Source organism: Streptomyces sp. NBC_00223, from assembly GCF_036199905.1.
GTDB lineage: Bacteria > Actinomycetota > Actinomycetes > Streptomycetales > Streptomycetaceae > Actinacidiphila.
In genome coordinates this window covers 3,352,742-3,583,427 of the sequence record NZ_CP108109.1, presented here as the reverse complement: position 1 = coordinate 3,583,427, position 230,686 = coordinate 3,352,742, and the positions used below count along the sequence as shown (strand labels likewise).

Genomic DNA, 230,686 nt, shown 5'->3' with positions numbered 1-230,686 from the left:
CGTACGCCATCACCGCGGCCTGGTCCTTCTCCCAGTGCGGCTCGCTGTAGGTGCGCTTGACCAGGTGCTGGGCCAGCGGCTCGATCCACTCGGGCTCGATCCGGGCGTTGACCCGCGCCCACAGCCGGGAGGTCTCCACCAGCTCGGCCGACATGATCCAGCGCGGCGGCTTCCGGAACAGCGCGGAGCCCGGGAAGACCGCGAACTTCGCGCTGCGGGCGCCCAGATACTCGTTCTTCGCCGCGTCCTTGCCGCCCTCGACCCCCGCGTTCTTGAGCCCGATGTGCGACAGCAGCCCGGCCAGCAGTGACACATGCACCAGCTGGGGATCGGCGGCGGCCTCCGACTCGGCCGTGTCGATGCCGAGTTGCCTGGCGACCGTACGCAACTGGCTGTAGATGTCCTGCCATTCGCGGATCCGCAGGAAGTTCAGATACTCGCTGCGGCACATACGGCGGAAGGCCGAGGAGGACAGTTCCTTCTGCCGGTCCCGCACATAGCTCCACAGAGTGAGGAAGGAGAGGAAGTCGCTGGTCACGCCCTCCTTGCCCGAGTTCGCCAGGAAGCGGGCGTGCTGCTGGTCGGCCTGCTGCTGCTTGTCCGCCGGGCGTTCGCGCGGGTCCTGGATGGACAGCGCGGCGGCGATCACCATGACCTCGTGCACACAGCCGTTGCGGTCGGCCTCCAGCACCATCCGGGCCAGCCGCGGGTCGACCGGGAGTTGGGCGAGCTTGCGGCCGGTCGCCGTGAGGCGCTTGCGCGGGTCCTTCTGCTGCGGGTCGAGCGCGCCCAGCTCCTCAAGGAGTTGGATGCCGTCCTTGATGTTGCGGCTGTCCGGCGGGTCGATGAAGGGGAACTTGGCGATGTCGCCGAGCCCGGCCGCCGTCATCTGGAGGATGACCGAGGCCAGACTCGTCCGCAGGATCTCCGCGTCGGTGAACTCCGGCCGCGACAGGAAGTCGTCCTCGTCGTAGAGCCGGATGCAGATGCCGTCCGAGGTACGCCCGCAGCGGCCCTTGCGCTGGTTGGCGCTGGCCTGGCTGACCGGCTCGATCGGCAGCCGCTGCACCTTCGTACGGTGGCTGTAGCGCGAGATACGGGCGGTGCCGGGGTCGATCACATAGCGGATGCCGGGGACGGTCAGCGAGGTCTCGGCGACATTCGTGGCCAGTACGATCCGGCGGCCGGAGTGCCGCTGGAAGACCCGGTGCTGCTCGGCGGAGGACAACCGGGCGTACAGCGGCAGGACTTCGGTCGAGCGCAGCTGTTTCTTGTTCAGCGCGTCGGCGGTGTCGCGGATCTCCCGCTCGCCGGAGAGGAAGACCAGGATGTCGCCCGGACCCTCGGCCTGGAGCTCGTCGACCGCGTCGCAGATCGCGGTGATCTGGTCCCGGTCGGCGTCGGCGACGTTCTCCTGCCCCTCCTGGACCTCTTCCAGCAGCGGCCGGTAGCGGACCTCCACCGGATACGTACGCCCGCTGACCTCCACGACCGGCGCGTCGCCGAAGTGGCGGGAGAAGCGCTGGGGGTCGATCGTCGCCGAGGTGATGATCACCTTGAGGTCGGGGCGGCGGGGGAGGAGCTGGGCGAGGTAGCCGAGGATGAAGTCGATGTTGAGACTGCGCTCGTGGGCCTCGTCGATGATGATCGTGTCATAGGCCAGCAGCTCGCGGTCGGTCTGGATCTCGGCGAGCATGATGCCGTCGGTCATCAGCTTGACCAGCGTGGAGTCGCCCACCTGGTCGGTGAAGCGGACCTTCCAGCCGACGGCCGAGCCCAGCGGGGTGTCCAGCTCCTCCGCGACGCGCTCGGCGACCGTACGGGCGGCGATCCGGCGCGGCTGGGTGTGGCCGATCAGGCCGCGAACGCCCCGGCCCAGCTCCAGACAGATCTTGGGGATCTGCGTGGTCTTGCCCGAGCCCGTCTCGCCCGCGACGATCACCACCTGGTGGTCGCGGACCGCGGCCAGGATCTTGTCCTTCTTCTGGCTGACCGGCAGCGCCTCGGGATAGGTGATGCGCGGCACGGCGGTCCTGCGGGCGGCGACCCGCTGCTCGGCGCGCTCGATGTCGGCGCCGATCTCGGCCAGGACGGCGGCGCGCGCCTCGGGTTTGCGGATCCGGCGGGCGCCGTCGAGCCGCCGGCCGAGGCGCTGCTCGTCGCGCAGGGTGAGCGCGGGCAGCCGTCCGGCCAGCTCGGCTGGGGAGGGGGGTTGGGTAGACATACGGGCCCCAGCATCGCACCTGGCGGTGAGCCGGGGCGAACCGATTTCCGAGGGGTGGCGGAGGTCTCAGGGCGTACGGGAGGGGTGCGGGCGGGCGCCGGCCCGCGGGTGGGGGTACGGCGTGGCGGGCGCGGCCGAGTGAGCGGCGGGCGCGGCGTGGCGGGGTCCGACCCGGTGGGGGCGTGTGGCGCGGGAACGACAGAGGGCCCGTCTCGTGGAGACGGGCCCTCTGTCGTGCGGTGGCTGGGGCCGGGGTCGAACCGGCGACCTACCGCTTTTCAGGCGGTCGCTCGTACCAACTGAGCTACCCAGCCGCAGCGGTCCTGACGGGATTTGAACCCGCGGCCTCCACCTTGACAGGGTGGCGAGCACTCCAAACTGCTCCACAGGACCTTGCTTTGCGCAGTGCGCGAGACAATTCTTGCACAGCCTCGCCCGTGCTCCGAACCGTTGACCGCTGCCGGTGAGTGACCGTGTGATCACGCTGAGGCAGCCGGACGTCGCTGAATCAGCGTATCAGACCTCGGAGATCCCCTCGCACAGGTGATCGTCGGGTGGTCGGGCGGGTCGTCGCCGGGGGGTGGCGGGTGATCGGCGGGGCCGGCGGGGGGTCGGCCGACGGCTTCGGTGTGGTCGCCGGGGCTTCGGAAGGTCCCGGGTGGCCGAAAACATGACCGCGGCTGCCGATGGCTGCCTGCTTTGACCCGATCTGAGTTCACATAATCATTACAATTTCATTGCGGCGCCATCCCAACGGACAAGCACGGCCATAGCGAACTTAATGTGTGTCCCGTCATGACTGCACCACCGGCGCCGCGCGGTTCTGACTCCTAGAAGTTCTTGCGGCGCCCCGCACCAGGAGCAGGAATGGGCAGGTCGGGTCGGGTCGGAGGCGGGCTCGGCGGCACATCTGCCGGTGACATAGCGTTGGTGTTCGGTACGCGTCCTGAGATCATCAAGCTGGCCGGCATCGCCCTCGAACTCGGCGGCCGGGCCCGGCTCGTCCACACCGGACAGCACTTCGACCAGGAGATGTCGGGGGCGTTTTTCGCCAACTTCGACCTCCCGCAGCCCGCCGTGCACTTCGCCGCCGCCACCGGGCCGTGGGGCCGGGGCCACCAGATCGGCAGCCTGATCTCCGCGCTCACCAGGGAGTTCACCGAGCGCCCGCCCGCCGCGGCGATCGTCCAGGGCGACACCAACAGCACCTCCGCGGGCGCCCAGGCCGCTCACTACTGCGGGGTGCCGGTCGTGCACGTCGAGGCCGGGCTGCGCTCCGGCGACCGGACCATGCCCGAGGAGATCAACCGGCAGGTCGTCGGCGCACTCGCGGACCTGCACTGCGCGCCGACGACGACCGCCGTCGCCAACCTCGTCGCCGCGGGCGTGGACCCCGGCCGGATCAGGCTCACCGGCAACACCGTCGTCGAGGCCACGCTGCGTTCGCTGCCCGACGAGGCGGGCGGGCGCGCGCTCGCCGCCCGCCACGGCCTGTCCGGCGACTACGTACTGGCCACCGTCCACCGCCCGGAGAACTCCGACGACCCGGTGCGGCTCGCCCGGCTGCTGGAGGCGCTGGGCGGGCTGGGCGTACCAGTGCTGTTCCCGGTGCATCCGCGCACCCGGCGCAGGATCGAGGAGTTCGGCCTCGGGCCGGCCGCCGAGGGTCTGCTGCTGACCGATCCGGTGGACCACCCGACGTTCCTCGGGCTCGCCGCCCGGGCCCGGCTGCTCGTGTCGGACTCCGGCGGCATTCAGGAGGAGGCCACCGTCATCAAGAAGCCGCTGCTGGTGGTGCGTACCAGCACCGAGCGGCCGGAGGCCGTCGAGGCGGGGTTCGCCCGGCTGGTGGAACCCGGGCCCGCGCTGCTGGCCGCCGGACGGCGGGTCCTCGCCGACCCGGGTATCGAGGCGGCGCTGCGCGAGGTGCCCTCACCGTACGGAGACGGCACCGCCTCCGCCCTGATCAGTCGGCTGACGACCGAGTTGGCCGATGGGCGCGGCCCCGGCCGCGCCGCCGCGTAGAGACACCACGAACCGTACGAGGGGAGGAAGAAGGATGTATGGGAACGCAGGCAAGGGGGCGGTGACCACGGGGACCGTGGTCGCCGGAGCCCAGCTCGCCCACACCGGATTCGGACTGCCGGGCATGGCGCTGACCGTGCTGGCGATCGGGCTCGTCCTGGGCGGTCTGCTCATGATGCGCTCGGCGCGTGTGGCACGGGCCAAGCGGTGACGCGCTGACGCGCGGTTCAGGGGGTTCGCCGGTGCCGTGCGCACCGGCGGGCCCGCGTCCCGCGAGGCGCGCCCCGCGCGGGGTGTCTCGGCCGCGAGCGGCGTACGGCGAGCGGCGCCGGTCCGCGGTCCGCGACGGACGGCGTCACGCCGGTCGTGCCACGGAATCGCGGTCCCGTCCCGGACCGCGGAACGCCGGTCGTGGCCGGGCGGTTGACGCCGTCGGCTCGGTCGCGGGTCGCCCGGGCGGCCGGTGCCGTTGCCGGCAGGCGGCCTCGGTGCCGTCGAGTCCGGTGGCTTCGGGCAGCGGTTCCGCGCCGGACCGGCGGTCCCGTCCCGGACCTCGGAACGCCGGTCGGGCCCGGTCGGCCGAAGCCGTGCGGCCTCGGTCCCGGGTCGCCCGTGCCGGCCGGAGCCGTCGTCGGCAGGCGGCCTCGGTGGCTTCGGGCAGCAGTCCCGCGCCGGAGTGCGGAACGCCGGTCGTGGGTGCCGTCGGGGACGCCGCATCCCGGGGCTGCCCGGAGTGCCCGTACCCGTCGCCGCCGACGTGCCCGGGCGGTGGCCGGCGCCGCGCGCCTCCGTAGCGGCGGCGCCGAAAAACGTGTCGTGATCGTCCGCTCAGCCCAGGAACCGTAACCGTGCCCGGAAAGGCCCCGTACCGCTCATGCTCCTCGCCTCGGCACCGGACGACTCCGGCATGCTGCACGTGCTCTCCCAGTTCTCCGTGGCGCTGAGCCTGATCTTCCCGGTCTATCTGCTGCTGCTGATCCTGCCGCTGCTGATGCGGCGCACCCGCAGGCCCGGCCACGCGGACGACTACACCTGGCATCTGTTCGTCCCCTGCCGGGACGAGGCGGCCGTCATCGGCGACACCCTGCGCTATCTGCGGGCCGCCTGCCCGACCGCGCACATCTGGGTGATCGACGACGACTCCGACGACGCCACCGGCGACATCGTCCGCGGCCGCGCGATCCACGACCAGGGCATCCACCTCGTCCAGCGCCGTCGCCCGAACGCCCGCCAGGGCAAGGGAGAGGCGCTCAACGCCGCGTACCGCGCCCTGTGCGCCTGGGTGCCCGAGGGCGTCGACCGGCGCCGGGTGATCGTCGGGGTGTTCGACGCGGACGGCCGCCCGGCCCCCGGCTGCCTGGACTTCGTCGCGGCCCGGCGGTACTTCGGCCGGGCCGACGTCGGCGCCGTCCAGATCGAGGTCCGGATGATGAACCGGACGCAGCACCGGCCCGACCCCGAGGCCGGCGCCGTACGCAACTTCGTCGCCCGGCTGCTGATCCGGATGCAGGACCTGGAGTTCCGCGCGCCGGTCGCCGCGCTCCAGCACGCCCGCAAGGCGTCCCGCTCGGTCTGCCTGGGCGGCAACGGCCAGTTCGCCCGGCTCGCGGCCCTCGACGACCTGGACGCCGAGTACGGCCGCCCCTGGACCGGCCGGCTCCTCGAAGACTTCGAACTGGGCATGCACCTGCTGATGGTCGGCTGGATCAACAGCTTCTGCGCCGAGACGTACGTCGAGCAGGAGGCGCTCTTCGACCGCAAGCGCTTCTTGACCCAGCGGACCCGCTGGGCGCAGGGCGTGATGCAGTGCTTCAAGTACATCTGGCTGGTCTGGAAGTCCGACCGCATTCCCAACGTGGGCTTCCTCGAACTGGCCTTCTTCCTCGCCCAGCCCTGGCTGCAACTGATGGCCGCCCTGCTCTACCCCGTCCCGATGGTCATACTCGGCGCCTCCTACCTACGGCACCCGCAGGCCGCCGTGGACTATCTGGCGGGCGGCGGGTGGGTCGGCATCGCGCTCTATCTGGTGATGGCGCTCGGCCAGTTCGTGCTGTGGGGCCCGGTCTACCGGCGCAAGTGCGAGCCCGACAGCGGGTTCTGGCAGTCGATCGGCTGGGGCCTGGCGTACCCCTTCTACCTGATGTTCCTCTACGTCGTCTCCTGGCGCGCGGTCGGCCGCATCATCACCCGCAGGAACGGCTGGGCCAAGACGCGGCGCAACGCGGACCGTACGGTGAACGGACCGGTGGCCAAGGAGGCGTGACGGCGGCGCCCGGTGCCTCGGTCGACGCCCCCGGCGCCTCGGTCGACGCCCCCGGTGCTACGCCGACGTCGCCGCCGCGCGGGCCAGATCCGTGGCCAGGGCGCTCAACTGCTGGGCGGAGCGCGAACCGTCGCCGACCACCACGTTCACCGTCTCGACCTCGGTGTAACCGTCCCGGACGGTGAAGGAACGGTGGACCACCTGCACCTTGGCGGTGTGCGGGCCCTCGTCGTCCGGCGGGGCGATCACCGCGCTGTGACCGGCCAACTCGACGGGCGTGCCGTCGGCCGCCGTCGGCGTCGGTCCCCGGTCGAAGAACAACCGCACCCACAGATCGCTGGTGGTGCTCCGCCACGAACAGTCCCAGCGCCCGAACCCGGCCTCCGGATCGCTCGCGTCGACCCCGGGGACGGCCTCAAGCGCTCGCGGGGTGAGCAGCGCGCAGGCGTCCCGGTTCGCCAGCGACTCCGCCGGAAGGGGCGGGGATCGCCGGGGCGTACGGCCCCCGGCGGGCACGTCGTTGAGCACCTTGGTCGCGCTTCCCACGGCGACGTCGGCGATCCGGCACAGCGCGGACACCCCCGCCCGCGTACCCTCGACCGGCTTCGCGGTGATCGTGACGTAGGCGTCGTCCCCGGCCGGCAGCAGCGTACGGTCGCACTCGCCGCCGTCCGGCGGGCCCTGCGCCACGCTGACCCGGCCGGTGGTGGTGACCGGGCCCGCGAGCTCCGGCCGACCCCCGTCGCCGAACTCGACCTCGACGTCCACCACCGCGTCCGGCGTCGTGTCGCGCAGGTCGCGCAGGATGACGTCGCACCGGTCGAAGTTGCCGTAGGCGGGTTCGAGCACGGGCCGGCCGAAGCGGCTGAGCGCGGCGGAGTCGGTCAGCGCGCAGGGGTCGGCCGTACGGTGGTCGCCGATGACGGAGGCCGAGGCGGCGACATCGCCCCCGCGTACGGTGCCCAGCGCCCACGCCCAGGCGCTGCCCCACGTACCGGCCCAGGCGCCCGCCCAGACGGCGAGGGCCAGCGCCGTGACGGCCACCGCGACGGCCGCGATCCGCTTCCGGCCGGACCGGTCGGGCGTCCCCGGCGCGTCGTCGGCCCTGGTGATCCGCGGGTCGCCCGGGAGCGGTGGGAGGTTTTCCGGCGGACCGGCCACCGTACGCAGCAGTTCACCGGCCTCGGCCGCGGTCGGCCGGTCCTCGGCGGCGGACCGCAGCATCGCCGTCAGCGCCTCGCGCAACGGCCCGACGCCGGGGTCGACCACGCACTCGGCGGCCTCCTCGCCCTGGTACACCTCGTACCGCGGCGGCCGGCCGGTGACCAGCGTGTGCACCATGGCCGCGAGCGAGAACACGTCCGAGGCCGGTTCGGGGCTGCGGTGGAGCCAGACCTCGGGGGCGGCGTAGCCGGGGGTGTAGGCGACGCGGCCGGCGCGCCGCCCGGCGGCCGGGGTCACGCCGCCGAACCGGTAGGCGGCGCCGAAGTCCGCGAGCTTGGCGGCGCCGTCGGCGGCGAGGACGACATTGCCCGGCTTGACGTCGCCGTGCACGACGTCCTTGGTGTGCAGTGTGGCCAGCGCGCCCGCGATCTGCGCGCCGATGCCCGCCGCGAGCGCCGGGGGCAGCGGCGGCCGTCCGTCCAGGCTGCCGCCGGGCGCGTACTCCATGACCAGCCAGGACGTGGCCCACCGGTAGTGCCCGACGCGCACGGCGTCGTACAGGGTCACCACGTGCGGATGGCTGACCCCACCCAGGGCGTGCGCCTCGGTCCGCAGCCGGTCGAATCCGGCGGCGCTGTCGTCGGCGCCGCGGACCCGCTTGAGCACGACATAGCGGCGCAACGCGTCGTCATGGGCGAGCCAGACCTGGCCGCTTCCTCCGCCGAGGTTCTTGGTGAGGCGATAGCGCCCACCGATCTTCGCTCCCAGGCGCACCGCCCCGCCCCCCTCACCCGTGCCCGGCCCCGCTCCGCGTCGGCCGTGACCCGGGCCGCGGGCAAGCCCACTCACCGGCTCAACGAGCACCCCCACCCCGGGGTACCGGGCCGCGCCCCAAGCGACCGCCGGTGATCAGGCGGTGCCCCGGCCCGCGGCGAGGGTGCGGAGGAGGTCGCGGCCGGCGAGGGTGAAGGGATGGCCGTGGCCCAGGCTCTGTTCGCGGTGGGCGACGACCTCGGTCATCAGAGCGATGCCGGCTTCCGTGTGCCCCAGCGCCGACTGGGTACGGGCGTGGAGCTGGCGGGCCGCGAGGGTGATGGGGTAGTCGGGACCGAAGCGTCGCAGATAGGACCCGGTGACCTCCTCGATCTCGGCGTCGGCTTCGGCGAAGCGGCCCAGCAGGAAGAGCGCCCAGGCACGGTTGTGACGAGCGCCCACGGTGACCGTGTGGTCGGCGCCCAGATGCTCGACGCACTCCTCCGGCAGGGAGAGCAGGGCACTGTCGTTCTCGCCCTCATCGCCTTCTTGGGCGCTGGTGCTGGTGGCGCCGCCGCCGAGTTCGGCCGAGGTCAGCACGGCCAGCAGGCTGGACCGGGAGCGCAGCGTCAGCGGGTGCCGGGCGCCCAGCGCCGCCCGACGTCCCGCCGCGGTCGAACGGTGGAACGCCAGCGCCTCCGCGCGCCGGCCGAGATTGCCGAGGACGAGAGCGAGCCCGTGGGTGCTGTCGAGCGTGTCGGGGTCGTCCGGCCCGAACAGCCGCGCCTGTGCGGCGTGCGTACGGCGGAGCAGCGCCTCGGCCTCGGCGTACCTGCCCAGCCGGAACAGCGCCCGGCCGGTCCTGGAGTGCGCGGCCAGGACGACACGGTGCTCGGCGCCGAGCGTCCGTTCCCCCAGCGCGGCGGCGGTCCTGACGGTCTCCCAGGCGGACAAGTAGTCGCCGGTGCGGTGCAGCGCGACGGCCAGCCGGGTGGCAACGGCCAGTACATCGGCGCTGCCCGGCGCCCCGGCGAACCGCCGCAGCAGGGCCAGGACATGCGGTGCGAGCAGCCGTAACCGCGGGTCGTACGGCCCGGCGTCCGGTACGGCGGGCACGGCGGCGTCGAGCAGCCGTACGGCCGTCGCGTCGACGGCGGCGGCCTCCTCGGGCGGTGTGGCCGCGGCGACGCTGTCGAGCAGCACACCGTGGCTGCGCGCGCAGCGCACGGCGCCGAGGTCGACCAGTTCGGTCAGCGAGTGGTCGAGCAGGGCGCGCAGCGCGGTCTCCGTACGCGGGCGGGGGAATCGCCCCCGCCACTGCGCCCGCAGCTCGTCCAGCGTCTCCTGGTCACCGGCAGTGCGCGCGGCCCGTACGTCCTCGTTCGAGGCGTCCAGTTCGGCGGCCACGTCCGCGGCCCGGGCCGGCTGGGCGCCGCGCCACAGCCGGGTGATGCGCTCCCGGGCGAGTTGCCAGGCATCGGTCGCCATCAATGTGACCAATGCGGTTCCGGCGCCCTGAGTGAGCGAGGTGATCTCTGAATCCGCGGCTCCCCCTGTGTCGGATGACCTGATCGCATCGGTTGCGAGGTGTGGGTGGATTCGATCAGTCTTCCGGTCGATTATTATCGCACCTTCGGCCTTGATTGGGGCAAGAGACAGCCGAGAGCGTACAGTTCATCGACAGAATATGCCAAATGGCTAATTTCTTTCGCATCGACGTGCGGAACATGGCTCATCCGACTGTTCAGTGATACGGTCGTTGCGTTTTTGATCGAGCCGGAGGGGATGGCTATGACAAGGCCATGGGAAGCGGACCCGGGGACGAAATTTCTCAGGCGGCTCGGCAGGTCGCCTCAGGAACTGGGCGTCACGACGGACAGTCCTGACTGTCCTGACCTGTGGGAGCTGGAGAACGGCGACATCGCCGTCATCGGCAGGGACCTCACGGGCTCGCTCGGCCGACAGTTGCCCACCGGCGTCTCGATCGGAGCCGACGAGCGACTCGTCGTCATTCCACGGAACATGTTGATCGCGGCGAAACCGGATATCCCCAGTGTTTGATTCCTTCTCCAGCGGTGTCCCCGAACGGCTCGATCGTCCGCGCTACCACGAGGATTTCTACCGCGTTTTCAAAAGTGGCATCCGCTACCAGAACAAACTGGAACGCGGCCAGCATTTCAAAGAACGTGGCTTCGCGAGCTGGGAATCCTTCGCCGCCGGCCGGTGGGACGAGGCGCTCTCCCTCATCGAGGAGAAGCGTGACGTCTACGCCCGGCAGTTCGAGGAGGCGGACGGCCTCGGCGTCGTGCAGCGCCGACTGCGAGTGGTCGAATTCCCGGTGACCCCGTATGTCCAGTGGGAGTTGCACGTACTGCGGCTTCGGGTGGAACTCGGCGACGGCATCAGGGTCATCGACGCCAGGACGATCGCGGACATCGAGCAGGACCGGCACGTCCCCGAAGTGGTGATCCTCGGGGACGTGGTGATGTACGAGGTGCAGTACGACGAGGACGGCAACGCCGCGGGTGCCAACCGCTTCACCGACCCGGCGCTGATCGCGGAGACCTCGGCCGGCTTCGACACGCTCTACGAGCGCGGCGAGGAATTCCTCGCCTTCTTCGACCGCGAGATCGCCCCCCTCGGCCCACCGTCGGTCGGCTGAGGCAGTCGGCGGGCTTCCGCATGCGGCTCGGCCGGGCATGCGGGCCGGTTGCCCGGCGCCGGGGCGGCCCCGGCCGCCCCGGAGGCGGGATGACGGGCGCTCAGTGGTTGACGGCCTGGTATTCCCGGACGTGGACATCCTGTTGTGTGTCGAAGTCGCCCTCGGCGAGGTCACCGCCGGTACCGCCGCTTCCCCTCCATGAGACCTTCCACGTGACGGTCGCGGTGAGCGCGTACGTACCCTGCCCCGAAGAGCGCAGATACGTCAGGCCGCACGGCGGAGTCCTGTTTCCGTCCCCGGTCACGTACTTCTCACCGACGGAACCGTCCTTGCCGATGGGGCAGTTGCCGGACGCCGGGTGGAGTTCGGCGTCCGGCGTGCCCGCGTCCAGGCGCAGACCGACCGGTGTCGCCGTCGTGGTGGCCCAGATGTTCAACGACCGCAGCCGGGCGGTGACCGAGACCGGCTGGATGTCGGCACTGTCGAGCCAGGCCCAGGTGGGGGCGTTCACGGTCTGCGGGATCGCCGCGTCGGGCGAGAGGGAGACGACCTTGTCCGGGATACGGATCCGGTCGTATGCGGACTGGGCGAGGATCTCGGGCGTCACGGCCGGCCCCGCGGGCGGTTCGTCACCATTGAGCACCCAGTCGTCCCGCTCCTTGAAGCAGCTCAACGAGGCCGGGTCCGCCAGGCGGTTGGGGTTGGGCCTGCCGTTCCACCACATGCCTTTGTCGGCGTTGGCGATCTCGAAGTCCTTGTGCGGATGGCCGTTCACGTAATAGTCCCGCTGCTCCGCGTCCCACACGTACCCGGTGGACTCGCTCGCCCACGTCGACTCCCGCTCGTCCTTCAGCTCGTCCGGCGTCGCGACGGGCGCCATCCAGCACGCGGGCGGCGTCCACCCGCCGACCGCGGTCAGCGGGTGCCCGGGTGGCACGTCCTTGGGGTCGTAACTGACCTCGTACACGCTCGCGCCCAGCGTGTGATCGTGGTGGGTGCCGTTGGTGACGGTAGTCGTGCTCCGGCCGGCCGACGCCGTACCGGCCGAGGTCACCACCAGGAGGACGGCCGCAGCCGATCCCCACGCCATCAACCGACCACTCAGCGCTTGCATTTCGGGGCTTCCAGGACCGTGATCTTCGACGCCTGCCACACGCCGTTCGACGCGTTCCTGAAGAGCAGCAGATTGTACTGGTAGTAGTCCTTGATGCTCGGCGTCGTCACAAGCACCTTCCCGGTCTTGACCTTCTTGCTGTAATTCTTGGTCTGGTCCTCGCAGAAGCTGAGCGTCGCGGACCCGCTCCTCACCACGGTGACTGTGGCCGCGTAGTAGCGGTCGAGACCAGTGGGGGCCAGGTCCTCGTCGATGTTCTCCGTGATCTGCCCTTGGGCGTATGTGAACGCGTCGTCGCGTGAATAGAACCGGTACGCGGGGTCCTTGCGGTCATGCGAGGCGGCGGCTCGGGTGTAGGCGCGTACGAACTGCTCGCCGTCGTTCAGCACCGCGTCCTTCGTCACGTCCCCCGTCTTCGGCCAGTCGAAGGTCATCGTCAGGTCCTTCGGCAACTCGGTCGACGGCCGCTTCACGGTGTCGGTCAGCGAGGGCGAGGCGGAGGGCGCGGAGGGCGAGGCCGTCACGGACGGCGTGCTCGTGGCCGAGGACTGGATCTTGTCGGAACTGTCCGAGCCGCCTCCGCCGCAGGCTGTGAGCAGCAGGGCCGCCAACGCAGCGAGGGCGGCAGCGATGGGCAAGGTGGAGCGGGTCACGATGGAGCCCCCGTAAGTGGTCCGGTTCCAGGCAGTTGCGCGCACAGGCCGACACTACCGGCGCGGCCCATGGGGCTACAGGGACGTGCCGGTACCGGGTCCCGAACTCCGCCGCCGGGGATCAGACGGTGCCCCGGCCCGCGGCGAGCGTGCGGAGGAGGTCGCGGCCCGCGAGCCGGGCCCGAACCGGCGGGAGACCCACGCGGCCTGGGTCTGGACCCGGCAGCGCAGGAGATCCGTCACGGCCAGGTGCGGTCGATTCCGTCCCGTCCTACGGCGTAGGCGGCGGGGCCACCCTTGTCGATTGCCTGATGGATCGCGTTGCGGCACAGGTGAAGGCGCTCGACCATGTCCAGAGTGGGGAGTTGCTGGTTGTTGAGGTAGAAGAGGACGGCTGACCGGTCGAAAACCGGCTGGATCTCCTGGTCACGGGTCTTGATCCGACCGTCCTTCGACAAGGGGACCCAGCCCCGGTCCAGGCCGTGGGCGATCCATTCCGGGTCGGGGATGTCCTGGGCGTCCGCAGGGAACACCTCGTTGATGCGGTGGACCACCCATCCCAGGACCCTCAGTTCCTCCGCCACCCGCCGTCCGAGGTTCCTGTCGAGGAAGAACTCATGCGGCAAGACGCACCACGGCCCGGCAAAGGGCATCCACCTGGTCGGGCTCCATGTCGTACTCGTAAGCAATGTCCTCGACCGACTCCCCAGCTTCCCAGAGGTCGGTGACCGCCTTCACCGGCACCCGGTTGGCTGCCACGACAGGCAGGCCGTGGCCGAACCGGGGATCGATGATCACGGGGACGGTCTCTCCGTACTGACGGAGCTGAAGGCTGGAGGGGAAATCGTCGCCTGCATCCCAGGCGAGGTAGCGAAGGTACTGGGCGACGACCTCGTGGATGGGGGCCTGTCCGTCACGGGCGCGGCGCAGGTCACCGAGCCCGTGTTCGACGAAGATGTCCACGCCGTCGGTGGCGATTCGCCGGGACACGAGACCGTAAGGGGTGTCGAAGGCGTCCCGGACTGCCTCGGCGGCCTCACGGATCTGGCTCATCCGCAGCCCCATTTCCCGCAGCGACCGCAGGACATAAGCCTCCGCCACGGCGACGAACGGTACTGAGGGCTGGCGGGACCGTACCGGCTCCACCTGATGGACGAGCGGAGCTCCGGCGGCCTTGCCGTTCAGCCAGTCGTGCAGTGTGGACTGGGGAATCTGCAGATAGGAGGATGTCTCCGACTGTGTCAGGAGTCCGTCCCTGAATCTGTCGATCACGGCTGTCTCCTCCCGTTTCGCTCGGACATGGAGATCCTTCCACAGCCAGGCTGACATGCAGGGAAGGGCGTCCGCTTGTCGTGCCGTGATCAGCCGCCGTGGAGGGGGACGCCGGCGACGACGGATTTGCCGCGGACCGGGCGGGGGACGACGGCCCATGCCGCCGCGACGGCGTTCACCAGAAGCAGACCGCGGCCACCCTCCGCGTCCGGGGCGGCCGGGGTACGGGCCGGGTTTCCGACGCCGGGGTCGGAGACCGCGAGCCAGTAGTGCCCGTCGGCGGCCCACAGAATCATCTCAATCACCTCGTCGTCCTCGGCGCGGGCGCCGTGGGTGACGGCATTGGTGACGAGTTCGCTGGTCAACAGCCGCAGGCCATCGGCCAGCTGTGACCGGCAGCCATACGGCAGCGCCTCGCTGACGGCCCGCCGCGCCCGCCGTACGGACGCCGGGTGGGCGGGGAACGTCCAGTGGGACGGTACGACGGGGATCGGCGGTACGGCGGCTGACGCGGCGTGGCGGCCGGAGTCGGTCGGCCGCGGTCCGGACGGAAATCCGGGCATGACGGAACTTCCTCTTGGCGTTGGAGACTTGGGGGGCACGTACGGGTATGGGTACGTGCGTAGGCGTCTGCGCCGGGGCCCGCGTCGGCCCCGGTGGCCTGCCGCCCTGGTCGCGGGCGCACCCGTCCCAGGGCGGACGGGCACGCTCGCGCGGTGCGCTTCCGGAACCGCACTGCGTAGCTGCGCAGTACTGACGGTAGCGCGTTGCGTGACAGTGCACCACGATTCTCGTGACAATTGCCACGATAGAGTTGGACCAAGGTGGCCCTGGCAAGCCAGACTGGACCCGATCAGTCAGAGAGGACCGCATGCCCACGCGAAGCACTCCTACGCAGCGACAGCGCCGGTTGGGCGCGGAACTGCGCAAACTCCGCGTTGCCGCAGGTGTGAGTACCGAATACGCGGCCGGGCTGCTCGGGCTGGACCGTACGAAGATCGCGAACATGGAGTCCGGTACGCGTATCACCAGCCCCGACCGGGTACGCACGCTGACCAGCAACTACGACTGCGCGGACGAGGCTTACGTCGAAGCGCTCGTGGCCATGGCCGGCGACCGCGAGCGCGGGTGGTGGGAGGAGTACCGAGGAGCCCTCCCGTCGGGCCTGCTCGACATCGCCGAACTGGAGTGGCACGCAGAGCGGGTGCTTACCTGCCAAACGGTGCACGTACCCGGTCTGCTGCACACCGACGAATACGCGCGGGCGATTTTCGGCGCGGTGCTGCCGCCGCTGTCCCGGCTGGAGATCGAAATTCGCGTGAAGCACCGTACGGAACGGCGGCGAGTTCTCGACGACGACATCGCACGGCCGTACGTCGGGTACGTCCATGAGGCGGCGCTGCGGATGCGGTTCGGCGGCCGCAAGGTCACCCGCGATCAACTGAAGTACCTCTGCGAGGCGTCGGAGCGCGAGCACATCACTCTGGGCGTCATCCCCGTCGATTGCGGCGCCTTCCCCGGCGCCGGGCACGCGCTTCTCTACGCCGAGGGGGCCGTACCGCAGCTCGACACCGTGCAGTTGGACTCCGCGCACGGGCCGGAGTTCACCCACGCCGACGCCCAACTCGCCAAGTACCGGGCCCACCTCGACTGGATGGCCGAGGCCGCGCTCGGCCCCGCGGAATCACGGGACTTCATCCACACCATCGCGCGCGAACTTTAAGGAGACTCGATGTCTGACATCACCTGGGAAGCTCCCTTCTGCGGTGAGGGCAACAACTGCTTTCGCCTCGGCACCGATGTCGACGGCAACGGCTACATCGCCGTGAACGGCCAGGAGGAGCGCCCCCTCGTTGACTCGCTGGACGCGCTGCGCACCCTGATCACGTCCATCAAGGCCGGCCAGGCCGACCACCTGCTGTAACCCGCCCGGGGCCGGGCCGCGCCGGTAGCAGTTTCGTGAGGACGACCGCGCGACTCAGCTGACCACGGGTGTTGGACGTGGGTCGTCAATCGGAATCACCAAACGATCACCGGTCATGGCTCACTCTAGGTCCGTGTCGAAGGAGCGCTCGTCGATCAGGCCGCCATTCTCCGACCAGCGCCTGATGGCGACGACGCCTCCGAGCCTCCCGCCGAATTCCTTCTCCTCCGCGAGCTGGCCGTTCTTGTGCCAGGAACGCCACAGGCCCGTGGGCAACCCGCGCTCCACGAACCCTTCGAACTCCAACTCCCCGTCCGGGTACCACCCCTTGGTGGGGCCGTCCTCCAAGCCGCCGCGGTAGGTGGTCAGAGCGACGACGACTCCGGTTCGAGGGTTTTCTTCGTACGTCTCACCGGTGAACAACCGCCCTTGATACGTGACCGATTGGTCAAGTTCGGCGTCCAGATCAGGATCGTCAACATTTACGCGGATCATGAAAAATCTCCAGGTATGAGCAGGTCGTCGCCCGGTGGCCACCCGGGAAATCGGCCGGCGGCGCTGGTGACGTCACCGAGTACCTCGTGGCAGTCGGCACAGAATGGCGGACCCTGGCGCTTCCGCGCTTCCGCAGCCCACGCCGGGCCGGGGCGCGCCTTGGCTTTCGGATGGCAATGTGACATGTTACTGAGGTGAAGCGTTCTGTCGACGTCGTGATCGTCGGCGCCGGTGCGGTCGGCGCCGCCTGCGCGTATTACGCCGCGCGCGCCGGGCTCCGGGTCGCCGTGGTGGACCGCGGCGCGCCCGCGGGCGGGACCACCGGGGCCGGCGAGGGCAATCTGCTGGTCTCCGACAAGGCCCCCGGGCCCGAACTCGAGCTGGCGCTGCTGTCCGCCCGCCTGTGGGGCGAGCTGGCCGCCGCGCTCGGCCCCGCCGCGCCGGAGTACGAGGCCAAGGGCGGCCTCGTCGTCGCCTCCGACGAGCCCGGCCTCGTCGCCCTCCGCGCCTTCGCCGCCGCGCAGGCCGCCGCGGGCGTACAGGCCGACGAGGTGTCCGCCGACCGTCTCACGCACATCGAGCCGCACCTCGCGCCCGGCCTCGCCGGGGCCTTCCGCTACCCGCAGGACGCCCAGGTCCAGCCCGCGCTCGCGGCCGCGCACCTGCTGCGCGCCGCGCGCGACGAGGGCGCCGTCGTCCACTTCGGCGAGACCGTGACCGCCGTGCCGACCGCCGCGGACGGCCGGGTGCTGGGCGTACGCACCTCCCGCCGCGAGCTGCCGGCCGCCGCGGTGGTCAACGCCGCCGGAGTCTGGGGCGGCGAGCTGGCGGAACTGGCCGGTGTACGGCTGCCCGTACTGCCCCGCCGCGGCTTCGTACTGGTCACCGAGCCGCTGCCGCGGGTGGTCCGGCACAAGGTGTACGCCGCGGACTACGTCGCCGACGTGGCCAGTGACTCGGCGGCCCTCCAGACCTCGCCGGTGGTGGAGGGTACGCCCGCGGGCCCGGTGCTCATCGGGGCCACCCGGGAGCGGGCCGGGTTTGACCGCACGCTCTCGACCGAGGCGGTACGGCGGCTCGCGGCGGGGGCGACCGCGCTGTTCCCCGTACTGGCCGGGGTGTCCGCGATCCGCGCGTACTGCGGTTTTCGGCCCTATCTGCCCGACCATCTGCCGGCGGTCGGGCCCGATCCGCGGGTGCCGGGGCTCTTCCACGCCTGTGGCCACGAAGGCGCGGGCATCGGGCTCGCCCCGGCGACCGGGCTGGTGATCGCCCAGGCGCTCACCGACGAGACGCCGGCGGTCGACCTGAGGCCCTTCCGCCCTGAACGGTTCGCCGCCGCCGCGGCCTCGGCCTGACCCCGGCCCACGACCGTACGGGAGCCCAACGCCCCCGCCCCCGACCCGAGTTCTGACGCAGCCATGAGTAAGGAGAGCACCTTGCCCCGTACCCCCGCCGAGCTGGTCGCGGCCGAGCCCGGCCTCGCCGTGTCGTTCGAGTTCGACGGCCGGCCGGTCACAGCCCTGCCCGGGCAGACGATCGCCGCGGCGCTGTGGGCCGCGGGCGTGCTGTCCTGGCGTACGACGCGCGTCAACGCCCGGCCGCGCGGGGTCTTCTGCGGCATCGGCACGTGCTTCGACTGCCTGGTCACCGTCAACGGCCGTCCCGGGCTGCGGGCTTGTCTCGTTCCGGTCCGGGCGGGGGACACGGTCACCGTTCAGGAAGGACACGGCCGTGCCGAACTCGCCGTCTGAGCCCGTCGAATCGGCCGAGCCGGCCGTGCCCGTGGAAGAAGCGTTCGCGCAGACGTCCGCGCAGCCCTCCGCCGAGCGCGAGCGGCCGTACGACCTCGCCGTCGTCGGCGCCGGACCCGCTGGGCTGGCCGCGGCCGTCAAGGCGGCGGACCTGGGGCTGAGCGTCGCGCTGGTGGACGCGGGCCTGCGGCCGGGTGGCCAGTTCTACCGCCACCCGGCGCCGGAGCTGGGGGCCGCCAAACCCGAGGCACTGCACCACCGTTGGGGTGCCTTCACCGCTCTGGCCGTACGGTTCGCCGCGCACCGCCGCGCCGGTGCGGTCCGGCACGTCGCGAACCACCACGTGTGGACGGTCGAACGCACCCCGGACGCCTGGACGTTGCACACGGTGGCCGTTCCCGGCACGGAGAGCCGTACGGACGAGGGGGATCGTACGGGCGTGGCAGCGGCCGCGTCCCCGGTCGCCCTGCCGGCCCGCTCCGTGCTGCTCGCGACGGGCGCGTACGAACGTCAACTGCCGTTCCCCGGTTGGACCTTGCCCGGGGTGGTCTCGGCGGGCGGGGCGCAGGCGATGCTCAAGTCCGGCCTGGTGCTGCCCGGGAGCCGGATCGTGGTCGCGGGCAGCGGACCGCTGCTGCTCGCGGTGGCCGCGTCGCTCGCCGCCGCCGGGGCCGAGGTGCCCGCGGTGATCGAGGCCGCGGGTTATCTCGGGTACGGGCGGCATCTGCGGGCGCTGGCCGGTGATCCGTCGAAGTTCGTCGAGGGCGGGGGGTACGCGGCCACGCTGGCGCGGCACCGTATCCGGGTACGGACCCGGGCCGCCGTGGTCGAGGCGCACGGGACGGACCGGGTGCGGGCCGTCACGGTGGCCGAACTCGGCCCCGACTGGCAGCCGTTGACCGGACGGCGGCGCCGGATCGAGTGCGACGCGGTGGCCGTCGGGCACGGGTTGCTGCCGCAGCTCGAACTCGCCACCGCGCTCGGCTGCGAGACCGGCGGGACGCCGGACGGGGCGGTCGCCGTGACCGTGGACCAGGGGCAGCGGACCAGCGTCGACGGCGTCTGGGCGGCGGGCGAGACGGTCGGGGTGGGCGGGGCCGAACTGGCCATGGCCGAGGGGGAGTTGGCCGCGTTGGACATCGCGGCGGTGCTGCGGCCCGGCGGGGGCGGGGCGGTGGTGGACGCGGTGCGGCTTCGCCGCAGGAGGGCGCGGCTGCGGGGGTTCGCGGACGTGATGGGCGCGGTGCACGCGCCGGGGGCGGGCTGGACGGGGTGGGTGTCGGACGAGACGGAGGTCTGCCGCTGCGAGGAGGTGTCGGCGGGGCGGGTCCGTGAGGCGGTCGACGAGCTGGGGGCGGGCGACGCGCGGACGGCGAAGCTGCTGACCAGGGCGGGGATGGGGTGGTGCCAGGGCCGGATGTGCGGGCCCGCGGTGGCGGCGCTGAGCGCGCCGGGCGCGGCGCCGGCGGCCGACCGCCGCCCGCTGTCGTGCCCGGTCCCGCTGGGCACGCTGGCGGCCCTGCCGCCACGGGACGCCGAACACCCGGCCCCATGAGTCCCGCCTCCCGCAGGGCCACCCACCACCTCGGGCCGCGCCCCTCCCCGCCGCCTCGGGCCTGCCGGGCGGTTGGGCCCCCGGCTCCTGTCGGTTGGGCGTCCGGGCCGCCCCGGCCCCCGCGCTTCGGGCCGCGCCCGGCACACGTGCCTCGGTCGCAACCGCCCCGGGCCGCCGGCCCGACCCCGCCCGGCCCGGCCCCGCGCGCGGCATCTGCGGGCCACCGGCCCGACCCCGGGCCTCCGCGCCGCGAGGGCGGGCCTTGCTGGTCAGGTGGGCCGGATGGCCGGTTGTAGTGGCCATACATACTCTGTACAATGTCACACCTCACTACAAGGAGGCTCCTCATGGCCACAGCCCAGCCCGGCCGCGCCCACCCCTGGCGCGGCGTCATGGTCGCCACCGCGCTGCCGCTGCGCGACGACCTCTCCGTCGATCACGACGAGTTCGGCCGGCATGTCCGCCGGCTCGTCGAGGCCGGGTGCGACGGCGTCGTGCCCAACGGCTCGCTGGGCGAGTACCAGACCCTCACCGACGACGAGCGCCGCCGCGTCGTCCGTACCGCAGTCGAGGCCGCGGGCGACGGCTCGCGGGTGATGGCCGGCGTCGCCGCGTACGGCAGCGCCGAGGCCCGCGGCTGGGCCGAGCACGCGGCCGAGGAGGGGGCCGGCTCCGTCCTGCTGCTGCCGCCCAACGCCTACCGCGCCGACGAGGCCTCGGTCCGCGCCCACTACCGCGAGGTGGCCGCCGTCGGTCTGCCGGTCGTGGCGTACAACAACCCCTACGACACCAAGGTCGACCTCACGCCGCGCCTGCTCGCCTCGCTCTACGAGGAGGGCAGCATCGTCGCGGTCAAGGAGTTCACCGGCGATGTCCGCCGGGCCTACGAGATCGCCGAACTCGCCCCCGGCCTCGACGTGTTGGTCGGCGCGGACGACGTACTGCTCGAACTCGTGCTGGCCGGCGCGGTCGGCTGGATCGCGGGCTACCCCAACGCGATGCCCGAGTCGTGCCTCGCGCTCTACCGGGCCGCCGTCGAGGGCGACATGGAGACCGCGCTGCCGCTCTACCGCGCGCTGCACCCGCTGCTGCGCTGGGACTCGCGCTCGGAGTTCGTCCAGGCGATCAAGCTGTCGATGGACGTCGTGGGCGTGTACGGCGGCCCGTGCCGCCCGCCGCGCACCCCGCTCCCCGAGCAGGACCGGGCCACCGTACGGGCCATCACCGAGAAGGTGCTGGCCGAGGGCCTGCGCTGAGCCGTAACCGGCAACCCGCACCAGGCAACCCGCACCAGGCAACCCGCGCCAGGGAACCCGCACCCGGCAAATCCGCCCCGCAGCAACACCGCAACACCGCAACACCGCCCCACCGCAGCACCCGACCACCGAGGAGATCCCCGCCGATGCGCAGCCGTCTGATCATCCACGCCGTGGACTCCCATACCGAGGGCATGCCCACCCGCGTCGTCACCGGCGGGGTGGGTGTGATCCCCGGTGCCACCATGGCCGAGCGCCGGGTGCACTTCATGCGGCACATGGACCATCTGCGCACCTTCCTGATGAACGAACCGCGCGGCCACTCCGCGATGAGCGGCGCCATCCTCCAGCCGCCCACCAGGGACGACGCCGACTGGGGAGTGGTGTTCATCGAGGTCTCGGGCTGTCTGCCGATGTGCGGGCACGGCACGATCGGGGTCGCCACCGTGCTGGTGGAGACCGGCATGGTCCCGGTGGTGGAGCCGGTCACCACCGTCCGGCTCGACACCCCCGCGGGCCTGGTCACCGCGGAGGTGCGGGTCGAGGACGGCGCCGCGCTGTCGGTGACCCTGCGCAACGTCCCCGCGTACAGCGTCGCCCTCGACCGTGAGGTGGACGTCCCCGGCCTCGGCCGGGTCCGCTACGACCTCGCGTACGGCGGCAACTTCTACGCGATCCTGCCGATCGAACGCGTCGGCCTGCCCTTCGACCGGGCCCGCAAGGACGACATCCTGCGGGCGGGGCTCGATCTGATGGCCGCGATCGACGCCACCGACCGGCCGGTGCACCCGGAGGACCCGGCGATCAGCGGCTGCCACCATGTGCAGTTCGTCGCGCCGGGCTCGGACGCCACCCGGTCGCGGCACGCGATGGCGATCCACCCCGGCTGGTTCGACCGTTCGCCCTGCGGCACCGGCACGTCGGCCCGGATGGCCCAGCTGCACGCCCGCGGTGAACTCCCGCTGCACCGAGACTTCGTCAACGAGTCCTTCCTCGGCACCTCCTTCACCGGCCGGCTGACCGGGGAGACCGAGGTCGCGGGCCTGCCCGCCGTACTGCCCAGCATCACCGGGCGGGCCTGGATCACCGGCACCGCGCAGTATCTGCTCGACCCCACCGACCCGTTCCCCGGAGGTTTCCAGCTGTGACCGTCGCCGCGCAGGACTCGCCCGAGGTCGTGATCTCCGCCAACCCCGCCGACCCCGGCGACCACCCCGCCGAGGTGCCCGCCGCCGGGCCCGAGGCCGTACGCCGGGCCGTGGCGTCGGCCAGGACCGCGCAGGCGGACTGGCTCACGGCGGGCGCCGCCGCCAGGGCCGCCGCCCTGGGCGCGGTCGCCGACGCGCTGGCCGCCGCCTCCGGCACCCTGGCGGCGCTGATCGTCCGGGAGGTCGGCAAGCCGGAGACCGAGGCCCGCGCCGAGGTCAGCCGTACGGTCGCCATCTGGCGCTACTACGCCCAGCTCGTCTACGACCCCTCCGGCGCCGTGCACGAACCCGCCGCCGGCGGTGGGCTGTTGCTCACCCGGCGCCGGCCGCACGGTGTGGCCGGGCTGATCACGCCGTGGAACTTCCCGCTGGCCATCCCGTCCTGGAAGGCGGCGCCCGCGCTCGCCGCCGGGAACGCGGTGCTGCTCAAGCCCGCGCCCGAGGCCACCGCCTGCGCGCTGCTGCTGGCGGAGTTGGTGGCCGACGCGCTGCCGGCCGGTGTGTTCACGGTGCTGCCCGGGGGCGCCCGGGAAGGGGCCGCGCTGGCGACCGAGGCCGACGTGGTGTCCTTCACCGGGTCGGACGCCGCCGGCCGGGCCGTGGTCAGGGCGGCGACCGCGTGGGGCATCCCCGTACAGGCCGAGATGGGCGGGCTGAACGCCGCCGTCGTGCTGCCGGACGCGGACATCGCCCGCGCGGCGGCCGACATCGCGGCGGCGACCGCCGGTTACGCCGGGCAGAAGTGCACCGCGACCAGCCGGGTGATCGCGGTCGGCGCGGCCCTCGACCCGCTGCGCGAGGCGCTCGCCGCCGCGCTCGCGGCGCTGCCCGCCGCCGATCCGGCCGACCCGGCGACCGTCTGCGGGCCGCTGATCTCCTCCTCCGCCCGCGCCCGGGTCACCGCGGTGCGCGACAGCGCGCTCGCCGCCGGGGCCCGCGCGCTGACCGGCGGCCGACGGGCGGCGGTGAGCCCCGGGCCCGGCTGGTATCTGGACCCGGTACTGCTCGAAGGGGTGCCGGCCGGCCATCCGCTGCTGGCCGAGGAGGTGTTCGGCCCGATAGCCGTGCTGCTGCCGGCCGCGGACCTGACGGAGGCGGTCACCGCGGCCTGCGGCGTACGGCAGGGCCTGGTCACGTCCGTGCACACCCGCGACCTGGACCACGCGCTGTACGCGGCCGAGCGGCTGGACACCGGCATGGTCCGGATCAACGCGCCCTCCACCGGGGTCGACTTCCATCTGCCGTTCGGCGGCGAGAAGTCGTCCAGCCACGGGCCGCGCGAGCAGGGCCGCCAGGCGATGGACTTCTACACCTCCACCCGGACCGTCTCACTGCTGCCCGCCGGTGCGCGGTGAGCCGCGTGACCGCGGCGGCGCGGTGAAGCGCGAAACCGGGCACGGCCCGGAGGGCTGGGGGAGCCGGGACGTCCCGGACAGCCGCGGGACCGCGGCGGCGCGGTGAGGTACGGGACCGGGCACGGCCCGGAGCGCTGGGGGAGCCGGGACGCCCCGGCCAACCGCCGGCCTGCGGCGGCGGTGAGGTACGGGCCTAGGCAACGCCCGGAAGGCTGGGGGAGCCGGGACGTCGCGGCCAGTTGCCGGCTCGCAATGCCGCGGTGAAGCGCGCGAACGGGTTCGGCCCGGAGGGCTGGGGAGCGGGGGTGTCCCGGACCGCCGTCGGACCTCGGCGGCGCGGTGAGGTACGGGTCCGGACACGGCCAGGAAGGCTGGGGGAGCCGGGACGTCGCGGCCAGTTGCCGGCTCGCAATGCCGCGGTGAAGCGCGCGACCGGGCACGGCCCGGAGCGCTGGGGGAGGGGGACGGGGTCCGTGGGAGCCGGCGAGGGGACGAGTCGCCGGACCTGGCCGGCCTGGGTGCGGCCCGGAGCGTCGGGCAACGGCGGCGGCTGGGAAAGCGCCGGGGAGGAGTGGGGTTCCGCAAGCCCCTCCCCGGAAGCCGGGCGGCCCGCTTCCGCGGGCACGCGCCGAATCGGGGGCAACGTGACATTGTATGCTGGGGAGTCCGAGTGTCTGAAGGAGTCCGCCATGGGGCATCTGTCGTCGCGCAGTGTCATTCCGGTTCAGGAGCACCTGCGTGACCAGGTGGCCAACGCGCTGCGGGCCGCACTGACGGCGGGCGAACTGCGGCCCGGTGTCGTCTACTCCGCCCCCACCCTGGCCGCCGAACTCGGCGTGTCGGCCACCCCGGTCCGCGAGGCCATGCTCGACCTCGCCAAGGAGGGCCTGGTCGAGGCGGTACGGAACAAGGGCTTCCGGATCACCGAGATCACCGACAAGGACCTGGACGAGTACACCGAGATCCGCGAGCTGATCGAGGCGCCGACGATAGCCCGGGCCACCGTCGTGGCCACCGCCGAGCAGCTGGAGGCGCTGCGGCCGCAGGCCCTGGAGATCGTCGAGGCCGCGCGCGGCCATGATCTGATCGGCTATCTGGAGGCCGACCGCCGCTTCCATCTGGGGCTGCTCGCGCTCGCCGGGAACAACCACCTGGTGGAGGTCGTGAGCGACCTCCGTAAACGCTCCCGGCTCTACGGTCTCAACCGTCTCGACTCCACCGGCCGACTGGTCGACTCCGCCGAGGAGCACATCGAACTGCTCGACCTCATGCTCGCCGGCGACGCCGCGGGTGCCGAGGCGTGCATGCGGCGCCACCTCGGCCACATCCGCTCGCTGTGGGCGGACGGCAAGGAGGCGCAGACCCCGCCCCCCGCCCTGCGCCTGGGCGCCGGATAGTCCGCACACGAGGGTACGGCCGGGAGCCGCGGGTGACACCCCCGGCTCCCGGCCGACCCCCGGCGCGCCCGTGCCCGACCCCTGTACGGTCCCGGACGCGCGGGGGAGCGCGGCGCCCAGGACCGTACCGCCGAAGGCACCGCGCCCGGCCTCAGCCGTCCAGGAGTGTGCCCATCCACTCCTCGACGGCGTCGGCCGTCCGAGGCAGCGCGTCCGACATCAGCCGGGCGCCGTCCGCCGTGATCACCAGGTCGTCCTCGATCCGGATGCCCATCCCGCGCAGCTCGGACGGCAGCGTCTCGTCGTCCGGCTGGAGGTACAGACCGGGCTCGACGGTCAGGACATGGCCTTCCTCCAGTACGCCGTCGAGGTAGGTCTCGGCCCGCGCCTGGGCGCAGTCGTGCACGTCCATGCCGAGCATGTGACCGCTGCTGCACAGCGTCCAGCGGCGGTGCAGTCCGCTGTCCGGGTCCATCGACTCGTCCGGGGAGATCCGCAACACCCCCCAGTCGTGCAGCCCTTCGGCGATGACCCGCATGGCGGCCTCGTGGAAGTCGCGGAAGCGGGCGCCGGGGCGCAGCGCGGCGATGCCGGCCTCCTGGGCGGCGAACACCAGGTCGTAGGCGGTGCGTTGGGCCGGGGAGAAGCGGCCGGACAGCGGCAGGGTGCGGGTGATGTCGGAGGTGTAGAGGGTGTCGGTCTCCACCCCGGCGTCCAGCAGGAGGAGTTGGGCCGGGTCGAGCGGGCCGTCGTTGCGTATCCAGTGCAGGACGCAGGCGTGCGCGCCGGAGGCGGCGATGGTGTCGTACCCGGTGCCGTTGCCCTCGGCGCGGGCGCGCAGGCCGAAGACGCCCTCGATCCAGCGTTCGCCGCGCGGGTGCCGCAGGGCCTGCGGCAGGGCGCGGACCACGTCCTCGAAACCGGCCGTCGTGTGGTCGACGGCGAGCTGCAACTGGGCCACTTCCCAAGGGTCCTTGAGCAGTCGCAGCTCGGAGAGCGCGCCCGCCAGCTCCGCGTCGCGGTCGGCGGCGTGGTTCCCGGGCCCGACGAGCGCGTCGACGGCCGGGTCGACCCCGGCCAGCACCCGGGTGGGCGGGGCCGATCCGGTCAGCGGCTTGGGCAGGTCGTCCAGGTGCGCGCAGCGCAGCCCGCTGAGCTCGGCGGCCTCGTCGAGGTCGGGGCGCCGGCCGACCCAGAACTCGCCGTAGCGGCGGTCGCGGTAGAACTCGTCGCCGGTGCGCGGTGAGCGCGGCCGTACGTACAGCACGGCCTGGTGGCCGCTGCCGGCCGGTTCGAGCAGCAGGACATGGCCGGGCTGGTCCTCGCCGGTGAAGCCGGTCAGCCAGGCGTAGGCGGTGTGCGGGCGGAAGCGGTGGTCGGTGTCGTTGGAGCGGACCCGGAGCCGGCCGGCCGGGATGATCAGCCGTTCACCGGGGAAGCGGGCGGACAGCCGGGCGCGGCGGGCCGCGGTGAACTCCTCGCCGGGCAGCCGGGTCCCCGGCGGGAGCGGGGTGGGCGCCCAGGAGGCGGCCATGAACTCCCGCAGTGCGGGGGAGACGGGCAGGTCATGGCTGCCGGTGTGCGGGGTGGAGACGGATCTGGTCATCGGGCGGTGGCTCTCCTTCGCTGACGTGGTGTCAGTTGTCTTCGTCCGCACGGGAGTTGGGCGGGCGCCGCAGGGAGGGGACACAGCTCGGTAACGGGGTGGCCCTCCCCTTGTTAATGCAATTTCACATTACTATGTTACGAGTCACATCCTACAGGGCGAGGTCCCGCAGAGCGCTTCGCGGGACCCGCCAGGGCCGCCGTCGGCAGGCCCCCCACAACGGAGTGGCACCCATGACCAAGCGCACCAGCGTCGCCCTCGCGGCCGGCATCGCCGTGTCCCTCGCCATGGCCACGGCGGCCTGCACGGACACCCATGACGGCTCGGATCGGAACCGGTCCGGCGAGCGGAAGCCACCGGGCGTCGCCACGGGGACCGTGATCGGCGGCACCCCGCAGCGCGGCGGCACCCTGACCGTGCTGTCCAACCAGGACTTCGCCCACCTGGACCCGACCCGCAACTGGACGATGCCGAACATGGACTTCGGCATCCGCCTGCTCTACCGGACGCTGACCACCTTCAAGGCCGCCCCGGGGGAGGAGGGCGGCAAGATCGTCCCCGACCTGGCCACCGACCTCGGCCGGTCCTCGGCGGGCGGGAAGGTGTGGACGTTCACCCTCAGACCCGGCCTGAAGTACGAGGACGGCACCCCGGTCAAGGCGCAGGACGTGAAGTACAACGTCGAGCGCTCCTTCTCCCCCGACCTGACCGGCGGCCCCGACTACGCCCACCAGTACCTCGCCGACACCGACGGCTACGACGGGCCGCTCACCGGCAAGCACCTGTCGTCCATCGTGACCCCGGACGACCGCACGATCGTCTTCCACCTCAAGCGGCCGGTCGCGGAGTTCTCGTACACCGTCACCCTGCCGACCTTCTCGCCGGTCCCGCAGTCCCGGGAGGCGGGGGTGCAGTACGACCTGCGGCCGTTCTCCTCCGGCCCGTACAAGATCGACAGCTATCAGCGCGGCAAGCAGATGACGCTGATCCGCAACCCGTACTGGGACCCGGCCACCGACCCGGTGCGCAAGGCGTACCCGGACCGGATCGTCGTCAAGATGGGGATGCAGGGCGGCCAGATCGACGACCGGCTGATCGCCGGTTCCGGCGCGGACGCCTCGGCCGTGCAGTGGTCCAACCTCAGCCCGGCCAGCGTCGCCAAGGTGCTGCCGAAGCCGGACGTACGGGCCCGGCTGTCCGCCGAACCCACCGGCTGCACCGACATGCTCTACCTCAACACCGCCCGCGGGCCGTTCACCGATGTGACGGTCCGCAAGGCGATGCAGTACGCCGTCGACAAGTCCGCCCAGGTCACGGCGGACGGCGGGCCCGCGCTCAACGACGTCGCCACGTCGTATCTGCCGCCGCTGCTGTCCGCCGGTGCCAGCACGGACTTCTACAAGGTGCCGTGGAGCGGAATGCCCGACACCGCCAAGAAGCTGCTCCAGCAGGCGGGAAAGCCCGAGTTCAGCGCCACCCTGACCGTCTCCACCGGTGACAAGACCCGGGCCGAGGCGCTTCAGGAGTCGCTGGCCAAGGTCGGCGTCACCGTCAAGATCACCACGGTCGACCCGTCCGTCTACTACGACACCATCGGCGACACCGCCCACGCGCCCGACATGACGCTCGGCGGCTGGTGCCCCGACTACCCCTCGGGCGCGACCTTCCTGCCCTTCGTCTTCGACGGGCGGACCATCAGGGCCAAGGGCAACCAGGGCAACTTCTCGCAGTTCCGGGACACCGCGGTGATGAAGCGGATGGACCGGATCGAGGCGATGTCCAACCCGGGCGAGGCGCAGTACGCCTGGGCCGACCTCGACACCCAGATCATGCGCGAGTCGCCGGCCGTCCCGCTGCTGTGGCAGCGCAAGCCGCTGCTGGTCGGGACCAATGTCGCGGGCGCGTTCGGCCACTCGGCGTGGACCGGGCAGTTCGACTTCGCGGTGATCGGCCTCAAGGACCCCGCCAAGAGCGCGGGTTGAGGGGCGCCGCGGACATGAGCACACCGCTGAAGACCGCCCGGCGACTGGCCGGGCGGTCCCGGCCCGCGCCGCCGGGCAGCCCACCGGCCGGCACCCGCTCCGCGGCCGGCACCCACTCCGGCCCCTGGCGCAAGGCGTGGCGGCAACTTCGCCGGGACCGCGCGGCCTGCTGCGCCCTGGCCGTCGTCGCCGCGCTGGTGCTGATGGCCCTCACCGCGCCGCTGCTGGCCCGGCTCGGCGGCTGGTCGCCCACCGAGTTCGACCAGAGCGCCATCGACCCCTACCTGGGCGGCATCCCGCGCGGAGCGCTCGGCGGCATCGGCGCCCGGCACTGGCTGGGCGTCGAACCGGCCACCGGACGCGACCTGTTCGCCCGAGTCGTCTACGGCTCCCAGGTCTCGCTGATGATCGCCTTCGCCGCCACCGCCATCGTGGTCGCCGCGGGAACGGCCGCGGGCATCACCGCCGGCTACTTCGGCGGCCGGGTGGACACGGCCCTGAGCCGGCTGATGGACCTCACCATGTCCTTCCCCTCGCTGATCTTCATGATCGCCATGATGTCGGTCGCCGAGAACGTCAACCGGGTGGTGCTGATGACCGGAGTCATCGGAGTCTTCGGCTGGCCCGGCATCGCCCGGATCGTCCGCGGCGAGACCCTGTCGCTCAAGCACCGCGAGTACGTGGACGCGGCCCGGGTCGGCGGCTCCGGCCCGCTGCGCATCCTGCTCCGGGAGATCCTGCCCAATGTCTCCGGGCCGGTCATCGCCTACACCACCCTGCTCGTCCCCGGCATGATCAGCACCGAGGCGGCCCTGAGCTTCCTCGGCGTCGGGGTCCGGCCGCCCACGTCGTCCTGGGGGCAGATGATCTCCCAGGGCGTCGTCTTCTACGACACCGACCCGATGTACTTCGTGATCCCCAGCGCGTTCCTCTTCCTCGCGGTGCTCGCCTTCACCGTGCTCGGCGACACCCTGCGCGACATCCTCGACCCCCGGGGAGCGCGGTCGTGACCTTCTATCTGATCCGCAGGCTGCTGGGCGTGGCCGGAGTGCTGCTCGCCGTCTGCGCCGTCACCTTCACCGTCTTCTACCTGCTGCCCGCCGACCCGGCCGCCGCCGCCTGCGGCAAGACGTGCAGCCCCGAACGGCTCACCCAGGTACGCCACTTGATGGGCCTGGACCAGCCGGTGTGGCGGCAGTTCACCGACTACCTCACCGGCATCTTCGCCGGCCGCGACCTGGGCAGCGGACCGCACGCCCTGCACTGCGGCTTCCCCTGCCTCGGCTACTCCTACGAGGACTCGATGCCGGTGTGGAGCCTGCTCACCGACCGGCTGCCGGTGTCCGTCTCGCTCGCCGCGGGCGCCGCCGTGCTGTGGCTGGTGCTCGGACTGGGCGCGGGCGTCACCGCCGCCCTGAAGAAGGGCACGCTCACCGACCGCGGACTGATGGTCGGCGCGGTCGCCACCGCCTCGCTGCCGGTGTACTTCACCGCGGTGATGCTGATCTACGGCGTCGTCCGCACCGCCGGGCTGCTGCCGTACCCCTCCTATGTGCCGATCAGCCACAACCCGGTGAGCTGGGCGTCCAATCTGCTGCTGCCGTGGATCGCACTGGCCCTGCTCTACGCGGCCATGTACGCCCGCCAGAGCCGCAGTTCGATGATCGAGGCGATGGCGCAGCCGTACATCAGGACTGCCCGGGCCAAGGGGATGCCCGAGCGCACGGTCGTGGTCAAGCACGGGCTGCGCTCGGCGATGACCCCCGTGCTCACCCTCTTCGGCATGGATCTGGGCGGGCTGCTCGCGGGCGCGGTCATCACCGAGAGCATCTTCGGCATCCCCGGCGTCGGCCAGCTCTTCTACGACGCGCTGCGCCGCTCCGACCAGCCGGTGATCCTCGGGGTGACCCTGCTCGCCGCGTTCTTCATCGTCGCCGCGAACCTCGTGGTGGACCTGCTCTACGCGTTCGTCGACCCACGGGTGAGGTACTGACATGACCGACGACACCCGCCCGCCACTGCTCGAAGTGGCCGACCTGGGCGTCACCTTCCGCACCCCGCGGGGCACGGTCCGGGCCGTGGACGGCATCGGCTTCACCGTCGAGCACGGGCGGACCCTCGGCCTGGTCGGCGAGTCGGGCTCCGGCAAGTCCGTGACCTCACTGGCCGTCATGGGCCTGCACGAGGACGCCGAGGTCAGCGGCTCCATCGCGCTCGGCGGCCGGGAGCTGACCGGTCTGAGCGGCACCGAGCTGAGCGCGCTGCGCGGCCGCCGGATGGCCATGATCTTCCAGGACCCGCTCTCCAGCCTGCACCCCTACTACACCGTCGGCGAGCAGATCGCCGAGGCGTACCGGCGGCACTTCGGCGCCCGCCGGGCCGTCGCCCGGCGCCGCGCGGTGGAGATGCTCGGCGAGGTCGGCATCCCCGAACCGGCCCGCCGGGCCGGGGAGTACCCCCATCAGTTCTCCGGCGGGATGCGGCAGCGGGTGGTGATCGCCATGGCGCTGGCCTGCGAACCCGACCTGCTCATCGCCGACGAGCCGACGACCGCGCTGGACGTCACCGTCCAGGCGCAGATCCTCGAACTCATCGCGCGCATCCAGCAGGACCGCGGCCTCGGCGTCGTGATGATCACCCACGACCTGGGCGTGGTCGCCCGGGTCGCCCACGAGGTGCTGGTGATGTACGGCGGGCGGGCCGCGGAACAGGCCCCCGTGGACGCGCTGTTCGCCCACCCGGCCCACCCCTACACCCGGGGGCTGCTCGACTCGCTGCCCCGGCTGGACGACGCGGAGGACGCTCCGCTGCGGACGATTCCTGGCAGTCCGCCGTCCCTGCTGCTTCCCGTGCCGGGGTGCGCCTTCGCTCCGCGCTGCCCGCGGGTGGCGGAGGCGGAGTCGGAGGCGCGGGCGGGGGAGGGAGTGCGGGCGCGCTGCGCGGGGGAGCGGCCGGAGTTCGTTCCGCTGGGCGCCGCGCCGGGTGTCCCTCCCGGGGGCGAGGGGACCGACTCCGGCGGGGCGGCGGCCCGTCTGGTCGCGTGCCATCTGCCGCTCGGCGCGGGCGGCGAGCCGGACGGGGCCGTGACGGGGGACAAGGGGGCGGACTCCGCCGCCGAACCGGCCTCGTCCGCACCGGAGTCCGCCGAGGCGCCGGCCGCCGGGCCGCCCGCGCGGGTGCCGCCCGCCGAGGCCGACCCGGCCGAGTCGCCCGCCGAGGCGCCCACCAAGTCGCCTGCCACCGGGGACGGTTCGGCCGCCGTTCCGCCCGCCGCCGATTCGGCCCTCACCCTCAAGGAGCCGCGATGACCCCGAGCCCCCGTACGTCCGCCGACCCGCCGTCCACGGCGGAGCCCGCGGCCGGACCCGATCCCGGGAAGGGCCCGGCGCAGCCGCTGCTGTCCGTGCGCGACCTCGTCAAGACCTTCCCGGGCCGCCGTACCCGCCTGGGCCGGCCCACCGCGCCGATCCGCGCGGTGGACGGCGTCACCTTCGACCTGGCCGCGGGCGAGACCCTGGGCCTGGTCGGCGAGTCGGGCTGCGGCAAGTCCACCACCGGCCGGATGGTCGTACGGCTGCTGGAGCCCACCGAGGGCTCCGTCACCTTCGACGGGCAGGACATCAGCCACCTCGGGCAGCGCCGGCTCAGACCCGTACGGCGCCATGTCCAGATGGTCTTCCAGGACCCGTACTCCTCGCTCAACCCCCGGCAGACCGTGGCCAGGATCATCGCCGACCCGCTGCTCGCCCAGGGCGCGGACGCGGGGCCGGCCCGGGCGCGGGCGGCCGAACTGCTGGAGCTGGTCGGGCTGATACCCGAGCATCTCGACCGCTACCCGCATGAGTTCTCCGGGGGTCAGGCGCAACGCATCGGCATCGCAAGGGCGTTGGCCACCCAGCCGCGGCTGATCGTCGCCGACGAGCCGGTCTCCGCGCTCGACGTGTCCGTGCAGGCCCAGATCATCAACCTGATGGAGCGGCTGCAAAGGGAGTTGGGGTTGACGTATGTCTTCGTCGCGCACGACCTCTCGGTCGTCAAACGGGTCTGCGACCGGGTGGCGGTGATGTACCTGGGCCGGATTGTCGAGATCGGCGACCGTACGCGGGTGTACACGCGGCCCGCGCACCCGTACACCGTGGCGCTGCTCTCGGCCGTGCCCGTGCCCGATCCGGCCGCCGAGCGCGCCCGGGAGCGGGTGGTGCTGCGCGGCGACCCGCCCAGCCCGGCCGCTCCGCCGCCCGGCTGCGCCTTCCATCCGCGCTGCCACAAGGCCCAGGACGTCTGCCGGCTGGTGCGGCCCGAACTGGTCGGTCCGGTCGGGCGCAAGGTCGCCTGCCACTTCCCCGAGGCCGACTGAGGGCGGAAAGGGGCCTCCGGGCCTGAGCGACGGTCACTCAGGGGTCCCCTCGGGGGCCCCTTTTCGCCGTTCCCGCCGTTCCCGCCGTTTCCCGCTTCCTCGGCTCCGCGGTTCTCCGTCGCCGGGCGAACCTCTGACGTCACACAACGCACATGGCGTCCCGTTGGCCCGAGGAATCTCTGCCCAACGCCTTCCCTAAGCAATGTGACGTGTGCCATTGTACAGGCGCATCACTCAGACCGTGCTCATGCCAAAAGCGTCAGCCCGGTCGGCAGGCCGTGCCGGGTCCGTCCCCCAACTCCCCACGTGTGTACGGGAGGACCCGGCCGGCCGACGCCAACGATCCCCCCTCGCCGCGCAACGGAGCGCGGCGTCACCCCGCTGGGAGGCGGCACGTGAATCCCCAACCGGTACGACGAAGTCTCACCGGATTCGTCATACTCGCCCTGGCCCTCTGTCTGGGCCTCGGTGTACTCGCGCAGTCCGGCTGGGCCTCGGCCCAGTCACCCGCCAAGGCCGACCCGGCCAAGTCCGCCGTCACGTCCGGCGCCAAAGCCGCGAACCGCCCGGCCGGACCGGCCGCGCAGCCCGCCACGGTCGCCGGGAACCGGCCCGAGCACGTCGGCACCACCCCCCTCAAGGCCGCCGACCGGGCGCCGCAGGCCGCGTCCAAGGACGCGCTCAAGCGGGACTACGACCAGCCGGACGCCCCCAAGGCGAGCCACCCGGCCCCCTCCATGAAGGCCGCGGCCCGCGCCAGGGCCAAGGCCAACGGCCTCACCACCGCGGCCGCCGCCACCTGCAACGTCTCGGACTTCACCAGCCGTACCGGCAGCGCCCTGGTCACCCAGGTCAAGTCGGCCACCACGGGCTGCGTCAACACGCTGTTCAACCTGACGGGCAACGACGCCTACCAGGCCTTCCGTGAGGCGCAGATGGCCACGGTCGCCAACGCCATGCGCGACGCCTCCGCCTCCTACCCCGGCGACAGCAGCACGGGAATGCCGCAGCTGGTGCTCTACCTGCGGGCCGGCTACTACGTCCAGTACTACAACGCCTCCACCGTCGGCAGCTACGGCACCACCCTGGTGACCGCCGTCCGCGGCGCGCTCGACGCCTTCTTCGCCAGCCCCCACTCCAGCGACGTCACCGACGCCAACGGCGAGGCGCTGGCCGAGGCCGTCACCCTGATCGACAGCTCCGAGCAGGACGGCCGCTACCTGTACGTCATCAAGCGGCTGCTGAACGGCTACAACAGCTCGTACGACAGCTCGTGGTACATGCTCAACGCGGTCAACAACGTCTACACCGTGCTCTTCCGGGGCCACCAGTTCCCCGACTTCGTCACGGCGGTCCAGGCCGACACCAGCCTGCTCGACACCCTCTACAACTTCGCGTCGAGCCATGTCTCGCTGCTCAGCACCGACCAGGCGTACCTGGACTCGAACGCGGGCCGTGAACTGGCCCGGTTCCTCCAGGAGTCGTCGCTGTACAGCAAGGTCTCCCCGATGGTCGCCGGGCTGCTCAACCAGAGCGCCATCACCGGCCCGACCGCGGCCCTGTGGGTCGGCGTCGCGGAGATGACCAGCTACTACGACGCCTCCAACTGCTCGTACTACAACACCTGCGACCTGGCGGACCGGCTCAAGAGCTCGGTGCTGACGTCCAACTACACGTGCAGCTCCAGCATCCGCATCCTGGCGCAGGACATGACGGCCGATCAGCTCAGCTCCAGCTGCAACAGCCTGCGCGCCCAGGACGCGTACTTCCACAGCCTGGTCCACGACAACGGCCCCGTCGCCAACGACAACAACTCCACCATCGAAGTGGTGGTCTTCAACTCCAGCACCGACTACCAGACCTACGCCGGCGCGATGTACGGCATCGACACCAACAACGGCGGCATGTACCTGGAGGGCGACCCCTCCGCGGCCGGCAACCAGCCCCGCTTCATCGCCTACGAGGCCGAGTGGGTGCGCCCGGACTTCCAGATCTGGAACCTCAACCACGAGTACACCCACTACCTCGACGGCCGGTTCGACACGTACGGCGACTTCGACGCCGGCACGGTCACCCCGACCACCATCTGGTGGATCGAGGGCTTCGCGGAGTACGTCTCCTACTCGTACCGCAACGTCGTCTACACCGACGCGCAGAACCAGGCCGCCACGCACGCCTACACGCTGAGTTCGGTGTTCGGGAACACCTATGACTCCGGGGAGACCCTGGTCTACAACTGGGGCTATCTCGCGGTCCGTTACATGCTCCAGTCGCATCCGGCCGACATCACCACGCTGCTCGGCGACTACCGGGCGGGCAACTACACCGCCGCGCAGACCCTGCTCACCAGCACCATCGGGTCGCGCTACAACTCCGACTGGAACACCTGGCTGACCGCGTGCGGCGCCGGCAACTGCGGCAGCATCGGTGGTGGCGGCACCACTCCGCCCACCACCCCGCCGACCACTCCGCCCACCACGCCTCCGACCACGCCGTCCACCACCCCGAGCGGCGGCGGCACCGCGCCCGAGTGCACCGGCCCGGACACCCGCATGCTCGACCGGAACTGCGCCCGCAGCAACCAGTCGGCGACCACCGGCAACCTCGCCTACCTCTACCTCTACGTCCCCGCCGGCACCACGCGGCTGACGATCACGTCCTCCGGCGGCACCGGCAACGCCGACCTCTACTACAGCAACTCCGGCTGGGCGACCAGCACCAGCTACACCGCGAAGGCCACCGGGTCCGGCAACAGCCACACGCTGACCGTCACCAACCCGACGGCCGGCTACAACTACGTGAGCCTCTACGCGGTCCAGGGCTTCTCGGGAGCGAAGGTCACCACCAGCTTCTGAGCCCGGTCCCCGATCTTCGACCCTTCGACCCTCCGATCCCCGTCCACCGGACGACCCCACATCGCCGGTGACGGAGCCGGGCGGGCAGCGGCGCACCACGCCGCTGCCCGCCCTTTCGCGTCCGCGTGCTCAGGAGGTCGGGGGCTCGGGGGCTCAGGGTTCCGTGCGGCCCGCGTGCTCCGAGGGCCCGGCGTGCTCCGCGTGCTCGCCGGGCTTCGACGGTTCCCCGTGCTCCGAGGGCTCGGGCCACTCCCAGCACATGCCGTAGACGCCCGCGGAGCACTTGGTGGCCAGGGCGTGCGCGGTGTGCGAGGCATCCAGTACGAGCGGGCGCAGGTCGGTGTACGGCGCCCCCGTGCGCTCGCGGTAGTACTTGTGACATCGCACCGGAAGCGCGTCGGGGTGGAAGTAGGCGTGCAGCAGATACTGCCGGGGGCTGACCCGGAAGGTCCGTTCATGCAGCTCCGAGCGGCGCCAGCGCGGGCCGACGTCGAAGGTGTACTCGACGATCGCGGTCTCGCCCCGGGCCAGCGGCCGCCCGAACCGTATCTCCGCGACGAGCGAGCGCAGCCCCGCGTCGAAGTGCATGCTGCTGACCGTTCCGCAGTGCACGGAGAGGTCAACCGACGGAGTGCGCGGGTCGTCGACCTCGTGATGGACGGTCACCCGGTCGGTGCCGTCGCGGGCGGACCGCAGTACCTGGGTGACGTCCGTCGTGCCGATGCAGCCGTGCTCGTCGAGATGGATCGTCTCGTGCAGCGTCAGCGGGATGAGGTTCTCGTTGAAGTGGCCGAACGCGTCGTCGCCCAGGACCTGTTCCAGCGAGGACCCGGGGCCGTGGACGCGCTGCATCGCGGCTTCCGGGTTGTGCAGGGAGGGCAGTATCCGGCCGCGCGGCCGCTGCGGACCGAGCAGGTCGTGCAGCGTGCCCGGCGGCAGCGCGAGTATGGACTCCGCCTCGGTCACCGCCCGCAGCGACTCGGGCCGTTCGGGACGGCTGCGGCCGCGCTGCCAGTGGCTGAGCGTGACCGGGCTGATGGTGATGCCGCGCGCGGCGAGGTGGACATGCAGGCGTTGCAGCGTCAGACCGCGCCGGTCCAGGGCCTCGCGGAAGGCCGTCGCGAAGGTCACGGGCGGCAGGGCGCCGGCCCCGTCGGCGGCCGTGGGGCGCGGGTCCGGTGCGACGGCGGAGGGTTCGTGCTGTTCGGACATGAAGCCTCCTGGTGTCCGGGGCGTGCGCACGCGAGCGGGACCGCCTGCCTCGGGACGTAACCGGTGATCCCGTGCGTCGGGCCGGCGATGCGTCGGTTCCGTTCGAGGCCGGCTCATAATAGGACACGGCGTGATGCACCGGCCGGGGACGTGCGGCTCCGAGTGTCGGCGGCGGGTTCCGGGCGCGGTCCGGCTTGGTGACGCGGCCCGCTCGGTCCGCGTCGTGGGCGTCGTGGCCCGGGTCGCGGTCGCCGCGCGCGGGAGACGCCGGGGAGATCCGTACGGTGGGATCGGCGGCGGACTTCTAACAGTTAAGCGCTGATCTGTTAAGAATTCCCCGTCCGTTGGGCCTTGCCCCGGTGGACGGGGAAGCCGCAGAGTTCAGTAATGCGACGCTTACCGTCATTGATGTGCGGTCGGGCGGAAGTCCCGCTTGGACGGCATGGCGCCGAGTCGCCCTCGCCCCTTCGCATCGCCGTCGAGGATTCAACATGACGATAATTCGCCCGTCGGCCGGACCGAAGTCCGCCGTATCCGGAACCGCTCTTCGCTTCAAGGTCCCCGCGACCCCCGCCGCGGTCCGGCCGGCCCGCAGGCGGGTGCTGGCCAAGCTTCGCAGTTGGGGCGTGGAGGAGCACGAGGACTTCTCGTACGACGTCCTGCTGGTCCTCTCCGAACTGCTGACCAATGCGATCGTCCACGGAAGCGGACCACTCGCGGTCGGCGTCGAACTCGACATCGACCGGGTCATCGTCGAGGTCTTCGACGGGAATTCCCGCGGACCCGTTCAGGGAAAGGCGGGCACGGACGACGAGAACGGCCGGGGCCTTTCCGTGGTGAGCGCGGTCTCCCTCTCCCAGGGCTGCGAGGATTGGCCCCCGGGTAAACGCTGCTGGTCCGTTCTCCAGATACCGTAACGACCCGCGAGGATTCGCCGGACGGGACTCTTCCCTCAAGGGCTCGTCGCGCGGTGACAGCGCCGACACACGGCGGGAAAGCCGTCGTTGAGGACCGGAAGGACGGGTGTGTCGCGCCCGATCGGGCAGACGCGACGGCGAGGCGCTTGGCCGAGCGATCGTCGCCGACCCGTACGCGCCGTCGCCTGTGGTGCCCCCAACGGGATTCGAACCCGTGCTACCGCCTTGAAAGGGCGGCGTCCTGGGCCACTAGACGATGAGGGCTAATTGGCCCGCCGTGGGCGCCTGCTGGCGCACGTCGGGGACGTGAGAAGCATATGGGATCGGCCGGGGGATCGCCAAAACGGTTCCGCCGGGACGTGGCGGGCGCCCGCGGCGGGCCGGGGCAGGACAATGGGCGTGTGCTGGAGATGACGCGCGAGGAGTTCGAGGAACTGGTCGGGGAGGCGCTCGACCGGATCCCGGCCGAGCTGACCCGCCTCATGGACAATGTGGCCGTCTTCGTCGAGGACGAACCCGCCCCCGGCTCCCCCGAACTGCTCGGGCTGTACGAGGGCACGCCGCTGACCGAGCGCGGCGAGTGGTACGCGGGGGTGCTGCCCGACCGGATCACGATCTACCGGGGGCCCACCCTGCGGATGTGCGAGACCCACGAGGACGTGATCGCCGAGACGGAGATCACGGTCGTGCACGAGATCGCCCACCACTTCGGCATCGACGACGAGCGGTTGCACGCACTCGGCTACGGCTGAGGCCCGCCTCCGGCGCGGAACGGCATCCGGGGTGCGCGGGGTGCGTGGGGTGCGCCCGCCGGCCATCGGGGCGGTGCGCGCGGCCGGGTGCGTACGGCCACCGGGGCGGACCCGGGGCCGGGTGCGTACGGCCGCCGGGCGGGACGCGGCCGACCATGTGCGGCTCCCGGGCGGTTGCCGCGCCGCCGTGGCCGGACGGGACGTGGCCCGGGGCTGTTCCGGGCGAACCCGGCCGCGCCCGGCCGGGGCCCGCGGGGACGGCGCGGCGGTTCGGGGCGTGTCCTGGCGGGAGGCCCCCGCGTTGGACACGGCGACACCCTCCGGCGCCGTACGCCACCCGTACGCGCGCCCCCGTACCGAGCCCGAGGTCATCCGCATGCCCCCACCCGTACCGCGCGCCCGCCGCCGTACCCGCAGCGCCCGTACCCCCGGCCGTACTCGCGTCCGGGCCGCCGGGCTGCGCTCCGCCGTGCTCGTCGCCCTCGTGGCCGCGGGGGTCGCGGCATGCGTCAGCGCGGGCGGCTCGCCCGGGCCGAAGGCGCCGAGCCACGCCCCGGCGCGCGCGGGGGGCAGTACGGCGGGCGAGGGCGGCTCCGGCACCTCGGACGGGCGCGGCGCGCCCTGGGCCTCCCGGCGGGCCGTCGCCGACGGCCTCTCGCCCTCGCCCTCGGGTTCGGACGGCGCCTCGGCCAAGCCGGACGGCGAGGGCGGCAGCCCGTCGGCCTCCGCCAGCGCCGGCGGCGATCACGCGTCGCCGCCCCCGGACGGCGGCGCCACCACGCCCGGCCCCACCGCCCAGAACTCGCCGACCGGCGAGCCCGCGTCCACGGGCCCCGCCTCCGACCCCCCGAGCGGCCCGCCGCCCTCCGGCGACCCGCCCACCCAGCCCGCCACCCCGGACCCGGGGAACGGCTCCCAGAGCGCGGGGACGGGGGCGGGCGATACGGCGTAGGAAGCGACAAAAGGCCAGGTCAGACGGCTTGCCCCGAGCGGATTGGCGTAAGCGGGGCCAAGTGCGTATGCTGGTAGATCGTTTGATCCCACTTGTCTGGCGCCTGATCCGATACGCGCCGCGTGGCGCGTTCCTATTCTCCTGACGGCTGACCGCATCTAGGCGGTTGTAAGCAACCTGCGGAGCTGGCGCGTGCCGTAAGTCTCCGAGAGGTTTTGCTTCAGCATGTCACTTGACAGTGCCGACCGTTCCGCCATGCCCGAGAACGCCGACGCCGCCCCCACCAGCACGGATGCCCTGAGCGACGCCGTGGTGGCCGCCGTGGACACCGGCATCAGCACCGGCACCGGCACGGACACCGACGCCGACTTCGCGGCGGAGGCCCCGGCCGAGCCCACCGCCCCCGCCGAGCCCACGGGTCCGAACTTCGGCGACCTCGGCCTCTCCGAGGCCATCGTCCGCAAGCTCACCCAGAACGGCGTCACCAGCCCCTTCCCGATCCAGGCCGCGACCATCCCGGACGCCCTGGCCGGCCAGGACATCCTGGGCCGCGGCCGTACCGGCTCCGGCAAGACGCTCGCCTTCGGCCTCCCGCTGCTGACCCTGCTGTCCGGCGGCCACACCGAGAAGCGCCGCCCGCGCGGTGTCATCCTCACCCCGACCCGCGAGCTGGCGATGCAGGTCGCCGACGCCCTCCAGCCGTACGGTGACGTGCTCGGCCTGAAGATGAAGGTCGTCTGCGGCGGCACCTCCATGCAGAACCAGATCTACGCGCTGGAGCGCGGCGTCGACATCCTCGTCGCCACCCCCGGCCGGCTGCGCGACCTGATCAACCGGGGCGCGGCCAACCTGGACTCCGTACAGATCGCCGTCCTCGACGAGGCCGACCAGATGGCCGACATGGGCTTCCTGCCCGAGGTCACCGAGATCCTCGACCTCATCCCCAAGGGCGGCCAGCGGCTGCTGTTCTCCGCGACGCTGGAGAACGAGATCGACTCGCTCGTCCGCCGTTACCTGGTCAACCCGGTCACCCACGAGGTGGACGCGGCCCAGGGCGCGGTCACCACGATGAGCCACCACGTCCTGGTCGTGAAGCCCAAGGACAAGGCGCCGGTCACGGCCGCGATCGCCGCGCGCAAGGGCCGTACGATCATCTTCGTCCGCACCCAGATGGGCGCCGACCGCGTCGCCGAGCAGCTGATCGAGTCCGGGGTACGGGCCGACGCGCTGCACGGTGGGATGACCCAGGGCGCGCGTACCCGCACCCTGGAGGACTTCAAGGCGGGCCATGTCAACGTCCTGGTCGCCACCGACGTCGCCGCCCGCGGCATCCACGTCGACGGCATCGGTCTGGTGCTGAACGTCGACCCGGCCGCCGACCACAAGGACTACCTGCACCGTTCCGGCCGTACCGCCCGCGCGGGCGAGTCCGGCACGGTCGTCTCGCTGGCCCTGCCGCACCAGCGCAAGCAGATCTTCCGACTGATGGAGGACGCGGGCGTGGACGCCTCGCGCCACATCATCGGCGGCGCGGGTGTCTTCGACGAGGACGTGGCCAAGATCACCGGGGCCCGTTCGCTCACCGACGTCCAGGCCGACGCCGTGCAGAACGCCGCCGCGCAGGCCGAGCGCGAGGTCGCCGAGCTCACCCGGCAGCTGGAGCGCCTCCAGCGGCGGGCGACCGAACTGCGCGAGGAGGCCGACCGGCTGACCGCCCGTTCGGCGCGCGAGCGCGGGGAGGACCCGGAGCAGGCGGTGGCCGCGAAGGCCGCGGAGATCGCCGCTGAGGCGGCTGCCGCCGAGGCCGCGGCCGCCGTGGTGGTGCCCGCGCAGCGCGAGGAGCGGTCCTCGGGCCCGCGGCGCGACGACCGCGGCAACTTCGACCGGCGGCGTGACGACCGGCCGTCCCGTGACGACCGGCCGTCGTACGGGGGTGGCGGCCGGGAGAGCCGGCCGTCCTCGTACGGGGACCGTGACCGGCGTGACAGCCGTCCGTCCTACGGCGGGCGTGACGACCGGCGTGACAGCCGTCCGTCGTACGGTGCGCGGGACGACCGCCGGCCGTCGTACGGGGGCGGCAGCGGCAGCGGCAGTGGCAGTGGCGGTGGCGGTGGCAACCGTGACTCCCGCGACGGCCGTGACAGCCGTCCGTCGTACGGCGCTCGGGACGACCGGCGCCCGTCGTCCTCCTCTTCGTCCTCGTCCTCTTCGTACGGCGACCGTGACAGCCGTCCGTCCTACGGCGACCGCGACAGCAGGCCCTCCTACGGGCGTGACGACCGGCGTCCGTCGTACGGCGCTGGCCGTGACGAGCGCGACCGTCCGTTCAACCGTGACCGCCGCGACAGCAGCCGTCCGTCCTACGGCGGCCGTGACGACCGCCGCCCCTCGTACGGCGACCGTGACAGCCGTCCGTCGTACAGCCGTGACAGCAGCCGTGACAGCCGCCCGGGCTCGTCCTCCGGCCCGGCCGCGGGTCCGTCCTCGTACGACCGCAAGCCGCGGTGGAAGCGGAACGGCTGACGCCTGGTCCTGCTCGGACAACCCCGGGGGCCCGGCGCACGCGAGTGATCGCGCGCGCCGGGCCCCGGCGTTTTGCGGGACGCCGCCCGTGCGCGCGGCTCTGCCGGGCCGCCGCGCCGCCGTGGGCCGGACACGCGAGGCCGGACGGCCCCTGTACCGCCGGGGGCGGGGCGTGGCCTCGACCGGCCGCCGTACCGCTGTCCGCCACGCGTGCGCCCGGGGGCGGCCGACAGCCCGTCCCGGGCACCCTCTCGCGGCGGCCGAACGCCCCGACGGGCCCGCCCCGGATATGCCGCACCCCTCCTCCGCCACGACCCGGCTATGCTGCGGTGTGCGGGCCGTTAGCTCAATTGGCAGAGCAGTGGACTTTTAATCCATTGGTTGTGGGTTCGAGTCCCACACGGCCTACGGAAGGACCCCAGGTCAGACGTCAAGTCGCCCTGGGGTCCTCGGCGTTTCGAGGCGTGCGGAGATCCCTTGCCGATCGGACAAAGCTCCGTCGGCCGGCGCTCGTGGGTCAGATGAGCGCGGCGCGCACCGCGCCGAGCGCTTCGTCGAGGGTCGGGGCCGTGTTCTCGTGGCCGCTGAACCCCTCGTCGTCGGCGGGGTCGACGGTCCAGCCCCAGCCGCTCTCCGGGTGGCCGTCGATCGTCGCCGCGTGCCCGCCCTTCCGCAGGGTGATGGACAGGGTCCCGGACGGGAAGGCGGTCACGTCCGCGTGGGCGGTGTCGCCGAACGCGTGGTGGATCGCGTCGCGGGCTTCCTGCTCTGTGGTCATGCGCTGCTCCTGAACGGTGAGGATGACGGCGCGGCCGTCGGTCCCGTGAGGCTGCCGACCCGCCGGGGGCAGGCTAAGGCCCAGCCGCGGCGATCCGGCGGCGGCGCGGGCGATTCCCCCCAGCGAGTTCCACAACCGGTCCCAGCCCTCGGCATCCCCGAACCCGCCCGCCCCCGTCCGGCCCCCAGGAGAACCTGTGTCAGTCGCAAGCACTGGAGCAGCCGCGCACGGCAATGCGAACCAGCCGATGCCCTGCGTGGGGTCCGCGGCGCCCCGGGGCCCGGGCTCGGTGCTTCGGGGCCTGCAACTTCTCCTGGTGAACGATGGATTTGGGGCACGGCACCACGAAGTCATCACAGCAACGTCACAGCACCGACACAGCATGTGGAACGGTCGTACGAGGCCGAACGCCTCCACCACAATGAGCCGACCAAACAGGCCATTTCACCAGGGGGACGCACGCCTTGACGCGCCATGTCGTAGCCACCACGATCGCCACACTCACGCTCGCCGCGGCCCTCGCCGCCTGCAACGACAGCGGCAGCATCAAGAGCACTCCGGACAAGGACGCCACCACGCCTGCGGCCACGGCAAGCGCCCCGACGACGTCGGCCGTGAAGCCGAGCCCCACCGAGGCGGCCCCCACCAAGGCGGCCCCCGCCAAGATCGGCGACACCATCACCCTCCACGGCATGGACAAGGGCTCCCAAATCGCCGTCACTCTTGTCAAATGGGTCGACCCTGCCAAGGGAGCCGACGAATACACCACCCCCGAAAGCGGGAAGCGGTTCGTCGCCGCCCAGGTCCGGATCGTCAACACCGGCACGGGCGTATACGACGACAGCCCGTCCAACGGTGTCCAGATCGCCGACACCGAAGGCCAGCGTTTCAGCTCCGACCTCAACGACGTCTCGGCCGGCCCGTCCATGATTTCGGGAGTCAAACTCACTTCCGGCGACAAAGCCCTCGGCTACATCGCATTCCAGGTTCCCAAGGCGTCGAAGATCGCCAAGGTGCAGTTCTCGATGGACTCCGGTTTTGCCGACGAGACCGGCGAGTGGCAGCTCGGCTGACCGACACCCGACCCCGCGCCCCCGTGTCGTACCCCGGCCGGGGGCGTCGCCATGCCGAGGCTGCCCCGAGGTCCGGCAGCGACCTCTCTCAGTTCCTCGGCGTCAGTGATCGCTCGGCGACGATCTCCACCCGCTCCTGGAACACCTTCCCGGCGTCCGAGGTGAGAGTGGCCAGAGCCACCATGCTGCTGAGGATGACGTCGCACAGCTCGTGCTGGACGTCCTCCCAGGTGTGGGAACTGCCCTTGCGGGGGTTCGCGGCAGTCGCCCCCATCGCGGCCTGCGCCACCTCGCCCACCTCCTCCTGGACCTTGAGCAGCCGCAGCAGCCGCGCGGTCTCGGGTGTCGCGTTGTCCTTCTCGTCCAGCCACTGAACGAGCCGGTCGATCGTCGTCCACACCTCGTCGGTCACGACAGTGCTGCTCCTTGCCTCGATGATGAGCCCGACTGCCGCGGAACCCTGGCGGCGGCGCCGATCTGAAACCGGGCGGTCAGTCGATCGCGCCGCCTGAGCCGTCGGAGCGCCAGAGGACGCCGGGGGCGGGCTCCTCCGGGGTTTCGTACCAGCCCTCCTGGGCGCGCGGGCGCGGGATCTCGGCGCCGCGTCGGAGCATGCGGCCGTCGCGGACGTGGCGGCCGAGCAGCGCCCCGCCGAAGACCACGAAGCCGACGCCGACCAGCCAGGTCACCACGGTCAGTACGGTGCCGACCGGGCCGTAGGTGTCCGCGTTGCTGACGATCATCGGCGCGAAGAACAGATGGGAGAAGATCCGCAGGCCCGCCAGGCCCAGCATGGTGAACACCGCGCCCGGCAGCGCCGTACGCACCGCCACCCCGCCGCCGAGCAGAAAGCGCTGGCCCCACGCGAAGAACAGGACGCCGAGGACGAAGGTGAGGCCGATCCGGACCACGCCGCGCAGCGGACCGCTGCCCATGACGGCGACGCTCTGCGACTCGCAGAACAGATACGCGGTCAGCACCAGCAGCCACACCGTACGGCGCCAGTCGCGGTGCCAGGGCCCGGACGGAAGGTCCCAGATCTTGCGGTAGCCCGTCTCGACGCTCGCCACGAAGGAGAGGCCGAAGTACGCGAGCGACGCCAGGCTCCACGCGCTGGTGGCGCTCAGTACGTTGCGTGGCGCCGCGAACAGGTTGCGTACGCTGTGGGCGCCGGGCGGGTTCAGGCCCATGCCGTCGACCACCCACTGCGCGAAGCCGGGCCGGTGCTCCCACGGGGTCGCGGCGGCGACCACGACCAGCAGCGGCATGAGCGTGACGAAGCCCAGCGCGGCGAACCCCATCGAACGGTGCATCAGTTCGATGTGGACGGCCTGCTTCCACAGCCGCCCGGTGGCGGACCGTTTCCAGGCACTCATCAGTCCGGCCATGGCGTCACCTTCCCGCAGCGTTACCGCTGTGGATACCGGCCGAAGCCCCCCGCGCGCAACTCGGCCCGCACCAGGCCCGGTTGGGGCCCGCTTCCGAGGCCGTCGGGCGGGCGGGGATCACCGCTCCGGGGTCAGCCAGTCGTACCAGGCGTCAAGGCCCTCGCCCGTGGTCGCCGACACCGCGAGCACCTGTACGTCCGGGTTCACGGAACGCGCGTACCGCTCGCACCGGTCGACGTCGAAGTCCACGTACGGCAGCAGGTCGACCTTGTTGATGACGACGAGGTCGGCCGCGCCGAACATGTACGGGTACTTCAGTGGCTTGTCCGTGCCCTCGGTGACCGAGATGATCACGACCCGGCTGCGCTCGCCGAGGTCGAAGAGGGCCGGGCACACCAGATTGCCGACGTTCTCGACCAGGACCAGCGAACCGATCGCGGGCGTCAGCACCCGGAGCGCGTCGCGCATCATCTCGGCGTCGAGATGGCAGCCGGCGCCGGTGTTCACCTGGACCACCGGGCAGCCGGTGCGCCTGATCCGGTCGGCGTCGAGCATCGTCTCCTGGTCGCCCTCGACGACCGAGACGGCCCGCCGGCCCATGAGGTCGGCGATGGTGCGTTCCAGCAGGGTGGTCTTGCCCGCGCCCGGTGAACTCATCAGATTGACGGCGACGATGTCCTGCGTGGCCAGCCACTGGCGGTTACGGGCGGCGAGGGTCTCGTTCTTGGCGAGCACCTTCTGCTCAAGGGTGATCGTCTCGCCGCCGACCTCGGTACGTACGGCGCCGGCCTCCGAGAGGACCCCGCCCGCCTCCACACGCACGCCACCCGCCTCCGCGAGGACGCCACCCGCCTCCCGCGTCAGCACCCCCACCTGCGGGTGCACGTGGTCGTGCTCATGCCCATGCGAGTGCCCGTGATCGTGCCCGCCCCCATGCGAGTGCCCGCCCCCGTGCGAGTGCCCGCCGCCCCCCTCGTGCCCCGCACCTCCCGCGCCCCCCGAGTCCCCCACCGGTACGGCAATCCGCACGCCCCCGTCACCCTCGCCACCGCACCCGCACGTCCCGCACATATCTCAGCCCACTCTCATCGAAATGATCTGAAGCTCCCGCCCCGAGGTGATCTCCACATCGGCGCCGCCGCACGGGCACAGCAATACGGGATCGGTCAGCGGGAAATCGCTGTCGCACGTCCGGCAGTGCCCGCTTCCCGGCGGCTGCTCGATATCGAGCCGCGCGCCCTCGGCCACCGTCCCCTCGGTGATCAGGTCGAAGCAGAATCGCATCGAATCCGCCACCACCGCGGTGAGCAGACCCACGCGCAGCCGGACCGCGTGCACCCGCCGTCCGGCGGCACGTTCGCAGACCGCGTCGACAACGCTCTGGGTGAGCGACAATTCATGCATGCGTGCCTCGTCCCCGCGTTTGTGCCCACGACACCCCTGACCGTAGGAGATCGCTGCGGTTCCCGCGCCTTCCGACCGGTCGCCGGGCCCGGGGGAATCACCCGACCGGCTTATTCCGGGTGCGGAGGAAATCCGCCGCTCGTGGTGGAACACGGTGATCGACCGGTGGATCTCGTGTTGACAGGGTGTTCCGGCTGGGCCCAGATGGTAGCAATGTGAGCGACACCACACGTGTGGGTCGAAGGCGGTTCCCGGTGATACGGGGAAATCGCCCGTCAACCCCGGAAGGCGGCAACGCTATGCCGACAAAGGAAGCAGTCAAAGCCGAGGAAACCCTGATCCATGTGCTGTGGATCAATGCCGGTCTCAGCTGTGACGGCGATTCGGTGGCGCTCACCGCCGCCACCCAGCCCAGCATCGAGGAAATCGCGCTCGGCGCGCTGCCGGGCCTTCCGCAGGTCGCCGTCCACTGGCCGCTCATCGATTTCGAGTGCGGGCCCGCGGGCGGCGCCGACGACTTCCTTGAGTGGTTCTTCAAGGCGGACCGCGGAGAACTCGACCCGTTCGTCCTGGTGGTCGAGGGGTCGATTCCCAACGAGCAGCTGCACGACGAGGGCTACTGGTCCGGCTTCGGCAACGACCCGGCCACCGGACAGCCGAGGACCACCAGCGAATGGCTCTCCCGGCTGGCGCCGAAGGCCACCGCGATCGTCGCGGCCGGCACCTGCGCCACATACGGCGGCATCCACGCCATGGCGGGCAACCCGACCGGGGCGATGGGGGTGCCCGACTACCTGGGCTGGGACTGGAAGTCCAAGGCGGGCATCCCGATCGTGTGCGTGCCCGGCTGTCCGATCCAGCCGGACAACCTCTCGGAGACGCTCACCTATCTGCTCTACATGGCCACCGACCAGGCGCCCATGATCCCGCTCGACGAGTCGCTGCGGCCGACCTGGCTCTTCGGCCAGACCGTGCACGAGGGCTGCGACCGCGCGGGCTACTACGAGCAGGGCGACTTCGCGACGGAATACGGCTCGCCCAAGTGCATCGTCAAGCTCGGCTGCTGGGGACCGACCGTCAAGTGCAATGTCCCCAAGCGCGGCTGGATGAACGGTATCGGCGGCTGCCCGAATGTCGGCGGTATCTGCATCGGCTGCACGATGCCGGGATTCCCGGACAAGTTCATGCCGTTCATGGACGAGCCCCCCGGCGGAAAGCTCTCCACGAACTCGGTCGGGCTGTACGGAACGACGATGCGCCGGCTGCGGAAGATGACCACGCACACCCTCGACCAAGAACCGAAATGGCGTGAGCGGGGCAGGACCCTCACGACCGGTGCCACCCGCACCTGGTGACCGACCCACCGCAACGGACAGAGAGATGAGGCGGCGCAATGACGGCGACCCAGAACAGGGGTGGCACCGGGAGCCGGGGCACGGACGAACTGGTGGAGATGGCGTGGGACCCCATCACCCGTATCGTCGGAAGCCTGGGCATCTACACGAAGATCGACTTCAAGCAGCGTGTGGTCGCGGAATGCCACAGCACGAGTTCCATCTTCCGCGGCTATTCGGTCTTCATGAAGGGCAAGGACCCGCGCGACGCGCACTTCATCACCAGCCGGATCTGCGGAATCTGCGGTGACAACCACGCGACGTGTTCCTGTTACGCGCAGAACATGGCGTACGGGGTCAAGCCGCCGCACATCGCCGAATGGATCGTCAATCTCGGCGAGGCCGCCGAGTACATGTTCGACCACAATATCTTCCAGGAGAATCTGGTCGGGGTCGACTACTGCGAGAAAATGGTCGCCGAGACCAACCCCGGGGTGCTGGAGAAGGCCAATCGGACCGCTTCGCCGCACGCGGACGCCCATGGGTACAAGACCATCGGCGACATCATGCGCTCGCTGAATCCGTTCACCGGCGAGTTCTACCGCGAGGCGCTCCAGGTGAGCCGGATGACCCGGGAGATGTTCTGTCTGATGGAGGGCCGGCATGTGCACCCCTCCACGCTCTACCCGGGCGGCGTGGGCACGGTGGCGACCGTCCAGCTGATGACGGACTACATCACCCGCCTCCAGCGCTACGTCGAGTTCATGAAGAAGGTCGTGCCGATGCACGACGACCTCTTCGACTTCTTCTACGAGGCGCTGCCCGGCTACGAGATGGTCGGCAACCGCCGTATCCTGCTCGGCTGCTGGGGTGCCTTCCAGGACCCGGAGCACTGCAACTTCGAGTACAAGGACATGACCGACTGGGGTCGGAAGATGTACGTCACCCCGGGCGTCGTCGTGGACGGGAAGCTCGTCACCACCGACCTGGTGAAGATCAACCTGGGCATCCGCATCCTGCTCGGTTCGTCGTACTACGGCGACTGGGAGGACCAGGAGATGTTCGTGACGCACGACCCGCTGGGCAACCCGGTCGACCGGCGGCACCCGTGGAACCAGCACACCAACCCGCGGCCGCAGAAGCGGGACCTGGACGACAAGTACAGCTGGGTGATGTCGCCGCGGTGGTTCGACGGCAAGGACTACCTCGCCCTGGACACCGGCGGCGGACCGCTGGCGCGGCTGTGGACCACGGCGCTGGCCGGTCTGGTCGACATCGGCTACGTCAAGGCCACCGGCAGCAGTGTGCGGATCAACCTCCCCAAGACCGCGCTCAAGGGCCCGGTCGAGCTGGAGTGGAAGATCCCCCAGTGGAGCAACACCATCGAGCGCAACCGGGCCCGCACCTACTTCCAGGCGTATGTGGCCGCGTGCGCGCTGCACTTCGCCGAGAAGGCGCTGGTGGAGATCCGGGCCGGGCGGACCAAGACCTGGGAGAAGTTCGAGGTCCCGGAGGAGGGCGTCGGCTGCGGCTTCACCGAGGCGGTGCGCGGGGTCCTGTCCCACCACATGGTGATCCGCGACGGCAAGATCGCCAACTACCACCCGTACCCGCCGACCCCGTGGAACGCGAGCCCCCGCGACAGCTACGGCACCCCGGGGCCGTACGAGGACGCGGTGCAGGGCCAGCCGATCTTCGAGGAGAACGACCGGGAGCACTTCAAGGGCATCGACATCATGCGGACGGTCCGCAGCTTCGACCCCTGCCTGCCGTGCGGTGTGCACATGTACCTGGGCGAGGGCAAGAAGCTGGAACTGCTGCACTCCCCGACCCAGTCCGCGGGTGCGTGACGTGGCCGAGCGTCCCGAAGCCCCCGCCGACCGTGGGCCCGAATCGCCGGCCGACCACGGTCCGGCGTCCACCGAGGCCGTCGGGCACGTCACGTCCACCGAGGCCGACTGGCGTGCCACTGGCGAGCGTATCGACACCCTGATCGCCGCCGGCGCCTCCGGCGGCGCCGTCGCCCGCGAGCGCAGCGAGGAACTGGTCCGGCTGGTCACGGACTTCTACGGCGCCGGCCTCGAACGGCTGCTCGACCTGCTGTACGAGCGCGGCCACTTGGGCGAGGACGTCCTGGCCGCCCTCGCCGCCGACGACCTGGTGGCCAGCCTGCTGCTGGTGCACGGACTGCACCCGTACAGCGTGGAGACCCGGGTCGAGAAGGCGCTGGAGAGCGTACGGCCGTATCTCGGCTCCCACGGCGGCGATGTCGAACTGCTGGGCGTCGGTGACGACGGGGTGGTCCGGCTGCGGCTGCTGGGCAGTTGCGACGGCTGCCCGTCCTCCTCGGCCACGCTCACGCTCGCCGTGCAGGGCGCGGTCGAGGCGGCCGCGCCCGAGATCACCTCGATCGAGGTCGAGACCGCCTCCGACGAGGCGGCCGCCGGGCCGGTGGTCCCGGTCGACGCGCTGTTCGCCCGGCTGCACGACCAGGCGGCCGACGCCGACTCCGCCGGCGGCACCTGGCAGCCCGCCGGGGAGCTGGCCGGGCTGGAGTCCGGCGCCGTCACCCGCTTCACCGCCGCCGGCGTACCGGTGCTGGCCTGCCGGATCGGCGCGGACCTCTTCGCCTTCCGGGACCGCTGCGCCCGGTGCGACCAGCCGATGGCGGGCGCCGTCCTGGCCAGGCGGCTGGGCGGCGCCACCGGGGACGCGCTGCTGAGCTGCCCGGCCTGCCGCGCGCACTACGACGTCCGGCGGGCCGGCGCCTGCGTGGACGAGGAGGGCGCCCACCTGGACCCGCTGCCCGTGCTCGCGAGCGGCGGTACGGTCTCGGTCGCCGTCCCGGTGCCCGCCGCGGTGGCGACATGATCCTCCACGGCCGCCCGTCGGCCCCGGCCGCCGCCCTGCTGCGGATCGCCCGCGCGCGTCCCCGGCCGGCCGCGGGCGAGCGCTGCGAGATGTGCGCGGAGCCGGTCGGCGAGGGCCACGCGCATGTGGTGAACCTCGACAGCCGCGCCCTGATGTGCGCGTGCCGGCCCTGCTATCTGCTCTTCAGCGACCAGCGGGCGCATCTGCGCTACCGGGCGGTGCCCGAGCGCTATCTACGCTTCTCCGGGCTCGCGTTGGACGAGCGGACCTGGGACGAGTTGCAGATCCCGGTCGGGCTCGCCTTCCTGTTCCGCAACTCACTCCAGGGCCGTACGGTCGCCTTCTACCCCGGCCCCGCGGGCGCCACCGAGTCCGAACTGCCGCTGGACGCCTGGGACACCATCGTGACGGCCAACCCCGGACTGGCCGTGCTGCTCCCCGATGTGGAGGCGCTGCTCGTACGGCGCTCGAAGGGCGCGGACGGCTCGTGCCATCTGGTGCCCATCGACGCCTGCTACGAACTGGTGGGCCGGCTGCGGACGTTGTGGCGCGGCTTCGACGGCGGCCGACAGGCGCACGACGCGATGGACGCGTTCTTCGCGCACGTGGCGGAGCGCAGCCGGGACGCCGCCGTGGTCGGTACGTCATGAGCGGCCTCGGCTTCTCGGTGCTCGACGTGTTCGCCGAGCCGTACACCGTCGTGCCCCAACTGACCGCGCGGCTGCGGATCGAGGAGCAGACGGGCGAGCGGGTGCACGCGATCGTGCTGCGCTGCCAGGTCCGGATCGAACCGCAGCGGCGGCACTACGACGACGCCGAGGAGAACGGTCTGCGCGGGCTGTTCGGCGGGCGGGAGCGGTGGCCGGACACACTGAAGTCCTTCCAGTGGATGCAGTGCCACACCACCGTGCAGGGGTTCACCGGCTCCACCGAGGTCGACCTCGCGCTGCCCTGTACCTACGACTTCGACGTGATCGGCTCGCGCTATCTGCACGCTCTCGGCGACGGATCGGTGCCGCTCGCGCTGCTGTTCTCCGGCACGGTGTTCACCAAGGGCGCCGCGGGCTTCGGAGTGCGCCAGGTGCCGTGGGACTGCGAGGCCCGGCACGCGATGCCGGTCGAGGTCTGGCGCCGGATGATCGGCTTCCACTACCCCAACTCCGGCTGGATCAGGCTGGACAGGGATGTCCTGGACCGGATCGCCGACTTCCGCGCGCGGCGCGGGCTGATCGGCTGGGACGAGACGGTGAGCACGTTGTTGGCCGATGTCGGAGAGGTGGTCCCGTGAGTTCCGTCAGGCCGGTGGACCCGGTCGAACAGATCGAGAAGGCCGAGCCCGGCGGGTCCGTTGATACGCGGGGCCTCGACCAGGTCCGTACGGTCGCCGACGCGGTGCTGTACGAGGGGTATCTGCTCTATCCGTACCGGGCGAGTTCGGGCAAGAACCGGTCGCGCTGGCAGTTCGGCGTCCTCGGTCCGCCGCTCGCGGCGCCGGAGAGCTTCGGCGAGGAGCCGGGGATGGCCACGCAGGTGCTGCTGACGGACCCGGGCGACGCGCCCGCGTCGGTCGACGTCCGGCTGCGCTTCCTCCAGGTGCAGGTCCGCGAGGTGCAGCGGCTCGACGAGGACGGCGGCCACACCCCGGTCGGCACGCTCACCGTGGACGGGATGGCGGTGCTGAGCTGGGACGAGGCCGTGGAGCGGGAGATCGCGCTGCCCGCGCTCGCGCTCACCGAGCCGTACGACGCCCTGCACCGGGTCCCCGGCGGCGAGGACGTCGAGCCGCTGACGGACGCGCACGGTACGCCGGTCGGCCGCGTCGTACGGCGCAGGGAGCCGCTGGTGGCCCGGATCCGGACCGAGGCGGTGGCCGACGACGGCTTCGTACGGCTCACGGTGTCGGTGGACAACGAGCATCCCGCGCCGGCCGCCGACAAGGACGCGGCGATCCGCGCGTCGCTCATCGGTACGCACCTGATCCTCCAGGCGCGGGGCGCGCGCTTCGTCTCGCTGCTCGAACCGCCCGCCGAGGCGGAGGCCGCGGCCGCCCGCTGCCGGCAGCGGCGCTGCTGGCCGGTACTGGCCGGGCCGACCGGGTCGGCCGACACGGTGCTCGGCGCGCCGATCATCCTCTACGACCACCCGGAGGTGGCCGAGCAGAGCCCCGGCGCGCTCTTCGACTCCACCGAGATCGACGAGATCCTGACGCTGCGGGTGATGACGATGACGGAGGAGGAGAAGGCGGAGGCGCGGGCCACCGACCCCAAGGCGCGGGAGATCATCGAACGCTGCGACGGAATGTCGGCGGAGGATCTGCGGCGGCTGCACGGGCTGCTGCGCGATCCGTACGCGGTGCCGCCGCCCACGGGCGCGGGGCCCGGCGACGGCCTTCCCGGCCCGAGCCCCGACTCGGGCCCGGACCCCGACTCGGGCCCGGACCTTGGCGCCGCACCCGGCCCCGGCCTGGGCGGGCCCGGACCCGCACGCGGCGCTGGACCCGGCACCGGCGCCGCACCTGGTCCGGGCGGAGCCGGCATCGGCCTGGGCGCCGGCCTGGGCGCCGCACCCGGCCCTGACGCCGAAGCCGACCTGGGCTCTGGGCCCGGTGCCGGTCCGGGCGCCGCATCCGGCCCCGGCCTGGGCCGACCCGACCTCGGGCCCGGCTTCGGTGCCGCACCCGGCCCCGGCCCGGGCGGCCCCGGCCTTCCCGACGCCGATCCGACCCTCTTCGACACCGGCGGCGCCCCCTGGTGGGACCCCGCATCCGACGCCCAGGTCAGCCCCGAGTCCGACGCGGTCCTGATCGACGGGGTGAGCGTCGCCAAGGGCAGCCTCGTCCGCGTACGGCCCTCGCGCCGCGCCGACGCGCAGGACCTCTTCTTCGCCGGCCAGATCGCCCGCGTGGCCGCCGTCCTGAACGACGTGGACGGCGGGACGCACGTCGCCCTGCTGCTCGTCGACGACCCGGCGGCCGACATGCACGACTGGTACGGCCGCTACTTCTACTTCGCCCCCGACGAGTTGGAACCGCTGACCGTCGACAGTCCCCCGGAATCCCGAGAGGAGAGCCGATCATGAAGACCCTGGGCATCATCACCACCGCGGCGGCCGCCGCGGCCGCCGCCACCGCCGTGGTCGTCGGCGTGATGTCGATCCCCGACATCCGCCGCTACCTGCGTATGCGCTCGATGTGAGCGCGACCTCGGACACAGACACGGCCGCGGCCGACGGCATGACCGCGGCCGGTGGCGCACGCGCGGACCACGACGGCGCACGCGCGGCCGGCGCCGTCCTCGTGGCGGGCGTCGGCAACCTCTTCCTCGGCGACGACGGCTTCGGCCCCGAGGTCGTCCGGCGGCTGGCCGGGTCCGGCGGCCTGCCGCCGCAGATCCGGGTGACCGACTACGGCATCCGCGGCATGCATCTCGCCTACGACCTGCTCGACGGGTACGACGCGCTGATCCTGGTCGACGCCTACCCCGGGGACGGCCCGCCGGGGCGGCTGACCGTGCTGGAAATCGGTGCGAAAGACCTCGGTACGGGTGAATTCGACGCACATGGGATGAATCCCGTGTCAGTGCTGGCAAATATGGGTCAATTGGGCGGTATTCTTCCGCTCACCTACCTTGTGGGCTGCACGCCCGCCGGGGTCGAGGAGGGGATCGGCCTGAGCGAGGCCGTCTCCGCCGCGGTCCCCGAAGCGGTCGAGGCAGTACGCACACTGGTCCGGCGGCTCGTGCCGGCCGAACCCGCCGAGACCAGGAGCCCGTGAACATGTGCCTTGGCATCCCCGGTCAAGTCGTCGAGATCGTGCCCGGATACGCCGGCCAGCTCGCGCTGGTCGACGTGCAGGGGGCGCGGCGGCGGGTCAACATCGGGATGCTGGAGCAGCCCCCGGCCGATGGCGACTGGGTGCTGCTGCACATGGGCTTCGCGGTGGAGGTCATCGACCGGGCCAAGGCGGACGAGGCGCTGTCCGGGCTGGAGATGATGGGCCGCGCCCGTACCCAGCGGATCAGGCGCCGGTACGAGGTGCGCGGTGTCGTGCAGGGCGTGGGGTTCCGGCCCTTCGCCTACGTCACCGCCTCGGAGCTGGCGCTCGCCGGTACGGTCTCCAACACCACCGAGGGCGTGGTCGTCGAGGTCGAGGGCGGCGCCGAGGCGGTCGAGGAGTTCGGCCGGCGGCTGCGCGCCGACGCGCCGCCGCTCGCCGTCGTGGAGTCCGTGCACGCGTACGAGCAACCCACCCGGGGCGGCACGGAGTTCACCATCGAGGACTCCAGCGGGCAGGGCCGGGCCCGTACGCTGGTCTCGCCCGACATCGCCACCTGCGCGGACTGTCTGGCCGAGATGAGCGACCCGGCGAACCGGCGGTACCGCCACCCCTTCATCACCTGCACCCACTGCGGCCCCCGGTTCACGATCGTCACCGGCACGCCGTACGACCGGGCCGCCACCACGATGGCGGCCTTCCCCATGTGCGACGCCTGCCGCGCGGAGTACGAGGACCCGCGCGACCGCCGCTTCCACGCCCAGCCGATCGCCTGCCACGACTGCGGGCCCCGGCTCGAACTCGTCGGCAAGGACGGGCGGTCGCCGGTCGACGGCGAGGAGGCGCTGCGGTCGGCACGGCGGTTGCTCGCCGAGGGCCGGATCGTCGCGGTCAAGGGCCTCGGCGGCTACCACCTGGCGTGCGACGCCCGCAATGACGCGGCGGTGGCCGAGCTGCGCCGCCGCAAGCGGCGCGGCGGCAAGCCGTTCGCGGTGATGGTCGCGTCCCTCGACGTCGCCGCGGAGTTCGTGACGACGACCGAGGACGAGGAGGCGCTGCTCACCGGTATCCGGCGGCCGATCGTGCTCCTTGCGCGCCGGGCGGCGGGCCCGGGGGAGGGGGTGTCCGCGGCCGTCGCGCCCGGCAGCCCTGACCTGGGGCTGCTGCTGCCGTACACCCCGCTGCACGTACTGCTCTTCGGGCTCGGCGACGACGCGCCCGGGCCCGACGCGCTGGTGATGACCTCCGCCAACCTCTCCGGCGAGCCGATCGTCACCGACGACGACCGCGCGCTGGCCGAGCTTGACCCGCTGGCCGACGCCTGGCTGCGGCACGACCGGACGATCCACGTACCGTGCGACGACTCGGTCAGCCGGTTCGTGGCGGGCGCCGAACTGCCGGTGCGCAGGTCCCGCGGCTACGCGCCGCTGCCGCTCGCGCTGCCCTTCGAGGTGCCCCCGACCCTCGCGGTCGGCGCCGACCTGAAGAACACCTGCGCGCTGGGGGAGGGGCGTTACGCCTGGATCAGCCAGCACATCGGCGACATGGACGACCTGTCGACGGTGGACGCGCTGACCCGGACCGAACGGCACCTGGAACACCTCACCGGGGTCGACCCCGGGCAGCTGGTCGCCGACCGGCACCCCGACTACGGCTCCGCGGGCTGGGCCCGCGCGCACGCCGACGGCCGGCCGGTGCGTACCGTGCAGCACCACCACGCGCACATCGCCGCCGTGATGGGCGAACACGGGATCGGCGCCGGGGAGAGCGTGATCGGTGTCGCCTTCGACGGCACCGGCTACGGGACCGACGGCGCGGTGTGGGGCGGCGAGGTGCTGGTCGCCGACTACAAGTCCTTCCGCCGGGCCGCGCACCTCGGGTACGTGCCGCTGGCGGGCGGTGACGCGAGTGTGCTGCGGCCGTACCGGATGGCGCTCGCCCATCTGCGTACGGCGGGCGTCGGCTGGGACGAGCGGATCCCCGCGGTCCGCGCCTGCCCGGCCCGGGAACGGGACGTGCTGGCCCATCAGTTCGGCACCGGCTTCGGCTGCGTGCCGACGTCCAGCATGGGCCGGCTCTTCGACGCGGTCGCCTCGCTGGCCGGGGTGCGGCACGAGGTGGAGTACGAGGCCGAGGCCGCCATGGAGCTGGAGGGGCTGGCCCGGTCGGCCGGGCCCGGTCCGGCCGAGGGCTACGCGTTCCGGATCGGGCTCGGGCAGGTCGGGGAGCCCGCGGTCGCCGATCCGGGGCCGGTGGTCCGCGCGGTGGTCGCCGACGTCCGGGCGGGCGTCCGGGCGGAGTTGATCGCCGCGCGCTTCCACACGGCGGTCGCGGCGCTCATCGCCGACCTCGCCGAGATCTGCCGGATAGAGACGGGCCTCGGCGTGGTGGCGCTCGGCGGGGGTGTGTTCCAGAACGCCGTGCTGCTCGACCAGGCCCAACGCGCGCTGACCGAGCGGGGCTTCACCGTCCTGCGGCCCCGGCTGCTGCCCCCGAACGACGGCGGTATCGCGCTCGGTCAGCTGCTGATCGCCGCGGCGGGCTGACCGTCCGCCCCGGCCGGCCGGCCGTCACGTCGCGCCGAGGCGCCGGGCCCAGGCGTGCGCCGGACCGGCCGTCGTAGCCGGCGCGGGTCCACCGATCGAGGACTCACAGAGACGTCACAGAGAAGGAAGAGCGACATGTGTCTGGCCGTTCCGGGGCTTGTCCTCAGTACCGCCGAAGTCGACGGCACCTTGATGGCCGAGTGCGACTTCGGCGGCGTACGCAAAGAGGTGTGTCTGCAGTACATCCCCGACGCGGCGATCGGCGAATACGTCGTCGTGCACGTCGGATTCGCCATTCAGCGCCTCGACGAGCGGTCGGCCCAGGAGACCCTGGCCAATTTCGAACGGCTCGGAATCCTGGCCGAGGAGTTCGGGGACGGGTTCGAACTCGCCGCGCGACACAAAGAGTTGTCCGAAGGAGCAGCGAAGTGAAGTACCTGGACGAGTTCAGCGACCCGGAGTTGGCGAAGCGGCTGATCGACCGGATCCACGCCGTCACCACCCGGCGCTGGACCATGATGGAGGTCTGCGGGGGGCAGACGCACTCGATCATCCGGCACGGCATCGACCAACTGCTGCCCGAGAGCGTCGAGATGATCCACGGGCCGGGCTGTCCGGTCTGTGTGACCCCGCTGGAGATCATCGACCGGGCGCTGGCCATCGCGGCCCGTCCGGGGGTCATCTTCTGCTCCTTCGGCGACATGCTGCGGGTGCCGGGCAGCAGCCAGGACCTGTTCTCGGTCAAGAGCGCGGGCGGCGACGTCCGAGTCGTGTACTCGCCGCTGGACGCGCTGAAGCTGGCCCGGGAGAACCCGGACCGTGAGGTGGTGTTCTTCGGGATCGGCTTCGAGACCACCGCGCCCGCCAACGCGATGACCGTCTACCAGGCCAAACGGCTCGGCGTGCGCAACTTCTCGCTGCTGGTCTCGCACGTCCTGGTGCCGCCCGCGATCGCGGCCATCATGGAGTCGCCCACCTGCCGGGTGCAGGCGTTCCTCGCCGCCGGGCACGTGTGCAGCGTGATGGGCACCTCGGAGTACCCGCCCCTGGCGGAGAAGTACCGGGTGCCGATCGTGGTCACCGGCTTCGAACCGCTGGACATCCTGGAGGGCATCCGCCAGACGGTCGTCCAACTGGAGGAGGGTCGGCATGAGTTGGGCAACGCCTACCCCCGGGCCGTACGCGACGAGGGGAACGTGCCCGCCATGCGGATGCTGCGGGACGTCTTCGAGGTGACCGACCGCACCTGGCGCGGCATCGGGATGATCCCCGACAGCGGCTGGAAACTCTCCGACGACTACCGGGAGTTCGACGCCGAGCACCGGTTCGACGTGTCCGGCATCCGTACCGAGGAGTCGGCGCTGTGCAAGTCGGGAGACGTGCTCCAGGGCCTGATCAAGCCGCACGAGTGCGCGGCCTTCGGTCAGGAGTGCACCCCGCGCAACCCGCTCGGCGCCACGATGGTCTCCTCCGAGGGCGCGTGCGCCGCGTACTTCACATACCGCCGCCTGGAACTGGTCGATGCCAAGTGACCGACGCGATGGAGTACACGGCCCCGTCGACGCCGGCCGGGCCAGTGGCGTCGGACCTCGACTTCGAGAGCTGGGTCTGTCCCGTACCGCTGCGGGACTCCCCGTACGTGGTGATGGGCCACGGCGGCGGCGGGGCGATGTCCGGTGAGCTGATCGAGCATCTGTTCCTGCCCGGCTTCGGTACGGCAGCGGCGGCGGAACTCGGCGACTCGGCGGTCCTGACGGTCGGCGGCGGCACCCGGCTGGCCTTCTCCACCGACTCGTTCGTGGTGAAGCCGATGTTCTTCCCCGGCGGGTCGATCGGCGACCTGGCGGTGAACGGGACGGTCAACGACCTGGCGATGTCGGGGGCGACCCCGCTGTTCCTGTCGACCGCGTTCATCCTCCAGGAGGGCACCGCGCTGAGCGAACTCGGCCGCATCGCCCAGGCGATGGGCGTGGCCGCGCGGGCGGCCGGCGTACAACTGGTCACGGGGGACACCAAGGTCGTGGACAGCGCCGGCGGTGACGGCGTCTACATCAACACCTCCGGCATCGGCGTGGTCCCCGACGGCGTCGACATCAACCCCCGACGGGCCAGGCCCGGTGACGCGGTGCTGGTCAGCGGGGACATCGGGGTGCACGGCGTGGCGGTGATGAGCTGCCGCGAGGGTCTGGAGTTCGGCACCACCGTGGAGAGCGACACCGCCGCCCTGCACGGACTGGTCGCCGCGATGCTCGCCACGGGCGCGGATCTGCATGTCCTGCGGGACCCGACCCGCGGCGGTGTCTCCGCGTCGCTGAACGAGATCGCCCGCGCCTCGGACGTCGGCGTCGAGCTGGTGGAGCGCGAACTGCCCGTGCCGCAGCCGGTACGGGACGCCTGCGGGCTGCTCGGACTCGATCCGCTCCAGGTGGCGAACGAGGGCAAGCTGCTCGCCTTCGTACCCGCCGAATCCGCCGACGAGGTGCTGGCAGCCCTGCGGGCGCACCCGTTGGGGCGGTCGGCGTGCCGGATCGGCACCTGCGTGGCGGACCACCGCGGGATGGTCGTCGCCAGGACCGCGCTGGGCGGGACCCGGGTCGTCGGCCTGCCGATCGGTGAACAACTGCCGAGGATCTGCTGAATGAGCGCACAGGGCGCACTGCTCTTCGCGCGCTACGCCTACCCGCCGAACGAACTCGGCTACTGCGGACCCCCGGACGCGTCGGCCCTGCTCAGGGCCGACGCGGTGGCCGGGATCGAGCGCCGGGCCCGGGAGTTCGAGGGGGCGTGGTGCTATCTGGAGTTCCTCGCCGAGACCGCCGGGGTCGCCGATCCGCTCGACGCGCGGGTGGTCGAGGCGTACTGGATCGGCAACGACCTGCTGGACCGCGTGGACTCCGCGGCGCTGGTCGAGCGCATGCGGGACCGGTTCCGCGGTCAACTCGGCGGCACCTGGCGGGAGGCGGGCCACCGGGCGCTCGCCCACCACAGCTTCCAGGTGTTCGATGTGTACCCGTGGGCGCGGATGCTGCGGACCAGCGGTAATCCGAGCGCGCTTTCGGTGCTCGACCAGTGCCGGATCCGTACCGGGGTGGTGCTCGGGGTGGACGGGGAGTCGGCGACCGTGGAGTCCCGGCCGCTGGCCTGGGACGGCGGGGCGATGGTGACCGGGCCGGCCCGTACGGAGCGGGTGCGCTGGTCGACCGGCGGCCGCGCGCTGATCGACGGCCTCGCGCCCGGCGACCGGGTGGCACTGCACTGGGACTGGGTGTGCGACGTCCTCACCGAGGCCCAGGCCACCCGTGTCGAGTCCCTGGAATCCCACCAGCGCACCGCCCTCAACGCCCTGGGTGTGGGATAGCCGGCACCGCAGAGGCGCGCTCGGAAAGAACGGGGAACGACGGAAAAAACTGTGGGGATCGGTGCATCCATTTGCCGTGCTCGCGCATCTCATGGAGAGGCGGCATTCTCATACGGCCGCGCCGTAGGGGCATTTGGAGCAATCGACTTGATGAACAGCATAAGCGGCATACGTCGCGTGTCCGCGGTCCTCGTCACGACGGGGGCCGTTCTGACGGCCGGGGCGTTCGTCGTCCCGGCGCAGGCGGCCACGCTCAAGGTGCCCACGATCGTCGCCAAGGGCGGCTTCGTGATGAACAACGGCACCAAGGCGTCGCTCTACACCAAGGCCGCGGACACCCGTCGTTCCACGGGCTCCACCACCAAGATCATGACGGCCCGGGTGGTCCTCGCCCAGAAGAACCTCAACCTCAACACCAAGGTCACGTACCAGAAGGCGTACAGCGACTACATCGTCAAGAACAACGCGTCGTCGGCCGGTCTGATCGTCGGCGACAAGGTCACCGTCGGCCAGTTGCTCTACGGGCTGATGCTGCCCTCCGGCTGCGACGCGGCCTACGCGCTGGCCGACAAGTTCGGCACCGGGACCACCCGGGCGGCGCGGGTGAAGTCGTTCATCGGCAAGATGAACTCGACCGCCAAGTCGCTGGGTCTGAAGAACACGCACTTCGACTCGTTCGACGGTATAGGGGGCGGGAAAAACTACTCGACGCCGCGCGACCTGACCAAGCTCGCCAGCGACGCCATGAAGAACGCCACCTTCCGCAAGGTCGTGAAGACCAAGTCGACCAAGCAGAAGATCATCTTGAAGAATGGCCAGTACTACTACAAGACGTGGACCAACACCAACAAGCTGCTCAGCAGCTACTCCGGCATGATCGGCGTCAAGACCGGTTCCGGTCCGCAGGCCAAGTACTGCCTGGTGTTCGCCGCCACCCGCGGCAAGAAGACGGTCATCGGCACGGTCCTCGCCTCCACCTCGGAGACCACCAGGACGGCCGACGTCAAGAAGCTCCTGGACTACGCCTTCAAGAAGTAGCCGGACCCCCGGCCACGCGCCCGGCCCGAACACGGGGCCGGGCGCCCGGCCATCGGTCCGAGTGCCCGGTCGGCCCCCGCGGGATTGTTGCCTTCGTCCCGTGGGGGCAGGCTGGGGGCATGGACGCTCCCGTGATCGTGCACCCGCCCGGCCCCCAGGGGCGGCGGGTCACGATCCGTGGCCAGGACGCCGGCCGGGCGACCAACCTCACCGATATCCTGGAGTTCCTGCGCCGCGCGGGCCTCGCCGACCTCGACGAGATGGACCTCACCCGCCCCGACCTGGTCGAATGGCGCGGCGCCGGATACGACACCTGGAGCTGAGCCGGCCGCCGTTTCCGCAGAGCCGGTCCGGCTGCCGGCTCAGTACACATCGCGTACGTACCGCCGCTCGGCGGCCAGTTGCTTCACATACGCCGTCGCCGCCTCCGCCGGGAGCCCGCCGTGGGCCGCCACGACCGCCCGCAGCGCCGCGTCGACGTCCCTGGCCATCCGGGACGCGTCCCCGCAGACGTAGAAGTGCGCCCCCTCCTGGAGCCAGGCCCAGAGCTGCGGGCCGTGCTCGCGCATCCGGTCCTGGACGTAGACCTTCGCGCGCTGGTCGCGGGAGAAGGCCGTGTCGAGCCGGGCGAGGGTGCCGTCGGCGAGGAGACCGGTCAGCTCGGCCTCGTAGTAGAAGTCGGTCGCCCGGTGCTGCTCGCCGAAGAACAGCCAGTTGGGGGCGGTGTGGCCGCGGGCCCGGCGCTCGGCGAGGAAGCCGATGAAGGGCGCGATTCCGGTGCCGGGGCCGACCATGATCATGGGGGTCGCGGGGTCGGCCGGCGGGCGGAAGTGCGGCGCGCGCTGGAGGGCGACCGGCACGGGGGCGCCGGGGGCCGCGTCGGCGAGGAAGGGCGAGCAGACACCGCCCCGGGGACGGCCGCGCGGGCTCTCGTAGCGGACCACGGAGACGGTCAGCGCGACCTGGTGGGGGTCGGTCAGCGGGCTCGACGAGATCGAGTACAGCCGCGGCTGGAGGCGTTTGAGCAGGTCGGTCCACTCCTGCGGGGTGGCGCGGACCGGGTGCTCGGCGATGACGTCCACCGACTGCCGGCCCCACGACCACTGGGCGAGCTGGTCCTTGTTGTCGGGGCGCAGCAGTGTCTTGAGCCGCCGGTCGCCGGTGCGCTCGGTGACGAAGGCCATCAGGGCCGGGGTGATCCGGGTGATGTCCAGATGGCGGTGCAGCGCCTCGCCGAGCGCGATCTCGCCGACGCCGCTCACCCGGACGGCCGCGCCCGGGTCGAGACCGGTGACGGCGAGCCATTCGGCGACCAGGTCCGGGCTGTTCACGGGGGTGACGCTGAGCGCGTCGCCCGCCTCGTACCCGAAGGGGGTCTCGCTGTCGCGCGTGTCGAAGGTGAAGCGGCGGACCTCCTTGGCCGCGCCCGGCCCGCTGAGCAGCAGGTTCCCGGTCAGCCGTGCGGTGACGGGCACAGGTCTGGACGCGCGGGCCGGGGCGGGGGAGGGCGCGGCGGCCGGGCGTTCGGTGAGTGTCGAGAGCACCGTGTCCAGCCAGGCGCCGGCCGGGGCCGCCCAGTCCGGCTCGCAGTCGGCGCGCGGCGCGATCCGGACCGCGCCCAGCTCGTCCAGCCGCTGGTCGAGCCGCCGCCCGTGGCCGCAGAAGTCGTCGTAGGAGGAGTCGCCGAAGGCGAGTACCGCGTACCGGCGGCCCTCCAGACGCGGGATGTCGGGCGCGGTGAGGGCGTCCCAGAAACCGGAGCCGTTGTCGGGGGCCTCCCCGTCGCCGAAGGTGCTGGTGATCAGCAGCAGGTCGGCGGCGGCGGGCAGGGTACGGGGATCGGCCTCGTCCATGGCCACGAGGGCGGCGCGGTGGCCGGCGGCGGAGAGACGTTCGGCGGTGGCGGCGGCGAATTCCTCGGCGTTCCCGGTCTGCGAGGCCCACAGCACGACCACCTCGCGGCGGGGTGCGGCCGGCGGCTCCCCGGCGGCGGGCGTACCGGACGCCGGGGCCTCAAGGGCGGGGGTACGGGGCTTCGGCGCGCGCGAGTACATGCCCGCGAGCACCCCGTTCACCCACAGCGCGTGTTCCTCGGCGAAGGGCGCCCCCGGCGGCAGTACGGGCACCCCGGCCGGACCCGGCCCGAGCCCGGCGAGGAAGCCGACCAGATACCTCCGCTCGTGCGCGGCCAGGACCGGCGGCTGCGCGTCCGCCAGCCCGAAGAGCTCGGGGAGCGCGGGCGCTACGGCCGCGGGTACAGCCGCGGGTACGACGACGGGCGCGGGCGCGGGCTCGGGCGGGGCCGCCGGGGCCCGGTCGGAGGGTGCTTCGGCCGTGGCCACCGTCACCGTGCCCCCCACCCGGGTCAGTTCGACCGCGCACACCTTGAACTCCGGCTGGAAGGAGATCGGGTCGACCGCGTCGCTGGTCACGGCGTTGACGCTGAGGTACTCCCCGAACAGGTCGTTCCAGTGGAAGGGCGCGAAGCAGCACCCGGGCCGCACCCGGTCGGTCACCACCGCGGGCAGCACCGCCCGGCCGCGCCGCGAGGCGACCTCCACCGCGTCCCCCTCGGCGATGCCGAGCCGCGCGGCGTCCTGCGGGTGCACCTCCACGAAGGGCGCGGGGTTGAGCTTGTTGAGCCTGCCGACCTTCCCCGTCTTGGTCAGCGTGTGCCACTGATGCGGAAGCCGCCCGGTGTTGAGGACGAACGGGTAGTCGTCGTCGGGCATCTCCGCGGGGGGTATGTGCGGCCGGGCGAAGAACACCGCGCGCCCGCTCGCCGTCGGGAACACCGGCCCCTCCCCGTGACCCTCCCCGAGCCCGTCCCCGAGCCCGTCGCCGGAGCCGCCCCCGGCCATGTACCGGATCGGGTTGCGGTCCGGCCCGTCCGGGTCGGAGGCCGGCCACTGCACCGGCGTCTCGCGCAGCCGCTCGTACGTCACACCCCGCAGGTCGTAGCCGGTCTTGGGGTTCCAGGCGCGCTTGATCTCCTCGAAGACATCCTCGGCGCTGCTGTAGTCGAACCCGGCGGTGTAGCCCATGGCGCGGGCCACCCCGGCGATGATCCGCCAGTCCGCCATGGCCTCGCCGGGCGGGTCGACGGCCTGTTGGGCGAGGGTGAGATTGCGTTCGCTGTTGATCAGTACGCCCTCGGCCTCGGTCCACAGCGCGCCCGGCAGCACCACGTCGGCGTACGCGGTGGTCTCGGTCTCGGCGAAGACGTCCTGGACGACGACGAACTCGGCGGTCTCCAGGCCCTCGATGACGGTACGGCGGTTGGCGACCGAGGCCACCGGGTTGGTGCAGATGATCCAGCAGGCCCGTATCTCCCCGTCGGCCATCCGCCGGAACATCTCCACGGTGCCCCGGCCCGAGCCGTCCGCCCGTACGGTCCCCGGCGCCAGCCCCCACAGCTCCTCGACGAAGGCCCGGTCCTCGTCGACCAGCACCGAGCGCTGGCCGGGCAGCCCCGGGCCCATGTACCCCATCTCCCGGCCGCCCATCGCGTTGGGCTGGCCGGTCAGGGAGAAGGGGCCGCTGCCGGGGCGGCAGATCGCGCCGGTGGCCAGATGCAGATTGATCAGCGCGTTGGTGTTCCAGGTGCCGTGCGTCGACTGGTTGAGGCCCATCGTCCAGCAGGAGGTCCACTCGCCGCCGGCGGCCGCCTCGCCGATCCAGCGGGCGGCCGTGCGCAGATCCTCCTCGGGGACGCCGGTGATCTCGGCGACGGACGCGGGCGGGTAGTCGGCCAGGAACTCCGGCATGGCCTCCCAGCCCTCGGTCCGCTCGGCGATGAACACCGGGTCGGTGTGGCCGTCCGCCACCAGCAGATGCAGCAGCCCGTTCAGCAGTGCCAGATCCGTACCCGGTCTGACCTGGAGGAAGAGATCGGCCTTGGCGGCGGTCGCGGTCCGCCGGGGGTCAACGACGATCAGCTTGGCGCCCGCCTTCACCCGGTCCATCAGCCGCAGGAAGAGGATCGGGTGGCAGTCGGCCATGTTGGCGCCGATGACGAAGAAGAGGTCGGCCTTCTCGAAGTCCTGGTACGAGCCGGGCGGTCCGTCGGCGCCGAGCGACAGCTTGTAGCCGCTGCCCGCGCTGGCCATGCACAGCCGCGAGTTGGACTCGATCTGGTTGGTGCCGAGGAAGCCCTTGGCGAGCTTGTTGGCCAGATACTGCGCCTCCAGGCTCATCTGCCCGGAGACGTAGAGCGCCACCGCGTCCGGCCCGTGGGTGTCGACGATCTCCCGCAGCCGCCGGGCGGTCTCGGCGATCGCGTGCTCGGCCGGCGCGGGCTCGGGGGCGGCGCCGCGCTCGGCCCGGACCAGCGCGGTCGTCAGCCGGCCGGGAGCGGCGAGCATGTCGGCGGTGGTCGCGCCCTTGGTGCACAGCCGCCCGAAGTTGGCCGGGTGCGTCTTGTCACCCGAGGCCCTGAGCACGGTTCTGCGTCCGTCCGGCCCCCTGCCGATGTCGAGGACCATCCCGCATCCCACCCCGCAGTACGAGCAGACCGTACGCACCTGTTCCGCGTCGGTCCGCGAGTCCGGTGCGGACACGCGCGTCCCCCTCTCGCGATCGGATGACCGGTCGACCGTACGAAACGCCCATGACGCCCCTGTCACACCCGCGCAGCAACTGCGGTTACACCCGGCACACATGCCGGGCGCGGGGTGTGTGAGGAGCGCCGTGACAAGAATGCCTTCACCGGACAGAGGCTGTCCGGGGCTCTGACACTCCCGTCGTCGCGGTGGCTGAGCGGATCCGGCGGCCCGCGTGCGTACGCTCGGAGCGCGGCGGCGCCGGGGCCGTCCCATCCCCGCGGCGCCGCCGGCCGGACCGCGCGGCGGACGGAGCTCCGCGCGGGTACGACACCGGACACGAACCCCCAGGGAGCAGCCGTGCTGTCCATCAGCCACTACGGACGCCCGTACGTCGACGACGCCAGGGACCGGATCGACGCGCAGGTCGCGGCCTGGCGTGAGCTGGCCGACGCGGGGGCCAGATTCCGCGGGAGCGGGGCGGCCAAGGTGGAGTACGAGCAGGCGGCCGCGGCCTTCGAGGTGACGTACTTCACGAATCTCGTCCACGTACTGGACAACTACTTCGCGCGGCGAGACCGGGCCCTGGAGGGCGAGGACGGCAACGCGCTCAACGAGGTGCGGGTGCTGTGCGCGTCCCTGATGAACAACGGCGGAAAGCTCGCCGCCGATCAGCGGATCGGGCTCGCGCCGGAGCGCTCGGTACTCGGTTACACGGCCGGCGACCCGATCCGGCTCGGGGAGGAGGACTTCGTCCGGCTGGCGGAGGCGTTCTTCGCGGAGATCGAGGCCAAGTTCGTCTGAGCGCGCGCCGAGGTCCGCCGGGCCGCCTGGCGGGCGCAGGGCGCCGGGCGGGCGTGCGTCGGGAGGGGCGGGTGACGGCTCCCGGAGGCGGGTGGGGGCGGCGGGGTGGCCGGTGGGGGCCGTGGGGCGGCGGGGTGGGCGGGGATCGGCCAGGCGGGCTGATCGGCCGTCAATTACCCGTCCACCACGTGGAATTACCGTTTCCAGGTCAGTGGCCCCTGGCATAGTCCCCGGCATGGAGACCGATTACTTCTGGACCCTGATCGCGGACTGCCGCCGTCAGGGGCTCAGCGGCGACGGACGCGACACACGGCTCCGCGAGGCGCTGCTGCGCCTGCCGCCGCCGGAGGTGATCCGCTTCCAGGCGTGTCTGGAGTACGTGACCGGCGAGGCGTACAGCTGGAATCTGTGGGCCGCCGCCGACCGGATCTTCGGCGGCTGGTGCTCCGACGACACCTTCTGCTGGTTCCAGCGCTGGATGGTCGGCCTGGGCCGGCCGGTCTTCGAGGCCGCCGTCGCCGACCCGGACGTCCTCGCCTACGCCCCCGAGGTGCTGCGGCTGTCCGGTCGCCCGCGCGAGGCGTGGGCGGCCGCCGACCGCCCGCAGTGGGAGTCGCTGGCCCACCTCGCCCCGCGGGCGTACGAACGGCTCACCGCCCCCTTCACGGACTTCGGCGACGCCTTCCACGCCGCGGCCCGGGACCTGCTGGAGGCCGAACTTGAGGCGGCGGGCGCGACCGGGTCCGTACGCCGGGCGGCCGCGCCCAGGGGCCGGCGCTGGAGCGCCCTGGACGAGGCCGAGTCCCGCCGCCGGCTGCCCCGGCTGACCGCGATGTTCCCGCTCACACCCCGTTGACCAGGCGGAGGTAGCGGACCCAGTCCCAGTTGGGGCCCGGGTCGGTGTGGTCGGTGCCGGGCACCTCGACATGGCCGATGATGTGGTCGCGGTCCTTGGGGATGCCGTACCGGTCGCAGATCGCCGCGGTCAGGGCGGCGGAGGCGTGGTACATCGCCGCGGTGAAGTACGACGGCTGGTCGACCCAGCCCTCGTGCTCGATGCCGATGCTGCGGGTGTTGTAGTCCCAGTTGCCCGCGTGCCAGGCGACGTCGTGCTCACGGACGCACTGGTCGATCGCGCCGTCGGCGGACCGCACCACGTAGTGCGCGGCGGCCGCGTGGGCGGGGTCCTGGAAGAGCCGGATCGTGTCGGCGAAGGTCTCCTGGGTGACATGGATCACCACCAGCTCGATCGGATAGGTCGAAGGGCGGTTCGAGGCGGTGAAGTTGGCGCCGCTGGCCGGGGCCCAGGTGGCGGACGGGTAGTCGACGGTCGCCGCGGCGGCGGGCCCGTCCCCGGACCACAGCTCACCCGCGAGGGCCGCGCCGGCGGCGGCGCCCAGGACGAGACCGCCGCGCAGCAGTGAGCGGCGGGTGGGCGAGGGGCGGTCACCGGGGGCGCCGGGCGTGGCACCGGTCGCCGAGCCCGAGTGGCCGGATCGGGCCGGTGTGCGGGGGAGTTGGTGACGGCTGGCGCGTTCCATGACGGGCTCCCTGATACATCGAGATGCGGACGGGTGCATGACAAGAACGTCGAGCCTGCCCATCGTGGGGCCCACGCCCTTGACCTGCCAAGCGATTCGCGCATCGGCAGAGGTCCATACCGGTGAAGGGCGCTCCGCACGCCCTGTCGCCTCCCCGACCCATCCGCGATCAACCGTTCACCAAGGGTAGCCATTCGGACACCTCCGCATAACAACTGACACACACTCACATCACTGCCCGGCCACGTCGACTGACCGCTTTGTCGGTTCTACGCGTCGCATGTCCGATTGGTTCCCGCGTTCAACTCTTCGATACGGCTTGGAAAACGCCTCCGGCTCTATTAACGTTCGATAACGCAGCGCGGTTGTCATCGCCGCCGCAGAGGCGGCAAACCGTGCGCTTGCCGAATCCCGTCCGCGGGAACCGGGGACCCAGAACATGGGGTGAATCGGGCAGCAGTCAGGCCCGTAGGAGACCTTCCTGCTCCGAACCCGTCAGCTAACCCGGTAGGCGAGAAGGAAGGAAAGGAGTGCGCCCGCAGTGGCGTCCAACCAGCCTGCCTACGCCCCCGCCCGACCGGAGGGCGACACCGCCCCCGAGTGGGACTACTTCGCGCCCTCCGCGCACACGGCACCGTCCACGCCCTCGACCGCCCCGGCGCAGCAGTTCGTGTCCGAGGCCGCCGGCGATCCGCACCGCCTTCCCCAGCAGCGCACCGCCGCCCGGGGCACCGCGGGGATCGACTTCGCCGACATCACGGGGAGCCAGGCCGCGCCCGTGGCCCCCGTATCCGTATCCGTACCCGTCCCCTTCTCGCTGACGGACGCCGTCGCCGGCGCGCCGCTGGCCGGGACACCGTCGTACGACCCCACGGCGGTCGGCGGGCGGCTGCGGGACGACGAGGATCCGGCGCGGCCCGAGGCGGCCGACGTACCGGCGCCCGAGGAGGCGCCGGCCGAGGCCGCGTCGGCCGTGGCGTCCGAGGCCGCCCCCGCGGGCGCCCAGGACCCCGGTGAGGCGCTGTGCGCCCGTATCCTCGGCCAGGTCGCCGCGCAGCGCGAGGCCGTCGCCCAGGCCGAGCGTGAGGCCGCCGAGCGCGACGCGGCCCGGGAGGCCGCGGCCCGGAAGGTACGGGAGCAGGCCGCCGCCGCGAAGGCCGCCGCCGAGGCGAAGGCCAAGGCCGAGTCGGAAGCCGCCGCGCGGGCCGAGGAGGAGCGCCTCGCGCTGCTCGCCGTCTCGTACATCAAGCCGGTGGCCTCCTACACGCTCACCGCGGGCTTCGGCGAGGCCGACCTGTGGGCCAATCTGCACACCGGCCAGGACTTCACCGCGCCGACCGGTACGCCCGTGCACGCGATTCACACCGGGACGGTGACGTCGGCCGGCTGGGCCGGGTCGTACGGCTACCGGGTCGTGCTCACGCTGGACGACGGTACGGAGCTCTGGTACTGCCACCTGTCGACGATGGTCGTGACCGAGGGACAGGTCACGACGGGCGACACGGTCGGGCGGGTCGGGGCGACCGGGAATGTGCCGGCGCCGCATCTGCACCTGGAGGTACGGCCCGGTGGCGGGGCTCCCGTCGACCCGCTGCCGTGGCTGCGCGGGCACGACGTGGCCGTCTGACGTTCGGGCCCTCAGTCGCCGGGCGGGCTTGTTCTGGCCTCAAGCGCCGGCCGGGGCTGGTGCTTATTTGGTGCGGCGGTCCGAGAAGGTCCAGGAGAGGGCCGCCACCGTGGCCGCCGTCGTGAAGACGGCGGGCCACGAGCCGATCTTCTTCGCCAGCGGGTGGGCGCCCGCGAACGCGGCCACGTACGCCCCCGTCAGGCCCGCCGCCGTGCCGCTCCCGGCGTCCCTGCTCCACTGCCGCGCCGCGACGGCGCCCGCGGCGACCAGCGCCACGCCGCCGAGTTCGCGGCGCTTGGTCCACCGGGCGATCCCGTAGCCGCCGATCAGCCCACCGGCGGCCACCACACTCGCGGAAACCCCAGCCATCGTGTCCTCCTCAGCCCGATTCGCCACGGTCCGAGGCTAACCCGCGGCCGCGGTGCCGCCGCCGCGGGGGCCCTACGACCGCCAGCGCAGCCGCAGCGCCGCCGTCACGAAGCCGGGGCCGAAGGCGGCCGCCAGGCCCGTGGAGCCGTCCGCCGGGGGCTGTTCGTCGTCGAAGGTGCGCTGGAGGACGTCGAGGATGGCCACCCCGCCGCCGTTGCCCCGCGCGGCCAGGGTCGCGCGCGAGTGCCGTACGAAGTCGTCGGCGGCGTCCAGCCCCTTGACCACGTGGTCCAGGATGGCCGGGCCGCCGGGGTGGATGACGCCGAACGCCGGGTCGGGCGTCCACTTCGCCAGCTCCGGCATGACCTCGCCGACCGCGTCGACCGCGGCCTTCGTGCTGTCGAAGTGGTAGCCGTCCGCCTCGACCCGCAGGTAGTACGCGGCGGTGCTGCCGGGCAGCCAGAACTCGAAGGTGTCCTCGACCACCGGGCCGGGCCCGATCGGGTCGCTGGTGACCAGGCAGGCGGCGGCCGAGTCGGAGAAGAGCAGCTTGTAGATGACCGAGTTGATGCCGTCGTCGGCCCGCTGGTAGACGGTCGAGAGCGTTTCCGACACCACGACCAGCACCCGCCGTCGGCCCGTGGCGACCAGCCTGGCGGCCTGGACGAGCGCCTGGGCGCCGCCCGCGCAGCCGAGTTGGGTCATCGGGACCCGGGCGACCGTCGGCGACAGTCCCAGGTCCTCGATGAGGTGGACGTCGAGGCCCGGGATGGACAGGCCCGTGCTGTGCGACGTGACCACGCCGTCGATGTCGCCCGGCGCCACCCCGTGGTCCGCCAGCACCTGCCGGGCGGCCCGTACGCCCATGTCCCGGACATGACCGTAGGTGACGGTGTTGCGCGGGGTGAACTCGCCGGGCTCCGCCACCTCGGCCAGCGGCGCGACGAAGTGCCGGGTGTCGACGCCGATCCGGCTGCCGAGCCGGTCGATCACCTGCGGCCTGGGGTGGTCCGGGTGGTCCGCGTGGATCTGCGCGAGCACCTGCTCGGTGGTGGCGACGTACGGGGACATGACGACGGCCGGGCGGGCTATGTGGGCGACGGGCGTGGCGGATTCGACGGATGCGGCGGTCACGGCGGGTCCTCTCAGGAGACGGGCGGCAGAGCGGCCGCGGGTGCGCCGATCGGCGCGGCCGGGGCGGAGCCGGCCGGGTCCGCCGCCAGGGTGGTGAACCCGGAGGCGAAGTCGACCAGGCGCACCAGGTTGGGCGGCGTGTCGTCACCGTCCAGCGACCGGTATTCGATCGACGCGAGGATCGCCATCCGCTCGGTCAGTCCCCAGTGGGGCCGGGTATCGGTGGCGATCAGCTCGGCGGCGATGTCGGCGAGCGGCCGTCCGGCGGTGTGGGCGCCATGGATTCGGTCGCGCAGCTCCAGCAGGTAGTCGGCGTAGACGCGTACGTCCGCGGGTGTCATGACCGGCCCGTGCCCGGGCACGATCAGCCGCGGGTCAAGCTCCAGTACGCGCAGGGTCGCGCGGTGGATCTCGTCGAGCGGCCCGGCCCAGTGCACGGGGTGGTCGTCGCAGAACACGACGTCGCCCGCGCACACGATGCCCTCGTCGGGCAGGTGCACGATCAGGTCGCCCTCGGTGTGGGCGGGGCCGACCTCGATCAGGCTGACCGCCACCCCGCCGATGTCCAGGTCGAGTTGACCGCTGAACGTGCGGTTCGGGTGGACGGTGTCCGCGACGCCGAAGTCGCCGTAGCGGCCGAAGTGCCGCTGAATGTAGGCGCCCAGCGGGGTCTCCGGGTCGCCGGTGGCGATGAGCGCGGCCAGTTCGGCCGGCGAGGGCTCGGCGCACAGATGGACGCCGTTGGCCCGGGTGCTGATGATCTCCACCGGTGGCTCGGCGGAGCCCTCGGTCCCGTCGCCGCCCGCCGGGTCGGGCAGGAAGAGCGCGTTGCCGTAGGAGTGGTCCCCGTTGCCGTGGGTGTTGACGACCGTGTCGATCCGGGTGTCCGGCGCGAGCACCCCGGCGGCGAGCCGCAGCAGGTGCCGGGTCATGTCGGCGGTGTACGGCGTGTCGACCAGAAGGGCGGTGTCCTCGCCCGTGACGACCACGCAGTTGGCCATGCCCCAGGTCGCGTGACCGTCCGGCAGCCACACATGGACGTGGGGCGTCAACGCCCGCAGTCTGCGGGGCAATTGGAAGCTCATGAAGCCTCATTGTGCTGGTCGCGGGGGCTGTTGGCCCCACGGGGGTCGGCACCGGGCCGCGATACGGGGCCGGTGTGAACGGGGAGATCCGGGGGGCCGGTGAGGTCACCCGAGGGGCCGCCCGGGCCCTGCGCGGGTCGGGGGTCGGCGGCCGAACTCCCTTTGCCGGAGAGGTCGTTGGAGCCATCGCGTTCGGGGTCCACCGGGCCGTGCGCGGGCGCGTGCATCGGGGGGCGCGGCACCGGCCGCTCGCCCTGGTCGTACAGCACGAACATCAGCCGGCCGCCGGGTACGCCGAAGGGGCCGGCCGCGCACATCGTCGCCCAGCCGAGGCCGAGTTCGGCGTGCATCAGCGGGCGGGCGCCCTCGGCCCGCGGCTGGATGTACTCGGCGGTCGGCGACCCGTAGATCTCGCCGACGACCGGATCGTGCCGTACGTCGGCCTGGAGCTGGGCCAGCGTCCGGTTGTGCGGGTTCGCCGCGACCGCCGCCCTCAGCTGGGGTACCAGTAAAGGAAGCCAACTTCCCCGCCAGTCCGCGAGAACGACCTCCCTGGCCTCCGGGTCGAGCAGCATCCACCGCATCGTGTTGGCCGGCACCTCGCGCCGCGGGAACAGCCGGCTGAACGCGCTGTTGTAGGCCACGAGGTCCCACGCCACGTCGTTGATGTACGCCATCTCCGAGAAGTCGCGCAGCACCCGCTCCCAGGGCCGGGGGACCGCCGTGCCGAGCCGCGGGTCGAGCGGGTACGCCGGCGGGAGGCCGGTCGCGTACAGCACCAGCGCCTCCCACTCGTGGTCGGACAGGCGCAGTATGCGGGCGATCGGGTCGAGCACCTCGGTGCTGAGGGTGGCGAGCTTGCCGCGCTCGACATAGCCGTACTTGTGCTCGGGCCAGCCGAGCAGCCGGGTCATGTGTTCGTGGGTGAGCCCCTCGACCCTGCGCCCGCGCGGGTCGGCGCGCGGGGTGAGGCCGAGGTCGGCGGGGTCGACACGGGCGCGGGCGCGGGTGAGAAGAGTCTGCAGGGCCTCGCGGTTGCGCATCACGTGTTCACGTCCCCTTGGAGCGACTTGCGGCGTGCGGTCAGAGATCTCGTGGATCGAGCTCCCGGGCAAGCTTGTACCCGACCTCGAAACGGCTGCCCGCGCCCAGGCGTTCCATCAAGGTGACCATCACGTCCTCCACGGCCCGGCGGTCGATGCCGAGCCTGGTGGCGATCCGGTCGTCGCCGTACCCGTTGGTCATCAGACGGATCACGGCCCTTTCCTGCGCGCTGAGTTCGGCGTGGTGCGGGCGGGCGCCGGCCAGCGACAGCGGGGTCGCGCCCTGCCAGTACGTCTCGTAGATCGAGGCGAAGGACTGGACGAGCAGGGAACAGCGGATACGGATCATCGAGGGTGCGTCGGGGGTGTCCGTGCCGTAGGGGGTGCTCGGGGTCGTGCCTGGGACCGCTGTCGGGCGCGTGGTCTGTTCGTGGGTTTGGGCCTGTGGGTGGGTGTGGGTGTGGGCGCGGGCCTGGGCCGTGGCCGTGGCCGCGGTCGTGGCCGTGCGGGCGTCGAGGCCGGCGCAGCCCGGCAGGCAGACGGTGTGCCGGTCGAAGATCAGCATGTCGTGGGCGATGTGGTCGGTGACGCGTACGGTGACGCCCACGTCGGAAAGCCGGCGCAGATAACGGGCGTTGGCCGGCTCGCTGAGCAGCCTGCGCGGGTACAGCGCGCGTACGCGTATGCCGCGCCTGGCCAGTCCCGCGTCCATCTCCAGCGAGCGGTCGAGCGCCGCCGGGTCGGTCGGCAGCGGCCCCTGGTGCAGCGAGTCGGCGGACTCGCGCAGGGTCGCGGCGATGTCGCGCAGCGCGCGTTCGCGGCTCTCCGGCCCGGTGTACTGGTCCACCAGCAGCTGGACCTGCTGCTGGCGCCGGGTGGCCGCGGGCTGGAAGACGGTCAGCAGCTTCTGCGTCGCGTCGTTGACCGCGAGGGCGGACTGCAACTGCTCATGGACGTTGGCGGTGTAGCTGCCCATGAGCACGGCCAGCGCGGCCTGCGGCTCCACGGTCTCGACCCGGCCGTCGACGACCTTGACCAGACCCATCTCCTTGAGCGTCCGCCAACCGGCCGCCGTACGCGCCGCGTCCAGCCCGGAACGCGTGCTGATGTCCGCGACCTCCCCGCCGTACGCCGCCGCGACCTCGTACAGGGTCACGGCGGCCGACACATCGCGCTGGTGCCTCACTCCGGTTCCTTGACCGCCCGCCAACGGCGGTGCGCACAGGACTTGCATCGCTTCGGATTTCATCCGCCTGGACCTCCATCGCTCGTCCACGAACGCCGCAGGTCCATGGCCCCGGGCGCGTACGAGCCCCCCGTGGGCCGGTGCCGACCCGTCAGACACAGAGTGTTACAGCGGTATCACTGGTTTTCCAGGTCGAATCCTTCAAGGAAATAAAACGGGTGGGCTGGTTCATTCCGGTCATATGATCGGACGAAGTGGCGATGCGTGCGGGGGGCGATTCCCGTGCGGGGGCCGCCGGGGTGGCTCTGACCTCGGCAGAAGCGGCGCGCTGTGGCGGCGGCTCGCCGCATCCCCCGATCCGTGGGGGGCGGTTCACGCGGCGCGGGGGCGGGGGCGAGGGGCGTGCCGGGTGGCTGGAAAGCGCTCTGTGGGCCGTTCGACCCGCGTGCCACGGTTCCGGAAATCGTCATCAAACGGGGGGAATTGACGGCGGTCGCCATGGGGGAAATCGCCGCGGGCCGTCGAATACGAAGGAAACGGCCTGCTCGCGCGCCACGTATACGATTCCGGACGCGGCGGATCCGGTGCCCCCTCACGCGACGTTATTCGGTCGCGTCCGATCGACGACGAAAAAGCCCTGGCCGTTACGGCGTGGCGCGGCTCGTGACGCGAGCGCTCGATCGCCTGGCGGCCGGGTCCGTCAGGAAGCGGAACCGGTCGCCGTAGCGTCGCGGGGGATGCCGACCTGGGGGACACCCAGATCGACATCATCTACTGACCCACCCTCGTCTTCCGTGCGTGGCCCGGACGGTGGACAGGTGACTCAACTTGCCGCGATGGCCGAGTAGGTCCACACATCGGCGGGCATGGCATGGCTGAGCTTCCAGACGATGCCCATCGGCTTGCTGCCCTTGTGCTCGACGTACTCGGCAGGGCCGAGGAAGAGCCAAGGTTGCGGACCACTGATGTCCGTGTGCTTGTAGCGGCGGACGAAGAGCAGTACATGGGTGCCCTGGCTGCGGTGGGTCCGATAGCGCCTACCGGTGGCGGACGTCTCGGACGTGCGTCCCTGGCTCTCCCAGTGGAACAGGGACTCGTTCATGGCGTAGTCCCGGTATCGCGTCTGTGGCGAGAAGTCCTTGTCGTCCTTCTCCAAGGTGATGAACAGAGCGTCCGTGTTGATGGTCGGACACCACCTCACACCTTCACGGAAGTTGCCCGGCATAAAACCACCGATCACCGACTCACCGAGGGCGGCCAGGATTTCTTCGCGGTTGTACGAGGCATGGATGGCCAACGGCAACCCGGAGTGCGCGCCCAGGAGAGGAACCGGTACGTGCTCGGTGTGGTCGAGCCCGTACGCGAGGATCTGTTGCACCTCAAGCCGGAATGCCTCCTGGGAGCGCAAGGACCGGAAGGCTTCGCCGTAGTCATTGAAGCCGCCGAGAGGCCAGAGGGAGAAGTACAGCATGCGGGCGTACGCCTGCTGCTGGTCGTCCAACGAGTCGTACGCGGGAGCGTCGTCCTCGAGGAGCCGGGTGTATGTGGCGACACGAACCGGATCATCGACGTGGAGAAATGCGGATGCGCGCCGGAGCAGTTCCTTCTCATTGCTCGGAGCGGCTTCGGCGAGCAGGCCGGCACGGCGTAGAAGTCCGGTCCAAGTGTTTCCGGCACGATAAAGCTCACGGATCTCGCGTCCGCTTTCCTTGAGATAGTCTGCAAGGTTGGGTCGCGCGTACGATGCGACTTCGCGGGCCAGTTGGGTGACGTTGACGCTGATCTGACTCTTGATGTTCTTGAGGATCAGATCCTTGGCCTTTGGCTCCAGGATGATCTGGCAGCCCGAGGGTAGTTGGGGGAAGTCCTGTTCGACGCTGGAAAACAACCGCGTTCGGGTGAGATTCGTCAGCGCACGGAACTGTTCTTCGAAGCGGAATTCGGCACGGTGATGACCGATGAAGTCCAAGACAGTCAGGACAGCCTTGCCCTCGCTACGTCTCAAGCCGCGGCCCAATTGCTGGAGGAAGACGGTCGCGCTTGAGGTCGGGCGGAGGAGCAGCAGTGTGTCCACGTCCGGGACATCGAGACCCTCGTTGAAGAGGTCCACTGAGAAGATCACCTGCATGCTGCCGGACTTCAACTCAGCCAGCGCAGCCTTCCGCTCGTCCTTTGGCGTATCGCTGGACAGAGCCACCGCATTGAATCCGGCCCTACGGAAGAAGCCGGCCATATAGCGGGCGTGTTCCACCGAGACACAGAATCCGAGGGCCCGCATGGCGCCGGGATCTGTCACCTTGTCCTGGACCGCACGCACGACCAGTCGTGCGCGGGCGTCATTTCCGGTGAAGAGATTGCTCAGGTCCTTGGTGTCGTAAGAGCCACGTTTCCATGTGATCGCTGTCATGTCGGTGCTGTCACTGATGCCGAAGTAGTGGAACGGGCTGAGAAGGTCGTTCTCCAGGGCCTCCCACAGGCGCATCTCTGCGGCGATCCGACCGTCGAAGAACTCATCCTGGATACTGAGGCCGTCCATACGCTCTGGCGTGGCTGTGAGGCCGAGCAGTTCGGTCGGGGTGAAGTGATCGATGATGCGGCGATAGGTGGGAGCTGTGCCGTGGTGGAACTCATCGATCACGATGATGTCGAAATGGTCGGGCGCGAGTCGTTCGAGCGTCCGGGGATGCAGAGATTGAACGCTGGCGAAAACGTGAGTCCAGTTCTCCGGAATTTCGTTCGAATGAAGCGATTCGCCGAAATTCGCGTCGTCGAGAACTTCTTGATACTTCCGTAGCGACTGTTCCAGGATCTCTCGGCGATGGGCGACGAACAACAGCCGTAGGTCGCGGCCCAGTTTGCGGCGCAGGTTCCGGTAGTCGATGGCGGCTATGACCGTCTTGCCCGTGCCGGTTGCGGCGACCAGCAGGTTCTGGTGCCGGTCATGAACCTCACGTTCGACCTCGAGCCGTTCCAGCATGTCCCGCTGGTAGGGGTAAGGGCGGACCTCAAGTCCCGAGAGGCTGATGATCTGACGTCCGGCGCTGTCCTTGCCCCCGTTGCCTGCGGCGGCGAGGGCGTCGGAGAGCCGTTGCCCGTCGCGGTCCGGGTCGTAGGTCTCAAAAGCTGCTTCGCTCCAATAGGAGTCGAAGGTGGCCTCGAACTTCCTTATGACGGCCGGGGTCGCGACCGACGAGAGACGTACATTCCACTCCAAACCGTCCAACAGGGCAGTTCTGGAAAGGTTGGAACTGCCGACATAGGCCGTGTGGTACTCGCTGTTACGACGGAACAGCCATGCTTTCGCGTGGAGGCGGGTGGAGCGCGTCTCATAGTTGATCTTCACCTCCGCGTCGAATTCGCGGACCAGCCGGTCGAGCGCACGTCTCTCCGTGGCACCGATGTAGGTCGTGGTGATGACCCTGATCGGCACGCCGCGATCCCGTGCCGCCTTCAAGGGCTGCTCCAGCACACGCAGGCCGTGCCACTTCACGAACGCGCAGAGGAGGTCGATGCGGTCGGCGGTGGCCAGTTCCGCGCGCAACTCAAAGCCCAGGTTCGGGTCTTCAGGCGAGTTGGTGATCAGGGCCGTGTCGGAGAGCGGAGTGGCAGGGCGGATGGTGTAGACCCCGGGGGCTTCCTGCTCGGCGATGGCCAGGAGTTGGCGGGGGCCGTCCGCCACCAGATTGATCCACTCCTGAGCGCCCTCGACGGTACCCATGGACGTGAGGATCTGGTTCGCCGCGATGACCTGCTCACTTGGTGTCAGGTTCTGGAGGATGCGACGAACCGTGGTGCCGATGTGCCGGGCGAGGACATGAGGAGCAGATTCCTTGCCCAAGGGGCCATCGATGACACGCAGGCCCGCAGCTTCGAGATCCTTGATCCGTTCCGCCAGCCGTGTGGTGATCAATTGCTCATAGAGCCCTGCCACGGGAGTGCCGAGCCCACCGTCGAGTCTTTCGTCGATCACCGTGATCATCCCTCTGCGCTGAGTAGGTCAGCCTCATATGTAACAGGAGCCGCTGACAATTGCGGCGTTGAACCTTCGGCCAGAGGAGAGTCGAGGAGACGACGTCGGCCCCGCCGTCCCGATCGAGCCCAACTTGGCGGACGACAGAGTCGATTGCCGGCCGTCCCCGGGGAACGGGGCGTAACTGTTACACGGTGGGGTGGGTGTCCAGGGGCGTGTGTTCGAGCAGGGACCGTAGGCTCGGACGGTTCGAGAGGGAGACAGCCCCTTTCGACGGTTCTCAGGGGTGGGGAATGAGCGCGGGACGTCACAAAACGCGGCCACAGCAGGAGCGGCCGCGGACCTTCACGCTGCCGTCGACCTGGGGTGAGATCCCCTGGGCCGACCTTCCGCGGCGGATGCGGCCCCGCTATCCGCGACCCGAACTCCGGGGAATCCGGCGGTGGTTGCCCTCCACGCGCCAGGTGACGATGCTCTTCGTCTGGGCCGCCTTCGCCCTGGTCGCCTTCATCGGCTACGTCTATGTGCAGACCGACATACCCAAGGACCTCAACGCCGTCGCCACCCAGCAGGACAACGTCTACTACTGGGCCGACGGCACCGAGATGGCCCGCGTCGGCCCCATCGACCGCCAGTCGATGCCGCTCGACCGCATCCCGACCTCCGTCCAGTGGGCCGTACTCGCGGCCGAGAACGCGTCCTTCTACACCGACCCCGGCGTCTCGCCGAAGGGCATCAGCCGCGCGCTGTACGAGATGGCGACCGGCGGGGACACCCAGGGCGGCTCCACGATCACCCAGCAGTACGTGAAGAACGTCTACCTCAACCAGAACCAGACGCTCTCCCGCAAGATCACCGAGATGTTCATCTCGGTCAAGCTCGACAACAAGATGGGCAAGCAGCAGATACTGGACGGCTACCTCAACACCAGCTGGTTCGGCCGGGGAGCGTACGGCGTGCAGCGCGCGGCCAAGGCGTACTACGGCAAGGACGTCTCCCAACTCAACGCCAGTCAGGGCGCGTTCCTCGCCACGCTGCTCAAGGGGGCCGGGATCTACGACCCTTCGCTCAGCGCGGCCAACCACGCCCGGGCGGTGCAGCGTTGGAACTGGGTGCTGGACCGGATGGTCAAGATAGGCAAGCTGTCGCGGGCCGAACGCGCCACGTACACGACCTTTCCCGAGCCCATCGCCCCGCCCAAACCGGTGGGGTTGAGCGGGCAGACCGGCTATCTGGTGGACACCGCGCGGGCGTACGTCGCCGCGCACAGCGGGATCTCCGACGCGCAGTTCGACCTCGGCGGCTACCAGATCTACACGACCTTCGAGCGGCCCCGGGTCACCGCGCTCGCCGACTCCGTCAAGAAGCAGATCAGCGCCCTCGATCCGAGTGAGCGGGACGCCGACAAGGACGTACGGGTCGGCGCCGCGTCCGTGGCCGCCGACGGGCGCATCCTCGCGCTCTACGGCGGCCCCGACTACCTCAAACAGGGCTTCGACGACGCCAACATCTCGATCGTGCCGGCCGGCACCACGTACACGCCCTTCGTCTACGCGGCCGGGCTGCGCGACGGCGTCGTGCTCACACGCGACGCGCCACGTACGCCCGTCACCCCGGACTCGGTCTACGACGGGGACGACGAGGCGATGATCACGACGCCCGAGGGGCCGTACTGGGACCGGGCCGGACGGATCGCGAAGGGGCACAACGACGGCGACCGCTCCTGGGGGAAGATCAGTCTGCGCAAGGCGGTGGTCGACTCGGTCAACGGCCCGATCATGCAACTCGGCATGGACGTCGGCCTCAACCAGGTACGGCAGGCGTCCATCGACGCGGGGCTGCTGCCCAACAGTTTCGGCGAGCAGATCCCCGACTTCTCGCTCGGCACCGCCACGCCGAGCCCGATACGGATGGCCAGCGCCTACGGGACGTTCGCCGCGCAGGGCACGCACACCGATCCGTACTCGGTCGTCCGGATCACCCACGACGGGGTGCGGATCGCGGTGCAACAGCCCACCGTCACACACCCGTTCACCGCGAAGGTGGCGGGCGAGGTGGACGACGCGCTGCGCGGCTCGGTGAGCGAAGGCGCCGCGGTGGAGGCGGGGGAAGCCGGACGGGGGCTCGCGGGCAAGGCGGGAAGCACGCTGGACGACAAGGCGGCGTGGTTCGTCGGCTACGACCCGAAGGTGTCGACGGCCGTGGCGCTCTTCCGGGTCGACCCGAAGACGCAGGAGCTGAAACCGCTGACGGGGATGACGGGTTGGTCCGACTCCGAGGGCAGCAGCACGTATCCGACGGAGATGTGGACGCGGTACGAGAAGGCGGTGCGGTGAGGGCGCCGGCGGCTCGGGTGATGCCCGCCCAGTGAGGGCCCGCGGACTCGGATGACGCCCGCCGCCGTGACGCCCGCGTGAGCGTCGGGGGCCCGAACTCCCTTGCCCCCGGCGCTACTTCTTGAGGAACGTCGCCCAGTCCGGCGACTCGCTCGGGTCCAGATTGCGCAACTTCGCCAGTACGGCCGGGTCCTGGACGTCCAGCCAGTCGCACAGCTCCTTGAACGACACGCAGCGCACCCCGTCCCGCTTGCACACGTCCTTCACCACGTCCTCGATGGCCTGCATGTAGATGCCGCCGTTCCAGGTCTCGAAGTGGTTGCCGATGAACAGCGGGGCCCGGCTGCCGTTGTAGACGCGCTCGAAGCCGTTGAGGTAGCCCTGCCGGGTCTCCTTCTCCCAGGCCGGGTACATCGCCGGGTCGCCCTCGGTGACGTCACCGCCGGACTGGTTGTAGAGGAAGTTGAAGTCCATGGACAGGACTTGGAAGTTCTTGTTCGGGTACGGCATCAGCTCCAGCGGGAAGTTCCACACCCCGTCGAGCTTGGCCGGCCACAGCTGGAAGTCGCCGGGCGAGCTGGCGTCGTAGCGCCAGCCGAGCGACTTGGCGGCGGGCAGCAGGTTCTTCTGGCCTTCGAGGCAGGGCGCGCGGCCGCCGACCAGCTCCTGGTCGTAGTCGAAGGGCAGCGGCGGGATGTCCGTGAAGCCGGTGTTCGTCTTCCAGTTCTGGACGAACGAGTACGCCTGGGCTATCTCGCTCTTCCACTCCTGGGTGCTCCAGTCGATGCCGGCGCCCTTGTCCGGGGCGCAGAAGTGCCCGTTGAAGTGGGTGCCGATCTCGTCGCCCTCCTCCCAGGCCAACCGCAGTTGTTCCAGCGTCCACTTGACGTGCTCGGCGGTGGGGAAGTCGATGGCGGAGTCGCCCGGGTTGTGCTCGGGGGCGTGGTAGAGCGTGGACTTCTCCTTCGGCAGCAGGTAGATGCCGCTGAGGAAGAACGTCATGTTGGCGTTGTTCTCCTTGGCCAGCTCGCGGAAGCGGGAGAAGAAGTGGTCGTCGTTCTCCAGCGCGCCGTCCCAGGAGAAGACCACGAACTGCGGTGGTTTCTGGCCGGGTTTGAGCTTCTGGGGCTTCGGCTGGTGGGGCTGCGGCCCGGTGTACGAGGTGGAACCGTCGCCGATCACCCGGGTCTTGCCGTCCCACGAGGGTGTCTGCGTCGGCCCTGGGACATGCCCGACGGGTTCGGCGGCGACCGTCGCGCCGCCCTGGCCGTCCGCGCCGTCGTCGTGCTTGTCGCCCGTCCCCTGACAGGCGGTCAGCGCCAGTGCCAGCGCGACCCCGGCCGCGGTCACCCCCGCCGCGGCCCCGCGCTTGGCGTTCACCATCGGTCCTTGCCCCCCACTTGCTCACACGGATGTTCCCCGGCCCAGTATTACGTTCAGACCTATGTGCTTGTCGCGGGGGCGAGTTGGGGCACGTTGTGTCGCCGCGGTTCCGTACGAGCTGTACGGATCAGGGGAGTTGGGGATGCGCGCCCAACCCCAGGTGGCGACCCGTCACATGGGCGCGTGCCGAAGCCTCGCCGGATGTCCGCCGCCGGGCGACCGGCGGCCTCCGGGGCTCAGGCCGGGCGGGGGTACGGGCGCAGGTCGCCGGTTGCGAGGACCCAGGGGCCCACGGCGACGCGATCGCCGAAGACGTAGTCGTGCCGCCCGCGGTAACGAGCGCCGTCAGGCCCGGGCCCCGGGTCGCTGAAGGCGCTGAGTGTGCTCTTGCGGGGGTCGACGAGAAGGTAGTGCTGGATGCCCATCGCCGAATAGTCGTGGACCTTCTCGACGTAGTCGTTGGTGTGGTTCGAGGGCGACACCACTTCGACGACCAGAGCGACGTCATCGGGGTGGAAGGGGTCCATCGTCTCCTCGGCGAAGACGGCATAAGGAACGACAATCACATCAGGACGGCGCAGCTTGCCGAGCGAGGCGTCCTCGACCTCTCCGCCCGTGTGAGCGACGAGGGAGGCATCGAGCTGCCGGTCCAGCTCCTGGCGGATGCGCAGCGCGATGAATTCGTGCGGCCTCGACGGGGACATCATCATGACGATCTCGTCGCCACTGATCTCGTACCCGCGCACGGTGTCCGGAGTGTGCTTGGCGAGTTCCTTGGCGACGGCACGGATGCGCTCGTAGTCCATGAGTCCATCCTCCTACAGACGCGCGCGGGACGGCGGGGGCGCGAGCCGCTAGAGGTGCTTCGGGCCCGGAGCCGTCCACGTCGGAGTCGGGCCGTACGGCACCGGCCGCTGCGCAGGCACTCCGCCCGGTCCCCACCCGGGCGCACCCCAGACCGGCGGCGGCGCCCCCCAAGGCCCCCGCGCGCCCCAAGCCGGCGGCGCGCCCCAAGGCACCGACACCCCCCACGCCGGCACCGGTCCCCACCCCTCCTCGGTCCGCGCCGCGGCCGCCAGCGCCGGCCGAGCCCACTCCTTGCGGTGCCAGAGATTCCCCAGCAACTCCGCCTCCCGCGCCGCGAAATCCGGCTCGGGCGCCCCCTTCGTCGCCGCTCCCCGCAGAAACGCCAGGTGCGTCGCGAACGCGATGTAGTCCCGTACGGCCCGCGCCGCCGCCTCGCCGTGGAAGCGCCGGGCCTCCCGCCGGGCCTCGGCGCGGACCTTCATCGACCCGAGCGCGTACGGCTCGGTCACCCCGATCCACCCGGCCCGCGCGTACGCCGGCAGATGCGTACGGATCGTGCGCAGTTGGGCCGACCTGGCCCAGAAGGCCAGCCACAGCACCAGGCCGAAGGCGGGGATCATCACGGACACGTACACCGTCAGAAAGACCACGGGGGAGCGCGAGGAGCCGTTCCACGTGCCGTGCAGGGTCATCGCGAGCAGCCAGCCGGCCAGCGGGAGCGTCCAGCGCCAGCGCCAGTGGCGGCCGGGCCGTACGGTGGCCGCGAGCGCGAAGCCGATGCCGGTCATCGAGGTGAAGAGCGGGTGCGCGAAGGGCGTCATCAGCCCCCGGACGATGAAGGTCGCCACCGTGGTCGAGCCCAGCGTGGCCGACCCGAGCGCCTTGTCCTCGCTGAACGCGGTGCCGAGGTAGAGGACGTTCTCGGTGAACGCGAACCCGGTCGCCACCAGCCCGCTGACCACGATCCCGTCGAGCACCGACTCGAAGTGGCGGCGCCGGAAGAGGAAGAGCAGCAGGATCGCGGTGCCCTTGGCGGTCTCCTCGACCAGCGGCGCCACGAAGGTCGCCCCCCACTGGTCGGACTGCGTGTCCGTACCGGAGAACGTCGTGACCAGCAGCTTCGTCCCGTACTCATTGGCGAACAGCGCGACCAGAGTGGCCGCGCAGGCGCCCCAGCAGAAGGCGAAGACCACGTTCTGCCAGGGGGTCGGCGCCACCCGGTCCAGCCACAGGAACGCCGTGACCAGCAGTGGCACCGGCAGCACCGCGAGCGCCATCCCGACCAGGAAGGGCTCCGTGCCGATGTGCTTGCGCAGCACCGCGAGGATGACCACACCGCAGACCGCCAGCGCGGTGAAGAGCGCCCCCGTCCGTACCCCCCGGCTCTCCCAGAAGGGCCGCCGCGGCGCGTAGTGCACGGTGGTCGGCTCGGCGGCGGTCACCTGCTCGGCGGCGGTCACCTGCTCGTCCGGCGAGCCGGGCGCGGACGGGTACGAGTACGTGGACACCTTGTCGACAGTACGGGGGCCGGGTGGGGGTACGCGAGAGGTTCGGCGAGGTCAGACGGGGACCGCGCGCCGACCGCCGGACGGGGGCACCGAGGCCGCGGAAACGGATACGGACGCGGACGCGGGCGCGGGCGCGGAAAAGGATCAGGTCCGTACGAAGAGGAGATCGCGGACCACATGGCCCTTGGCCAGCCCCTGCCGTTCGAACTTCGTCATCGGGCGGAAGTCCGGCCGGGGCGCGAAGCCGTCACCGCAGCGGTTGACCAGGTCCGGCGCCGCGCTCAGCACCTCCAGCATCTGCTCCGCGTACGGCTCCCAGTCCGTCGCGCAGTGCACCAGCGCGCCCGGCCGCAGCAGCGGGGTGACCATCGCCAGGAAGGACGGCTGGATCAGCCGCCGCTTGTGGTGCTTGGCCTTGGGCCAGGGGTCGGGGAAGTACACCCGCAGCCCGTCGAGGCTGGCGGGCCGGAGCATGTCGCGCAGCAGCACGATCGCGTCGCCGTTGGCGATCCGTACGTTGGTCAGGCCGCCGCGGTCCGTGAGCGCGAGCAGATTGCCCTGGCCGGGGGTGTGCACGTCCACCGCGAGGATGCCGGTCGTGGGGTCGGCCGCCGCCATCGCGGCGGTCGCGTCGCCCATCCCGAAGCCGATCTCCAGCACGACGGGCATCTCCTGCGACCCGAAGAGCGCGGCCGGATCGAGCGGCGAACCGTCCAGCTCCACACCCCACGCCGCCCAGTGCCGGTCGATCGCGGCGGCCTGGGCCTGCGTGATCCGGCCGCGCCGGGCGTGGAAGGAACGGATGCGGTGCTCGCCGCGCGACCCGGCGGGGTCGGGCGCGGGGCCTGCGGGGAACTTGGCGCCGGGGGCGAGGGATGAGCTGGACACAATGCCGTCGATTCTACGGGGCCGCCGTGGGGAGGCCGCGCGGGCGGGTTCCCGCGGTCCGCGCGGGGTTCCGCGGTCCGCGCGGGGTTCCGGGGCCGGAGTGGGCCGGGGTCCCCCCGGCCGCGGGTCACTCGGCGCCGGCCAGGGCCTCCAGCGCGCGGCGGGCGATCTCGCGGCCGATGGGGAGCGCGGCGGTCGCGGCGGGGGAGGGGGCGTTGAGCACATGGACGAAGGGGCCGGCGCCGGCGAAGAGGAAGTCGTCGACCAGGGTGCCGTTGGGCAGCACCGCCTGGGCCCGTACGCCCGCGGGCGCCGGGATCAGGTCCGCCGCGCGCAGGGCTGGCAGCAGTCGGCGGGCGTCGGCGGTGAAGGCGCGCTTGGACAGCGAGCGGCGGATCTCGCCGGTCTCCTGGCGCCAGTGCCGTCGGGCGATCCGCCAGGTGCCGGGGAAGGCGACGGTGTCGGCGAGGTCGCGCAGCCGTACGGTACGGCGCCGGTAGCCCTCGCGGGCCAGCGCGGGCACGGCGTTCGGGCCGAGGTGGACCCCGCCGTGGACGTCCCGGGTGAGGTGGACGCCGAGGAAGGGGAAGTCCGGGTCGGGCACCGGGTAGACCAGGCCGCGGACCAGACCGCGGCGGGCCGGTGTCAGCTCGTAGAACTCACCGCGGAACGGGATGATCCGCATGCCCGGGTCATGGCCCGCCAGACGCGCGACGCGATCGCTGTGCAGGCCCGCGCAGTTGACCAGGACACGGGTGCGGTACGGCGTGCCTTCGGCGGAGCGCAGGACGACCGTGCCGTCGTCGGCCCGGTCGATCGCGGTGATCCGCCGCCCGTGGACGATCGTGCCGCCGGCGTCCTCGACCAGGCGGGCGAGGGCGCGGGTGATCGCGGGGAAGTCGCAGATGCCGGTGGAGGCGACGTGGATCGCGGCGAGACCGGCCACCTCGGGCTCGTGGGCGGCGATCTGGGCCCGGCCCAACTCCTTGACGGTGAGCCCGTGTTCACGGCCGCGGACGACGAGGGCGTGCAGCCGCGGCAGTTCGGCCGGGGTCGTGGCGACGATCAGCTTGCCGGTGATCTCGTACGGGATGCCGTGCTCGGCGCAGAACTTCGGGGTCTCGGCGGAGCCCGCGAGGGCGTAACGCGCCTTGAAGGAGCCGGGGCGGTAGTAGATACCGCTGTGGATGACGCCGCTGTTGCGGCCCGTCTGGTGGCGGGCCGGGCCGTCCTCCTTCTCGATCACGGTGACGCCGAGGCCCGGGGACTGCCGGACGAGGGCGTAGGCCGTCGCGAGGCCGACGATGCCCGCGCCGATCACAGTGACGTCCGTAGCGGGGCGGGGCATCGGTGCGGCTCCTCCGTGGGGCCCGGGGCGTCCTCGAACACCGTGCGGGCTGCTGATTTGGGTGGGCCTCCCCCGGTCCGGCGGCCCTCAAACGCCGGACGGGGGCGAATCACGCGGGCGCGCGTCCCGATACGGGCACGCGCCCGGACCGGGACGCGGGGTCCCGGCCCCGGACGCGCGGACCGGGTGCCCGTGCCGGCCCCTCGCGCCGGGGCCCTTGGCGCCAGGGCCCTTGCGCCGGAGCCCTTACGCAGGCGCCGCCAGCAACGGCCGGGCCCGTTCCCGCAGTTCGAGGACGCGGGGCTCGTCGTTGTACGGCTCCAGCCGGTGCAGGAGGTCGCGCACGTACTCCGTCGTGCGGGCCGAGGAGATCCGCCCCGCGACCTCGACGGCCTTGACGCCCGCCGCGCAGCACGCGTCCAGATTGCCTGACTCCAGCTCGGCGACCGCGGAGACCACCAGCCGCAGCCCGTGGGAGCGTACGAACTCCTCGGTCGGCCGGGCCAGCGCCTGTTCGGTGAAGCGCTGCACCTGACGCGGTATCCGCAGGTCGCGGTAGCACTCGGCGGCGTCGGCGGCGAGCCGGTCGTAGGAGTAGAAGCCGAGCCAGCTCGGATCGGCGTCGCCCTCGCGGGAACGTTCCAGCAGCGCTTCCGCCGCCGCGAGGGACGCTCCGCAGGCCGCGGCCTCGCCGGCCTTCGCGTGCGCGCGGGCCTCGACCAGGTGGAAGAAGCTCATCGTGCGCGCGGTGGCCAGGCCCCGGTTGCGCTCCAGCGCGGCCTGGGCGAGATCGACGCCCTCGTCGGCGAAGTTGCGGTAGGTGGCCTGAAGCGACATCGATGCCAGGACGTACCCGCCCAGGGGGACATCCGCGGCCGCGCGGGCAAGGCGCAGCGCCTGGATGTAGTACCGCTGGGCGGCCTCCTGTTGCCCGGTGTCGAAGGCCATCCACCCGGCGAGCCGGGTGAGTTCGGCGGTCGCGCCGAACAGCGCGCGGCCCACGTCGTCGCTGTACGAGCCCAGCAGCAGGGGCGCCGCCTCCACCCGCAGACACTCCGGGACCATGCCCGAACGCCAGTCGCCGCCACCGTACTTGGAGTCCCAGCGGCGGGCGTCCTCGGCGGCCTCCCGCAGCTTGGACACATCGGTGTGCCCGACGTGCGCCATACCGGGGGCGGGCGCGTCACGGGCCACCGTGGCGTCGGCCGGAGTGATCAGCCAGCGAGAGGCCGGAGTGACGTAAGCGCTGACTGCGAAAGATCCGGCCAAGCTCTGCCAGATGCCCCCGCCGCCGGGCCCGCGCCGCCCGGCGAGGTCGAGCCGCCACAGATCGGTGGCCGATTTCACCGCCTCGCCGACGTCCCGGGGGAAGGCGAGACCGACCTCGGGCGCCGGATCGGCGTCGGCCAGACCTATCTCGTGCAGGGGCACCGGCCGGCCGAGCTTGCTGCCGATCGCGGCCGCTATCAGATGGGGCGCGGCGCCCTGCGGGACCATGCCCTTGGTCACCCAGCGGGCGACCGATGTCTTGTCATAACGCAGCGTCAGACCGCGTTGCGCGCCCAGGTCGTTGACCCTGCGGGCGAGTCCGGCGTTGCTGATGCCCGCCATGGCGAGAAGGGTTCCGAGTTTCTCGTTCGGCCCGCGGTGTTCTCTGTTCACTGCGGTTCACCTCGTGATGCCGCTGGGGGCAGGCCGGCCCGGCCTGGTGATGTCATGGGGTACGGGGGTCGCCCTCCCCTGGAGTCCGATTCAGCCACTGAGGGAGCCGCCTCACGGCCACCTCGGTGCATGTGCCGGACACCCGAGCCGCGCGTACAGGTGCGAACCGGGTACACCCAGCGTAGTTCGCCGCATCCCGACCGTTAAGAGGCTTGTGCCGGATGGCCGGAAACAGGCCCCATGCTCGGGGGTGCTCCAGGAGCGCCGCGCGCGCGATCCGGCGTGTGCTCCCGGTATATGTGGCCGTGCGCCCGGCCGTGCGCTCTGTGCCGTTCCGCACGGCGGCGCTTGCATGGGGCGAGTGGGTCGGCCCGTGGCCCCGGCAGGCGGCTATGGCGGGGATGGGCGGGCCAGGGGGTTCCGCTGCCACAATCCCCGCGGGTGGCGGACCGGCCCGGGAGGCCGCATACGTCTCCCGGGCCGTTGAATCCCTCCATCGTTCCCCACAAAGTCCCATCCCCCAGGCGCAGTTGGACCCGTGATCGTCCCGGGGTTCGACGGCGGCATATCAACTGCGGCATGTGCCGCAGACTTTGGCGCGAATCAGACGTTTCGTCTCATGAGCGTTTCCCGCCCGCCTCCGGCGCGCGACCCGGCGCCCCTTGGTGCACCCATGCGCCTCTCAGCGCGCTTCCACGTGGCAGCATGGTCTTCCGGACGTCAGACACGTGGCGGCGAGGCGGGGCGAGCGGCGGTTGTGTCGAGTCGTACCCGCATCGGCTGTCCACAGCCTGTGGAGGCGGCGATGCGGTGGTTGGTGGGGTGGAGCAGTGCCGCCGTGGGTCCCGTGCCCGGGTTCGGTTCCCGCACGCTCCAGCCCGTCGGCGCCCAGTTGCTGTGGGGTGACCCCGATCCGCTGTGGGTGGTCGGCGACTGGCGGCCCGACGAGGTACGGATCGTGCACGCCGACCCGGCGGGCGCCGGCGCGGCCTACGCCAGGGGCGGCGCCAACGGAGGCTCGGCGTACGGCGACGGGAGCGCCTACGGCGGCGGCGCGTACACCCGCGGCGGGTACACGAACGGCCGCTCGTACGACGATCCGTATGGCGATTCATACGGTTCATACGGTCAACAAGGCCGTGGATCAGGCCACTTCACCGGGTCAGGCGCGAACGGCGTGGCCCGGCTGGCCGTTCTCGGCCGCTGCGGGGCCAGCGACGCGGAGCTGCGGCTCGGGCTGGTCGCGGCCCGCGGCGGGGCGCTGCGCCATGTGACCGCCTGGTCGGGCAGTTACACCGCCGTACTCCAACTCGGCCGCCGGATCACGGTGCTGGGCGACCTCGCGGGCGCCCGGCCGGTCTTCCACACCCGCTGGTCGGGCGGTACGGCCTACGCCACGGCCGCACTGCCGCTGGCCGACCTGATCGAGGCCGGCCTCGACGTCACCCACCTCGCCGCGACCCTGGCCTGCCCGGACGCGCCCGAGGCGCTGCTGGACGGCACGCCCTACCTCGGCGTACGGCGGGTGCCGCCCGGCCACGCGCTGATCCTGCGCGACGGCGCGCCCGAGGTCACCGGCTACGAGCCGACCGCGTCGCTGGCCGTCGGGCACCAGACCGGCAACGCCGCCGACTCGGAGGCGGCCGTCGACGGCGTACGGGACGCGCTGGTCGAGGCGGTACGGGCGCGGCTCGCGCAGCCGCGGTTCGTGCCCGACCCGGACGAGGCGCCCGCGCCGGGGATCGGCGCGGACCTGTCGGGCGGCAGTGCCTCCGCGACGCTCGCGCTGCTGGCCGCCGGGCTGCCCGGAATGCCGGGCACCCTGCCGGGCGCCCCCGGCTCGCTGGCCGGCGAACGGCTGCTCGCGGTCACCTTCAACGATCTCGTCGGCGGCGGACTCCCCTCCCGCGAGGCCGAGTTGGAGCGGGCCCGGCTGATGGCCACCGATCCGCGGCTGCGGCATGTCGTCGTCCCCGGCGGCGCGGAGGCGCTGCCCTACGCCGACCTGATCGCGGGCGGGCTCGGCGCGCTCACCGACGAGCCGGGGCCCTCGCTGATCGTGGCCGAACGCCACCGCCGTCGGCTCGCGGCCGGCGGCGCCGACCACCTGATCGGCTACGGCGCCCGGCAGGTGCTCGACGCGCACCCGGCGCGGCTGGCCGATCTGCTCATGGACCGCCGCCGGCGCCATCTGGTCCGTCCGGTGGCCGCGCTGACCCGGGCGGACGGGGCCGGCGGCCGCTCGGTGCTCGTGCCCTTCACCGTGCCGCTCACCGTCTACCGCGCGGCCCGCCGGCTCGCGCGGACGCCGTACCAGCAGGGTGTGGAGGACGTGGCCGCGCGGCTGCTGCGCAACGACTTCGGCGGCTCGGGCTCCGGCGGCGGGCCGCTGTCCGCCTCGCTCGCCGCGATGGCCTGGGTGCGGCCGGGCCCGGCCGCGCGGTGGCTGACCGGGGAGGCGCTGGCCGAAGTATCGGTTCGCCTCCAGGACGCGGCGCGGCGGCCCTGGCCGCTGGAACGTCCCGGCGAGCGCCGCGCCCGCGCCGCGCTCGCCCGGCACGCGGCCGACTACCGGGTCTTCGAACAGGCCGCGGCCGTCCCCAGCCAGCGGCTGCACGCGCCCTTCCTCGACAACCAGGTGGTCCGCGCCTGCCGCGCGCTGCCCGGCGCCCTTCGGGTACGGCCCGGCGCCCGCGCGGACGTGCTGCGGGACGTACTGGAGGGGGCGGGCGTACGGGAGCTGCCCGCGGGGTGGGGGGCGAGTTCGGCGGCATCCGCGGATTTCGCCGCCGCGCGGGTGGGACTGCGCGCGTCCCTCGGCCCCCTGCTCGATCTCTTCGACGCGCCCCTGCTGGCCGACGCGGGCCTGGTCGACGCGCGGGTGGTACGGGCGGCGCTCCGTGGCGCGGCCTCGGGGGAGCCCGTGTCGATCGACGGGCTGGGCGAGGTCATCGCGACGGAGCTGTGGCTGCGGCGGCTGATGGGCCGCAGGGGCTCCTGCTGGACGGGATCGGAGGGGGTCTCGCGCCGGGCGGTGGGCAGCGGCGTCCAGCGCCTGTCCCTCTAGGAGCTGCGAGGTCGGGCCGGGCGTCACGTCGTCCCGGGCGTCATAGGGAGGGGTGTCACAGGCAGGGGGCAGAATGGGGGGACCGCGGAACCACGAGAAGCGAGGTCGTACGAGATGCCCGTATGGGACGACGTCGTCGGCCAACCCCGCGTCGTGGCGGAGCTCTCCGCCGCCGCCGAGGACGCCAACACCCTGGTCACGCCCGGCGCGGCCCTCGGCGGAGGGTCCCGGATGACCCACGCCTGGCTCTTCACGGGCCCGCCCGGCTCGGGGCGCTCCACCGCCGCCAGGGCCTTCGCGGCAGCCCTCCAGTGCGTCAGCCCCGACAAGGCCCTCGGCGCCCCGCCCGGCTGCGGCTTCTGCGACGGCTGCCACACCACCCTGATCGGCACGCACGCCGACGTGGAGACCGTCCGTACCGACCTGCTGTCGATCGGCGTGAAGGACACCCGCGACCTCGTCCGCCGCGCCTCGATGTCACCGGCCGGCGGCCGCTGGCAGGTGATCATCCTGGAGGACGCCGACCGGCTGACCGAGGGCGCCGCGAACGTCCTGCTCAAGGCGGTCGAGGAGCCCGCCCCCCGTACGGTGTGGCTGCTGTGCACCCCCTCCGTCGAGGACGCGCTGCCGACCATCCGTTCCCGCTGCCGGCTGCTGACCCTGCGCACCCCCTCCGCCGAGGCGGTCGCCGACGTGCTGACCCGCAGGGACGGCATCGAACCCGGCCTGGCCGCCCGCGTCGCCCGCGCCACCCAGGGCCACATCGGCCGCGCCCGCCGGCTGGCGACGGACGAGTCCGCCCGTACCCGCCGCGCGACCGTACTGCGGCTCCCGCTGCGGGTCGCGGACGTCGGCGGCTGTCTGCGGGCCGCCCAGGAGCTGGTGGACGCCGCCTCCGAGGACGCGAAGGCCGTCGCGGAGGAGGTCGACGGCAAGGAGACCGAGGAGATGCGCGCGGCCCTCGGCGCCGCGGCCGGCGCGGGCAGCCGTATGCCGCGCGGTACGGCCGGCGCCATGAAGGACCTCGCCGACCGGCAGAAACGCCGTTCCACCCGTACCCAGCGCGACACCCTCGACCTCGCGCTGACCGACCTCGCCGCCTTCTACCGCGATGTGCTCTCGGTGCAGTTCGGCGCCTCCGCGGACCGCGTCGCCAACACCGAGGCCCTGGAGGGTATCGAGCAGATCGCGCGTTCCTCCCGGCCCGAGCAGAGTCTGCGCCGCATCGAGGCGGTGCTCGCCTGCCGCGACGCCCTGGACCGCAACGTCGCCCCTCTGCTCGCCGTCGAGGCCATGGCGCTCGCGCTGCGGGCGGGGTGAGTCGTACGGCCGGGTGACGCGGGCCGCCGGGTGACGCGGTTCTGTTGACGCGGTTCTGTTGACGTGGGCGGCTGGGCGGACCGTACGGTCGGGCGCCGCCGCTGGTGCCTTCGGGTGATCACGGGCCCGCGACGGTAACGGCTCCCGGCCGCCGCGCGGGTCCCGTTGCAAGGTGCAGGCAAGCGCCCCCGCCGTCCGTCCCTGTCCCCGCGGGGCCGCAGCCGTCCCGAGGGGTTGCCGCCGTGGCCGACGCCGTACTGACCGTATTGCTGCTCCTGGCCGCCGGCGCCGCCGTCCTTCTCACGCTGCGGGCTCTGCGGCACTGGCACCTCCAGCGGTCCGGGCGCCCGTACGAACTCACCGAGGACCGGCTCGGCACCATCCTGCGGTTCTGCGGTTCCGGGGCGGCCGCGCTGGTCGCCGTCGGGCTGGCCGTACCGCTGCTGCACTCCGCCCCCGCGCCGCGTACGGTCGCCGCCGTCCGGTCGGCCGAACCCGCGCCGCCGCCCCCGCCGCCGCGTACGCCCGAACCGGCCCCGCCGCCGCCCGAGATGCGTACCCTCGGCCACCCCTCGGGCGGCACCCTGGAGGTCCTGCTGGACGGCACCCAGGTCTGGCTGCCCCCGCACTACGACTCCGCGCACGCCGCGGGCGTCGCCTATCCGGTGGTCGTCGCGCATGTGGCCGGGGGCGCCCGGGACCTCTACAGCGGCTTCGCCCTCCAGGCCCAACGCGGTCGGGCCGACCCGTTCCTCGTGGTCATGCCGCCGGAGTGCGGTCGCGACCCGTCGGCCGTACTGGCCGAGACGGCCCGGCTGTTCCGCGCCCTGACCGCGCGTACCGCCCGCGCGGTGATCGGCCTCGGCCCGCAGGCGCCGTGCGCCGTACGGGAGGCGTTGGCCAATCCGTCGCGCTTCGTGGCCGGGGCCGGGATCTCCGGTACGTATCCGCCGTTCGCGGCCACCGCCGGCCCGCGTCCCTCGCTGCTTCTCGCGGCGACCGCCGGTGAGAGCGGGCCGCGGGCCTCTGCCCGGCGGCTGCGGGAGGCGCTGCACCCGCACGGGGACGAGGTGCGGATCGTCGACGGCGTCGAGGGGCGGCGGCAGCTGTTCGCGCTGGTCGCGGGGTATCTGACGGAGAAGCTGGACGGGCCGGCGGGGGCGGGGTCGAGGGCAGGGTCGGGGGTCGGGGTGGGGGCGGGCGCGCCTTCGGCTTCGGTTGCTGCGGGGGCGGCGACGGCTGCGGGGGCGGCGCATGCCGCGGCTCCTGGGCGGGTTACGGCGCCGGCTTCGGGGGCCGCGCCGGCCGTGAAGCCGTCGGCCTCGGAGCGGACTTCGCGATCGAGTCCGCGCCCGAGTCCGCGGCCGACTTCGCGCCCGAGTCCGCGGCCGACTTCGCGACCCACTCTGCGGCCGACCCCGAAGCCGTCCATTGAGCCGTCACCGACGCACCGTACGGCCACGCACCCGCCCACGCACCCGGCCGCCTCCCCAGCCGCCTCCCCGACCCCGGCGGCCGCCACGTCCACGCCCGCTCACGCGAAAATCCGACCGTAGTCTCGTAAATCACTCAAAAGGCGACAGTATTGTCGATCACCGGCCGTCCCCGGCCGATACGCTCGCAGTCACCCGACGGGAGGACCCGAGCCGCCGATGCATTCCAAGCGCCTGCTCCGCATCCCGGCCACCGTGTGCGCGGTGGCCGGACTGCTGCTGTCCGCATGCACCTCCGGAGGGGGCGGTCACAAGGCCGCGGCGTCCTCCCCGGTCCCCACCAGCGCCGTCGCGGACACCGCCACGGCCTCGCTCCAGCCGCTGCCCTCCCGTACGCCGTCCGACCTCGCGTCGTACTACGACCAGAAGCTGAGCTGGCGCGACTGCGGTGCCACCGGCTTCGACTGCACGACGATGAAGGTCCCGCTCGACTACGCGCACCCCGTCGCCGCGGACGACCTCAAGCTCGTGGTGGCCCGCAAGAAGGCCGCCGGCCCCGGCAAACGCCTCGGCTCGCTGCTGGTCAACCCCGGCGGCCCCGGCGGCTCGGCGATCGACTACCTCCAGTACGCGGCCCTCGGCTACCCCGCGCCTGTCACCAGCCGGTACGACATGGTCGCCGTCGACCCGCGCGGAGTCGCCCGCAGCGAGCCGGTGGACTGCCTCGGCGACAAGCAGATGGACGCGTTCACGGCCGTCGACACCACCCCCGACAACCCCGGGGAGATCACCGCGCTGACCAAGGCCGACCGGGACTTCGCGGCCGGCTGCGACAAGCGGTCCGCCGCGCTCCTCGGCCATGTCTCCACGGTCGACTCGGCCCGCGACATGGACGTCCTGCGCGCCCTGCTCGGCGACGAGAAGCTGACGTACGTCGGAAAGTCGTACGGTACGTTCCTCGGCGCCACCTACGCCGGGCTCTTCCCGCAGCGCGTCGGGCGGCTCGTGCTCGACGGCGCGATGGACCCGTCGGTGGACGCGCTGGAGTCCAGCCGCGCCCAGGCCGGTGGCTTCGAGGTGGCGTTCGACGCCTTCGCGAAGGACTGCGTCAAGCGGTCCGGCTGCCCGCTCGGCACGTCGTCCGTGGACAACGCGGGCAAGCGCCTCGACGCCTTCTTCCGCGCCCTGGACGCGCACCCGCTCAAGACCGGCAGCTCGCGTCCCCTCACCGAGTCGCTCGGTACGACCGGTGTGATCGCCGCGATGTACGACGAGTCCGCGTGGCCCACCCTCCGCCAGGCGCTGACCAGCGCGAACAAGGGAGACGGTGCCCCTCTCCTGCGGCTGTCCGACAGCTACTACGAGCGGGACGCCTCCGGTAAGTACAGCAATCTGATGTACGCCAACGCCGCGGTGAACTGCCTCGACCTCCCCCCGGCGGTCACCTCGCCGGCCGGCGTCGAACACGTACTGACCGCCTTCCGCAAGGCGTCCCCGCACTTCGGTACGACGCTGGCCTGGTCCTCGCTGATCTGCGGCTACTGGCCGCTGCACGCCACCGGGCACGCCGAGCGGATCACCGCCCAGGGCGCGGCGCCGATCCTCGTGGTCGGCACGATCCGCGACCCGGCGACGCCGTACGCCTGGGCCGTCTCGCTCGCCTCGCAGCTTTCCTCGGGCCACCTGCTGACGTACGACGGCGACGGCCACACGGCGTACGGCCGGGGCTCGGACTGCATCGACTCGGCGGTCAACGCGTACCTGCTGGAGGGCAAGGTCCCGCCGGACCACGAGAAGTGCGCCTGAGCAGCGCCTGAACGCGTCCCCGGGGGTGTGCCGACCACCCCCGGGAACCCTGTAGACTTTCCCCCGCTGCGGCTGCCAGGCTTGGCCGCACAGCAGCAAGCCGCCTTAGCTCAGTTGGCCAGAGCAACGCACTCGTAATGCGTAGGTCTCGGGTTCGAATCCCGAAGGCGGCTCCGGAGAACCCCAGGACTCACTCGCCGTGACCTGGGGTTTTTCCTTTTCCTCGGGCCTTCGCGAGGCCGGCCGCTCTGGGCGGTGGGGGCCTCCGGAGGTCAGGGGAGCACGAGGGGAGCGCATCGGGACAGTCGGAGGACAACGGGCCGTTCCCGGGGAGTGCGTGGTGCGCGCCGCAGAGGCTCGTTGCCGGTCCTTGATCTGTGGTGGCCCGTCGATATCTCTCGGCGTTCTGGGGCCTCCGGCGGTCGGAGCGGGTGTCCGGGTGGCTGGCGCGCGGGGTCTTGCGGTGTGCTGTCGGGGTTGTCGCATCCCGACAAGAGCGAGGCCGTAGGCTGAAGTGGTGCCGGACATCCAGCAGAGTGTGGACTTCAAGGCGATCGTCGCCCAGACGAGCGCGGTGCTCTTGACGCGCGGCGTCGAGGTCGAGCCGGTGGCGGTGCGCGACGTGGTGGCGCTGATGGTCCGCTCTGTCGCCGAGCGCATGAACCTGGACCCGGAAGAGGCCATCCATATGGTCGTGCCTGAGACCGTCGCCGACGCCATCATCGTTGCCTCGGACCCCAACCGTGAGGGCGCGGAGGACGTACATTCTGTGCGGCCCGTCCGAGTCGACGCCCGAACCGTCGCGGTGCCCGTACCTGTGGCAGGCCGCCTGGTGATGGCCGCCGCCCAGGCTGCCAAGTACGCACGTTTGAACGGCAACGGGCGCATCGCCGATCAGGCACTGGACCTGGCCACCGAGATCGAAGCAGCGCTGTCCTCCGTCTCTGCCGACGGGGCAGACCTGCCGGTCGGCGTGCTTACTGAACTCGCTGGTATCACCGAGACGGTAGCCGTACGCGTCGAACGGGACGGCTGGAGCATCTGCCCCTGCGGCGAACAGCACGGCCAGGAGGAAGTGGACGCAGGCATGCCCGCGACCCTGCGCACCGACGCTTCACTTGCCCGCCATTGGTCCAGGGGTTGAGCCGCGTGCGGCGACCGCGAGGTGCGCGGCCCCGATCTGGTCGATGATCGACACACGACTCCGTGTGTAAATTAATAGGTGATCGGAGGTCGCGGGGCAGTACAGTACTGACGATGGCGTTGCCTAACTCTATGAATCCGTGTACTTAGGGCACGGGTGCATAGACGGCAGCCGCCGACACAGCACGTGGGAGCCACGCTGCCTTGCGCGACCCCCACGTGTGGCGCGGTTCTAGCGCGCCTATGACCGCGTGCGGTCACTGTTGTGGACAGGAGATCCGACTACACGTCTCAACGGTTGCCGAGGTGCGAGCTGACCGCGTCGGCGAGGACGCGGGCGGCTACTGCACTGGCGAAGGTTAAGACGACTCGTAGTCGGGTTTCCCCTTTTCTCGTGTTGCGGTGCCGGCCTTGGGGCACGAGTTTCCTTCCTGCATCGGGTTTCCGGCTGATCGCCGGAGCGCGGCGTTGTTGCCGCGCCGCTGGTGCCGATGCATGAAAGCGTTGCCTGTGGGCCGTCAGCCGCTGGGACGACTTTAGGGCACCCGAACTGTGCGGGGGGTGCTTTCATCTCCTCCAGGAGGGCGACAACGCTCCATTTCCCAGGGCCTCTTCGTGTGTGCGTGGTGGTGCGGGAAACGGTGGCGAACCATGCGTGAGGCCCCGGTCAGCGAGGTGCTGGCCGGGGCCTTTGGCGTCTGTGGCGCTCATGCGCCGTGGTCGTCAGCCTGTTGCTCGTTCTGCCGGGGCCGGGTCATCCCCGGCATCCGTCGGACGGGCTCCATCGGGCGGCTCGTACCGCCCTTGGTGCGGTTGCGGGGCACCAGCCTGATGACGGCTTCGGCGGCGGCGCGGGCGAGGTCGTCGAGGACGGCTTGGTAGATGTCGCGGGTGATGCGGGTGTCGGAGTGGCCGAGGGTGTCGGAGACGACCTTGATGTCGATGCCGGCGGCGAGCATGAGGGTCGCGGCGCCGTGGCGCAGGTCGTGGAGGCGGACCGGGGGCAGTCCGGCGGTGGCGACCAGGCGCTCGAAGAGGTCGGAGACCTTGCCGGGGTGGAGCCAGGAGCCGTCCTCCTGGGTGTAGATGCGCCCGGTCAGCTTCCAGGAGGTCCCCCACTGGGCACGCTCGGCGGCCTGCCGCTTCTTGTGGTCGCGCAGGTAGGTGATGGACTCGGTGTCGAGCGCGATGGTGCGCACTCCGGAGTTCGTCTTGGGTGCGCCTTCGATGATCTCCCAGCCGTCCTGGACGAGTTGGGTGGCCACGGCGAGCGAGGAGCCGGCCCAGTTGAGGTCCATCCACCGCAGCCCGCAGGCTTCACCGCGCCGAAGGCCCCGGAAGGCGATGAGGTGCCACAGGCCGTAAAGGCGGTCGTCGGCGATGAAGTCGAGGAAGCGCCCGGTCTGTTCCGGGGTCCACACCATGACCGGGGAGGGCTTCTCGCTGGTGGCCTGCCAGTGGGCAAGGCGCTCGTCGGTCCACACCAGCGCCTTCGGCTTGGCACCGGGCTCCACTTCGACATGCTCGGCGGGGTTGAAGTTCGGCATGGCCTGCTGGGCGATGGCCACGTTCAGCGCGGCGCGCAGGGTGGCCTTGATGTGCTGCTGGGTGCTCGCCCCGGTGACCCGGCGGAAGGGTGGCATGGCGTCGATCGTCTCCTGGAGTGCGGCACGCTGAGCGCGGCCGTCCGCACCCTTGCGTGAGGTCGCCCGGAACTGCGTGATAGCGGCCCGCCGCTGCGTGTTCTGCTCGCCGATTTCGATGTTGGCCTCGTTGATGGCGTCGAACATCGTGTCCAGGTGGTGCACCCGGAGCTTGTCCAGCCGCAGGTGGCCCAGGTGCGGCTTGAGGTGGACGCGCACGTCCAGCTCGTAGCGCTTGAGTCCGGTCGGCCGCAGCCGCTTGCGGCCCGCGAGCCACAGGTCGAGCCATTCGGCGACGGTGGTCTTCGCGTTGAGGGCCTGGCCGGTGGCGAACCGGCGCCGGGTCTCGTCGTAGTCGGGCAGCGGCTCCTTGCCGCGGGCACAGGATTCCAGCAGGTCGCTGATGAGCAACTGCCCGGCGGGGTCGTCCTCGTCGGGTATGGCCAGCAGAGCCCGGACCTTGTCCAGTTCTTCGGTGGCCTTGGTGGCGGTGGTGAAGCCCGAGCGGCGGTATTCGCGCCGGGTGCCGTCCTGGCGGGCGGGCAGTTCGTGGCGCACGGCGTAGGTGCCGTGCCGCTTGCTGGACAACTTCGGGCATGCCTTGCCGTAGTTCTTCCCGGTCTCGGGGTCGCGGCATGAGCACCGCCGTGTGGTCGTTCCGCTCACTTGGGGCCGTCCTCCGGGTGGGTCGGGATGTCGGGCTGGTCGACGAACGCGAGGTCGGCGGGGAGGGGCGGGGGTACGAGGTCGCGCTCGCGCATCCGGGTGCGGAAGGCGCGCAGGTCGGCGCAGTCTTCGAAGGCGTGCTCCTCGTAACCGGCTGCGCGTTCCAGGAGGGCGGCTCTGCGGGCGCGGTCCAGGGTGGTGCTGGCCTCGCGCCGACGCTCCTTGGCCAGGGCGTTGGAGGCGGTGGCGGCGGCGACGAGATCGCCGTGGCTGCGGAAGAGGTCGAGCAGGTCGCGGGCAATGCCCTGGGGTGCCGACTGGTCGGTGGGGGTTTCGCCGGTGAACCAGGCGAGGGCCTCCCAGGTGGAGATCTCACGGCCCGGCAGGACTTCGACGGTGGCGTTGGTGCCGATGGGGAAGAGGAGGGTGACCGGCGGGACGCCGAGGACGTCGGCCAGGACGACGAAGTCGGCGATCGTCATGCCGGCCCGGCGTCCGGTCTCCAGGTTCTTGACGGTCTGCTCGGTGATCTCGGGGTGCCCGCGGTCGGCGCAGCCCTGGGCCAGGCCGCTCATGGTGAGGCCGGCGGCTTGCCGTGCCTCGCGCATCGCCTGGACCACGCGTGCGGTGAACACTGCTGGCCATTGATCTGATGTCATGACCGCACTCTACGATCAAGAAAAGTGCATCTGCAACTCTGTGATACACCTTCCCCGCGCACAGGGCACCAGCAAGCACCAGGAGGTCATCGTGAAAGCACTCAACTCGTCCCATGGGGTGCGGGGACTGACGGGTGAAGAACTTCTCGACCTGCCGGCGGTCATCGACCTCGACACCGCGAACCGTGCGCTGCGGATCGGACGCTCCACCGGGTATGGGCTCGCCAAGCAAGGGGAGTACCCGGTCAAGGTGCTCAAGCTCGGGAACGCCTACCGGGTCGTGACGGCGGACCTCCTGCGGCTGCTCGGGCTGGAGCGTCGGGCGAAGGAAAGTCAGGCCGACGGCAGAAGCGAGCGTCACGGCCTGGCTGCCTGATTGGCTGGGATATTCGTCGAACTTGTAGTCGTCGACCCCGCACGGCTCCAACGCGGGTGCGGTCCCCGCGACCAGGATCACGTTCCTGGTCCTTAAATCGGACCCCGGGAGCCCGCGCCTGGGAACCGTGTCCGGGATCTCGTACTGGAGGCGGCTGTGGAGATTCGCCGACCTGGGCTGTCGGCAGGGCGGCGTCGTTCAGACGGTCTGACCGGCTTGATGGCGATTCATGTGGCTGGGCTGGCCGCCATATCCGTAGACCGGGCCGGAACGGAGGCAGGCACGGCCTCCGGGTGATCATGAGGTGTCGAGTCCCTGATCACCGCAACGGAAGACCGTGCCTGGCCGCTCATCATCGCCCATCCCTGCCAGTCTGGGCCAGCTCACTACCGCCCGGCCTCCCGCGCCCGAGGAACATCCGGAACTGCTGGACTGTCTCGCCGTGGTACCCGATCCGCGCCGGGCCAAGGGCCGCCGCCATCCCCTCGCCTTCGTCCTCGCGCTGACCGCCTGCGCGGTGCTGGCCGGCGCGAGATCCCTGACCGCGATCGCGGAGTGGGCCGCAGACGCCCCGGCCACCGTGCTTGCCGCCCTCGGCGGCCCGAACCGGGAACCCAGCGGCCCGACCGCTCCGGCCGAGGCCACCGTGCGCCGAATCCTGCAACGCATCGACGGCAACGCACTCGACAACGCGATCGGCACCTGGCTCGCCGCTCGGGACCCCGGCCGCACACCGAGGGACCAGGACCTGTTCAAGCAGTCCCGGCGTTCCCTGGCCGTGGACGGAAAGACGGTGCGGGGCGCCCGCCGCGCGGACGGCAGCCAAGTCCACCTCCTTGCCGCGATGACCGGCACCGGCCTGGTCACCGCCCAGCGCGAGGTGGACGGCAAGACCAACGAAATCACCGTCTTCCGGCCCCTGCTCGCAGAGCTCGACCTGACCGACACCGTGGTCACCTTCGACGCCCTGCACTCCCAGACCGCGCACGCCCGCTTCCTCGTCGAGGACAAGAAAGCCCACTACATCGCCGTGATCAAGGGGAACCAGCCGTTGCTGCACAAACGCCTCAAGCACCTGCCCTGGCGAGACGTGCCGTTGCTGGACAAGACCCGCGCCACCGCGCACGGCCGCAACGAGATCCGCCGGGTCAAGACCGCCACCGTCGCCGACCTGGACTTCCCGCACGCCGCGCAGGCCGTCCAGATCGTGCGCCGCCGCCGCATCGTCGCCACTGGCAAGGTCACTCTCGAACGCGTCTACGCGGTCACCGACCTGGCCGCCGAGCAAGCACAGGCCGACGAAATCGCGCACCACGTCCGCGGACACTGGGGCATCGAGAACCAACTCCACCACATACGCGACACCACCTACGCCGAGGACGCCTCCCGCGTCCGCACCGGCACAGCCCCACGAGCCATGGCCAGCCTCCGCAACCTCGCCATCGGAGCCCTCCGCCTCGCCGGACACACCGGCATCGCCGCCAGTCTCCGCCACCACGCACGCGACGCCACCCGCCCGCTCGCCACCCTCGGCATCACGTGATCAAACCGGACCAAGCGACTGAACGACACCGCCCTGGTGAACCAGCATGGTGAACCGGGTCGACCGCTCGACAACGGTGCCGATCGCGGAACGCTCCAGCCCGATGATCAAATCCCCTTCCCAGTGGCCGGAGACAGCACGGTCCTCGGCCTCGGCGGGTCTCTCGCTGATCAACGCTTCTGGTGTGACGTGCGCCCAGGTCTTCCGCCGTGACCGCGCCCGCGGCGCACGCAGAGCGCGGCCGGTCCGAAGGCATAGGATGAGTTCGCGTTTCAGCGCCCCGCGGCCCTGGATGTAGAGGGCCTGGTAGATCGCCTCGTGACTGATGCGCATGGATTTATCATCCGGGAAATCAAGCCTGATCCGGTTCGCGATCTGCTCTGGGCTCCATGCCCGAACCCAAGCACGATCCTGGCGATGTGGCTTGTTCCGCCCCGTCCACGAGCCCGTCACCGGTCCCGCGATCGGCATGCCGCCAGAGGTGGTGATCTGGCCGGACAGCCTCTCCTGGACATAGGCGTGCAACCGCGGATCGGCGACCAGTTTTGCTGTCTTCGGACGCCGGGCCGCCATATCTGCTTTCCACTGTGCCACCGACGCCCGGTAGTCGAGCTTCCCGCTTCTTGTGGCGGCATTGCGTCGCAGCTCACGGGAGATCGTGCCTGGATCACGACCGACGTCCCGGGCGATCTCGCGTACTCCCTTGCCCCGCGCCCTGAGCAACGCGATCTCCTCCCGCTCGCAAAACGACAGGTATCTGCCCGAGGGCGGCTTCGGATCGAACGGTCGCATGCCGCCACACTGTCGGTACCAGCGCGTTGCGACCGCCGGCGCCACGCCAACGACGGCGGCGGCCTCCTCAGGCAGAAGACCCTTGGCGATCTCCGTCCAAAACGCCCCCTCGACATGACGCTGATACTTCGGATGCCCCGGAGACCTCAGCTTCGGACGCAGCGCCCGGTCCGCTGCCTGCTGACGACGCACCATCCAACACCTCCACGAACACGAGGTGTTGCGACCACCAGTTGAATCCGCCCTCGCTGCCGCGGTCGGACTGGAAGATCACCGGCCGCTTCGGGCGGCGCTGCCGGCAGGCGGCGGTCAGGGCTTCGGCGACCAGGTCGGTGCGCATGTGGTCGGCCATCGACCAGCCGACGACGCGGCGTGAGGCAATGTCGATGACGGTGGCCAGGTAGAGCCAGCCCTCGTCGGTCGGGATGTAGGTGATATCGCCGCACCAGCGGGCGTCCAGCCCGGTGGGGTCGGGCTGGAAGCCCCGACCAATGAGGTCGGGACGGGGATCGGGAACGGTGGCCAGGTGCCGTCGGCGGCGGTGCACGCCTGCCAGCCCCACGGCCCGCATCAGTCGGGCGACACGGCGACGCCCGCACGCGGCGCCCTCATGCTGGAGAGCGGCATGGACGCGCGGGGCACCGTAGGTTCCCCGCGACCTGGTGTGGACGGCGGTGATCTGCGTGGTCAGCTCCGCGTCGCGGACCGCGCGGGGACCAGGGGTCGCGACGCGGCGGGCACAGTAGGCAGCTCGGGAGACCTTCAATAGCTCACAGATCCTCCCGGAAGATTTCAAGTCCAGTGAGACGGTTGTGGCGCTATGGGATCTGTGGTGTGGGGTCCGTGCGTTTGGCGGGGTCGTTGATCCACGCTTGCTGGGGTATCTCGGGTGGTCTGGGGCGGCGGCCGAAGCGTTCGGGGTGGCGGCCGTAGGCCGTGGCGAGGGTGACGGCTCTTTGGTCGCGGACCTCGTCGGCGGTGCCGAAGTGGACGGAAGCGGGGGTGTGCCAGCCGATGCCCGAGTGCCGGTGCTGATGGTTGTAGTACGAGGTGAAGGCGTCGAACCATTCACGGGCGTGGGCTAGGGAGTCGAACCGGTTGGGGTAGCCGGCCGTGTACTTGGCGGTCTTGAACTGGGCCTCGCTGTAGGGGTTGTCGTTGGAGATGCGCGGCCGGGAATGGCTTCGGGTGACGCCGGGGTCGATCAGGAGCTGGGAGACCTTCTTGGAGGTCATGGAGGTGCCGCGGTCGGCGTGGACGGTCTCGGGGACGATGCCGTTGCGGGCGATGGTGTCGCGGATCAGCTCCTCGGCGCGTGCGGCGGATTCGGCTCGTTCGACGGTGTGGCCGACGATGTAGCGGCTGAAGATGTCGATGACGACGTAGGCGTGGTACCAGATGCCCTTGTCCGGACCTGCCACCTTGGTGATGTCCCAGGTGAAGACCTGCGAGGGGGCGGTGGCGACCGGTTCGGGCACCGCCCTGGCCGGATGGGTGGCCTGACGGCGGCGTTCTCCGGCCTGGCCGTGTTCGCGCAGGATCCGGTACATCGTCGAGATCGAGCAGTGGTAGCGGCCCTCGTCCAGTTCCCGGGCCCAGATCTGTGCGGGCGCCAGCTCGGCGTACTCGCCGCTGTTCATCAACTCCAGCACCGCAGAGCGCTCTTCGGCCGTCAGGGCCGACGGCTGCGCCTGCACGTGGGCGCGGGGTGCGCGGACGGTCAGGGGCTTGAGGCCGCGGTAGTGGGTGGCTCTGGAGCGGCCGGTCAGCCGGCACGCGGCCGTGATGCCCAGCTCGGCTTCGACGCCAATGAACGCGGTGTCCACGACAGGGCCGACGGCAGGTTTCAGTCCGCGCTCTCGGAGATCATTTCCAAGAGCGCGGAAGCTTTTCCCATCACCTCGAGTGCGGCCTTGTTCCGGGCCAGGTCCTTGCTCAGCCGTGCCACCTGCTGCCGCAGCTTCTCGTTCTCCACCTCCGCGGCGGACTTCCTCGCGCGGGCCGGACCGGTCCGGCGGTCGACCAGGCTCTCCAGGGCCCCGGCGTCCCGGGCGGCCCGCCACTCCTTGACATGCGAGTGGTAGAGCCGTTCCCTGCGCAGCACCGCGCCCTTCTCGTTCCTGGGCGCCGCGTCGTACTCGGCAACGATCCGCAGCTTGTACTCCGAGGTGAAAGTGCGGCGCTTCGGCCTCGGAGCCGGGTCGGACCCGACGGGTTCGGTACTGGTCATAAGGGGCGATTCTCCTGTCGTGCCCTCTCAGGCTAACCCACCGAAGCAGGATGTCTCACCCAAGGCTGACAGAGAGGGACCTCCTGCGGCTGCTCGGGCTGGAACGTCAGCCGTTGAGTGCCGGCCAGGTTGAAGGTGAGGGTAGGCAGCACGGCCTCTGTGCTTGAAGTGCGGGTCTGTCTCTGTCGCCCGCTCCTGGTCGATCTCGGAGATGGGGGCGAGGGACTGCTGGCCAAGGTAGTGGCATTGGTCCGGCAGGTTGCCGCGTAGGTGGAGGCGGAGCACGGGGCGGTTTCCCGTCACGGCGAACGTCGGGCTCTCAGGAATCCCGGCACCTGCACTTCCACCTGTATCACCGTGGGGAGTCCGAGGAGCAGATCTTGTCGAGGTACGGCACCAGACGACTGAGTCCTACTGGGCGTTCTGTGCCTGCCGTGGCCGGGCCGCCGTCACTGTCTCCCGGGTGATGAGGTCGGCCGCGCGGTGGACTGCATGCCGGTGGCGAAGGATCCCCGGGGCCGGTGGCCAGCTACATGTGCCCCTTGGCATGTGACGCTCCGCTCCGCAGTTCTTCGTCGTCGGGGATCACGACGCACTGTCCGGGGTGACGGCGGGCGTAGGTGTCGGCGTTGTCGAGCTGGTCGCCGCGGCCTACCGCAGTGAGGACAGCCCGTTCCGAGTGCTTCGAGTTCCGCGAGCGTTGTTGCGCCGGCGCCCCTGATGACGGGCTCAGCGAGCCACAGGGCGTCGGCCATGACCGTGCTGGCACAGACGGTGGTCGGCGCGAGCGCGACCACGGGAGGCGGCTGAGGTGGTTCGCAGAGGCAGCGGAGAACACACGCGCTGAGCTTGCCCCCGCAGCAGTGGCTGCAGTCCCTCGTCGAGATGGAACGAGTGGGTGGCTGACCGGGGCCCGGTCCGGAACCATGTTGCAGCGGGCAGCAGACCGGGCCAGCCGTGGCAGCCTCCGCCACTCGATCGAGCAAGAGAGGGGCAGGTGGCTCAGGGTCTTTGAAAAGTGATCTTGTGCCCGGGTTCGTTATGCCAGGCCGAGGGTGGTGAGGGGGCGCAGGTGGTTTCGGGCGGTGTGGCGAAGGGCGGCTGCGATGTTGGTGTGGCCGTCCTGGCGGTGGACGCCGATGGCGAGGTTGCGCAGGCCGGCCATGACGCGGGGTAGCTGGCGGGTGCGGATGTGTGAGGCGTCCTCGTGGAAGGTGCGGTCGCGGACGTGGTGCAGCTGGTTCTCGATGCGCCAGTGGCCGCGGATCCGGGCCGCGAGTTCGCTGCCGTCGGCCGCGCCGGGCGGCAGGCTCGTGACCAGGTGGATCCGCTCGATCGTCAGCTTGCCCGTGCCCAGGTCCCGTCTCCAGCGGACAACTTGGAGGGCCTGGCGTGCGTGCGGGTAGTCGATGTGGGCGAACGCGGCGGTCTTCAATCGGCGGATCTCGTCGCGGTGATGGGCCCGGGTGTGCTCGATGTGGTCCAGGCGGATGTCGCGCCGGGGAAGGCCGCGGACCCGCTCGTGCAGTCCGGGGTGGTTCCGCTTGACGACGGCCAGGTAGTGAGCCCCGCGTTCGTGCAGGTAGGTGGCGTGGTCGTGCTGGGTGTGCAGGGCGTCCGCCGTGATGACGGCACCGGTCAGGTCGATGCCGTCCAGGAGCGGGGCGAAGGCCGGGATCTCGTTGCTCTTCCCGTCGATCTGTCGTTGCGCGAGGACCTCGCCGCTGTGGGTCATCGCGGCGATCAGGGCCGTGGCCGTCCGGTCGGCGGTGCGGGAACCGCGGAGTGTCTTGCCGTCGACAGCGATGACCTTCCGTTCCGGGGCCGGGGCCGGGGACTTGCGTTCCTGGAGGAAGTCACCGATGGCGCGGTCGAGGGCGTCGCCGTCCGCGGCGGCCAGCACGAGGCGGATGGTCGTGGCATGGGGCGGGCGGATCAGGCCGGTCAGCGGGTCGGGGCGGAACCCGAGCAGGGCCAGGACGCGCTGCGGCGCGTCCGCGACCCACTCACCGATCGCCGTGATCGAGGCGGCGCCGGCCAGAACGGCGGCGGCCGAAGCGGTGAGCAGAGCCGTCCATGGATGGCGGATGCCGCGACGGGCCCGCGGGTCAGGCACCGCGGCCAGATAACTCCGCAGGTCAGCGGCCGCCTCCGGCAGGGCTGGGCCAGAGGCGTCCCCCAGTTGCCGGAAGCATGACGGCATGCGGGAAGATGGGTACGCAGGCATGGACTCGCTCGGTGCTCATACGGACTAGACACCCACATGATCACCAACGGCCATGCCTGTTCTGCATCCAGGGCCAGCATCGACAGAAGCCGACAAGCCGTCACATCCGGTACTCAGCAGGCGAACCACCCACCTCAGCACTTCTCAAAGACCCTGGCAGGTGGCTGCTGTAGGGGCGGGCCACGGTCAGGTGGGTCGTCAACCTGGTCGCTGTTCGGTCGGCCGAAGAACGAGTGCGAGTCCAGAACTGCCCACTGCTATCTGGTAATTGTAGACACCATGGCCATCAGAACCGGTGAATCCGGCGAAGGCTGGCTTGTTCCGATGTCGGCATAGCCCCACGCTTCGTAGAGGGCGTGGACTTTTCCTTCGCCCGCCAAGGGATTGACCATGAGGGTCACCTGGGTCTCGGAGCGCTGAGCCAAGAGGTCATCGTGAATCCTGCGGGAGGCTCCCGTCTTGCGCCACGGCACGCGAACCATGATCTCCTTGAGGGCCACCGTGGGGATTTCCGTGAGCGAGTCCGGAACTGGGCTGGTGACTCGCTTCCAGTAGCGGTCACCCTGATTGATGGTGTTGGCGTACGCGTATCCAACGGCGTCTTCCCCGTCGTAGCCGACGACGGCTTCCCAACCCGGCTCGGACGCGTGCCGGGCCAGACGTTCTCCGTATCGTTCGACCGAGTAGTGCGGATCGTGAAGGCGATCGGTTCGTACCTCTGCGTAGACCTGGATCAAGGTGTCCCAGACAGGCTCGATCTCACGGAAGTGACGGAGGTCGATATCTACTGAGGTCACAAGGAATCCCCTCCAGAGTTGGTGTATTCATCCCACATCTTCTCTGCTTCGCTGTGGGGGGCCATAGCGCGCAGCTTGCTACCGAACTCTTCCAACATTCGGGTAACTCGCGGATGTGAACTCTTCGTACTGATGGCCGTGGAAACCGCGTGCTCAAGGTCGCCCTGGCCGAGTTGGGCGTGAGCGAGGCGAGCGGTGGCGATAGCCCGACTTCGCAGCATCTGAGGGCGAAGTTGCGCCATGCCGCGGTGAGCGTGGGCCTCGGCGCGTTCGTAGTTGCCCAGCGCCAGATGAGCGGTGAGGGCAAGGCTTTCAATCTCGGCCTGGTCGAAGAACGCCCTGATCCAGGCCGGCCGCTCATCGTCCAGGTCGGCCCGGCTGTAGGCGGCTCGTGCTTGGCCGATGGCGCGTTCCACGGCCACCGCATCTCGTGTGAGTCCGAGAATCGCGGCGTGTCTTGCGTGACCCAACGAGGCAAATAAAGGGTCTCGGCGGGCTACCGACAAGTTGCGAGCCACGTCATTCGCGGCCAGAGCGTCTATGGGGCGTCCGAGGTGGCGGTAAAGACTCCCTGCATGGGACCAGATCCGGAACTGGATTGTCGGGTCGCCGGACATCGCTGCCAAAGTGGACGCGCGATCAAGATAGCGCTGAGCTTCGTTGAACCGGCGACCGTCGATCGCGGCCCACAAGGCGCTGGAGGTAAAGCTCGCCGCGGAGGCGTAGAGGCTGTTGCGGACTCTCTGGCTGGTAGCGCCTCGTTGCAAAAGCGACAAGGATTCTCCGGCCAGGGCGGAGGCGAGGGTCTCAATACTGATGAGGCCGCCGTACTTGTGATCTTGATCGATGATCGTGGTGAGCTTCGCTTGCAAGCGAGCGACATCGCTTGCGCCGACCTGCTTGGGTGCTGTGAGGGCGGGGACAACGGCGGCGGTGAAGCTTCCCCGTTGACCTGGACACCTGGAGACTGGGACGTGGTCCCAGAGGAAGTAGAGCCAGGTGAGCAACAAGCAGGGCAAGCGGTACTCGGAGGAGTTCAAGCGTGATGCCGTCGCGCTGGCCCGATCCTCCAGCAAAACGGTCACCGAGGTGGCCCGAGGCCTGGGAGTGAGCCCCGAGGGGCTGCGGAGCTGGGTCAAGCAGGACAAGATCGACCGCGGCGAGGGCGGCCCGGGCGAACTGACCAGCGCCGAGCACGAGGAATTGCGTCGCCTTCGCCGGCAGAACCTCGAACAGCAGAAGACCATCGAGGTCCTGAAAAAAGCCACGGCCTTCTTCGCGCGGGAGAGCGACCGGTGAGCGAGGTCTACCGGTTCATCGCGGCGGAGAAGGCCACCTACCCGGTCACCCTGCTCTGCCGCGTACTCGGTGTTCCTCGCTCCTCCTTCTACGCCTGGAGCGACGGCGAGGACACCCGGCGCGCGCGCCGTCGGGCCGACGAAGCACTCGTGCACGAGATCACGGTGGTCCACCTGGCCTCCAGGGGCGCCTACGGCGTCCCGCGCGTTCATGCCGAGCTGCGGCGGCTGGGCCATGGCGTGAACCGCAAGCGTGTCGAGCGGCTGATGCGCGAACGAGGCATCGCCGGAGTCACCCGCCGTCACCGCCGGTCGCTGACCCGGCCGGACAAGCAGGCGCGGCCCGCACCGGACCTGATCGGCCGTGACTTCACCGCGGACCGGCCCGGCACCCGCCTGGTCGGCGACATCACCTACCTGCCGACCGAGGAGGGCTGGCTCTACCTCGCCTGCTGGCTGGACCTGGCCACCCGCGAGATCGTCGGCTGGTCGATGGCCGACCACCACCGCGCCGACCTGGTCGTCGACGCCCTGCACAAGGCCCACGGACGCGGTCGCCTGGAACCGGACTGCATCGCGCACAGCGACCGCGGAAGCGAATACACCTCGGCTCAATTCCGCAGCGAGGTAACCAGGTTGGGCATGAGGGCGAGCACCGGACGCACCGGCTCGTGTTACGACAACGCCGCAGCCGAGAGCTTCTGGGCGGTTCTCAAAGCCGAGATCGGCACCCGGACCTGGCCCGACAGGGCAACCGCCCGCACCGAGGTCTTCTCCTTCATCGAGACCTTCTACAACCGGCGCCGACTACGCAAACACCCCAACTGGGGCTACCTGACCCCGCACGAGACCCGACAGCGGCACACCATCGCCGCATAAGAACGAGTGTCCGAGATCACGGGGAAACTTCACCCCTGCACAGCTCTAGCAGATTGTCAATGGTCAGGCATTTTCCTCGCGGCGAATGAGGTGGGCGAGCTCTTCTGCCGGGGTCATCCCGGGGGCGAGGGCCGGCCAGCACTTGCACCGTGTCGGCCACCGCCTCATAGGAGACGGCGCAGACTTAGCAGAGATCCTGCGTCAGCACCATGTCCGGCGCGAGAGCAGCCAGCAGACCGGTGTCCATGGTGTACAGCGAAGAGCCCTGATGCGCCGCCCCGCCACCGCCTGCGAGATCTCCGGCTGCTCAGTGACTCAGGGTCGAACCCCGCTGCCCGTCACTACGGGCACCAGGGCGACCACCGGCTTCCGGCGTCCACCGCGACGAAGATCTGCGTACATCCCCTGGCGGGAGCGCTCCTATCGCCGTCGCTTCCCAGACCCGTCACCGGGCCCAGTACGTGTGACGGCGGTGTTTCCCATTCACCACTGCGGGGCAGTCCAGGATTCCCACGGGGTTCCCCCCTACGACGCGTGCCGCCTGGCGGACGGACGCCGACCAGTCGCACGGCTCAGCCCAGGCCCCGGACCTCCGCACGAACGCCGCTGAGCACATTACGGACACCGAGTCGTGGCCGTGAGAACCGTAGAAGACGCATCACCGGCCGGGCCCTACGAACGCAGGCGATAAGCCCGAATATTCACAGTTTGCCACAGGAGGTTCGCCCACCTCTCCCTGCTTCGGCCATGATGTTCCCATGGCTATCATCCAGTCCGCAGCGGAGATCAACCCCCTCTTGGCGCACCTCAAGGGGCGGACAATCTCAGCGTTGCAGGTGCTCGGCATCAACTCGCTGAAGTCCGTTTCACCGTCGCCAGAATCACTTGTGGGTGAAGTTGTAAGGGCGGTTGGGATCGTCGAGCGAACCATCAACATCCACACGGCCAGCCACGTCATCACGTTCGATCTTCAGCGGACCGGTCGGGTTGTCCTGCGCGAGGCCGCAGAACCATTTCGGCTGGTGGCCGGGGCCGCCCGCCCCACCGTACGCCTCCTCATGGACGACGGATCGGGCCTGGATCTCACCGAGCCCGCGAAGACGAAGCGGATCACGGCCATGATCTCAGCCCAGCCCGAATGACCTGCGCAGCAGCCAAACGTTGAGCTTCCAAGGCGGCATCGATGCAGCTACTCTCGACGTAGGGATCGAGCACGTCATCGGGAGAGCCATGGTCCAGCAGAACCACCGCAAGGACGACCTTCTGGTCTCCTGCAACTTCATCCGCGCAGTCCGCGAGTCCGGGTACGTCAGCCTCTCAACCGCCCTCGCTGAAGTCATCGACAACTCACTACAAGCGGCGGCTTCGGTGATTTCCATCACAATCGTGCGGCCCGCGGTCGGCGGATTCCCGGAGGTCCGAGTCGAGGACAACGGGGTGGGCATGTCTCGCCCGGAGCTCGAGGCGTGCCTACGGTTCGGCGGCTCATCCCGCTTCGACGAGCGGAAGTCGTTCGGCCGATTCGGCATGGGCCTGCCTGCCGCGTCTCTTAGCCAGGCCAGGCGAGTCGAGGTGGCTTCGTGGCAAGGCAGCAAGGCTGCTCACCAGGTTTGCTTGGATGTTGATGCGATCGTCGGAGGTTCTCCGGTCAACCTTCGCGCTCGCCGATGGAGCGGTGGCACCATGGGGTCGGGCTGCCTTGTAGTCTGGCGGAACTGTGACCGCATCGAGTACAAGCGTCTGGCTTGGCTCGAACGTGCCTTGCGCCGCGACCTGGGCCGCATGTATCGAAGGTTTCTCAGCAACGGTGATGTCACCCTGAGTATTAACGGGAAGCAAGTCGACCCGGTCGACCCCCTGCTCCTCACAGCCAATATCGAGGGCCGCAGCGCATGTATGCCCTTCGAGCCGCTCCGCTACGAACTGGCATCATCTTCGGGCGAAACGGCCTTCGTCACGGTTCGGTTCACCATGCTCCCAGTTCATCACTGGCACCATCTCGACAACGTGACCAAGCGACGTGTCGGCATCGTAGGGGGCGCTGGCGTCTCGATTCTCCGCGCTGGTCGTGAGATCGCAAGCGGCTGGCACCTCATGGGCGGGAAGCGAAAGGAGAACTACGACGACTGGTGGCGCTGCGAGATCGAGTTCGACCCTGTGCTCGATGAGCACTTCGGCATCACCATCAACAAGCAGGGCGTGCGGCCCTCCCAGGTGCTCCAAGAAGCACTCGGGCCGGAGTTGGAGTCGATTGCCCGGCTGTTGAACTCTCGCACACGTCAGGCCTTCGAGGAGGTCAAGTTTCGGGCGGCGACGGAGACGTCATGCCGGATCGCCGAGGCCGCTGATCTCGACCTGCCTGTGATCCGAAGGACGGGGAGGGGTTCAGGCGCATTGTCCTACCGGATCGGATCACAGCAACTCCCAGTCGGGACCATGTTCACCTCGGCCCTGAAGCGGCGCACGCTCGACGTGACGCTAAACGTTGATCACCCTGCTTTTGCTGCGCTCTACCACCCGCTGCAGACCTTGAGCGACGAGGCGGCAGGAGAACTGCGCGTCGCCCTCGAGCTCTTCCTCTTGTCGCTTGCCCGCACCACAACGCTCCTGGGCCGAGATGGCCAGAGCTGCGATACTCTCCTGCAACTTTGGAGCAGGACCTACGGACGGATGCTCCAGAAGTCATGAAAGAAAAGGCCGCGCTCCTTCCCCTCAGCCTGCCAACCGAGGCCTCTCACCAGGAACGCCGAGGCTTCGCCCGCCTGTGTGCCCTACTTGAGAGCGCTGCGGCCGACGGCAAGGACGTGGGTGGCCATGAGCACTGGATCCTAGCCGCCAAGATCACCAAGCTCTATGAGCAGCCTCTGCTCGCAGCAGCTGCTCATTGCGTCATCGATCTCGTGGACCAGGGCTGGACGGTCAAGGTGGACAGGTCCAATGCGATCTTCGCTCCCCCGTCAGCGCATGGTGATCGCGCGACGGAGAAGGCTCGGATCCGGCGCCAGGAACTCCTCCGTCGAGACGAACAGCTCAGCAGGAGTAGCGTTCGACGATTCATCGAGGGGATGGAGCGCACACACGAGCACGGCGACCGGCTGGTCTCCGTTTTCAACCTGATGAGAGACGGCCGGGAGTTGGCAGACGCCCTTCAGGGTGCGGCTACAGCCACGGACGCCGTCAAGCCCTATGTTCAGGTCGTCGATTCCTCTACGTGCGAACGCACCGGATTCAAGCTCCACGACATCTGGCGCTACTTCCGGCACACGTGGTCCAATGCCTATGCCACTGTCCCCGGGCGGTCAATGCCGATCTTGATCCGGGACGCGGCCACCGCATTTCATACGGTGATCGGCCTGGCGGCGATCTCCAGCCCGATCGTCCAGATTGCCGAGCGAGACCGATGGATGGGGTGGGAAACCGACCAGTTCCTTGAGCACCTGCGCGCGGAGCCCACGGACGATGGCGCTTCGTGGCTAGCTCAACGGATTGAGGCTCAGCGAACTGAGATCTACCTCGAAGACCTCCTGCGTGACGGAGTCCTCCAACCCACTGACCTGGTGACGCCCGCACCCGAGGCCGTTGCACGGCTGCGGGATGATGCTGAGCGGCACCGTCAGAGGCATCACCAGACAACCAGCATTCGTGAGATCCGCAATATCGGACGCAATGCGTGGGTGGAGCGCGCCATATCAGATCTTTTTCGCAGCAAACGCTCGGCAGCCCTCGCAGATGCGCTGGAAATCGAGACTTTGCTGGGCTCCTACCTGTCCCCGCCCACCGCCGAAGGGCTCGCTAAGGCCTTCTCGGACCCGAAGGCCCGTACGCAGATGCGTCGCGTGGTCCGTCGCGCACGAGGAGAACGAGTTGGCACGGTCATCGCCGACCTCACGGTCTGCGGTGCAGTGGCACCGTATAGCGCACTGGCCGCCGGCAAGCTGGTAGGGGCATTGGCCGTCTCACCCACTGTGATCGCGGCCTATCGCAAGAAGTACGCGCGACCCAGTGAGATCGCATCCGCAATGGCAGGCCGTCCGATCATGCGCGAAGCCCGTCTTTCCTTCGTCGGAACCACGTCCCTCTATGGAACCGGGTCAAGTCAGTACAACCGGCTGTTCTGGCCAGCAGAGGTCATGGGAGGCGACAGCGCTACCCGGATGGGCTTCCACGAACTCGGACGTTCCCGCTCGTTCGGAACCTCCCACTTCTCCGAGGTGACCGTCGACGCGCTTACCCGGCTGCAATCGTTGAGCGACTCGCTCGTCCGTGTAAACAGTCTCTTCGGCGAAGGCGTCAGTCCTCGCCTGCGCAAGGTGCGGTTGGGGCTCGCGGCACTCGGATGGCCGGCGAACGAACTCCTCCGGCACGGGCGGGAACGCATCCTCTACGGTGTTCCGTTGGTCGAGAACCTCCGTGACTACTCACTCGGAGTCGACCGAGAACCGCAGTACCTTCTGGATCCAGACCTCCCGGACGCTGACGCCAAGGTCGCCGAATGGTGGCTCGAACGCTGGGGCCGGCCGCGCGCACAACGCAAGGAAGTCCTTGAGTCCATGCGCGCCCACCGGTTGGTCCGTCCAGTTGAGCACGGTGCCCGCGTGCCGCTGCCCCCCCGAGACATAGAACTGCCCGTCGGCGAGGGGATGCTCCCTCTCACTGACTAGGATCCGCCCGCTCAGGACGCCGACACATCGCCCTGGTCGCTGGCTGTCGCACCCGGATCTCCAGAAGTGTGGCAACCAGCGACCGGCGGGGAGCGATGCGTTGAAGGCATCGGTCGGGCAGCGTTCACACAAGGCGCGCGCCATCCCTAGCCATCTCCGGGGTCCGGAGCTGAAGACCCTGAGATGTGACGCAGGAAACTTGAATCGACCACGATCTCGCCGGTCAGGCGCCAAGCACGGCGCTCATAGGACAAGTCCCCGGAAACGGTGAAGGGGAGCTGGCGTCTGTACGCCATGATGGCCCAGCCATGGTCTTCCCCTGCCAGAGGAACTTGAGCCCGCAATACCCTACCATTCACCTCTGCCGCGACGGTGACAATCGCCGCCTCGTCGCCTCTGGGCGTGAAGTCGTCTCGCGCCAGGGACTTTACGAGTCCGACCAGTGTTTCTCGGCGGACAGGCTCATACCTCCGGATGAGTCGCTCCCGAATATGGGGAAATTCGACAAACAAGTCCTGTCCGAACACAATCGTCGCCAGCCCGACGTCCGGCCTTTGTTCTGCGGCCGCCCACTCAAAGGACAAATCCAGTGAATGGAGATCTTCTGGTGCCGACAAGTCCTCAAGCGACTCAAGCAGGCCCACACTGAGCCCTGAACCGTTCGGTGCCACGAGGGATTGGTGCCCCCCAGATTGGGCCAACAGTCTCGTAGTCTCCAGCCCCCTGGCCAGGGTCTCCATCACTCGCCGAGGGAAGGTGGTAGACGGCCCATCGGGGTCATTCGCCGACTGGGAGTTGGCATCTCCCAAGCGCGTCACCACGGTGAACACAAAGCTGCCCCGCTTAGTGTGGCCGAGCCTTACGGCCCCCTCCAGGAATTCTCCCACCGCAAGGGGCCTGCGCCCCTTGTGCGAGTGATTGGGGTCCGCGGTTGTCGTGGCAGAGGCCTTCATCATCTTGTGGATCCCCTGCAATGTTCTTTCGGCCTGCCTGAAAGGGATCGTGCCGTCAGTCATGCGCTGGTCGAGGCGAACGAAGAACAAGTCGGCGCGCGTGGCCAGGACATGCTCGAGAAGTTGACCCGCATCCCAGTCGTGAATGTGCCCCAGCGACTCCAGTACATCAATAAACCGCGGTGCGAAGTCGGCATAATCCGTCGCCAAGGGAATCATGACCCGTGGCGCTGCCAGAAGCGGACCATCCGAACGATGGCGCCAGACTTCGCGAACTTTCGGCTGACGCTGTTCCAGTTCCCAATCTTGGGAGGCGAGAAACTGAGATACTGCCGCCGGAGTCAGCGCGGATGCGATCTCGCGGTAGGTGTCAAATGCCGTCCCGCTCACCTCTGCCCCTCCTCTGCATCACCAATGAACTTCATGATGCCCCGGAGCTGATCACCCGTAAAAAGATTCCGACGCGGCAGGTGGACCGTGTGGTAGTCCTTGATCGGTCCGTCGTACTTGAGATTTTCGGCAGATTCCCAGAACATGCGGCTACGCGTGAACAGCCCCCACTCTTCTACGTTGAGCCATGGCTCCGGTTCGCGGGGTATGAGGAGAACACCGAGGTATGCCGGAATGTACCGCTTGCTGCGCGTCAGTTTCCGAAATGGTCTGGCCTTCATTCGCCAAGTCATGCCATCGTCTTTAAGTAGGCTTTCTTGGTAGGTGCACTTCAACTGAAGCTCGAATTGAGGGCCATAGAAGCCGCGATACTCCGCCGATGAGGCGATCGTAATGTCGACGCCTTCGAAGTCAGTCTCGTGAGGCTTGATGGAACATCCGGCCGCGTATGCGATCATTCGCGTGAACGACACGCTGAAGTGTTCCTGTAGTGCGGTGATGGGAACCTGGCCTTCCGCGAGGTCCTCTTCACTCATCAGCTCATCGATGTCATCTGCTGGCATATACCCCCTCCTGGCTTCTCCTGACGGCGTCAACACCGCCACTCTGATCAGCGACCGTTTCCGCTCGGACCGTGCTGCAGTAACAGCGGGCCCGCCGCCCTCGGATTAGGTGGGCGGCGGTCCGTTGTCCACTCTCGCTTAGGTCACGGCCTGAAGTATCTGCCCGCTGGCGAACGGAAGGTTGCGAGAGATCACCATGTCGTCGATCAGATGCACCGGCACGTTGCCCGACTTTTTCGCGCGACGCAATTCATCGGTGGGTGGCACGCCAGGGCTTAGCGGATCATGCACGCCGAAGATCCACTGCTGGTCGCCACGCCGGGCGAGAATGGGCGCTGTAACTGCTCCGACACCCTCGATTTCGATCTTGCAGCCACGCTTGAAGAGCACGTCACTAATTCGACTGCTGAGGTCAAAGTAGAGAGCGTCGGCCGATCGTTCGAGCCGTTCCTCGTTCAGGGTCGGTTTAGTTCCGTGGACAAGGTACCGCAGAAGGCTGGCGCCAACATGGCGGTCGAGGAGGCTGTGCTCGAAGCGATTGCGGAAGCTGCGCAGACACCTGTAGCAGGACTGGTCGCAGTTCTCCGGGCAGTCCTCAAGGAGTTCCAGTGTCTGTTCGAGGATCTCCACGCCGTAGTCGTTGACTCTTCGGGTGAAGCCGGCTCCGCCAGCAAGCGTGTCGTAGACGTAGATCTCGGCCTCCAGCCCTTCCTTACCTAGGGGAGTCAGCGCTGGTCGGTACTCCGCCTGCAGTTCCGATGCCTCAATGCCGAGCCTTCGGGTCGCCGCGATCGTGAGCGCCTCAGCGACTGAACGCAGCGCGATGTGCGTCGAGAGATTCGCTGGCCCTAGCGTGATCGGCGAGTCCACCTTGAAGCGAACCAGGAGCACGTCCGAAATGAAGTCGGTGCCCAGCACCATGCCTCGGGTCGAACCGGTGCCGGGACATTCTGGTGCCTTCTCGTCGGGGTAAGGCTTCTTGTGGGTAGCGAGCAGTTTTCCCGTGGCCATAGCGGTCGGTTCGATGAGCCCGCAACGGGTGCAGTAGGTGTATCCCTCGTTGCGGGGACCGGTGTTGGTGACGAGCAGAGTCTCTCGGCGGTATGTCTGAGCCAGGCGGTCAGTGACCCTCTTCCAGGCGGTCTCCTCCGTCGGCCCTGGTGCCATGAGCTTGGCGCGCGTCGCGTAGCTGCGCGCGGGGGCGTCGTCGGGACTGGTTCCCGGATCCTGTTCGGCTGGGTGCGCAAACCCGGGCGGTCGCATCCAGGTCTTTGCCTTGCCGAACTTACCCTCGGCACCGCAGGCCAGACAGTCTCGTTCCTCTCCGCGTTCCGCCTCATCGAGAGGGAAGTGTTTGGCGTAGTGGCACACCTGGCATTCGAAGTAAAGCAGGCGTTCCTGCCATGCTTGAAAACGCTCTTTCTGGACCGGTGAGTAGATGGCTCCAGAGGTCCACTCCTTGTTATCGATCCACACCACCTTGCCCGGTGCGTACTGGCTAAGCGCCACCGTGAGCCCCTGGCTGGCCGCATATTGGAACTCGGTGTTGAACCGGGTAGAGCTGTTGACATCGAAGACGTGGAAGGCGACCACATCGGTCGGAAACGCGTAGCGCGGCAGGACTCCCTTGTACAGAAGACGGTCAAGCAGGTTCTTCTGGCTTCGTCGGGCGCTCGGCTCCTCCGCGTCGTCCTCGGCCGGGGGTTCCGCCTCCACTTCGGTGCCTGCCCGTGAGGCCTCCCCCGCCTCGGTCTCCCCGGGCGACCCGTCGAGGTCAAGTTCAAGGGCCCTGTCGATCTCGAAGAGTGACCTCGTCACGATGTCTTGAAGGACTGCTGTACGGGCATCCGGGTTCAGCTCATGCGGAAGCCACGCTGCGACCTCTTCGCGTAGCGTGTTCTCCTTGCTCTTCAGCCACTCTTCCAGGTCTGCTCGGTTCAGCGGGGATGTTGTCCCTGTGAATGCGGTGACCTTCCCAAGAACCTCGAAGAGTTGGGGCTGATCCTCGGGCTGGATGGCTGGAAGCCGATCCTGGTGGTAGCGCTGCAGCAGGTACGCAATGACATGACGCTGGACGATTTCTTCGTTGTCCATCGTCAGCACCGGATCGTCGACCTTGCCGCGGATCATCAGGTCTGGCTGGCGGAAGTAGTGGTCGTCGTGGGTGTCAGCGCTACCGAAAGCAAGTACGGTGGCGACCGCGTTGCCGCGGCGGCCGGCCCGGCCCGCTCGTTGCTGGTAGTTGGCGCGGGAGGGTGGCATGTTCCGCAGGGCTACACCAGTCAGGCTGCCGATGTCGATGCCGACTTCCATGGTGGTCGTGCATGACAGCACATCGATGGCGGCGCGCGGCTGCTCTCCCTGCCGGGACAGGCCAAGATCAACGTCTTGGAAGAGCAACTCGTGCTCTTCTGCCTTGGAGAATACGGCGTCAGACTGCGCGGAGTTGAGCTGAGCTGTGTGCTCGGCGGCGATAATGCTCATAGGCAGCTCAGGTGGGTCGTTGAGAGCCCGGACCGCGCTGGCCCGATAGTAGCCCTTGCGGGCCTGGAAGACCGGATCAGTATCCGGGTTGAGGATGCGGACTCGATCAGCGCCGCAACTGGTGCACTTGCGGCTACCGGGAAGTGGCCTCTGCGTGAAGCGACACCGTTCGCAGTAGCCCCACTGCCCACCGAGTTCCAAGGCCAAATTCGAGGCAGAAATCCGGTGCGCACCACTAGCTACCGATTCGCAGAACGTTGTGAGCAGCGTCTGCAGCCACCCATCCCTGAACTTCTGCCTCGCGGCTTTCGATCCGAGCAATCGATCGACGGACTCGAATCTTCCCGCGTGTGGTTGGACGCCTCCCTTCTGCCTCCACCAGTCCCCGTCGGTCATCGACGAGAACCAGATGCCAGGGGTACTCCACGCAGCCAGCCACAACCGGATAAGCGCGAGCTTGGCCTCGTCGCCCTCTGCGACACCACCGATGTCCGGCAGCTTCGCGAGCAGTTCGTCGGTAAGGTTCGCCCGCTCACGGATTGAAGCCAAGCTGAGCGATGACAGCCCGTAGTACTTGTCCGTGAGCGTTGCATACATTGCCCGCAACAGCGACTGTGGCGCAGGAGCGGTCGTGAGGAGCGCACCCATCTCATTGAGGTTGCCTGTCAGCGCACCCTTGTCGATAGCCCGTGCGACCGTGCCCATCACGTGGAGTGACTCTGTAGTGCGCAGTTCCGGCCTCAGTCGTACTGACAGCACATGCGCTCCGACCATGACGGCCACATACAGCTTGTCCAGGTCGAGAATCGGCCCCAGAACTGGGTGATTAGCGAGTTCCCGCCACCCGCGCAGGATCAAGGGCCGCATGACGTCACGCAGCGAATAATTTTGCAGGTTGGGCGCAAGCCGCGCGGCGACCTGCCGAGAGTCAGAGAAGGCGAGCACCTTGCGACCGCGCAACGGAGCGAAGTCGCTGTACGGCTGCGCGCCCGGAGGCTGGACTTCGACCTGACGAGTCACCAATGCCCGGAAGGGCTGGTCACCCTTCGTCTGGTGGTCCTGCACCGAGGACCGACCGCCAGCGAGGCGCCCGCACACACCGCAAGGCTTGAACTCCCCATTTGCCTCGCCCTCTTCACCATCGTCGTCACTTCCAATGGACTCTCCCCCTCGGAGCCGAGGAATGAAGACGCTGCGCGTGCGGTCGCCGAGTTCCCCGAGTGGATTGAGCCGCCCGGTGATGAGGTCGAGGTCCGCAGGCTCTACCTTGGTTTGGTCACCCGACGGAACCTCTAGCAGTAGATCGAGTGCCTGGAGTTCGGGAATAGAGCCAACTGAGGACTGGAATGCCCCACCCGGCTCGTGCCAGAGGTGAGATGGGTTGAGTACATCGTCCGTATATGCTCGCGCGTAAGCGGAGCCACAGTGCCTACAGGTGTACAACTCGAAAACTCGGGCTCCGCATCCACAGGTGGCCTGGGGCTGGGCGTAGAGCCTGCCCACCGGCCCAGGTTCCGGGTGCGCCTCCCGGTCGACCTCCGAGCAGCCGGGATCGAGGCAGGCCCATAGCCCTGCGAGCCCCCGGAAGAACGCGTGCACGCGACATGGCAGCAGTCCGGCGTCATCCGTTGACCGGCGGGCGGCGCTTCCGAGCGCTACCAGCGTAGAGGCCGCCCTGTCGGCAACCTCCTTCTCAGCCATCGGAAAGATGTGGGCGCCCAGTTCATCGACCGGATGTGCCCGTTGCATTGTCTCGTTCACAAGCAAATTCATCGGGGCGAAGTCGCTGAGGGCTTCGTAGAGCAGTTGGCTGGCGGTGGCCCCCGGCGCCTCAGTGACCCCCCGGTACTCCAGCAATCCACGGACCGCGTTGACACGGCCCGCGTCTGATTCCGCGTCGTAGAACGCGTGAGTGGGTACGGCGGCAAGGACGCGTGCGTCCTCGACGTCTCCAGAGGTGGCGGGTTCCCGCAGTGCGAGCTGCCCTTCCACGGTCTTGAACTCAGTTGCGGACTTGCCACTCAACTGCGCGGCAAACTGGCGCGCGTACTCCGGGCTGGCAAAGCTTGCGCTCGTACAGATCACCTGCAGCCGATCGGGCGTGATACCGAGCCTTGCGCGGAGGCGACGCAGGAGGAGCGCCACCTCAGCGCCACCCGCTCCGCGGTAGAGGTGGGCCTCGTCGACGACAAGGAGGAACCTCTCGTCCGGGTTGTTCTCCAACCATGTTCGGGTTGCGTCGAAGACCGGCCGCTCCAGCGGACGCATGAGCATGTACTCAAGCATCGAGTAGTTCGTGATTAGCACGTCTGGCGGCGTGTCCAATACTTCATGTCGCGTGAGAAGTTCGGGGTCCTCAGGTCGGAGGACGGCACGAATGAACTCGCCCTCTCTGTTTTTCCAGCGGGAGCCGTGTTCGCCATACCAGGCCTTCAGGTCCGGTTTGGCCGGCCACTTTCCACGCGACTGCAGCTTCTCAACGAGGGCGGACGCCTCGCTATGTCCTTGCGCCGACGGGTTGGACGCCCGGTCGATCAATTCGATGTAGAAATCCTCAATCGAGCGTAGCCGCTCCTGGTCCTTCTTGAGCTGTCGTACACCGGGATAGAGCGTGCGGCTTGTGTAGCGGGCGAAGCGCGCTGGCCGTCCAGCCCATGCCGTGAACTGTGCAGTGACGCGCGGATCGCCGAGCAGCAGGCGGAGACGTCCCAGTTGGTCGTTCACCAGCGCATTCATCGGGTAGAGGATCAGGGCTCTTACTGAAGGTGCCGCGAACGACTCAGGCTTGTGCGCAGCCTCCATCGCGAGCTTCGCCAGCATCGGCTCGAGGAACGTCTCTGTCTTCCCAGAACCCGTGCCGGTCGTGACCGCGAGGCTGAAGCCGTCGCGAACCGCCCACTCCAAGGCCTCCGCTTGGTGCGTGTAGGGGGGGTCGTACAGGAGTGGCTGGCGATCACCGACGTGTGTACTCAGGCTGACCAAAAGCCCTCTTGACGCTGCATCGATTTCAAGATCACCAAAGCCTTGGCCAGGCTGGTAGCGGGGAGTACTTTCGATGAACGGCGCGCGGAAGAGTACGCCCTCCCGCTTCAGCAACTCGCGACGCTGCTCGATCACGGTGGGGTGTCCCACGTGGTACGTGGCCTCGATGTAGTCCCGAAGGGCCGCCTGAATGCTGGCGACCGTCTCTGCGATCGTGGGCGTTTCCGCGGTCACGCCGCTCCTCCCTCATCGTTGACGTGCATCCACAGCATGTCAGTGAAGAACTTCGTTAGTTCGCCGATCGTCCAGAGCGGCATGCGATACGTGATCAGGGCGTCCCTGGCCCTCGGGGCGGGGACGCCCACGAGTTCCAGGTAACGTTGCGCCCACCCGGGCACAGGGCCGAATAGGTCCAGAGTTCGGCTCTCCGTGGTCCCACCGGCGGACCGGATACGTACGAGCTGCGGCCTTCCCCGTGCTGCGTCGATCGCTGCCTGAAGCCGCCACGCCTCGTCGCACGCTGACGCAGCAGGATCGTCAGTCGGCAGATCGATGAGCGACCAGGGCACGCCGCTCTCCAGGCGAACACAGCACCACAAGTGAGCGCCGTACGCCTGAGGTCGACGGGCAATGTAGTCTCCGCAGTCGCTGTCGGAGGGTAGCCGCCAGCGGCTCCGGTAATGGAGAATCGACGACTCTGGATCGAGGAGCGTCAGGTCGCTGACGGGACCTGACTGTGTTGCCCCGTCGAGGCGCTGATGCATGCCGGCGACGATGGCGGTGGCGCTACCCACGCTCGGTCGTCTGAGCCAGTCGTGAGTGCTGATTCCCTGCAGTCCGGCGGCATGCAGCCGAGTCGGTCCCGTCGTGGCATCTAGCTCGACGGATCGCACGTGGCCCTCGTGGCGCACATCCGCGCCGACGGACTCGTCCAAGAGCGGGATACCGTCGGGGCGTACACCCAGCAAGAGGTATCGCCCGGGTGCCTTCGTCACATACGAGGGCGGAGCAAGATAGAGCCTCCTACTTCCGCGATCCTTCCGGTTCGGGAGTTCGACTAGGTCGCCGATTGCCACCAAGAGATCCAACTGTGTGGCTAGCTGGCCACGAGTGATCGAGGACGGGGCGTCGAGCGGGCCGAGTACCTCCAACACCGCGTCGATGAGTTCACGTGGTGTCGCCGGGCAGAGCAACGCAGCTGCACGGCGCAGTGACGAGCAGATCGTTTCAGGCGCGCTCAGGTCGATCACCGTCTCGTCCAGGCCAAGCGCGTAGACGGTGCGTCTTGCGGCCTCCCGGCCGCTCAGCGCATTGATGTTCATCGGGCGGCCCCGGAATTCGGCTGCTCGGATGCATCCCGGAGGGAATCAGTCCCCAGCACCGCGAACCTCGCCGCCCGGATGAGTGCAGGGGAAATCAGCGCGCAACTCAGGAGCCGTTCCTTTTCGGGCTCTGCCCAGTTCGCTACCGAGCCTGGCCTGCTGGCCAGCGCGAGCAAAAAATCTGCTGCAGCACGAGGATCGCCCATGCCGCTGGACGTCACGATGAGTTCAATAGCATCAGCAAATCCCTCGCTCAACGCAGCCGGTGAATCCGCCCACTGCCAAAGATTGCGACCGATCTGCTGGGCAGCGGTGCGTTGTTTGGAAGCCTCTCCTACGAGCTTCCCCATCTCATCGAGCAGTTCGAGTTTCCGGGACGCGCTAGCCGCGCTGCGCTTGCGCTCCAGGTTTGCCCACCGATGTCCGGCGATGAGCGACACAAACGCCGTAGTAACCGCCTCGAGAACTCGCTGCTGCTGGTGATGGGCGAACGGGTCGGCCGGCACATCGGCATCGAGCCACCGCCGGTGGCCTTCGATGAGCCGCTGGACCTCAAGGAGCGAGCCATCCGAGGATCGCGGCACGGCCGGGTGGCTTTGGCGCAGTTCGTTTGGCTCGGGCGGCAGGATGATCGCTGCTGTCATCGTGCCGGACGTCGCCTGCAGGAGTCCGCCTGTCGCTGGCACCGTGATTGGCTCGTGGGGGTCATGCTCCTTGCCGACCAGCGGGGCCTCCACTGAGAACAGGTGCACCTGCGTGTCGTCGTTGCCTGTCCGGTCTATCAGCCGCGCTTCGTGTTGCCCCCTGCGCCGCTTGGCGAGCACCCAGCGGAGTGGGTGGAAGCCGCGTTCGCAGACCAGAGATGCGAATCCGACTCCGTTCTGGAATACCGATATTTCACAGGACTCGGCCTCTTCGTACGCGCTGAACAACTTCTTCTTGCGCAGCACCCGATCTCTCAGTTTCTCCCACGCGCCATCGCTGAAGGGCACTGAGATGCCAAGGGACTCCTTTGCCAGCTCTCTTCCCTTTCCGTCACATAGGGCGATCGATAGTTCGGCCTTTGTCTCCAGCGGACCGTCGATCGAGAGACTGGCCCTGCCATCCCAGAGTTCAGGCATCTTTGGGCGCGCCGGTGTGGTGAACAGTCGGATCGCAGTACCTTCCGTCGCGGCTTCGCGACTGGTGTGCTGGTCACGGATCGTGATCGCCAGCGAGCCGCTGAAGAGGGCTCGATCCGACTCCGGGGTGAGCAGCGCGACGTTGACATCGTGCGTACCCACCACGAGGTTCTCCAGAGCAAAGAACAGCTCTGGTTGGCCCTCTGGGAACTCCAGCAAAATAGGAAGGCCGTGGTCTACGGTCACCGCGCACTTGTCCGCAGCGTGAGCAGACCTTACGGCCAGCATCGCCGGCTCCCCCGCAAGCCACTCGATGACGCCGTCCCCGTCCCAGGATTTTGGCACCAGCCCGACCGGCCGAATGGAGACGTCGGACGCCACTGTCAGGCCGACGGCTGCAAGTTGCTCGACTTCCGCCGCGCTGATGATCTGCGGCACCGTGACCTCGAAGACGTGCACGCCTTCGACCGGGGTTATCGTCTGCACGATCCAGGGCAACGACGGCGGACTGCTGCCGACTCGCCCAACCAGGCAGTACTCGTTGCCGGGTCGGACAAACTTACCCTTTACCTCTATGGCGTCCCCAACTGATCGCTTCCCGAACACCCACCACGGCCCGGGATCGACGGAGCAGTGCTCGGCGATCAGCTTGTTGACAGCCTCCGATCCGCGCTCCAGTTCGATGGCTGGGGTGCCGGGTCGAGGCCAGGTTGAAAGCGGCACTTTGTCGGGCCACAGCAGTCGACCGCGGGCGAGCGGACGAGGATGACCTTCGACCCTTGCACGCAAGCTACGAATTTCCTGGTCGACTTGTGAGTCGCTTGTCTGCAGTGGCGTGAGATCGGGCAGCTCCAGATACGGCTGCCACCCACCATGCTGGCTGCGCAGGAACAGCCTTGGGCTGATAAAAGCTGGGACGCGGCGCCTTGGCTGTGCAGACGCGGCACCCGCTCCCGTCGGGAGGAAGCCGCTTGAGCGGATCACATTGGCGGACTGCCTAGCGCGTGACAGCCAACTGCGGGAGGCCTGTTCATTGCTCAGGCCGGCGACTAAGCGGACTAGTGTCGACCGCACCAGGTATGGGGAGTCTTCCTCGTCGCCCGAGAGCAGCGCAACTGCGACCTGGCCCAAGAGGCTTTGATTGGCGCAGAGGATACGGAAGCGCTCACTGTATCCGCCCGTGCGCGAGGCTAGACACGCACCCAGCACGTCAGGATCAGCCAATAATTCCGAGTTAAGCACTCCGCGTGACTCGAACAGAAGCTGGGCCATCTGCCGCTGAAGGTCCGCCGGCATCACGGCATGTGTGATCGGCCAAGCAATGATGGTGAAGTTCGTGGCGAAGCCGCCTCTCGGCTCCGCCCCTCCGTAGTCGTCCGCGAACCGCCTGAACCACTGTCTGATGCGTTTCCGGTTGAGGGGTACGTTCCACTGGGGTCCGCCCTCCCACCCCGGCGCCCTCTGTCCCCAGAGGGGCCAGAACTCGCCCCCGACGTAGTCGTAGCCGATCTCAGCGGCAAACACCACGAAGGGCAACCACCAGGCGCGGTACCGAACGTCGAGTCCATCGGCGACAGCCCCACGCACTGCGGCCAGGAGCAGTTCGAGTTGCTCACCAACGAGATCGTGCTCCAACGCGAAGACGGGAGCCGGCGGATGCAAGGCCCGGCGTTGGTCATGGAGCATCCGAAAGTGGTGGTCGAGTTGCAGGTGTAGGGGTTTGAGTACCTCCACCGACCCGCCGGGTGCTATCCCTTCCACGCTCGACACCACCTCCTCTCCTGTCACGTGTTGCTGAGGGTGTCGTCAGACAAGGGTAGTGACGATCGGGGGATAGATCGCCACTTAGCGTAGATCATGCCGTCGCCGTCCAGGGGCCCAGATGGCCGATCTGGGATCATGCAGGAAAATTTAACATCTAATGAGACATTTGTTATGTTATGAGATTTCTAGTGTGAGTATGTCAATTTGACGCCCTGTCTGGCTTTCGATAGTGACGGTGCGTGTCGTTATCCGAGGGGATGCGGCGGCGGAGGAGGGCGAAGCCTGCTCGTCCGTGCGTCTGGCGCGCGATCCCCTTGGTCTTTCTGTTGACCCCGGGTGGGGTCGTTACTGTACGCAACGGTGAGCGCGGCGTTCAGGGCGTCGCGGTCCCGCTCCAGGCCTCTGGCGAAGGTGTGGAGATCGGGCAGGTCGGTTGCGTGGACCTGTGACAGCGGCCAGTGGATACTCCCCGTAGGCGGCCATTTATCGGCCCGCTGATGGCCACGATCTTCCCCACGTATGGCCAGATACCTCCCCGGACCTGGACGGATATACCGGTCGGCGAGGCTGGCCGGTGTGAAGAACAGCAGGGAGATCATGGAAATCCTTGAGGCATACGACCTCACGGGGAGTTACCGCGCTGCGGCCGAGCTGGCCGGGTGTGACCACCACACGGTGGCCCGGTATGTGCAGATGCGTGAGGCCGGCGAGCGACCCGTCGTGAGGCAGCACCGGGCCCGGCCGATCGACGAGTACCTCGCGAAGATCGAGGAACTGGTGACGAACTCCCGCGGCAAGATACGTGCCGACATCGTGCACCGGCGGATCACCGCGATGGGCTTCACCGGCGGCGAACGCACCACCCGCCGAGCGGTCTCCGACGTCAAAGCCGCCCTTCGGGCCGGCCAGCGCCGGGTCTACCGGCCGTGGATCGCCGAGCCGGGATTGTGGATGCAGTGCGACTGGGGCGAGGGCCCCAGGATCGGCGGACGCCGTACTTCCCTGTGGTGCGTGTGGCTGTCCTGGTCGCGGTTCCGGGTCGTGATCCCGGTGTTCGACAAGACGCTGCCCACGATTGTGGCCTGCCTGGACGCGACGCTGCGCCGGATCGGCGGGGTCCCGACCTACGCGCTGACCGACAACAAGAAGACCGTCACCGCCACCCACATCGCGAACATCGCAGTCCGCAACCCCGACATCGTCGAGGTCGGACGGCACTACGGGATGACGATCCGTACCTGTCTGCCGGCCGACCCCGAGTCGAAGGGCGGCTCCGAGGCCACCGTCCGGATCGCGAAGGCCGACCTGGTGCCCACCGACGCCAATCTCCTCGATCAGTACGCGACCTTCGGGCAGCTCGAGGCGGCCTGCTGGCAGTTCTGCGACGATGTCAACGACCGCGTCCACCGCGAGACGCGCCGCAAGCCCGCCGAGATGCTCCTCGAGGAACGGGCCCGCCTGCACCGGCTGCCGAAGGAGCCGTTCACCGTCGCTTTCGGCACCACCCGCCGGGTCTGCTGGGACGCCACCATCTCCGTCGAGGGCGTGCGCTACTCGGTCCCGCACGAGCTGATCGACACCCGGGTCTGGGCCCGGTTCCACGGCGACGAACTCATCGTCACCTCGGTCGCGGAGGCGGGCCCGGCCGAGGTCGCCCGCCATCCGCGGTCCACCCCGGGCAACCCGGTGATCGCCGACGAGCACTACCCGCCGCGCGAGAACAAGGAGAACGACCGCAGGCCGTGGGCGAACTCCGCGGAGGAGGCAGCCTTCCTCACGCTCGGGCCAGGGGCGGCATCCTGGCTGATTGAGGCCGGCGCCGCGGGCGCCCGACGAGTCAAGCCGAAGATGGCAGAAGCCGTCGCGCTGGCCAAACTCCACTCGGCCGCCGACGTCGACCGGGCGCTCGGCTCCGCGGCGATCGCCGGGCGGTTCGCGGAGAACGACCTGATCCGCATCCTGACCTACCAAGCCGGTCTGGAAAACGTCGAACCGACCCGGGCCTCCGAAGAGCACAGCCTGCAGCCGGGCACTTCCGCCTGGTCCAAATTCGGCCTCGCCGATGAGAAGGACGAGAACTGATGGCCACCCCGATCCGCGTCACCGGCACCCATGGCAATCCGCTGGCCGAGGCCATCGAACTCACCAAGCGGCTGAAACTTCCCCACATGCGGCGGGCGTTGACCGATCTGATCCCCACCGCCAAGGCCCAACGCTGGGACCCCGCCGAGGTCGTCCGCGTCCTGCTGGCCGAAGAAGCCGCAGGCCGTGACGCCGCCAACCTGCGGACCCGGCGGAAGCGGGCCGGGTTCCCGGCGGGCAAGACCTTCGGAGACTGGGACGAGACGGCGTCCTCGATCCCGCGGCCGACTCAGGACTCGCTGAAGATGCTCGAGTGGGTGACCCGCAAGGAGAACCTCTGCATCTGTGGGCCCTCGGGGACCGGAAAGTCGCACTTCACCGAGGCCCTCGGCCAGGCCGCGATCGAGGCCGGCATGACGCTTGCGTGGTTCACCATCGAAGACCTCGGGGCCCTGGTCCGCCGTCACCGCGCGGACGATTCCCTGGCCAGGGCAATGGCCCGGCTCATCCGCACCGACCTGATCATCGTCGACGACATCGGTCTGCTACCCGTCAGCCCGGACGCCGCCGAGGGTTTCTACCGCCTGGTCGACGCCGCCTACGAACGACGGGCACTGGCGGTCAGCAGCAATCTCCACCCGTCCGGTTTCGACGAGATCATGACCAAGACCCTCGCTACCGCGACCGTCGACCGGCTCCTGCATCACGCCCACGTCGTCGTCACCCAGGGTGATTCCTTCCGCCTCAACCAAGCCACCTCTGGACAGGGGGTGATCCCCTTGCGCTGACCCACCCACCAATAGCGGGGAGATATCTGGCCGCAGTTGGGGAGGGCTTATCGGCCGCCAGCGCGTTGATTATCTGGCCGCCAGCGGGGAGCACTCAAAGGCCATTGACATCCGTACAACGTCACGCTGTCAGACGGGTACGTGAGGAGTAGGACACAACCTGGGAGTGTGCGGCAGCAGATCCAACGGAAGCGCACCGGACAACCGGACTTCAACCGGTGTGTCGAAGAGCTCCTGTACCGCATGTTCGATGGCGACGCGATTGCGGTGAACGGGCGTGGCGATGACGAGGGGATCGATGCGGGGTCACCACGGATACCGGACTGCGGATCTTCCAACTCAAGCACCGCCCCGACGGCTTCCCCTGCTCCTATCGAGATCGCCGCACCGCGAAGCCGGGAAGCAGAAAACCCCGGCATCGCCGGGGTTTCTCACTGTGCCCGAGGGGGGACTTGACTCTTCTCTCGGACACCAGCTCTCTATGCGCTGACCTGCAAAAGCATCAGCGGAGCGGCATGGGCGACGTTCTGTGTCTGCACCCGTCACCTGCGGTTTTCGAGTGTTCTCGGCTGCTGTTGGTCACGCGTTGGTCATGGGGCAGAGGCGGGTAATGCGCTGTCGGCGCGAGGCTCTACGCGGCGGCCCGGTCGTCACCGAAGGGGGTAGGGAGACGGCCGGGCCACTGCTGTCAGCGTATTGATTGATTCATTCAGTCGGGCAGTCGGCTCCATACCTGGCTGAGGCTTTCGTCAACGACGACGTCCTCCGCTGACACATGACACCTGTCCTTCGCGGCGTACGGGAACTGGAGCACGGTCACGGCGCGTTCGTCGCGGAGCGCCCCTCCGACGGCGCGAGCGTTGCCGACCAGCTGCCGCGAGAAAGGTGCAGCGTTCCGTCAGGGTCGATGGTGACGCCGGCTCCGTAGACCGGCAGAGAGCCGTTCGACAGCCAGTCCAGACGAATACCGTCGAGAATGTCCCAGAGACGACGGGGGCCGGCCTGGTGGACCGTGGGTGTCTCACCGCGACGCCCGGTCGCTCTCGACCATGAACCATCTCCGTGCGTCATCACGGCAGTTCGTACACCGTCGTCGTCCTCGGTGTACTGGTGCCGGACACCGGGAATGGCCAGTGCGACCATGGACATCAGTTCCCAGGTGTCGGCGATGGAGATCACCGGATACCGGCCGGGCCCGATCTCATCACCGTCATCAGCCCAGGCATGGCCCGGGTCGGGGCTCGGCGGGTAGTCGTCGCCTGCCCGCGTGGCCATGAAGCCCGCCCGGGTTTCGGTGACACTGCCCCGGGCCCCACCGTCCGGTGTCGCGTCGGCGGCGATGACCAGGCCGGTTTTGGCGAGCGTCGTCACCAGGCGACCGCGAGGTCTCAGGGCGGTGAGCCAGGAGGCGGGAATTCCGGGGACGGAAACCGTCGACACGATCCGGTCGTACTCGCCGGGCAGGGGCCCGGTGATGTCGCACACCGCGAGCGTGGGGCGGCGGCCGATCACGTCCAGCCGTTCGCGGGCCGCGTCCACCAGGTGCGGGTCCAAGTCCACGGAGGTCACCTGCTCGTCGCCGAGCCGGGCGGCGAGCAGGGCGGTTCCGTAGCCGGTTCCGGTCACGCACAGGACTTCGGACTCGTCCGTGATCATGGCGTGCCGGTACATCCCGACCACGAGCGTCGGCAGGGTGCTGGACGAGGTGGGCAGGCCCTCGGGGTGGTCCTGCTCGGTGGCCTGGTCGGCGTGGAGCGGCCCGACGCGCGTCACCAAGGTGCGGTCGCTGTAGGCGGCGGCCGCCCACCGGGCCGGGTCGGCGGCGCCGTCCCGGAGCGTCCAGCCGGACGCCGGCAAATGCCGCCACCACCGGGGCACGAACACATGCCGCGGAGTCTCCGCGATCGGCCGGGCCCAGCGCGAGGACGGGTGCACGACGGCGCCCGCCAACGCTGCGGCGCGAGGTTGCCAGTTCATTGGGCCAGCCTCTCAGTAGGACGGGCCGCACGCCTCGGTCTCGGCCGGGGCGCAATCGTTCCCGTCCTTGTCCGGGTTGCAGGCCGTCGTGAAGGGCACGCCGACCAGTTCCCTCCCGCTCGTGACTTCGTTGCCGAAGGGGCCGCACTTGTCGCCGAAGGGCGGGCACCAGCCGGGCTGGCACCGCACCTCGTCGACGGGCTGGCACGAGTCGGGCCCGCACGCGGTGGTGTGCCCGGTGGAGGCGAGTTCGGTCGCGCCCGGGGAGGGCTGGCAGGAGTCCTCGTCCGGGGTGCATCCGCCGTGCGTGCCGCCGCGCGGCTGCGGGATGGAGGCGGCGAGCGCGTCCCATTCCGGGCTGGTGACGATCTCGGCGAGGGGGGTGGTGCGTACGCTGCCGGTGGTCATCATGCCGCCGGACATCACGCACCCCGCCACCGAGCCGTCAGGGAGCACCGCGGCACGTCCCTTGGCGCAGTGCCCGCACAACTCGGTGATCTCGTGGGTGTCCTGCCCGGTATTGTCGCCCCGGCCGATCTTGCGGAGTCGGTCGGTACGGATGCGCTGCACCCCCATCTCCCGCAGTTCCGTGATGGCCTGGTCGATCCGCTGCCCCTCGCGGACATCCACGATCGCGGCGCGCAGCGGGATGCCGTAGGCGAGCGCCTTCGTGATGTTCGCCTTGGTCTTGGCGTACGAGCCGCGGTGCGCGGTGACCGCCTCGTGCTCGGCGGCCTGGTCCGAGTAGTACGAGGTGGCCAGGGTCACGCCGCGCTGCCGCAGCACCGGCCACAGGGTCGCCCGGACGTGGATCAGGTTCGAGAAGACCTCGACCGCCATCGCGTGCTCGACGGCCTTGTTGATCAGATCCGCGATGTCGGGGTGGAGAGTGGGCTCGCCGCCAATGAACTGGACCTGCGTGACCCCGGCGGCGGCGGCCTGGTCCAGGAGGGACAGCCAGTCCTCCCGGGTCATCTCGCCGTGCGTTCCGGAGGGGCTGGACTGGTTGTAGCAGTGGGTGCACTGCGCCTGGCAGGTGCGGGTGAGGTCGAGCGCGAGGAAACGCAGCAGGCCGGTTTCGACGGGACGTTCGAGCGTGACGGACATACAGGAACTCCTCTTTGGGTTGGTGTGAGGTGTGTCAGGAAGTCGTGGAATCGGACGAGCCGTCCAGGCCCATGGGCCTGCAACCGGCCGGGAATCAGGTGGTGCCCGCCTCCGCGAGATCTCTGCGGGCGTGCCCGCAGCGCACATTCGCGGAGGCGGGAGTTCAGGCAGCCGCGGGCCAGGGCTTGATCAAGTTCCGGTGAGGTCGGGCTTGGGGGTGATGCCCAGGATGGGGAGGGCTCGTTGTGGTTGGTCGCGGATGGCGCGGGTGGTTTTGGCGATGTTGGTCGCTCCGAGGGTTTTGAGGGCTCCGATGGCGAGGTTGCGGAAGGCGGCCATGGTGCGGGGTGCGTTGCCGGCGTGGACGGTGGAGGCGTCTTCGGCGAAGGTGCGGTCGCGGATGTGGTGCTGAGCCTCCACGATCCAGGGTCCGCGCAGGTAGGAGGCGAGTTCGGCCGGTTTTGCCTGGTGGGCGTCGAGGCTGGTGACCGCGTAGACGGTCTCGCGGGTCTCCTTCGCGCCGGCCGCCTTGCGGCGGCGGTGGACGCGGATGGCGAGCTTGGCGTGGGGGAAGGCGATGCCGCCGAGGTTGTCGGCGATGGCGAGGGTCTTGATCGAGCGGGACTCGCGGCGGCCGTGCCCTGTGTTCGAGTTGGTGTGCTGGACCGCCACCGCGTTCCAGTCCAGACCGTCCAACTGCGTCCAGACGATGGGCTGGTTGGGCTTGACGACCGCGACGTAGTGCGCCTTCTTGACCTCGACCAGCCAGGTGACGTTGGCCTTCACGGTGTGCAGCGCGTCGAAGGTGACCACCTCCCCGTCCAGGTCGAGCGGTGCGAGCAGGGGCCGGAAGTGCCGCACCTCGTTGGTCTTGGACCCGACCTCGGCCTGGGCGAGGGTGACCGGGCGGCCGTGGGTGACGGCGGACAGCAGGTGCCGGCGGGGCTGGTCCAGGCGGGCGGAGCCGCGCAGTGCCTTGCCGTCCACGGCGATCACCCGCCGTCCACCCGGGGCATCTGCGGTCGCAGCGGCGTGGCGGTGGACCAGCCAGGCGCCCACAGCCGCGTCGAGTGCGTCGGCGTCGAGGCGTTCGAGGAGCCGCCCGATCGCCGACCTGGACGGCGCGTGCCGCCGGCGCAGCAGGTGACGGCGGACACCGAGGGTGGCGAGCAGTCGGGCGTCAGCGCGGGCGCCCCACTCGGCGAGTTCGTCGATGGTCCGGGCTCCGGAGACCGCGGCTGCCGCGCAGACCAGCAAGATCGAGGCCAGCGAGTACCAGCGGCCCCGCCGGGAACGCGGATCAGGAACCGCTTCCAGGCAGACGCGCAGGTCAGGCACATCGTTTGGCTCAAGAGGACCCAACTTGGCCAACACAGCAGGGATCGAGGAAGATGAGACAGCGGACACGGGAACCTCTTTGATCACTCGGCTTCGACACCTGAATGATCACGGACCCCGTGTCCGCTCCCTCATCCACCCCAACCCGCCCCAACCTCAGACGGGTTGGACGATCCCGGGAACTTGCACAAGCCCTGGCCGCGGGCGAGGCCGTGGAGGGGAGGACGGGCCTTCCCCTCACGAGGTAACGGGCGGCGTCCGCGTGCGTGAGGACGCGAAGTGCGGCCTGGGCGCGATGTGCCTGGGTGGTGTAGCGGCTCAGGTCGTGGGGGTCGGCCCATGTCGTACTGACGACTTCGGGCCCGTCTCCGGGCCTGTCCGTCTTCGGCAGGACGATCTTCGTGTCGCCGGGGATGATCCCTCCGTCGTAGACGAGGCTGATCCCCTCGGCGGCGGTGTCGGCCGCCGGCACGTAATCCACGAGGAGCAGCCCGGCGAGCGGGAGGTCGAGGCCGGTTTCCTCACGGATTTCACGTCGGCAGGCGGCATACGGGTCCTCGTTGGCGTGGACTCCGCCGCCCGGCAGGTGCCAGTAGTCGCGGGAGTTGGTGTTGACCAGGAGGACGCCTCCGCGGGTGTTGCGGATGACGGCCTGGGCGACGATCCGCCGGCGCGGCGGCTCCGTCCAGTCGATGTCCATGTGCTTCTTCTCCCTGATGTCCTCGGACCGTCTGTCCCCACCCCGGCCTCGGAACTTCGTTCCCGCCGCGCGCAGTGCCTTGTGGGTCGCGGCGTAAGACCGCCCCGTTTCGTGTGCGAGGTCCCGGATCGAGTCCCCGCCGTAGTACCGGGACTGCATCGCCTTCCCGAGGGCCAAGATCTGCTCGGGCGTCAGTTGGGCGTGGGGCCTGTACCTGGGTAACGCAGGCATTGGTGCCTCTCAGCGGGGAGCCGGGGCCGGCCCGCCCGGGGGAACCGGGTAGGGAGCCGGGGCAGGGGCGGGTGGTACGTCCCTCTTGGCAGGCACTACTCGTCCTTGTCCTTCGGCCCGTACAGGCGCTCGGGGGTGTGGTTGCGGATGTACTTCTCCCCGATGGACTCCTGCGACCGTGCCCCCGTCGGCGGGTTGACGCTCTTCCTCAAGTCCCGCTTGACCGCGGCCTTCGCCGCCGCGATAGTCGGCTTCGCCTTACCCATCTACTTTCCCCTTCTCCTGATGCACTTCGTTCTGTTCGTTGCCGGCGCCTTGTAGCGCTGCGTTCCCTCGCCCGGACTCGAACCGGGGTCTCTTCGGTGCTGTGCGACTGCTGCCGGACGCCGGCACCGTGCGGGCTCTGCCTGATGAGCTACGAGGGACCGAATTTGCGAGAAGCGGATGGGTCGAACACAGTGCCTCTCAGCGGAGATTCGGTAAGTTCCCATGTGTGGCCCCCGGGATGCAGGGCGGCGTCGTTCAGACGGTCTGACCGGCTTGATGGCGATTCATGTGGCTCGGCTGGCCGCCATATCCGTAGACCGGGCCGGAACGGAGGCAGGCACGGCCTCCGGGTGATCATGAGGTGTCGAGTCCCTGATCACCGCAACGGAAGACCGTGCCTGGCCGCTCATCATCGCCCATCCCTGCCAGTCTGGGCCAGCTCACTACCGCCCGGCCTCCCGCGCCCGAGGAACATCCGGAACTGCTGGACTGTCTCGCCGTGGTACCCGATCCGCGCCGGGCCAAGGGCCGCCGCCATCCCCTCGCCTTCGTCCTCGCGCTGACCGCCTGCGCGGTGCTGGCCGGCTCGAGATCCCTGACCGCGATCGCGGAGTGGGCCGCAGACGCCCCGGCCACCGTGCTTGCCGCCCTCGGCGGCCCGAACCGGGAACCCAGCGGCCCGACCGCTCCGGCCGAGGCCACCGTGCGCCGAATCCTGCAACGCATCGACGGCAACGCACTCGACAACGCGATCGGCACCTGGCTCGCCGCTCGGGACCCCGGCCGCACACCGAGGGACCAGGACCTGTTCAAGCAGTCCCGGCGTTCCCTGGCCGTGGACGGAAAGACGGTGCGGGGCGCCCGCCGCGCGGACGGCAGCCAAGTCCACCTCCTTGCCGCGATGACCGGCACCGGCCTGGTCACCGCCCAGCGCGAGGTGGACGGCAAGACCAACGAAATCACCGTCTTCCGGCCCCTGCTCGCAGAGCTCGACCTGACCGACACCGTGGTCACCTTCGACGCCCTGCACTCCCAGACCGCGCACGCCCGCTTCCTCGTCGAGGACAAGAAAGCCCACTACATCGCCGTGATCAAGGGGAACCAGCCGTTGTGAAGTTTCCCCGTGATCTCGGACACTCGTTCTTATGCGGCGATGGTGTGCCGCTGTCGGGTCTCGTGCGGGGTCAGGTAGCCCCAGTTGGGGTGTTTGCGTAGTCGGCGCCGGTTGTAGAAGGTCTCGATGAAGGAGAAGACCTCGGTGCGGGCGGTTGCCCTGTCGGGCCAGGTCCGGGTGCCGATCTCGGCTTTGAGAACCGCCCAGAAGCTCTCGGCTGCGGCGTTGTCGTAACACGAGCCGGTGCGTCCGGTGCTCGCCCTCATGCCCAACCTGGTTACCTCGCTGCGGAATTGAGCCGAGGTGTATTCGCTTCCGCGGTCGCTGTGCGCGATGCAGTCCGGTTCCAGGCGACCGCGTCCGTGGGCCTTGTGCAGGGCGTCGACGACCAGGTCGGCGCGGTGGTGGTCGGCCATCGACCAGCCGACGATCTCGCGGGTGGCCAGGTCCAGCCAGCAGGCGAGGTAGAGCCAGCCCTCCTCGGTCGGCAGGTAGGTGATGTCGCCGACCAGGCGGGTGCCGGGCCGGTCCGCGGTGAAGTCACGGCCGATCAGGTCCGGTGCGGGCCGCGCCTGCTTGTCCGGCCGGGTCAGCGACCGGCGGTGACGGCGGGTGACTCCGGCGATGCCTCGTTCGCGCATCAGCCGCTCGACACGCTTGCGGTTCACGCCATGGCCCAGCCGCCGCAGCTCGGCATGAACGCGCGGGACGCCGTAGGCGCCCCTGGAGGCCAGGTGGACCACCGTGATCTCGTGCACGAGTGCTTCGTCGGCCCGACGGCGCGCGCGCCGGGTGTCCTCGCCGTCGCTCCAGGCGTAGAAGGAGGAGCGAGGAACACCGAGTACGCGGCAGAGCAGGGTGACCGGGTAGGTGGCCTTCTCCGCCGCGATGAACCGGTAGACCTCGCTCACCGGTCGCTCTCCCGCGCGAAGAAGGCCGTGGCTTTTTTCAGGACCTCGATGGTCTTCTGCTGTTCGAGGTTCTGCCGGCGAAGGCGACGCAATTCCTCGTGCTCGGCGCTGGTCAGTTCGCCCGGGCCGCCCTCGCCGCGGTCGATCTTGTCCTGCTTGACCCAGCTCCGCAGCCCCTCGGGGCTCACTCCCAGGCCTCGGGCCACCTCGGTGACCGTTTTGCTGGAGGATCGGGCCAGCGCGACGGCATCACGCTTGAACTCCTCCGAGTACCGCTTGCCCTGCTTGTTGCTCACCTGGCTCTACTTCCTCTGGGACCACGTCCCAGTCTCCAGGTGTCCAGGTCAACGGGGAAGCTTCAGGGGAGTCTCCGGGCCTGTCGGCGATGCGAGAAAGGGCGATCAGGGTGCCTGAGACGTCCATGGAGATGAGAACACTTCGAGGAGGACGACGGGCGTAACAAATGGTGGCGGATGCTGCGGGCTGGCCCGGAGCGCTGGTCCCGCCCGCCACCCACCAGCCCCGATCTCATCGACTCCGCCAACCACCCTCCCAGGGAACGTCTGCGCCGGCAGAGGCGCCAGACGGGTCCTCCCACCGACACGACAAGGATCGGCGTCGGCCGTCATCCGGACGAGTGGGCACGGTGCGTGCGACCCGCGTGCGCTGGATGGCCGCCTCCCGGCGGATGGTTCACGGCGGCTTTGCCCGCAGGGAGGCGTGCGGATCGAGAGCCTCCCCCCGCGTGCGATAGTGACCACATTTGACCGGAAGCTATGAGACACACATTCACTGTTCCGTGTGTCGACGGGGATGGACCCACGTGCCTGTGGCCGACCCAATCCACCACCTCTTGGCTCTCCGGTGAAGACTGTTGTGGAGGATCAACAAAGGCCGCTCGATGGTCTCGCGACTCGATGGGCTGTCCACCAAGCCGTCGACGCGGTGGCTTCGGTGACCTCGAGCGAATCCCTTCCGGTGGACAGCCGGTGGACAGACGCCTTTGGATGGCGCAGCACAGAGCGGCACGGGTTAACCTGCTGCACGTGCTCTGGCCAGCAAGAACGTCATTGCGGAACCTGTCAAAGCGATCAAGGCAGGTAGATCGTTCTAACGCTGTGCCGGGATCAGTGGGCCGTCTTGTGCCGGCTTGTTGATCCAGGCTGCTGCGGGGAGTTTCGGCGGCTCCGGCGGCTTGCGGACGAAGCGCTCGGGGTGCTTCGCGTAGACCGCCTGGAGGACGTCGGCACGCATCTCGCGGAGCTGCTCGGCGAGGCCGAAGTGCATGTCGTAGGGGGTGTGCAGGCCGATCCCGGAGTGCCGGTGCTCCTCGTTGTACCAGGTGAAGAAATGGGTGCACCATGCCCGGGCGTCCTCGAGGGAGCCGAAACGGTCCGGGAAGTCGTGCCGGTATTTCAGGGTCTTGTACTGGCTCTCGCTGTACGGGTTGTCGTTCGACGTCTTCGGCCGCGAATGCGACTTGGTGACGCCGAGAGCGGCCATCATCTGGGCGACGTTCTGCGCGACCATCGGGGACCCGCGGTCCGAGTGGATCGTCAACCGGCCTGGCCCGATGCCGTACTTGGCGATCGTCTCGGACAGGAACCGCCCGGCGAGGTCCTTGTTCTCCCGGTCGGCGATCATCCAGCCGACCGTGTAGCGGCTGAAGATGTCGATGATCGTGTAGAGGCAGTAGTAGACGCCCTTGACCGGCCCCTTCAGCTTCGTGATGTCCCAGCTCCAGACCCGGTTCGGGCCCTCGGCGATCAGCTCGGGCACCGCCCGGGGCGGGTGGACGGCCTGGCGGCGGCGTTCACGGACCTCGCCACGGCGTCGCAGGAGCCGATACATCGTCGACTCCGAGCACAGGTAGACACCCCGGTCCAGAAGGATGGCGTAGATCTCGGCGGGCGCCATGTCGGCGAACTCCGGGCAGTGGAGCACGTCGAGGACCCGTATCTCCTCCTCCGGGGTGAGCGCGCGGGGGTGCCGGCGTCGTTTTTGCCGCGGCCTGGCCGGGGCGGGGCTCTGGCGGTGGTGGCGGTAGTAGGTGGCCCGGCTCACGCCGAGCGCGGCGCATGCCTGGACGCGTCCGACCAGCCCGGTGAGCTCTTCGAGGGCCTGGTAGCGGGCAGCGTCGAACCCGGCCGCGGGGTCGGCCCCGGTCACTGGTCCTTCTCGCCGTTCTGGTTCGGGGCGCTGTCCGTGGCGAACTGGTCGAGCAGCGCGGAGAGTTTTCCCTGAACCTCGATCACGGTGCGGGCCTTGGCGAGATCGGCCTCCAGCCGGTCCCTCTCCGCCTTCAGCTTCGCGATCTCCCTGTCCCGCGGGTCCGCCTTCGGCCGTCCGGCCGGCGCGGCGAGCGCGTCCAGGGCGCCCTTGTCCCGCTGCTGCCGCCACGTTGTGATCAACGACGAGTACAGGCCCTCCCGCCGCAGCAGGGCACCTTTGCCCTTCTTGTCCAACGTCTCGTACAAGGCGAGGATCCTCGCCTTGTACTCCGCGGTATACCGGCGCGGGCCGGTCGAGCGGGCTTCCACCTGCGGATCAGGGGTCCCGTGGTCATTCGTGCTGGCCACCCGGGCACTACTCCTTCTCCGCCCTCGACTCAATGAATCATCCAGTATGCCCGACTCGATCTACTTTGACAGAGAGGGTTGCGCAGCACGACGGGGCACCACGCAACATGATCACTCGCGGTCTCGTAATGCGTAGGTCTCGGGTTCGAATCCCGAAGGCGGCTCCGAGAAACCCCAGGACTCACTCGCCGTGACCTGGGGTTTTTCCTTTTTCGGGGGGTCTTGGGGCCGCCCGCGGACCTCTCGCCGGACGGCATTCAGGGGTCGCCGGTGGCCGGGCGGTGGCCATTCGTGCGGCGAGCGTGCAGCGGCGGTGGGCGGGGCCCGGGCGGAGCGGGGCGGGCCGCGTACCGGAGGGCTGAGGGGGCACCGGGTGGTCAGAAGAGCTGGTCGTGCGTCACCAGCCGGGAACGGGTGAGGACGGTTTCTCCGTCGACCGTGAGGACGTCGTGGACGACGCAGCTCGGCGTGATCTCCGGCTTGGCGTTGGGCCGGACCGTGACCACGAGGGCGTAGACGGTGGAGCGGATGCTGCCGTCGGCCTGCGGTTCCAGGGCGATGTGGTTGAACCAGTGCCGGCGCCGCACCGGGTCGTTGTCGAACCGCTTGTTGAACTCGACCAGTTCGGCCACGATGCCGAGCCGGGTGCTGGCGGGCGCGGCCTGGGGCGAGTGCTGGAAGGTGCCGTCCTCGGTGAAGGTGTCGGCGTACTCCGCGAACCGGCCGGCGTCCAGCGCCTGCATCTGGTGTGCGTAGAACTGCTGGATCCGCGCGTACAGATCGGTCGGCACGAAGGTGGCATACGTGTTGGTCACTGCTTCTCCCCAAGTGTGTGCGGCGCCCCGGGGGAGACCCCGGGGCAGAAGGTCCTGAGCCGGTCCCGCCACTGTGGCCGGTGGCGCTCGAGCCCGGCTAGTACCAACGCCGTTGAGTCAAGGGCTCGCGGATCATTGACCCGTGGCTTCCCGCGGGTCGGCCCGTTGGCGTGGTACGAGCGCATCGGAGGGGCAACGGGCGCCGCCGGCAGCAGAGTTCGAGTGGGATCCGCCGCTGGCGGAAGGCCCGCGGCAAGGAGGACCACCCGCGGGCCGGACGACTGCTGATCACCGCTGATGCGGGCGATTCCGACGGCTACCGGCCGCGCCAGAACCCCGGATTGTCCCGGTACCAGGCCACGGTGTCGACCAGCCCCTTGTCCAGCGTCCAGCGCGGCTCGAAGCCCAATTCCTCACGGGCCTTGCCGCCGTCGAGTGCGTAACGCAGGTCGTGCCCCTTGCGGTCCGGCACCTCACGCACCAAGGACCAGTCGGCGTCGCACAGTTCGAGGAGCATCCCCACGATCTCACGGTTGGTGAGCCCGCTGCCGCCACCGATGTTGTAGATCTCCCCCGGGCCCCCTTTCAGCAGTACCTGGTGGACGGCTCGGCAGTGGTCGTCCACGTGGATCCACTCCCGGACGTTGCGCCCGTCGCCGTACAGGGGCGCTTCGCGCCCGGTCAGGAAGCGGGTGACGAAGAGAGGGATCAGCTTCTCGGGATGCTGGTAGGGGCCGTAGTTGTTGGAGCACCGGGTGATCCGTACGTCCATCCCGTGCGTTCTGGCGAAGGCGCGGGCGATCAGGTCGCTCCCCGCCTTGGAGGCCGCGTAGGGCGAGTTGGGGAGCAGCGGCGACTCCTCGGTCCACGATCCGGAGCCGATCGACCCGTACACCTCGTCCGTCGAGACGTGGACGACGGGGCCCACGCCGGTGCGCAGGCAGGCGTCGAGGAGCGTCTGGGTGCCCGCGACGTTGGTGCGGACGAACTCCGCGGCGCCGAGCAGCGAGCGGTCCACGTGCGACTCCGCGGCGAAGTGGACCACGGCGTCGTGTCCCGGCAGCACCTTCGTCAGCAGGTCCGCGTCGCACACGTCCCCGTGCACGAACCGCAACCGGGGCCCGTCCGGCGGCAGGTTCTCCCTGCGGCCCGCGTACGTCAGCCGGTCGATCACCGTCACCTCGGTGACGCCCCCGGCACCGGGATCACCACCGCGATCACCACCGGGACCACCACCGGGGTTGCCGACGACGGGGTCACCGCCCGGACCACCACCGGGACGGCCGCGAGATCCACCGACACCGGCCGGATCGCCCCCGGTACGGCCCCCGTTGAGCAGGGACCGTACGTAGTGCGAACCGATGAAGCCGGCGCCGCCGGTGACCAGGATCCTCATGCCGCCACCTCCGCCCGGGTGTGGTCCCCGATGATCAGCCGGTGCGGGGCGTGCTCGGAGTGGCCCACGACGACCGCCGACCGGCCGATCACGGACCCGGACAGCCTGCCGACGCCCTGCACCCGCACCCCTTCGAGCAGAACCGAGTCCGCCACGCCCGCCGCCTCGATCACGCAGGCGCGGCCGAGTGACGTGTTCGGCCCGACCGTGCTGTCCCGCACCACGCTGTCCGCCCCGACCACGACCGGCCCGACGAGATGCGACCGGATCACCCGTGCGCCGGGCTCCACGACCACCGGGCCCTGGACGGTGCTCTCCGCGTCGATGCCGCCGTTGACGTCGGTGGTGATGCCCCGCAGCATGGCGCGGTTGCACTCCAGCAGGTTGTCGGGGCTGCCGCTGTCCTGCCAGTAGCCGCTGTACTCCTGCGCCGCGACCGGCGCCCCGGCGTCAACCAGGTACTGGATCGCGTCGGTGATCTCCAACTCGCCGCGCGCGCTGCGCCGGATGGCCCGTACCGCGGCGTGGATCGCCGGTGTGAAGAAGTACACGCCCATCACGGCCAGGTCGTTGCTCGGCCCGTCCGGCTTCTCGACCAGGCGCACCACCCTGCCGTCGCCGTCGATCTCGGCGACGCCGTACGAGCCCGGGTCCGTGACCTTCTTCAGCAGCAGTTGGGCGGCCGGCCGCCTGTTCCGGAACTCGTTCGCCGCGTCGGCGACGCCGTGCGGCAGGACGTTGTCGCCCAGGTACATCACGAAGTCCTCGTCACCGAGGAAGTCGGCGGCGACGGTCACGCAGTGGGCGAGCCCGAGCGGGCTGTGCTGCGGGATGTAGGTGACGCGCAGACCCAGGTCCGAGCCGTCGCCGACGACCGCGCGGATCTGCTCCGCGGTGTCGCCGACGACGATCCCCACGTCGTCCACGCCGATGGCGCGGATGTTCTCCAGGCAGTGCACGAGGATGGGTTTGTTGGCCAGCGGCACCAGCTGCTTGGCCAGCGAATAGGACAGGGGACGCAGCCGGGTCCCGGTGCCTCCGGACAGTACCAGCGCTTTCATGGCGACCTCTCACTCTTCCCTCACGACCACGAGTGCCCTCCCGCCGCATGCTCCGGTCCCCGGCTCGAAAGCCGGTCCAGCACAGCTTGACCCCGGTCGTGCTCCCTTCGCGCCCTCGCCCCGCGCGGCGCCGCGCCCGACCCCGGTTCGAGCCGCGCTCCACCGGCCCTCCAGCCGCGCTCCAGCTTTTCTGGGCAGCCTGTGGCCCCCGCGGCTCCCTTGCAGGCCGAGCCGCCGCGGGCAGCAGCTCACCACCGACCGGGATGGGATGGGACACTCATGCTCACAACAGGCTTTGTACGCAGGTCCGCCGCCGTGGCGGTGCCGCTGGCCCTCATGGGCCTGGTCGCCGGGACCTCGCCGGCCTCGGCGACCACGACGACGGCCGCCAACCCCTATGTGTGCCGGATCAACACGACGCCAGGGCTGCCCTATTCGGTCGGCTTCACCTCGTCGGCACCCGCGGCAGTGGCGCGGGGCCATCGCTTCAAGGTGGTGATCACGCCCGCCGCGATCACCCCCAACCCGAGCCACAACGACTACTCCTACGACCTCACCGTGAAGCTCGGGCTGCCGGAGAACGCCAGGCTCGTCCGCCACTGGCTCTCCGGTGGTGACACCACCGCCACCTCGGAAGTGGACGGCGACGAGCTGGTGTTGAACGCGCCGGGTCCCTTCCCGGCGTCGGTCGCCTTCAACCTGCCCACGGTCACGCTGGTGTTCGCCGCGACGCGGACGGGGGTCGTGACCACCGAACCCGGTGGTACGGGCTACGACGACTACGGATTCGGCTGGGACTTCGTGCCGTCGGCGAACGAGGCGCCGTACGTGCCGACCCCGTCCCTGCTGCGCTGCTATCCGAACCCGGCGCAGGCGCTGACGTCGACCACCGTGTCCTGATCAGCCTGATCACCTGAGCCGTCCCGAACCGGTGTCACGGCGCGAACGGGCCCGTGAGCCGCTCCCGGCTCACGGGCCCGTTCAGTCATGTACGGCGGTCCGCCCGAGGGTCACCGCGCGGCGAAGCGGCCGGCGTGCGTCAGGGTGGTCCGGCTGTTGCGGGTGAGCGCGTCCGTGACGTACGCACGGGCGTCGGCGAGCGTGGCGTCCGGGCCGAGTACGCCGGCCACCGCGTCGGGGTCGAGGGCCACCGTGTGGGTGGACACCGCCACCGGGCCGTCGGCGCCCTCGCCGAAGGTCCACAGCCCGCTGTGGCCGGTGAGCAACCGCGGGGTGAGGAGCTGCTTGTAGGCGATCCACTCGGGCGAGGCGCACACCCGCACCGAGCGGGTGAGGTGGGCGGATCCGTCCGCGAGCAGCGTCTCCATCTCCAACTGCTGTATGCCGTCGGGTCGTTCGCTCAGAGCGACCTTGTTGACGTGCGGCAGCCGGTCCGGCCACAGGTCGGCCCGCCTGACGAACTCGTACACCGCCTCCGTCCCGCCCGGCAGTTCCACCACGTCGGTGAAGGAGAACACCAGGTCGTCCAGGGCGGATCCGCGCTCCGCGATACGGGCCAGCGCGGCCAGTTCCTCCCGGCTGTTGCGGTCCAGCGCCTCCAGTGTCCGCTCGACGGTGCCCGGGCCGTCGTCGGCGGTGCTGAAGCGGTGGCGGAGCACCACTTCGGTCTCACCGGAGCTCAGTTCGCGGAACAGCCAGCCGCCGCCCATGGAGGTGATCGGGGGGCGGCTGCGCACCTGGTCGAAGCGGACGTAACGGCGGACCGGGTCCAGGACGCGGCGCGAGGTCCAGTTCTCGACCTCGCCGTGCACCAGGGCCCACAGTTCGAAGAGTTCGCCGCGCTCACCGCGTTCGAGGTGGCGCACATGGACCGTGGGACCGAACACGGCCGGCCAGCGCGAGACGTCGGCGACCAGGTCGTAGAGCCTCTGGGGCGGGGCGGAGACGATGAGCGAGTGTTCCGTGCGGTGCAGCGCCTGCTCGGTCATGGGACGGGTTCTCCTCCACGAGTATCCGGACGGATGGCGGACGGGATACGGGGTGCGGGTGCCCCGGCGGGCGGCGGTGATCGGCGGCTCAGCCGGCCGCGGAGCTGACGACGACCGCCGAGTTGAAGCCCCAGCGCCCTCTGGCCAGCACCAGCGCGTGGGTGAGGGGCCGTTGCCGCGGTCCGCCGGTCACCAGGTCGATGCCGTACTCGTCGGGCACCTCCGAGGTGTGCGCGGTGGCCGGTACCACCCCGTCCCGCAGGGACAGCAGGGCCGCGACGACGTCCATCGGGCCGCCGCCCCCGTACAGCCGGCCGGTGAGCGCCTTCGGCGCCGTCACCGGTACCGCGCTGGGGCCGAACAGCTCGCTGAGCGCGGCCGCTTCGGCCCGGTCGAGTTCGGGGACGCCCGCCGCGTCGGCGAACACGACGTCGATGTCGGCCGGGCGCAGCTTCGCGTCGGCGAGGGCCAGCGCGGCGGCCCGCCCCAGCCCGGGGGGCCGACCGGAGCCGGGCCTGGGGTCGAACGTGGCTGCGTAGCCCGCGAGTCGGCCGTGGATACGGGGTGCGCCGCGTTCCCGGGCCGACTCCGCCGCCTCGATGACCAGCATGGCGCCGCCCTCGCCGGGGACGTAGCCGCCGGCCGCGCGGTCGAACGGCAGGTACGCGCGGCTGGGATCCTTCTCCCGGCTGACCAGGCCGCCGGCCAGCTGGGCAGCCCAGCCCCACGGGTCGAGCGCCGAGTCCACGCCGCCGGCGAGGATGAGCCGGGTGCCGCGCCGCACGGTGCGGCGGCCGTGGCCCAGCGCGTCGAGGCCGCCGGCCTGCTCGCCGACGAGCGCCGCACTCGGTCCGCGCATGCCGTTGCGGATGGAGATCTGGCCGGTGTTGACCGCGTAGAACCAGGCGAAGGACTCGTAGACGCTGACGAACTGTGGTCCCTGGTGCCACAGTTTGCGGAACTCGCGGTGTGTGAACTCGAATCCGCCCTGCGCGTTGGACGTGACGACGCCCCGTTCGTAGTCGGACAGTGTGTCGGTCGCCCCGGCGTCCGCCAGTGCCTGGTCCGCGGCGACGAGCGCGAACCGTGTGGACACGTCGGTCTGCGGCAGCAGCCGGCTCGGCAGGTGCGCCGCCGCGTCGAAGTCCTCGATCTGGCCGGCGAGTCCGGACGGGTAGCCGGAGGCGTCGAAGCGGGTGATCGCGGTGATCCCGCTTGTCCCCTTCAGCACCGACTCCCAGTACCGCTCCACATCGGACCCGTTGGGCGCGGCGACGCCGAGGCCGGTGACCACGATGTCGTCGCTCATCGGTCCGCCACCTCCGGGCGGTGCAGCACCATGGCGCTCTGGAAGCCGCCGAAGCCGCTGCCCACCGTCAGCACCGAGTCGACCCGCTGCTCGCGCGCGGTGAGCGGCACGTAGTCCAGGTCGCACTCGGGGTCCGGGATGTGCAGGTTGGCGGTGGGCGGGACCACGTGGTGCTCGATGGCGAGCGCGGACGCGGCGATCTCGATCGAGCCGATCGCCCCCAGCGAGTGGCCCACCATCGATTTGATGGAGCTGATCGGCACCTGGTACGCGTGCTCCCCCAGGCTGCGCTTGTACGCGGCCGTCTCGTGCCGGTCGTTCTGCTTGGTGCCCGAGCCGTGCGCGTTGACGTAGTCGATGGCGTCCGCGTCGAGCCGTGCCTCGTCCAGCGCCCGGCGGATCGCCTCGGCCATCTCCCGGCCGTCCTTCTTCAGTCCGGTCATGTGGTGGGCGTTGCAGCGGGTGGCGTACCCGCCGATCTCGGCGTAGACGTGCGCGCCGCGGGCTCTGGCAGCCTCGTACTCCTCCAGCACGAACATCGCCGACCCCTCCGCCAGGACGAAGCCGTTGCGCGAGTCGTCGAAGGGACGGGATGCCTGCTCGGGCGCGTCGTTGCGCGGGGTCGTCGCCTTGATGGCGTCGAAGCACGACACGACGATGGGCGAGATGGGGGTGTCCGCGGCGCCTGTGACGACGGCGTCGACGGTGCCCTCGCGGATCAGCTGCACGGCGTATCCCACGGAGTCCAGGCCGGAGGTGCAGCCGTCGGACACCATCGTCACCGGGCCCTCGGCGCCCACCGCCCAGGCGATCTCGGCCGGCATGACGCCGGGGCTGAGGTAGTCGAACATGTGCGGGGAGAGGTAGCCGGGGTCGACCAGCCAGTCCCGCCCCGCGTCGGACATCACGAGGTACTCGTTCTCCAGGCTGGTCGCCGAGGCCACCGCGCTGCCCAGGCTGACGCCCAGCCGGTACGGGTCGAGCCCGTCCGGTTCGAGGCCACTGTCGGCCACCGCCTCGCGGGCGCAGGCGACGGCGAACTGGGTGGCCCGGTCCATCCGGCGGATCTCCCGCGGGGTGAACCCCTCGGCTGCCGCGTCGAAGTCGACCTCGCCGGCTATGCGCGAGCGGTAGGGAGAGGCGTCGAAGAAGGAGATGCGGCGGGTCGCGGTGCGCCCCGCCGTCAGCAGGTTCCAGAACTCCTTCTTGCCGTTCCCTCCCGGGGCGCGCACCCCGATCCCGGTGATGACTACTCGCCGGACCACGGGCGGCCTCCGTCCATGTCGAACATCACGGTTCCTTCCGTTGAGGTGGAACAGGACAGCAAGGCTGCGGTGAACGGCTCGAACGCCACTTGAGGCCGCATGGGAGAGCGAGCGGTCCGCCCGACCCCGTTTCGAGGTGCCCTCGAGCCGCGGGCCGCAGCGTGGTCCGTCGTGACGGTCCCGCGGCTCCGGGACCGTGAGGAGAGGGAGGAAAACCATGGCAGTCCTGGACATCAACGGCCTGCGGCGCATTCTGGTGGCCTGCGCGGGTCAGGACGACGGCGTCGACCTCAGCGGGGACTTCACCGACACCAGCTTCACGGCGCTCGGCTACGACTCGCTGGCGCTCATCGAGACGTCGGCGGTGATGCAGCGCGAGCTCGGGATCGTCCTGTCCGACGAGGAGGTCGCGCTCGCGCAGACACCGGGCGCGCTGCTGGACCTGGTCAACTCGACCGTGGCGGCGACCGGCTGACGCGCACCCGGATCACACGCGGTGGCCGTGGGAGGGCCGACGCCGTCCCTCCCACGGCCACCGCGCCCTGGTCTCAGCCGCCGTCGGGCCGGGGCCTCGGGTAGGCGGTCACGCTCAGCCGGCGGACCCGTAGGCGTACTCCCTGCCCCCACAGTCGGTTCTCGCGCCTGCCGTGCCCGTCCACGTACCCGTGCGGTACCGCTCCCTCGGTCGCCGGCCCTGTGGGGGCGCTCGTGCGCACCAGGGCGCGACCGTCGGGGCCCGCGGCGCCCAGCCAGGTCAACATGCCCAGGCCGAAGGTGAGTTGCCGCGGCGCGGCGTCCACCGGCGCCGACCGCGCCCGGCCGAGAGCCAGGTGCGGTGTGTGGGCCGGCGGGAGCGGGGCGCCTACCGGGTCCACCGTCAGTACGGTCCGGCCGTCCAGGATCCACCGGGCCCGGCGCCGTGCCCGGTCCAGCGCGACCTCCAGCCGGTGGACCTGTTCCGGCGACCGCTCGCCGACGGGCACCGCGTAGGCGAAGGCGTCTCCTCCTCCGTCGCCCGGCAGCCGTTCGTAGACCGCGAAGACCTGCCGGTCGGCCAGGAAGAAGTCGAAGACCGCCCGGGTCTCCCGGTCGAGCACCAGGAACGCGCCGACCGCCAGCCGCGGATCGGTGCCGGGATCGCGTACCGCGTCGCCGAACGGATGCCGCGCCGCCCCGAACACCTGCGCGGACATCTCCACGGAGCCGACCAGCTCCCCGGCGTCCGGCGCGTCGAACCCGGGCAGGCCGCTGGTGGCGGTGTGCGCCACCAGCGCTGCCCATTTGAGGTGGTCGTCCGGTCCGCCCGGGTCACTCGCCCAGGTGAACGCGGGCTCGCCGGTCGTCCCGTCGGTGCCCCGGGACTGTACGACCAGTTCCCGGCCGGTGAGACGCGCGTACCCGTCTCCGTGCGGCAGCCCCCCGACCGGGCGCGTCCGAAGCGCCGGTCCGGTGCCCTCGGCCGGCCGGGCGCATGTCGCGTCGTAGTGGAACAGCCGCGTGCCGTGGGAGCGGGCGGGCATGCCGTCGGACGCTTCGTCGCCGAAGGTGGTCATCGCAGGCCCGCCTTCCTGGCCGCGGGCCGGTTCGACGGCCGGCCCGTGTCCACGCCCGCCAGTTGGAGCGCTTCGGCGGCCGCGGCGAGGATGTGCAGGCGGCCTTCCAGGGAGGTGGCGGCGGCCGAGACCATGATCCCGAGGGTGGTGACGCCGGCGTCGGCGTACGCCCGCATGCGGTCGGCGATCCGTGGAACGGGACCGGCCAGCGCGGTGCGGTCGACGAACTCCGCGGGGACCGCCGCGGCGGCCGCGCCGGTGTCCCCGGCCGCCAGACGCTCCCGCATACGCGCGATGTCCTCGCCGTAGCCCAGGGTACGGGCCAGCGCACAGTAGAAGTTGCGCTCGGGATCGCCGATGCCGAGCAGATAGACGTACTGCCCCCGCAGGGCGTCGATCGCCGTCCGCGGGTCGTCGGCCACCGAGGTGGGCAGGCTCGGCAGTACCTCGAAGCCCGCCATGGACAGGCCGGCCGCACGGCGTCCCGACGTGATGTGGGTCAGCGCGTCGGAGACGGCCTCGGGCGGGGTGAACACCCCCAGCCAGCCGTCCGCGATCCGCCCGGCCAGGTGCAGGGCGCGCGGGCCGACGGCGGCCAGGTAGACCGGTATCCGCGAGCGCGCCCCCTCGGTGAGCAGGTGCAGCGGCGCGCCGTCGTCACCGTCGGCCGGCAGCCGGAAGTACCTGCCCTCGTACGGGACCGGACCGCCGGCCAGCGCGTGCCGCACGATGTCCACGTACTCGCGGGTGCGGCCGAGCGGCCCTTCGAAGGGCACGCCGTACCAGCCGCTCGACACGTCGGGGTTGGACACGCCGAGGCCGAGCCGGAACCGGCCGCCGCTGAGGGCGTCCAGGGTCGCGGCGGTGAGCGCCGCCATGCCCGGCGGCCGGCCGGGGATCTGCATCACGCCGGAGGCCAGCCCGATGGTGCTGGTCGCCCCGGCCACCAGGCCGAGCACTGTGGCGGCGTCGGAGCGGTAGCCCTCGGGTGCGAGGACCACCGCGTATCCGAGCTGTTCGGCGGCGCGGGCGAGTTCGCCCGCGCCTTGGTACACGAGATTCGCTGCGAGTCGCATACGGTTCCTCAGATCGCCGGGAACGGGTGGGAAAGGGGCCTCTGGACTCCGGAGCGCCGGCCCCTGGACCCAGCGGCCCTGACGCCCCTGGGCCCCTGGATCCCGCGGCCCCGGGGCGTCAGAGAAGGTGCGCTCCGCCGTCCACCAGCAGCACCTGCCCGGTGGTGTACGTGGCCGAGACCAGGCCCAGCACGGTCTCGGCGACGTCCTCCGGCGTACCGACCCGCCGCAGCGGCACCTGTTCGCGCACCCGGTCCGCGATCGGCGCGAAGAACGGGTCGTCCCTGGTCCACGGCGTTTCGACCAGCCCGGGCGCGACGGCGTTGACCCGTACCCCGGGGCCGCAGGTGTTGGCCAGCAGCCGGGTCATGTGCTCCACCGCGGCCTTGCTGACCGCGTACGGGATCGAGCTGCCCGCCGGGCGGCTGCCCGCGACGGAGGACACGTTGACCACCGCGCCGTCACCGGTGGCCCGCAGGTGCGGCATGGCGGCCACGGTGGTCTGCCAGGTGCCGAACACGTTCAGGGCGAAGATCTCCCGCCAGAGCGCGGGCGACGCGCCCTCCAGGTCGGCGTGCGGCACCGGCCTGGTCCGGCCCGCGTTGTTGACCAGTACGTCCAGCCGCCCGTAGTGGCCGACGACCCGCTCCACCAGCCGTCGCGCCTCGTCCTCGACGGACACGTCGGCCTGGACGTACACCGCCTCCGGCAGTGCGGCAGCCGTCTTCTCCCCCGCCTCCGCGGACCGCGCCGAGTTGATCACCAGCCGGTACCCGGCGGCGGCGAGCCGGACGGCCACCGCCTTGCCGATGCCCGACGAGGAGCCGGTCACCAGCGCCACGCCCGGGCGCTGCCGGCGGGAGGGTTCCAGTGCGTCGCCCATCAGTAGTTCCCCAGTCCCCCGCAGACGTTGAGCGCCTGCGCGGTGACGGCCGCCGCGTCGTCACGGACGAGGTATTCGACCATCGCGGCCACCTCGTCCACCTGGACGTAGCGCTGGATGGGCACCCGGGCCGTGATCCGGTCGAACGCGTCCTGCTCGGAAACGTTCCAGATGCCCGCGTAGTGCGTCCGCACCTTCTCGGCCATCGGCGTCTCGACGAAGCCGGGGCACACCGCGTTGACGGTGATGCCCGTGGGGGCCAGTTCGAGGCCGAGCGCCTTGGTGAACCCGACCACACCGTGTTTGGAGGCCGAGTAGGGCGCGGCGTGCACCACGCCCTGCTTGCCGCCGGTCGAGGCGATGTTGATGATCCGGCCGCGCGACCTGGCAAGCATGCCGCCCGCGTTGAGGACTTCCTTGGTCATCAGGAAGACGCTGGTGAGATTGGTGCTGATCACGTCGTGCCACAGCTGGTCCGGGATCTCGGCGGTGGTTCCGCCTCCGCTCCGGCCGGCGTTGTTGACCAGGATGTCCACCGGACCGTAGCGGTCCACGGCCGCGGCCACGAAGGATGCGATCTGCGCGGGCTCGGTGACATCGCAGGTGGTGCCGTCGACGTCGTACCCGGCCTCCCGCAACTCCTTGATCCGATCGGTCAGTTCGTCGGCCCCGCGGGCGCACAGGAAGACCCGTGCCCCGCGAGCGGCGAGCCGTTTCGCGATCTCCAGTCCGATCCCGCTGGTCGCCCCGGTCACCAGTGCCACCGGTGTGTACGCCTCCGACATGCTTCCTCCTCGGCCGCTGTCGCTCGGATGCGGGAGCGAGCCTGGCGGTCGGCGCTCGATTACCGATCGACCGCCGCATGAGCCGCCGACCTGCGCCGGCCGCCGTGCGGCTCCGGGCCGTGCGGTTCACGACCGCGCGGTTCCAGGCCGGGGAGTTCCAGACCGGGGTCGCCGGACAGCACCGCCTGGTGGAGGCGCTGCAACCGTGGGGACGGCTCGACGCCCAACTCCTCGTTGAGCGTGCCGCGCAGTTGCCGGAACACGTCGAGTGCCCGCCACGGGCTGCCGGAGCGGTAGAGGGCGATCATCAGCTGGGCGCAGAAGCTCTCCTGCAGCGGGTGCTGCGCGGTGAGCATCCGTAATTCGCTGACCAGGGCGTTGTCCCGGCCCAGCAGCAGATCGGCCTCGATCCGCTGCTCCAGCACCTGTAACCGCTGTTCCTCGATGCCGAGCACCTCGACCCCGAGCACCCGGCCGAGCGGCACGTCGACCAGGGCCGGTTCGCGCCACAGCGCCAGCGCCCGGCCCAGGGTGGCCGACGCGGCCTGCGCGTCGCCGACATCGAGCGCCACGGCGCCTTGGGCCGCGAGCCGCCGGAACTCGTCGAGGTCGTACACGCGCGGCCGGCTCAGCCGGTAGCCGCCGAATACGGTGGACAACACCTCCTTGGCACTGGTCTGCGGCGAGCCGGCCAGTTGCGGCGAGATCTTCCGGCGCAGCTGGAGTATGTACGTCTGAAGCGTCGTCGTGGCGCTGCGGGGTATGTGTTCCCCCCAGATCTCCTCCATCAGTGTCGGTACGCGCACCATGCTTCCGGAGCGCAGAGCCAGCAGGGCGAGCACCTGCCGTGGTTTCCCCGCGCTGGGCACGACGGACACGCCCTGGTAACGGACGGACAGCCCTCCAAGAACTGCGATTTCCACAGCGGAATCCCCTCGTCTCGGCTGCTCGAATACCCGAGAGGATGTCATCGCGGACAACCGGCAAGCCAGTGATTCCGGCACACCGTGCAGGTAAAGGCACACCCATGGGCAGGAATTATTCACATCCCGCCCGGCGGTGTCCTGTGGAATGTTTCAGGCATCGCACCTGGGGTGGCTTCCGCGGAACTCCACCATTTCGGCGAACAGCGCGGTCATGTCCACCGGGGTACCGGCCGGGGCACCGATTTCTTCCAGGTAGGCCCGATGGAGATTCGGTACCAGCCGCTCGGGATCGAGCAGGTGTGTATACGGATTGTCCGTCGCGCGGGCGGCTTCCAGCGGGGTGCGCCCGTGTGCGAGACCGTCCCTGGCCAGGCGTTGCAACCAGCGCAGATATTCCTCGGCGGTGTCGTATACCTCGGGTCCGGAAACCGGTCCGTGACCTGTGACCACAGTGGTCGCGCCAAGCGCCCGCAACTCGTCGACGACACGCAGGGATCCGGCCACCGAACCCATGGGGCAGAACGGTGTGACGCCGGACATCACCACATCCCCGGTGAACACCACGCCCGCGTCCGGCAGCCATACGACAGTGTCCGACGTGGTGTGCCCCGGGCCGAGTTGTAGCAACTCCACCCGTGCGCCGCCGATATGCAGGGTCAGCCGCTCCTGGAATGTCGTCGTGGGCGGGGCGAGAGTGATGTTGCCCCAGTCGACTTCCGGCCACAGGCCGGTCAGGTGCAGGCCGAATTGCAGGACTTCGGCGCGGGTCCCGGCATGACCCACGACCATGGCCTCCGGGAAGACGAAATTACCGAAGGTGTGGTCGCCGTGCGCGTGCGTGTTGATCACCACGCGCGGCGGTTCACCGCACATTTCGATGGTGGCTGCACGCAGTGCGCGGGCGCGTGCTTCGGTCGCGGCGGTGTCGATGAGAACCGGGCCCGCGCCTGCGATAACCCCCGCGTTGTTCAGGCACCACCCGCCGTCCGGCTGAATCCAGGCGAATATCCCGTCGGCCACCCCTTCCAGTCGGGCGACGTGCTCTGCCACGGTCATCTGTCTCTCCCTCTCCTCGGGCCGGCCGGACGCTCGGACGTGCGTTACTCAGGCAAAACTGTGGCCGGTTCCGCTGGAATGACACTCGAGCGCCCGGCATCGGCTTCCCGTTCGGGGCCGAATAGATCGGAAATGCTCGCTATGTTGACCTTTGCTCCAAAAATCGCGATGGCATCACCGTCTCGGGTCTGGCTAAAGTGAGTGCTGAGTGGAGGAAGCTGACCTCGGCCACACAATTGCATGTGACCGGAATGCGCCATCCCGCTCGCCACCACCGGGGACGGCCCTAGCAGTATGGGAAGATGCGTAGTCGACGCCTAGGGGGGAGCTGGATGATCCGCATATTGTTGGCCGAAAAGACACGCATGATCCGAGGCGCGCTGGCCACGTTGCTGGAATTAGAGGAAGATTTTGCGGTGGTGGCGCAGGTGGACCGCGGCAAAAACGTCGTGAGCGCAGCCAAGGAACACCGGCCCGATGTCGCCATCATCGATATCGACCTGCCGGATGTCGACGGGATCACCGTGAGTGCGCGGCTCAAGAGGATTGTTCCCGACTGCAATATTCTGATCCTCACCGCGCTGGCGGATCCGCAGTCACTGCAGTGGGCGCTGGAGGCGCAAGTCAGCGGTTATCTCCTCACGGACACACCGTCCAACGAGTTGGCCGGAGCCGTCCGCAAGGTGGCAACGGGCGAGCGGCTGATCGATCCGCAGGCCGCGCTCGCGGTGTGGCGGAGCATGGGAAATCCGCTGACCCGGCGCGAGACCGACGTCCTGCGACTGGCGGCAGGCGGGGCGGATGTGCTGGAGATCGGCCGCCTCCTGCACCTCGCGAAAGGCACCGTACGCAACTACCTGACCACCGCCGTCGCCAAGCTCAACGCGCGCAATCGGCTGGACGCTGTCCGGATCGCCCAGGAGGCGGGCTGGCTGCGCGGCTTCGACCCCGCCCTGGCGCCGCCACCACCGCCGTTTCCTGCTGAGGACGAGACCGGTGGCCGCGGCCGTTAGGACACGTCCAGGTTCCGCCGGCCGCCGTCGTGATCGGTCCGGTCGTCGTGGTATCCGTCACTGTCGTCCGGGGCCCGTCTGGAGAACAGGCGCTGCGGCCCGGGCCCTTGCGCCCCCAGGTTGTCGTACGGGTTGTTCAACGGGCACGCGGAGACCGACAGGCAGCCGCACCCCATGCAGTCGGTGAGGCTGTCCCGCAGCGTGGTCAGTTCCGCGATGCGTTCCGTCAGGTCGTCGCGCCAGCGCTGGGACAGCTCGGCCCAGTCCTGTGTGGACGGGGTACGCGCGCTGGGCAGCGCGTCCAGTGCGTCGCGCACCACCGACAGGGGGATCCCGAGCCGCTGGGCGACGCGTATGAGGGACACCCTGCGCAGTGTGTCGCGCGCGTACCGGCGCTGGTTGCCGGGGGTCCGACGGCTGCTGATCAGCCCCTTGGACTCGTAGAAGTGCAAGGTGGTGACCGCGACGCCGCAGCGTGCCGCCACCTCGCCCACGGTGAGTTCCGTCGCTGTCGGTGAGGGGCGCCGCACCGGCCGGCCCATCAGGCGCCCGCCCCGCCGCGGCCCGACAGCGCACCTGCCTGCCAGGCCCGTTCCAGCGCGGCCACGAGGTCGTCGACCGACGAGGCGCCCACGGCCACCGGGGATCCGTCGGCGAAGAACGTCGGCACCGAGGTGACGCCCGCCTCGGTGGCCCCGCGCTCGTCGTCGCGGACGTCCTGCCCGTACTCGACCCCCGCCAGCACGGCCGTGGCCCGGTCCGAGGGGAGGCCGACCTCTTCGGCCACCGCGAGCAGCACGCCCCGGTCCGCCACGTTCTCGTGCTCGGCGAAATAGGCCCGGAAGAGCCGGTCCACCGTCTCGGCCGCCAGGCCCTCAGAATCCGCCAGGTGGATCAGCCGGTGGGCGTCGAAGGAGTTCACAGGGCGCAGCCCGGTCATGACCGCGCGGCCGCCCTCCTGCCGGACCAGTCCTTCGATCCGGCCGAACAGTTCGGCCAGGCGCCCGGTGTCCAGACCGTGGTTGGTCTGCATCATCTGCCCCAACTCAGCTCCGGGCAGCCGCGGTTGCTCCGGACGGAGCTCGAAGCTGCGCCACACCGTACGCACCTCGTCGGCGTGCGCGAAGCGCGCCAGGGCGCTCCTCAGCCGCAGATGGCCCAGATAGCACCACGGGCACATCACATCCGCCCACATTTCGACCTTCACCCGGGCTCACTCCTGTGATCGTCGGACGGCTCAGCGCGCTCTGGCCGTGTGCCGCGCTACCTGCATCATGAAACCTCTAGTGCGGTCGAGGTCAAGTCAGCCGTGCCGCTGCGGTACGGCCCGGCGGGAAACCGACGCGGATTCCGCGCCGATCGGACCCGGATTCCCCGCGACTCGACCGCGTCCTCGACCGGGATCCGACCGGCATCCGACCGGGCCTCGGGCCGGTCCCGACCGGGGCTCCAGCCGCGTGCCAGCCGGTACGGCGATCGTCGGGCTGCCACCGGCCGAGCGTCGAGCGCATGAGAGCAAGCGGACAGACGGGCAAGCGGGCAAGCAGACAGGCAGCCAAGGCGATGAGTGCCGTCGACGGGGGACAGCGGATGAGGAGCAGCCGATGAGGGACGTTCTGAGCGAGCCGGTACGGCTGGGGGTGCTCGGATGCGCGGACATCGCCGTACGCCGGCTGCTGCCCGCCGTCGCGGCGACGGACGGGGTGCGGCTGGCAGCGGTGGCCAGCCGCCGTGCGGCCACCGCCGAGGCGGTCACCGGGACCTTCGGCGGTCAGCCCGTCGAGGGCTACGACGCGCTGCTGCGCCGTGACGACATCGACGCCGTGTACGTACCGCTGCCCGCCGCCCTGCACGCGGAGTGGGTCGAACGCGCCCTGCTCGCGGGCAAGCACACGCTGGCGGAAAAGCCCCTCACCACCGACGCGCGGCATACCGCGCGCCTCGTCGGCCTGGCCCGCGCCAAGGGCCTGGTGCTGCGGGAGAACTTCACCTTCGTGCACCACCCCCAGCACGCGCGCGTCCGGCGGCTGGTCGAGGAGGGCGCGATAGGGCGGCCGCTGGCCTTCCAGGCGGCCTTCACCGTACCGCCGCGTCCGCCCGGTGACATCCGCCTGCGGCCGGAACTCGGCGGTGGCGCGCGGTTGGACGTCGGGGTCTACCCGTTGCGAGCGGCGCTGCTGCTGCTCGGCGACGAACTCGGCCTGGTCGGAGCCGCGTTGCACCACGACGAGACGTACGGCGTCGATGTGGGCGGCGCCGCTCTGCTCCGACGGTCGGACGGGGTGACCGCCCAACTCACCTTCGGTATGACGCACATGTACGAAGCCGTGTACCAACTGCTGGGCAGCGAGGGACGGATCACCGTCGACCGTGCCTTCACCACACCGGCCGGCCAACGGCCCGCGGTCACCCTGGAGCGGGCGGGCGGCGTCCGGACACCGGACTGGGAGCCGGCCGACCAGTGGGCGCGCGCGGTGGCGGCGTTCGTACGGGACGTCACCCAGGACGCGGGCACTCCCGGGACGGGGCCGGTGCGGCTGGCCGAACTCCTCGACGAGTTCCGCCCCGCGCCCGCCGGGGCGGCTCGGTCGCCGCAGCACGGACAGGCGGCGGAGTTCTAGCAACCTGACCGGCCTGACCGCCCCGACCGCCCCACCCGGCCCACCCGGCCCACCCGGTTCGGAAGGCCGGGCAGGGCCGGAAGGGGAGGGCGGGCAGAAGCCGTGTCCGTGACCAGACACGGGGGAGATCACGGACACGGCGGTCAGGGGCGTGCGTCCGTCAGGCCGCGGGCCTGCGCTGCTGGACGAAGAGCGCCAGCAGCACGCCCACGATCAGCAGGGCCGCGCTGAGCAGGTAGACGTCGCCGATCGCCTTCGTCATCGCTTCGAGCAGCGGGTGGGCCAGCCGTACGTCGGCGTGGTCGAGGAACGAGGTGTCGTTGAGGTTGATGCTGCCGTCGGACCCCTTGAGCAGCACCTGGTTGGCGGCCTGGGAGGTGATCGCCGGGTCCTGCGCGGCGGCCCGGAAGGCCGCGGTGGTCTGCGCGTGCTGGTACTCGTCCGCCACCCGGCCGCTGACCGTGCCGAAGAACACCGCGAGGAACACCGACGCTCCCGCCGTGCTGCCGATCTGCCGGAAGAAGGTGTACGAGGAGATGGCGGCGCCCATGTTCTGCGGTGCGGCGCTGCGCTGGATCGCCACCAGCATCACCTGCCAGGAGAAGCCGACGCCGACGCCCATGATCAGGGTCGCGCCGCCGGTCTGCCACAGCGCGGTGCCGACCTCGGTTGTGCTCAGCCACCACGAGGCGATCGCCATCAGGACGACACCGGTCACGATGACGATCTTGTAGTTGCCGGTCTTGGCGACGTACGGGCCGGCCACCCGGCCGGACACCACGATGCCGACGGTCTGAGGCAGCAGCATCAGCCCCGCCTGCGTGGGCGACAGGCCGCGGACGATCTGCAGGTACATCGGCAGCACGGTCAATACGCCGAACACCCCCATGCCGACGACCACGTTGACCGCGTTGACCAGGGTGAACACCCGGTCCTTGAACAGGCTCAGCGGCAGCAGCGCCGACTCGCCGGCCCGGCGCTGCGCGAGCACGAACAGGACGAGGCCGACCGCGCCGACGGCGAACAGGGCCACGACCCTGCCGGAGCCCCAGCCCCAGCTGCGGCCCTGTTCGGCGGCGACCAGCAGCGGCACCACGCAGACCACCAGGGTGATCAGACCGAGCACATCTGTCCGCTTGGACACTCCCTGTGGCCTGGGCAGCCGCAGCAGCAGGCCGACCAGCAGCATCGCGGCCAGCGCGATCGGGACGTTGATGAAGAACACCCAGCGCCAGCCGGCCGCGCCGGCGAAGCTGTGCATCCCGGCGAACCAGCCGCCCACCACCGGCCCCACGACCGCGGAGACGCCGAACACCGCCCCGAACCACGCCTGGTACGACGTGCGCTGCGGCATCGGCACGAGGTCCGCGAGGATGGTGAAGGCCAGGCTCATGAGACCGCCCGCGCCGACGCCCTGGATCCCGCGGGCCGCGGTCAGCTCCCACATCGACTGGGCGAGCCCGGCGAGTACCGAGCCGACCAGGAAGATGGAGACAGCGGTGAGATAGATCGGCCGGCGGCCGTGGATGTCGGAGAACTTTCCGTACAGCGCCGTGGAGATGACCGACGTGATCAGATAGACGGTGGTCACCCAGACCTGTTCGGTGAGCCCGTGCAGGTCGTCGGTGATGGTGCGCATCGCGGTCGAGACCACGGTCTGGTCGAGCGAGGACAGGAACATCCCCAGCATCAGACCTAAGAGGATCAGCCCGACAGGCGGCTTGCTGCCGACCTCTCCCGGCGCCTCCGGTTTGGCTATGTCAGTCATCGAGGTACCCCCTGGCCAGGCCACATCTCGCAGTGGTCGGTAGGTCATCGGTCGGTAGGTGATCGGTCGGACTTTCGACCTCGCTCGCCACTGTGCAACCTCTACCTAAGTCGAGGTCAAGCGCGGCCGTCGCCGGCCGGGACGGCCAAGGGGGTTCCGGGCCGTCGCAGAGGCCGTGGCCATCGTGGTGACACCGGTCGCGGTGGCCCCGCCACTCGCCACGGGCCCGGTCCCGGTGGCCCCGCCGCTCACCACGGGCCCGGTCACCACGGGCCCGTTCGCGCCGTCCCGATCTACCACAAGGTGGCCAGGCAGGCGAGGAGCGTGCGCGCCTGGACGTTCACATTGGCGCTGTGCCGCAGCAGTTGGGCCGCCTGGTGCACGGCGAGCCAGCAGTAGTCGGGCGGGAGCGCGGGCACCGCCTCGCGGTCCACGTCCACCACCACGTACCGGGTCACGGCCTGGTCGAACCGCCCGCCCTCCTCGGAGAGCAGCACGTCGAACCGGCGGCGCTCCCTCGGCGCGGACACCAGCAGGTCGAGGAACGGCATCCGGTGGGGCGGCAGTTCGCCGTCCGGCTCCTCCGGGTGGTACATCACGGTCGGCGCCAGCTCGGCGACGTTGAGGGTGCCGGACTCGGCGCGGGCCTGGAACAGCGCGTGCAGCACCCCGCCGAAGCGGGCCGTGAGCAGCCCGGCGAAGCCGGTCGCCGACGGTGCGAGCAGCGGCTGCCCCCACGCGGCCACCTCCCGGTTGCCCGCCCGTACGTCCACCGCGACCACGGAGAAGTACCGGCCGTCCTCGCGCCGTATCGCGTCAGGGGTGATCCGCCACCCGTCGGCGGCGGTCTCGGCCAGCGGGATCCGCAGTTGCCGCAGCTCGCGCCTGGCCCGGGCGGCGGTCAGCCAGCTCAGCACCTCCGGCATGCTGTGCAGCGCGCCGTTCGCCGGCGCCATGGACCGGCGCAGCGCCTCCTCGAACACGCCGCCGCGGTGCGGCCGCACGGGCAGTTCGTCGTCAGTGACGATCGGCAGCGAGGCCAGCACGGTCCGCGCGTCCATGTTCACCAGGTTGGGGACGTGCAGCAGCCGGTTCAGCTGGCCCAGCGTCAGCCATCGGAAGCCGTCGTGCAGCGGGACGTCCTCCTGTGTGAGGACGACGACGTTGCGGTTGCGCTTGCGCAGGAACCAGGTGCCCTGCTCGGACTGGAGCACGTCGGCGAGCGCGACGCCCCGGCCCGGCTCGACGAAGTACTCCAGGTACGGCACCGGCCGCCCCCGGTGCACCCCGGTGTAGTTGCTCCGGGTGGCCTGCACGGTCGGCGACAGCTGGAGGGGCCCGACGTTCCCCGGCTCCATCTTGGCCTGCATCAGGCAGTACAGGACGCCGTCGAACTCCTTCATCAGGATGCCGAGCACCCCGATCTCCGGCTGTACGATGATCGGCTGGGTCCACGACGTGACGGGCCCGTCGTCCCGGTACACCCGCATGCCCTCGACGGTGAAGAACTTGCCGGACACATGGCCGAGGTTGCCGGTGTCCGGGTCGAATCCCCAGCCGCCCAGCGAGGCGAAGTCCACCCGGGTCGTGACGTACTTGTAGGCGCGTTCCTGCTCCTCGAACCAGGCGCGGAACGAGCCGGGAGCCACCTTCGAGCCGGATGCCGGGCCGTGCGCCGGGGACGCCGGGCGCGTCGAGGACGCCGATGCGGCGAGCCGGCGGGCGATGTCGGGAGGGTGGCCGTCCGGCGTCACGGCCGTCCGCAGGCGGTCAGGGGTCAAGGGGATCTGCGCCATGGTCCACACGTCTCCTGTCCTCGTGGCGTGCGTGGGTCACGTGGCTTGCGCGACCTCGGTCACCATCCGCGTCGCAACTCAAGGTGCCCTTGGGCACCGCTCAAGGCGTTCTCCATTGGCCCCGCCTAGCGTCCGGGCCATGAGATTCCTGTTTGTTTCCGGAGGCAGCGCCGGAGCGGTCTTCCCGATCACTCCGCTCGCGCTGGCCGCACGCAACGCGGGCCACCAGGTACTTGTGGGCGCCACCGAGAACGTCATGCCGCTGGTGGCCGCCAGCGCGCTGCCGGGTGTGCCCCTCACCCCGAGGACGATGTTCGACTTCATGCAGCGGGACCGGCACGGCACCGCGATGGAGATCCCGAAGGATCCGCACGAGCGGAATCTCTTCAACGGGCGCGGCATGGCCCGGCTGGCCGTCGGCAGCCTCGAAGGACTGGTGCCGCTCATCGAACGGTGGCGGCCCGACGTCATCGTCGGCGGCGCGCTGTCCTACGCGGCTCCCCTGGTCGCCCACCGGTTCGGCATCCCGTGGGCGAGGCACGCGCTCAACATGGGCGAGCCGGCCGTCATCGACCTGTCGGCGGCGGCCGAACTGGCTCCGGAGCTGGAGAACCTGGGGCTCTCGGAGCTGCCCGGTCCTGACATGTTCATCGACATCTGCCCGCCGAGCGTGCGCCGACCGGACGCGCCCGACGCCCAGTTCATGCGGTACGTGCCGTTCAACACCCACCGCGCGACCGAGCCGTGGATGTACACCAGGAGCGGCGACCGCCCGCGGGTGTGCGTGTCGGCCGGCAGCCGGGTCACCGCGGACTACGAGTTCGACGCCCTCAAGGCCCTGGTGCGGAAAGTGGCTGCGTTCGACGTCGAACTGCTGGTCGCCGCGCCGCAGGACATGGCAGACGCGCTCAAGGACGACCTGCCGGCCGATGTACGCGCCGGGTGGCTGCCGCTCGACCTCGTCATCAGTACCTGCGACGTGCTGATCCACCGCGCCGGCGGCAACACCATGCTGAGCGCTGTGGTAGCGGGGGTACCGCAGTTGCTCATCCCCGCGATGCCCAAACAGGTCGACATGTGCCGGCGCCTCACCGACTTCGGCGCGTCGATCCTGCTGCTCGGCGAGGAGGACACCGCGGAGAACATCGCCAAGGCGGCGGACGAACTGCTCGCCGACCCCTCGTACCGCGAGCGGACCCAGGTGCTGAGCAAGGAGGTCGGGTCCCTGCCGACGTCGCACGAGGTCGTGGACGCGCTGACGGGGCTGGCGGGTTGACCGTGGCGGGCGGCGGCCGGCTCACCGGCTCCGGCGGGTCCACGGGGGCGACCCCGTCCGACGGGTCCACCGGGCCCACCAGGTCCCGTGGGTCCGACGGGCCCGAGCAGACGGTCACGCGGTCCGTGGCCCTCGACTGCCGGGTGGACGTCGATCAGGAGCCGGCCCCGCACGTCATCCCGTACACGCTCGACTTCACGGTCCGGGTCCTCGGCGGGTCCGACCGGGGCCCGGGCCCCACGGTCGTGGTGGCCGCCGCGCCGATCAGCTTCGACCCGCGGTTCAGCACCCGGATCCGGGACGTGTGGTTCGCGCTCACGGTCACCGGCCGGCCGGGCGGCCTCGTCCACGCACTGTCCGGCGGCGCGCGGCTCGGCGCCGCACCGCCGCGGGTGGTGCGCGGCGGAGAGGGCCCGGCGGGGCAGCGGCTGACCCTGCACGCGGCCGGCCCGTTCCGCCCGGGGGAGCCCTTCACGCTGCCGGCCATCACGCTGTCGGCGGCGGAACCCGGGCAGGCGGACAGCCGGCCGGCGGCGGCCCGGGCGGCCCCCGGGGTGCTGGAGGTCCGGCTCGCGGGCAGCTCCTTCGCGGACGCGGGCTGGGGCTACCGCTTCGAGCACACCGGCACCGGCCTCAGCGGCACCGTACGGGGGTTCCCGCACCACCCGGAGGCGGGCCTGCTGGGCCGTACGGAACCTCCTGCCGGACCGCGTACGGAACGGCGTACCGAGCCCCGTACGGAACCACGGCCCCCGCCCTGAGGCGACCCCACCGCGCACACCCGTCGCCGGCCCGCCCCGAACCGCACACCCGGCCCCCGCAGGGACCGTCCCACGCGCCCGCCGGAACACCACACAGACCGTGCAACACCACGCAGAGGAGATGCTGGGCATGTCCATGAGTGAGCCGGCCGCCACCGGCCTGACGGCCAAGGCGGAATCCGTCGCGAAGCTCGCCTTCGAGCGGGCGATGGCGGCCGAGCGTGCCAGACAGCTCTCGCCCGAGGTGATCGAGGCCGTCGTCGACGCCGGCTTCGCCCGCCACTTCGTCCCCGCCCGCTGGGGCGGCGACGACGGGACGTTCACCGACGCCCTCTCGGCCGTCGCCGCCGTGGGCCAGGGCTGCACGTCGGCCGCGTGGTGCGCCTCGCTCACCGCGAGCCTCGGCCGGATGGCTTCGTACCTGCCCGACGAGGGCCAGGGCGAGCTGTGGGCGGACGGTCCCGACACCGTGGTGGTGGGCGGCCTGATGCCGACCGGGCTCGCCGAACGGGTGCCGGGCGGCTGGACATTGAGCGGTCGCTGGTCCTACGTCAGCCTCGCCGACGCCTCCGCGTGGGCCCTGCTGTGCGGCGTCGCGGAAGGGGACGAACTGCGGTTCTTCGCCGTGCCGCGCGAGCAGTACCGGATCGAGGACACCTGGCGCAGCGTCGGCATGCGCGCGACCGGCAGCAACTCGGTAAGTGTCACCGGCCTGTTCGTGCCGGAATCCCGCAGCGTCTCCCGGGCCGCGCTGGACCGGGGGCAGGCCCCGCACCCGGACGCCGTCTGCCGACGCGTACCGCTGAGGGCCGTCAACTGCCTGTCGTTCGCCGCCCCGATCGTCGGCGCGGGGCAGGGCGCGCTGCGGGTGTGGACGGAGGAGACGGCCCGCCGCGCGGCGCCCGCCGACAACGCGTGGTCCGCGGACGTCCTGGCCCGTACGTCCGGTGAACTCGACGCCGCCTGGCTGCTCCTCGAACGCGCCGCCCGGAGCGCGGACGCCCTGCTCGTCTCGTCCTGGCACATCGCCCGCAGCACCCGGGACTGCGCCTTCGGGGCCGATGCCGCCGTACAGGCCGTGACCCGGCTCCTGCGTGCCTCCGGCACCGGAGCGCAGGACGAGAGCGCGCCTTTGCAGCGGATGTGGCGGGACGTCACCGCCGCCGACACGCATCTGGTGCTGCGCTGGGACGCGGCGGCGACGGCCTTCGCCCGTCAGGCGCTGCTGACGTCCGGCGGCTGACGACGACGGGCCCGCCCCCCATGGCAGGCCCGGAAGCCGGGCACACGGCGGGACCGACCCCGCGGGACGGACGGCTCGCAGACCGGCGGCTCAGGGACCGGCGACCCGACGACCGGCGCCGCGGGGACGAGCCCTGACCAGGGCGCCCGAACGGCGGCACTCCCCGTCCTCTGCCGGACGGGCACTGCCGCCGCGTCATGGGCCGCGGTGTCACATGCCGTCGGCCGGCGGGACTCGCGTCACCGCCGGGCCTGAGGCTCCTGGGCGCGGTCCGTCCAGATGTCGAACCTCCCGCGCTGGTGGAGCAGGGGTTGCCGGGGGAAGACCGAGACCTCCTCGACCCGGCCGATGAAGATCCAGTGGTCGCCCGCCTCGACGGTCTGCTCAACCGAGCATTCGGCGCAGGCGAGCGCGACGTCGGTCAGCAGCGGCGCGCCGCCGGCCCAGGAGGAGGGCAGCCACGGCACCCCGGCGAACTTGCGGACGGAACTGCTCGCGAAGAGCCGGGCGATGTCCTGACCGCCCGCGGCGAGCACATTGACGACGAAGCCCTCGGACGTCATGAGCGCGTTGAGCGTCCGGGACGCCTTGTCCACGCAGACCAGCAGCAGGGGCGGGTCCATGGAGACCGCCGACACCGCGCTGCAGGTCAGCCCGCGCGGTTCGCCGCGCTCCATCGCCGTCACGATCGAGACCGCGGTCGGAAACATGCCGAACATCTCCCGAAAAGTGGCCGACTCCACTGCCATGCCGCCTCACCGGTTCCCTTCGTCAGCCGCGCCCGTCGTACGAACCGAGGTGAGGTTCTCCGCCGGCCCTGGAACCCCGGTGGACCCCGGCTGGAGACCGAGGGGGACGGCTGCCGACCTGCGGCGGGGCGAGGAGGGGCCCCGCGTAAGGCGGCGCGCCTGGCCCGAGAAGGCCGGCTCGCACAGGCGGCGGACGCACTTGAGGAAGCCGCCACGCGAGCGGTCGTGCGCGTCCGGCTGCCCGCGTCGCCGGGGCACCGATCCAATCGGCAGCCTCGTCCCCACCCGTACCCGTCCGGGACCCCGCCGCCGGTACCGGCCACCACGCCGACCACCCGGAGGGCTCCCGAGAGCGGCGACCGTCAACCGGGCGTCAGGACCGTGCAGTTCGGCCGACCGGGCGACCCGCGGGCCGACGAACCGGCTTATGTTTCAGGTCGTACACAAGTTCGCCATACAACCTCCTCACGGCCGCCATCTCTGCCACGATCCCCGGGTCAGCTCCGTCCACGGAAGGACCGCCGCTCACATGGGCATGCGCCAACTGCTCTGGCCCGCTGCGGTCGCCGCCGCGCTGCTGGCCGGTACCCTCCAGGGCGCGCCGCCTCGTGCCGCCGTACCCGTCGCCGCCGCGCCCGTCGCCTCGGTGACCTGCGCCGCCGGGGTCTGGAAGGCGAGCTACTACGCCAACAAGAAGTTCAGCGGCACCCCGAAGAAGTCGCTGTGCGACACCTCGATCAAGAAGAACTGGGGCAGCGGCCACCCCGTCGGTATCGCGCTGCCGAACAACAACTTCTCCGTCCGCTGGACCATGAAGCGCGACTTCGGCGGCGGCGGGCCCTTCAACCTTTCCGTCGCCGGCCAGGACGGGATCCGGGTCTGGATCGACAGCAAGCGGTACATCAATCTGTGGCGGGACTACAGCTCCACCCAGCGCAAGACCGTACGGGTCATCGTCCCCGCCGGCTCGCACACCCTCCGGGTCGACTACTTCGCCGCCACCGGCAAGGCCAATGTGAGCGTGGGGCTTGCCCCGGCCACCACCAGCGACCGGACCGCACCCGCCGCGCCGACCGCCGTCAAGGCCGTCCGCGGGGACACGAAGGCGTCGCTGAGCTGGTCCCGCAACGTCGAGGCCGACCTCGCGGGCTACCGTGTCTACCGCAACACCAGCCTGCCGGTCCCGCTGAACACCTCGCACCGGATCAGCGGCAGCAAGCCGCGCACCAGTAACTCCTTCTCAGCGAGCGGGCTGCACAACGGCACCAAGTACTGGTTCGTGATCACCGGTGTCGACCGCAGCGGCAACCAGTCGCGTGCCTCGGCCTCGGTCGGCGCCGTGCCCGCCGACACCACCGCGCCGCGGCCACCGACCGATCTGGACGTGGACACCTACCCGGAAGAGAACGCTCTGACCTGGGCGCCCAGCCAGGACGATGTCGTGGGCGATGTCGTCGGCTACCACGTCTACCGGTCGCTGTCCGCCACCGGGCCCTGGACCAGGCTCACCACCGCGCCGGTGGCCATGAACCTCTTCCACGACGCCAAGGCACCGATCGGCGTCCGGGCGTACTACCGCGTGACCGCTGTGGACGAGGCCAAAAACGAGTCCACCCCCGCGTCGGCCAGCGGTACCCGCCCTGACGACGGCAGCGTCACACCGCCGGTGCCCACCGGGCTGAAGGCGACCGCGGCCACCGGCGGCATCACCCTGGGCTGGGGCGACAACCCGGCCGGCAGCGGCGCCCACGGCTACAACGTCTACCGCTCCACCGCCGCGGCCGGAACGTACACCAGGCTCACCGCCACGCCGATCACCGCCCCGCAGTACCAGGACAGCCAGGCGCCGGTCGGCAGCGTCGCCTACTACCGCGTCACCGCGGTGAGCAAGCCGGACATCTTCGGTGTCCGCCACGAGTCGGCCCCCGCGCAGACCTCGGCCACCAGGCCGGTTCCGCCGGACATCACGCCACCGCCGGCGCCCACCGGCGCCCAGGCCGTCCTCAACTACGCGAAGACCCAGGTTTCGGTGCGCTGGGACCCGCCCACCGACACGGACACCGTACGGTTCGAACTCCGCCGTTACCTCAAGGACGGCACCGTCCAGCAGGTCGCGTTGTCCTCGCCGCTCTTCGCGGGCTACGGGGACAGGGCACCCGACGCCGCTTCCGTCGACTCCTACCTGATCAGTGCGTTCGACGCCGCCGGCAATCGGAGTGACACCAGGGTGTACGTCCGGTGGGACTCCGACGCCCCGCCGGCCGCACCCACCGGGCTGACCGTGACCCCCGACACGTCGGGTGTCGCCCTCCACTGGTCGGGCAACACCGAGTCCGATCTCAAGGCATACCACGTGCTGCGCCGCGACGCCCCGGACGCGGGCTACGCCGAGATCGCCTCGGTTCCGGCCGGCACCACCGCCTGGCTGGACTCCTTGCCGCCGTTGCACACCGAGCTCGGCTACGAGGTGGTGGCCGAGGACAAGGGCGGGCACCGCGGCCCCCCCTCCCAGCCGGTCTTCACCACCGCGCTGGACACCCGGCCACCGGCGGCCCCGAGCGTCGCCCGGACCGCCGTCCAGGGCCAGGCGATCGTCGTCACCTGGGACGCGTCACCGACCCCCGACGTGGCCGGCTACCGGGTCTACCAGTCGGTGGACAGCACGGACGGCTACGCCCTGGTGGCCGAACTGGTCAAGGAGCAGCGGAGCTGGACCGACAATGACGCCGCGCCCGGCCTCTCCGCCCTCTACGTGGTCACGGCCGTGGACTATTCGGGCAACGAGTCCAAGAGTTCCAGCCCGGGTGAGGCCGTCCGCCCCTACCCGGTCGGCGTGGCCGTCCCCGCCCGTGCCACCACGTTGGCCTCCGCCATTGTCGACAAGGGCGTCCGGCTGGACTGGGTGGCGAGCACGACCCCCGAGGCGGCCGGATACCTCGTCTACCGCTCACGCGACGCCGTCGGCGTCGCGGTCGCCGACAACCTGCTGACCCCGACGCCCGTGACCGCGACCACCTTCACCGACCCGGCAGGCCGTACCGCCCCGCGCTGGTACTACGCGGTGGTGACGGTCGACGGGTCCGGCACCCGGTCGCTTCCGGCCACCGTGCGGCAGGACATCGACCTCCAGGCCCCGCCGATGCCCTCCCGGCTGTCGGCGGGACTTCACACGCCTCCGGGCTACCTCGAGATCCAGTGGGACAACGCGATCGCTCCCGGCTCGGACACCGTCGGCTACCTGGTCCACTGGTCCGCGACCTTGGCCGGCCCCTACACCCCGCTGACCCCGGGGCTGCTGGTGCCCACCGGCCCGTACGGCACCTTCCGGATCGACTCGCCGCCGACCGGCTGGTCCTTCTTCCAGGTCATCGCCGTGGACGCGGTCGGCAACCAGTCGGCTCCCGCGACCGCCCAGGCGCACGTGTAACGACAGCGGCGCCCGGCCCGACCAGGGCGCCGCGCCCACAGTGGCGCGGCGCCCCGGGCGGAGGCATGGACGGCGGCCTGGACGGCCGGCAGGGGGTGCGCCGGGCTCAGGCCCAAGAGCCGTGCGTGGTCCAGGAGCAATCACCTGACCTTCCCCTGCCTCGCTGCCGCCATCCGCTGGAGCAAACGGTCCGTCAGTCTCTCAACATGTCGCGGACACCGTCTTATTGACGCTGCATATCCGCAGTGATTCACTGCGTGCCTGAGAGCGCTCTCTGCGGCTGAGGGACCAGCCGCGGCCGTCCCGTCCACCACGTCCAGGGAGAGCTGTGTCTGTCATCCCCACTCGTCGTACCCTGCTGCGCGGCGCTGCCGTCGCCGCCGCGGTGCCGCTGGCCGGCGGCATCTCCGCCGGACAGGCCCTCGCGTCGTCCGCGTCGGCCTCGTCGTCGCACGGGCACGGAAACGATTGCGGCCACGGAGCCGCGCACCACGGAGCCGCGCAACTCGGCCCGAACGTCCTGGTCTTCGACCCGTCCATGGGCGACGCCGCGGTCCAGGCCAAGGTCGACGCCGTGTTCGCCAAGCAGGAGTCCAACCAGTTCGGCAGCGAGCGCTTCGCCCTGGCGTTCCGGCCGGGTACCTACAACATCGACATCAACGTCGGTTTCTACACCCACGTACTCGGTCTCGGAGCCGCCCCCGGCGACGTGGTGATCAACGGTCATGTCACCGTCGACGCCCAGTGGTTCGAGGGCAACGGCACGCAGAACTTCTGGCGCGCCGTGGAGAACCTGACCATCGTGCCGCCGGACGGCCTCAACCGCTGGGCCGTCGCCCAGGCCGGCCCGATGCGCCGGGTCCACATCAAGGGCAACATCACGCTGTGGCCGAGCCCGCCCGGCAACCAGTGGTCCAGCGGCGGCTTCCTGTCCGACAGCGTCGTGGACGGCTATGTCGAGTCCGGCTCGCAGCAGCAGTGGCTGTCCCGCAACAGCACCTTCGGCAGCTGGACCGGCGCCAACTGGAACATGGTCTTCGTCGGCGTCCAGGGCGCACCCGCCCAGTCCTTCCCGACGCCGCCCTACACCACCGTCGACCGTACCCCGGTCGTCCGCGAGAAGCCGTTCCTGACCGTGGACCGGCACGGCTCCTACCAGGTCTTCGTGCCCGCGCTGCGCCGGAACTCCACCGGCACCAGCTGGGCGCGCGGAGGGGCCGCCGGGCGCACCATCGGGCTGTCCAGCTTCTTCGTGGCCAGCCCCGGCGACTCCGCCACCGAGATCAACCGCGCCCTTGACCGCGGGCAGCACCTGCTGTTCACACCCGGCATCTACAACCTGTCCTCCACGATCCGGGTCACCCGGCCGGGCACGGTCGTGCTGGGCCTGGGCTACACGACGCTGCGCTCGACACACGGCAACACGCTGATCGAGGTCGCCGACGTCAGCGGCGTCACCGTCGCCGGCGTGCTCGTCGAAGCGGCCTCGGCGCACACCCCGGTGCTGCTGCGGGTCGGGAACGGGCCCAGTCGGCGCCGCCACGACTCGGACCCCACCGCGCTCTTCGACGTCTTCGCCCGGATCGGCGGCGCCATCGCCGGCGGCGCCGGGGTCAGTGTGCAGATCGACAGCAACGACGTCTTCGCCGACCACTTGTGGCTGTGGCGCGCCGACCACGGACTGGACGACACGGTCGGCTGGGCGGTCAACCCCGCCGACACCGGCTTCCTGGTGAACGGCGACCACGTCACCGCGTACGGGCTGTTCGTGGAGCACTACCAGAAGTACGAAGTGCTGTGGAACGGCGACGACGGCCGCACGTACTTCTTCCAGAACGAGCACCCGTACGACGTACCCAGGCAGAGCGCCTGGGTGCACGGCTCCACCAAGGGCTACGCGGCCTACAAGGTCGCCGACCAGGTCAGGGAGCACCATGCCTGGGGTCTGGGCAGCTACTGCTTCTTCAACCTCGAAGCCGACATCTACACCGACCGCGCCTACGAGGTCCCCGACACGCCCGGTGTCGTCTTCACCGACCTGATGACCGTGTGCCTCAACGGCCCGGGCGGCGGCGGCATCCTGCACGCCATCAACAAGGCCGGCGACCCGGTCCAGAACGGTTTCGGGACGTACAACATGAAGGCGTACAGCAACGGCAAGGCCGTCGTCTGACGCCTTCCACCACGCCACCGAACGCCGCGGGCGGACCCTTCGAAGGGTCCGCCCGCGGCGTTCGGCGGAGTCCTGGGCCGGGTCACGCCTGGAGGTAGGCCAGGACGGCCAGGACCCGGCGGTTGTCCTCCTCGGACTGCTGCAGCCCGAGCTTGGTGAAGATGCTGTTGCTGTGCTTGCTCACAGCCTTCTCCGTCACGAACATGCGGGCGGCGATTGCGGCGTTGGAGCGGCCCTCGGCCATCAGCGACAGCACCTCCCGCTCGCGCGGGGTCAGCGCCCGCAGCGGTTCGTCACCCTCGTGCCGGGCCACCCCCGCCGCGACCACAGCTCCCGGGAGACCATCATGACCGCAAAGATCCCGCGCTCGACCAGAAGCCGGCGCACGGCCATCGCAGTGGGCGTGGTCGCGGCCCTCACCGGGATCCTCGCCGGCTGCGGGCACTCCGGCACCACCGCGTCGCACTCCGCCGCGAGCACCCCGGCCACGACGACCGCCGTGAGCACCCCGGCCACGACGACGACCGGCGCCGCCCCGGCCGCCGGCACCGGCACCGACCCGACGCTGCACATGATCACCAACGAAGGACACCGACTGGCCTTCCACGTCACCCCCGGTCACCGGCCAGCGATCGTCCTGGACGCCGGTGGCGGCCTCGACTCCTCCTACTGGAAGGACATCGTCCCGGTCCTGGCGAAGAAGACCGGATCGGAGATCATCACCTACGACCGAGAGGGAATGGGCGCCAGCGACACGGTTCCCGGCCCGTGGAAGGTGCGGAACGCCGTCTCGGACCTGGAGACCGGACTCACCGAGCTCGGAGCCACCCGCGACGTGATCCTGGTGGCCCACTCCGAAGCCGGCGAGATCGCCACCTACCTCACCAGCCGGCACCCCGGCCAGTTCGCCGGAGCCGTCCTCGTCGACGCCGCACTGCCGCAGTTCAGCACCGACACCGAGATCGCCCGCGTGGCCGCGGCCACGCAGGCCCAGGTCGACGCGCTGAAGGGCCACCCCGTCACGAAGGCGGACCGCCAACTGCTGGCCGTCGCCCCCAACTACACGCAGGACCAGCACGCCTACCACCGCATGACGTGGCCGACCGGCGTCCCCGCCACCGTCATCGTCTCCGAGGAGACCCCGTTCCCGACCTCGGCGCCCGACGCCAAGGCATGGCGCACTGCCCAGGCCGAGTTCGCCGAGGCAGCGCCTAACCGGCACCTCGTCACGGCCGCCCACAGCTCCCACGACATCCCCGTCGACCGCCCCGACCTCGTCGAGGCGCAGATCGAAGCCATGGCGAACACCGTCGGCTGACCACACCGGCCCCCGGGTCACCCGCTACCGCGACGGCCTGCGGGACGGACTGCCACCACAGGACGCCGCCGTGCGGGTCCTGAACACCTCCGGACGCGCCGTCCTGTTCGCCGGCGGCACCGTGATCATCGCCCTGCTGGGCATGCTCGTCCTGCGGATCACCTCCCTGACAGGGCATCGGCATCGCCGCCGCCACGACCGTCCTGTTCACCCTCCTCGCCACGGTCACCCTGCTCCCGGCCATGCTCGGAGTCTTCGGCACCCGCCTGATCAGTCGCCGTCAACGCCGACGGCCGGCCGCCACCGGCCCGCGGGCCGCCCACGCCGGCAGCGGTTTCTGGGGACGCTGGGCCGGCCGCGTCGGCCGCCACAAGGCCGCGTTCAGCGTCGTGGCCCTGCTGGTCGTCGCCGTACTGTCCGTCCCGACCCTGTCGCTGCGGCTGGGCTCCGCCGACGCCGGCAACGACCCGGCCGGCACCACCACCCGCACCGCGTACGACACGCTCGCCGACGGCTTCGGCCCCGGCTCCAACGGTCCTCTGGTCCTGGTCGCTCCGCTGCACGGGCCGGCCGACGCGACTGCCTTCGACACCCTCGCCGCCACCATCCGCCACACCCCCGGCGTCGCTTCCGTGCAGACGGCACCGATTACCGCCGCGACCAGGCTGGGCGTCCTCGACGTCGTCCCCACCAGCGCGCCCCAGGACCGGGCGACCAGCAGCCTCATCCGCAGCCGGCCCCGGCGGTGGGGGCCGGTTACCAGCCGCGGTTGGCGTAGCGTTCGGATTCGGGGAGGGTGTCGCAGTTGATGCCGACCATGGCCTCGCCGAGGTCGCGGGAGGCGTCGGCGATGACCTTGGGGTCGTCGTAGAAGGTGGTGGCGCGGACGATGGCGGCGGCGCGTTTGGCGGGGTCGCCGGACTTGAAGATGCCCGAGCCGACGAAGACGCCCTCGGCGCCGAGCTGGCGCATCAGCGCGGCGTCGGCCGGGGTCGCCACGCCGCCGGCGGAGAACAGCACCACGGGCAGCCTGCCGAGGACGGAGACCTCCTTGACCAGTTCGTAGGGGGGCGCGCAGTTCCTTGGCGGCGGCGTAGAGCTCGTTGTTGTCCAGGCCCCTGAGGCGGGAGATCTCGTTCTTGATCTGCCGCAGGTGGCGGACGGCCTCGACGATGTTGCCGGTGCCGGCCTCGCCCTTGGAGCGGATCATCGCCGCGCCCTCGGCGATCCGGCGCAGGGCCTCGCCGAGGTTGGTGGCGCCGCAGACGAAGGGGGTGGTGAAGGCCCACTTGTCGGAGTGGTTGACCTCGTCGGCCGGGGTGAGGACCTCGGACTCGTCGATGTAGTCCACGCCGAGCGCCTGGAGGACCTGGGCCTCGACGAAGTGGCCGATCCGCGACTTGGCCATGACCGGGATCGACACGGCGCCGACGATGCCGTCGATCATGTCGGGGTCGGACATCCGGGCCACCCCGCCGTCCTTGCGGATGTCGGCCGGCACCCGCTCCAGGGCCATGACGGCCACGGCTCCGGCATCCTCGGCGATCTTCGCCTGCTCCGGGGTGACAACGTCCATGATCACCCCGCCCTTGAGCTGCTCGGCCATACCGCGCTTCACACGCGCGGTGCCGACGGCGGACCGGTCGACGGGGGCAGGGGTGTTGGTGGGCATGGAAGACCTCACTGAAGACACGGGGCTCCGGGGCTTGCCCCGGAACTTGCTGACAGGTGTGACGGGTGATGCCGGGTCATGACGCGTGATGCCGGGTCATGACGCCGGGCTCGCCTCGCCCGGGGGCGCCGGGCATCGTTCCGGCCGGGTCCGGTTGAGCCGGCCGATCAGGTGCCGGGTCGAGCGCACGGCAAGAGCCTCCACCGTCTCGGTGGGATTGACCCCGCCGCTGGTGGGGAAGGTGGAGGCGCCGAGCACCACCAGACCGGGCACCTCGTGGGCCTCGCCCCAGCGGTCGACCACTGACGTTCCCGGGTCGTCTCCCATCCGGGTGCCGCCGTACGCGTGCGTGCTCACCGGTGTGGGCCCGGTCGGCAGGTGCCAGGTCTCGGCCGCGCCGGCGGCTGTCAGCCATTCGGCCGCCCGGTCGAGCAGGAAGCGGGTCTGGCGCACTTCGTTGTCGAAGTACCGGTAGGTGCTGCGGATCCGCGGCACGCCGTCGCGGTCGCGCGCGACCGGATCCAGGTCGAGGACGTTCTGCTCGTACGGCAGGACATCGGGCAGCGTCCACACCCACCCGATCGAGTGGGCGTTCTCGTGCAGCCAGCGCTTCCACGCGCTGCCCCAGCGCGGTACCGACGGAGGGGTCCACAGGGCGTTGAAGATCGCCTTGTTCTCGGCCGGTGTCATCAGCACGGACCCGCCGATGAAGCCGAGACCGCTGTGATCGATATGGTCCGCGTCGAACTCGGTGACCGCGGCCGACTGCGCCGCGGTGCCGCCCCAGCGCTTCAGGTCGCGGCCGGGAAAGACACCGAGGGTCATCGGGAAGCTGTGGGTCATGAAGTGCCGGCCGACGTTGCCGGCGTTGTTGGCCAGCCCGCGCGGGAAGGCGGGCGACGCCGACAGGAGCAGCAGCCGTACGTTCTCGTAGGTGTAGGTCGCGAGCACGACCGCGCGGGCCGGCTGCCGGTAGGCGGTGGCGTTCTCGATGAACTCCACGCCGCGGACGGCCTCGTCCTCGTCGGTGAGGACACGGGTGACCCGCGCACCGGTACGCACGGTCAGGGCGCCGCCGCGCTCGGCGTCGTCCAGGCCGTGCAGGGTGGGCAGGGCCTTCGCGCCGTACCGGCACCCGTTCCAGGTGCACGAACCGCAGTAGACGCAGGCGCCGCGCCCGGCGTACGGCTGGGACCGGATGGACGCGGGAGTGGGGAACGGGGACCAGCCCAGTCCGTGCGCCGCCTCGCCCATCATCCGCGAGTACCCGGTCTGCCGAAGGGGTGGCAGGGGGTAGGGGCCGCTGCGCGGGCCCTCGTACGGGTTGCCGCCGGGCTGCGGGCGTCCGGCGATGTTGCCGGCCTGGCCGGAGATTCCGTAGCGGGCCTCGACCTCGTCGTAATAGGGGGCCAGCTCGGTGTAGTCGAGCGGCCAGTCGACCAGGGTGGAGCCGGGCGGTACCGCGCCGGCGCCGTACCGCCGGCGGACCGCGCTCAGGCTGACGAAGTTCCACGGCGACAGCCGCCAGCTCACATTGGTGGAGTGGACCTTGGACCCGTCCACGCCGTTCATCATCAGCAGGCCGCGTGTGCCCGTCGCCGGTACGGCCTGCTCGGCGGGCGAGCTCCGCACGGTCGGGATCTCGTGGTTGGCCTTGGCGTCGCCGAGGACGTTGCGGCTCTCGTGGCTGATCTCGTCGGGGGCGAATTCGCCGGGGCCGTGCCGGGGTCCGGCTTCGAGCCCGACCACGCTCAGCCCCGCGTCGGCGAGCAGCGTCGCGGACAGTCCGCCGGCGGCGCCGAGGCCGACGACGACCACGTCACAAGGGGGAAGGACGATCACTGTGCCCCCTGCTGCGCGGCGGTGAACGGCCGTCCGGGCGGCGTGTATCCGATGAGGTCCCAGCCGATCCGGTCGCGGTTGCCGCCGTGCACCGGGTCGCCGAGGAAGCCCTCGACGGTGTGCTCACGTACCGTCTCGACGAAGTCGGCGAGCGGCCGCGACCGCCCCCAGCGCTGGAGCAGTTCGTCCTGGCGGGGCGGGTCCAGCTCGGCGAAACGGTGGCCGGTGCGGCGCAGCGACTCCTCGTCGATGGCGGCCAGCCCGGCGCGGTAGCGGTCGGCCCGGGATGCCAGCGCCCCCCGCAGCGCCGCGACGATGTAGTCGTCGGCGCCGGCCTCGACCGCACCCGGGCCGAGTTCGTCGGCGGGGATCAGACGCGACACCACGGCCCGCAGCGCGGCGCGGGCCTCGGGTTCGAGCACCGGGCGGGGCTCACTCATCGGCGGGACCTTCCGGCTCGTCGGCGGGGCCTTCCGGCTTGTCGGTGACGCGCATGCAGGCGACGGACCGCGCGTCGTCGTGCGGGAGCAGCCGTTGGGGTGTGTCGGCGCACTCCGCGACGCTGTCGGGGCAGCGGGGGACGAATGCGCACCCGCCGCTCGCGGCCTCGCTGCGCGGGTGCGGCGGCGGTTGCGCCTCGGCGCGGACGCGGCTGCCCACCCGCGGCTGCAGAACGGCCGAGAGCAGGGTCCGGGTGTAGGGGTGGGCGGGTGCTCGCAGGACTTGCTCGGCCGGCCCGGACTCCACCACCGAGCCGAAGTACATCACCGCGATCTCGTCGCTGACCGCGGCCACGGCGCCGATGTCGTGGGAGATGAACAGGTAGCTCACGTCCAGGTCACGTCGCAGCTCGTTGAGCAGGTCGATGATCTCGCCGCGGGTCATCCAGTCCAGCGCGGAGGTCGGCTCGTCGAGGACGATCAGCTGCGGGCCGCTCGCCAGCGCGCGGGCGATGCTGACCCGCTGGAGCTGCCCGCCGCTGAGCTGGCCGGGGAAGCGATGTCCGAACGACTCGTCCAGCTGCACACGCCGCAGCAGCTGCCCCGCGCGGTCACGGGCCGCGTCGGCGGTGTACCGGCCGCTCAGCAGCATGGGCTCCTGAATCGACGTCAGCACGCGCAGCCGCGGGTTGAGCGAGTCGTACGGATCCTGGAACACCATCTGTACGCGACCGCGCAGCGTGGCCGCGGCGTGGCGCGGCCGCACCGGTGTCCCGGCGAAGTCCACCTGCCCGGAGGTGGGGACGGTCAGGCCGCAGATCATCCGGGCCAGCGTGGTTTTTCCGCTGCCGCTCTCCCCGACGATGCCGAGGCAGCGGCCCTGCTCAAGGCGCAGTGTCGTCGGGTGCACGGCCACCGAGCCGCCGCCGCGCCGCCGCGCGTGGAAGACCTTGGACAGCTCGCGGGTCTCCAGCAACGCGGTCCGCTCAGGGCCCGTCCGCGTATCGATCGCGCTCATGTCTGCCTCTCATCCTGTTCTGCCTCCAGCCGGTCCAGCTCGGCCGTGCGCGCGCACCGCGCCGTGTGGCCCGGCCCGACCGGTGTCAGCGGCACCCCCGAAAGGCATGCCTCGGCCTGCCAGGGACAGCGGAAGGCGAACTGGCACCCGGGCGGCCGCGCGGCCAGATCGGGCGGTGCCCCGCTGACGGCGCGGCGGGAGCGCGAGGTGTGCGCTTCCAGGTCGGCGGCCGCGAGCAGCCCGCGCAGATACGGGTGCGCCGGGGCGTCGAACAGGGCGCGGGTGCTGCCGGTCTCGACCACCTCGCCCGCGAACATCGCCGTGGTCGTGTCGGCGTAGTTGGCGACCACGCCGAGATCGTGGGTGATGAGCAGCAGTGCGACGCCGGCCTCGGTGACCTGCTCCCTCAGCAGGTCGAGCACTTCTGCCTGCACGGTGACGTCCAGCCCGGTCGTCGCCTCGTCGGCGATCAGCAGGCGCGGCCGGTCCAGCAGCGCCATCGCGATGACCACTCGCTGGGCCTGGCCGCCGCTGAGCTGGTGCGGGTAGTCGTGGCAGCGCCGGGCCGCGTCCGGAAGCCGTACCGAGTCCAGGGTCTCGACTGCCGCGGCCCGGCTCTGCTTGCGCGAGGATCCCGTGCGCGCCCGGTGCACCAGCGCCAGCTGGTCGCCGACCGTCATGGTGGGCACCAGGGCTGTGCGCGGATTCTGCACGATCATCGCCACGTCGCGGCCGCGGATCGCGCGCAGATGGTCCTCGTCGCACGTGGCGAGGTCGGTGCCGTCCAGCATGATCGATCCGGCGGTGCGCCGGAGCCCGTCGGGGAGCAGTCCGAGCACCGACCACGCGGTCAGCGACTTGCCCGCGCCCGTCTCCCCGACCAGCCCGTGCACCTCCCCCGGCGCGACCGCCAGGTCGACGCCCCGGACCAGGGGGGTGCCGGTGGCCGCGACCTCGATGCTCAGGCCGCGGATCTCCAGCAGACCGTGCTTGCCGTCGGCGGCGCCGGGTGCGGCGGCGCGGCCGGGCGCGCCCAGGGACTCCACGGGCATCACTCGGCCCCGAGGTAGGTGCCGGACCCGTGGGCCGGCAGCAGGTACTCGGTCAGGAACACGCCGTGCGGTACCCAGCTGAGATTCGTCAGTTCGGTGCTGAACGCCTCGTGCTGGCCTTCGTTGCAGATCGGGATCCACGGCAGGTCGTGGTCCATGATCTTCTGCGCCTCCGCCTCGCCCGCCAGGCGGGTGGCGGTGTCCAGTTCGCCCGAGAGCTGCGTGGCCAGTTGCTGGATGGCGGAACTGTCGTAGTGGACGACGTCGTTCGGCGTGTTCATCTTGGACAGGAGCAGGTCGTAGGTCGTCGTGGGGACCACCCAGGCGTAGGTGTTGTGCAGGAAGGCCGACAGGCCGCCCTGCACGGCCGCGGCGGTGAACGCGGCCGGCGGCATCTTGTCCAGCGTCACCGTGATGCCCAGTTCGGCCAGGGACGTCTGGACGGCGATCGCCACCTGCTCGTGCTGCGGGTTCGTCGCCGTGTAGCTCAGCTTCATCGTGGCGCCGTGGGCACCGGCTTCTGCGACCAGTGCCTTGGCCTTGGCGAGGTCGGTGTCGTACGTCCAGAACTCGTCGCTGTATCCCTCGTACGCGGGCACCTCAATGCTCTTCAGGGGTGTGGCGTACCCGGAGTAGACCTTGCTGATGATCTGGGCGTACGGGATCGCGTAGGCGACCGCCTGCCGCATCCGCACGTCGTTCCAGGGTCTGACCTTGTAGTCGAGCAGGAGGTACAGGCCGAAGTTGCCGGGGGCCGACTGGACCTGGAGCTTCTTCGACGCGGTGACCTTCCGCAGATCCTCGTACTGGAGCGCCCGGGCCGCCCCGACCGTGCCGTTGAGGAGCAGGTACAGCCGGTTGGACGGGTCGGGCACCTGCTGCCAGGTGACCGTGTCCAGGTAGGGCGCGGTGCCGTAGTAGTCGGTGCGGCGCTGAATCGTGAACGTCGAGCCGGGGTTCCAGGCCGTGATCCGGTAGGGGCCGTAGCCGGCGGCGTTGCGGTTGAGCCACTTGGCCCCGTAGGGGTCGGCCGCGGTCTGATGCTTCTTCAGTTCCGTGGTGTCGAACGGGCGTGACCACGCGGTCGTCATCACCTGGAGGAACATCGGCGCCGGACCGTCGGTCTCGAACACCACGGTGTACTTGCCCTTTGCCTTCACCGAGGCGATCTTCGCGATCTTCGTCTTGAAGAAGGCGCCGATGTTCTTGCGGCCGGGGGTGTAGACGTTCCAGAGATATTCGATGTCGGCGCTGGTGAACTCGTTGCCGTACGGGCTCTTGACCCCTTGTACGAGCTCGAACTGCCAGGTCGTCGGGCTGGTCTGGGTCCAGGACTTGGCCAGGCGGGGCTCGAACTCGGTGGCGATGGCCTCGCGGTGTCCGTCCGGGGAGGACTTGAACTTGAACTCGATCAGGCCGTCGTAACAGCACAGTATGGTGCTCTGCGATTCGACGTCGCCGAGTGTGGGTCCTTCCAGGTCGCCGGTGAGCGGGGTGTTCGGCGCGGCGACCACGAGGGTCTTGCCGCCCGGTTTGCCGGTCGCGGAGTTCGTGCTCGACGGCGATGTGCCGGCGCACGCGGCCAGCAGCAGTCCGCCGCCGGCCAGCAGTCCGCCTTGAAGCACCGAGCGGCGGCTGGCGCCGGACAGGGCATCGGCGGCGATCTCCCGGGTGCGCTTGCTCTGGAGGAATTCCTGCTCCATGTCCTGCTCCTAGCTAGGTGTCTGAGAAGACGTGAATGAGTTCGGCTCCGAGCCGGCGCTTCCCGGTTCGAACAGACGCGAGATGCGTTCGGAGAGGACGGCGAAGCCGACGACGGTCAGCCCGATCGCGATCCCGGGGAAGACCGACGTCCACCATTGGCCGGTGGCCAGGTTCTGCGACCCGGTGGCGATCATGGATCCCCACTCGGGGGTCGGCGCCTGGATGCCCGCGCCGACGTAGCTGAGCCCGGAGACCAGCAGGATCGACAGGCCGATCGTGACCGACACCTGGACGAACAGCGGGCCGGAGGCGTTGGGCAGGATGTGCCGGAGGATGATCCGGGTCCGGCCGGCGCCCGACAGGCGTGCCGACTCCACGTAACCGCGGCCGGCGAGCGCGGCGCTGATCCCGTAGGTCAGCCGCAGGTAGATGGGTGCCTGGACGAACCCGACGACGAGTACGAGGTTCGATTCGCCCTGGCCGAGCGCGGTGACGACCACCAGCGCGAGGACGAACACCGGGAAGGTCAGGACGATGTCGCCGACGCGCAGCAGCGACTCTCCCACCGCGCCCTTGACATACCCGGCGAGGATGCCGAGCGGGGTACCGACGGCGGCGGCGATCAGGGTGGCGGCGACGGCGATGACCAGGTCGATCCGGGGCGCGTACAGGACCCGGCTGAGAATGTCGGTGCCATTGGCGTCGGTGCCCATCAGGTGGTGCATGCCGGGGGCCAGGAGCCGATTCGCCAGCGACGACTGGGTCGGGCTGTACGGGGCGATCAGCGGTGCCAGCACCACGAGCAGCAGTTCGAGCAGTACGAAGCCGGCGGAGATGACGAGTGCCCGGTCCCGCAGTGCCCGGCGCAGCAGTTCGCGTCCGTGCCGCGGTGCCGTCGGCCCGCCGGCGGTGTCCGCCTCGGTGAGGATCTGCGTCGCGGTCACTCGGCATGCCCCGATCGCACCCGGGGATCGAGCAGCATCTGCACGACGTCGGTGAGCAGGTAGGCCAGCGCGGCCAGTGCCGCGATGACCAGGACCACACCTTGCATGGCCGCGTAGTCCGAGGTGACGGTGGCGTTGACCGCGTACTGCGCGGCTCCGTTCCAGCCGAACACGGTCTCGATCAGTGCCGCTCCGCCGAGCAGGAAGACGCTGCAGATGCCGATGGTCGTCACGATGGGCTGGGCGGCCAGCCGCAGGGTGATGAGGGCGATACGGGACTCGCCCACACCGGAGGCGCGGAGCAGCCGGATGGAGTCGGCCCGCATCGCGTCCTGGTAACTCGACGTGGTCATCTTGAGGATCGGTGCCATGTAGACGATCACCACCGTTGCGATAGGCAGCACGAGCTGGGAGAGCACCGAGCCGAGCGAGGTCCAGTTCCCGGTGAGGAGGCTGTCGAGCAGATAGGAGCCGGTCACGTGGTTGGGCGGAACCGCTCCGATGCCCAGTTGTCCGACCGGGCCCGGCGCGATCTTCAGGACGACGAAGAAGACGAAGACGAGTACCAGGCCCCACCAGTAGTCGGGCTGTGAGCCCGCGAGCAGTGAGTAGGTGCGTACGGTCCGGCCCACGGCGCCGCCTCGGCGCCGGGCGCTCCAGACGCCGAGCGGCACGCCGATGAGGATGGCGAGGCCCAGGCCGATGACCACCAGTTCCAAGGTGGCGGGTACGCGCTGTTGCAGGTCGTGCCAGACCGGGTCACCGGTGGACAGGGAAGTGCCGAGCCGGCCGTGCGCCACATCGACGGCGTAGTCCCACAACTGGGCCCAGATGGACTTGTCCAGGCCCAGCTCGGCCTTGATCTGGGCGATGTGCTCGGGCGATATGTCGAAACCCGCGATGCGGTAGGCGGGGTTGGCGGGAATCACCCGCAGGATCACGAAGGTGAGTATCTCGATGGCCACGACTTGGACGGCGGCCAGTCCGGTCCGCCGGAGCAGATATGTCCACCAGTTCATACGATCGCCCGCATGGCTCTGCCCGCCGCGGCGAGGGTCTCGTCCACGTCGTCCTCGGTGGAACTCACGCACAGCCGCCGGTCGGCCAGGGGGACGAGCGGCTCCATGATGCCGAGCGCGCGCAGCCGCTGGTTGTAGGCGACCATGCGCGCGTTGTCCTGCGTAAGGGCCTCGGCGTAGTTGCGCGGCGGCGTCGGCCGCATGTAGAGCGCCCAGGAACCGCCGGTCCCGGTGACGCAGGCGGGGATGCCCGCGGCGGCGATCTCACGGCGCAGCCCCTCCCGCATCCGTTCGCCCAGCGCGGCCATGTGCGAGATCCCGCCGTCGGCGAGCAGGTCGAAGGTCGCCGTCGCGGCGGCCATGACGTACGGGTTGGCATTGCTCGTCCCGTCCATCACCGCGCCGCGGGCATGGCCCGCCTGGAAGCCGGCCATCAGATCGCGCCGGCCCGCCAGCCCGCCGACCGAGTACCCGTTGCCCAGCGCCTTGCTGAAGGTGGTGATGTCGGGTATCACGCCGCAGATGGCCTGGTAGCCGCCGAGATGGTGTCGGAAGGCGGTCTTGACCTCGTCGAAGACGAGCAGGGTGCCGCTCGCCGTGCACAGTTCGCGCAACTGCTCCAGGAACCCCGGCTCCGCGGGGGTGCAGCCGTAGCTCTGGACGTACGGCTCGCAGAACGCCGCGGCCAGTTCGGGACCGTGGGCGGCGAACGCCTCGGCCAGTCCCGCCGCGTCGTTCCACTCGACCACGACCACGTCGGCGGCCGCGGCCGGGTGGATGCCGACGCTCTCGGTGGCCCGCAGGTCGGTACGGTCTTCCCGGCCCGGCGCCGCCCGTACCCCGACGGCGAGCATGTCGTGCCAGCCGTGATACGAGCCGTGGAACTTCAGCAACTTGGTCCGTCCGGTGGCGGCCCGGGCGAGCTGGACGGCGTGCAGCGTCGCCTCGGTTCCCGAGACGCAGAAAGCCACGTTCTGCGCGGACGGCATGACCGAGCAGATCCGCTCGGCCACCTCGACCTCGCCCTGCTGCGGGCCGAGCGTGGTGAGATCGCACTGCTCGGCGGCCGCGAAGACCGCGCGGTTGACGCGGTGGTCGCTGTGGCCGATCACCACCGTGCCCCAGGCCAGGATGTGGTCGATGTAGCGGGTTCCGTCGGCGGTCCAGATATGGGCGCCGCTGGTGCGGCGCACCACCTGCATGTCGTAGCTTCGCCAGCTGCCGGAGGCCCCGCCGGGGAGCACTCGTTCGGCCCGGGCGACGTAGTCCGGCGCGTCGGCCGGCGCTTCGAGCGGGATCATGCTGCCTCCTCATCCTGTGGTGGCGGGACCTGGCGGGCGAACTCCTCGGCGATGTCGACGCGGCGGGCCACCCAGACGTCGTCGCGGGAAGCCGCGTAGTCGAGCAGTTGGGCCACGGCATCGGCCCTCCCGGGCTGCCCGGCGATACGGGCGTGCAGACCGATCGACATCATGCGGGGGCGGTCGTCGCCGTCCGCGCAGAGCCGGTCGATCGCGCGGCGGCCCAGGTCGAAGAAGTCACCGGGGGCGGCGTAGGTCGGGGCGAGCACGAAGTGGGCGTCGTTGACGGTGAGCGTGTAGGGCACGACGAGGTGCGCCTGACCGCCGGCCTTCGTCCAGTACGGCAGGTCGTCGTTGTAGGCGTCGGAGTCGTACCGGAAACCGCCGTGCTCGACGAGCAGTTCGCGTGTGTGGACGCTCATCTGGCGGCAGTACCAGCCGCGTGGCGGGGTGCCGACGAGCTCGGCCAGCTCGGTGACGGTGCGCCGGATCCACTCCCGTTCCAGGTCGCGGTCCAGTTCGTAGTGTTCGAGCCAGCGGTATCCGTGCGCGGCCACCTCGTCGCCGCGGCGGCGGATGTGCTCGATCAGCTCGGGGTTGAGAGCGAGCGCGGTGGGGGTCGCGAAGAACGTCACGGGCACACCCGCGCCGTCCAGGATCCGGAGCAGACGCCAGACGCCGGCGCGGGACCCGTACTCGTAGACCGACTCGACATCGAGGTCGCGCTGCCCGGACAGCACCTCGGGGAACTCGTGGAAGCTCTCATTGACGCCGTCGCCCCGAGGGAAGGACCGTTCCGAGCCCTCCTCGTAGTTGACGACGACCTGGACGGCCAGACGTGCTCCGCCCGGCCACTCGACGTGGGGCGGGCGCGCGCCGTAGCCGCGGAACTCCCGCGGCGGGACCGCCGACGGATCGTCCGCCCGCGCGAACGCCTCCGCCCTGGAGATCATGAGACGCCCTTGGCTTTCAGGAACGCGGCCCGCGCGGCCTCGACCGACTCATCGACGTCGTCCTCCGTCATCGCCAGGCACAGCCGGCGGTCACCCAGCCCGACCAGCGGCTCCATGATCCCGGCCTCGCGCATGGCCCGGTTGTAGACCGTCGCCTGAGCGGTGTTGTTCTGCAACGCCTGCCGGTAGTTGGTCGGCGCCTCCGGCAGGAAGTACACCATCCACGACGCGCCCACTCCGGTGATCGTCGCGACGGCTCCGGTCCCGGCGACGGCCTCGCGCAGCCCGGCGCGCATCCGCTCACCCAGTACGTTCAGCCGCTCGACGCCGCCGTCGCGCAGGATGCCGAGCGTCGCCAGCCCCGCCGCCATGGCATACGGGCTGGAGTTGCTGGTGCCGTCCCAGATGGCCTCCATGCCGTTGTGGCCGATCTCGAAGACGGACATGATCTCCGCGCTGCCGGCCACACCGCCGATGGCGAAGCCGTTCCCGAGGGCCTTGCTGAAGGCCGTGACATCCGGGGTCACACCGCAGAGGACCTGGTAACCGCCCACGTGGTGCCGGAATCCGGTCTTGACCTCGTCGAAGACGAGCGGCACTCCGTACCTGGTGCACAGCGCGCGGATGCCCTCCAGGAAGCCGGGCGCGGGCGCGACGCAGCCGAAACCCTGCGAGTAGGGCTCGCAGACCACGCCGGCGAGTTCTCCCGCGTGGGCGGAGAAGACCTGCTCGACCGCGGCGAGGTCGTTCCACTCGACCACGAGGGCGTCGGCCGTGAGCGCCGGGTGCATTCCGGCTCCCTCGGGCTCGTTGAGCGTGCGGCCGCGGGAACCGGCGGCGTTGTAGCGGACACCGACCGCCAGCGAATCGCTCCAGCCGTGGTAAGAGCCGTGGAACTTCAGCAGCTTGGTCCGCCCGGTGAACGCCCGCACGGCCTGCACGGCGTGCATCATGGTGTCGGTGCCTGACTGGCAGAACGCGACACGCTCGGCGGACGGCATCACCTCGCAGATCGCCTCGGCCAGCTCGACCTCACCGGGGTGGGGTCCGACCGCGGTGAGGTCACAGGTGTTCATCGCGTCGAGGACGGCCTGGTTCACGCGCGGGTCGCAGTGGCCGATGACGATCGGCCCCCACGCGCACAGGCAGTCGATGTACCGCCGCCCCTCGGCGTTCCACAGGTAGGCGCCTTCGGCTCGCACGATCGCCTCGTTGTGCACCGAGCGCCAGGCCGAGGACGCGCCGTTGGGAATCACCCGACGGGCGCGCTCGATCATGGTCCCGGTCGGTATGTAGGCACTGGTTGTGGTCATGAACTCTCCAAGCAAGAGCGGTGGACGCGCATACGGGAATCCGCGTACGGCGGACCCGCGCGCGGGCGGATCGGGACAACGAACCGAGCCGCCGGCGCGGAGAACGAACTATTCGGATGTGCCGGGGGGAGAGTCGGGGGACGCTTCAGCCGCCGCCCGCAACAGCGCGGCCAGGTACGTTTCCTGGTTCTCCGCCATGCGCCAGGCCGGCGCTCCGATCGTGTAGGCGGCCGCGCCGGCGATCTGGTTCGCGGTCACCGACGTGGCGATGCAGGAGACGCCGCTGTCGCACTCCTCGCGCTCCATGGCCCAACCGCGCTCACGGGTGAGGTCCAACTCGCGGCGCAGGGTGTCCGTGTCGGTGATCGTGTTGGGGGTGCGCGCGACCAGCGGGTGGGCCGCGATGTAGCGCTCCAGGTCCGCGTCGCCCAGTTCGGCGAGCAGGAGCTTGCCGGAAGCGCGTGCGTGCAGGTCGGACTGCAGGCCGCCGGTGCGCCCGCCGACCTTCAGGGGCTTGCTGCCCTCGAGTACCGCCACCTCCACGACGGCGCCGTTGCGCCACAGGCACAGCGTGACCGTCTCACCCAGTTCACGTGCGAGGCGGGCCAGCGGCGCCAGCAGGTGCGGAGGCGTCGTCTCCTGGCGGGAGTAGGCGTCGGCGATGAGGCCGGCCGTGGGCCCGAGGTGGTAGCGCCGGTCGTGCTTGGCCAGCATGCCTTCCTCGGCCAGCGTGTTGAGCAGGTGGTACGCCGTGGCCAGCGAGACGCCGAGGTGTTTGCGTGCCAGCTCGGCAGGCACCCCCTCGGGGGTCTCGACGGCGAGGCGGACCAGCTTGACCGCACGTGCGACGGACCGGATCCGTGTGGCACCCGGGGTGCCGTCACCTTCTTCGCCGGTGGCGTCGATGTCCCTTTTCACGATGACCTATCCGATGTCGGGGCGGCGTCTCACGATCATGGCTGAAACGCAGCGAAGATTTCTAGCTATATGAAATGTTTTCTCGAATAGGTAAATCATGAAGGGCGCCGGTCTGGAGTGTCAAGACATGGGCGCTTTTTGTCCGAGGCTGCCGAGTCCGCTGGATGTCGAGATCACCGCGGCCACGCAGAGCAGGACAAGAGACGGGGCCCAGTCGCAGGTCACGCCGTGTACCAGCCCTACGAGCAGTGGGCCGGCCGCCGCCAGCAGATACCCGCTGCCCTGTACGGCGGCCGATATCGACGTGGTCGAGCCGGCCCCCGCCCCGGCTCCGGCGATGAGGTGGAGGGCCACCGCGAATGAGCCACTGCCGATCCCGGCCAGGGTCATCCACAGCCAGGTCGGTCCGGCCGGGTCGGCGATCAGCCCCAGATAGGCGGCGATCTGGCACAGGCCGAGCCCGAGGACCGCGATCCGCAGCCGAGCGGGCGGCAGTCGGGGGGCGACGAGGTACACCGGCACCGCGACCACCGCGTAGAGCCCGATCAGCGTTCCGGCTTCCGGCGTGCTCGTACCCGTGTCCCGCAGCAGGGTCGGGAACCAACCGAAGACCGTGTAGGACTGCACCGACTGGAAACCGAAGAACGCGGTGATCAGCACGACCCGGCGCGACCACACCCTCGGGAGCCGGCCGCGCGAGGGGCGCGGCAGGGGCCCGCGCCTCTCCTGCGGCCGGCGAAGCGGCAGCCAACTGCACGCCGCGGCCACGTTCAGGAGCGCCCACACGCCGATGCCGCCACGCCAGCCGGCGTACGTGGCCAGGGCCGTGCTGCCCGCGGCCGCGCCGGCCGAGGCCAGGGCGAGCGCGGTCGTGTAGAGCGCCGTCGCCGCGCCGAGGTGCTGACCGCCGTGGCGCCGGACAAGTCCCGGCATGAGGACGTTGCCCGCGGCCGCGCCGGAGAGGGCGAGCACGGAGCACAGCCCGAACACCCAGGCCGAGCCGGTCAGCGCCCGTCCGACGAGCCCGAGTGCGCTCACGAGCAGGCCGGCCACCATCGCGCCGCGCGGACCGACGCGGCGGACCAGCAACGGGGTCGCCGCGCCGAGCACGGCGAAGATGAGCACGGGCAGGGCCGCCAGCCACGCGGCCGCGGCGTCGGACAGGTGCAGCGCCGCCCGGATCTCGGGCAGGAGCGCGCCCACGGAGGTCACCGCCACCCGCAGTGTCGCGCCGGTGAGGGCGATGGAAAGGATCGTGGCCGCCGCCGTCCGGCGCGGGGTCGGCGTCACCGCCGTCCGGTGCGATGTCGGCGTCATCGCCGGTTAGAGAAGGTCGGCGAGCACCTGCCCGAGGCGCTGGGACTGCGGCCCGGAGCCGGGGCCCTCGTAGTGCGAGTTCGTCACGTACCCGAACGCGACCCCTCGACTCCGGTCTCCGAAGCCGGTGGATCCGCCCTTGCCGACATGGCCGAAGGCCGAGTCACCGGCGCCGTACCAGTACGAGTCGGTGTGCCCCAGGTTCACGCCGAGCCCCATGCGCATGTACTGGCCGCCGCTCGCCTCGCATGCCTCCCAGGCCGGTGTGGTGGCCTGGTCGAGCCGAGCCGGATCGAGCAGGGGCTCGACGCCGCCGGTTCCGATCAGCGCCGCGTACACGTCGGCGACTCCCCGCGCGGTGGCGAAGCCGTTGATGGACGGCCACTCCGTCCGCTCGAAAGCCGGCGAGTTGACCAGCTCGTACGTGCGGCGCGGCTCGCCCGGCGCCGGCCGGCACCGCGGATCCGCCGCGCAGCCGTCCGTGATCGGACGCGATTCCCGGGGCGAGGGGCCGGCCAGCGCGCGCGGAGCGCCGCCCCGGCGGCCGAATCCGGCTTCAATGCCGCGGGGCCCGGCGACGTGCTCGGCGAACCAGCCCGCGACATCCTGTCCGGCGACCCGGCGGACGAGCGCGTCCACCAGCGTGCCCATCACCATCGGGTGGTAGGCGGGAGTGCTGCCCGGCAGCCACAGCGGGGCCTGCTGCTCCAGCGCCCGGGCGAGGTTGCCGTGCACCGCCCAGTCCGCGCCCGAGGGCAGATCCGCGTGGAACGGGACCCCGGCCGTATGGGTCAGCACGTGCTGGACGAGGGTCCCGGACTTGCCGGCCGCGGCGTACTCGGGCCAGTACCGCGCGACCGGCGCGTCCAGATCGATCGCTCCGGCGTCGGCGAGCATGAGCAGGCAGGTGGCCAGCCATGCCTTCCCCACCGACATCACCGGGCAGACGGTGTCGCGCGTCCACTCCAGGGCGCGGTCCTGATCGCGGTGGCCGCCCCAGATGTCGACGACCCGGACGCCGTCGACGACGACAGACAGAGCCGCGCCTACGTCCGTACCGTCTTCCAGCCCCTCCGTGAAGGCTCCGACGAGCGGCGCGAACCGCTCCTGATACTCACCCGAAACCTCAGTTTTCATCGTCTGCCTTCTCTAGTTTTCTAACTATATGAAATATAGTTCAGATAGCTATTATTCAGACCGGCTCATACGCATGTCAATGCTCGGCCGCCGATCGTGGTGCCGGCGTGCGGGCGGTTCGGTGTCGGCTGTTTCAGGTGGTGAGGGCGTGGTCGGCCGGGCGGTGTCGGCGCGTACGTGGTGGCGCCGTGGGCGCGGGCGCGCGGCTCGGCGTCGAGCTCGCGGAGAGGGCTTGACGGGCCGTCAGGTGCGGCGGCGGACTGGCGGGTGCGGCGGCGGAGGCGGCGTGCGCGGCGGCGGACCGTCAGGCGCAGCGGCGGAGGTGGCGAGCGCGGCGGCGGCCGTCAGAAGACGGAGAGGCCCGACACGGTGGTGAAGGCGTCGAGGGCCGCGACGGCAGCCACGGAGTTGCCCGCCCGGTCGAGCCCGGGGCTCCACGCGCACAGGGCGGCGCGTCCGGGCAGTATCGCCAGCACTCCGCCGCCGACGCCGCTCTTGCCCGGCAGTCCCACCCGGTAGGCGAACTCCCCTGCGGCGTCGTACGTTCCGCACGTGAGCAGGACGGCGTTGAGGCGTTTGGCATCGCTGCGCGACAGCAGCGGGGTGCCGTCGGACCTGAGCCCGTACCGGCCGAGGAAGCGTCCGACCAGGGCAAGGTCGCGGCAGCTGGCCTCGATCGCGCAGTGGCCGTAGTACTCGGCGAGCACCGTCTCGACCGGGTTCTCCAAGTTGCCGTGGCTGGCGATGAAGTGCGCCAGTGCGGCATTGCGGTGGCCGTGCGCGGCCTCGGAGGCGGCGACGGCCGGATCGGTGTCCAGCAGCGGGTTCCCCGACTCGGCGCGCAGGAACGCGCGGACGGCCCCGGCCGCGCCCCCGGTGAGGGATTGCAGCCGGTCGGTGACCACGATCGCCCCGGCGTTGATGAACGGGTTGCGCGGTATGCCCCGCTCGGTCTCCAGCTGAACCAGTGAGTTGAACGGGTTGCCCGACGGCTCACGGCCGACCCGCTGCCAAATGGCGTCCCCGCCCCGGGCGAGTACCAGCGCGAGGGTGAACAGTTTGGAGATGCTCTGGATCGAGAACGGTTGCTCCCAGTCGCCGACGCCGAACACCTCCCCGTCGGCCGTCGCCAGCGCCATGCCGAAGGCGTCCGGGTCCGCCGCGGCGAGCGCGGGTATGTAGTCGGCGACCCGGCCGCTGCCGACGGTACGGCGGGCGGCGGCCATCGCGTCGTGCAGGAGCTGCTGGTAGTCCACGCAGGTCATTGTGCTGCCCGAACCCCCGTCCTCCGCCCTCCCGACCGATCACGTTCCGCCGCACACCCGGGCCACGCGTACCCCAGCACCCACTCCCGTCACCTGGGGCAAAGACAGGCCAGGCTCTGGCACTTCGAGGGCGAGGACCCGGTGTCGGGTACCGCTCCGGCCACCCCGGTCGGCCGCGAAGCCGCTGTCGCGGTGCCCACGGACCTGGGGGTGACACGCGTCGACGCTGCCACCGGGAGACCGGTTCCCGGCGATGTGATGGCCGAGTTGGACGACACCCTGTGGGACATCACCGCCGGAGCACTCCCGGCGGGCAGGCGTTCATCGCCGCCGCCGCCACGCAGTGCGAACCGTACGCCCACTGCCCGGTGACTCGGCGACCGGCGAAGCCCTGAGCCCTCCGCTGACGGGATCGAAACGACCGCTGAAAACCGTCACGTCGCTGACGCTCAAGGACGTCACGGTTCTCCTTGCGACGGCGGACGAGGCCGGCGTGGTGTTCCGCTGGGTCGCCTCGACCGGTGAGCCGTTCGGTCCGCCGGTCCACGGTCCGGGCGAGTACAACATGCGGATAACGTCGCTCGTCCTCCCCGGCGGGCGGGCCGTGCTGGCGTCGCTCGACATGAACGGCACCTTGTCCCGCTGGGATGCCGTTGCCGGAGAGGCGTTGGGCGCTCCCTTGTCCATCGGCTCCGATCCCGGTGTCGTCTCCGCGGAGCGCCTGGAAGAGACCGGGCTGCTGTTCGTGTCGTCAGGCGCGGGGCCCGATGCGCGTCCTTGACGCTCTTATGGAGGAAGCCGCGTACATTCCGGTGCCTGGTAACGGCCCAGCCGCCCTGGGCTGTCCCGACGGAACCCTTCTCCTCGCGAAAGTTCGCCTCCCCGGGACAGAGGCGCAGCTCAATTGACTGAGTCCAGCTCCCGAGTGAGCCCCCGGGCGACGCACCGTCGGCCTCACCGGAAGGCAGGCGTATGTGATTTTCCGTCAGAATAACCTCGCGGCGCGCTCGCGCGCCGATCGTGGTGGTCCGCGGCCACTACCGCCGCCGCTTATCGGTCACGGCCGCGACCGGTTACAAAGCCGACCAACCCTCTCGGCTCATCCACCGACGTTGCGCTGGCACCCGCCCCGACGGGCGCAAGAGTTCCGGACCGATTATCGCGACCTCCTCCAGGCCACTCACCGCCAGCTCGGCGGCCGATCGCGCTGGGCCTGGGACAGCGTCAGCACAGACGTGGTCGACAGCCGCCTCGCCGGAACCGGACCGGCCCGCACCCACCATGACAACGTCACGCAATCAAGGTCAGTAAAAAGTTGACAGATGTCTGGCAGTTGGTCGGTAGTGGCCTATGGGTGGCGAAGGCGCGTCTAGTGTGGCGCTGCCGCAGTGAGACATCGAAAGGCGCACCAGTGGATTTACAGAACCACGTCAGCATCGACCTCGCCATCGCCCACGAGGGTGGCAGGAGGATGGATTCGGCACCGAACGGTGTCAGTATCGGCGCCGTACGTCTGCGGAACTGGCAGATTGACCGCATCGACGCTCCCGCGGACATGTTCGATGGGTACCATGCCCACTTCATCAAGATCAATTACGAGCTGGAGCTGGAACCCGGACTTCCCGGTATGCCCTGGTTCGAAATTGCCTTCGATTTCGTTCCCGGAGAGAAAGAGAGTCCGGTTACTGTCATCGACGCGCTTCCTCGTTTCGGAACGTTCGCGAACATGCCCAAGCCTTATGTGCTCAACCAATTCCTGAACTTTGTGCCGGGCGAGAACGGCGCGTCCACGCACGTACTTCTCCCGGCTTCCACGGACCGGGTCGACATGTTCGGCATCGGCGGTCAGGACGTGCGGTGGCGACATGTCTCGCTCGGTGAAACCGGTGTCCTTCCCGGCTCGTATGCTGCCTGGGTCGTCCTGCTCACTCCCGCCGGACAGTTCGAGCAGCGCGTGGAATTCTCCGCTCGGTACGACCTCGCGGTTGGCCCCGACGTCGAATATCGGCCCACACAGTCGTCGGCCAACTTTCGGCTGAGTCTCTCCGCCCCCTCGGAAGCCCCAGGAGTCGTCACCCCCTCGCTCTCCGCTCCGGTTGCCGACCGCAGTGACGAATTCCACCCCTCGGTCTTCATCTGTTACGCGCACGACTCCCTCTTGCACAAATACTATGCCCGGCAGTTCGGCAACCTCCTTGTCAGAAACGGCGTCCACGTGTACATGGACCAGTGGGATGAAAGTCACCGCAAGAACTGGGCCACTTGGGCGCGTGAGCTCATCAACAAGGTCGATTTTGTCACTGTCCTCGCCTCTCCCATTTGTTGTAAGGCCTTCGACGGCAAACTCAAAGGTGACGACAACCCAGGGATACGGAGCGAGGCCCTGCTCATCTTGGAGAAGCTCCACGCGCGCCGCGAGGAGTGGACGGCCAAAGTGCTGCCTGTCGTCCTGCCCCACGAGCTCGTGGAGCACGTCTCCGACATGTTGCAGACATGGACGGTGGATCATTACGAGATCAGGCATCTGACCGCCGAAGGCATCGACGGACTCCTGCGAGCGATGACCGGCGTCCCCCGATACACCCGGCCACCGCTCGGAAAGTTGCCGCCCAGCGTTTTCGAGTCGCTGAGCGGCACCGAGTCCTGACCGGCGGTACGGGCCGTCAGGCATCCGCCCCCGAGACCCGGTAGTCGGGATGATCCTCGTCGATGATGGTCGCGATGTGCAGCGGGACGGGCATCTGCGTGCGGTCGTCCCAGGAGATGGCCTGCTCGCAGAGACTCGCCGTGAGGCCCGCCAGATGCTCGGGGGCCCATGATCCAGGGCTCACCACCACGATTTCCTTGCCTGTGTAGGAGTGCCAGGGCACGGTGAGTTGGGAGGTGAGCCCGGTCGGCAAGGTCCATCGTGTGAAGAGCGCGCCCCGATCGCCGCCCTTGGCTTTGATCGACGCTGATCGGCCGGCGAAGAGCCAGCAGTTCCGGTCGTCGCCCGCGAGCCGGTACACCTTCCGGTCGGGTGCAGCGGGCTTGCCCGGATCGCTCGGCATGTTCGCCTTCTCCCGGCGGGTGACCGGCCGGCCGATCTCGCTGATCTCAGTGTTCAGGCGGACGATCGCAACGTCCACGCCCTTGTCTCGCAAGGTGTCCGCGGGGAGGGGGCCGACGCCCAGATGTGCATTCTGCAGTCCTGGCCAGATGGTTCGGGTCTCTTGCGTGTCGACGAAGACCACCATCGGTGTGCCCTCGGGCTGCGAGGCAAGCAACTGGCCGAGTCTGGCCTCGACCACGTCGCGTGTCAGCTCAGCCTTCTCTCCGGTGCGGCCGAAGCGGGTGGTTCCGATGGCACCGGCGTGGAAGTCCGCCACGCCCCGGGCACCACGGACCCACTCCTGCCGCCGGTCGCTGTACACCAGCATTTGGCAGCTCGCGAGTTCGTCCGGGTCGATGTACAGCGCCACCATGGTGAGAACCAGGGGTGTGCCTCCAACTCCTGTCTGCTGCCTTCGAGCGTGGATGCCGACCAACAGAGTTTTCCGGGCGAGACCGTGGGGCCGCCCACCCGCGACCACAGCCGCCAGCAGGCGGTTGTCCAGGACTCCGGCGGCCCGCAGCAGGTCTCGCAGGGCAGCACGGGCGGCGTGCTTCCTGGTCTCGGGGCTGCTCGGGGAGGCCTTCGGCGGGAGAACAGCGGGCTCGGTGGCGAGAAACTGAGTCGGTATCCCCAGATGAGCCAGCAACCTCCTCAGGTGTGGCTTGGCATCGAGTTCGGGGCGCGGGGCATCGGGGTGGTACTCGGTCTCCAGCCAGGCGGCGACCAAATGGTCCTTGCCGGAGGGCAGATCAAGCAACTTGAGGAAGGCCGCGCGGTTCACGGTGCCGTGGGCGAGCAGGTCCGGGCGGTAGCGGGCCACGACATCAAGGCGGTCGTTGACGGGAATGGCGGCCTCTCCTTCCACCGGGTTCACCGGGCGGCCGGTCAATTCCGCGAATTCGCCGAGCATGCGCTCGCGCCCCTGGGGCGTGCCGTAAACACAGGCGAGAGTGACCCGCCGGAATCCGCTCGGTCCGACCGCGGCGGGCGGGAGGCCGTCGGCCGTATAGCTCGTGACACGGCGCGCCAGTCTGATGCGTTTGTCCGCTTCAAAGGACAAGGGCACGAGCGAGGGAAGCGTACGCACGATGTGCTCGTGCAGCCGCAGCATGAACCTGGGTCCGGGGCCGCTTCCCAGAGCGTGGAACCGGGTGCTCGCAGTCTGCGGCCTGATTGCCCCGGGCACGTACGGGAGTTCATTGGGAATGTCCAGCGCCGACAACTGGCACGCTTCGAGGATCCTCGCGATGGCGGGATCGAGGTGGCTGCGCCACTCGCCGGTCTCCTTGTCCAGGCGGCGCCGAAGCGGGAGCCTCAGGATCGGTGCGCCGTCCTCGCCGCGGTCGATCCACACATTCTTGGCCCAGTCCCCTTGGGGCGAGATCCTGGACAAGTGGGCGTCAAAGCAGAGCACCGGGTCCTCGATACCGACCCGGGTGGTCAGTCGCGCGGTCACCTTGTGCATGCTGAAGGCCGTGCCGGAACGGTTGACGATGAGATCGCCCGGCTGCCAGGCCAGCAGCGATCCGTTGGTGTCCATCGTCAGGACGACGGGGGTCCGGCCGTCCACCCGGAGCGGGGCTGCGGCCAATTGCTGCATCACACGCCACTCCGCCGTGCGGAACACCCAGCCCGGCATGGTCGGCACTTGCCCTGAGCGGGTCTTCACGAAGTCGGCGAAGGAACGCGCCTGTTCGGGGTCGGGCAGCAGCCCGGCAAGGACACTGGTCCCCTTCCCGTCACGGATATGTCCCTCCCAGGCCCGTACGGCAACCCTCAGCCGGTCGTCGAAGGCCGTGCCGCTGGTGAGGAGCAGCATCCGGCTGCCCGTTTGCTGTTCCTTTTCTGCGAGGTCGTGTTCCCCGAACAGTTTGACCGGTTGGCCGGTGGCGGCGGCGAGTCCCGTGGCCAGCGCGGAGTAGCTCGGCCCGCGCTGGCGCTCGCGTTTCGGCAGGCTCTCCCAGGCAGCTTCGAACTCCTTGGTGAGCGGGTAGGCCGTGATGGTGCCCAGCAGGGAGTCCATGTCCTGTCGCCGGACGCGGTAAGCGAGTGTGATCAGCACGGGACACGTCCCCCGGTCGGCTGCTCCGCGTATTTCAGGAAAGCTTCGAGTGTCGTGCCGTAGTACCGCTGCATGGCGGGCAGGACTCCCTCGTTCTGCCATCTGTCTCGCAACTTGAGGATGAGGGTGGCCAGATCGGTGCCGCCCTCGGGATCGAGCAGGGCACCGTCCACCAGGTGCAGGGTCGCGTCGGTGCCGCCGCGACGGGCCCGGCCGATGAGCTGGACGGCTCCGTTGATGATCTCGGCGACCACGCCGAGCTTGACATCGAGGGGCTGGGCCTGGAAGTAGGGAGGACGGCGGATGATTTCATCGAGATACCGGCCGGCCAGGCGTCGGCGTTCTGCCAGCAGTGCCTGCGGGTCACTCGACGGGCCGCGATGCTCGGCCAGGGCCCGTGCCTGGATGTGCGCGACGAGTTCCTCCGGTTCGTCGATCAGCGGGACCGGCCGGATGATCAACCACACCGACCCCAGCGCGGACTTGTCGCCCGCACCGATGATGTTCACTCCTCGCTGCACTCGGGCCAGGGGAGCGATCAGGATGTCGGCGCCGGTGACGGCGGGAAAGCCTTCCAGTCGGTCGGCCGGCAGCTCCCGCCATCGGCCCGTGTCGACGGCCGTCTCCTGATCGTCCGCATAGATCCCCGGCCGTACCGCCAGGCAGATGCGGGTGGCGTCGACTCCAGCCGTGGACAGCCCTTCCGCTACGTGCCGTGCCGCCTCGTAGGACGTGGTGGCGAGGAGGACGCGCGCCCGGTCCTTCTCCTCGACGCCCAGCCGCTCCAGTTCGGGGCGGAGGTATCTGTCCCACATGGCCGTGGCGATCCGCTGGACAGCCGCCCCACGCGCGGTTCCTTCCAGCCCGGAGATCCGACGTGGCCGGTCGTGTTCGTCGTTGATCGGTGCGGAAAGAATCTTTACCGCATTGGGTTTGTCGTCCGCGACCCACCACTTCGGGGTGGTGTGGATGTGGTGGTGGGGCGCGCCCGGGAAGTAGGAGGTGGCGGACATCCCGAGCACGATGCGGCGGACTCCGGCGTGCGCCAGGGCGGTGACGTCACCGAGTCCCACGGTGTAGGTGTGCGGGTCACCGCCGAACGCCGCCGTCGACAGGCGCGCCGGTTCGCCTCCGGTGTCGTCGTAGTACTCGGTGAACGCGAAGACGAGCCGTCCGAGGGGGCCGGTCGGTGTGACGCGCCACCGGCCATAGGTTCCCAGCGCGTCCGCAATCGCCTGGGCGGATTCGACGCCGATGTCGACCAGTTGGGCGTTGTTGGCCATCAGCCGGTGCAGGAACAAGCGGATGCGTTCGAGGATGGCCCGGCGCAGAATCCGGTTGACGACCGTAGTCCGGTGTTCCTCGGGTACGTCTTTGGCAAGTCGTTCCAGAGCGACGCGTGCCAAGGGCAGGGACAGACCGCCGGACCCTCCGGTGACCACCGACGCGAGGTGACGCCGTGCGTCCTCGAAGGATTCGGGTTCGTCGCCATGGGGAGGCATCTCGTCGAGGAAGAGCGAGCGGAACATCTCCAGCTGTTTGGCGCTGACCTCCTCGGTGTCGAGTCCGAAGAGCCTGGCGGTCAGCCAGTTGTCCCAGCGTCGGGGCACCATCCAGTAGCGTCCCGGTCCGCGCGGGCGCCGTCCCTTGACAGGCGTTGTGGCCCCGAGCCGTTCGTAGGTCAGATGGCTCACATAGGTCTCGGACAGGTAACGAAGGGTGAAATACGCGTCGCGGATGCTGGCGTCGACCTCGTCCTGGAGGCGGCCGAAGGCTGCCGCGAAGTCCTGGTCGAAGTTGCGCAAGGGGGTGTTCGTCCGCCCCGCGTGGTCGAGGACCAGACTGCGGCCGGCGTGGTCGATCGCCGTACTCTGGAAGACATCTACCTCGTCGATGACAACAATCGGACAGCGTCGCAGCAGCAGTTCCTCGACGGTCAGCCGGTCATCCCTGCCGTAGCCGTCCTCCACCGGGGTCTGAAGGACCCCCAGCAGCAGGTTCGCGTGCGAGGTGACGATGATGTCCGCCGCGCACGCCTGCCGTGCAGCCCGGTAGCGACCGCAGGTGGTCCGCCACGGGCAGGAGACCGTGCTGTTCTTTTTGCGTCCCCGAGACGGCTTCCGCAGCGTCGCGCACGGCTCGCTGCCCGGCTGCCACTGGTCGACGGCGTCGTCGGAGCCGGCCACCGCGGCAAGGGCGCAGCCGTATCCGAATCGGCGCCAGATCCAGTCCGCGTCCGGGCCGCCCTCAGTGACCCGGGCAGCCGCGGTCTCGGCCACCTCGATGAGCGCGCGGGGTGAGACCAGCGGAACGACGCCGCCTTCCGGCCGAACCCCGCACAGTTCCAGAGCGCGCTCGATCCCGTGGACGGCTCGGACGACATCGGCGTTGGTCGGCAGGACGAAGGCTACAGGAATACCGCGGCGAACGGCCCAGCAGGCGAAGGTCTCGATGAGAACGACGGACTTCCCGAAGCCGGTGTAGGCGAGAAGTTCGTTGAGGCTGCCTGCGGTGAGGTCCAGTCCTTCGACGGGCTCATTCCGGCGGGAGCGGATCTGCGTGGCGAATCGGTCCACCGCCTTCACGCGGTAGGCGCTTCTGCCCTGTTCCTGCTCACCTTGGTCGATCAGAGCCGCGATCTCCTTCAACTCGTCAAAGGGAACCCAGCAGTCGAGGACGGCAGGGGCATCTCGGACTTCGGGGACCGTGTGCCCGGAGTCGATGTGATGGGGGCGGATCTCATAGTGGAAGTCGACGAATGTCTGCTGGTGGCCGTCCGGCCCCGGCACCCTGGTCGTGGTCGTGTGCGGACCGGCTTCGGCGGGCGCGAGCACGCGGTTTTTCGCCCTGTGCAGTTCGTCGAGTTCATGCAGAAAGCCGTCGATGAAGGCGGGCAGTGGCATGCCGGGGTCGACGGCGATCCGGCCCAGTCCCCCCTCTTCGTCGTCGACAGTGGTGCAGCCGGGTATCCGGCCGCTGCGCAGCAGACTGTCGAGGATCGAACCGGCTGCCTCCGCGTTGGCCATCTGGTTCGGGCGTCGGCGCAGCAGTCGGGTGAACCTGCGCGCGTCCGTTTCTGAGAGGTCGTGCCACCCGGTCCAGTCCGCGATATGGCCGTCCAGCACGAAGAGGACGTCTCCGCGGGTGGTTGTACGCCTGAATTCACCGCTGTCCCCGATGGGGAAGAAGGCGGCTGCCAGCCCGATGGCGCCCCCCATGATCCGGGGAAACACCTTCTCGGTCCCGCGTGCAGCAGGGCCCCGGCGAGTGCCTGGATTGTCCCGGCCTGGGGTGTTGATCTCGGTGGTGGGCCCCGGAAGCAGGTGAACACGGCACCTGTGGATCATGGAGTTCTCTACGCTGCAAGATCCACGAAGGTGCCGTGTTCGTTCCTCCATCATCCCCTGTCGCTGTCCCCGTGCCTCATGCGCCCTGCCTGGAGGCTCTCGGCGAGGGTGCCGCCAAGGAGCAAGTCCGCTGCCTGGTAGTCGAGTTCGAGTCGGTCACCGATCCGAGAGGGGCTTGCGGAGTGCGGTACCGGCTCTCCTCGCTGCTGGCCCTGGTGGTCTGCGCGATGACCTCGTCCGGCCACGACTCGATCACCGCGGCGGCGGAGTGGTGCCGACGTGCGACGCCGGAGGAACTGGCCGCCTTCGGCCTGCCCTACCACCCACTCCTTGGCCGCTACCGGGTGCCGAGCGAGAAGACCCTGCGCAGCGTCCTGGGGCGGCTCGATCCCGGTGAGATCAGCGCGGCCGGCTACGACTACCTCCGGCCTCTGCTGTCCGCACAGGCCCGCCGGCCGGATCCGGTGATGCCCGACGGTGGCACCGAGCGTGAACAGCGCCGGGCCCACCGGGCGGCCGCCCGCGCCGAGCCGGTACGGCTGCGACGGCGGGCGATCGCGGTGGACGGCAAGTGCCTGCGTGGCGCGAGGCGCCCGGACGGCAGCCGGGTCTTCGTCCTGTCCGCCGTCCGTCACGGCGACGGTGTCACGCTCGCCTCCCGGGAGATCGGCGCGAAGACCAACGAGATCCCCGAGTTCGCACCTCTCCTCGACCAGATCGATGACGCTGATCTCGCGGGAGTGGTCGTTACCGCCGATGCCCTCCACGCCCAACGCGACCACGCCACCTACCTGCGCGAACGCGGCGCTCACTACCTGCTGACCATCAAGAACAACCAGCGCGGCCAGGCCCGTCAGCTCCACGCCCTGCCCTGGAAAGTGATCCCCGTGATCCACCGCGACGACGCCCGGGGCCACGGCCGTCACGAGCAGCGGCTCGTGCAGGTCGTCACCGTCAACGGACTGCTCTTCCCGCACGCGGCCCAGGTCCTGCGCATCCAGCGCCGTCGCCGTCTCTACGGGGCGAAGAAATGGTCCAGCGAGACCGTCTACGCCATCACCGACCTGCCCACCGAGGAAGCGAACGCAGCCGAGATCGCGTCCTGGGCCCGCGGGCACTGGACCGTGGAAAATACCGTCCACTGGTGTCGAGATGTCACCTTCAACGAGGACAAGTCCCAGGTCAGGACCCACAACGCGCCCGCCGTACTCGCTGCCCTCCGCGACCTGATCCGCAGCGCGCTCAAGCTCGCCGGCTACGTCAACACCGCCGCCGGACGACGAGCCCACACCGAGCGCCCCCGCGTCCTCGCCCTCTACGGCATCACATGATCAAACCAGACGATCCAGGCACTCGCCGGGGCCCTGCCGCGTGCAGGGGTGTTCATACCGTCCTCAGCGCTCGTCGTACTTCGGTGCCGAACTTCGTCTCGGTGGTGACCTGGAGCGAAGGCAGGGCGGTCCGCAGGGTTTCCAGTTGATGCTCGTGTGTCTTCGGGAGGAGCACCCGGGCACGGGGCGGTTTCGACCTGATGTCGGCGATCAGCCGGTGCGGGGAGCGGTATTCCTTGAGATCGACCCTGAACTCCCTGTCACCGGCCCGTACGTGCAGGTCATAACGGTCGAGTTCGGGCCAGAGCTCGACGGTCGCACCGAGTTCTTCGAGGTTTCGCTTGACTCTGAGTTCGCTCGCCCCGGGTACCACGACGAACCGCCAGACGCCGAATTCCACGCAGCGGGAATCGGCCATAGGCCGGGCCACCGGCCTGGCCAGTCGCGGACGCCCTTCGTCGACCCTGCTCAGCGAGGGCCGGGAGGTCACCGTCCTGCCCTCGCCCAGCTGGTACACGGCGGCATGGGGGCGGTACCGGCAGCGTACGGTCGTACCCGCCACCTCCATCGGCCAGCCGCAGACTGCGCACGGCCACCACCACGTCCCGCCGTCGGGTGAGTGATGGAGGTGGTCGGAGGGGATCTCTGTGTATCCCCTTCGAGGAAGGCGCACGCCCGTCTCACTGACCAGGTCACGCAGTTCGGAGAGGGAGCCTGCGGGGTGTTCGATGAGAAAGCGCCGGGAAGCGACGTAGCTCTCCTGGCCGTTGCCCTCGATCAACGCGATGAAGGTCTCGCTTCGGATCTGGTCGGCGCGCATCCGGGTCCAGGTCGGCATCCACTGTGCGGAGTCGGACGGGCCGCCGACCGGAAGAGCGTATTCGCATGCCAGGTCGTACGCGTCCGATGTGAGCTGATCATTGCTGTCGAGGAGCACGACCCGCGCGATCTCCTTGTCCGTGCCCGCGGCAACGGCCGGCAGAAGGTCAAGGCGCCGCCGCAGGCAGGTCACGAGATCGAGTGGGGTTGTCGGTCCGCGACCGGGACCATGGGCCTCCATGACGACACCCGTCATTCTCGCGACTTCCCGCAGAGCGTCGCGTCGCTCCTGCCGGACCGTCCACGCGTAGGCGGCGCGCAGCGAGGCGGCCACCACACGGTGCGCGCGCTCGGCCGGGTCGTCCCGCGCCCCGGTCAGCCACTGAGTCATATGCCAGTCCTCTCCACCGCGTCGGGGCACCACCGGGTGAACGGACAGTCCGCGCACGCCTTGCCCGCCTTGGCCGGATAGCGGGCGTCGGCGTGCCATGCGGAGACGTGCTCTTCCAGAACGCGTTGCGCCTTGGCGACCACGTCCGTCGCGGCGATGTCGAGTTCTGTCAGGACCGGCCCACTGCCGGTCAGCCGCTCCAACTCCACCCGGCACCGCCCTTTGCCCGGCAGCACTTCGGCACCGGCGAGCAGCACGGCCAGGGCCAGTTGCGGATACTGGTCCAGCGGGTCCCCCTCGCTCAGTACTCCGGCAGTCTTCGTCTCGCGCAGGGTCCACTGGCCGGCCACGCGGTAGAGCAGGTCCGCTTTGGCTATGACGACGACATCGGCGTCAGGGTCGTACACGACGACTGGCAGCTCCGGATGGAGTATTGCGTCGTCGGGCCGGTGCCGCAGAGGACAGACGAGGGCATGGTCACCGATCATCTGGATGCCGAGCCGGCCCTGGAGTCCGGTCAAGGTCCACTTTCCGTGCCGCCACCCTTCTCGTGGACCTGGGACGTCGTCCGGTTCGCAGGGTTGCTGAGGTGTGCGACGGTGCTGACTCTCGATCCACGCGTGCACGGCCTTTCCTCGCACGACCGCGTCGTTGTTCTCGACCGAGCCCTCCCTGGGCAGGAACAGGTCTTCCAGGTGGGCGCGGGCCGGACACTTGCGGTAGGAGCGCCCGGTTGTCATTGACCAGGAGCGGCGTGGCAAGTCGGAGCCGCTTATACCGAGGAGGCCGGGACGGGATGGGACCGCGGGACAGGTGGTCACGGCGTCACATCTGCCGCAGTCCTTCCCAGGGCAGGGCGGCGTCGTTCAGACGGTCTGACCGGCTTGATGGCGATTCATGTGGCTCGGCTGGCCGCCATATCCGTAGACCGGGCCGGAACGGAGGCAGGCACGGCCTCCGGGTGATCATGAGGTGTCGAGTCCCTGATCACCGCAACGGAAGACCGTGCCTGGCCGCTCATCATCGCCCATCCCTGCCAGTCTGGGCCAGCTCACTACCGCCCGGCCTCCCGCGCCCGAGGAACATCCGGAACTGCTGGACTGTCTCGCCGTGGTACCCGATCCGCGCCGGGCCAAGGGCCGCCGCCATCCCCTCGCCTTCGTCCTCGCGCTGACCGCCTGCGCGGTGCTGGCCGGCGCGAGATCCCTGACCGCGATCGCGGAGTGGGCCGCAGACGCCCCGGCCACCGTGCTTGCCGCCCTCGGCGGCCCGAACCGGGAACCCAGCGGCCCGACCGCTCCGGCCGAGGCCACCGTGCGCCGAATCCTGCAACGCATCGACGGCAACGCACTCGACAACGCGATCGGCACCTGGCTCGCCGCTCGGGACCCCGGCCGCACACCGAGGGACCAGGACCTGTTCAAGCAGTCCCGGCGTTCCCTGGCCGTGGACGGAAAGACGGTGCGGGGCGCCCGCCGCGCGGACGGCAGCCAAGTCCACCTCCTTGCCGCGATGACCGGCACCGGCCTGGTCACCGCCCAGCGCGAGGTGGACGGCAAGACCAACGAAATCACCGTCTTCCGGCCCCTGCTCGCAGAGCTCGACCTGACCGACACCGTGGTCACCTTCGACGCCCTGCACTCCCAGACCGCGCACGCCCGCTTCCTCGTCGAGGACAAGAAAGCCCACTACATCGCCGTGATCAAGGGGAACCAGCCGTTGCTGCACAAACGCCTCAAGCACCTGCCCTGGCGAGACGTGCCGTTGCTGGACAAGACCCGCGCCACCGCGCACGGCCGCAACGAGATCCGCCGGGTCAAGACCGCCACCGTCGCCGACCTGGACTTCCCGCACGCCGCGCAGGCCGTCCAGATCGTGCGCCGCCGCCGCATCGTCGCCACTGGCAAGGTCACTCTCGAACGCGTCTACGCGGTCACCGACCTGGCCGCCGAGCAAGCACAGGCCGACGAAATCGCGCACCACGTCCGCGGACACTGGGGCATCGAGAACCAACTCCACCACATACGCGACACCACCTACGCCGAGGACGCCTCCCGCGTCCGCACCGGCACAGCCCCACGAGCCATGGCCAGCCTCCGCAACCTCGCCATCGGAGCCCTCCGCCTCGCCGGACACACCGGCATCGCCGCCAGTCTCCGCCACCACGCACGCGACGCCACCCGCCCGCTCGCCACCCTCGGCATCACGTGATCAAACCGGACCAAGCGACTGAACGACACCGCCCTGCTTCCCAGGGCGGTACGAGTCACCCGCGATCACCTTGCCGATGTGGGCCTCGACATCGGAGTCGTAGCGGGCGTAGGCCTCGTCGGGGGTTCCCTCGAACAGGATCCGCTGGGATGCGTCGACGCAGCCGATCTCCACGAGGCGTACCAGACGGGCGGGTTCGAATCTCCCGAGCGTGAGCCGGCTCTTGCTCCACCTGGAACTCAATACCGGACGCCCGCTGGCCAGGACACCCACGGCCATCGCGATTTCCGCCTTGTCCTGGGGACGGTCGCGCACCGACCCTGCTCGTACGATGCGCAGTTCACGGACACCGTGCCCGGCATAGCGCCGTTCGGCCACCATCTCCTCGTGCACATCGGGGTCGCCGGGCTTCAGCGGGCCCCGCTGCCGGGCCCACATGCGCGACACGGGTTCGAGCGGTTCGCCGTACGGCACTGTCGCCGACGCTGGGATCGCCGCGGCTGCGGCAAGGTAGCCGTGGACAGCGTGTTCGGTCCAACGGGCGAGTGCTGGATGGACGGGGCGTTTGGGCGCGGCTCTCCATTTTGCCAAGGCGCTTTCCGCCGGCAGTTGCTCGAACTCGATGAGATCGAGCACGTCGTGCAGTGGGCCCAGCGCCCAACTGGTCAGGGTGGGGCCGGATGCTGCGGCTCGGCTCGGGCGGGGTGAGCCGGGGCGAATCTTCATTGCCAGCCGCTGCGGACAACGACTTTCACTGTACTGAACGTCGGCGGGAAGGATTCGTACGATGCTCGTGCCCTCAGGCGGCGAATCGCTGGTATGCGAACTACTCACGGTAATTCCCTCTGAAACATCCGAAGCACGTCATGGGTTCTGAAATCAGAACTTTCATCCGCACTTGAACTGCAATGGCGTACCCTTGCTCTCGGTATCATTCTGGACTTGCGGTAACATGTCGGCATCAAGGTCTCTTGGGGAGTGGGATGAAATATCATGGAATCTTCGTCGGTATTGACCGCTACGAGTCGGAGTTCGCTCGCCTGCGGTTCGCAAAGCGGGACGCCACCGTGCTCAGCGCTCTGTTCGACGACAACCTTGAAGGGAAGTCGACCTTACTCCTTGATGACGGTGCCACCAAGGAAAAATTTGTGACAGAAATGCGGCATCTCGCTGCGGTCAGTACGGAGGAGGACTTCGTTGTGATCGCCTTCTCCGGCCATGGCATCACTGGCGGATCTCTGGCCATGTATGACACGCAGCCGGAGGGGCTCGCCGTAACCGCTTTGCCGCTGGACGACCTCGCCCAGCTGACCCGCGGAATCAGGGCACGCGCCCTGCTCCTGGTACTGGACTGCTGTTTCTCGGGGCATGCCGCGGACAAGGTTCTGCACATCCCGCAGGACGGCTACACGAGCCGCAATGGTTCCGTCTCGGCGACAAACAGGCTTGACGAGCTTCGCGAAGTCGGGTATTTCGTCATCGCTGCTTCCGGCAGGGACCAGGAAGCCTTCGAAGAGCAGAATTTCCGCCACGGCCTGCTCAGCCATTACCTGATCCGGGGACTGCTCGGCCACCCTGAAGCTGTTGACGACGGCAAGGTTCACATCCTCAAGTTGGCTCACTATGTATTCAAGAGCGTCAGTTCCCACAGGAGGTCCCTACCTGAAAGGATCCAGAACCCTGTCCTGGGGGGCAACGTCTCGAACTTTTCTCTGAAAATCTTCACGCCGGGTTTGCGCTACCTCTCGACTGCGGACGGCACAAGGCCCAAGGACGTTACTGCGGACCTCTTGTCACTCACGGCGTACAAGATCCCGACCTCGGTCGTGGAGGTGTGGCAGGACCGTATCGGAAAGCTCAATAAACTACAGATGGATGCCATCAACGAGGGGGCCCTGCTGGAAGGGATGAACGTCCTGGTCAGCGCGCCGACATCGACGGGCAAGACCATGGTGGGCGAGTTGAGCGCCATGCGAGCGGTGGCCGAAGGGAAGAAGGCTGTTTTTCTGCTTCCCTCTCGTGCACTGGTCAACGAACAGTACGAGAGGTTCCGTGATCTCTACGGGCCGCTCGGGATCAGGACGATCCGCGCCACGGGCGAACTGCGAGATCAGATGGCCGATCTGATCAATAATCAGTTCGAACTCGCTGTTCTCACCTATGAGAAGTTCATCGGCCTGTTGCCCAGGCGTCCGGATCTGCTGGGCGCGGGTGTCCTGGTCATCGACGAGATCCAGTCCCTCATGCTGCCGGAGCGCGGTCCGCTGCTGGAGACTCTGCTCACCTGGTTGAGGGTGCGGGACGGCCTTGCTGATACGCCCCAGATCGTGGGGCTGTCCGCAGTGCTCGGGAAACCGGAGGAATTCGCCCGGTGGTTCCGTGCGAACCTTGTGACGGGAACTCGCCGCGGTGTACCGCTGCTCGAAGGAGTGACGGGCCCGGACGGCCGCTACCGGTATCGGGACCAGCAAGGCAACGAGTCGACCGAGCAGTTGCTGGAGCCGGCGAGCACCGCCGAGCTCGCCGAAGATGATTGGCTGGTGGCTCGTCTGGTGAGCAAGCTGGTCGGGCTGGGGCAGCAGGTCATTGTCTTCCGGGGCACGCGCGGCCAGGCTCGCAAACTGGCCCGAAGTCTTGCCTGCACGCTGGGGCTGCCCGCCGCCGATACCACGTTCAAAGCCCTGTCCAGCGGGGACGGCGGACGGACCACGGACATACTGCGCACATGTCTGGACGGCGGGGTGGCTTTCCACATGGCGGACCTGTCGCCGAATGAGCGTCGGGTGCTGGAAGTGTCCTTCGGGAGTCCGGACAGCGAGGTGCGCGTGCTCGTGGCCACAACGACCCTGGCCCAAGGCGTCAATCTGCCGGCCGATTCCGTCGTCATCTGCGAACTGGAGCACCCTTCGCCGGGCGGTCGGCCGTACTCCGTCTCCGAGTACAAGAACATGGCCGGCCGAGCGGGGCGCCTTGGCTTGGTGAAGCAGGGCCGCACCATCATCCCAGTCCGAGGAGCCGCCGACGCGGACCGGAAGTGGCAGCAGTACGTCCAGGCGGAGCCAGAGGAGGTGCGGTCGGTGTTGCTGGAACCCTCCACTGACATACGCGCCGTGATACTCGCCGCGCTCGCCGAACCCGCCGTCCCTGCCCACCATCGCTCGGGGCCGGACATCGAACGGTTCATGGCCGCCACCTTCGCCGCGCACCAGGCCAGGGCGAGCGGTTCGGCCGATCCATTCCCGAGTACAGAAGTCCGTCGCATGGTGCGGCAACTTGTCGCCACCGGTTTTCTCAAGGGCACGACCAACAGCCCGGAGGAGATGCCGAAAGGGCTCGCCTTGACGGACCTGGGCAGCCTCACGGTCCGGAGCGGCCTTTGCGTCGATTCCGTCACGGCGGTGGTGGAGGCGTTGTCGGACGTACCGGCAGACGGGATCAGCCGCGCCACGCTGATCTGTGCCGCCCAGCTCACCTCCGAGCTGAATGACGTGCGATTCGCGCTGCCCCCGAGGGCTTCCTACCGGGAACATAACCGCCTTGCCGCGTGGCTGAGGGAACGCGGGGCTGCCAAACCGGTGATCTCCAGACTTATGAGTGCTCCGCACAAGAGCGGCGTCGGCATAGGCCACGCCCGGCGCAGCATCGCCTGCCTGATGTGGACAGAGGGGATCAGGCTCGCTGACATCGAACGCGCGATCAGCAACCCGGAGAAGGCCACGCGACCGGAAATTCCGGGTCCGATCCAGCACGCGGTACAGCGGGCCGCCGACGTGATCGCGACGGTCGTCGAGATCGCCATCCACGTCCACCCGACCGCCGACCTGGGGCACCTCCCCGATGTTCTGCCCGCTCAACTCGAACTGGGCATCGTCGCAGGTCTGGTACCCGTCGCCTGGCACACGGAGATCCCGCTCGGCCGGCCGGTCTACCTCGGTCTGGCCCGGGCCGGGCTGACCTCGCCCGCGGACATTCTCGCGGCCGATCCCGAGTACCTGCTCGAATGTGTCGGTGGTGGGCTCGAACAGCAGCGCGCTGTGCGGGAAGCCGCGGTGGCCGCGAAGGCAGAAGAGGATGAGGTTGCTCTCCGGGATCTGGTCCCGCCTGGGGACGGCTGACTTCTGCTGGGAAACGGGCCAGTATCCGTGAGGAGACCTGGCCCGTCGATGGAGGGCGCACCCGTGGGCCCGGGGTTGTGAACGCAGGTCACAGCCCGTGGAGATGCCGACGCCCGTAGCCGACTCCGCACGTTCACAGGACTGGCTCGAACGCCTCGAAACGGTCGTCACGGCCTGCTCTGCCAGCCGTTCGAGTATCGCGTCCACGCGCCGACGTGCGGTGCGTGGGTCACGGTCGAGGTGCGCTGCGATACCTCTCAGCCGTTGTCCGAACCGTTCGGCGCCGGAACCGTCAAGAGCGAGCGCTCGCCTGCCGAGCGCGGCCATCTCCGGGGGCAGTGTGCCGATCAACTTCAGCAAGCACGTTGTGAGCTTGACGCGCTGCGCCGCCCCACTGTCGCTGTCGGTCACCCCAGCGATATGGCGCAGAGCATGACCGGCACGGGTCAGGGCACCAGGATCGTCGATACCGAAGCCCTTGCGGAGAATCTTGAGTTCTGCGAGTACTTCGGCCGTGGTCAGCTTCGTGCCAGGCATGGGAAGTTGCTGCGCCATGTCAGGAAGCCAGGCGGAAACGAGCTTCCCCCAGCATGACGGGTTCGAGGCCGCCGTACACAGCATCGGCCCGCGACCATAGCTCAGCCGCCTTCTTCCGGTCGCCCGACGCCTGGCGGATGTTGCCGAGACCGGTCAGGGAACGGGCCTTCTCGTAACGACTTCCACAGTTCTCGGCCAAAGTGAGTGCCTCCTCGTAGTCGCTACCGGCAGCTTGGTGGTCGCCTGATCGGAAATTGGCCCATGCCGCGCAGTTCACCGACATCACGACGTCCAGTTCAAGCCCCAGAGTGTTGAACTCCACTCGGGCCTCGTGCGCGTGTTCGACAGCTGCACGGTAGAGTTCCAGCTCGGATTCCAATAACGCGATCCCTCGAAGCGCAATGGCAGAATTTCGCCTGTTCCCAAGCCGCCGGTAATGGTTCAGTGCGGTGCGCAGTCCGTCGAGGGATTTTTCGTACTCGCCCAGATACAGCTCGGCCCAGGCCAAGTTGGAGATGGCGTTGACAACACCATGATCGTCGTCAAGTTGTTGGTACAAGGCCAGGGACTGCTGGAAGTAGTCGACGGCCATGGTCAGATCTCCTCGGTCCGCGTGAGCGACACCAAGGTTACTCAGACTGATGGCCAGCCACGCACGATTGCCCGCCGCCCTGGCGGATGAGACCGCCGTCAGATGGGTCTCGATCCACGGACCCCAGAGTTTCGTGAGGTAGAAGAACTCACGCAGCGCGAAAGCCAGCTGCCAGCACAGCGAGTGCTGTTCGTGTGCCGCAGCTGTGCGACACAGCGACACGAGGCAACGCCACTCTGATTCGAGCCAGGCAACTCCCGCCGCGCGGTCGCCGAAGGGGGAAGACCTCGGCGGGAAGTTTTCAAGGACGACAGGCGGACGATACCGCTGAGGAGTAAGCAATTTGTCCGCATCCACGGCAAGGCGGAGAAAGTGCTCGAGCAGGCGTCGGACGGCGCTGTGCTGTTCCTTGACGGTCACGTCCGGAAGGAGCAGCTGTCGGGCGAACTGGCGTACGAGGTCGTGCATCGTGATGCGATCGGACGATTCGTAGTCCACGAGATACCTATCCGCAAGGCCGTCCACCAGAATCGCGGCGCGAGGCGGATCGATGTCCGCCAGAGCCGCGACAGCGCGGCGGTCGGCGCCAGGACCAGGGTGCAGCGCCAACAACGCGAGCAGTCTGCGCTGTTCTGCGGTCAATCCGTTGCAGGACACGGTCAGGGCGGCGGTGATACTGCGATCCCCGTCATCGAGCAGTTCGAGCCTGTGGGCCTCGTGCGAGATCATCTCTTCGAGCTCCGCCACGGTCCGTGTCGAACCGCTGCGGATACGAGCGGCGACGATGCGCACCGCCAGCGGCAGCCGACCGCAGTGCTCGACGATCGCGTGGACGGTCTGGTCCCCAGCATGCACCGCTTGCTCTCCTCCGACTGAGCGGAACAGCGCATCGGCCTCTACGCTGCTCAAGGCTCCGAGGGACAGGTGTGTCGCGTCATCGAGAGCGGTCAGGCGTTTCCGGCTGGTGACGATGAGCTTGCACCCGGGCTCGGTCGACAGTAGCGGCGCGACGTCCGCCGCGCTGCTCACGTTGTCGAGGACGAGCAACATGCGTTTGCCGCGGAGTCGGCTTCGCCAGAGGTTGGCCATTGCGTCCATCCGAGACGGCATCTGCTCCTTGGGGACACCTGTCAGCCTGAGCAACGAGTCGAGGATGTCTCGCGTGCAGCCGGGTGACTCTTCTCCAAAGTCGAAAAAGAAGCATCCGTCGGAGAAGACTTCCGCCGCGTTCCAGGCCCCTCGGATTGCCAAGGCCGTCTTGCCCGCGCCTGCCAGACCGCTCAGCACACACACAGCGCCTGCGGATTCATCGGTGAGGTGGTCGGCAATGCGAACCAATTCCTCCGAGCGCCCGACGAAATGAGAGGGCGAGGCGGGAAGTCCGACAGGTACCTTCATATCGGTGCACCTCGTTTCTTTTGATGCCTTACTGCTGATGAGTCCCGCTAATTCACCATGCGCTTCCAATGCTTCGTCGCAGGCTTCGGCGAACTCGCGGGTTGCAGCTGTCAGCCCCCGCTCTACCTTGCTTAGATGACCCTTGCTGCGGGAGATTAGTTGAGAAAACGCAGTTAGGTTGACTCCTCGATCGACACGCCTCCGACGGAGCTCGCTACCGAAACTACGGGAAATATCATTCATAACCCCAAATACCTCTGCAGTGTGGTCCGCCGATGGTGAAAGAGCACCTGTGTGAAATCAGCATCCCACAAGTGGATCCAGGGTGTCATGTGTTTCCTGTTTTCAATGAGAATTGAAAACAGGAAACACATGAAGTAAGCCTCTTCAGCGGTGTCTCACCGTCGTGGGGACGCGTCGCGATGGTCATGCGAGTGGGGCGTGACGGCTCCTGGCGTGCGACCCCGAACGGCGCCCTTCTTCCTGTCGCGCAGTCCACCGCCAACGCCTTTCGGAGACGAACGACGATGTACTCGATCCCCGCTTGCCCTTCCGGTGTCTCTTCGGCGGGCGGGTGTGCAACAGCGGGACGGCTGTGTCGTGCACACCTACGGTGGCGGTGCCGGTGGTGCAGCACACCTTTGCCGGAGGCCGACCTGCTGTACTCACGACGGGGGAGCGGACGTGGTATCCGATCAGGCAGCCTGCCTCACCAAGGAAGGTCAGTTCGCAGGCCTCGGATGCACTGCGAGGCTTGCCGCAATTCGGGCCTTCGACGGTGTCGGCGACATGGCGCCCGGTGCCGACGTCGAGGGGCGGGCACTGACATCATGGCGTCCTCGCCCGACTGATGACCCTGGCGCGGCGACAGGCGGGGACTCATCCACGCGTCCGGCCGCACAGCCGACGACTGGCGACACGACGATCGGTGGTCGGCGGTGCCGGGCGGGACGACCCATTCGGTGGGTTGGCCGGTGAGGGAGGCGATCATGTCGAAGTCGCCGTCGTAGTGGAGGACGGTCAGCCGGTTCAGCTCCGCGGTGGCGGCGATGAGCAGGTCGGGGAGCGACAGGGAATGGTGGAAGCCCGCGTTGAGCGCGCGGCGCTGGACCTCCAGGGCGCGGGTGAAGGTGTCGTCGTCGCCGCGCAGGTAGTCAAAAGCGTGGAGCCAGGTGCTGATACGCGTCGCCTCCGCGCTGTCCCGGGCCGAGTGGATCAACTCGTACTCGGATCAGCCTCGCGCCGTCCTGCCGGCCGGGCGGGAAGGACCAGATGGTGGCGGTCACGAGACGTTCCCGGGCCGGCGCGCCGACCTCCGGCCGTTCCGCGGCTGAGACGGCTGAGACCGCCGAGTCCGCGAAGCCGTTCCCCGCCGACAGCGGCCGCAGCAGCAGGACGTCGTCGGAGTCCACCATCGTGGCGTTGGCCCGGGGCCCGTGCTCGGCCCAGACGGGCCCGTCGTAGAACGCCGTCAGCGCATGCCGTCGCGCCTCCATGTCCGGGAATCCGCGCAGCCAGACGAAGCGGTCCGGGGCGTCCAGGTCCCGGAACTGGCCGAGCACGACCGCCCCGACCGCTTCCTGCGTTTCGACGAACTCCCGGTCGAACAGCTCGATGAGCTCGTCGCGGCGGCCGGGACGCAGCGTGTACTGACGAAGCTCGATCACCATGGGATTGCCGATGCGGTCGCCAACAGGGTTGCCGACGGGGTCGGTTGGGGACACGGCGGGCTCCTCTTCGGTACGTCGGGGCTCTTCCGTGGCGGTCGCCCTCAGGTGCGCGCCCGCCCGGCTCCCCGTACTGGCAGACGCTAGGCGACCCACGTGCCAGATGCTGTCAGGGTTCCGGCGAGAATGCGCGTATGTCTGCCGGTCGACTGCTGTCGGTGCTGCTGTTGCTGCAATCCCGCGGCCGTATGTCCGCGCGGGGGATCGCCGACGAACTGGGCGTATCCGTGCGTACCGCGTACCGCGACCTGGCACGGTTGCAGACCGCCGGGATTCCGGTCTACGCGGAGCCCGGCCGCGGGGGCGGCTATCAACTGCTCGACGGCTACCGCACCCGCCTCACCGGGATGAGCGAGGGCGAGGCGCGTGCGCTGTTCTTCGCTGGGTTGCCCGGGCCCGCCGCCGACCTGGGGTTCGCGACGGAGCTGGCGGCGGCGCGGTTGAAGCTGCTGGCCGCGCTGCCGACGGGACCGCGCGAGCAGGCGGCGCGGACCGCGGCGGTCTTCCACCTGGACGCCCCCGGCTGGTACCGGGAGCCCGAAGAGACGCCGTATCTGGGCGTGTTCGTCGACGCGGTGCTCAACCAGCATGCGGTGGACGTACGTTACCGCCGGTGGACCGCGCCGCAGGAGGTGGAGCGGCGCCTTCGCCCCTACGGCCTGGTGCTCAAGTCCGGTGTCTGGTACGTCGTGGCCGTGGGCGAGAGCCGGATCGCCACCTACCGGGTCGCCCAAGTCCTGCACGCGGTACCCGCCGACGAGCGGTTCGACCGGCCGGAGGGCTTTGACCTGGGCGCGTACTGGAAGTCCTACCTCGACGACTTCCAGGCACGCCGTCACACCGGGACGGCGACCGTGCGGCTGTCCCCGCTCGGGCGCCGGTGCCTGCCCGACAATGTCCCCCCGGAGGTGGTGCGGGCGGTTGAGTCCACCGCGATCGCTGTCGGCGACGACGGATGGATCGAGGCCGTCATCCCGACCGAGAGCGTCACGCACGCCCGCGGCGAACTGCTGCGGCTCGGCGCCGAAGTCGAGGTCGTCGCGCCGGCCGAACTGCGCGAGGCGATGGTGGCCACCGTACGCACCCTCGCCCGCACCTACGGCGCCATCTGACCCTCACCCCGAGGAATCGGTCGCCGGCCGTACGAGACGTAAGACGGCGTAAGGCGGTGCAAACGGATTGTGAACCTCCGGATAAACCGTCGCGGGACAACTCCCGTACCGGTCTGATAATTTATATCGATTGGCGAGGAAGCCGGGACTTGGCCGGGAAAGGCTCGCCGACAAATCACGGTGTCCACCGGTAACCCGCGCGAGACACCGAGAGATCGCCGCCGGGATTCCGGTGCGTCCATACATTCTGCGGAGTTTTTCTGTGAGGATCCCGGTCGGCGTGCGCGCCAACAGCGCGACATGGGCGGCACCCGCCGTAGCGGCTCTCCTGGTCCTCTACTACAGAGTGCAAAGGCAAACAGGGCTTTCCGGTTTCCATGGATATGCTCCCGCGATCGTCTCCTACGGGTTCGAAAGCCATTACCCCATCGCTTATGCGGTGGCCGCCTGCCTGGGCGGCTGGGAGAGCGGACGGCTGAGACGGGACGGTGTGTGGGTCTCGGCCCCGCTCCGGTCACGGGCCCGCATAGCCGTGGGCGCGTTGGTCCCCGTCTGGGCGCTGGCCTGGCTGACGTTGCTGCTGCCCGCCGCCGTCCTGCTGATCCGGGCGGGCGCCACCCCGTCGGTGTCCTGTGTGCCGCTGATCGCGATGACCATGGCGGTCACCGTCGCCTACAGCGTCATCGGGTTCACCGCGAGCCTGGTGGTCAGCCACTTCGTGGCGGCGCCGGTCCTGGCGGCAGCCGTGTGGTACGCGGTCGCCGCCTCCTGGTCCTTCTCCGATCCGATGTGGATCCGGCACGTCCTGGGGCAGTACCCGACGACGCTGATGTTCGGGGAGTTACCGGCCTTCTCCTCCCTCGCCTCCCATGTGCTGTTCGTCGGCGGGATCGCCACCGCGCTGGGGCTTCTCGCTCTGCTGCGCAACCGATGGCCGGTACGTGTCGCCGCAGGCGTGGTCGTGGCCGCGGCCTGCACCCTGTCGTCGTACGCGCTCGTGGCCGACTGGGGAGCGTCGCCGCCACTTCTGCGGGGCCGTGCGCCCGTCTCGTGCACGGGGATCCGGCCGCAGATATGTCTGCCGCGGGTGACGGACGGAAAAGCCGAGGAGATATCGGCCGACTACCGGGCCGTATCACGCGACTTGGCACGGCTGAACGTCTCCGTGGACGTACCGCGGAAGATCGTGGACTCGATACTCGACGGACGCTATCCGCAGTCATCCACCTCTCACGTGTGGTATCTCGCCCTGACCGGCACCCGGGACCAGGAGAGCATGCGCTTCCAGATGGCACACCTGGCGGCCGTGCCGCGTTGCCACCATCTCGACCGCGGCGCGGAACAGCGGATCGACCTCTGGGTCGGCGGATTGACCCGGACCAGGAATGCCGCATTGCGGCGGGAACGGCAAGAGGCATTCACCCCGGCCCAGCGGCGGACTCTTGAACAGTCCGCCCGCACGGTTGTCTCCGTGGAGAAGATGCCGGTCGCCGCGCAGGCAGCCTGGTACGTGAAGACGCGGGACGGCGCCTGCGTCACGTCCTCGGCGGTGGCCGGCTGATGCCGCTGTGGTGGAAGGCGCGCCGGGCCCACACCGTACTGCCCCTCACCTTGGCGGTGTTCGCCGTGTTCCTGCTGGTGGTACGGGACTCCTCGGCCGAACTGCCCGCCCTGCTGCCCTCGTTCTCCGGCACGGTGGTGACCGCGCTGCTGGTCCCGGTGCCGGTGTGCGCGGGCTTGATGGTGTGCCTCGGCTCCCGGCTCGACGGGGCCGAGGACAGCGGGATCCGGCGGGTTCTCGTCCTGGACGCCGTCCTCGTCCTTGTCCTGCTCGCGGCAACGGCCCTTGTCGCTGCGGCGGTTGGCGGTCTCACCGGTTCCTCGGCCGCGCAGGAGGCCGGGCGGAACACCGCGTTCCTGTGCGGGCTGACGCTGTGTCTGCGTCCGCTGCTGGGCATGCGGGCGGTCCTCGTACCGGTGGTCTGGATCATGGCCGTCGCCGAGGCGGGCTATCGCAACGGCCACCCGCTGGCCTGGACCGTCGTCGCCCGGCCACTGTCCGATGTCTACGCGGCGGCGGCGAGTACGGCCGTCGTGGCCGTCGGCCTGGCCGCGCACCTCCTTGTCGGTACGAGCGAACGCGCGAGGAACGCCGAATGACCCTGGAACTCAAGGGCTGCACCTACGCCTACACCCAACGCCTGCGCCGGCAGCGGCCGGTGCTCGACGGCCTCGACTACCGGCTGCCCGACGGCCTGACACTGCTGCTCGGGCCGAACGGCGCCGGCAAGTCCACGCTCCTCAAGCTGGCCGCTTCCGTGACCCGGCCGCGTTCCGGCACGGTCACCCTGGACGGCATACCCGCGGACAAACCGGAATACCGGCGGGCGACGGCCTGGATGCCGCAGCGCATCACGGCCATGACCGGGCACACCGTCCGCGAGCAGGTCGCCTATGTCGGCTGGCTGAAGGGGATGAACCGCCGGGACGCGTGGGACGCCGCCGCCGCGGCTCTCGGCCGGGTCGAACTCGCCGACCGCGCGGACACCAGGGCAAGCGGCCTGTCGGGCGGCCAGTTGCGGCGGATGGGAGTGGCCTCCGCCCTGGTGCACGACGCCCGGGTACTGCTGCTCGACGAGCCGACGGCCGGGATGGACCCGCGCCAGCGGCGGGTCTTCCGTGATGTGCTGCGCGACATCGCCACCGAGCGGCGGGTGCTGATGTCCACCCACGACGTGGCCGACCTCGCCGAGGAGGCCGACCATGTCTCCGTTCTCGACGGGGGCCGCTTCACCTACAGCGGGGACACCGCCGGGTTCCTCCGCCACGCACCGGCCGACACCACGAGCGGAAGAGCCGCGGAAGCCGCGTACGCCGCACTCAGCCAGGGCGAGCCGACGTGGTGAGGTCGCCGGGCCGGGTTCCGCCGGGCGGGGGTGGGCGCCGGGGTCAGGCCGTGGTGGGGTGGGCGGACTTTTTGCGGGCGCGGTACGCGGCGGCCTTGATCTTGTTGCCGCACGACTCCATCCCGCACCACTGCCGCCGCGTACCGCGCGAGCGGTCGATGTAGACGCGGGTGCACTCCGGGTTGTCGCACTCCTTGAGCAGCGGGACGTCCGGGCCGCCCAGCAACTCGACGGCGAGGCGGGCCACCGTGGACAGCGCCTCGTCCGGCGTCGCCTCCGTCCAGCGGCCGGACGGGGTGAGCCGGGGGATCGCGGGGGCCTTGCGGGCCGCGCCGTTCAGCACCGCCAGCGCGTCGTCGGTGAGGTCCTCGCCGAGGCGGCGGGCCGTGACCAGCTCGTAGACCGATTCCCGTACGGCCGTCGCCTGCTCGACGTCGGCCGGCCGGGCGGGGGAGACCGCGTCCACGATGCCGGATTCCAGGTACCAGGCGTTCAGCCGCTCGGGCGACGAGAACATCTCGAACCGCTGCGAACGCCGGGCCCGGAGCGTCGCGACGAAGTCGAGAGCCGGGTTTCCGCATACGAAGACATGGTTGAGGTCCACATCACCATCCTGGCAGGTGACAGGCGGGCCCGCAAGGATCGTCACCTGTCGAAGCGGTGACGATCCCGGACGGTGACCGGCCCCCGGACCCCGGCCCCCCGGACCCCCGCCTCCCGGACGGCTACCGGGCCCCCGGACCCTCGCCTCCCGGACGGCTACCGGGCACCCCCGGCCCCCGCCCGCCCCCACCCCCGCGACTCAGGAGCCGCAGGGCCGGGGCCGGCACCTCGGCGGCGCTCACACCTCCGGCGCCCCCGTCTCCGACAGCTCGCCGCCGGCCAGCCGCAGCCAGCGGTCCACGCCGATCCGGGCGAGAAAGCGCTCGTCGTGGCTGACCACCACGAACGCCCCCCGGTAGGAGCCCAGCGCGCCTTCCAGCTGGCCCGCGCTCACCAGGTCGAGGTTGTTCGTCGGCTCGTCGAGGAGCAGCAGCTGCGGTGCCGGTTCGGCACACAGCACGCAGGCCAGGGTGGCGCGCAGCAGTTCGCCGCCGGACAGCACCCGCACCGGGAGGTGGGCCCGCGCGCCGCGGAAGAGGAAGCGGGCGAGCAGGGTCATCCGCTCCGCCTCCGCCCGGAGAGGGGCGAACGCGGCGAAGTTCTCGGCCACCGTACGGTCCGGGTCCAGCAGGTCCAGCCGCTGCGACAGATAGGCGATCCGGCCGTCGGCCCGCCTGATCCGCCCGCCCTCCGCGGCGAGATCGCCGTTGACCAGGCGCAGCAGCGTGGTCTTGCCCGAGCCGTTGGGGCCGGTCAGCGCGATGCGCTCGGGACCGCGGACGGTCAGGTCGACCCCTTCCGCGGCGAACAGCGCCCGTTCGCCGTGACGCAGCCCCTCGCCGAGGAAGAGGGTACGGCCGGCGGGGACGTCGGTGTCCGGGAGGTCGAGCGTGATGCGCTGGTCGTCGCGCAGGGCGCGCCCGGCCTCGTCCAGCCGGGACCTGGCGTCGCTGACCCGGTCGGCGTGCGTCTGGCCGGCCCGGCCCGCGGACTCCTGGGCCGCACGCTTCCTGTTCCCGGCGACGATGCGCGGCAGCCCGGCGTTCTTGATGTTGCGGACGGCGTTGTTCGTACGGCGCTCGGCGCGTTCGCGGGCCTGCTGGAGCTCGCGCTTCTCCCGCTTCAGCTCCTGCTCGGCGCTGCGGACGTTCTTCTCCGAGACCTCCTGCTCGGCCCGTACGGCTTCCTCGTACGCCGTGTAGTCGCCGCCGTACAGCCGCAGTTCGCCGCCGTCGAGTGCGGCGACGCGTTCCATGCGGTCGAGCAGCGCCCGGTCGTGGCTGACGAGCAGCAGACAGCCGTTCCAGTCCTCCAGCGTGTCGTAGAGCCGGTGGCGGGCGTCGAGGTCGAGGTTGTTGGTCGGTTCGTCGAGCAGCAGGATGTCGGGCCGCTTCAGCAGTTGGGCGGCCAGGCCCAGCGATACGACCTGACCGCCGCTCAGCGTGCCGAGGGCGCGGTCGAGGGTGAGGCCGGCCAGGCCGAGGCGGTCGAGCTGGGCGCGGGTGCGTTCCTCGATGTCCCAGTCGTCGCCGATGACCGCGAAGTGTTCCTCGCCGACGTCGCCGGACTCCACGGCGTCCAGCGCGCGGATCACCGCGGCGACGCCCAGGACTTCGGCGACCGTGAGGTCACCGGTCAGGGGGAGGGTCTGGGGGAGATGGCCGAGGGTGCCGCTGACGGTCACGGACCCGCGGGAGGGGCGCAGTTCGCCGGCGATCAGCTTGAGCAGGGTGCTCTTCCCCGAGCCGTTGGGCGCGACCAGGCCCGTACGACCGCTGCCCACGGTGAAGGACAGGTCGTCGAGGACGGGGGTGCCGTCGGGCCAGGAGAAGGTCAGGTTCGAGCAGATGACGGAGGCGTCGGACATGAGGAGACCTCGGAGGGGGATGTACGGGCACGCGCACAGCGATGCCCGGGACATGGACGGAACGCGGACAGAACGCGGACGAAAGGGGACGGCGAAACGGCCACGGCGGCGGTGCTCCTGGGCACCGGTCGGTGGCCTGTCAGCTCCGGGTCTCACCCGGAGATGTCGTCGTCACCCGCCATGTCTGGTCTCCTCGCAGAGGTGTTGGACGCGATCGGCGTCACCGCGATCGTAACAGCGGCGGCCGCGCCGGGCCCGTGAGTAAAGAGGGGCACCCCGTGTGTCGCGGGGTGCCCCTCCATGCGGAACGGATGGCGGTGACGGGGTCAGAGGCCGAGGTCCAGGGCCAGGCAGGAGTAGGACACGAACGACTTCTCGGGGTTGTACGCGTCCCCGGCCGCGTCCCTCGCCGAGACCGGCTTCTCCTCGACCAGGTCCTCGTGGCGGACGCGCTCGGGCAGGGCGCCGAACCGTGCCTGGCGCGCCGCCGCGGCGCTGTCCATGACCGTCCCGCTCTTCACGATGCTCAGGCTCTTCACGGTCGACCTCCGCTCGGTCGGTGCTCGGTCGGTGGCGGTGTACGCCGTACTGCTCCGGTGTCCACCACGCTCCCACGCGTCGCGTCACCTGTCAAGGCGGTGACGCACTCGCCCAGTGCTTACGTACCGTGCTCGTCCGCACACGCGCACGCATCGACGGCCCGGCGCCGGTCAGAAGCCGTCCACGTCGACGACCGCCTGGGCGAAGGCCGCGGGCGCCTCCTGCGGCAGGTTGTGGCCGATGTCCGGCAGCGTGCGGTGGTCGTACGGGCCCGTGAACCGATCCCGGTACGACGAGCCGTTGCCCGGCGCGGTGAAGGGGTCGCGCCCGGGGTCCAGCGTGAGCGTCGGCACCCCGATGGCCGGCCGCGCGGCGAGCAGCCGCTCGTCGCGGTCGTAGCGCCGCTCGCCCTCGGCCAGGCCCAGCCGCCAGCGGTAGTTGTGGATCACCACGGCGGCGTAGTCGGGGTTCTCGAAGGCCGTCGCCGTGCGCTCGAAGGTGGCGTCGTCGAAGTCCCACGTCGGGGAGACGGTGTCCCAGACGAGCCTGGCCAGGTCGTGCCGCTTGTCCGGGTCCTCCATCGCGAGCCGGCCGCGCTCGGTGGCGAAGTAGAACTGGTACCACCAGGCGTACTCGGCCTTCGGCGCCAGCGGCTCCCGATTGGCCTCGACGTTCGTGATCAGATACCCGCTCACCGACACCAGGGCCTTGCAGCGCTCGGGCCACAGGGCCGCGATGATGTCGGCGGTCCGCGAACCCCAGTCGAAGCCGGCGAGCACGGCCTTCTCGATCCGCAGGGCGTCCATCAGGGCGACGATGTCGCGCGCGACGGCCGACTGCTGACCGTTCCGGAACGTCCGCCGGGACAGGAAGCGCGTCGTGCCGTGGCCGCGGAGATACGGGACGATCACCCGGTAGCCCCGCGCCGCCAGCAGGGGAGCGACGTCGACGTAGCTGTGGATGTCGTACGGCCAGCCGTGCAGGCAGATCGCCACGGGGCCGTGCGCGGGGCCCGCTTCGGCGTAACCGATGTCCAGCAGGCCGGCCCTGACCTGCTTCAGCGCGGCGAACGAGGTGCGCGCGCCGGAACCTGCCATCGGCGCGGTCTGCGCCGAAGTCCCCTTCCGGGCGGGGGAGTCGGTCGCCGCCGCGGCCGTTGGGAGCCCCGGCAGACCGGCCGCGGAAGCGGCGGCCACCCCCGTGCCCAGTCCCAAGGTCTTGCCGAAGGTACGCCTGTTGATCATATGAAGCCCTCCGTACGTGGCGACGTGCCGACCTGTCCGTAGCGGGCGGTCCCGGCAGTACGGCCGTGCGCGGTGCCGTGCCCCGGTGGTGCCCGCGCGACGACCGTCCCACAGCATTCGTCACTGTTCAAACAGGTGACGAAAGAAATCCCCGTCGGTGTCGTCGGCAACGCCACGGCCCCGGGCGGACATACGAACGGTGACGGGCAGTCGTACGCGGCACGACGTCCCGCCCCGCCGGTCGCCCTGTCATCCGTGTATGAACCAACTAGACGTCGAATAGCGGCTTTTGCCGGATATCGGACGATCCTCACAGGGCTCTCACGACTTCTCACTATCAATTGTTCATTTTCTCCTTAAGTGGACAACGGGGGTTGGACACCGTTGCGCCGTTGACTGCTCCCGAGCGCCGAGCCCCTCGGCGCTCGCGGAATGCTGGGGGGAAGACACGTGACATCCACAGAAGTGGTGTCTCGCATGCCCGAGGCGGACGGGGGACAGGACGCTCCCCGGCGGTTGCAGGTCGCCAAGGGAATCGGAGACCGGATCTTCCGGGGGCAGTTGACCGCCTCCGGTGTCGCCGTGCTGGCGATCATGGCGGCGGTGGGCCTGTTCCTGCTGCTGCGGGCGGGCCAGGCGCTGCGCGTCCAGGGCCTGCGGTTCCTGACCACTGAACAGTGGCAGCCCGACGTCCACCATTTCGGCATCGCCGCGGTCCTCACCGGGACCGTGCTGATCGCCGCGGTGGCGGTCTGCGTGGCGCTGCCGCTCGCGGTCGGCACCGCGCTGTTCATCTCGGAGATCGCGCCGCGCCGGGCCCGCCGCACCCTGGTGGCGATGGTCGACCTGATGGCGGCCGTGCCGTCGGTGGTCTACGGACTGTGGGGGCTGTTCTTCTTCCAGGGTCATGTGATCGGGCTGTCCCGCTGGCTGTCCACCTGGTTCCACTGGGTGCCGTTCCTGCGGGTGGACGGTGTCGACCCGGGCGACCCGCTCTCCTCGGCCAGCGTCTACACCGCCTCCACCTTCATCGCCGGCATCGTGGTGGCGATGATGGTGGCGCCCATCATGTGCTCGGTGATGCGCGAGGTCTTCACGCAGGCGCCGGCCGGCGAGCGGGAGGGCGCCTACGCGCTCGGCTCCACCCGCTGGGGCATGATCCGCTCGGTGGTGCTGCCGTACGGCCTGGGCGGCGTGATCGGCGGCACGATGCTGGGCCTCGGCCGCGCGCTGGGCGAGACCATCGCGGTCTACCTGATCATCTCGCCGGTCTTCCAGATCCAGCCGCACATCCTGCAGACCGGCGCCAACTCCGTCTCCTCGCTGATCGCCCTGCACTACGGCGACTCCTCGGACTTCGGCATGTCGGCGCTGATGGCGGCGGGCCTGGCGCTCTTCCTGCTGACCCTGGTGGTCAACTTCACCGCCTCCACCATCGTCGCCCGGTCCCGCTCCGGCGCGCAGAGCGAGGGCTGACGAGATGCACGAGACGACGGTCCTGCTGGACAAGGACGAGAACAAGGACGAGAACAGGGACAAGGCCGCGACCGCCACCACGGTCGTCGACCGCCGCCCGGACGGGACACCGGACACCACCGAACGGCGGCGCGCCCTCGGCGGCGTGACCCGCGGCGAGGTGCTGAACATCCTCGGCGCGGGCGCCACCGGATTCTGCACCGCGCTGCTGCTCTTCGGCCGACTGGCCCCGCTGTCGGGCCCGTTGGGCTTCGTGGTCGTCGGCTATCTGGTCTCCCTCGGCGCCTACGCGCTGCTGGCCTGGCTGGAGGACGACGGCCCGGCCGTCCGGGACCGGCTGATGACGGTGGTGCTGTGGTCCGCCGCGGCGCTGCTCTTCTCCGGCCTGGTGCTGGTGGTGGGCTTCACCTTCCTGCGCGGGCGGGAGGCGCTGGTGCGGTCCAACTTCTACACGCAGGACATGCAGTTGGCCGGCCCGCTGGACCCGATCACGGTCGGCGGCATCAAGCACGCGCTGATCGGCAGCCTGATCATGATCGCCATCGCGCTGGCCGTCACCGTTCCGCTGGGCATCGCCTGCGCGGTCTACCTCAACCAGACCCGGGGCCGGTTCGCCCGGTTCGTACGGACCATCGTCGAGGCGATGACCGCCCTGCCGTCCATCGTGGCCGGTCTGTTCGTCTACGCGACCTGGATCCTGATCCTGCACTTCCCCAAGTCCGGTCTGGCGGCGGGCCTTGCGATCAGCGTGATGATGCTGCCGATCATCATCCGCGCCTCCGACGTCGTACTCCGGCTGGTGCCTGGCAACCTCACCGAGGCCGCAGAGGCGCTCGGCGCCCCGCGCTGGCGCACGGTGTGGCACGTGGTGCTGCCCACCGCCCGCTCCGGGCTGGCCACCGCCGTCATCCTCGGCACCGCCCGCGGCATCGGCGAGACCTCTCCGGTGCTGCTCACCGCCGGCTACACCGCGGCGGTCAACGCGGACCCGACGAACTCCCCGATGGTCTCGCTGCCGCTGGCCGTGTTCACCTTCGTCAAGTCGCCCGAACCGGTCATGGTGGCCCGCGGGTTCGGCGCGGCGGCCGTGCTGATGGCGCTGGTGCTGGTGCTGTTCACCATCGCCCGGGTGATCGGCGGCCGCGGACCCGGCCAGTTGTCCAAGCGCCAGGCCCGCCGCGCGGCCCGCGCGTCCCGCCGCGACGTCGAGCGCTTCGACGACCTGCGCGCGCCCGTCCCCTCGCTGCTCGCTTCCGCCACCCCGGCCGCGACCACGCTTACCGGAGAGAACTCCTGATGCCCCGCCGCACCTCAGCCCCGGCCGCCGCGCTGCTCGCGGCCCTCCTCGCCCTGCTGGTCACCTCGGTGTTCGGCCCCGGCGCCCAGCCCGCCGCCGCGGACAGCTACGTCCCGCTCTCCGGCGCCGGTTCGACCTGGGCGTTCAACGCCGTCGACCAGTGGCGCCGCAACGTCAAGCAGTACGGCATGGAGATCCAGTACGCGCAGACCGGCTCCTCCGACGGCCGGCACCAGTTCCTCAACGGGACGGTGGACTTCGCGGTCTCCGACATCCCCTTCCAGACCGACCCGACCGACGGCTCCGCTCCGGAGCACCCCACGAACGGCTCCTACGCCTATATGCCGATCGTGGCCGGCGGCACCGTGTTCATGTACAACCTCAAGGTCAACGGCCAGCGGCTGACCAATCTGCGGCTCTCCGGCGAGAATGTCACCAAGATCTTCACCGGCGCCATCACCAACTGGGCCGACCCGGCGATCGCCGCCGACAACCCCGGCCTGCGGCTGCCCGCCAAGAAGATCGTGCCGGTGGTCCGTTCCGACGGCTCGGGCTCCAGCGCCCAGTTCACGCTGTGGATGTCCAAGCAGCACACCGCGCTGTGGAACACCTACTGCGGCAAGGTGGGCCGGGCCGGCGCCTGCGGCTCGACCTCGTACTACCCGGCGCTGCCCGGCATGATCTCCCAGGCCGGCGACCTCGGCGTGGCCGGCTATGTGGCACAGGACTACGGCGACGGCGCGATCGGCTACGTCAACTACTCGTACGCCAAGAACGCGCACTTCCCGGTGGCGAAGGTGCTCAACCACGCCGGCTACTACACCGAGCCGACGCCCGCCAACGTCGCGGTGTCGCTGATCAAGGCGCGGATCAACACCGACAAGAACTCGCCGGACTACCTCACCCAGGACCTCAGCGGCGTCTACACCGACACCGACAAGCGCAACTACCCGCTGTCCAGCTACTCGTACATGATCCTTCCGCTGAAGGTGCAGGGCCAGTTCACCCAGGCCAAGGGCACCACGCTGGCGGCCTTCTCGTACTACTTCATGTGCCAGGGCCAGCAGTACGCGCCCAAGCTCGGCTACTCGCCGCTGCCGATCAACCTGGTGCAGGCCGGCTTCGACCAGATCCGCCGGATCCCGGGCGCGCAGACGCAGAACATCAACGTCAAGGGCTGCCACAACCCGACGTTCAGCAACGACGGCACCAACACCCTGGCGAAGTCGGCGCCCTTCCCGCAGGAGTGCGACAAGCAGGGCGCGGCGCCCTGCACGACCGGCAGCGGCGGCGCCACGACCGGCGGCTCCGGCGGCGGTTCGAACGGCGGCGGGAACAGCGGTACGAACGGCGGCTCCGGCAGCGGGGGTTCCGGCTCCACCGGCTCGGGCTCCGGCGGTTCGTCCTCCGGCGGCGGTACGAACGGCGGTGCCGGCGGCGGTGGTTCCGGCTCCGGCGGCGGTACGGGCGGCGGTGCGGCCGGGGGTGAGAGCGGCGGCGGCGCCGGCTCCGGCGGCGCGGGCGGCATCGACCCGGACACCGGCCTGCCGGTGGACGCCTCCAGCGGCGGTTCCGCCGACGGCGGCACCGGGGACGCCTCGGGCGGCGGCAACGGCGGCAACAGCAGCCAGGTGGTGCTGGCCCAGCCGGTCTCGGTCGGCGGTCCCAGCGGCTGGGGCGGCACCCAGACCCTGATGCTCCTCGCGGCGGTCGTCGTGCTCGGCCTGGTCCTGGTGCCGGCCGCGACCTCCCGCGTCCTGACCAACCGCAAGGAGGGCAAGCGGTGACCACGACCCCATCCCGGCCGTCACCCCGGCCGTCCCTCGGCCGCCGGCTGGTCCGGCGCCTGCTGGCCGGCGCCGCCCTCGGCGCGGTGCTCGGCGCGGCGGTGGCCCAGACGGCCCCCGTCCTGCTGACCGATCTGCAACCGGTGGCGGCCCAGTCGTCCGCCGTGACCGTCTCCGGCCGCGGCGAGTTCGGCGGCATGCGCTTCACCGTCAGCCAGACCCGCGACCTCGCCAACCAGGCGATCAGCGTCTCCTGGACCGGCGGTGTGCCCACCACCTTCGCGGGCACCCAGTTCAACACCGACTTCGTGCAGATCATGCAGTGCTGGGGCGACGACGACGGCGCCGTCCCCGGCAACCCCGGACCGCCGCGCACCCAGTGCCAGTTCGGCGCCTCGCCGACCACCGGCCGCAACACCTGGCCGGGCAACCAGGCCGACGACACCCGCCAGGTGTCGTACAGCGCCGACCCCGGCAGCTACGGCGAGGACGACAAGTACGGCGCCGGCCGTCCGCTCGGGCGCGGCGAGGTGCCGTTCAAGTCGATCGACGGCACGGTGGTCACCGGCGACACCCAGAACAACCAGTTCTTCAGCTACAACACCACCAACGAGATCGACTTCGGCCGCACCGGCGCCGACGGCACCGGTCAGGAGTTCTTCGAGGCGCAGACCAAGGAGGAGGCGCCGCATATGGGCTGCGGCGCCCCGGTCAGGCACCCGGACGGCAGTGTCACCGGCCGCTCCTGCTGGCTGGTGATCGTCCCGCAGGGCCATCTGGACCTGGACGGACAGCCGTACCAGGACCGTACCCAGGTCAACGCCGGCTCCCCGGTGTCCTCGACCAACTGGCGCAACCGCATCGCGGTCGAGCTGGACTTCCAGCCGGTCGGCGCGACCTGCGCGATGGGGGCGCAGGAGGTGGACACCACCGGCAGCGAGCTGGTGTCCGACGCGATGGGCAGCTGGCAGGCCAGACTCTGCGGCTCCGGCACGGTGTTCGGCTACACCACCGTCGGGGACTCCGAGGCGCGCGGCCAACTCACCGACTCCGGCGACGGTCTGGTCTTCACCACCCTGCCGGTGACCGGCGAGACCAAGCCCGCCGACCCCATCGCCTACGCGCCGGTCGCGCTGTCCGCTGCGGTGATCGGCTTCAACATCGAGCGCCAGCCCCGCTCCGACGCGCCCGCCGACGTCAAGAAGCGAGCCGGCACCCGGGTCGGCACGCTGGACCTCACCCCGCGGCTGGTCGCCAAGCTGCTCACCGAGTCGTACCGCAACTCGCCCTGGGGCGCGGTCCGTACCGACTACGCCGACGGCGGCTCCCAACTCGTCGCCGCCAAGGGCTACGGATGGGCGCTGCACAACCCGACCGGGCTGCTGACCGACCCCGAGTTCATCGCGTACAACAAGGAGTTCGCGGATCTGTCGGTCGCGTCCAACCCGAGCACCGACACCGATCTGATCACCGCGTTCGGCCACAGCGACCTGGCCCGGCAGGTGTGGAGCTGGGTCCTGGCGGACAAGCAGGCCCGGCAGTTCCTGGCCGGTGTGCCGGACGAGTGGGGCATGCGGGTCAACCCGTTCTTCAGCTCCAACGGCGACCTCAACCCCTCCGGTTACGCCTTCTCCGCCGACCGGGACGACTTCCCGAAGAACGACAGCTGGGAGACGATCCCGCCCGGCAGCGGCGCCCCGGACACCCAACGGCAGAAGATGACGGACTTCCACCCGTATGTGGACGACCTCTACACCGGCGCCCTGCGCACCCGCCGCGGCGACCAGCTCTGGAAGTCCAACTGGGACCCGCTGGCCACCCCGCCGGTGTGGAAGACCCCGGGACCGCAGGTGGCCGGCCAGCGCTTCATGCTGACCGTCACCGACGCGGCCTCGGCCGCCCGGTTCGGCCTCCAGACCGCCCGGCTGCGCAACCCGGCGGGCGAGTTCACCGCGCCGACACAGACCGCACTGGTGGCCGCGGCCGACCGGGCGGCCCTGGTGGACGGCGTCCGGCAGATCGACCCGACCGCCAAGGCCAAGGGCGCCTACCCGCTGAGCATGCTGGTGTACGGCGCGGCCCGCCCGGCCGAACTGCCCCGGGCCGCCCGTACGCAGTACGCGGACCTGCTGCGGTACGCCGCGGGCAGCGGACAGCAGCCCGGCACCAGCCCCGGCATGCTGCCGGCCGGCTACGCGCCGCTGCCGTCCGGCCTGCGGGCCGACGCGGCCAAGGCCGCGACCGCGCTGGAGACCTGGAAGCCCGCCCCTGGCCGGACCGAACCCGGCACCCCGCAGACCGGCTCCGGTACGTCGGGCGGCTCCGGCACGTCCGGCGGTACGACGGACGGCGGCGCCGGTGACACCGGCGGCGGCACGGCCGGAGGTTCCATCGGCGGTACCGGCGACGGCGGCGCGGGCGCCGCGGGCGGGAGCACCGGCGGCGCCGCCCCGGGCGGCAAGCCGAGCGCGTCGCCCACCTCCGCCCCGGCCGTCGGTTCGCCGCAGGCCGTGCCGGTGGCCGGCGGCATCACCCCGTCCGACCCGGGCTCGGCGCTGCGCTTCGCGGTGCCGATCGGCGCCGGCCTCGGGCTGCTCGCCGCACTGGGCGCGCCTTTCGCCGGCGGCACCCGGCTGCCGCTGCGGCTGCCGCTGCCCGGCGGACGGTCCGTCACCATCCCCCGCCCGGTCGTCCCCGCCCGCCTGCGCGGACTGCGGCTGCCCGGACGGAGCAGCCGGCCGCCGGCCGGCTGAGCGCGGCGGACTCCGGTCCGCCCGGCCCAGCGCGCCCGGTCCGCCGGGGGCCTGGCCACCCCGCAGACACGTCGTTCGCCCCGAGAGCGAGTCGGGGCGAACGACGGGATCCACCCTGCCAGACCGGCACGCCGGTTCCGGCGGGTCCGCACTTGTCACGCAGTACGAGTCCCCGAGCAGGAGACAGAGACATGGGCACCAAGCGCCCCACCGCCGCGATCGTCGCGGTCCTGACCGCCGCGATCGCGGCCGGCACCCTCACGGTTGCCGGACCCGCCGTCGCCGACCCCAAGCCGGGCACCTTCGGCACCTACGTCGGTGTCGGCTCCGACACCACCCAGGACGTGCTGAACGCCCTGGCCGGCTCGGTGCTGCCGAACGTGGCGTCCTACGACGCGACGGGCTCCGCCACCATCAAGACCCGGGCGAACGGGGTGGACTTCACCCGCCCGAACGGCTCCGGCGCCGGACAGAAGGCGCTCAGCGCCTCGCTGATCGGGGACAAGGACCCGAGCGGTACCGCGAACATCGCCGGTCAGGTCGACTTCGCGCGCTCGTCGGGCGCCCCGTCCACGGCCGGCACCACCCTCATCTACATCCCGTTCGGCCGTGACGCGGTCGGCTACGTCGCCAAGGGCGACTTCCTGAAGAACCTGACGCCCACCCAGCTCAAGGAGATCTACTCCGGCTCGGTCGTCAGCGTCGCCGGTCACCCGGTCCGGCCGTTCATCCCGCAGTCCAGCTCCGGCACCCGGAAGTTCTTCCTGAGCGCCATCGGGGTCACCAACCTCGGCAGCAACGTCAAGGAGACCACCGACGGCGGCAAGACCGTCGAGGAGAACCAGGCCAACGACATCGTCCTGCAGGACGGCGACCTGGTCCCCTTCTCCGCCGCGAGCTGGATCGCGCAGAACAACCTGACCGCTCCCGACCGCAGTTCCACCGCGGCGCAGGCCGGCGCCTTCATCGGCTCCGTGGACCTGGGCACCGGCACGCCGGTCAGCCCCGTGGTCAAGGGCGCCGACGGCAAGCTCTCCCCGGCCGGCACCTTCTTCGACGACCCGACCTTCGGCCGTGACGTCTACAACGTGGTGCCCACCCGCGCGGTGGACACCAGCAGCGCCTTCTTCGACAAGGGCCTGTACGACACCTTCGTGAGCAGCGGCAGCCACAAGGCCGCCATCGCCTCCGACGACGCCGAGCAGACCATCGCCGCGTTCGGCTTCAAGAACGAGCCCTACAACGGCACCGTCGACACCTCGGTGAAGGGCCACGCCAAGTTGGGCGGCCTGGAGACCAACAGCTCCTCGCTGATCAAGCCGCCCGCGGTCGGCGGTCTGACCGTCGGCGCCCCGGCCCCGCGGCAGCTCAAGGTGAGCTGGACCGCGCCGGCCGACCCGGCGCTGCCGGTCACCGACTACCGGGTGCTGATCACGGACAGCGAGGGCGCGGTCGCCTTCGCCACCGACGTCAAGGCCCCGGCCACCTCGGTGACCGCCGAACTGGCCCCCGGTTCCTACACCGCCGAGGTCTACGCCTCGAACCTGGTCGGTGACGGCCCGAGCCTGACGGCGGCCGGTACGGTCAGCGACGTCCCGAAGACCGCGTCGAAGATCACCGCCGCGCTCTCCCCGGCGAAGGCCGCCTACGGTGCCTCGGTCAAGCTCTCGGTCACGGTCGGCGGTTCGTCCACGGCCACCGGCAAGGTCACCGTCAAGGACGGTGCCACGACGCTCGGCACCCCCACCCTGGACGGCGCGGGCAAGGCGTCGCTGACGCTCCCGAAGACCCTCGCGGTCGGCACCCACACGCTGGCCGTGTCGTACGCGGGCGACAGCAAGCTGAACGCCTCCACCGCCTCCGCGAAGCTCACCGTCACCAAGGCCGCGTCCAAGACGCAGGTCACCGTCTCCCGGGCGAAGCCCGCCTACGGCACCTCGGCCAAGCTCTCGCTCTCGGCCACCGGCCCGGCCACGGCCACCGGCAAGATCACCGTCAAGGACGGCAGCACCAAGCTCGGCACGGTCACCCTGGACAAGAACGGCCGCGGCAGCCTCACGCTGTCCCGGACGCTCAAGGTCGGCACGCACACGCTGGCCGTGTCGTACGCCGGTGACAGCCGGCTGAACGCCTCGTCGGCGAAGATCAAGGTCACCGTGGTCAAGGCCGCGCCGAAGGTCTCGGCGTCGGCCCCGGCCTCCGTCAAGACCTCGGCCCGCGCCAAGGTGAAGGTGACGGTCACCGCCACCGGCGTCGTCCCCGGCGGCAAGGTCAAGGTCTACGACGGCAAGAAGGTCGTCGGCACCGCCACCCTCAAGAACGGCAAGGCCGTCGTCACGCTGGCCAAGCTCAAGAAGGGCAAGCACAGCCTGAAGCTGGCCTACGCCGGTTCGGGCACCGTGAAGTCCGGCAGCAAGAAGTTCACCGTCACCGCGAAGTGACCCCGGTCCCCTGCCCCGGCGGACGCCCGTCCGCCGGGGCAGGGGCCACACCGCGGTACGCGCGGTCCCGGCCGGTACGCACGGCCGGTCCGCGCGGACGGCGCTCCCGCACCCCCCGTACTCCCGTACTCCCGTACCGCCCCTGAGCTTTCGTCCCCACCCACCCCCTGGACGCCCGAGGAGGCCGGCCGCCGTGACGGTCACCGACCAGACCCCGCCGCAGGCGGCGCAGCCCGACGAGCCGCCGGCGCCCGAACCCGACAAGGCGCCGACCCCGGCCGCCCCGACTCCGGCCCCGACGCAGACGCCAGGCCCGCCCCCGGCTCCGACGCAGACGCCGACCCCGGCCCCGACGCCGGTCCCGACACCGGCCGAGGCCCCGGTTCCGACGCCGGGCCGCCCGGCCGCCGCGTCCTCGTCCGCCCGCCCGGCGGCCCGTCAGCTCGCCGGTGGCGCGCTGCTCGCGCTCGCCGTACTGCTGCTCGGCCTGGCCGCCAACCTCGTCGTGGTCAGCGGTGTGCAGCACCGCTCCGCGCAGCAGGAGCGGTTCGACGCGCTGCGCGCCGCCCTCGCCGACGGCACCGCGCCGGTCGCCCAGACCGACCAGCAGGGCCGGCTGCTCGCCCCGGGCACGCCGCTCGCGCTGCTGGAGATCCCCCGGCTGCACCTGCGCGAGGTGGTCTCC

The 230,686-nt window shown here is 70.2% G+C and carries 176 protein-coding genes, 5 tRNA genes, 9 pseudogenes and 1 riboswitch (2 of these 191 cut by a window edge); of the genes and pseudogenes, 89 read left to right on the top strand and 101 right to left on the bottom strand.

Annotated elements, in window-relative coordinates; genetic code table 11:
• From hrpA to OHA30_RS14940, 3 genes are all read right to left on the bottom strand, one after another.
• Positions 1 to 2,224, bottom strand: the 5' portion of a protein-coding gene (hrpA, locus tag OHA30_RS14950) for an ATP-dependent RNA helicase HrpA (protein WP_328914331.1). Its footprint begins 1,772 nt before the window's first position; only the first 2,224 of its 3,996 coding nucleotides appear in the window; the start codon lies at positions 2,222 to 2,224; its stop codon lies beyond the left edge, outside the window.
• 240 nt (positions 2,225 to 2,464) lie between these two features.
• Positions 2,465 to 2,538, bottom strand: a tRNA-Phe gene (locus OHA30_RS14945).
• Between the two features lie 4 nt (positions 2,539 to 2,542).
• Positions 2,543 to 2,617, bottom strand: a tRNA-Asp gene (locus OHA30_RS14940).
• Positions 2,618 to 3,091: 474 nt separating this feature from the next.
• On the opposite strand from OHA30_RS14940, the gene wecB reads away from it, so the two are divergent.
• The 3 genes from wecB to OHA30_RS14925 all read left to right on the top strand — a co-directional run bounded on the left by wecB (position 3,092) and on the right by OHA30_RS14925 (position 6,512).
• Positions 3,092 to 4,249 (top strand): non-hydrolyzing UDP-N-acetylglucosamine 2-epimerase, encoded by a 1,158-nt coding sequence (gene wecB / locus OHA30_RS14935; RefSeq protein WP_328914330.1) that lies wholly within the window; start codon positions 3,092 to 3,094, stop codon positions 4,247 to 4,249.
• A gap of 34 nt (positions 4,250 to 4,283) precedes the next feature.
• The gene (locus OHA30_RS14930) at positions 4,284 to 4,460 is read left to right on the top strand and encodes a hypothetical protein (protein WP_328914329.1); all 177 of its coding nucleotides are present in this window, start codon (positions 4,284 to 4,286) and stop codon (positions 4,458 to 4,460) included.
• A 663-nt stretch (positions 4,461 to 5,123) separates the two neighbouring features.
• Entirely contained in the window at positions 5,124 to 6,512 is a 1,389-nt protein-coding gene (locus OHA30_RS14925; protein WP_328914328.1) for a glycosyltransferase, read from the top strand.
• A gap of 57 nt (positions 6,513 to 6,569) precedes the next feature.
• Here OHA30_RS14925 and OHA30_RS14920 read toward each other — a convergent pair whose 3' ends face one another.
• Entirely contained in the window at positions 6,570 to 8,450 is a 1,881-nt protein-coding gene (locus OHA30_RS14920) for a serine/threonine-protein kinase (protein ID WP_328914327.1), read from the bottom strand.
• A 135-nt stretch (positions 8,451 to 8,585) separates the two neighbouring features.
• Entirely contained in the window at positions 8,586 to 9,917 is a 1,332-nt protein-coding gene (locus OHA30_RS14915) for a tetratricopeptide repeat protein (protein WP_328914326.1), read from the bottom strand.
• Between the two features lie 303 nt (positions 9,918 to 10,220).
• On the opposite strand from OHA30_RS14915, the gene OHA30_RS14910 reads away from it, so the two are divergent.
• Positions 10,221 to 10,490 (top strand): hypothetical protein, encoded by a 270-nt coding sequence (locus OHA30_RS14910; RefSeq protein ID WP_328917866.1) that lies wholly within the window; start codon positions 10,221 to 10,223, stop codon positions 10,488 to 10,490.
• Entirely contained in the window at positions 10,483 to 11,091 is a 609-nt protein-coding gene (locus OHA30_RS14905) for a DUF6879 family protein (RefSeq protein ID WP_328914325.1), read from the top strand. The genes OHA30_RS14910 and OHA30_RS14905 overlap by 8 nt, the downstream gene beginning before the upstream one ends.
• Before the next feature lie 100 nt (positions 11,092 to 11,191).
• On the opposite strand, the gene OHA30_RS14900 is transcribed toward OHA30_RS14905, so the two are convergent.
• The 5 genes from OHA30_RS14900 to OHA30_RS14880 form a co-directional block, all read right to left on the bottom strand.
• The gene (locus OHA30_RS14900) at positions 11,192 to 12,181 is read right to left on the bottom strand and encodes a hypothetical protein (protein ID WP_328914324.1); all 990 of its coding nucleotides are present in this window, start codon (positions 12,179 to 12,181) and stop codon (positions 11,192 to 11,194) included.
• 11 nt (positions 12,182 to 12,192) lie between these two features.
• Positions 12,193 to 12,903 (bottom strand): hypothetical protein, encoded by a 711-nt coding sequence (locus tag OHA30_RS14895; RefSeq protein ID WP_328914323.1) that lies wholly within the window; start codon positions 12,901 to 12,903, stop codon positions 12,193 to 12,195.
• Positions 12,904 to 13,097: 194 nt separating this feature from the next.
• On the bottom strand, positions 13,098 to 13,484 hold the full coding sequence (locus OHA30_RS14890; RefSeq protein WP_328914322.1) for a toxin-antitoxin system, toxin component, PIN family protein: 387 nt from the start codon (positions 13,482 to 13,484) through the stop codon (positions 13,098 to 13,100).
• Complete coding sequence (locus OHA30_RS14885; protein WP_328914321.1) at positions 13,474 to 14,130, bottom strand: DUF433 domain-containing protein; 657 nt, start codon at positions 14,128 to 14,130, stop codon at positions 13,474 to 13,476. The genes OHA30_RS14890 and OHA30_RS14885 overlap by 11 nt, the downstream gene beginning before the upstream one ends.
• A gap of 89 nt (positions 14,131 to 14,219) precedes the next feature.
• Positions 14,220 to 14,693, bottom strand: coding sequence for an ATP-binding protein (locus OHA30_RS14880; protein WP_328914320.1), 474 nt, complete (start codon positions 14,691 to 14,693; stop codon positions 14,220 to 14,222).
• A gap of 308 nt (positions 14,694 to 15,001) precedes the next feature.
• Between OHA30_RS14880 and OHA30_RS14875 the strand changes: the two genes are divergently transcribed.
• Together OHA30_RS14875 and OHA30_RS14870 are read left to right on the top strand one after the other, a co-directional pair.
• Complete coding sequence (locus OHA30_RS14875) at positions 15,002 to 15,853, top strand: helix-turn-helix domain-containing protein (RefSeq protein WP_328914319.1); 852 nt, start codon at positions 15,002 to 15,004, stop codon at positions 15,851 to 15,853.
• Positions 15,854 to 15,862: 9 nt separating this feature from the next.
• Complete coding sequence (locus OHA30_RS14870; RefSeq protein WP_328914318.1) at positions 15,863 to 16,054, top strand: hypothetical protein; 192 nt, start codon at positions 15,863 to 15,865, stop codon at positions 16,052 to 16,054.
• A 120-nt stretch (positions 16,055 to 16,174) separates the two neighbouring features.
• Here OHA30_RS14870 and OHA30_RS14865 read toward each other — a convergent pair whose 3' ends face one another.
• On the bottom strand, positions 16,175 to 16,549 hold the full coding sequence (locus OHA30_RS14865; RefSeq protein ID WP_328914317.1) for a toxin-antitoxin system YwqK family antitoxin: 375 nt from the start codon (positions 16,547 to 16,549) through the stop codon (positions 16,175 to 16,177).
• A gap of 194 nt (positions 16,550 to 16,743) precedes the next feature.
• Between OHA30_RS14865 and OHA30_RS14860 the strand changes: the two genes are divergently transcribed.
• The 7 genes from OHA30_RS14860 to OHA30_RS14830 all read left to right on the top strand — a co-directional run bounded on the left by OHA30_RS14860 (position 16,744) and on the right by OHA30_RS14830 (position 25,074).
• Complete coding sequence (locus tag OHA30_RS14860) at positions 16,744 to 17,907, top strand: NAD(P)/FAD-dependent oxidoreductase (RefSeq protein ID WP_328914316.1); 1,164 nt, start codon at positions 16,744 to 16,746, stop codon at positions 17,905 to 17,907.
• Between the two features lie 81 nt (positions 17,908 to 17,988).
• Positions 17,989 to 18,303 (top strand): (2Fe-2S)-binding protein, encoded by a 315-nt coding sequence (locus OHA30_RS14855; protein ID WP_328914315.1) that lies wholly within the window; start codon positions 17,989 to 17,991, stop codon positions 18,301 to 18,303.
• A 31-nt stretch (positions 18,304 to 18,334) separates the two neighbouring features.
• Positions 18,335 to 19,858: an NAD(P)/FAD-dependent oxidoreductase gene (locus tag OHA30_RS14850; protein WP_328917865.1), complete on the top strand. Its 1,524-nt coding sequence runs from the start codon at positions 18,335 to 18,337 to the stop codon at positions 19,856 to 19,858.
• 347 nt (positions 19,859 to 20,205) lie between these two features.
• Positions 20,206 to 21,114 (top strand): dihydrodipicolinate synthase family protein, encoded by a 909-nt coding sequence (locus tag OHA30_RS14845; RefSeq protein ID WP_328914314.1) that lies wholly within the window; start codon positions 20,206 to 20,208, stop codon positions 21,112 to 21,114.
• Positions 21,115 to 21,260: 146 nt separating this feature from the next.
• Complete coding sequence (locus OHA30_RS14840; protein ID WP_328914313.1) at positions 21,261 to 22,262, top strand: proline racemase family protein; 1,002 nt, start codon at positions 21,261 to 21,263, stop codon at positions 22,260 to 22,262.
• Positions 22,259 to 23,677, top strand: coding sequence for an aldehyde dehydrogenase family protein (locus tag OHA30_RS14835; protein WP_328914312.1), 1,419 nt, complete (start codon positions 22,259 to 22,261; stop codon positions 23,675 to 23,677). The genes OHA30_RS14840 and OHA30_RS14835 overlap by 4 nt, the downstream gene beginning before the upstream one ends.
• A gap of 689 nt (positions 23,678 to 24,366) precedes the next feature.
• A complete protein-coding gene (locus tag OHA30_RS14830) occupies positions 24,367 to 25,074 on the top strand; it encodes a GntR family transcriptional regulator (protein ID WP_328914311.1) in 708 nt (235 codons plus the stop codon).
• Positions 25,075 to 25,225: 151 nt separating this feature from the next.
• On the opposite strand, the gene OHA30_RS14825 is transcribed toward OHA30_RS14830, so the two are convergent.
• Entirely contained in the window at positions 25,226 to 26,680 is a 1,455-nt protein-coding gene (locus OHA30_RS14825) for an aminopeptidase P family protein (RefSeq protein WP_328914310.1), read from the bottom strand.
• Between the two features lie 233 nt (positions 26,681 to 26,913).
• On the opposite strand from OHA30_RS14825, the gene OHA30_RS14820 reads away from it, so the two are divergent.
• The 6 genes from OHA30_RS14820 (at position 26,914) to OHA30_RS14795 (ending at position 35,874) form a co-directional block, all read left to right on the top strand.
• Positions 26,914 to 28,662, top strand: coding sequence for an ABC transporter substrate-binding protein (locus tag OHA30_RS14820; protein WP_328914309.1), 1,749 nt, complete (start codon positions 26,914 to 26,916; stop codon positions 28,660 to 28,662).
• Positions 28,663 to 28,676: 14 nt separating this feature from the next.
• Positions 28,677 to 29,672 (top strand): ABC transporter permease, encoded by a 996-nt coding sequence (locus OHA30_RS14815; RefSeq protein ID WP_328914308.1) that lies wholly within the window; start codon positions 28,677 to 28,679, stop codon positions 29,670 to 29,672.
• Positions 29,669 to 30,655 (top strand): ABC transporter permease, encoded by a 987-nt coding sequence (locus OHA30_RS14810; RefSeq protein ID WP_328914307.1) that lies wholly within the window; start codon positions 29,669 to 29,671, stop codon positions 30,653 to 30,655. The genes OHA30_RS14815 and OHA30_RS14810 overlap by 4 nt, the downstream gene beginning before the upstream one ends.
• Before the next feature lies 1 nt (position 30,656).
• Positions 30,657 to 31,970 carry an ABC transporter ATP-binding protein gene (locus OHA30_RS14805; protein ID WP_405785581.1) on the top strand — a complete coding sequence of 438 codons (1,314 nt, stop codon included), beginning with the start codon at positions 30,657 to 30,659 and terminating at the stop codon, positions 31,968 to 31,970.
• Positions 31,967 to 33,019 carry an ABC transporter ATP-binding protein gene (locus tag OHA30_RS14800; RefSeq protein WP_328914306.1) on the top strand — a complete coding sequence of 351 codons (1,053 nt, stop codon included), beginning with the start codon at positions 31,967 to 31,969 and terminating at the stop codon, positions 33,017 to 33,019. The genes OHA30_RS14805 and OHA30_RS14800 overlap by 4 nt, the downstream gene beginning before the upstream one ends.
• 395 nt (positions 33,020 to 33,414) lie before the next feature.
• Positions 33,415 to 35,874 carry a collagenase gene (locus OHA30_RS14795; RefSeq protein ID WP_328914305.1) on the top strand — a complete coding sequence of 820 codons (2,460 nt, stop codon included), beginning with the start codon at positions 33,415 to 33,417 and terminating at the stop codon, positions 35,872 to 35,874.
• Between the two features lie 153 nt (positions 35,875 to 36,027).
• On the opposite strand, the gene OHA30_RS14790 is transcribed toward OHA30_RS14795, so the two are convergent.
• Positions 36,028 to 37,086 carry a helix-turn-helix transcriptional regulator gene (locus OHA30_RS14790; RefSeq protein WP_328914304.1) on the bottom strand — a complete coding sequence of 353 codons (1,059 nt, stop codon included), beginning with the start codon at positions 37,084 to 37,086 and terminating at the stop codon, positions 36,028 to 36,030.
• A gap of 491 nt (positions 37,087 to 37,577) precedes the next feature.
• Here OHA30_RS14790 and OHA30_RS14785 point away from each other — a divergent pair, with 491 nt between their 5' ends.
• Positions 37,578 to 38,003: an ATP-binding protein gene (locus tag OHA30_RS14785; RefSeq protein ID WP_328914303.1), complete on the top strand. Its 426-nt coding sequence runs from the start codon at positions 37,578 to 37,580 to the stop codon at positions 38,001 to 38,003.
• 188 nt (positions 38,004 to 38,191) lie between these two features.
• Here the strand turns inward: OHA30_RS14785 and OHA30_RS14780 are convergent.
• A tRNA-Glu gene (locus OHA30_RS14780) sits at positions 38,192 to 38,267 on the bottom strand.
• Between the two features lie 137 nt (positions 38,268 to 38,404).
• On the opposite strand from OHA30_RS14780, the gene OHA30_RS14775 reads away from it, so the two are divergent.
• The 4 genes from OHA30_RS14775 to OHA30_RS14760 all read left to right on the top strand — a co-directional run bounded on the left by OHA30_RS14775 (position 38,405) and on the right by OHA30_RS14760 (position 42,638).
• A complete protein-coding gene (locus tag OHA30_RS14775; RefSeq protein WP_328914302.1) occupies positions 38,405 to 38,755 on the top strand; it encodes a metallopeptidase family protein in 351 nt (116 codons plus the stop codon).
• Positions 38,756 to 39,056: 301 nt separating this feature from the next.
• Complete coding sequence (locus tag OHA30_RS14770; protein ID WP_328914301.1) at positions 39,057 to 39,707, top strand: hypothetical protein; 651 nt, start codon at positions 39,057 to 39,059, stop codon at positions 39,705 to 39,707.
• 225 nt (positions 39,708 to 39,932) lie between these two features.
• Positions 39,933 to 42,230, top strand: coding sequence for a DEAD/DEAH box helicase (locus OHA30_RS14765; RefSeq protein ID WP_328914300.1), 2,298 nt, complete (start codon positions 39,933 to 39,935; stop codon positions 42,228 to 42,230).
• A gap of 335 nt (positions 42,231 to 42,565) precedes the next feature.
• Positions 42,566 to 42,638 (top strand) — tRNA-Lys (locus tag OHA30_RS14760).
• A 109-nt stretch (positions 42,639 to 42,747) separates the two neighbouring features.
• On the opposite strand, the gene OHA30_RS14755 is transcribed toward OHA30_RS14760, so the two are convergent.
• Positions 42,748 to 43,008, bottom strand: coding sequence for a hypothetical protein (locus OHA30_RS14755; RefSeq protein ID WP_328914299.1), 261 nt, complete (start codon positions 43,006 to 43,008; stop codon positions 42,748 to 42,750).
• A gap of 464 nt (positions 43,009 to 43,472) precedes the next feature.
• On the opposite strand from OHA30_RS14755, the gene OHA30_RS14750 reads away from it, so the two are divergent.
• Positions 43,473 to 44,081 (top strand): DUF4352 domain-containing protein, encoded by a 609-nt coding sequence (locus tag OHA30_RS14750; RefSeq protein ID WP_328914298.1) that lies wholly within the window; start codon positions 43,473 to 43,475, stop codon positions 44,079 to 44,081.
• A gap of 88 nt (positions 44,082 to 44,169) precedes the next feature.
• Here the strand turns inward: OHA30_RS14750 and OHA30_RS14745 are convergent, their stop codons facing one another.
• The 4 genes from OHA30_RS14745 to OHA30_RS14730 all read right to left on the bottom strand — a co-directional run bounded on the left by OHA30_RS14745 (position 44,170) and on the right by OHA30_RS14730 (position 46,873).
• Positions 44,170 to 44,493 (bottom strand): MazG-like family protein, encoded by a 324-nt coding sequence (locus OHA30_RS14745; RefSeq protein WP_328914297.1) that lies wholly within the window; start codon positions 44,491 to 44,493, stop codon positions 44,170 to 44,172.
• Positions 44,494 to 44,572: 79 nt separating this feature from the next.
• Positions 44,573 to 45,469 carry a YhjD/YihY/BrkB family envelope integrity protein gene (locus tag OHA30_RS14740; protein ID WP_328914296.1) on the bottom strand — a complete coding sequence of 299 codons (897 nt, stop codon included), beginning with the start codon at positions 45,467 to 45,469 and terminating at the stop codon, positions 44,573 to 44,575.
• Positions 45,470 to 45,586: 117 nt separating this feature from the next.
• A complete protein-coding gene (gene hypB, locus OHA30_RS14735; protein WP_328914295.1) occupies positions 45,587 to 46,354 on the bottom strand; it encodes a hydrogenase nickel incorporation protein HypB in 768 nt (255 codons plus the stop codon).
• A gap of 189 nt (positions 46,355 to 46,543) precedes the next feature.
• Positions 46,544 to 46,873 carry a hydrogenase maturation nickel metallochaperone HypA/HybF gene (locus OHA30_RS14730; RefSeq protein ID WP_328914294.1) on the bottom strand — a complete coding sequence of 110 codons (330 nt, stop codon included), beginning with the start codon at positions 46,871 to 46,873 and terminating at the stop codon, positions 46,544 to 46,546.
• Between the two features lie 299 nt (positions 46,874 to 47,172).
• Between OHA30_RS14730 and OHA30_RS14725 the strand changes: the two genes are divergently transcribed.
• From OHA30_RS14725 to OHA30_RS14660, 15 genes are all read left to right on the top strand, one after another.
• A complete protein-coding gene (locus tag OHA30_RS14725) occupies positions 47,173 to 48,228 on the top strand; it encodes a hydrogenase expression protein HypE (protein ID WP_328914293.1) in 1,056 nt (351 codons plus the stop codon).
• Positions 48,229 to 48,266: 38 nt separating this feature from the next.
• Positions 48,267 to 50,057 carry a nickel-dependent hydrogenase large subunit gene (locus tag OHA30_RS14720; RefSeq protein ID WP_328914292.1) on the top strand — a complete coding sequence of 597 codons (1,791 nt, stop codon included), beginning with the start codon at positions 48,267 to 48,269 and terminating at the stop codon, positions 50,055 to 50,057.
• A 1-nt stretch (position 50,058) separates the two neighbouring features.
• A complete protein-coding gene (locus OHA30_RS14715) occupies positions 50,059 to 51,078 on the top strand; it encodes a NifU family protein (RefSeq protein WP_328914291.1) in 1,020 nt (339 codons plus the stop codon).
• On the top strand, positions 51,075 to 51,728 hold the full coding sequence (locus OHA30_RS14710) for a DUF5947 family protein (RefSeq protein ID WP_328914290.1): 654 nt from the start codon (positions 51,075 to 51,077) through the stop codon (positions 51,726 to 51,728). Before OHA30_RS14715 ends, OHA30_RS14710 begins: the two co-directional genes overlap by 4 nt.
• The gene (locus OHA30_RS14705) at positions 51,725 to 52,366 is read left to right on the top strand and encodes a DUF6084 family protein (protein WP_328914289.1); all 642 of its coding nucleotides are present in this window, start codon (positions 51,725 to 51,727) and stop codon (positions 52,364 to 52,366) included. The genes OHA30_RS14710 and OHA30_RS14705 overlap by 4 nt, the downstream gene beginning before the upstream one ends.
• The gene (locus OHA30_RS14700; RefSeq protein ID WP_328914288.1) at positions 52,363 to 54,156 is read left to right on the top strand and encodes a hypothetical protein; all 1,794 of its coding nucleotides are present in this window, start codon (positions 52,363 to 52,365) and stop codon (positions 54,154 to 54,156) included. The genes OHA30_RS14705 and OHA30_RS14700 overlap by 4 nt, the downstream gene beginning before the upstream one ends.
• Positions 54,153 to 54,272 carry a DUF6893 family small protein gene (locus OHA30_RS33985; RefSeq protein WP_405785582.1) on the top strand — a complete coding sequence of 40 codons (120 nt, stop codon included), beginning with the start codon at positions 54,153 to 54,155 and terminating at the stop codon, positions 54,270 to 54,272. Before OHA30_RS14700 ends, OHA30_RS33985 begins: the two co-directional genes overlap by 4 nt.
• Positions 54,269 to 54,850, top strand: a complete 582-nt coding sequence (locus OHA30_RS14695; protein WP_328914287.1) for a hydrogenase maturation protease — start codon at positions 54,269 to 54,271, stop codon at positions 54,848 to 54,850. Before OHA30_RS33985 ends, OHA30_RS14695 begins: the two co-directional genes overlap by 4 nt.
• 2 nt (positions 54,851 to 54,852) lie before the next feature.
• Complete coding sequence (gene hypF / locus OHA30_RS14690; RefSeq protein WP_328917864.1) at positions 54,853 to 57,396, top strand: carbamoyltransferase HypF; 2,544 nt, start codon at positions 54,853 to 54,855, stop codon at positions 57,394 to 57,396.
• Between the two features lie 135 nt (positions 57,397 to 57,531).
• The gene (locus tag OHA30_RS14685) at positions 57,532 to 57,828 is read left to right on the top strand and encodes a HypC/HybG/HupF family hydrogenase formation chaperone (protein ID WP_328914286.1); all 297 of its coding nucleotides are present in this window, start codon (positions 57,532 to 57,534) and stop codon (positions 57,826 to 57,828) included.
• Positions 57,825 to 58,928: a hydrogenase formation protein HypD gene (hypD, locus tag OHA30_RS14680; RefSeq protein ID WP_328914285.1), complete on the top strand. Its 1,104-nt coding sequence runs from the start codon at positions 57,825 to 57,827 to the stop codon at positions 58,926 to 58,928. Before OHA30_RS14685 ends, hypD begins: the two co-directional genes overlap by 4 nt.
• 8 nt (positions 58,929 to 58,936) lie before the next feature.
• Positions 58,937 to 60,034, top strand: coding sequence for a hydrogenase expression/formation protein HypE (hypE, locus tag OHA30_RS14675; RefSeq protein WP_405786102.1), 1,098 nt, complete (start codon positions 58,937 to 58,939; stop codon positions 60,032 to 60,034).
• Complete coding sequence (locus OHA30_RS14670; RefSeq protein ID WP_328914284.1) at positions 60,035 to 60,754, top strand: DUF6390 family protein; 720 nt, start codon at positions 60,035 to 60,037, stop codon at positions 60,752 to 60,754.
• A gap of 150 nt (positions 60,755 to 60,904) precedes the next feature.
• Complete coding sequence (locus OHA30_RS14665) at positions 60,905 to 61,792, top strand: D-alanyl-D-alanine carboxypeptidase family protein (protein ID WP_405785583.1); 888 nt, start codon at positions 60,905 to 60,907, stop codon at positions 61,790 to 61,792.
• Positions 61,793 to 61,911: 119 nt separating this feature from the next.
• A complete protein-coding gene (locus OHA30_RS14660; protein WP_328914282.1) occupies positions 61,912 to 62,115 on the top strand; it encodes a hypothetical protein in 204 nt (67 codons plus the stop codon).
• 39 nt (positions 62,116 to 62,154) lie between these two features.
• On the opposite strand, the gene OHA30_RS14655 is transcribed toward OHA30_RS14660, so the two are convergent.
• Positions 62,155 to 66,351 carry a molybdopterin-dependent oxidoreductase gene (locus OHA30_RS14655; protein WP_328914281.1) on the bottom strand — a complete coding sequence of 1,399 codons (4,197 nt, stop codon included), beginning with the start codon at positions 66,349 to 66,351 and terminating at the stop codon, positions 62,155 to 62,157.
• A 342-nt stretch (positions 66,352 to 66,693) separates the two neighbouring features.
• Here OHA30_RS14655 and OHA30_RS14650 point away from each other — a divergent pair, with 342 nt between their 5' ends.
• Together OHA30_RS14650 and OHA30_RS14645 are read left to right on the top strand one after the other, a co-directional pair.
• Positions 66,694 to 67,137, top strand: coding sequence for a hypothetical protein (locus OHA30_RS14650; RefSeq protein WP_328914280.1), 444 nt, complete (start codon positions 66,694 to 66,696; stop codon positions 67,135 to 67,137).
• 235 nt (positions 67,138 to 67,372) lie between these two features.
• A complete protein-coding gene (locus OHA30_RS14645) occupies positions 67,373 to 67,993 on the top strand; it encodes a DUF4240 domain-containing protein (protein WP_328914279.1) in 621 nt (206 codons plus the stop codon).
• Here OHA30_RS14645 and OHA30_RS14640 read toward each other — a convergent pair.
• Positions 67,980 to 68,678 (bottom strand): N-acetylmuramoyl-L-alanine amidase, encoded by a 699-nt coding sequence (locus OHA30_RS14640; RefSeq protein WP_328914278.1) that lies wholly within the window; start codon positions 68,676 to 68,678, stop codon positions 67,980 to 67,982. The genes OHA30_RS14645 and OHA30_RS14640 overlap by 14 nt on opposite strands.
• Positions 68,679 to 69,070: 392 nt before the next feature.
• Positions 69,071 to 69,207, top strand: a riboswitch (cyclic di-AMP (ydaO/yuaA leader).
• Positions 69,208 to 69,219: 12 nt separating this feature from the next.
• On the opposite strand from OHA30_RS14640, the gene OHA30_RS14635 reads away from it, so the two are divergent.
• Positions 69,220 to 70,305 (top strand): M23 family metallopeptidase, encoded by a 1,086-nt coding sequence (locus OHA30_RS14635; RefSeq protein WP_328914277.1) that lies wholly within the window; start codon positions 69,220 to 69,222, stop codon positions 70,303 to 70,305.
• Positions 70,306 to 70,368: 63 nt separating this feature from the next.
• On the opposite strand, the gene OHA30_RS14630 is transcribed toward OHA30_RS14635, so the two are convergent.
• The 6 genes from OHA30_RS14630 to OHA30_RS14605 all read right to left on the bottom strand — a co-directional run bounded on the left by OHA30_RS14630 (position 70,369) and on the right by OHA30_RS14605 (position 79,101).
• Positions 70,369 to 70,674: a hypothetical protein gene (locus OHA30_RS14630; RefSeq protein WP_328914276.1), complete on the bottom strand. Its 306-nt coding sequence runs from the start codon at positions 70,672 to 70,674 to the stop codon at positions 70,369 to 70,371.
• A gap of 72 nt (positions 70,675 to 70,746) precedes the next feature.
• Positions 70,747 to 71,808 carry a PhlD gene (locus OHA30_RS14625; protein WP_328914275.1) on the bottom strand — a complete coding sequence of 354 codons (1,062 nt, stop codon included), beginning with the start codon at positions 71,806 to 71,808 and terminating at the stop codon, positions 70,747 to 70,749.
• Positions 71,809 to 71,819: 11 nt separating this feature from the next.
• The gene (locus tag OHA30_RS14620; protein WP_328914274.1) at positions 71,820 to 72,893 is read right to left on the bottom strand and encodes an MBL fold metallo-hydrolase; all 1,074 of its coding nucleotides are present in this window, start codon (positions 72,891 to 72,893) and stop codon (positions 71,820 to 71,822) included.
• Positions 72,890 to 73,936 (bottom strand): MmyB family transcriptional regulator, encoded by a 1,047-nt coding sequence (locus tag OHA30_RS14615; RefSeq protein WP_328917862.1) that lies wholly within the window; start codon positions 73,934 to 73,936, stop codon positions 72,890 to 72,892. Before OHA30_RS14615 ends, OHA30_RS14620 begins: the two co-directional genes overlap by 4 nt.
• 40 nt (positions 73,937 to 73,976) lie before the next feature.
• A complete protein-coding gene (locus tag OHA30_RS14610; protein WP_328914273.1) occupies positions 73,977 to 75,122 on the bottom strand; it encodes a LuxR C-terminal-related transcriptional regulator in 1,146 nt (381 codons plus the stop codon).
• A gap of 823 nt (positions 75,123 to 75,945) precedes the next feature.
• Positions 75,946 to 79,101 carry a DUF3427 domain-containing protein gene (locus tag OHA30_RS14605; RefSeq protein WP_328914272.1) on the bottom strand — a complete coding sequence of 1,052 codons (3,156 nt, stop codon included), beginning with the start codon at positions 79,099 to 79,101 and terminating at the stop codon, positions 75,946 to 75,948.
• Positions 79,102 to 79,538: 437 nt separating this feature from the next.
• Between OHA30_RS14605 and OHA30_RS14600 the strand changes: the two genes are divergently transcribed.
• On the top strand, positions 79,539 to 81,428 hold the full coding sequence (locus tag OHA30_RS14600; RefSeq protein WP_328914271.1) for a transglycosylase domain-containing protein: 1,890 nt from the start codon (positions 79,539 to 79,541) through the stop codon (positions 81,426 to 81,428).
• A 114-nt stretch (positions 81,429 to 81,542) separates the two neighbouring features.
• On the opposite strand, the gene OHA30_RS14595 is transcribed toward OHA30_RS14600, so the two are convergent.
• The 6 genes from OHA30_RS14595 to OHA30_RS14570 all read right to left on the bottom strand — a co-directional run bounded on the left by OHA30_RS14595 (position 81,543) and on the right by OHA30_RS14570 (position 89,024).
• Positions 81,543 to 82,811, bottom strand: a complete 1,269-nt coding sequence (locus OHA30_RS14595) for a hypothetical protein (RefSeq protein ID WP_328914270.1) — start codon at positions 82,809 to 82,811, stop codon at positions 81,543 to 81,545.
• Between the two features lie 236 nt (positions 82,812 to 83,047).
• Positions 83,048 to 83,617 (bottom strand): Uma2 family endonuclease, encoded by a 570-nt coding sequence (locus OHA30_RS14590; RefSeq protein WP_328914269.1) that lies wholly within the window; start codon positions 83,615 to 83,617, stop codon positions 83,048 to 83,050.
• Positions 83,618 to 83,665: 48 nt separating this feature from the next.
• Entirely contained in the window at positions 83,666 to 85,126 is a 1,461-nt protein-coding gene (locus tag OHA30_RS14585) for a PrsW family intramembrane metalloprotease (RefSeq protein WP_328914268.1), read from the bottom strand.
• A 144-nt stretch (positions 85,127 to 85,270) separates the two neighbouring features.
• On the bottom strand, positions 85,271 to 86,239 hold the full coding sequence (gene trmB / locus OHA30_RS14580) for a tRNA (guanosine(46)-N7)-methyltransferase TrmB (protein ID WP_405785584.1): 969 nt from the start codon (positions 86,237 to 86,239) through the stop codon (positions 85,271 to 85,273).
• Positions 86,142 to 87,362 (bottom strand): L-2-hydroxyglutarate oxidase, encoded by a 1,221-nt coding sequence (gene lhgO / locus OHA30_RS14575; RefSeq protein WP_328914266.1) that lies wholly within the window; start codon positions 87,360 to 87,362, stop codon positions 86,142 to 86,144. Before lhgO ends, trmB begins: the two co-directional genes overlap by 98 nt.
• 246 nt (positions 87,363 to 87,608) lie before the next feature.
• On the bottom strand, positions 87,609 to 89,024 hold the full coding sequence (locus OHA30_RS14570; protein ID WP_328914265.1) for an MFS transporter: 1,416 nt from the start codon (positions 89,022 to 89,024) through the stop codon (positions 87,609 to 87,611).
• 805 nt (positions 89,025 to 89,829) lie between these two features.
• Here OHA30_RS14570 and OHA30_RS14565 point away from each other — a divergent pair.
• The 6 genes from OHA30_RS14565 to OHA30_RS14540 all read left to right on the top strand — a co-directional run bounded on the left by OHA30_RS14565 (position 89,830) and on the right by OHA30_RS14540 (position 97,794).
• Positions 89,830 to 92,091, top strand: a complete 2,262-nt coding sequence (locus tag OHA30_RS14565; RefSeq protein WP_328914264.1) for an asparagine synthase-related protein — start codon at positions 89,830 to 89,832, stop codon at positions 92,089 to 92,091.
• 114 nt (positions 92,092 to 92,205) lie between these two features.
• The gene (locus OHA30_RS14560; protein WP_328914263.1) at positions 92,206 to 93,411 is read left to right on the top strand and encodes a DNA polymerase III subunit delta'; all 1,206 of its coding nucleotides are present in this window, start codon (positions 92,206 to 92,208) and stop codon (positions 93,409 to 93,411) included.
• A 242-nt stretch (positions 93,412 to 93,653) separates the two neighbouring features.
• On the top strand, positions 93,654 to 94,967 hold the full coding sequence (locus OHA30_RS14555) for a hypothetical protein (protein WP_328914262.1): 1,314 nt from the start codon (positions 93,654 to 93,656) through the stop codon (positions 94,965 to 94,967).
• 96 nt (positions 94,968 to 95,063) lie between these two features.
• Positions 95,064 to 96,650 (top strand): alpha/beta hydrolase, encoded by a 1,587-nt coding sequence (locus OHA30_RS14550; protein ID WP_328914261.1) that lies wholly within the window; start codon positions 95,064 to 95,066, stop codon positions 96,648 to 96,650.
• Positions 96,651 to 96,749: 99 nt separating this feature from the next.
• Positions 96,750 to 96,823, top strand: a tRNA-Thr gene (locus OHA30_RS14545).
• A 344-nt stretch (positions 96,824 to 97,167) separates the two neighbouring features.
• Positions 97,168 to 97,794 carry a hypothetical protein gene (locus tag OHA30_RS14540; RefSeq protein ID WP_328914260.1) on the top strand — a complete coding sequence of 209 codons (627 nt, stop codon included), beginning with the start codon at positions 97,168 to 97,170 and terminating at the stop codon, positions 97,792 to 97,794.
• A gap of 706 nt (positions 97,795 to 98,500) precedes the next feature.
• On the opposite strand, the gene OHA30_RS14535 is transcribed toward OHA30_RS14540, so the two are convergent.
• Together OHA30_RS14535 and OHA30_RS14530 are read right to left on the bottom strand one after the other, a co-directional pair.
• The gene (locus OHA30_RS14535) at positions 98,501 to 100,102 is read right to left on the bottom strand and encodes a tyrosine-type recombinase/integrase (protein WP_328914259.1); all 1,602 of its coding nucleotides are present in this window, start codon (positions 100,100 to 100,102) and stop codon (positions 98,501 to 98,503) included.
• Positions 100,099 to 100,761 (bottom strand): helix-turn-helix domain-containing protein, encoded by a 663-nt coding sequence (locus OHA30_RS14530; protein WP_328914258.1) that lies wholly within the window; start codon positions 100,759 to 100,761, stop codon positions 100,099 to 100,101. Before OHA30_RS14530 ends, OHA30_RS14535 begins: the two co-directional genes overlap by 4 nt.
• On the opposite strand from OHA30_RS14530, the gene OHA30_RS14525 reads away from it, so the two are divergent.
• Together OHA30_RS14525 and OHA30_RS14520 are read left to right on the top strand one after the other, a co-directional pair.
• The gene (locus OHA30_RS14525) at positions 100,760 to 101,137 is read left to right on the top strand and encodes a hypothetical protein (protein ID WP_405785585.1); all 378 of its coding nucleotides are present in this window, start codon (positions 100,760 to 100,762) and stop codon (positions 101,135 to 101,137) included. The two genes, OHA30_RS14530 and OHA30_RS14525, sit on opposite strands and share 2 nt — an antisense overlap.
• A 442-nt stretch (positions 101,138 to 101,579) precedes the next feature.
• The gene (locus OHA30_RS14520; protein ID WP_328913296.1) at positions 101,580 to 102,680 is read left to right on the top strand and encodes an ISAs1 family transposase; all 1,101 of its coding nucleotides are present in this window, start codon (positions 101,580 to 101,582) and stop codon (positions 102,678 to 102,680) included.
• A 36-nt stretch (positions 102,681 to 102,716) separates the two neighbouring features.
• Here OHA30_RS14520 and OHA30_RS14515 read toward each other — a convergent pair.
• From OHA30_RS14515 to OHA30_RS14485, 7 genes and pseudogenes are all read right to left on the bottom strand, one after another.
• Positions 102,717 to 103,622 (bottom strand): annotated as a pseudogene (locus OHA30_RS14515) (IS30 family transposase); the annotation flags it as partial.
• A complete protein-coding gene (locus OHA30_RS14510; protein WP_328914257.1) occupies positions 103,540 to 104,268 on the bottom strand; it encodes an IS3 family transposase in 729 nt (242 codons plus the stop codon). The pseudogene OHA30_RS14515 and the gene OHA30_RS14510, both read right to left, overlap by 83 nt.
• Positions 104,269 to 104,290: 22 nt before the next feature.
• Positions 104,291 to 105,298 carry an IS3 family transposase gene (locus OHA30_RS14505; protein WP_328914256.1) on the bottom strand — a complete coding sequence of 336 codons (1,008 nt, stop codon included), beginning with the start codon at positions 105,296 to 105,298 and terminating at the stop codon, positions 104,291 to 104,293.
• 20 nt (positions 105,299 to 105,318) lie between these two features.
• Positions 105,319 to 105,702 (bottom strand): hypothetical protein, encoded by a 384-nt coding sequence (locus tag OHA30_RS14500; RefSeq protein WP_328914255.1) that lies wholly within the window; start codon positions 105,700 to 105,702, stop codon positions 105,319 to 105,321.
• Positions 105,703 to 106,741: 1,039 nt separating this feature from the next.
• A complete protein-coding gene (locus tag OHA30_RS14495; protein WP_443045063.1) occupies positions 106,742 to 107,905 on the bottom strand; it encodes an ISAs1 family transposase in 1,164 nt (387 codons plus the stop codon).
• Between the two features lie 281 nt (positions 107,906 to 108,186).
• Entirely contained in the window at positions 108,187 to 108,726 is a 540-nt protein-coding gene (locus tag OHA30_RS14490) for a GNAT family N-acetyltransferase (RefSeq protein WP_328914253.1), read from the bottom strand.
• A complete protein-coding gene (locus tag OHA30_RS14485; protein WP_328914252.1) occupies positions 108,723 to 109,598 on the bottom strand; it encodes a hypothetical protein in 876 nt (291 codons plus the stop codon). The genes OHA30_RS14490 and OHA30_RS14485 overlap by 4 nt, the downstream gene beginning before the upstream one ends.
• Before the next feature lie 127 nt (positions 109,599 to 109,725).
• Here OHA30_RS14485 and OHA30_RS14480 point away from each other — a divergent pair, with 127 nt between their 5' ends.
• From OHA30_RS14480 to OHA30_RS14460, 5 genes are all read left to right on the top strand, one after another.
• Positions 109,726 to 110,025 carry a transposase gene (locus OHA30_RS14480; protein WP_328914235.1) on the top strand — a complete coding sequence of 100 codons (300 nt, stop codon included), beginning with the start codon at positions 109,726 to 109,728 and terminating at the stop codon, positions 110,023 to 110,025.
• Positions 110,022 to 110,903, top strand: coding sequence for an IS3 family transposase (locus tag OHA30_RS14475; RefSeq protein ID WP_328914236.1), 882 nt, complete (start codon positions 110,022 to 110,024; stop codon positions 110,901 to 110,903). The genes OHA30_RS14480 and OHA30_RS14475 overlap by 4 nt, the downstream gene beginning before the upstream one ends.
• A 758-nt stretch (positions 110,904 to 111,661) precedes the next feature.
• Positions 111,662 to 112,045, top strand: coding sequence for a hypothetical protein (locus tag OHA30_RS14470; protein ID WP_328914251.1), 384 nt, complete (start codon positions 111,662 to 111,664; stop codon positions 112,043 to 112,045).
• 88 nt (positions 112,046 to 112,133) lie between these two features.
• A complete protein-coding gene (locus tag OHA30_RS14465) occupies positions 112,134 to 113,591 on the top strand; it encodes an ATP-binding protein (RefSeq protein ID WP_328914250.1) in 1,458 nt (485 codons plus the stop codon).
• Positions 113,588 to 115,564 (top strand): Druantia anti-phage system protein DruA, encoded by a 1,977-nt coding sequence (locus OHA30_RS14460; protein WP_328914249.1) that lies wholly within the window; start codon positions 113,588 to 113,590, stop codon positions 115,562 to 115,564. The genes OHA30_RS14465 and OHA30_RS14460 overlap by 4 nt, the downstream gene beginning before the upstream one ends.
• Positions 115,565 to 115,710: 146 nt before the next feature.
• On the opposite strand, the gene OHA30_RS14455 is transcribed toward OHA30_RS14460, so the two are convergent.
• The 6 genes and pseudogenes from OHA30_RS14455 to OHA30_RS14430 form a co-directional block, all read right to left on the bottom strand.
• Entirely contained in the window at positions 115,711 to 116,907 is a 1,197-nt protein-coding gene (locus OHA30_RS14455) for a hypothetical protein (RefSeq protein ID WP_328914248.1), read from the bottom strand.
• Complete coding sequence (locus OHA30_RS14450) at positions 116,904 to 117,470, bottom strand: DUF4365 domain-containing protein (protein ID WP_328914247.1); 567 nt, start codon at positions 117,468 to 117,470, stop codon at positions 116,904 to 116,906. Before OHA30_RS14450 ends, OHA30_RS14455 begins: the two co-directional genes overlap by 4 nt.
• Positions 117,471 to 117,608: 138 nt before the next feature.
• Positions 117,609 to 123,170: a DEAD/DEAH box helicase gene (locus OHA30_RS14445; RefSeq protein ID WP_328914246.1), complete on the bottom strand. Its 5,562-nt coding sequence runs from the start codon at positions 123,168 to 123,170 to the stop codon at positions 117,609 to 117,611.
• Positions 123,167 to 124,258: a hypothetical protein gene (locus tag OHA30_RS14440; RefSeq protein WP_328914245.1), complete on the bottom strand. Its 1,092-nt coding sequence runs from the start codon at positions 124,256 to 124,258 to the stop codon at positions 123,167 to 123,169. The genes OHA30_RS14445 and OHA30_RS14440 overlap by 4 nt, the downstream gene beginning before the upstream one ends.
• Complete coding sequence (locus tag OHA30_RS14435) at positions 124,255 to 127,149, bottom strand: hypothetical protein (protein ID WP_328914244.1); 2,895 nt, start codon at positions 127,147 to 127,149, stop codon at positions 124,255 to 124,257. The genes OHA30_RS14440 and OHA30_RS14435 overlap by 4 nt, the downstream gene beginning before the upstream one ends.
• Positions 127,150 to 127,342: 193 nt before the next feature.
• Positions 127,343 to 127,595, bottom strand: a pseudogene (locus OHA30_RS14430) (hypothetical protein); the annotation flags it as partial.
• 124 nt (positions 127,596 to 127,719) lie between these two features.
• On the opposite strand from OHA30_RS14430, the gene istA reads away from it, so the two are divergent.
• Both istA and istB read left to right on the top strand, forming a co-directional pair.
• Complete coding sequence (istA, locus tag OHA30_RS14425) at positions 127,720 to 129,225, top strand: IS21 family transposase (protein ID WP_328914243.1); 1,506 nt, start codon at positions 127,720 to 127,722, stop codon at positions 129,223 to 129,225.
• Positions 129,225 to 130,013 (top strand): IS21-like element helper ATPase IstB, encoded by a 789-nt coding sequence (gene istB, locus OHA30_RS14420; RefSeq protein ID WP_328914242.1) that lies wholly within the window; start codon positions 129,225 to 129,227, stop codon positions 130,011 to 130,013. The genes istA and istB overlap by 1 nt, the downstream gene beginning before the upstream one ends.
• Before the next feature lie 816 nt (positions 130,014 to 130,829).
• Here the strand turns inward: istB and OHA30_RS14415 are convergent.
• The 5 genes from OHA30_RS14415 to OHA30_RS14395 form a co-directional block, all read right to left on the bottom strand.
• Positions 130,830 to 131,990 carry a protein-L-isoaspartate O-methyltransferase family protein gene (locus tag OHA30_RS14415; RefSeq protein WP_328914241.1) on the bottom strand — a complete coding sequence of 387 codons (1,161 nt, stop codon included), beginning with the start codon at positions 131,988 to 131,990 and terminating at the stop codon, positions 130,830 to 130,832.
• A gap of 12 nt (positions 131,991 to 132,002) precedes the next feature.
• Positions 132,003 to 133,097 (bottom strand): radical SAM/SPASM domain-containing protein, encoded by a 1,095-nt coding sequence (locus OHA30_RS14410; protein ID WP_328914240.1) that lies wholly within the window; start codon positions 133,095 to 133,097, stop codon positions 132,003 to 132,005.
• Between the two features lie 189 nt (positions 133,098 to 133,286).
• Entirely contained in the window at positions 133,287 to 134,435 is a 1,149-nt protein-coding gene (locus tag OHA30_RS14405) for an ISAs1 family transposase (RefSeq protein WP_328914239.1), read from the bottom strand.
• Between the two features lie 10 nt (positions 134,436 to 134,445).
• Positions 134,446 to 135,366, bottom strand: a complete 921-nt coding sequence (locus tag OHA30_RS14400) for an NUDIX domain-containing protein (RefSeq protein WP_328914238.1) — start codon at positions 135,364 to 135,366, stop codon at positions 134,446 to 134,448.
• A 95-nt stretch (positions 135,367 to 135,461) separates the two neighbouring features.
• Positions 135,462 to 135,632, bottom strand: a complete 171-nt coding sequence (locus tag OHA30_RS14395) for a hypothetical protein (protein WP_328913277.1) — start codon at positions 135,630 to 135,632, stop codon at positions 135,462 to 135,464.
• A gap of 500 nt (positions 135,633 to 136,132) precedes the next feature.
• Here OHA30_RS14395 and OHA30_RS14390 point away from each other — a divergent pair, with 500 nt between their 5' ends.
• Complete coding sequence (locus tag OHA30_RS14390; protein ID WP_328914237.1) at positions 136,133 to 136,747, top strand: ISAs1 family transposase; 615 nt, start codon at positions 136,133 to 136,135, stop codon at positions 136,745 to 136,747.
• A gap of 29 nt (positions 136,748 to 136,776) precedes the next feature.
• Here OHA30_RS14390 and OHA30_RS14385 read toward each other — a convergent pair whose 3' ends face one another.
• The 4 genes and pseudogenes from OHA30_RS14385 to OHA30_RS14365 all read right to left on the bottom strand — a co-directional run bounded on the left by OHA30_RS14385 (position 136,777) and on the right by OHA30_RS14365 (position 141,052).
• Positions 136,777 to 137,658 (bottom strand): IS3 family transposase, encoded by an 882-nt coding sequence (locus tag OHA30_RS14385; protein WP_328914236.1) that lies wholly within the window; start codon positions 137,656 to 137,658, stop codon positions 136,777 to 136,779.
• Positions 137,655 to 137,954 carry a transposase gene (locus tag OHA30_RS14380; RefSeq protein WP_328914235.1) on the bottom strand — a complete coding sequence of 100 codons (300 nt, stop codon included), beginning with the start codon at positions 137,952 to 137,954 and terminating at the stop codon, positions 137,655 to 137,657. The genes OHA30_RS14385 and OHA30_RS14380 overlap by 4 nt, the downstream gene beginning before the upstream one ends.
• Positions 137,955 to 138,768: 814 nt before the next feature.
• Positions 138,769 to 140,237, bottom strand: a pseudogene (locus tag OHA30_RS14375) (IS3 family transposase).
• 377 nt (positions 140,238 to 140,614) lie between these two features.
• Complete coding sequence (locus OHA30_RS14365) at positions 140,615 to 141,052, bottom strand: nuclear transport factor 2 family protein (RefSeq protein WP_328914234.1); 438 nt, start codon at positions 141,050 to 141,052, stop codon at positions 140,615 to 140,617.
• A gap of 227 nt (positions 141,053 to 141,279) precedes the next feature.
• Here OHA30_RS14365 and OHA30_RS33980 point away from each other — a divergent pair.
• Positions 141,280 to 141,381: pseudogene (locus tag OHA30_RS33980) on the top strand (ISAzo13-like element transposase-related protein); the annotation flags it as partial.
• On the opposite strand, the gene rfbB reads toward OHA30_RS33980, so the two are convergent.
• Together rfbB and OHA30_RS14355 are read right to left on the bottom strand one after the other, a co-directional pair.
• The gene (rfbB, locus tag OHA30_RS14360) at positions 141,369 to 142,448 is read right to left on the bottom strand and encodes a dTDP-glucose 4,6-dehydratase (protein ID WP_328914233.1); all 1,080 of its coding nucleotides are present in this window, start codon (positions 142,446 to 142,448) and stop codon (positions 141,369 to 141,371) included. The pseudogene OHA30_RS33980 and the gene rfbB overlap by 13 nt on opposite strands.
• Complete coding sequence (locus tag OHA30_RS14355; RefSeq protein ID WP_328914232.1) at positions 142,445 to 143,509, bottom strand: glucose-1-phosphate thymidylyltransferase; 1,065 nt, start codon at positions 143,507 to 143,509, stop codon at positions 142,445 to 142,447. Before OHA30_RS14355 ends, rfbB begins: the two co-directional genes overlap by 4 nt.
• A gap of 279 nt (positions 143,510 to 143,788) precedes the next feature.
• On the opposite strand from OHA30_RS14355, the gene OHA30_RS14350 reads away from it, so the two are divergent.
• Positions 143,789 to 144,409 carry a hypothetical protein gene (locus OHA30_RS14350; RefSeq protein WP_328914231.1) on the top strand — a complete coding sequence of 207 codons (621 nt, stop codon included), beginning with the start codon at positions 143,789 to 143,791 and terminating at the stop codon, positions 144,407 to 144,409.
• A gap of 110 nt (positions 144,410 to 144,519) precedes the next feature.
• Here OHA30_RS14350 and OHA30_RS14345 read toward each other — a convergent pair whose 3' ends face one another.
• The 3 genes from OHA30_RS14345 to OHA30_RS14335 all read right to left on the bottom strand — a co-directional run bounded on the left by OHA30_RS14345 (position 144,520) and on the right by OHA30_RS14335 (position 148,032).
• Positions 144,520 to 145,458, bottom strand: a complete 939-nt coding sequence (locus tag OHA30_RS14345; protein WP_328914230.1) for an aromatase/cyclase — start codon at positions 145,456 to 145,458, stop codon at positions 144,520 to 144,522.
• An 88-nt stretch (positions 145,459 to 145,546) separates the two neighbouring features.
• Complete coding sequence (locus OHA30_RS14340; protein WP_328914229.1) at positions 145,547 to 146,767, bottom strand: ketosynthase chain-length factor; 1,221 nt, start codon at positions 146,765 to 146,767, stop codon at positions 145,547 to 145,549.
• Entirely contained in the window at positions 146,764 to 148,032 is a 1,269-nt protein-coding gene (locus OHA30_RS14335) for a beta-ketoacyl-[acyl-carrier-protein] synthase family protein (RefSeq protein ID WP_328914228.1), read from the bottom strand. The genes OHA30_RS14340 and OHA30_RS14335 overlap by 4 nt, the downstream gene beginning before the upstream one ends.
• A 217-nt stretch (positions 148,033 to 148,249) precedes the next feature.
• On the opposite strand from OHA30_RS14335, the gene OHA30_RS14330 reads away from it, so the two are divergent.
• Positions 148,250 to 148,507, top strand: coding sequence for an acyl carrier protein (locus OHA30_RS14330; RefSeq protein ID WP_328914227.1), 258 nt, complete (start codon positions 148,250 to 148,252; stop codon positions 148,505 to 148,507).
• A gap of 73 nt (positions 148,508 to 148,580) precedes the next feature.
• Here OHA30_RS14330 and OHA30_RS14325 read toward each other — a convergent pair whose 3' ends face one another.
• The 6 genes from OHA30_RS14325 to OHA30_RS14300 all read right to left on the bottom strand — a co-directional run bounded on the left by OHA30_RS14325 (position 148,581) and on the right by OHA30_RS14300 (position 154,311).
• Positions 148,581 to 149,585, bottom strand: coding sequence for a DUF6081 family protein (locus OHA30_RS14325; protein ID WP_328914226.1), 1,005 nt, complete (start codon positions 149,583 to 149,585; stop codon positions 148,581 to 148,583).
• Positions 149,582 to 150,661: an LLM class flavin-dependent oxidoreductase gene (locus OHA30_RS14320; RefSeq protein ID WP_328914225.1), complete on the bottom strand. Its 1,080-nt coding sequence runs from the start codon at positions 150,659 to 150,661 to the stop codon at positions 149,582 to 149,584. The genes OHA30_RS14325 and OHA30_RS14320 overlap by 4 nt, the downstream gene beginning before the upstream one ends.
• A 118-nt stretch (positions 150,662 to 150,779) precedes the next feature.
• Entirely contained in the window at positions 150,780 to 151,544 is a 765-nt protein-coding gene (locus OHA30_RS14315) for an SDR family NAD(P)-dependent oxidoreductase (RefSeq protein ID WP_328914224.1), read from the bottom strand.
• Entirely contained in the window at positions 151,544 to 152,329 is a 786-nt protein-coding gene (locus OHA30_RS14310; RefSeq protein WP_328914223.1) for an SDR family NAD(P)-dependent oxidoreductase, read from the bottom strand. Before OHA30_RS14310 ends, OHA30_RS14315 begins: the two co-directional genes overlap by 1 nt.
• A gap of 59 nt (positions 152,330 to 152,388) precedes the next feature.
• Positions 152,389 to 153,252 carry an AfsR/SARP family transcriptional regulator gene (locus tag OHA30_RS14305; protein WP_328914222.1) on the bottom strand — a complete coding sequence of 288 codons (864 nt, stop codon included), beginning with the start codon at positions 153,250 to 153,252 and terminating at the stop codon, positions 152,389 to 152,391.
• Positions 153,253 to 153,405: 153 nt separating this feature from the next.
• A complete protein-coding gene (locus OHA30_RS14300; protein ID WP_328914221.1) occupies positions 153,406 to 154,311 on the bottom strand; it encodes an MBL fold metallo-hydrolase in 906 nt (301 codons plus the stop codon).
• A gap of 332 nt (positions 154,312 to 154,643) precedes the next feature.
• Here OHA30_RS14300 and OHA30_RS14295 point away from each other — a divergent pair, with 332 nt between their 5' ends.
• Positions 154,644 to 155,324 (top strand): response regulator transcription factor, encoded by a 681-nt coding sequence (locus OHA30_RS14295; RefSeq protein WP_328914220.1) that lies wholly within the window; start codon positions 154,644 to 154,646, stop codon positions 155,322 to 155,324.
• On the opposite strand, the gene soxR is transcribed toward OHA30_RS14295, so the two are convergent.
• Together soxR and OHA30_RS14285 are read right to left on the bottom strand one after the other, a co-directional pair.
• Positions 155,321 to 155,809: a redox-sensitive transcriptional activator SoxR gene (gene soxR, locus OHA30_RS14290; protein WP_405785586.1), complete on the bottom strand. Its 489-nt coding sequence runs from the start codon at positions 155,807 to 155,809 to the stop codon at positions 155,321 to 155,323. The two genes, OHA30_RS14295 and soxR, sit on opposite strands and share 4 nt — an antisense overlap.
• A 56-nt stretch (positions 155,810 to 155,865) precedes the next feature.
• Positions 155,866 to 156,531: a DsbA family oxidoreductase gene (locus OHA30_RS14285; RefSeq protein WP_328914218.1), complete on the bottom strand. Its 666-nt coding sequence runs from the start codon at positions 156,529 to 156,531 to the stop codon at positions 155,866 to 155,868.
• Between the two features lie 397 nt (positions 156,532 to 156,928).
• Here OHA30_RS14285 and OHA30_RS14280 point away from each other — a divergent pair, with 397 nt between their 5' ends.
• Complete coding sequence (locus OHA30_RS14280; protein WP_328914217.1) at positions 156,929 to 157,945, top strand: Gfo/Idh/MocA family protein; 1,017 nt, start codon at positions 156,929 to 156,931, stop codon at positions 157,943 to 157,945.
• A gap of 160 nt (positions 157,946 to 158,105) precedes the next feature.
• Here the strand turns inward: OHA30_RS14280 and OHA30_RS14275 are convergent, their stop codons facing one another.
• Entirely contained in the window at positions 158,106 to 159,713 is a 1,608-nt protein-coding gene (locus OHA30_RS14275) for an MDR family MFS transporter (RefSeq protein ID WP_328914216.1), read from the bottom strand.
• A gap of 293 nt (positions 159,714 to 160,006) precedes the next feature.
• A complete protein-coding gene (locus OHA30_RS14270; protein ID WP_328914215.1) occupies positions 160,007 to 161,509 on the bottom strand; it encodes an NDP-hexose 2,3-dehydratase family protein in 1,503 nt (500 codons plus the stop codon).
• A 139-nt stretch (positions 161,510 to 161,648) separates the two neighbouring features.
• On the opposite strand from OHA30_RS14270, the gene OHA30_RS14265 reads away from it, so the two are divergent.
• From OHA30_RS14265 to OHA30_RS14255, 3 genes are all read left to right on the top strand, one after another.
• Complete coding sequence (locus tag OHA30_RS14265) at positions 161,649 to 162,785, top strand: glycosyltransferase (RefSeq protein ID WP_328914214.1); 1,137 nt, start codon at positions 161,649 to 161,651, stop codon at positions 162,783 to 162,785.
• Between the two features lie 125 nt (positions 162,786 to 162,910).
• The gene (locus OHA30_RS14260) at positions 162,911 to 163,546 is read left to right on the top strand and encodes a hypothetical protein (RefSeq protein WP_328914213.1); all 636 of its coding nucleotides are present in this window, start codon (positions 162,911 to 162,913) and stop codon (positions 163,544 to 163,546) included.
• Between the two features lie 100 nt (positions 163,547 to 163,646).
• Positions 163,647 to 164,789 (top strand): hydrolase, encoded by a 1,143-nt coding sequence (locus OHA30_RS14255; protein ID WP_328914212.1) that lies wholly within the window; start codon positions 163,647 to 163,649, stop codon positions 164,787 to 164,789.
• A gap of 239 nt (positions 164,790 to 165,028) precedes the next feature.
• On the opposite strand, the gene OHA30_RS14250 is transcribed toward OHA30_RS14255, so the two are convergent.
• A complete protein-coding gene (locus tag OHA30_RS14250) occupies positions 165,029 to 165,538 on the bottom strand; it encodes a flavin reductase family protein (RefSeq protein ID WP_328914211.1) in 510 nt (169 codons plus the stop codon).
• Between the two features lie 529 nt (positions 165,539 to 166,067).
• On the opposite strand from OHA30_RS14250, the gene OHA30_RS14245 reads away from it, so the two are divergent.
• Together OHA30_RS14245 and OHA30_RS14240 are read left to right on the top strand one after the other, a co-directional pair.
• The gene (locus OHA30_RS14245; RefSeq protein WP_328914210.1) at positions 166,068 to 168,965 is read left to right on the top strand and encodes a fibronectin type III domain-containing protein; all 2,898 of its coding nucleotides are present in this window, start codon (positions 166,068 to 166,070) and stop codon (positions 168,963 to 168,965) included.
• Positions 168,966 to 169,293: 328 nt separating this feature from the next.
• Positions 169,294 to 171,138 (top strand): adenylyl cyclase, encoded by a 1,845-nt coding sequence (locus OHA30_RS14240; protein WP_328914209.1) that lies wholly within the window; start codon positions 169,294 to 169,296, stop codon positions 171,136 to 171,138.
• An 82-nt stretch (positions 171,139 to 171,220) separates the two neighbouring features.
• Here OHA30_RS14240 and OHA30_RS14235 read toward each other — a convergent pair.
• Positions 171,221 to 171,439: pseudogene (locus OHA30_RS14235) on the bottom strand (helix-turn-helix domain-containing protein); the annotation flags it as partial.
• 45 nt (positions 171,440 to 171,484) lie between these two features.
• Between OHA30_RS14235 and OHA30_RS14230 the strand changes: the two are divergent.
• The 3 genes and pseudogenes from OHA30_RS14230 to OHA30_RS14225 all read left to right on the top strand — a co-directional run bounded on the left by OHA30_RS14230 (position 171,485) and on the right by OHA30_RS14225 (position 173,265).
• Positions 171,485 to 172,456 (top strand): alpha/beta fold hydrolase, encoded by a 972-nt coding sequence (locus OHA30_RS14230; RefSeq protein ID WP_328914208.1) that lies wholly within the window; start codon positions 171,485 to 171,487, stop codon positions 172,454 to 172,456.
• A gap of 28 nt (positions 172,457 to 172,484) precedes the next feature.
• Positions 172,485 to 172,616: pseudogene (locus OHA30_RS33975) on the top strand (MMPL family transporter); the annotation flags it as partial.
• A 16-nt stretch (positions 172,617 to 172,632) separates the two neighbouring features.
• On the top strand, positions 172,633 to 173,265 hold the full coding sequence (locus OHA30_RS14225) for an MMPL family transporter (protein ID WP_328917860.1): 633 nt from the start codon (positions 172,633 to 172,635) through the stop codon (positions 173,263 to 173,265).
• Here OHA30_RS14225 and pdxS read toward each other — a convergent pair.
• The 15 genes and pseudogenes from pdxS to OHA30_RS14150 form a co-directional block, all read right to left on the bottom strand.
• Positions 173,213 to 174,128 (bottom strand): annotated as a pseudogene (gene pdxS / locus OHA30_RS14220) (pyridoxal 5'-phosphate synthase lyase subunit PdxS). The gene OHA30_RS14225 and the pseudogene pdxS sit on opposite strands and share 53 nt — an antisense overlap.
• 96 nt (positions 174,129 to 174,224) lie before the next feature.
• Positions 174,225 to 175,970: a GMC family oxidoreductase gene (locus tag OHA30_RS14215; RefSeq protein ID WP_328914207.1), complete on the bottom strand. Its 1,746-nt coding sequence runs from the start codon at positions 175,968 to 175,970 to the stop codon at positions 174,225 to 174,227.
• Complete coding sequence (locus OHA30_RS14210) at positions 175,967 to 176,410, bottom strand: gluconate 2-dehydrogenase subunit 3 family protein (RefSeq protein WP_328914206.1); 444 nt, start codon at positions 176,408 to 176,410, stop codon at positions 175,967 to 175,969. The genes OHA30_RS14215 and OHA30_RS14210 overlap by 4 nt, the downstream gene beginning before the upstream one ends.
• Entirely contained in the window at positions 176,403 to 177,428 is a 1,026-nt protein-coding gene (locus OHA30_RS14205) for an ABC transporter ATP-binding protein (protein ID WP_328914205.1), read from the bottom strand. Before OHA30_RS14205 ends, OHA30_RS14210 begins: the two co-directional genes overlap by 8 nt.
• The gene (locus OHA30_RS14200) at positions 177,425 to 178,480 is read right to left on the bottom strand and encodes an ABC transporter ATP-binding protein (RefSeq protein WP_328914204.1); all 1,056 of its coding nucleotides are present in this window, start codon (positions 178,478 to 178,480) and stop codon (positions 177,425 to 177,427) included. The genes OHA30_RS14205 and OHA30_RS14200 overlap by 4 nt, the downstream gene beginning before the upstream one ends.
• Positions 178,480 to 180,183 carry an ABC transporter substrate-binding protein gene (locus OHA30_RS14195; RefSeq protein ID WP_328914203.1) on the bottom strand — a complete coding sequence of 568 codons (1,704 nt, stop codon included), beginning with the start codon at positions 180,181 to 180,183 and terminating at the stop codon, positions 178,480 to 178,482. The genes OHA30_RS14200 and OHA30_RS14195 overlap by 1 nt, the downstream gene beginning before the upstream one ends.
• Positions 180,184 to 180,192: 9 nt before the next feature.
• The gene (locus OHA30_RS14190; protein ID WP_328914202.1) at positions 180,193 to 181,128 is read right to left on the bottom strand and encodes an ABC transporter permease; all 936 of its coding nucleotides are present in this window, start codon (positions 181,126 to 181,128) and stop codon (positions 180,193 to 180,195) included.
• Complete coding sequence (locus tag OHA30_RS14185) at positions 181,125 to 182,147, bottom strand: ABC transporter permease (RefSeq protein ID WP_328914201.1); 1,023 nt, start codon at positions 182,145 to 182,147, stop codon at positions 181,125 to 181,127. Before OHA30_RS14185 ends, OHA30_RS14190 begins: the two co-directional genes overlap by 4 nt.
• On the bottom strand, positions 182,144 to 183,448 hold the full coding sequence (locus tag OHA30_RS14180; protein ID WP_328914200.1) for an aspartate aminotransferase family protein: 1,305 nt from the start codon (positions 183,446 to 183,448) through the stop codon (positions 182,144 to 182,146). The genes OHA30_RS14185 and OHA30_RS14180 overlap by 4 nt, the downstream gene beginning before the upstream one ends.
• Positions 183,445 to 184,401 carry a polysaccharide deacetylase family protein gene (locus OHA30_RS14175; protein ID WP_328914199.1) on the bottom strand — a complete coding sequence of 319 codons (957 nt, stop codon included), beginning with the start codon at positions 184,399 to 184,401 and terminating at the stop codon, positions 183,445 to 183,447. The genes OHA30_RS14180 and OHA30_RS14175 overlap by 4 nt, the downstream gene beginning before the upstream one ends.
• Positions 184,398 to 185,714 carry an aspartate aminotransferase family protein gene (locus OHA30_RS14170; RefSeq protein ID WP_328914198.1) on the bottom strand — a complete coding sequence of 439 codons (1,317 nt, stop codon included), beginning with the start codon at positions 185,712 to 185,714 and terminating at the stop codon, positions 184,398 to 184,400. Before OHA30_RS14170 ends, OHA30_RS14175 begins: the two co-directional genes overlap by 4 nt.
• 108 nt (positions 185,715 to 185,822) lie before the next feature.
• Positions 185,823 to 186,632, bottom strand: coding sequence for an IclR family transcriptional regulator (locus OHA30_RS14165; protein WP_328914197.1), 810 nt, complete (start codon positions 186,630 to 186,632; stop codon positions 185,823 to 185,825).
• Between the two features lie 120 nt (positions 186,633 to 186,752).
• The gene (locus OHA30_RS14160) at positions 186,753 to 187,949 is read right to left on the bottom strand and encodes an MFS transporter (RefSeq protein WP_328914196.1); all 1,197 of its coding nucleotides are present in this window, start codon (positions 187,947 to 187,949) and stop codon (positions 186,753 to 186,755) included.
• Between the two features lie 6 nt (positions 187,950 to 187,955).
• Entirely contained in the window at positions 187,956 to 189,086 is a 1,131-nt protein-coding gene (locus OHA30_RS14155; protein ID WP_328914195.1) for a serine hydrolase domain-containing protein, read from the bottom strand.
• 344 nt (positions 189,087 to 189,430) lie between these two features.
• Positions 189,431 to 190,351 carry a glutaminase gene (locus OHA30_RS14150; protein ID WP_328914194.1) on the bottom strand — a complete coding sequence of 307 codons (921 nt, stop codon included), beginning with the start codon at positions 190,349 to 190,351 and terminating at the stop codon, positions 189,431 to 189,433.
• Between the two features lie 343 nt (positions 190,352 to 190,694).
• On the opposite strand from OHA30_RS14150, the gene OHA30_RS14145 reads away from it, so the two are divergent.
• Both OHA30_RS14145 and OHA30_RS14140 read left to right on the top strand, forming a co-directional pair.
• Positions 190,695 to 191,132 carry a hypothetical protein gene (locus tag OHA30_RS14145; protein WP_328914193.1) on the top strand — a complete coding sequence of 146 codons (438 nt, stop codon included), beginning with the start codon at positions 190,695 to 190,697 and terminating at the stop codon, positions 191,130 to 191,132.
• 630 nt (positions 191,133 to 191,762) lie between these two features.
• Positions 191,763 to 192,998: a toll/interleukin-1 receptor domain-containing protein gene (locus OHA30_RS14140; RefSeq protein WP_328914192.1), complete on the top strand. Its 1,236-nt coding sequence runs from the start codon at positions 191,763 to 191,765 to the stop codon at positions 192,996 to 192,998.
• Positions 192,999 to 193,014: 16 nt separating this feature from the next.
• Here OHA30_RS14140 and OHA30_RS14135 read toward each other — a convergent pair whose 3' ends face one another.
• Both OHA30_RS14135 and OHA30_RS14130 read right to left on the bottom strand, forming a co-directional pair.
• On the bottom strand, positions 193,015 to 195,507 hold the full coding sequence (locus OHA30_RS14135; RefSeq protein ID WP_328914191.1) for an RNaseH domain-containing protein: 2,493 nt from the start codon (positions 195,505 to 195,507) through the stop codon (positions 193,015 to 193,017).
• Positions 195,501 to 198,725 (bottom strand): hypothetical protein, encoded by a 3,225-nt coding sequence (locus OHA30_RS14130; protein WP_328914190.1) that lies wholly within the window; start codon positions 198,723 to 198,725, stop codon positions 195,501 to 195,503. Before OHA30_RS14130 ends, OHA30_RS14135 begins: the two co-directional genes overlap by 7 nt.
• Positions 198,726 to 198,889: 164 nt before the next feature.
• On the opposite strand from OHA30_RS14130, the gene OHA30_RS14125 reads away from it, so the two are divergent.
• Positions 198,890 to 200,185 (top strand): ISAs1 family transposase, encoded by a 1,296-nt coding sequence (locus OHA30_RS14125; protein WP_328913034.1) that lies wholly within the window; start codon positions 198,890 to 198,892, stop codon positions 200,183 to 200,185.
• 52 nt (positions 200,186 to 200,237) lie between these two features.
• On the opposite strand, the gene OHA30_RS14120 is transcribed toward OHA30_RS14125, so the two are convergent.
• The gene (locus tag OHA30_RS14120; RefSeq protein ID WP_328914189.1) at positions 200,238 to 201,395 is read right to left on the bottom strand and encodes a restriction endonuclease-related protein; all 1,158 of its coding nucleotides are present in this window, start codon (positions 201,393 to 201,395) and stop codon (positions 200,238 to 200,240) included.
• Positions 201,392 to 202,135, bottom strand: coding sequence for a PD-(D/E)XK nuclease family protein (locus OHA30_RS14115; RefSeq protein ID WP_328914188.1), 744 nt, complete (start codon positions 202,133 to 202,135; stop codon positions 201,392 to 201,394). The genes OHA30_RS14120 and OHA30_RS14115 overlap by 4 nt, the downstream gene beginning before the upstream one ends.
• Before the next feature lie 370 nt (positions 202,136 to 202,505).
• Here OHA30_RS14115 and OHA30_RS14110 point away from each other — a divergent pair, with 370 nt between their 5' ends.
• A complete protein-coding gene (locus OHA30_RS14110; RefSeq protein ID WP_328913296.1) occupies positions 202,506 to 203,606 on the top strand; it encodes an ISAs1 family transposase in 1,101 nt (366 codons plus the stop codon).
• Here OHA30_RS14110 and OHA30_RS14105 read toward each other — a convergent pair whose 3' ends face one another.
• Positions 203,607 to 204,242, bottom strand: coding sequence for a hypothetical protein (locus tag OHA30_RS14105; protein WP_328914187.1), 636 nt, complete (start codon positions 204,240 to 204,242; stop codon positions 203,607 to 203,609).
• A gap of 347 nt (positions 204,243 to 204,589) precedes the next feature.
• On the opposite strand from OHA30_RS14105, the gene OHA30_RS14100 reads away from it, so the two are divergent.
• Positions 204,590 to 207,721: a DEAD/DEAH box helicase gene (locus OHA30_RS14100; protein WP_328914186.1), complete on the top strand. Its 3,132-nt coding sequence runs from the start codon at positions 204,590 to 204,592 to the stop codon at positions 207,719 to 207,721.
• Positions 207,722 to 208,277: 556 nt separating this feature from the next.
• Here OHA30_RS14100 and OHA30_RS14095 read toward each other — a convergent pair.
• The 3 genes and pseudogenes from OHA30_RS14095 to OHA30_RS14085 all read right to left on the bottom strand — a co-directional run.
• Positions 208,278 to 210,491 carry a tetratricopeptide repeat protein gene (locus OHA30_RS14095; protein ID WP_328914185.1) on the bottom strand — a complete coding sequence of 738 codons (2,214 nt, stop codon included), beginning with the start codon at positions 210,489 to 210,491 and terminating at the stop codon, positions 208,278 to 208,280.
• Positions 210,492 to 211,179: 688 nt separating this feature from the next.
• A pseudogene (locus tag OHA30_RS14090) lies at positions 211,180 to 211,479 on the bottom strand (PIN domain-containing protein); the annotation flags it as partial.
• Positions 211,475 to 211,918 (bottom strand): annotated as a pseudogene (locus OHA30_RS14085) (NIPSNAP family protein); the annotation flags it as partial. The pseudogenes OHA30_RS14085 and OHA30_RS14090, both read right to left, overlap by 5 nt.
• Before the next feature lie 191 nt (positions 211,919 to 212,109).
• On the opposite strand from OHA30_RS14085, the gene OHA30_RS14080 reads away from it, so the two are divergent.
• The 4 genes from OHA30_RS14080 to OHA30_RS14065 all read left to right on the top strand — a co-directional run bounded on the left by OHA30_RS14080 (position 212,110) and on the right by OHA30_RS14065 (position 215,993).
• Positions 212,110 to 213,087, top strand: coding sequence for a helix-turn-helix transcriptional regulator (locus tag OHA30_RS14080; protein ID WP_328914184.1), 978 nt, complete (start codon positions 212,110 to 212,112; stop codon positions 213,085 to 213,087).
• A gap of 532 nt (positions 213,088 to 213,619) precedes the next feature.
• The gene (locus tag OHA30_RS14075) at positions 213,620 to 214,648 is read left to right on the top strand and encodes a hypothetical protein (RefSeq protein WP_328914183.1); all 1,029 of its coding nucleotides are present in this window, start codon (positions 213,620 to 213,622) and stop codon (positions 214,646 to 214,648) included.
• Complete coding sequence (locus OHA30_RS14070; protein ID WP_328914182.1) at positions 214,648 to 215,247, top strand: hypothetical protein; 600 nt, start codon at positions 214,648 to 214,650, stop codon at positions 215,245 to 215,247. The genes OHA30_RS14075 and OHA30_RS14070 overlap by 1 nt, the downstream gene beginning before the upstream one ends.
• Positions 215,244 to 215,993 carry an ATP-binding cassette domain-containing protein gene (locus tag OHA30_RS14065; RefSeq protein WP_328914181.1) on the top strand — a complete coding sequence of 250 codons (750 nt, stop codon included), beginning with the start codon at positions 215,244 to 215,246 and terminating at the stop codon, positions 215,991 to 215,993. The genes OHA30_RS14070 and OHA30_RS14065 overlap by 4 nt, the downstream gene beginning before the upstream one ends.
• 43 nt (positions 215,994 to 216,036) lie before the next feature.
• On the opposite strand, the gene OHA30_RS14060 is transcribed toward OHA30_RS14065, so the two are convergent.
• From OHA30_RS14060 to OHA30_RS14045, 4 genes are all read right to left on the bottom strand, one after another.
• Complete coding sequence (locus OHA30_RS14060; protein ID WP_328914180.1) at positions 216,037 to 216,597, bottom strand: CGNR zinc finger domain-containing protein; 561 nt, start codon at positions 216,595 to 216,597, stop codon at positions 216,037 to 216,039.
• A 237-nt stretch (positions 216,598 to 216,834) separates the two neighbouring features.
• Positions 216,835 to 218,463 (bottom strand): ABC-F family ATP-binding cassette domain-containing protein, encoded by a 1,629-nt coding sequence (locus OHA30_RS14055; RefSeq protein ID WP_328914179.1) that lies wholly within the window; start codon positions 218,461 to 218,463, stop codon positions 216,835 to 216,837.
• 326 nt (positions 218,464 to 218,789) lie between these two features.
• Positions 218,790 to 219,002 carry a hypothetical protein gene (locus OHA30_RS14050; protein WP_328918107.1) on the bottom strand — a complete coding sequence of 71 codons (213 nt, stop codon included), beginning with the start codon at positions 219,000 to 219,002 and terminating at the stop codon, positions 218,790 to 218,792.
• Between the two features lie 171 nt (positions 219,003 to 219,173).
• Positions 219,174 to 220,247, bottom strand: coding sequence for an alpha/beta fold hydrolase (locus tag OHA30_RS14045; protein WP_328914178.1), 1,074 nt, complete (start codon positions 220,245 to 220,247; stop codon positions 219,174 to 219,176).
• A 477-nt stretch (positions 220,248 to 220,724) separates the two neighbouring features.
• On the opposite strand from OHA30_RS14045, the gene pstC reads away from it, so the two are divergent.
• From pstC to OHA30_RS14015, 6 genes are all read left to right on the top strand, one after another.
• Positions 220,725 to 221,723, top strand: a complete 999-nt coding sequence (gene pstC / locus OHA30_RS14040; RefSeq protein WP_328914177.1) for a phosphate ABC transporter permease subunit PstC — start codon at positions 220,725 to 220,727, stop codon at positions 221,721 to 221,723.
• Between the two features lie 4 nt (positions 221,724 to 221,727).
• On the top strand, positions 221,728 to 223,020 hold the full coding sequence (gene pstA, locus OHA30_RS14035; RefSeq protein ID WP_328914176.1) for a phosphate ABC transporter permease PstA: 1,293 nt from the start codon (positions 221,728 to 221,730) through the stop codon (positions 223,018 to 223,020).
• Positions 223,020 to 224,807: a phosphate ABC transporter substrate-binding protein PstS gene (locus OHA30_RS14030; RefSeq protein ID WP_328914175.1), complete on the top strand. Its 1,788-nt coding sequence runs from the start codon at positions 223,020 to 223,022 to the stop codon at positions 224,805 to 224,807. The genes pstA and OHA30_RS14030 overlap by 1 nt, the downstream gene beginning before the upstream one ends.
• Positions 224,804 to 227,560, top strand: a complete 2,757-nt coding sequence (locus OHA30_RS14025; protein WP_328914174.1) for a hypothetical protein — start codon at positions 224,804 to 224,806, stop codon at positions 227,558 to 227,560. The genes OHA30_RS14030 and OHA30_RS14025 overlap by 4 nt, the downstream gene beginning before the upstream one ends.
• Before the next feature lie 191 nt (positions 227,561 to 227,751).
• The gene (locus OHA30_RS14020) at positions 227,752 to 230,001 is read left to right on the top strand and encodes an Ig-like domain repeat protein (RefSeq protein WP_328914173.1); all 2,250 of its coding nucleotides are present in this window, start codon (positions 227,752 to 227,754) and stop codon (positions 229,999 to 230,001) included.
• Between the two features lie 193 nt (positions 230,002 to 230,194).
• Positions 230,195 to 230,686, top strand: the 5' portion of a protein-coding gene (locus OHA30_RS14015; protein WP_328914172.1) for a sortase. 588 nt of this gene lie beyond the right edge of the window; the window shows 492 of its 1,080 coding nt (coding positions 1–492); it begins with the start codon at positions 230,195 to 230,197; its stop codon lies beyond the right edge, outside the window.

What these genes read in the sequence shown, in the direction of transcription:
- OHA30_RS14200 (WP_328914204.1), bottom strand. Translation starts at nt 178,480, where the DNA reads ATGCCCGTGGAGTCCCTGGGCGCGCCCGGCCGCGCCGCCGCACCCGGC.
- OHA30_RS14470 (WP_328914251.1), top strand. Translation starts at nt 111,662, where the DNA reads ATGGCTATCATCCAGTCCGCAGCGGAGATCAACCCCCTCTTGGCGCAC.
- OHA30_RS14315 (WP_328914224.1), bottom strand. Translation starts at nt 151,544, where the DNA reads ATGGGCGACGCACTGGAACCCTCCCGCCGGCAGCGCCCGGGCGTGGCG.
- OHA30_RS14020 (WP_328914173.1), top strand. Translation starts at nt 227,752, where the DNA reads ATGGGCACCAAGCGCCCCACCGCCGCGATCGTCGCGGTCCTGACCGCC.
- OHA30_RS14500 (WP_328914255.1), bottom strand. Translation starts at nt 105,702, where the DNA reads ATGACCAGTACCGAACCCGTCGGGTCCGACCCGGCTCCGAGGCCGAAG.
- OHA30_RS14910 (WP_328917866.1), top strand. Translation starts at nt 10,221, where the DNA reads ATGACAAGGCCATGGGAAGCGGACCCGGGGACGAAATTTCTCAGGCGG.
- OHA30_RS14265 (WP_328914214.1), top strand. Translation starts at nt 161,649, where the DNA reads ATGAGATTCCTGTTTGTTTCCGGAGGCAGCGCCGGAGCGGTCTTCCCG.
- OHA30_RS14530 (WP_328914258.1), bottom strand. Translation starts at nt 100,761, where the DNA reads ATGACATCAGATCAATGGCCAGCAGTGTTCACCGCACGCGTGGTCCAG.
- OHA30_RS14310 (WP_328914223.1), bottom strand. Translation starts at nt 152,329, where the DNA reads ATGTCGGAGGCGTACACACCGGTGGCACTGGTGACCGGGGCGACCAGC.
- OHA30_RS14160 (WP_328914196.1), bottom strand. Translation starts at nt 187,949, where the DNA reads ATGACGCCGACATCGCACCGGACGGCGGTGACGCCGACCCCGCGCCGG.
- OHA30_RS14870 (WP_328914318.1), top strand. Translation starts at nt 15,863, where the DNA reads ATGTCTGACATCACCTGGGAAGCTCCCTTCTGCGGTGAGGGCAACAAC.
- OHA30_RS14440 (WP_328914245.1), bottom strand. Translation starts at nt 124,258, where the DNA reads ATGAACATCAATGCGCTGAGCGGCCGGGAGGCCGCAAGACGCACCGTC.
- wecB (WP_328914330.1), top strand. Translation starts at nt 3,092, where the DNA reads ATGGGCAGGTCGGGTCGGGTCGGAGGCGGGCTCGGCGGCACATCTGCC.
- OHA30_RS14250 (WP_328914211.1), bottom strand. Translation starts at nt 165,538, where the DNA reads ATGGCAGTGGAGTCGGCCACTTTTCGGGAGATGTTCGGCATGTTTCCG.
- OHA30_RS14840 (WP_328914313.1), top strand. Translation starts at nt 21,261, where the DNA reads ATGCGCAGCCGTCTGATCATCCACGCCGTGGACTCCCATACCGAGGGC.
- OHA30_RS14605 (WP_328914272.1), bottom strand. Translation starts at nt 79,101, where the DNA reads ATGATCACGGTGATCGACGAAAGACTCGACGGTGGGCTCGGCACTCCC.
- OHA30_RS14590 (WP_328914269.1), bottom strand. Translation starts at nt 83,617, where the DNA reads ATGGACTACGAGCGCATCCGTGCCGTCGCCAAGGAACTCGCCAAGCAC.
- OHA30_RS14295 (WP_328914220.1), top strand. Translation starts at nt 154,644, where the DNA reads ATGATCCGCATATTGTTGGCCGAAAAGACACGCATGATCCGAGGCGCG.
- OHA30_RS14915 (WP_328914326.1), bottom strand. Translation starts at nt 9,917, where the DNA reads ATGGCGACCGATGCCTGGCAACTCGCCCGGGAGCGCATCACCCGGCTG.
- hypF (WP_328917864.1), top strand. Translation starts at nt 54,853, where the DNA reads ATGTGCCTTGGCATCCCCGGTCAAGTCGTCGAGATCGTGCCCGGATAC.
- OHA30_RS14400 (WP_328914238.1), bottom strand. Translation starts at nt 135,366, where the DNA reads ATGCCTGCGTTACCCAGGTACAGGCCCCACGCCCAACTGACGCCCGAG.
- OHA30_RS14550 (WP_328914261.1), top strand. Translation starts at nt 95,064, where the DNA reads ATGCATTCCAAGCGCCTGCTCCGCATCCCGGCCACCGTGTGCGCGGTG.
- OHA30_RS14615 (WP_328917862.1), bottom strand. Translation starts at nt 73,936, where the DNA reads ATGCGCAACCGCGAGGCCCTGCAGACTCTTCTCACCCGCGCCCGCGCC.
- OHA30_RS14170 (WP_328914198.1), bottom strand. Translation starts at nt 185,714, where the DNA reads ATGACCACAACCAGTGCCTACATACCGACCGGGACCATGATCGAGCGC.
- OHA30_RS14080 (WP_328914184.1), top strand. Translation starts at nt 212,110, where the DNA reads ATGTCTGCCGGTCGACTGCTGTCGGTGCTGCTGTTGCTGCAATCCCGC.
- OHA30_RS14175 (WP_328914199.1), bottom strand. Translation starts at nt 184,401, where the DNA reads ATGATCTCCAGGGCGGAGGCGTTCGCGCGGGCGGACGATCCGTCGGCG.
- OHA30_RS14195 (WP_328914203.1), bottom strand. Translation starts at nt 180,183, where the DNA reads ATGGAGCAGGAATTCCTCCAGAGCAAGCGCACCCGGGAGATCGCCGCC.
- OHA30_RS14495 (WP_443045063.1), bottom strand. Translation starts at nt 107,905, where the DNA reads ATGCCGTCATGCTTCCGGCAACTGGGGGACGCCTCTGGCCCAGCCCTG.
- OHA30_RS14030 (WP_328914175.1), top strand. Translation starts at nt 223,020, where the DNA reads ATGCCCCGCCGCACCTCAGCCCCGGCCGCCGCGCTGCTCGCGGCCCTC.
- OHA30_RS14670 (WP_328914284.1), top strand. Translation starts at nt 60,035, where the DNA reads ATGAGCGCACAGGGCGCACTGCTCTTCGCGCGCTACGCCTACCCGCCG.
- OHA30_RS14595 (WP_328914270.1), bottom strand. Translation starts at nt 82,811, where the DNA reads ATGGTGAACGCCAAGCGCGGGGCCGCGGCGGGGGTGACCGCGGCCGGG.
- OHA30_RS14630 (WP_328914276.1), bottom strand. Translation starts at nt 70,674, where the DNA reads ATGGCTGGGGTTTCCGCGAGTGTGGTGGCCGCCGGTGGGCTGATCGGC.
- OHA30_RS14045 (WP_328914178.1), bottom strand. Translation starts at nt 220,247, where the DNA reads ATGATCAACAGGCGTACCTTCGGCAAGACCTTGGGACTGGGCACGGGG.
- OHA30_RS14070 (WP_328914182.1), top strand. Translation starts at nt 214,648, where the DNA reads ATGCCGCTGTGGTGGAAGGCGCGCCGGGCCCACACCGTACTGCCCCTC.
- OHA30_RS14640 (WP_328914278.1), bottom strand. Translation starts at nt 68,678, where the DNA reads ATGGAACGCGCCAGCCGTCACCAACTCCCCCGCACACCGGCCCGATCC.
- OHA30_RS14350 (WP_328914231.1), top strand. Translation starts at nt 143,789, where the DNA reads ATGCTCACAACAGGCTTTGTACGCAGGTCCGCCGCCGTGGCGGTGCCG.
- OHA30_RS14710 (WP_328914290.1), top strand. Translation starts at nt 51,075, where the DNA reads ATGATCCTCCACGGCCGCCCGTCGGCCCCGGCCGCCGCCCTGCTGCGG.
- OHA30_RS14205 (WP_328914205.1), bottom strand. Translation starts at nt 177,428, where the DNA reads ATGAGCGCGATCGATACGCGGACGGGCCCTGAGCGGACCGCGTTGCTG.
- OHA30_RS33985 (WP_405785582.1), top strand. Translation starts at nt 54,153, where the DNA reads ATGAAGACCCTGGGCATCATCACCACCGCGGCGGCCGCCGCGGCCGCC.
- OHA30_RS14725 (WP_328914293.1), top strand. Translation starts at nt 47,173, where the DNA reads ATGCCGACAAAGGAAGCAGTCAAAGCCGAGGAAACCCTGATCCATGTG.
- OHA30_RS14720 (WP_328914292.1), top strand. Translation starts at nt 48,267, where the DNA reads ATGACGGCGACCCAGAACAGGGGTGGCACCGGGAGCCGGGGCACGGAC.
- OHA30_RS14275 (WP_328914216.1), bottom strand. Translation starts at nt 159,713, where the DNA reads ATGACTGACATAGCCAAACCGGAGGCGCCGGGAGAGGTCGGCAGCAAG.
- OHA30_RS14185 (WP_328914201.1), bottom strand. Translation starts at nt 182,147, where the DNA reads ATGAACTGGTGGACATATCTGCTCCGGCGGACCGGACTGGCCGCCGTC.
- OHA30_RS14320 (WP_328914225.1), bottom strand. Translation starts at nt 150,661, where the DNA reads ATGCGACTCGCAGCGAATCTCGTGTACCAAGGCGCGGGCGAACTCGCC.
- pstA (WP_328914176.1), top strand. Translation starts at nt 221,728, where the DNA reads ATGCACGAGACGACGGTCCTGCTGGACAAGGACGAGAACAAGGACGAG.
- OHA30_RS14875 (WP_328914319.1), top strand. Translation starts at nt 15,002, where the DNA reads ATGCCCACGCGAAGCACTCCTACGCAGCGACAGCGCCGGTTGGGCGCG.
- OHA30_RS14450 (WP_328914247.1), bottom strand. Translation starts at nt 117,470, where the DNA reads ATGCCAGCAGATGACATCGATGAGCTGATGAGTGAAGAGGACCTCGCG.
- OHA30_RS14120 (WP_328914189.1), bottom strand. Translation starts at nt 201,395, where the DNA reads ATGACTCAGTGGCTGACCGGGGCGCGGGACGACCCGGCCGAGCGCGCG.
- OHA30_RS14705 (WP_328914289.1), top strand. Translation starts at nt 51,725, where the DNA reads ATGAGCGGCCTCGGCTTCTCGGTGCTCGACGTGTTCGCCGAGCCGTAC.
- OHA30_RS14565 (WP_328914264.1), top strand. Translation starts at nt 89,830, where the DNA reads ATGCGGTGGTTGGTGGGGTGGAGCAGTGCCGCCGTGGGTCCCGTGCCC.
- OHA30_RS14355 (WP_328914232.1), bottom strand. Translation starts at nt 143,509, where the DNA reads ATGAAAGCGCTGGTACTGTCCGGAGGCACCGGGACCCGGCTGCGTCCC.
- OHA30_RS14925 (WP_328914328.1), top strand. Translation starts at nt 5,124, where the DNA reads ATGCTCCTCGCCTCGGCACCGGACGACTCCGGCATGCTGCACGTGCTC.
- OHA30_RS14415 (WP_328914241.1), bottom strand. Translation starts at nt 131,990, where the DNA reads ATGAACTGGCAACCTCGCGCCGCAGCGTTGGCGGGCGCCGTCGTGCAC.
- OHA30_RS14645 (WP_328914279.1), top strand. Translation starts at nt 67,373, where the DNA reads ATGGAGACCGATTACTTCTGGACCCTGATCGCGGACTGCCGCCGTCAG.
- OHA30_RS14180 (WP_328914200.1), bottom strand. Translation starts at nt 183,448, where the DNA reads ATGATCCCGCTCGAAGCGCCGGCCGACGCGCCGGACTACGTCGCCCGG.
- OHA30_RS14865 (WP_328914317.1), bottom strand. Translation starts at nt 16,549, where the DNA reads ATGATCCGCGTAAATGTTGACGATCCTGATCTGGACGCCGAACTTGAC.
- OHA30_RS14805 (WP_405785581.1), top strand. Translation starts at nt 30,657, where the DNA reads ATGACCGACGACACCCGCCCGCCACTGCTCGAAGTGGCCGACCTGGGC.
- OHA30_RS14115 (WP_328914188.1), bottom strand. Translation starts at nt 202,135, where the DNA reads ATGACAACCGGGCGCTCCTACCGCAAGTGTCCGGCCCGCGCCCACCTG.
- OHA30_RS14100 (WP_328914186.1), top strand. Translation starts at nt 204,590, where the DNA reads ATGAAATATCATGGAATCTTCGTCGGTATTGACCGCTACGAGTCGGAG.
- OHA30_RS14785 (WP_328914303.1), top strand. Translation starts at nt 37,578, where the DNA reads ATGACGATAATTCGCCCGTCGGCCGGACCGAAGTCCGCCGTATCCGGA.
- OHA30_RS14340 (WP_328914229.1), bottom strand. Translation starts at nt 146,767, where the DNA reads ATGAGCGACGACATCGTGGTCACCGGCCTCGGCGTCGCCGCGCCCAAC.
- hypE (WP_405786102.1), top strand. Translation starts at nt 58,937, where the DNA reads ATGGAGTACACGGCCCCGTCGACGCCGGCCGGGCCAGTGGCGTCGGAC.
- OHA30_RS14065 (WP_328914181.1), top strand. Translation starts at nt 215,244, where the DNA reads ATGACCCTGGAACTCAAGGGCTGCACCTACGCCTACACCCAACGCCTG.
- OHA30_RS14930 (WP_328914329.1), top strand. Translation starts at nt 4,284, where the DNA reads ATGTATGGGAACGCAGGCAAGGGGGCGGTGACCACGGGGACCGTGGTC.
- OHA30_RS14800 (WP_328914306.1), top strand. Translation starts at nt 31,967, where the DNA reads ATGACCCCGAGCCCCCGTACGTCCGCCGACCCGCCGTCCACGGCGGAG.
- trmB (WP_405785584.1), bottom strand. Translation starts at nt 86,239, where the DNA reads ATGTGCTCAACGCCCCCTCCCCCGCCGCGACCGCCGCGCTCCCCATCG.
- OHA30_RS14525 (WP_405785585.1), top strand. Translation starts at nt 100,760, where the DNA reads ATGACCGCACTCTACGATCAAGAAAAGTGCATCTGCAACTCTGTGATA.
- OHA30_RS14790 (WP_328914304.1), bottom strand. Translation starts at nt 37,086, where the DNA reads ATGTCCGAACAGCACGAACCCTCCGCCGTCGCACCGGACCCGCGCCCC.
- istB (WP_328914242.1), top strand. Translation starts at nt 129,225, where the DNA reads ATGGCCACCCCGATCCGCGTCACCGGCACCCATGGCAATCCGCTGGCC.
- OHA30_RS14880 (WP_328914320.1), bottom strand. Translation starts at nt 14,693, where the DNA reads ATGCCCGGATTTCCGTCCGGACCGCGGCCGACCGACTCCGGCCGCCAC.
- OHA30_RS14150 (WP_328914194.1), bottom strand. Translation starts at nt 190,351, where the DNA reads ATGACCTGCGTGGACTACCAGCAGCTCCTGCACGACGCGATGGCCGCC.
- OHA30_RS14230 (WP_328914208.1), top strand. Translation starts at nt 171,485, where the DNA reads ATGACCGCAAAGATCCCGCGCTCGACCAGAAGCCGGCGCACGGCCATC.
- OHA30_RS14755 (WP_328914299.1), bottom strand. Translation starts at nt 43,008, where the DNA reads ATGACCACAGAGCAGGAAGCCCGCGACGCGATCCACCACGCGTTCGGC.
- OHA30_RS14685 (WP_328914286.1), top strand. Translation starts at nt 57,532, where the DNA reads ATGTGTCTGGCCGTTCCGGGGCTTGTCCTCAGTACCGCCGAAGTCGAC.
- OHA30_RS14465 (WP_328914250.1), top strand. Translation starts at nt 112,134, where the DNA reads ATGGTCCAGCAGAACCACCGCAAGGACGACCTTCTGGTCTCCTGCAAC.
- OHA30_RS14560 (WP_328914263.1), top strand. Translation starts at nt 92,206, where the DNA reads ATGCCCGTATGGGACGACGTCGTCGGCCAACCCCGCGTCGTGGCGGAG.
- OHA30_RS14765 (WP_328914300.1), top strand. Translation starts at nt 39,933, where the DNA reads ATGTCACTTGACAGTGCCGACCGTTCCGCCATGCCCGAGAACGCCGAC.
- OHA30_RS14270 (WP_328914215.1), bottom strand. Translation starts at nt 161,509, where the DNA reads ATGGCGCAGATCCCCTTGACCCCTGACCGCCTGCGGACGGCCGTGACG.
- OHA30_RS14330 (WP_328914227.1), top strand. Translation starts at nt 148,250, where the DNA reads ATGGCAGTCCTGGACATCAACGGCCTGCGGCGCATTCTGGTGGCCTGC.
- OHA30_RS14410 (WP_328914240.1), bottom strand. Translation starts at nt 133,097, where the DNA reads ATGTCCGTCACGCTCGAACGTCCCGTCGAAACCGGCCTGCTGCGTTTC.
- OHA30_RS14825 (WP_328914310.1), bottom strand. Translation starts at nt 26,680, where the DNA reads ATGACCAGATCCGTCTCCACCCCGCACACCGGCAGCCATGACCTGCCC.
- OHA30_RS14245 (WP_328914210.1), top strand. Translation starts at nt 166,068, where the DNA reads ATGGGCATGCGCCAACTGCTCTGGCCCGCTGCGGTCGCCGCCGCGCTG.
- OHA30_RS14095 (WP_328914185.1), bottom strand. Translation starts at nt 210,491, where the DNA reads ATGAATGATATTTCCCGTAGTTTCGGTAGCGAGCTCCGTCGGAGGCGT.
- OHA30_RS14460 (WP_328914249.1), top strand. Translation starts at nt 113,588, where the DNA reads ATGAAAGAAAAGGCCGCGCTCCTTCCCCTCAGCCTGCCAACCGAGGCC.
- OHA30_RS14130 (WP_328914190.1), bottom strand. Translation starts at nt 198,725, where the DNA reads ATGGGGGGCGCCATCGGGCTGGCAGCCGCCTTCTTCCCCATCGGGGAC.
- OHA30_RS14395 (WP_328913277.1), bottom strand. Translation starts at nt 135,632, where the DNA reads ATGGGTAAGGCGAAGCCGACTATCGCGGCGGCGAAGGCCGCGGTCAAG.
- OHA30_RS14660 (WP_328914282.1), top strand. Translation starts at nt 61,912, where the DNA reads ATGGACGCTCCCGTGATCGTGCACCCGCCCGGCCCCCAGGGGCGGCGG.
- OHA30_RS14325 (WP_328914226.1), bottom strand. Translation starts at nt 149,585, where the DNA reads ATGACCACCTTCGGCGACGAAGCGTCCGACGGCATGCCCGCCCGCTCC.
- OHA30_RS14740 (WP_328914296.1), bottom strand. Translation starts at nt 45,469, where the DNA reads ATGGCCGGACTGATGAGTGCCTGGAAACGGTCCGCCACCGGGCGGCTG.
- OHA30_RS14815 (WP_328914308.1), top strand. Translation starts at nt 28,677, where the DNA reads ATGAGCACACCGCTGAAGACCGCCCGGCGACTGGCCGGGCGGTCCCGG.
- OHA30_RS14900 (WP_328914324.1), bottom strand. Translation starts at nt 12,181, where the DNA reads ATGGCGTGGGGATCGGCTGCGGCCGTCCTCCTGGTGGTGACCTCGGCC.
- OHA30_RS14820 (WP_328914309.1), top strand. Translation starts at nt 26,914, where the DNA reads ATGACCAAGCGCACCAGCGTCGCCCTCGCGGCCGGCATCGCCGTGTCC.
- lhgO (WP_328914266.1), bottom strand. Translation starts at nt 87,362, where the DNA reads ATGCCCCGCCCCGCTACGGACGTCACTGTGATCGGCGCGGGCATCGTC.
- OHA30_RS14830 (WP_328914311.1), top strand. Translation starts at nt 24,367, where the DNA reads ATGGGGCATCTGTCGTCGCGCAGTGTCATTCCGGTTCAGGAGCACCTG.
- pstC (WP_328914177.1), top strand. Translation starts at nt 220,725, where the DNA reads ATGCCCGAGGCGGACGGGGGACAGGACGCTCCCCGGCGGTTGCAGGTC.
- OHA30_RS14155 (WP_328914195.1), bottom strand. Translation starts at nt 189,086, where the DNA reads ATGAAAACTGAGGTTTCGGGTGAGTATCAGGAGCGGTTCGCGCCGCTC.
- OHA30_RS14300 (WP_328914221.1), bottom strand. Translation starts at nt 154,311, where the DNA reads ATGACCGTGGCAGAGCACGTCGCCCGACTGGAAGGGGTGGCCGACGGG.
- OHA30_RS14345 (WP_328914230.1), bottom strand. Translation starts at nt 145,458, where the DNA reads ATGACCGAGCAGGCGCTGCACCGCACGGAACACTCGCTCATCGTCTCC.
- OHA30_RS14665 (WP_405785583.1), top strand. Translation starts at nt 60,905, where the DNA reads ATGAACAGCATAAGCGGCATACGTCGCGTGTCCGCGGTCCTCGTCACG.
- OHA30_RS14210 (WP_328914206.1), bottom strand. Translation starts at nt 176,410, where the DNA reads ATGAGTGAGCCCCGCCCGGTGCTCGAACCCGAGGCCCGCGCCGCGCTG.
- OHA30_RS14730 (WP_328914294.1), bottom strand. Translation starts at nt 46,873, where the DNA reads ATGCATGAATTGTCGCTCACCCAGAGCGTTGTCGACGCGGTCTGCGAA.
- OHA30_RS14620 (WP_328914274.1), bottom strand. Translation starts at nt 72,893, where the DNA reads ATGAGCTTCCAATTGCCCCGCAGACTGCGGGCGTTGACGCCCCACGTC.
- rfbB (WP_328914233.1), bottom strand. Translation starts at nt 142,448, where the DNA reads ATGAGGATCCTGGTCACCGGCGGCGCCGGCTTCATCGGTTCGCACTAC.
- OHA30_RS14280 (WP_328914217.1), top strand. Translation starts at nt 156,929, where the DNA reads ATGAGGGACGTTCTGAGCGAGCCGGTACGGCTGGGGGTGCTCGGATGC.
- OHA30_RS14845 (WP_328914314.1), top strand. Translation starts at nt 20,206, where the DNA reads ATGGCCACAGCCCAGCCCGGCCGCGCCCACCCCTGGCGCGGCGTCATG.
- OHA30_RS14055 (WP_328914179.1), bottom strand. Translation starts at nt 218,463, where the DNA reads ATGTCCGACGCCTCCGTCATCTGCTCGAACCTGACCTTCTCCTGGCCC.